General features: G+C 40.4%; 177 protein-coding genes, 2 tRNA genes and 5 pseudogenes (2 of these 184 running past the window's edge). 88 read left to right on the plus strand and 96 right to left on the minus strand.

The features are described from left to right. The 3 genes from NSTC745_RS29165 to NSTC745_RS29175 all read left to right on the plus strand — a co-directional run. Window positions 1-357, plus strand: partial view of a hypothetical protein gene (locus NSTC745_RS29165; RefSeq protein WP_445634117.1) — the 3' portion only. It extends 96 nt beyond the left edge of the window; the window shows 357 of its 453 coding nt (coding positions 97-453); its start codon lies off the left edge, out of view; the stop codon is at window positions 355-357. Between the two features lie 422 nt (window positions 358-779). Beyond that, window positions 780-2555 carry an SWIM zinc finger family protein gene (locus tag NSTC745_RS29170; protein WP_445634118.1) on the plus strand — a complete coding sequence of 592 codons (1776 nt, stop codon included), beginning with the start codon at window positions 780-782 and terminating at the stop codon, window positions 2553-2555. A gap of 230 nt (window positions 2556-2785) precedes the next feature. Further along, window positions 2786-3037: a hypothetical protein gene (locus tag NSTC745_RS29175; RefSeq protein ID WP_445634119.1), complete on the plus strand. Its 252-nt coding sequence runs from the start codon at window positions 2786-2788 to the stop codon at window positions 3035-3037. A gap of 146 nt (window positions 3038-3183) precedes the next feature. Here the strand turns inward: NSTC745_RS29175 and NSTC745_RS29180 are convergent, their stop codons facing one another. Further along, window positions 3184-3993, minus strand: a complete 810-nt coding sequence (locus NSTC745_RS29180; protein WP_445634120.1) for a PEP-CTERM sorting domain-containing protein — start codon at window positions 3991-3993, stop codon at window positions 3184-3186. Window positions 3994-4742: 749 nt separating this feature from the next. On the opposite strand from NSTC745_RS29180, the gene NSTC745_RS29185 reads away from it, so the two are divergent. The 5 genes from NSTC745_RS29185 to NSTC745_RS29205 all read left to right on the plus strand — a co-directional run bounded on the left by NSTC745_RS29185 (window position 4743) and on the right by NSTC745_RS29205 (window position 10301). Beyond that, entirely contained in the window at window positions 4743-4946 is a 204-nt protein-coding gene (locus tag NSTC745_RS29185) for a hypothetical protein (protein ID WP_445634121.1), read from the plus strand. A 507-nt stretch (window positions 4947-5453) separates the two neighbouring features. Beyond that, window positions 5454-6926: a D-alanyl-D-alanine carboxypeptidase/D-alanyl-D-alanine endopeptidase gene (dacB, locus tag NSTC745_RS29190; RefSeq protein ID WP_445634122.1), complete on the plus strand. Its 1473-nt coding sequence runs from the start codon at window positions 5454-5456 to the stop codon at window positions 6924-6926. Between the two features lie 503 nt (window positions 6927-7429). After that, window positions 7430-8032, plus strand: coding sequence for a TerD family protein (locus tag NSTC745_RS29195; RefSeq protein ID WP_445634123.1), 603 nt, complete (start codon window positions 7430-7432; stop codon window positions 8030-8032). A gap of 165 nt (window positions 8033-8197) precedes the next feature. Next, window positions 8198-8770, plus strand: coding sequence for a TerD family protein (locus NSTC745_RS29200; protein WP_445634124.1), 573 nt, complete (start codon window positions 8198-8200; stop codon window positions 8768-8770). Window positions 8771-8897: 127 nt separating this feature from the next. Then, window positions 8898-10301 (plus strand): TerD family protein, encoded by a 1404-nt coding sequence (locus NSTC745_RS29205; protein WP_445634125.1) that lies wholly within the window; start codon window positions 8898-8900, stop codon window positions 10299-10301. Window positions 10302-10644: 343 nt separating this feature from the next. On the opposite strand, the gene NSTC745_RS29210 is transcribed toward NSTC745_RS29205, so the two are convergent. From NSTC745_RS29210 to NSTC745_RS29240, 7 genes are all read right to left on the minus strand, one after another. Beyond that, on the minus strand, window positions 10645-11649 hold the full coding sequence (locus tag NSTC745_RS29210) for a phycobilisome rod-core linker polypeptide (protein ID WP_445634126.1): 1005 nt from the start codon (window positions 11647-11649) through the stop codon (window positions 10645-10647). Window positions 11650-12063: 414 nt separating this feature from the next. Beyond that, window positions 12064-12402, minus strand: coding sequence for a CpeR family transcriptional regulator (locus NSTC745_RS29215; RefSeq protein ID WP_096538415.1), 339 nt, complete (start codon window positions 12400-12402; stop codon window positions 12064-12066). Beyond that, window positions 12396-13025, minus strand: coding sequence for a chromophore lyase CpcT/CpeT (locus tag NSTC745_RS29220; protein ID WP_445634127.1), 630 nt, complete (start codon window positions 13023-13025; stop codon window positions 12396-12398). The genes NSTC745_RS29215 and NSTC745_RS29220 overlap by 7 nt, the downstream gene beginning before the upstream one ends. Window positions 13026-13252: 227 nt before the next feature. Beyond that, window positions 13253-13789, minus strand: coding sequence for a phycobiliprotein lyase (locus tag NSTC745_RS29225; protein WP_445634128.1), 537 nt, complete (start codon window positions 13787-13789; stop codon window positions 13253-13255). Window positions 13790-13944: 155 nt separating this feature from the next. Further along, window positions 13945-14703, minus strand: a complete 759-nt coding sequence (locus NSTC745_RS29230; protein WP_445634129.1) for a phycobilisome rod-core linker polypeptide — start codon at window positions 14701-14703, stop codon at window positions 13945-13947. A 36-nt stretch (window positions 14704-14739) separates the two neighbouring features. After that, window positions 14740-15603, minus strand: coding sequence for a phycobilisome linker polypeptide (locus NSTC745_RS29235; protein WP_096538411.1), 864 nt, complete (start codon window positions 15601-15603; stop codon window positions 14740-14742). 402 nt (window positions 15604-16005) lie between these two features. Next, window positions 16006-16587: a phycobilisome protein gene (locus tag NSTC745_RS29240; RefSeq protein WP_445634130.1), complete on the minus strand. Its 582-nt coding sequence runs from the start codon at window positions 16585-16587 to the stop codon at window positions 16006-16008. Window positions 16588-16822: 235 nt separating this feature from the next. Here NSTC745_RS29240 and NSTC745_RS29245 point away from each other — a divergent pair, with 235 nt between their 5' ends. Beyond that, window positions 16823-17506, plus strand: a complete 684-nt coding sequence (locus NSTC745_RS29245; protein WP_445634131.1) for a HEAT repeat domain-containing protein — start codon at window positions 16823-16825, stop codon at window positions 17504-17506. A gap of 165 nt (window positions 17507-17671) precedes the next feature. After that, window positions 17672-17872, plus strand: coding sequence for a hypothetical protein (locus NSTC745_RS29250; protein ID WP_445634132.1), 201 nt, complete (start codon window positions 17672-17674; stop codon window positions 17870-17872). 158 nt (window positions 17873-18030) lie between these two features. On the opposite strand, the gene NSTC745_RS29255 is transcribed toward NSTC745_RS29250, so the two are convergent. Continuing rightward, on the minus strand, window positions 18031-18855 hold the full coding sequence (locus NSTC745_RS29255) for a pentapeptide repeat-containing protein (RefSeq protein WP_445634133.1): 825 nt from the start codon (window positions 18853-18855) through the stop codon (window positions 18031-18033). A gap of 274 nt (window positions 18856-19129) precedes the next feature. On the opposite strand from NSTC745_RS29255, the gene NSTC745_RS29260 reads away from it, so the two are divergent. The 10 genes from NSTC745_RS29260 (at window position 19130) to NSTC745_RS29305 (ending at window position 27888) form a co-directional block, all read left to right on the plus strand. Beyond that, window positions 19130-19711, plus strand: coding sequence for a phycobiliprotein lyase (locus NSTC745_RS29260; RefSeq protein WP_445634134.1), 582 nt, complete (start codon window positions 19130-19132; stop codon window positions 19709-19711). 225 nt (window positions 19712-19936) lie between these two features. After that, window positions 19937-20665: a 15,16-dihydrobiliverdin:ferredoxin oxidoreductase gene (locus tag NSTC745_RS29265; protein ID WP_445634135.1), complete on the plus strand. Its 729-nt coding sequence runs from the start codon at window positions 19937-19939 to the stop codon at window positions 20663-20665. Between the two features lie 213 nt (window positions 20666-20878). Further along, a complete protein-coding gene (locus tag NSTC745_RS29270; RefSeq protein WP_445634136.1) occupies window positions 20879-21622 on the plus strand; it encodes a phycoerythrobilin:ferredoxin oxidoreductase in 744 nt (247 codons plus the stop codon). Window positions 21623-22527: 905 nt separating this feature from the next. Continuing rightward, a complete protein-coding gene (locus tag NSTC745_RS29275; protein WP_445634137.1) occupies window positions 22528-23049 on the plus strand; it encodes a phycocyanin subunit beta in 522 nt (173 codons plus the stop codon). An 88-nt stretch (window positions 23050-23137) separates the two neighbouring features. After that, window positions 23138-23629, plus strand: coding sequence for a phycocyanin subunit alpha (gene cpcA / locus NSTC745_RS29280; protein WP_096538402.1), 492 nt, complete (start codon window positions 23138-23140; stop codon window positions 23627-23629). A 169-nt stretch (window positions 23630-23798) separates the two neighbouring features. After that, window positions 23799-24611, plus strand: coding sequence for a phycobilisome rod-core linker polypeptide (locus tag NSTC745_RS29285; RefSeq protein ID WP_445634138.1), 813 nt, complete (start codon window positions 23799-23801; stop codon window positions 24609-24611). 209 nt (window positions 24612-24820) lie between these two features. Continuing rightward, the gene (locus tag NSTC745_RS29290) at window positions 24821-25690 is read left to right on the plus strand and encodes a phycobilisome rod-core linker polypeptide (protein WP_445634139.1); all 870 of its coding nucleotides are present in this window, start codon (window positions 24821-24823) and stop codon (window positions 25688-25690) included. Between the two features lie 207 nt (window positions 25691-25897). Beyond that, complete coding sequence (locus NSTC745_RS29295) at window positions 25898-26134, plus strand: phycobilisome linker polypeptide (protein ID WP_445634140.1); 237 nt, start codon at window positions 25898-25900, stop codon at window positions 26132-26134. A gap of 20 nt (window positions 26135-26154) precedes the next feature. Beyond that, window positions 26155-27000, plus strand: coding sequence for a HEAT repeat domain-containing protein (locus NSTC745_RS29300; protein ID WP_445634141.1), 846 nt, complete (start codon window positions 26155-26157; stop codon window positions 26998-27000). 168 nt (window positions 27001-27168) lie between these two features. Continuing rightward, on the plus strand, window positions 27169-27888 hold the full coding sequence (locus tag NSTC745_RS29305) for a HEAT repeat domain-containing protein (RefSeq protein ID WP_445634142.1): 720 nt from the start codon (window positions 27169-27171) through the stop codon (window positions 27886-27888). A 67-nt stretch (window positions 27889-27955) separates the two neighbouring features. Here NSTC745_RS29305 and NSTC745_RS29310 read toward each other — a convergent pair whose 3' ends face one another. Continuing rightward, a complete protein-coding gene (locus NSTC745_RS29310) occupies window positions 27956-30790 on the minus strand; it encodes a beta strand repeat-containing protein (RefSeq protein ID WP_445634143.1) in 2835 nt (944 codons plus the stop codon). A gap of 719 nt (window positions 30791-31509) precedes the next feature. After that, window positions 31510-32169 carry an HD domain-containing protein gene (locus NSTC745_RS29315; RefSeq protein ID WP_445634144.1) on the minus strand — a complete coding sequence of 220 codons (660 nt, stop codon included), beginning with the start codon at window positions 32167-32169 and terminating at the stop codon, window positions 31510-31512. A gap of 327 nt (window positions 32170-32496) precedes the next feature. On the opposite strand from NSTC745_RS29315, the gene pruA reads away from it, so the two are divergent. Together pruA and NSTC745_RS29325 are read left to right on the plus strand one after the other, a co-directional pair. Then, window positions 32497-35523: an L-glutamate gamma-semialdehyde dehydrogenase gene (pruA, locus tag NSTC745_RS29320; protein WP_445634145.1), complete on the plus strand. Its 3027-nt coding sequence runs from the start codon at window positions 32497-32499 to the stop codon at window positions 35521-35523. A gap of 174 nt (window positions 35524-35697) precedes the next feature. Further along, a complete protein-coding gene (locus tag NSTC745_RS29325; protein ID WP_445634146.1) occupies window positions 35698-36141 on the plus strand; it encodes a GNAT family N-acetyltransferase in 444 nt (147 codons plus the stop codon). Window positions 36142-36421: 280 nt separating this feature from the next. Here the strand turns inward: NSTC745_RS29325 and NSTC745_RS29330 are convergent, their stop codons facing one another. Both NSTC745_RS29330 and NSTC745_RS29335 read right to left on the minus strand, forming a co-directional pair. After that, window positions 36422-36928: a 2TM domain-containing protein gene (locus NSTC745_RS29330; protein WP_445634147.1), complete on the minus strand. Its 507-nt coding sequence runs from the start codon at window positions 36926-36928 to the stop codon at window positions 36422-36424. A 364-nt stretch (window positions 36929-37292) separates the two neighbouring features. Continuing rightward, entirely contained in the window at window positions 37293-38099 is an 807-nt protein-coding gene (locus NSTC745_RS29335; protein ID WP_445638716.1) for a creatininase family protein, read from the minus strand. Between the two features lie 516 nt (window positions 38100-38615). On the opposite strand from NSTC745_RS29335, the gene NSTC745_RS29340 reads away from it, so the two are divergent. After that, the gene (locus NSTC745_RS29340; RefSeq protein ID WP_445634148.1) at window positions 38616-39332 is read left to right on the plus strand and encodes an ROK family protein; all 717 of its coding nucleotides are present in this window, start codon (window positions 38616-38618) and stop codon (window positions 39330-39332) included. Between the two features lie 789 nt (window positions 39333-40121). Next, on the plus strand, window positions 40122-40676 hold the full coding sequence (locus tag NSTC745_RS29345; protein WP_445634149.1) for a peptidoglycan-binding domain-containing protein: 555 nt from the start codon (window positions 40122-40124) through the stop codon (window positions 40674-40676). A gap of 137 nt (window positions 40677-40813) precedes the next feature. On the opposite strand, the gene NSTC745_RS29350 is transcribed toward NSTC745_RS29345, so the two are convergent. Further along, window positions 40814-43234: a sucrose synthase gene (locus NSTC745_RS29350; protein ID WP_445638717.1), complete on the minus strand. Its 2421-nt coding sequence runs from the start codon at window positions 43232-43234 to the stop codon at window positions 40814-40816. A 1169-nt stretch (window positions 43235-44403) separates the two neighbouring features. Next, a tRNA-His gene (locus NSTC745_RS29355) sits at window positions 44404-44476 on the minus strand. A gap of 124 nt (window positions 44477-44600) precedes the next feature. On the opposite strand from NSTC745_RS29355, the gene NSTC745_RS29360 reads away from it, so the two are divergent. The 3 genes from NSTC745_RS29360 (at window position 44601) to cobA (ending at window position 46697) form a co-directional block, all read left to right on the plus strand. Next, window positions 44601-44984 (plus strand): DUF4359 domain-containing protein, encoded by a 384-nt coding sequence (locus tag NSTC745_RS29360; protein WP_445634150.1) that lies wholly within the window; start codon window positions 44601-44603, stop codon window positions 44982-44984. A gap of 190 nt (window positions 44985-45174) precedes the next feature. After that, complete coding sequence (locus NSTC745_RS29365) at window positions 45175-45921, plus strand: sirohydrochlorin chelatase (protein WP_445634151.1); 747 nt, start codon at window positions 45175-45177, stop codon at window positions 45919-45921. Then, window positions 45918-46697 (plus strand): uroporphyrinogen-III C-methyltransferase, encoded by a 780-nt coding sequence (gene cobA / locus NSTC745_RS29370; protein WP_445634152.1) that lies wholly within the window; start codon window positions 45918-45920, stop codon window positions 46695-46697. The genes NSTC745_RS29365 and cobA overlap by 4 nt, the downstream gene beginning before the upstream one ends. Before the next feature lie 37 nt (window positions 46698-46734). Here cobA and NSTC745_RS29375 read toward each other — a convergent pair whose 3' ends face one another. Next, the gene (locus NSTC745_RS29375) at window positions 46735-47775 is read right to left on the minus strand and encodes a threonine aldolase family protein (protein WP_445638718.1); all 1041 of its coding nucleotides are present in this window, start codon (window positions 47773-47775) and stop codon (window positions 46735-46737) included. 880 nt (window positions 47776-48655) lie between these two features. On the opposite strand from NSTC745_RS29375, the gene NSTC745_RS29380 reads away from it, so the two are divergent. Both NSTC745_RS29380 and NSTC745_RS29385 read left to right on the plus strand, forming a co-directional pair. After that, window positions 48656-49438, plus strand: a complete 783-nt coding sequence (locus tag NSTC745_RS29380) for an ABC transporter ATP-binding protein (protein WP_445634153.1) — start codon at window positions 48656-48658, stop codon at window positions 49436-49438. A gap of 142 nt (window positions 49439-49580) precedes the next feature. Beyond that, a complete protein-coding gene (locus NSTC745_RS29385; RefSeq protein ID WP_445634154.1) occupies window positions 49581-51056 on the plus strand; it encodes an MlaD family protein in 1476 nt (491 codons plus the stop codon). A gap of 52 nt (window positions 51057-51108) precedes the next feature. Here the strand turns inward: NSTC745_RS29385 and NSTC745_RS29390 are convergent, their stop codons facing one another. The 7 genes from NSTC745_RS29390 to NSTC745_RS29420 all read right to left on the minus strand — a co-directional run bounded on the left by NSTC745_RS29390 (window position 51109) and on the right by NSTC745_RS29420 (window position 60748). Next, window positions 51109-52209 (minus strand): AI-2E family transporter, encoded by a 1101-nt coding sequence (locus tag NSTC745_RS29390; protein WP_445634155.1) that lies wholly within the window; start codon window positions 52207-52209, stop codon window positions 51109-51111. A 66-nt stretch (window positions 52210-52275) separates the two neighbouring features. Continuing rightward, complete coding sequence (locus NSTC745_RS29395) at window positions 52276-53709, minus strand: bifunctional orotidine-5'-phosphate decarboxylase/orotate phosphoribosyltransferase (RefSeq protein WP_445634156.1); 1434 nt, start codon at window positions 53707-53709, stop codon at window positions 52276-52278. A 122-nt stretch (window positions 53710-53831) separates the two neighbouring features. Continuing rightward, a complete protein-coding gene (locus tag NSTC745_RS29400; protein ID WP_445634157.1) occupies window positions 53832-54554 on the minus strand; it encodes a molybdopterin-dependent oxidoreductase in 723 nt (240 codons plus the stop codon). 225 nt (window positions 54555-54779) lie between these two features. Beyond that, on the minus strand, window positions 54780-57332 hold the full coding sequence (locus NSTC745_RS29405) for a DNA translocase FtsK (RefSeq protein WP_445634158.1): 2553 nt from the start codon (window positions 57330-57332) through the stop codon (window positions 54780-54782). Window positions 57333-57353: 21 nt separating this feature from the next. Continuing rightward, entirely contained in the window at window positions 57354-59378 is a 2025-nt protein-coding gene (locus NSTC745_RS29410; RefSeq protein ID WP_445634159.1) for an ATP-binding protein, read from the minus strand. Window positions 59379-59432: 54 nt separating this feature from the next. Next, complete coding sequence (locus NSTC745_RS29415; protein ID WP_445638719.1) at window positions 59433-60266, minus strand: transcription factor RcaD; 834 nt, start codon at window positions 60264-60266, stop codon at window positions 59433-59435. Window positions 60267-60439: 173 nt separating this feature from the next. After that, the gene (locus tag NSTC745_RS29420) at window positions 60440-60748 is read right to left on the minus strand and encodes a TIGR03792 family protein (RefSeq protein WP_445634160.1); all 309 of its coding nucleotides are present in this window, start codon (window positions 60746-60748) and stop codon (window positions 60440-60442) included. A gap of 137 nt (window positions 60749-60885) precedes the next feature. Here NSTC745_RS29420 and NSTC745_RS29425 point away from each other — a divergent pair, with 137 nt between their 5' ends. Together NSTC745_RS29425 and NSTC745_RS29430 are read left to right on the plus strand one after the other, a co-directional pair. Further along, a complete protein-coding gene (locus tag NSTC745_RS29425; protein WP_445634161.1) occupies window positions 60886-61209 on the plus strand; it encodes a phasin family protein in 324 nt (107 codons plus the stop codon). A gap of 79 nt (window positions 61210-61288) precedes the next feature. Continuing rightward, complete coding sequence (locus NSTC745_RS29430; protein ID WP_445634162.1) at window positions 61289-61810, plus strand: FKBP-type peptidyl-prolyl cis-trans isomerase; 522 nt, start codon at window positions 61289-61291, stop codon at window positions 61808-61810. Between the two features lie 158 nt (window positions 61811-61968). Here NSTC745_RS29430 and dnaB read toward each other — a convergent pair whose 3' ends face one another. The 3 genes from dnaB to gloB all read right to left on the minus strand — a co-directional run bounded on the left by dnaB (window position 61969) and on the right by gloB (window position 65068). Then, entirely contained in the window at window positions 61969-63312 is a 1344-nt protein-coding gene (dnaB, locus tag NSTC745_RS29435; RefSeq protein ID WP_445634163.1) for a replicative DNA helicase, read from the minus strand. A 185-nt stretch (window positions 63313-63497) separates the two neighbouring features. Then, window positions 63498-63956 (minus strand): 50S ribosomal protein L9, encoded by a 459-nt coding sequence (gene rplI / locus NSTC745_RS29440; RefSeq protein WP_445638720.1) that lies wholly within the window; start codon window positions 63954-63956, stop codon window positions 63498-63500. Between the two features lie 338 nt (window positions 63957-64294). Beyond that, window positions 64295-65068 carry a hydroxyacylglutathione hydrolase gene (gene gloB, locus NSTC745_RS29445; RefSeq protein WP_445634164.1) on the minus strand — a complete coding sequence of 258 codons (774 nt, stop codon included), beginning with the start codon at window positions 65066-65068 and terminating at the stop codon, window positions 64295-64297. 407 nt (window positions 65069-65475) lie between these two features. Between gloB and NSTC745_RS29450 the strand changes: the two genes are divergently transcribed. The 8 genes from NSTC745_RS29450 to NSTC745_RS29485 all read left to right on the plus strand — a co-directional run bounded on the left by NSTC745_RS29450 (window position 65476) and on the right by NSTC745_RS29485 (window position 75174). Then, window positions 65476-66318: a hypothetical protein gene (locus NSTC745_RS29450; protein WP_445634165.1), complete on the plus strand. Its 843-nt coding sequence runs from the start codon at window positions 65476-65478 to the stop codon at window positions 66316-66318. A 125-nt stretch (window positions 66319-66443) separates the two neighbouring features. Continuing rightward, entirely contained in the window at window positions 66444-67607 is a 1164-nt protein-coding gene (locus NSTC745_RS29455; protein ID WP_445634166.1) for a glycosyltransferase family 4 protein, read from the plus strand. A 22-nt stretch (window positions 67608-67629) separates the two neighbouring features. Continuing rightward, on the plus strand, window positions 67630-69879 hold the full coding sequence (locus NSTC745_RS29460) for an ATP-binding cassette domain-containing protein (protein ID WP_445634167.1): 2250 nt from the start codon (window positions 67630-67632) through the stop codon (window positions 69877-69879). 4 nt (window positions 69880-69883) lie between these two features. Beyond that, complete coding sequence (locus NSTC745_RS29465; protein ID WP_445634168.1) at window positions 69884-71095, plus strand: glycosyltransferase family 4 protein; 1212 nt, start codon at window positions 69884-69886, stop codon at window positions 71093-71095. 190 nt (window positions 71096-71285) lie between these two features. After that, on the plus strand, window positions 71286-72245 hold the full coding sequence (locus NSTC745_RS29470; protein ID WP_445634169.1) for a glycosyltransferase family 10 domain-containing protein: 960 nt from the start codon (window positions 71286-71288) through the stop codon (window positions 72243-72245). 3 nt (window positions 72246-72248) lie between these two features. Beyond that, window positions 72249-73229, plus strand: a complete 981-nt coding sequence (locus NSTC745_RS29475; protein WP_445634170.1) for an Npun_R2821/Npun_R2822 family protein — start codon at window positions 72249-72251, stop codon at window positions 73227-73229. A 3-nt stretch (window positions 73230-73232) separates the two neighbouring features. Then, on the plus strand, window positions 73233-74123 hold the full coding sequence (locus NSTC745_RS29480) for an Npun_R2821/Npun_R2822 family protein (RefSeq protein ID WP_445634171.1): 891 nt from the start codon (window positions 73233-73235) through the stop codon (window positions 74121-74123). A 16-nt stretch (window positions 74124-74139) separates the two neighbouring features. Further along, window positions 74140-75174 carry an Npun_R2821/Npun_R2822 family protein gene (locus tag NSTC745_RS29485; protein WP_445634172.1) on the plus strand — a complete coding sequence of 345 codons (1035 nt, stop codon included), beginning with the start codon at window positions 74140-74142 and terminating at the stop codon, window positions 75172-75174. 89 nt (window positions 75175-75263) lie between these two features. Here the strand turns inward: NSTC745_RS29485 and NSTC745_RS29490 are convergent, their stop codons facing one another. From NSTC745_RS29490 to NSTC745_RS29540, 11 genes are all read right to left on the minus strand, one after another. After that, on the minus strand, window positions 75264-76148 hold the full coding sequence (locus tag NSTC745_RS29490; RefSeq protein WP_445634173.1) for a hypothetical protein: 885 nt from the start codon (window positions 76146-76148) through the stop codon (window positions 75264-75266). A 321-nt stretch (window positions 76149-76469) separates the two neighbouring features. After that, window positions 76470-76841 carry a hypothetical protein gene (locus NSTC745_RS29495; protein ID WP_445634174.1) on the minus strand — a complete coding sequence of 124 codons (372 nt, stop codon included), beginning with the start codon at window positions 76839-76841 and terminating at the stop codon, window positions 76470-76472. A 242-nt stretch (window positions 76842-77083) separates the two neighbouring features. After that, window positions 77084-78832, minus strand: coding sequence for an ABC1 kinase family protein (locus tag NSTC745_RS29500; protein WP_445634175.1), 1749 nt, complete (start codon window positions 78830-78832; stop codon window positions 77084-77086). Between the two features lie 375 nt (window positions 78833-79207). Beyond that, window positions 79208-80773, minus strand: a complete 1566-nt coding sequence (locus NSTC745_RS29505) for a lipopolysaccharide biosynthesis protein (protein WP_445634176.1) — start codon at window positions 80771-80773, stop codon at window positions 79208-79210. 76 nt (window positions 80774-80849) lie between these two features. Continuing rightward, window positions 80850-82043, minus strand: coding sequence for a glycosyltransferase (locus NSTC745_RS29510; protein WP_445634177.1), 1194 nt, complete (start codon window positions 82041-82043; stop codon window positions 80850-80852). Between the two features lie 29 nt (window positions 82044-82072). After that, window positions 82073-83479 carry an O-antigen ligase family protein gene (locus NSTC745_RS29515; RefSeq protein WP_445634178.1) on the minus strand — a complete coding sequence of 469 codons (1407 nt, stop codon included), beginning with the start codon at window positions 83477-83479 and terminating at the stop codon, window positions 82073-82075. A gap of 135 nt (window positions 83480-83614) precedes the next feature. Further along, window positions 83615-83899, minus strand: a complete 285-nt coding sequence (locus NSTC745_RS29520) for a hypothetical protein (RefSeq protein WP_445634179.1) — start codon at window positions 83897-83899, stop codon at window positions 83615-83617. 466 nt (window positions 83900-84365) lie between these two features. Beyond that, entirely contained in the window at window positions 84366-86513 is a 2148-nt protein-coding gene (locus tag NSTC745_RS29525) for a GumC family protein (RefSeq protein WP_445634180.1), read from the minus strand. A 159-nt stretch (window positions 86514-86672) separates the two neighbouring features. After that, on the minus strand, window positions 86673-87911 hold the full coding sequence (locus tag NSTC745_RS29530) for a glycosyltransferase family 4 protein (protein ID WP_445634181.1): 1239 nt from the start codon (window positions 87909-87911) through the stop codon (window positions 86673-86675). 143 nt (window positions 87912-88054) lie between these two features. After that, the gene (locus tag NSTC745_RS29535) at window positions 88055-89266 is read right to left on the minus strand and encodes a glycosyltransferase (protein WP_445634182.1); all 1212 of its coding nucleotides are present in this window, start codon (window positions 89264-89266) and stop codon (window positions 88055-88057) included. A 1291-nt stretch (window positions 89267-90557) separates the two neighbouring features. Next, window positions 90558-93200, minus strand: coding sequence for a M1 family aminopeptidase (locus tag NSTC745_RS29540; protein ID WP_445634183.1), 2643 nt, complete (start codon window positions 93198-93200; stop codon window positions 90558-90560). Between the two features lie 1556 nt (window positions 93201-94756). Between NSTC745_RS29540 and NSTC745_RS29545 the strand changes: the two genes are divergently transcribed. Further along, entirely contained in the window at window positions 94757-96427 is a 1671-nt protein-coding gene (locus NSTC745_RS29545; protein ID WP_445634184.1) for a DUF3352 domain-containing protein, read from the plus strand. Window positions 96428-96551: 124 nt separating this feature from the next. On the opposite strand, the gene mscL is transcribed toward NSTC745_RS29545, so the two are convergent. Beyond that, the gene (gene mscL, locus NSTC745_RS29550; protein WP_445634185.1) at window positions 96552-96983 is read right to left on the minus strand and encodes a large conductance mechanosensitive channel protein MscL; all 432 of its coding nucleotides are present in this window, start codon (window positions 96981-96983) and stop codon (window positions 96552-96554) included. A 184-nt stretch (window positions 96984-97167) separates the two neighbouring features. Here mscL and NSTC745_RS29555 point away from each other — a divergent pair, with 184 nt between their 5' ends. The 3 genes and pseudogenes from NSTC745_RS29555 (at window position 97168) to NSTC745_RS29565 (ending at window position 99690) form a co-directional block, all read left to right on the plus strand. After that, window positions 97168-98088: a class I SAM-dependent methyltransferase gene (locus NSTC745_RS29555; RefSeq protein WP_445634186.1), complete on the plus strand. Its 921-nt coding sequence runs from the start codon at window positions 97168-97170 to the stop codon at window positions 98086-98088. After that, window positions 98081-99049, plus strand: coding sequence for a PrsW family intramembrane metalloprotease (locus NSTC745_RS29560; RefSeq protein WP_445634187.1), 969 nt, complete (start codon window positions 98081-98083; stop codon window positions 99047-99049). The genes NSTC745_RS29555 and NSTC745_RS29560 overlap by 8 nt, the downstream gene beginning before the upstream one ends. Window positions 99050-99081: 32 nt before the next feature. Beyond that, window positions 99082-99690: pseudogene (locus tag NSTC745_RS29565) on the plus strand (Uma2 family endonuclease). A gap of 184 nt (window positions 99691-99874) precedes the next feature. Here the strand turns inward: NSTC745_RS29565 and NSTC745_RS29570 are convergent. The 8 genes and pseudogenes from NSTC745_RS29570 to psbD all read right to left on the minus strand — a co-directional run. Next, window positions 99875-100318: pseudogene (locus NSTC745_RS29570) on the minus strand (6-pyruvoyl trahydropterin synthase family protein); the annotation flags it as partial. Window positions 100319-100321: 3 nt separating this feature from the next. Next, window positions 100322-101140 (minus strand): annotated as a pseudogene (locus tag NSTC745_RS29575) (6-pyruvoyl trahydropterin synthase family protein); the annotation flags it as partial. Between the two features lie 172 nt (window positions 101141-101312). Then, the gene (locus tag NSTC745_RS29580) at window positions 101313-102014 is read right to left on the minus strand and encodes a J domain-containing protein (RefSeq protein WP_445634188.1); all 702 of its coding nucleotides are present in this window, start codon (window positions 102012-102014) and stop codon (window positions 101313-101315) included. 15 nt (window positions 102015-102029) lie between these two features. Next, window positions 102030-102992: a cysteine synthase A gene (cysK, locus tag NSTC745_RS29585; RefSeq protein WP_096538345.1), complete on the minus strand. Its 963-nt coding sequence runs from the start codon at window positions 102990-102992 to the stop codon at window positions 102030-102032. Window positions 102993-103069: 77 nt separating this feature from the next. After that, on the minus strand, window positions 103070-103507 hold the full coding sequence (locus NSTC745_RS29590; protein ID WP_445634189.1) for an RrF2 family transcriptional regulator: 438 nt from the start codon (window positions 103505-103507) through the stop codon (window positions 103070-103072). Between the two features lie 771 nt (window positions 103508-104278). Then, the gene (locus NSTC745_RS29595) at window positions 104279-105997 is read right to left on the minus strand and encodes an iron uptake porin (RefSeq protein ID WP_445634190.1); all 1719 of its coding nucleotides are present in this window, start codon (window positions 105995-105997) and stop codon (window positions 104279-104281) included. A gap of 633 nt (window positions 105998-106630) precedes the next feature. Then, a complete protein-coding gene (locus NSTC745_RS29600; protein WP_445634191.1) occupies window positions 106631-106912 on the minus strand; it encodes a 4a-hydroxytetrahydrobiopterin dehydratase in 282 nt (93 codons plus the stop codon). A gap of 679 nt (window positions 106913-107591) precedes the next feature. Next, window positions 107592-108650: a photosystem II D2 protein (photosystem q(a) protein) gene (gene psbD / locus NSTC745_RS29605; protein ID WP_445634192.1), complete on the minus strand. Its 1059-nt coding sequence runs from the start codon at window positions 108648-108650 to the stop codon at window positions 107592-107594. A 360-nt stretch (window positions 108651-109010) separates the two neighbouring features. Between psbD and NSTC745_RS29610 the strand changes: the two genes are divergently transcribed. The 4 genes from NSTC745_RS29610 to NSTC745_RS29625 all read left to right on the plus strand — a co-directional run bounded on the left by NSTC745_RS29610 (window position 109011) and on the right by NSTC745_RS29625 (window position 111109). Beyond that, a complete protein-coding gene (locus NSTC745_RS29610) occupies window positions 109011-109283 on the plus strand; it encodes a hypothetical protein (protein ID WP_445634193.1) in 273 nt (90 codons plus the stop codon). Window positions 109284-109296: 13 nt separating this feature from the next. Next, window positions 109297-109974, plus strand: coding sequence for an energy-coupling factor ABC transporter ATP-binding protein (locus NSTC745_RS29615; RefSeq protein WP_445634194.1), 678 nt, complete (start codon window positions 109297-109299; stop codon window positions 109972-109974). Window positions 109975-110340: 366 nt separating this feature from the next. Next, window positions 110341-110892, plus strand: a complete 552-nt coding sequence (locus tag NSTC745_RS29620) for an NYN domain-containing protein (RefSeq protein ID WP_445634195.1) — start codon at window positions 110341-110343, stop codon at window positions 110890-110892. 145 nt (window positions 110893-111037) lie between these two features. Beyond that, a tRNA-Asn gene (locus NSTC745_RS29625) sits at window positions 111038-111109 on the plus strand. Between the two features lie 690 nt (window positions 111110-111799). Here the strand turns inward: NSTC745_RS29625 and NSTC745_RS29630 are convergent. Then, entirely contained in the window at window positions 111800-112645 is an 846-nt protein-coding gene (locus NSTC745_RS29630) for a lysophospholipid acyltransferase family protein (protein ID WP_445634196.1), read from the minus strand. An 883-nt stretch (window positions 112646-113528) separates the two neighbouring features. Here NSTC745_RS29630 and NSTC745_RS29635 point away from each other — a divergent pair. From NSTC745_RS29635 to NSTC745_RS29650, 4 genes and pseudogenes are all read left to right on the plus strand, one after another. Further along, window positions 113529-114539, plus strand: a complete 1011-nt coding sequence (locus tag NSTC745_RS29635) for an SDR family oxidoreductase (RefSeq protein ID WP_096538336.1) — start codon at window positions 113529-113531, stop codon at window positions 114537-114539. An 18-nt stretch (window positions 114540-114557) separates the two neighbouring features. After that, window positions 114558-114659: pseudogene (locus tag NSTC745_RS29640) on the plus strand (PsaJ protein); the annotation flags it as partial. Window positions 114660-114928: 269 nt separating this feature from the next. Beyond that, on the plus strand, window positions 114929-116029 hold the full coding sequence (locus tag NSTC745_RS29645) for a D-alanine--D-alanine ligase family protein (protein WP_445634197.1): 1101 nt from the start codon (window positions 114929-114931) through the stop codon (window positions 116027-116029). A gap of 313 nt (window positions 116030-116342) precedes the next feature. Continuing rightward, complete coding sequence (locus tag NSTC745_RS29650; protein WP_445634198.1) at window positions 116343-116885, plus strand: hypothetical protein; 543 nt, start codon at window positions 116343-116345, stop codon at window positions 116883-116885. 736 nt (window positions 116886-117621) lie between these two features. On the opposite strand, the gene NSTC745_RS29655 is transcribed toward NSTC745_RS29650, so the two are convergent. From NSTC745_RS29655 to NSTC745_RS29665, 3 genes are all read right to left on the minus strand, one after another. After that, entirely contained in the window at window positions 117622-118554 is a 933-nt protein-coding gene (locus NSTC745_RS29655; RefSeq protein ID WP_445634199.1) for an alpha/beta fold hydrolase, read from the minus strand. 163 nt (window positions 118555-118717) lie between these two features. Continuing rightward, on the minus strand, window positions 118718-119224 hold the full coding sequence (locus NSTC745_RS29660) for a DUF4112 domain-containing protein (RefSeq protein ID WP_445634200.1): 507 nt from the start codon (window positions 119222-119224) through the stop codon (window positions 118718-118720). 96 nt (window positions 119225-119320) lie between these two features. Beyond that, window positions 119321-120220, minus strand: coding sequence for a YihY/virulence factor BrkB family protein (locus tag NSTC745_RS29665; RefSeq protein ID WP_445634201.1), 900 nt, complete (start codon window positions 120218-120220; stop codon window positions 119321-119323). 572 nt (window positions 120221-120792) lie between these two features. On the opposite strand from NSTC745_RS29665, the gene NSTC745_RS29670 reads away from it, so the two are divergent. The 11 genes from NSTC745_RS29670 (at window position 120793) to NSTC745_RS29720 (ending at window position 131312) form a co-directional block, all read left to right on the plus strand. Then, window positions 120793-121035: a CTB family bacteriocin gene (locus NSTC745_RS29670; RefSeq protein WP_445634202.1), complete on the plus strand. Its 243-nt coding sequence runs from the start codon at window positions 120793-120795 to the stop codon at window positions 121033-121035. Window positions 121036-121217: 182 nt separating this feature from the next. Then, on the plus strand, window positions 121218-121460 hold the full coding sequence (locus NSTC745_RS29675) for a CTB family bacteriocin (protein ID WP_445634203.1): 243 nt from the start codon (window positions 121218-121220) through the stop codon (window positions 121458-121460). Between the two features lie 183 nt (window positions 121461-121643). Further along, the gene (locus NSTC745_RS29680) at window positions 121644-121886 is read left to right on the plus strand and encodes a CTB family bacteriocin (RefSeq protein WP_445634204.1); all 243 of its coding nucleotides are present in this window, start codon (window positions 121644-121646) and stop codon (window positions 121884-121886) included. Between the two features lie 172 nt (window positions 121887-122058). Next, window positions 122059-122310: a CTB family bacteriocin gene (locus NSTC745_RS29685; RefSeq protein ID WP_445634205.1), complete on the plus strand. Its 252-nt coding sequence runs from the start codon at window positions 122059-122061 to the stop codon at window positions 122308-122310. A 156-nt stretch (window positions 122311-122466) separates the two neighbouring features. Beyond that, a complete protein-coding gene (locus NSTC745_RS29690) occupies window positions 122467-122718 on the plus strand; it encodes a CTB family bacteriocin (protein WP_096538327.1) in 252 nt (83 codons plus the stop codon). Between the two features lie 320 nt (window positions 122719-123038). Further along, window positions 123039-125189, plus strand: coding sequence for a peptidase domain-containing ABC transporter (locus NSTC745_RS29695; protein WP_445634206.1), 2151 nt, complete (start codon window positions 123039-123041; stop codon window positions 125187-125189). Between the two features lie 166 nt (window positions 125190-125355). Then, complete coding sequence (locus NSTC745_RS29700; RefSeq protein ID WP_445634207.1) at window positions 125356-126738, plus strand: HlyD family secretion protein; 1383 nt, start codon at window positions 125356-125358, stop codon at window positions 126736-126738. A 525-nt stretch (window positions 126739-127263) separates the two neighbouring features. Then, entirely contained in the window at window positions 127264-127923 is a 660-nt protein-coding gene (locus NSTC745_RS29705; RefSeq protein ID WP_445634208.1) for a hypothetical protein, read from the plus strand. A gap of 117 nt (window positions 127924-128040) precedes the next feature. Continuing rightward, entirely contained in the window at window positions 128041-128718 is a 678-nt protein-coding gene (locus NSTC745_RS29710; RefSeq protein WP_445634209.1) for a response regulator, read from the plus strand. Window positions 128719-128829: 111 nt separating this feature from the next. After that, window positions 128830-130701, plus strand: a complete 1872-nt coding sequence (locus NSTC745_RS29715) for a CHASE2 domain-containing protein (RefSeq protein WP_445634210.1) — start codon at window positions 128830-128832, stop codon at window positions 130699-130701. A 224-nt stretch (window positions 130702-130925) separates the two neighbouring features. Then, on the plus strand, window positions 130926-131312 hold the full coding sequence (locus tag NSTC745_RS29720; protein ID WP_445634211.1) for a PspA/IM30 family protein: 387 nt from the start codon (window positions 130926-130928) through the stop codon (window positions 131310-131312). Here NSTC745_RS29720 and NSTC745_RS29725 read toward each other — a convergent pair. Beyond that, entirely contained in the window at window positions 131309-132106 is a 798-nt protein-coding gene (locus NSTC745_RS29725; RefSeq protein WP_445634212.1) for a class I SAM-dependent methyltransferase, read from the minus strand. The genes NSTC745_RS29720 and NSTC745_RS29725 overlap by 4 nt on opposite strands. Window positions 132107-132390: 284 nt before the next feature. On the opposite strand from NSTC745_RS29725, the gene NSTC745_RS29730 reads away from it, so the two are divergent. Continuing rightward, window positions 132391-133350: a ribonuclease Z gene (locus NSTC745_RS29730; RefSeq protein WP_445634213.1), complete on the plus strand. Its 960-nt coding sequence runs from the start codon at window positions 132391-132393 to the stop codon at window positions 133348-133350. Between the two features lie 1035 nt (window positions 133351-134385). Next, window positions 134386-136554, plus strand: a complete 2169-nt coding sequence (locus tag NSTC745_RS29735) for a GumC family protein (protein ID WP_445634214.1) — start codon at window positions 134386-134388, stop codon at window positions 136552-136554. Between the two features lie 81 nt (window positions 136555-136635). On the opposite strand, the gene NSTC745_RS29740 is transcribed toward NSTC745_RS29735, so the two are convergent. The 6 genes from NSTC745_RS29740 to NSTC745_RS29765 all read right to left on the minus strand — a co-directional run bounded on the left by NSTC745_RS29740 (window position 136636) and on the right by NSTC745_RS29765 (window position 145894). Next, window positions 136636-137685, minus strand: a complete 1050-nt coding sequence (locus tag NSTC745_RS29740; RefSeq protein WP_445634215.1) for an AAA family ATPase — start codon at window positions 137683-137685, stop codon at window positions 136636-136638. 3 nt (window positions 137686-137688) lie between these two features. Continuing rightward, window positions 137689-140040, minus strand: coding sequence for a WD40 repeat domain-containing protein (locus NSTC745_RS29745; protein ID WP_445634216.1), 2352 nt, complete (start codon window positions 140038-140040; stop codon window positions 137689-137691). 1 nt (window position 140041) lies between these two features. After that, entirely contained in the window at window positions 140042-140242 is a 201-nt protein-coding gene (locus NSTC745_RS29750) for a hypothetical protein (protein WP_445634217.1), read from the minus strand. 4 nt (window positions 140243-140246) lie between these two features. Beyond that, window positions 140247-142511 (minus strand): WD40 repeat domain-containing protein, encoded by a 2265-nt coding sequence (locus NSTC745_RS29755; protein ID WP_445634218.1) that lies wholly within the window; start codon window positions 142509-142511, stop codon window positions 140247-140249. Further along, window positions 142512-144077 carry an NACHT domain protein gene (locus NSTC745_RS29760; RefSeq protein ID WP_445634219.1) on the minus strand — a complete coding sequence of 522 codons (1566 nt, stop codon included), beginning with the start codon at window positions 144075-144077 and terminating at the stop codon, window positions 142512-142514. It abuts the gene before it with no gap. Between the two features lie 368 nt (window positions 144078-144445). Further along, window positions 144446-145894 (minus strand): protein kinase domain-containing protein, encoded by a 1449-nt coding sequence (locus NSTC745_RS29765; RefSeq protein WP_445634220.1) that lies wholly within the window; start codon window positions 145892-145894, stop codon window positions 144446-144448. 419 nt (window positions 145895-146313) lie between these two features. On the opposite strand from NSTC745_RS29765, the gene NSTC745_RS29770 reads away from it, so the two are divergent. Further along, the gene (locus NSTC745_RS29770) at window positions 146314-148980 is read left to right on the plus strand and encodes an MHYT domain-containing protein (protein WP_445634221.1); all 2667 of its coding nucleotides are present in this window, start codon (window positions 146314-146316) and stop codon (window positions 148978-148980) included. Between the two features lie 136 nt (window positions 148981-149116). Here the strand turns inward: NSTC745_RS29770 and NSTC745_RS29775 are convergent, their stop codons facing one another. The 9 genes from NSTC745_RS29775 to NSTC745_RS29815 all read right to left on the minus strand — a co-directional run bounded on the left by NSTC745_RS29775 (window position 149117) and on the right by NSTC745_RS29815 (window position 160752). After that, window positions 149117-150733 (minus strand): iron uptake porin, encoded by a 1617-nt coding sequence (locus tag NSTC745_RS29775; protein ID WP_445634222.1) that lies wholly within the window; start codon window positions 150731-150733, stop codon window positions 149117-149119. Window positions 150734-151771: 1038 nt separating this feature from the next. Beyond that, a complete protein-coding gene (locus NSTC745_RS29780; protein WP_445634223.1) occupies window positions 151772-152773 on the minus strand; it encodes an ABC transporter permease subunit in 1002 nt (333 codons plus the stop codon). Next, complete coding sequence (locus NSTC745_RS29785; RefSeq protein ID WP_445634224.1) at window positions 152770-154323, minus strand: sugar ABC transporter ATP-binding protein; 1554 nt, start codon at window positions 154321-154323, stop codon at window positions 152770-152772. The genes NSTC745_RS29780 and NSTC745_RS29785 overlap by 4 nt, the downstream gene beginning before the upstream one ends. Window positions 154324-154561: 238 nt before the next feature. Beyond that, window positions 154562-155599, minus strand: coding sequence for an ABC transporter substrate-binding protein (locus NSTC745_RS29790; protein ID WP_445634225.1), 1038 nt, complete (start codon window positions 155597-155599; stop codon window positions 154562-154564). 195 nt (window positions 155600-155794) lie between these two features. Further along, the gene (locus NSTC745_RS29795) at window positions 155795-156784 is read right to left on the minus strand and encodes an ABC transporter substrate-binding protein (protein ID WP_445634226.1); all 990 of its coding nucleotides are present in this window, start codon (window positions 156782-156784) and stop codon (window positions 155795-155797) included. A gap of 636 nt (window positions 156785-157420) precedes the next feature. Beyond that, the gene (locus NSTC745_RS29800; protein ID WP_445634227.1) at window positions 157421-158317 is read right to left on the minus strand and encodes an inositol oxygenase family protein; all 897 of its coding nucleotides are present in this window, start codon (window positions 158315-158317) and stop codon (window positions 157421-157423) included. Window positions 158318-158976: 659 nt separating this feature from the next. Next, on the minus strand, window positions 158977-159459 hold the full coding sequence (locus tag NSTC745_RS29805; RefSeq protein ID WP_445634228.1) for a cupin domain-containing protein: 483 nt from the start codon (window positions 159457-159459) through the stop codon (window positions 158977-158979). A 333-nt stretch (window positions 159460-159792) separates the two neighbouring features. Beyond that, complete coding sequence (locus NSTC745_RS29810; protein ID WP_445634229.1) at window positions 159793-160119, minus strand: DUF1815 family protein; 327 nt, start codon at window positions 160117-160119, stop codon at window positions 159793-159795. Window positions 160120-160266: 147 nt separating this feature from the next. Further along, the gene (locus tag NSTC745_RS29815; protein ID WP_445634230.1) at window positions 160267-160752 is read right to left on the minus strand and encodes a gluconokinase; all 486 of its coding nucleotides are present in this window, start codon (window positions 160750-160752) and stop codon (window positions 160267-160269) included. A gap of 417 nt (window positions 160753-161169) precedes the next feature. On the opposite strand from NSTC745_RS29815, the gene NSTC745_RS29820 reads away from it, so the two are divergent. The 9 genes from NSTC745_RS29820 to NSTC745_RS29860 all read left to right on the plus strand — a co-directional run bounded on the left by NSTC745_RS29820 (window position 161170) and on the right by NSTC745_RS29860 (window position 172019). Then, on the plus strand, window positions 161170-162294 hold the full coding sequence (locus NSTC745_RS29820; protein WP_445634231.1) for a LacI family DNA-binding transcriptional regulator: 1125 nt from the start codon (window positions 161170-161172) through the stop codon (window positions 162292-162294). A 55-nt stretch (window positions 162295-162349) separates the two neighbouring features. After that, window positions 162350-163789, plus strand: a complete 1440-nt coding sequence (gene uxaC, locus NSTC745_RS29825; RefSeq protein WP_445634232.1) for a glucuronate isomerase — start codon at window positions 162350-162352, stop codon at window positions 163787-163789. Window positions 163790-164035: 246 nt separating this feature from the next. Then, complete coding sequence (locus tag NSTC745_RS29830; protein WP_445634233.1) at window positions 164036-164890, plus strand: SDR family oxidoreductase; 855 nt, start codon at window positions 164036-164038, stop codon at window positions 164888-164890. A 2-nt stretch (window positions 164891-164892) separates the two neighbouring features. Further along, window positions 164893-166155, plus strand: coding sequence for a lactate racemase domain-containing protein (locus tag NSTC745_RS29835; protein WP_445634234.1), 1263 nt, complete (start codon window positions 164893-164895; stop codon window positions 166153-166155). Between the two features lie 357 nt (window positions 166156-166512). Then, the gene (locus NSTC745_RS29840) at window positions 166513-167010 is read left to right on the plus strand and encodes a DUF6174 domain-containing protein (protein ID WP_445634235.1); all 498 of its coding nucleotides are present in this window, start codon (window positions 166513-166515) and stop codon (window positions 167008-167010) included. Window positions 167011-167274: 264 nt separating this feature from the next. Then, a complete protein-coding gene (locus tag NSTC745_RS29845) occupies window positions 167275-167775 on the plus strand; it encodes a DUF4278 domain-containing protein (RefSeq protein WP_445634236.1) in 501 nt (166 codons plus the stop codon). A gap of 306 nt (window positions 167776-168081) precedes the next feature. Continuing rightward, window positions 168082-170022 carry an FAD-dependent oxidoreductase gene (locus tag NSTC745_RS29850; protein ID WP_445634237.1) on the plus strand — a complete coding sequence of 647 codons (1941 nt, stop codon included), beginning with the start codon at window positions 168082-168084 and terminating at the stop codon, window positions 170020-170022. A gap of 342 nt (window positions 170023-170364) precedes the next feature. After that, window positions 170365-170832: a DUF4870 domain-containing protein gene (locus NSTC745_RS29855; RefSeq protein WP_445634238.1), complete on the plus strand. Its 468-nt coding sequence runs from the start codon at window positions 170365-170367 to the stop codon at window positions 170830-170832. A gap of 89 nt (window positions 170833-170921) precedes the next feature. After that, window positions 170922-172019 (plus strand): Gfo/Idh/MocA family protein, encoded by a 1098-nt coding sequence (locus NSTC745_RS29860; protein ID WP_445634239.1) that lies wholly within the window; start codon window positions 170922-170924, stop codon window positions 172017-172019. Between the two features lie 48 nt (window positions 172020-172067). On the opposite strand, the gene NSTC745_RS29865 is transcribed toward NSTC745_RS29860, so the two are convergent. After that, window positions 172068-172643: a retropepsin-like aspartic protease family protein gene (locus NSTC745_RS29865; RefSeq protein ID WP_445634240.1), complete on the minus strand. Its 576-nt coding sequence runs from the start codon at window positions 172641-172643 to the stop codon at window positions 172068-172070. A 483-nt stretch (window positions 172644-173126) separates the two neighbouring features. On the opposite strand from NSTC745_RS29865, the gene NSTC745_RS29870 reads away from it, so the two are divergent. Beyond that, on the plus strand, window positions 173127-173498 hold the full coding sequence (locus NSTC745_RS29870) for a hypothetical protein (RefSeq protein ID WP_445634241.1): 372 nt from the start codon (window positions 173127-173129) through the stop codon (window positions 173496-173498). Window positions 173499-173653: 155 nt separating this feature from the next. On the opposite strand, the gene nblS is transcribed toward NSTC745_RS29870, so the two are convergent. The 5 genes from nblS to purD form a co-directional block, all read right to left on the minus strand. After that, window positions 173654-175600 (minus strand): two-component system sensor histidine kinase NblS, encoded by a 1947-nt coding sequence (gene nblS / locus NSTC745_RS29875; RefSeq protein WP_445634242.1) that lies wholly within the window; start codon window positions 175598-175600, stop codon window positions 173654-173656. 116 nt (window positions 175601-175716) lie between these two features. After that, the gene (locus tag NSTC745_RS29880; protein ID WP_445634243.1) at window positions 175717-176109 is read right to left on the minus strand and encodes a DUF5615 family PIN-like protein; all 393 of its coding nucleotides are present in this window, start codon (window positions 176107-176109) and stop codon (window positions 175717-175719) included. Then, window positions 176106-176483, minus strand: a complete 378-nt coding sequence (locus NSTC745_RS29885) for a DUF433 domain-containing protein (protein WP_445634244.1) — start codon at window positions 176481-176483, stop codon at window positions 176106-176108. Before NSTC745_RS29885 ends, NSTC745_RS29880 begins: the two co-directional genes overlap by 4 nt. A gap of 59 nt (window positions 176484-176542) precedes the next feature. After that, complete coding sequence (locus NSTC745_RS29890) at window positions 176543-176887, minus strand: XisI protein (RefSeq protein ID WP_445634245.1); 345 nt, start codon at window positions 176885-176887, stop codon at window positions 176543-176545. Window positions 176888-176921: 34 nt separating this feature from the next. Further along, entirely contained in the window at window positions 176922-178208 is a 1287-nt protein-coding gene (gene purD / locus NSTC745_RS29895; protein WP_445634246.1) for a phosphoribosylamine--glycine ligase, read from the minus strand. A 590-nt stretch (window positions 178209-178798) separates the two neighbouring features. On the opposite strand from purD, the gene NSTC745_RS29900 reads away from it, so the two are divergent. Beyond that, window positions 178799-179758, plus strand: coding sequence for an NAD-dependent epimerase/dehydratase family protein (locus tag NSTC745_RS29900; protein ID WP_445634247.1), 960 nt, complete (start codon window positions 178799-178801; stop codon window positions 179756-179758). Here NSTC745_RS29900 and NSTC745_RS29905 read toward each other — a convergent pair. Continuing rightward, window positions 179755-179862: pseudogene (locus NSTC745_RS29905) on the minus strand (IS200/IS605 family transposase); the annotation flags it as partial. The gene NSTC745_RS29900 and the pseudogene NSTC745_RS29905 sit on opposite strands and share 4 nt — an antisense overlap. A 179-nt stretch (window positions 179863-180041) precedes the next feature. Here NSTC745_RS29905 and NSTC745_RS29910 point away from each other — a divergent pair. Further along, on the plus strand, window positions 180042-181754 hold the full coding sequence (locus NSTC745_RS29910) for a GTPase (protein WP_445634248.1): 1713 nt from the start codon (window positions 180042-180044) through the stop codon (window positions 181752-181754). Between the two features lie 3 nt (window positions 181755-181757). Continuing rightward, window positions 181758-183026 (plus strand): GTPase, encoded by a 1269-nt coding sequence (locus tag NSTC745_RS29915; RefSeq protein ID WP_445634249.1) that lies wholly within the window; start codon window positions 181758-181760, stop codon window positions 183024-183026. A gap of 240 nt (window positions 183027-183266) precedes the next feature. Here NSTC745_RS29915 and NSTC745_RS29920 read toward each other — a convergent pair whose 3' ends face one another. From NSTC745_RS29920 to NSTC745_RS29940, 5 genes are all read right to left on the minus strand, one after another. Further along, complete coding sequence (locus tag NSTC745_RS29920) at window positions 183267-187199, minus strand: DUF2157 domain-containing protein (protein ID WP_445634250.1); 3933 nt, start codon at window positions 187197-187199, stop codon at window positions 183267-183269. Window positions 187200-187830: 631 nt separating this feature from the next. Continuing rightward, window positions 187831-189408 carry a glycosyltransferase family 39 protein gene (locus NSTC745_RS29925; protein WP_445634251.1) on the minus strand — a complete coding sequence of 526 codons (1578 nt, stop codon included), beginning with the start codon at window positions 189406-189408 and terminating at the stop codon, window positions 187831-187833. Window positions 189409-190526: 1118 nt separating this feature from the next. Next, complete coding sequence (locus NSTC745_RS29930) at window positions 190527-192197, minus strand: alpha-amylase family glycosyl hydrolase (protein WP_445634252.1); 1671 nt, start codon at window positions 192195-192197, stop codon at window positions 190527-190529. A gap of 144 nt (window positions 192198-192341) precedes the next feature. Further along, window positions 192342-193055, minus strand: a complete 714-nt coding sequence (locus tag NSTC745_RS29935; RefSeq protein ID WP_445634253.1) for a 2OG-Fe(II) oxygenase — start codon at window positions 193053-193055, stop codon at window positions 192342-192344. A 49-nt stretch (window positions 193056-193104) separates the two neighbouring features. Beyond that, the gene (locus tag NSTC745_RS29940; protein ID WP_445634254.1) at window positions 193105-193710 is read right to left on the minus strand and encodes a CDP-alcohol phosphatidyltransferase family protein; all 606 of its coding nucleotides are present in this window, start codon (window positions 193708-193710) and stop codon (window positions 193105-193107) included. A gap of 425 nt (window positions 193711-194135) precedes the next feature. On the opposite strand from NSTC745_RS29940, the gene NSTC745_RS29945 reads away from it, so the two are divergent. Beyond that, window positions 194136-194330, plus strand: coding sequence for a hypothetical protein (locus tag NSTC745_RS29945; RefSeq protein WP_445634255.1), 195 nt, complete (start codon window positions 194136-194138; stop codon window positions 194328-194330). Window positions 194331-194352: 22 nt separating this feature from the next. Here the strand turns inward: NSTC745_RS29945 and NSTC745_RS29950 are convergent, their stop codons facing one another. Further along, window positions 194353-196008, minus strand: a complete 1656-nt coding sequence (locus NSTC745_RS29950) for a B12-binding domain-containing radical SAM protein (protein ID WP_445634256.1) — start codon at window positions 196006-196008, stop codon at window positions 194353-194355. Between the two features lie 276 nt (window positions 196009-196284). Between NSTC745_RS29950 and NSTC745_RS29955 the strand changes: the two genes are divergently transcribed. From NSTC745_RS29955 to NSTC745_RS29970, 4 genes are all read left to right on the plus strand, one after another. Then, the gene (locus NSTC745_RS29955; RefSeq protein WP_445634257.1) at window positions 196285-197904 is read left to right on the plus strand and encodes a cyclic peptide export ABC transporter; all 1620 of its coding nucleotides are present in this window, start codon (window positions 196285-196287) and stop codon (window positions 197902-197904) included. A 272-nt stretch (window positions 197905-198176) separates the two neighbouring features. Then, window positions 198177-198944 carry a class I SAM-dependent methyltransferase gene (locus NSTC745_RS29960; protein WP_445634258.1) on the plus strand — a complete coding sequence of 256 codons (768 nt, stop codon included), beginning with the start codon at window positions 198177-198179 and terminating at the stop codon, window positions 198942-198944. 41 nt (window positions 198945-198985) lie between these two features. Next, window positions 198986-199231: a DUF6737 family protein gene (locus NSTC745_RS29965; RefSeq protein ID WP_445634259.1), complete on the plus strand. Its 246-nt coding sequence runs from the start codon at window positions 198986-198988 to the stop codon at window positions 199229-199231. 493 nt (window positions 199232-199724) lie between these two features. After that, on the plus strand, window positions 199725-200744 hold the full coding sequence (locus tag NSTC745_RS29970; RefSeq protein WP_445634260.1) for a sensor domain-containing diguanylate cyclase: 1020 nt from the start codon (window positions 199725-199727) through the stop codon (window positions 200742-200744). A 183-nt stretch (window positions 200745-200927) separates the two neighbouring features. Here NSTC745_RS29970 and NSTC745_RS29975 read toward each other — a convergent pair whose 3' ends face one another. Continuing rightward, window positions 200928-204206: a plasmid replication protein, CyRepA1 family gene (locus NSTC745_RS29975; RefSeq protein WP_445634261.1), complete on the minus strand. Its 3279-nt coding sequence runs from the start codon at window positions 204204-204206 to the stop codon at window positions 200928-200930. An 839-nt stretch (window positions 204207-205045) separates the two neighbouring features. Here NSTC745_RS29975 and NSTC745_RS29980 point away from each other — a divergent pair. Further along, window positions 205046-207445 carry a tetratricopeptide repeat protein gene (locus NSTC745_RS29980; protein WP_445634262.1) on the plus strand — a complete coding sequence of 800 codons (2400 nt, stop codon included), beginning with the start codon at window positions 205046-205048 and terminating at the stop codon, window positions 207443-207445. Between the two features lie 149 nt (window positions 207446-207594). Then, on the plus strand, window positions 207595-208101 hold the full coding sequence (locus NSTC745_RS29985; protein ID WP_445634263.1) for a DUF4351 domain-containing protein: 507 nt from the start codon (window positions 207595-207597) through the stop codon (window positions 208099-208101). Window positions 208102-208133: 32 nt separating this feature from the next. Here NSTC745_RS29985 and NSTC745_RS29990 read toward each other — a convergent pair whose 3' ends face one another. From NSTC745_RS29990 to NSTC745_RS30060, 15 genes are all read right to left on the minus strand, one after another. After that, on the minus strand, window positions 208134-208877 hold the full coding sequence (locus NSTC745_RS29990; protein WP_445634264.1) for a tetratricopeptide repeat protein: 744 nt from the start codon (window positions 208875-208877) through the stop codon (window positions 208134-208136). A 360-nt stretch (window positions 208878-209237) separates the two neighbouring features. Beyond that, the gene (locus NSTC745_RS29995) at window positions 209238-211028 is read right to left on the minus strand and encodes a diguanylate cyclase domain-containing protein (protein WP_445634265.1); all 1791 of its coding nucleotides are present in this window, start codon (window positions 211026-211028) and stop codon (window positions 209238-209240) included. Window positions 211029-211037: 9 nt separating this feature from the next. Further along, entirely contained in the window at window positions 211038-212018 is a 981-nt protein-coding gene (locus NSTC745_RS30000) for an ABC transporter substrate-binding protein (RefSeq protein ID WP_445634266.1), read from the minus strand. A gap of 353 nt (window positions 212019-212371) precedes the next feature. After that, complete coding sequence (gene crtO / locus NSTC745_RS30005) at window positions 212372-214063, minus strand: beta-carotene ketolase CrtO (RefSeq protein ID WP_445634267.1); 1692 nt, start codon at window positions 214061-214063, stop codon at window positions 212372-212374. A 105-nt stretch (window positions 214064-214168) separates the two neighbouring features. Beyond that, window positions 214169-214924 carry an LmeA family phospholipid-binding protein gene (locus NSTC745_RS30010; protein ID WP_445634268.1) on the minus strand — a complete coding sequence of 252 codons (756 nt, stop codon included), beginning with the start codon at window positions 214922-214924 and terminating at the stop codon, window positions 214169-214171. 529 nt (window positions 214925-215453) lie between these two features. Beyond that, window positions 215454-215693, minus strand: coding sequence for a hypothetical protein (locus NSTC745_RS30015; RefSeq protein ID WP_445634269.1), 240 nt, complete (start codon window positions 215691-215693; stop codon window positions 215454-215456). 132 nt (window positions 215694-215825) lie between these two features. After that, window positions 215826-217091: a ribulose bisphosphate carboxylase small subunit gene (locus NSTC745_RS30020; RefSeq protein ID WP_445634270.1), complete on the minus strand. Its 1266-nt coding sequence runs from the start codon at window positions 217089-217091 to the stop codon at window positions 215826-215828. Between the two features lie 239 nt (window positions 217092-217330). Beyond that, window positions 217331-218023: a Uma2 family endonuclease gene (locus NSTC745_RS30025; RefSeq protein WP_445634271.1), complete on the minus strand. Its 693-nt coding sequence runs from the start codon at window positions 218021-218023 to the stop codon at window positions 217331-217333. 55 nt (window positions 218024-218078) lie between these two features. After that, window positions 218079-218780 carry a Uma2 family endonuclease gene (locus NSTC745_RS30030; protein WP_445634272.1) on the minus strand — a complete coding sequence of 234 codons (702 nt, stop codon included), beginning with the start codon at window positions 218778-218780 and terminating at the stop codon, window positions 218079-218081. Between the two features lie 125 nt (window positions 218781-218905). Then, window positions 218906-219298, minus strand: coding sequence for a type II toxin-antitoxin system VapC family toxin (locus tag NSTC745_RS30035; protein ID WP_445634273.1), 393 nt, complete (start codon window positions 219296-219298; stop codon window positions 218906-218908). After that, window positions 219298-219522 carry a type II toxin-antitoxin system Phd/YefM family antitoxin gene (locus tag NSTC745_RS30040; RefSeq protein WP_445634274.1) on the minus strand — a complete coding sequence of 75 codons (225 nt, stop codon included), beginning with the start codon at window positions 219520-219522 and terminating at the stop codon, window positions 219298-219300. Before NSTC745_RS30040 ends, NSTC745_RS30035 begins: the two co-directional genes overlap by 1 nt. A 62-nt stretch (window positions 219523-219584) precedes the next feature. Then, on the minus strand, window positions 219585-220211 hold the full coding sequence (locus NSTC745_RS30045) for a GDSL-type esterase/lipase family protein (RefSeq protein WP_445634275.1): 627 nt from the start codon (window positions 220209-220211) through the stop codon (window positions 219585-219587). A 174-nt stretch (window positions 220212-220385) separates the two neighbouring features. After that, on the minus strand, window positions 220386-220715 hold the full coding sequence (locus tag NSTC745_RS30050; RefSeq protein ID WP_073640462.1) for a ribulose bisphosphate carboxylase small subunit: 330 nt from the start codon (window positions 220713-220715) through the stop codon (window positions 220386-220388). Between the two features lie 72 nt (window positions 220716-220787). Then, window positions 220788-221186, minus strand: a complete 399-nt coding sequence (rcbX, locus tag NSTC745_RS30055; protein WP_096537938.1) for a RuBisCO chaperone RbcX — start codon at window positions 221184-221186, stop codon at window positions 220788-220790. Between the two features lie 101 nt (window positions 221187-221287). After that, window positions 221288-222718 carry a form I ribulose bisphosphate carboxylase large subunit gene (locus NSTC745_RS30060; protein WP_190950319.1) on the minus strand — a complete coding sequence of 477 codons (1431 nt, stop codon included), beginning with the start codon at window positions 222716-222718 and terminating at the stop codon, window positions 221288-221290. Window positions 222719-223648: 930 nt separating this feature from the next. On the opposite strand from NSTC745_RS30060, the gene NSTC745_RS30065 reads away from it, so the two are divergent. Together NSTC745_RS30065 and panB are read left to right on the plus strand one after the other, a co-directional pair. After that, window positions 223649-224662 carry a ligand-binding sensor domain-containing protein gene (locus NSTC745_RS30065; protein ID WP_445634276.1) on the plus strand — a complete coding sequence of 338 codons (1014 nt, stop codon included), beginning with the start codon at window positions 223649-223651 and terminating at the stop codon, window positions 224660-224662. 210 nt (window positions 224663-224872) lie between these two features. Further along, window positions 224873-225643 (plus strand): 3-methyl-2-oxobutanoate hydroxymethyltransferase, encoded by a 771-nt coding sequence (panB, locus tag NSTC745_RS30070; RefSeq protein WP_445634277.1) that lies wholly within the window; start codon window positions 224873-224875, stop codon window positions 225641-225643. A gap of 991 nt (window positions 225644-226634) precedes the next feature. Here the strand turns inward: panB and NSTC745_RS30075 are convergent. Further along, window positions 226635-227927 (minus strand): dicarboxylate/amino acid:cation symporter, encoded by a 1293-nt coding sequence (locus tag NSTC745_RS30075; protein WP_445634278.1) that lies wholly within the window; start codon window positions 227925-227927, stop codon window positions 226635-226637. Window positions 227928-228110: 183 nt separating this feature from the next. Here NSTC745_RS30075 and NSTC745_RS30080 point away from each other — a divergent pair, with 183 nt between their 5' ends. Next, window positions 228111-230686: the 5' portion of a DNA polymerase III subunit alpha gene (locus NSTC745_RS30080; RefSeq protein WP_445634279.1), read on the plus strand. It continues 55 nt past the right edge of the window; only the first 2576 of its 2631 coding nucleotides appear in the window; it begins with the start codon at window positions 228111-228113; its stop codon lies off the right edge, out of view.

Genomic DNA, 230686 nt, shown 5'->3' on the forward strand with positions numbered 1-230686 from the left:
GCCCAATGTAACAAAATTATCAAGGTCGCCAATCAAGCATCAGCTTTAGGTCAGGAATTCGGTAAAAATCCGAATCCAGCAAAAGGTTCTAAATCTTTAACTGAACTCGCCAACAAGATAGAGCCACTTACCCAAGAAATGAAAGCACTAGAAATTAAAGATGAGAAACTCCAAGGTTTTCAAGGACGTTTCCTCACACTTTATCAGGGCATCACTAAAGAACTGAAGAATGCAGCAACAGCTATAGATAAAAAGAATCTCCCAGCAGCAAAGAACTCTTTGGCATCTCTACAAAAGAGCGGTCAGGATGAAAGTTCAATAGTCAAGGAAATTAATAGCTATTGTTCTGGTAGTTAATAGCTATTGGCAGTTTGCAATTAAGAAACTAAGATTTAACCTGATTTGTGGCTTTAAATCTGTTGCTTGACTTTAGAGAATTGGTGTAAGGATACTGTTGGCAAATCAAAGGTCAGATCCCTGATTTACCCACAAAATGGTTGATGGAGACGTTGCAATGCAACGTCTCTACATCTGTTTGAATAGCGAAAAATCTTTATGTTTGGTATATGACCCATATTTATTAGACCTCTTGCAATCAATTGCTTTTTGCACTCTTGTGGGAAAAGGGATGCATGTTAAAGGGGAAAGGGAAAATACAAAACCTTTCCCCCTTTCCCCTTCCCCTTTTCCCAACTTCTACAAGAAGTCTATTCTTTACATGGCCTTAGTTTAAGACCTAAGCTGGATTCATCCAGAGGATTTACGCAGGCGATCGCCCGATGTCTATTCCCCAAATTAGTGAGTTTACTATCCGCCGCCATGCCAACGCCAAATCTTTCCAGCGGGGCGAGGCATACTATCAGGCTGGCGCTGTCAATGCTATTACCCAACGTGGCGGCGTGCTTCAGGCGGATGTTGTGGGCACTGAAGCCAGACCTTATCATGTCAGCCTGAATTTTGATAGCAGTGGATTGACTTCTGTCAATTGCACCTGTGCATACAACTTTGATGGGTGGTGCAAACATATCGTGGCGACGATGCTTGTTTGTGCGCGTCACTCAGAACACATTGAACGGCGCCCGACTTTGGAAGAATTACTCGATCGCTTAGATTTTGTCCAAACTCAAAGGCTGCTACAAGATTTAGTAGCAGAATACCCGCGGCTGATTGAGGCGATTGACCGTCGTGTCAGCTGGATGATTGCTCCTGTTGCCCAAGAAAAAAGTATCAAACGGGTGCGGCGCATTACTATCGACCAGGCTCCCTTTCGCGGCGAAGTGCGGCAAATTCTCCGGAACGCTGTGCAGTATTTCGAGGAAGGTTCCGAAGAAGACCCCATCGCAGAAGAATTGCTGAGTCTGGTGCAAATTGCCGTGGGTTTTTGCGAACGGGGAGAGGCTGAAAATGCGATCGCTATTTTAGAGGCGATTACGTTTACCTGTGTGGAAAATTGGCACGATGTTGCAGAATACGGAGCCGAAAATGATGAAATTGTCCAGGAATTAAATCAGGCTTGGTGTGAAGCAATTCTCAGTGCCGAACTCACTCCAGACGAAAAAGTTGATATTCAAATAAACTTAGAAGCATGGCAAGATGAATGGAATGCCGATTTTGGCTTAATTATGGAAGCTTTACGCCAAGGTTGGGATTATCCACCTCTGCTGGAAGTTCTCCAAGGTAACATTACCGAAAGAGGAGCTTGGGAAGAAGATGTCCCTGACTATGCAGACGATTTGGCACTAATTCGCCTCAAAATCCTCGAACGTCAGGAACGTTACCAAGAATACCTATATTTGGCTGAAGCAGAAGGGCAAACCGAGCAATATCTCACAATGCTGGGGCGTTTAGGCAGAGTAGAAGAAGCGATTGATGCCGCTCAAACCCAGATGAATTCAAAGGAAGAAGCTTTTGCCTTAGCGAAAACGCTCACCGACAAGGGAGCATTACAGCAAGCATTAGATATCGCCCAAAGTGGATTAAATTTACCTGGTGATTGTCAGTATGAGTTAGGAACTTGGGCAAGTGATTTAGCTGTTGAATTGGGTAATGATGAAGCTGCTTTATTAGCAATTAAGGCGGCTTTCCAAGTCAAGCCCTCGTTTTCTGACTATCAGAAGATGCAAGAATTAGCCGGCGAAAACTGGGAAAGTGTCAAAACAGATTTGCTGAGAATCATCCGCAGTTATGTTGGTTGGGGAACAGAATCAGCCAAAGTGGATATTTTACTGCACGAGGGGCTAATTGATGATGCAATTGCGATCGTTAGCGAACTTAGTTCTTATGATTCTGACGTAATTTATCGAGTTATGGATGTTGCGATCGCTCATAATCCTGCTTGGGTAATTGCCAATGCCTGTAATCGTGCTGAAAAAATTATGGATGCAGGTAAAGCAGAATACTACTACTATGCCGTGGAATGGCTAAAAAAAGCACGCGCCGCCTACTTGGAATCTGGGAGAAAGGCTGACTGGTCAACTTATCGAGAAAATTTGATGCAAAGCCACAGCCGTAAGCGTAAGTTGATGGCAATGTTTAAACAAAAGGGTATGGAGTGAGATTTTGGCTGTACAACTAAAAAGGAGAGTAATGACCGAAGATAACGACGAGCCTGAGAGAAGCCCGGGGGAAATTGGGACTGGCGAACAGAAACCAGGGATTGGTCAGCCGCTGCGTCAGAGCTTGCTTGCTTTTCTCTCGCTAGAATGAAAGACAAAGATTTAATTGAAATCATCGATACTAAGCGGGGCTTACTTAGATATATTTGTATATTTAAGGATAAGTAAGAATGACAGAAGCACAATTAATAGCTACTCATATACCCATAAATGACATTGTAGGTATGCTTACCGCCATTGGAAACAAAGACTACGCTCAATTTCAAGAGTTAGAGCAAGCTTTTGTTTCCCAACATGGAGAGGAAATTTGGGAGCAATTATTTAACTTTCGCATCTTACCTGTGTTAGATAGACCCGCTAATCAATGGCTACTAGCACAGTGGATGAGCCACGGTATCAATGGTGTAAAAATAGTGGCTTAGACAGGTGGAATGAAATTAGTTGTAAGTATTATTAATTAAAAAAAGGCAGGAAATCCCGCCTTGAGGAAAATATATAAAACCATACTTAAGCTAAATATTAGGCTTGACTATGGTTAAGTGTTGTCAAAATTATTGCAAATGCATGATTAAGCTAAAGATTTAGCTGACATATCTTTTTTCTTTTTGAGGATGATACCGAAAGCAGCCGCCATCAAGGTTCCGAAAATGCTGGTGGGTTCTGGAATAGAAGTTTCTTCCACAGGTATGGGTACTTTGATGCTCAAATTTTTCAAGGGAGTGTTATTCAAAGTTAAAGAAGTTATGGTTGGCGAACCGGGGATATCAGATTGGAAATCAAAAACTGTGGGAGTTAAACTACCATTGCGATCGCTATATCGTTCGCCATACCCATAAACTTCAAAAGTACCCTGATAGTGTTTTCCGGTGTCTGGGTCGGTGACAGTACCAGTGTAAAAGGCTTTGATGAAATTAAATTCGTCTTGAACTACTCCCTGAAATGTGGTTCCTGCTAATTGTCCTTGGTATTTGAAAGGAGTCAACTGACCGCCAGAAAGAACAGGTGATGTCAGAACGCCATCGAAAGAGACAAAAGGAATACCTTTGAAGTCAACGAAGTAATGCAGACTTCCATCTGAACGTGTTTCTACTTGCAAATAGTCTGATTGATACACAGGAACATAATTAGGATTATTAGTAGTACCTAAGTTCCGGTAATAAGTTCCAGTTTCATCCGTATCAATACGAGTAATACTGTTATTAAAATTGGGATTATTTCTGGGAAGTTCGATAGTTCCTGATAATGAACCAGTGCTTTGAATTGTAATGAATTGAGCCGCAAAAGCACCGGAACCACCAAAACCAATAATTGCTGCGGATAAACAAGTACTGCTAATAATTGCACTACCCAGCTTAGCCCCTGATGAACTTACTTTCATGAACAATTTGCTCCTGTAATCGCCGATGAAAAGACACACCTAGTACGCTGAGATTCATTTAAATGTTTCTCTGGCATGATTTATTGTTCCCAAAAGATTTATGTAAGTTTCATTAATTACAAAAAAAAATGTCGGAAATAATTGGAACATTTTATTTACTAAATTAGTCGGCATAGTCTATTATCAAAATAACTCTCTACTTCAATAGACAGTAGAATTGAGAATTATAAGTGGCTCTCTGTCTAGCTTTCAGACCTAAAACTCTTACTTGACTTTCCTTGAAATCTGTTGTACCTCCACTTAAAAAAAAGGTAATTGGAGATCGTTGTAAGTTCAGTTAAGGAACTCGAAGGTTAAGTTAAGATTAAAGCTTTCTTGTTGGGCTTCAGACAAAATTATGTTTTATATCTATCAGCGATCGCAATATTGGTCTGATATGATTCAGTTTGACAATATCCTTCCTTGCTATAAATAAGCAATTACAAATAGCGACGGAAACAAGGGGGAAAAACTGGAGATAAATGTATTGGCAACAGCAAATTGAAAATCAAATGCAGTACATAACTTCAATTTCAAAAACAAGTATAAAGGCTGTTTAATTTGCCAATTTTGACTTTGATAATACTGAATCTTGCTGGAAAATTTTATCTAAAGTCTGTCACCTAACTGTGGAATGGTTAGCGTTTTCGCGTCCAAATTTATAGCTAGAAGGCGGCTACTTAAACTAAACAATCACTAGCGCAATAACTATGCAACGATACACATACATGAAAGTAGGTCAGTCTGTAGTGTTAACTGACCACATAACAGGTGATGAGTTAGTTTTGCAAGGCGATGACTATATCAATTTCTTTAATGAGGTCATGACCAAGACTAAAAAGTTAGTCTTTCCCCAAGATAAATGGTTAACTTGCAGTGAATTCATTGACTATCATATTAGTCAATACTTCTAATAGCATTTTACAAAAATCGCGATCGCATAGATTTGTTGTAGGGATTTGGCACTGCTCATTGGTGTCAACTTAACGTGAAACCCTGATATAAAGGTGATGAGCGAGTTCTACTCATTTACCATCAAGATCCGCGTTACCCCACCCCGATTTTGTCTAAAGCCAAAATCGCCCCTCCCCTTGCTAAGGGGAGGGGTTGGGGGTGGGGTAAAACGATTGTGGGGCAAGAGTTTGAGCTTAAGTTGATACGTATGAGCAGTGCTAAACCCCTAACCACGTATTTGTATCATTATGAAATGGTATATAGTCTGAGATTTTAGATTTTTGATGGAAATTTGGAGCGAGTTTCTACAAGCACTGAGGATTTTGGTTGAAATAGATGAAGATCGCTGTAAATATGTGAACATCTCCCTTATACTAGTTAAGTAACTTTACTGAGCCAATTACTCTTTCTTAAAGAAAGAAGTTGCTGGCAAAGTGAAATCATTGAACATTGGATAAGGTATATTGGTGAAACTTAAGACTTTCAAGCGATCGCTGGGTGTTTTGTTAATATTCTTAACTACCCAGATAACATTTAATTCTACAGTTGGTAAAGCACAAACCCCAGCGCCACCCACAACTACTACAAAAGCAATTTGCTCTACCCAATTGGGAACAGCTATAGATTCTGTTATCAATCGTCCCCTATTTAGTCGGATGCGTTGGGGAATTTTAGTGCAACCTCTATCAGCGAGGTTAACTCTTTACAATCGAGACGCCGAGAAATATTTTACTCCAGCGTCTAACATGAAGTTGCTGACAACAGCAGCAGCATTACAGCAGTTGGGTGCTAATTTTCGTATTCGTACTTCTATTTATCAAAATGGCAATGGTGTTTTACGTGTTGTCGGTAGGGGAGATCCGAGTTTGAGCGATACCCAACTGCAAGCATTAGCACAACAGTTGAAACAAAAAGGTATTACTCAAATTCAGGAATTAATTGCCGATGATAGTTATATCCAAGGAGATATTGTTAACCCCACTTGGCAATGGGAAGATGTCCAATCAGACTATGGCGCACCAGTCAATAGTTTTATCACCAATCAAAATATTTTTAGCTTAAAACTAGTACCTCAAGCTGTAGGTAAACCTTTAAAATTAGTGTGGACTGATGCTAGCGAAGCTACACAGTGGCGAACGATTAATCAGTCGTTAACTGTTGACCAAAAGCAACCAATTTATATCAATGTTACCCGCGAGTTATCAGGAACAACATTGAGAATTGAAGGACAGTTAACAGCAAATTCTGAACCTTATTCATTAGATTTACCTGTAGTCGATCCTAATTATTACTTTATCCGGCGCTTTCGTACTGCTTTAGCAAAAGAAAAAATCCCTTTGGGGAAAGCATTAGTCGTATCTGGCGGTACTAATCAAGAGGAAATAGCATTTGTAGAGTCACCACCTTTAGCTGAATTATTAGCAGAGACAAACGTTAATAGTAATAATCTTTATGCTGAGGCACTATTAAGAGCATTAGCTGTGGAAAAACCCAGACTGAAAAATCAGATTAGCGCTAATGTCGGTTTAGAAGTTGCTAAAGCAAGTTTAACTCAATTAGGAGTCGATCCAGCAAATTACGTTTTAATAGATGGTTCGGGTTTATCGCGTCGTAATTTAGTAACGCCAGAAGCTTTTGTACAAGTTTTGCGGGGAATGTCAAGAACGCCGAGAGCATCGATATATCGTGCATCTTTACCTGTAGCCGGTAAAAGTGGAACCTTAAGAAATCGTTTTCAAAACACACCAGCTGAAGGTATTGTGCAAGCCAAAACTGGTACGTTAACTGGTGTAGTTTCTCTATCTGGATATGTGAATGCGCCTAAGTATGAAACGTTAGTTTTTAGTATTATTGTCAATCAATCAGAACAGCCTGCAACAGTTGTGCGTCAAGCAATTGATGAAATTGTCGTATTGTTAGCTCAATTGCAGCGTTGTTAATAAATGTTGAGAGATTGTAATTTTTGCATCTCTATATTTAATTTGTTAAAGCGATCGCAGTCAATATTACTGCCTGTTTATCATTGAATATCATAGCAATACTGCTATCAAGAAACTATGTGACATCAAGACCAAAATTTGAGAGTTTAAGTATTTTTCCTGATTACAGCAATCCTTACAGATGAATAGGATAGAGCGCATAATAGTGCTATCAATTTAATTCTATGTTAATCAATAATTAATTCTTGCAAATAACCGGATTTACACAATAAAACTTAGTACCTTGATTGCCATTAATTACAGCATATTTCACAAAAATTAAATAATGTTGAAATGTTTTTTAAGCAGTCAGCAATCTAGCTGATTAATTTTGTGGTGATTTCCAAGCTTTCCATTTGTTTGCAGAAAACGAATTAAAAAACTTGCTTAAGAGGTGGCTTGAAATCGTTACTTTAACGGTATAGATAAGAGTTTATCAATCCATATATCTAACATCGAGAAACATGGGAATTAACTTACAAAAAGGACAACGTATTTCACTTTCTAAAGAAGCTCCTGGACTCACAAAACTGATGTGTGGACTAGGCTGGGATACTGCAAAACGTTCAGGTGGTGGCGTTTTTGGAGTTTTCAGGAACACTCAAGATTGTGACTTAGATGCTTCTGTCATGTGTTTAGATGAAAATGGCAAAATCAGAGATACAAGCAACCTTGTTTACTTTGGAAACCTATCTCACAAATCTGGAGCTATTACTCATTTAGGTGATAATCTCACAGGAGTAGGAGACGGTGATGATGAGCAAGTTATTGTAGATTTAGCTCGACTACCAAAAGAGATCGTCAAACTGGTTTTTACAGTGAATATTTACGATTGTATTGCTCGTAAACAAGAATTTACCCAGGTTAAAAATGCGTTTGTACGCCTGGTTAATACATCTAACAAGCAAGAATTAGCTAAGTATAATCTGTCGGGATCTGAATATAAAGGAATGACCGGAATGATTATGGCTGAAATTTACAACCACAATAATGAGTGGAAGATGGCAGCTATTGGTAATGGCATTAATGTTAATGGTTTAGAAGGACTTGTGAGAGCTTACTCTTAAATTACTGACAGTGGAGCATTAGTGAGTTACTGAGCAAGATTGTTTTAATTCATATCTCACGCCTTCTGGATGATACAAGTCAAAATTCTTTGATATTGACTAAGTTATTGAATTACTCAATAACAACTCTAGGTAAAATTCATTTTCAAACAATAGGTAGTAATCATGTCAATTAACCTCAGTAAAGGCGAAAGAATCAATCTTTCAAAAGAAGCACCAAGTTTAATAAATGCTGGAATTGGTTTAGGATGGGATCTTAACGCCACAGATACAGGTTCAGCTTTTGACCTAGATGCATCTATATTTATGTTAGGGACTAATGGAAAAATTCCTAACGAAAAATACTTTGTATTCTATAACAACCCACAATCACCCGATAATTCTGTGAAACATGAGGGAGATAGCAGAACTGGAGAGGGTCATGGGGACGATGAAACAATTCAAATTGATTTGAGTAAAGTTGATGCTTCCGTTCAAGAAATAATTTTTGTTGTCACTATCCACGAAGCAGAACAAAGAAAGCAAAACTTTGGGCAAGTCAGAAACTCGTTTATTAGAATTTATGACAATAAAACAGAAAAACAAATTGCCAAATATGAATTAGATGAAGATGCTTCCGCAGAAACGGCAATTGAATTTGGTAAACTTTATCGCAAAGATGGAGAATGGAGATTTCAAGCTGTCGGCGCTGGTTATAAAGCAGGGTTGCAAAGTTTCGTAGACCGATATGCGGCTTAGTAGTTATTTATAGAGAGTAATAAAAAGGGGGTATTCATTATTGTTACCCCCTTTTTTGCATAAATTAATATCATAATTGAGAATTTGTGAAGTTAACAAAATAACAAATTTTAAGGATGTATCGAAAATGGAAATTGAATTAAGTAAAGGTGGAAGATTTAATCTTTCTCAAGAAGCTCCCAATTTAAAGAAAGTAGCTATTGGCTTGGGTTGGCAAGTAAATCAAGGTGGGCAAGCCTATGATATTGATGCTTCGGTATTTATGTTAGGCGCAGATGGTAAAATTCCTGATGAAAAGTATTTTGTATTTTACAATAATCTGCGATCGCTCGATGGTTCTTTAGAACATTCAGGAGATAATAGAACCGGAGAAGGTAATGGAGATGATGAGACGATTTATGTTGATTTGGCAAAAGTCAATCCAGCTATTCAGGAGATAGTTTTTGTTGTTACTATTCATCAAGGGCAAGAAAAAAATCAAAATTTTAGTCAAATCAAAAATGCTTTTATCAAGATTTACAATCGCGAAAGTAACAATTCTCTAGCTCGATACAACTTAAGAGAGGCTTTTTCTCAAGAGACAGCTTTGGAATTTGGGCGCTTATATAAAAAGGATAATCAATGGAGATTTCAGGCGGTAGGAGAAGGGTATAGTTCGGGACTACAAAGTTTTGTAGATAAGTACATTGTTGAAACTAAACAAGAACAAAAAAAAGAAGATGAAAAAGAAAACTATAAAACTCAAGCAAAGATAGCATTAGATAAAAAGCTTGAACAGCAAGCACCACATATTTTTAATCTTGCTAAAACGGCAGATATATCACTTCAAAAAGTAAATTTGACAAATCATCAAGCCAAGGTTGCGCTTTGCCTTGATATCTCTGGTTCAATGGGTTCGCTCTATAGTTCGGGTAAAATTCAGCGGTTTGCTGAAAAAATTCTTGCTTTAGGATGTCGTTTTGACGATAACGCCTCTATTGATATATTTCTCTTTGGAGCTAAAGCTCATCATGTGGGTGAAATGACTATTGAAAATTTTCAAAGCTTTATTCAAAATTTGCTAAAACAGTATCCCCTTGAAGGTGGTACTTACTATGGTCAAGCTATGAATATGATTAGAAATTTCTATTTTCCAAACTTTAAAAAAAGTAGCCAAAACAATCCTGGTTCGTTAAATAAACCAGTTTATGTCATGTTCGTTACAGATGGAGCAACCTCTGACGAGTCGCAAACACAACAGTATCTTAAAGAGTCTTCCTACGAACCGATTTTTTGGCAATTTATGGCAATTGGTAAGTCACGTAAAGATGTTAAAAGTAAAGGAATTTTAGGCTGGTTTTCCCAAGCAATTACAAGTGATTTTAGTTTTTTAGAACGACTTGATGAAATCAGCGATCGCTATCTTGATAATTCTGATTTTTTCAGTTTGGAAGATCCAGAAAATATAGCAGATCGAGAACTTTATGATTTACTGATGACTGAATATCCTAACTGGGTCAAATTAGCTAAAGCCAAGAATATATTACAATAAAAAATAAGTGTCTCTCTACGATCGCCTGAATTTAACCAGACCTAATCGTTAGATCGAAGTTGCAATTTGGGAACGTATAGATTTAACTAGACCTCCGAAACAATACCATTCGCAGACAAGCAGATTTTAAAAGTTGAATAAGTTTGTAGTAAGTACTTTAGTGCTGAAATATTTGCGGACTAAAGTCCTCACTACAAACGATTTGCTTGACTAAGCTAATACGCATTTAACTTGCATATTGTTGATTTTGGAGAAAAAGCGTCAATCCTTCTCCTCTGCCCCTCTGCTCCCGTGCTGTCTAAATGTGCAAATTAGGTGCTTAACAGCTTATTGTGTGGGTAATTTAGCCATTAAAAACACGACTGCGCCACTTATTTAAACGGGCTTCTCCAACTGCCGCCAAGCGTCGAGCATCAGCAATTTGCTCTTGCAATGCGGTAATTTGTTTTGCTTGGGCGTCGGCTTGCTGTTGCAAAGATGAATATTCATCTGCACTTTGAAAACTAGAAACCTGCGAACTACTAGTAAATTGTGTTGTACCGATGGTAGCAAATGGTCGTAACTCAGCTAATTGTTGTTGTAAAGTTGTAATCTGATTTTCTTGCTCTTGAATTTTTTGCTGCAAGCTTTGTTCGCCTGTTTTATTAGCTGCAACAAATGTATTGACTTCAGCAACAGATTCAGATTTGGGTTTGAACAATTCAGCTAATAATGCACCAACATCCGTAGGTTTGAGTTTACCGTAAGGAGTGTTAGTAATTAGCGATCGCACCAACTGAGGTTTATTATTTGATGCTAAGTTCTTATCGCTGCTAGAGTTACTCCTTACTAGTTGCAGCATATTGGTAAATTCCAATATCTTTTTGCCAGTTTGGGTTTTGTAGCCGCGATAATATGGTACTATGTTATCCCCAAAAGCACTAAAATACTCCTCGCTATCAACATAAGAATCAATATCACCCTCAAAACCTTGTTCATCTAAAATGTTGCTGTGATATATCATCTCGGAGTAGTCATCAGGAGCGCGGCCTAAAAGATGCTTGAAGTTCAACTCGATAGCACGGTAGCGGTAAACGTTATCAAAAAATCTAGAGCGATATAAATCAGATTTAGCAACTTGACGCACAAACTCACGAACGCTAATTATGCCTTGCTTGAGTTGTGATTCTGGAGCAATGAGGCGTTCGCTTTCCATCACGTAAGCATTGCCCAAAACTTGCCGATAAACTGCACGAATCACAGTTTCGATGTCATCAACCGAACTACCAGGCCACAGTTCAATGATTGCTGTTTCGGAAAATGCTTGATATTGGCTTTGTCTAATTTCATCATCTGAAAGAGTTGGCATAGTTTTCAACAACCTTTGAAAAAACAATATTTTTAAAAGTAATGGGATACCAGTATTTGTTAGTGTTTCTTTCAGGACTTACGCACTCAGATCCCCCAACCCACCTTAAAAGTAAAGCTTTAAAAGTTTCGTCTTTTTTAAGGGGGATCTAGGTTTCAGGCTTCAGTGCGTAAGTTCTATATTTACTCAAATTTATCACTAACAACTTTAATTCCCTTCACAATTAGGATATAAGTTATCAAGTTTTGAGAGATTTTTTAGTTACATTTTCTAACAAATCTAGATAGCTAACAGTTAATACCTAACAACTAATTACATCAAAAATTGGCAGTGATAGATTAGTTAACCGTCAACTATCTGAGGGAGGAATTAGAGCGTACTTCTAACTCTAAGCAAGCTTGGCAATGGCATTTCTCAACAACGAACATCAAATCTAGTATAGAAACCACCGTATTTTATCCAGTATTGTTTCAATGTGTGATGAGGTGTGTGTAAACTTGCTTTTGCTTGATATAGAATAACTTGGCGATGATCGCCCATCCAAATTTTATTAACGGGGTCAACAGATATTACTGTTCCTCCTAAAGAAGCTACACATTCAGAAAACCTTTCAATCGTCGTATATTCTAATGTCTCGAAGATAAAAAAGTTACCCGAACAAATCAAGTGGCGACTGCGAATCCAGCAGCGCATTTTTTTTTCAGCCAGTGGAGGTAACATTTTGGATTTAACAGATTCGAGCTGAATTAACATAATGCGTTCACCGCATTCAATTCATCAGCAAAACTTTCTCGTTTTTCAAACCGCAAAGGCCCGGCAGTTGAACCCCATATTTGTTCGTGGGTTTCAATATCCATGCCTTTATCTAGACTTACCCAAGTATGCTCAGTTATTTCTACTTCGCTAATAAGATATGTCTGGCGGCCATTGCGAGAAATTAAACATTGATTTCCTGGTTCTACATTACCGCGAAACATTTCACCTTCTCGAACAAAAATCATTGAACAGTGATAGCGCCGTTCGATACTTCCTGGGGTGATGGTTTTAAGAATATCTAATTCACGACCGGCACCTGCATAAAGTATAGGGTCTTTCAAGCTGTAATTTTCGATATAAATGCGATCGCCTAAATCTACTAATTTATGTATTCCCTGGCGATAGGGTGTCCATAAGTCGTGGTCATATGCTTGTTCAGAATAAAAACCGACCGCAGAAAAAAACTCAAATGGTAAAGGACGAAAAAAAATGTGGATGTGCGCGTAAAGCTGAGGATTTGCAAAAGATTGCTTTTGATTGCTAAAATCTCCTGCCATCCAACTAGCTAAGGTGAGCAAATCGCTAGACTTAGTGTTGGAGTCACTAGGTGCTATTGTCATATTCAATCTCAGGAGTGACAAGACAAAATTATACTAATTTAAAATTCACGCATTCAAAATTCACGCATTAAGAAAGCCAAACAGAACAAAGGTTCAGAAGTATGTATCTGTCGCATTCTTTTTTCAAATTGGTATTAGATAATTTGGTGTACGCTCAAAAAGCATAAACACTTTTTATAGACGTTAACTGTTGACGGTTGGCGGTTAACAGTCATCAGCGAACATTGCTAACTTGTTGAACTTGACAAAGACCGAATTTCTGAAGAAAAGGAAGCGGTTGTCACGCCTTTACCATCGCTGGTTTTTATCATCGATACGCGAAATCGGAGATTTGGGTTAGCAAACCAAATTCGTTCTTCAGCCGCAGCGAGGTCATACTGTGTCAGTAGGGTAAAAACGCCATCATCACTCAGGTAGTATTTACCTATTGCCGGGATTGTTTCAGCATATCCCTTTTCCCGCAAGAGTTTGCCTTTAGAAGGATTTTCAATATCGGGAATTGGTACAAGCACTGTACTGCCAGAGATTGGTTTATCGTCCCAGTCTGATTCACCTTCCCAAGTCATGCGAAATGGATGAGTAATATTGCTAGTATCAATGTCATATAATTTACATACTTCTTGCACTGCCGGATCGTCGGTAGATAGAGATTCAATGTCAATGGTAGACAAAACTTCTTCAAAATGGGCGAATGCTAAGTGATGGCCGCTACGTTGCGATCGCCACCGTCCAATTGAAAGTTCAAAGAATTCAGTAATTTTCATTACAAAAGCGATTTGAAAAAGCAGTTTACAATCAGTGTATATGATGCTAGTTTATTTTACTTTTTATCAAACCTGGGATAAGGGATTAGGGATTGGGTACTGAGTACTGGAGAAACAATGAGAATAACCAATACCCAATGCCCAATCCCTATTTTTTAGACTATCTCTGTGATACTAACAATCTTGCTACCAGTGCGATTAATCCGCTGAATTTGCGGTGTAATCTTGCTAGCAGGAACGATGTACTCGGTTGTGGCGCGGCGGAGGGGATTATTAAATTTTCCGCTTCCACCCTGAACGAGGATCTTAAATCTCTTTTCAGTAGTACCGATAACAGAAGGTAACTTAATTTTAGCAGCACTGTTGGTTGCTACTGAGTATACCAACTGCGAGGACTTGAGGGTACTTGAGCTTTCAGCTGCACCACGAACAATACCAAAAATTCGGTTATAACCGACTTGCTTTTGTCCTACTTGGCTACTGTTTCCCCGATAGTAGGGTACAGTGTTGTCGCCAAAGTTAGCCTCATACTCCGGGCTATCGATGTAGGAATCGATCTCTGCATCATAACCGTTTTCAATGGTACGAGTGATATGGTCAGAAATCTCTGACTGATCTAGGGGAGCGCGGCCTAAGAGATGTTTAAAGTTGAGTTCAATGAACCGATAAGGAGCAGTGGTTTCAAAAAATCGGCTGCGGTAAATCTCGGATTTTGCGACGATTCGCACAAAGTCACGAACGCTGATTTTGCGATCGCGCAGTTGCGATTCTCCAGTTACGAGCCGCTGACTTTCTAACAAGTGAGCGTTACCCAAAACTTGTTTATAGACGGCTCGAATCACTGCTTCCACTTCTTCAGTAGAGCTAGTTGGCCATAGCTCCACCTTTGGGGAATTTATAACAATGCTTCCCATGTACCTTTTCCCAAGCTTAGTTTGTAAATAGATTCTCTAATTGACCGGAGTGATACTAGCAATTACACCACCCTGCTTGTGAATCCTTTGATACTCTTGTGATAGTTGATTGTAGGGTACGAAATAGACCTGGTTGCTGCGGCGAAACTTGGAAATACTATTTACCACATTTGCCTTGTAACCAGTAACTTCAATCCGGTATACCTTACCATCATCACTTGCTCCCACGCCTTGACGGGTTCTCGGAGTAGATGTTGGATTGCGGAATGTAGCGCCCTTGCTGAGTGGCGAAACCACAGGACTAGGGGTGTTTTGAATTACTAAGCTGTTCAATTTCGGCTGTTTCCCAGCTAAGTCACCTTTGAGACTGCTGCTAGCAGAACCACGTACTAACTGGAATAAGTGGCTAAACTGAACCAAGCTCTGAATTGCTTCAGTTTTGTAGCCGCGAATGTAGGGTACAGTGTTTTCGCCAAAAGTCTCTTGGTATTCGTCGCTGTCTAAATAAGAATCAATGTCAGCTTCAAAACCCTCTGTATCGAGAATAGTGCTATGCGAACGGGTTTCTTCTAGATCCAATGGCGCACGACCAAGAAGATGTCTGAAATTTAATTCAATCGACCGATAGCGGGGAACGCTATCAAAAAAGCGCGAGCGATAAAGTTCCGACTTAGCGACTTGACGCACAAACTCACGAACGCTAATTTCACCCCGTTTGAGTTGGGATTCCGGAACACTTACCCGCTCGCTCTCTAAAACATAGGCATTGCCTAAAACTTGCTTGTAGACAGCTCTAATTATGGTTTCAATTTCCTCATTAGAGCGACCTGGCCACAGATCGACGGGATCGGTGTCTTCAAATAAAGCGACCCCTAATCGTGATGCTGGTCCGAAAGCCATTCAAACTATCTCCCAGTTAACAACTAAATTTTATGAGAATGATATTCAGCAGATGTTAAAAAACTTTACATGACTTTAAACAAGAGGGAGAGCTAGAGCCTTAAAAATTGCTCTGAACGTCCATAATTCAAGTTTTTTGAATTTTTTACATCATTATGCCTTTACACATTCTGATACGATCGCGAAGCGATATTTGTTAAAATTTGTTAAGTTAAATGATACTTGAGAGAAATTTAAGTTTTTTTTAGTACTTTATCGATACCTTAAGGCATTGCGGTATGCATCCAGATGCACAAACGTTGCAATTGCTAGTCTCTACAAGGATTTTGATGTGATGCACAATCGTTTTCATACATGAAATCAGCAACGCCAATTTTTTGATATCTAAAATGACATAACTTTTTAGCGCTGAATTTGGAAAGCAGCTAGTTGGGTAATTAAATGGTCAAAATAAGGAGTAATTTCTTGGTCATTGGCTTGGCAGCGTTTCAAACTAGCAGCTTTAATACTTTTTAAGCCCAAAACCATTGCATCCAAGGGAACTTGTAATTCCTGATAAAGCAAATTCATATAGTGCAGTCCTGTGGGACTAGTATATTCAGCGTGGCTACCCGCGATACCATAGGTGATGCAGCGAAGAAAATGCCAAAAATCTCGCCAGCAAGCTTGAGCGCGTTCAGCTGGATAAAGACCTCCCCCAGGCTCGATAATTTCAGGATAAGTCAGCAAAACCTGAACTCTTGCTTCATCAACGATTTCGGCTGCCCGATCGCGCAATAACTGTGCAACAGGAATTAAGGCAGAATAATTAGGTGATAAAGTTTGGATCTCTAATAAATCTTCGTCACTCAAATAGCGAAGATTATCATCCGCAGCTTGGAATATAGCGATCGCTGCTGGAGGATGGGATTGTTCCCACTGTGCAAAGCTGACAATTCTGGCTTTGGTTATTAATTGCTTAACAGTTTCGGTTAGTTGAGTCATTTGTCATTGGTCATTTGTCATTTGTCATTTGTTAGGACTTACGTAAAAACTCTCTGAAACTCTTATTTCTTTGTGTCCTTTGCGTCCTTTGCGGTTCGTTTTTTCATGATTTTGCGTAAGTCCTGATTTGTTATTGTGTCCCTCATCTCCCAGTCCCCAATCGCTAATCCCCATTCCCTAGTAATCTTCCCAAATGCGATCGCTATTTTTTGACATTTGTAAAATAAAGTAAAGAATGACCTTAATAAATGTAGTTATGGAAATCGATAAAATTAAAGCTCAACTGGAGAATCCAGATTTTCAGTATCGTTTGAAAGCGATCGCCGCGCTCAAAGAGTATGGATCAGAAGTTGCAGTCCCTCTGTTAACCAGTAAACTCCATGACTCAGAATTTTTGGTGCGTTCCTTTGTGGCAAGGGGTTTGGGTAGCCAACAATCAGCAGAATCTTTTGCTGCTTTGATCCAAATTATGAAATTCGACGATACACCCAACGTGCGAGCTGAGGCAGCAAATTCTTTATCCCTATTTGGGAGAATAGCAGTTTCTCATCTAGTTTTGACATATTATCAGGATGACCACTGGTTAGTCCGTCGTACTATTCTCGCAGCGATCGCGGAAATGGATTGTCCTGAAGAATTATTTGATATCTGCGTTCAAGGTTTAAAAGATGAAGATTTTACAGTCCAGGAATCCTCTGTTGATGCGCTAGGCTTACTGGCTGGCTCTACCCTAAATGTTGCAGCACTGTCTCAAATACTCAGCTTGGTAAATACTGAATCTTGGCGGATGCGCGTGCGGGTTGCCTACGCCCTCAAACGATTTGACGAACCTCAAGCAAAAGCAGCCCTCAACCAACTCAGACAAGATAACGATCACCGAGTTGTGGGAGCTGCTTTAGAAGACTTGTTGCCACGATAGCAAAGCGAACTGGTTTAAGATTTTTGTGAATAAACTTAATGATGCGAACGAACTCAACCTATATATAGGTAATACTTTATTTTATCTTAAATTCGAGCAAAATATCCGGGCATTTTGCGAAAATCTAGAATAAAATATCAAATTCTTCGAGTTCGGGAGAGATTTGTGACTGATATACCAACTGGTCAAATGACTTGGCGATTACCAGGTTCCTCAGAATGTGCCTTGTATTTACGGCATCATGCTTCTGAACCTTGGCGATCGTATAAAGAATTTCCCCAATATGTTCTACCCGATCCGCCCGGTTTTTCCGAAGGATACGCTACATTTTTAGCCCTTCTCAAACAGAAGTGGGAAGCTGTGTAAAACAACTCAGAATATGTAATTTATACCAATACTATTTCACGAAATTATTGATACAAATCATTTTTCTTGCTCCCCCTGCTCCCCCTGCTTGCCATCGTCAAACCCCAGCGCCAAGAGACTTTCTTTATCTATTGCCTACCATAACTCATAACTTTTGTTCACCCACTTAAACTTTCACGAGTTGTTTTGCGAGTGTAAGCGTTCCAAACATCGAGTTCTGATGCTGGACGGCTGCCAAGCATAGCTTTGGTTGCTTCTGTCAGTCCTTGGGCAAGACTAAAATCTGCCCCGGCAATACTCTCAAGATGCTCCATTTCTGCGTTAGTCAGATCGGTTGCTCGCAAATCTGTACCCTGCAAATTGGCTCCAGTTAATCGAGTATTCCGCAAGCAAGCCCCCGTCAAATAGGCTTTACTCAAGTCAGCACCACTCAAAGCCGCCCCTTGTAAATTTGCTCCAGTCAGATCGGCACCGCTGAGGTAAGCTCCGCGCAAATTAGCCCCTTGCAAATCTGCATTGCGTAAAAAAGCCGTGTTGAGATAAGCGCCATTAAGATTAGCACCTGGCCCAACTGCTCCCGAACCTTTGTAGTTATATTCTTCAGGCCATTTTGTCTGTGTATCATAACACGCTACTTGCAGTTTAGCTCCTTGCAAATTTGCCCCACTGAGATTGGCTTTTTGGAGGTCAGCACGGTTTAAATAAGCTCCCTGCAAATTCGCTCCACTCAAATCCGCTCCTTGCAGGTTTGCACCTCGCAAATCGGCTCCATCGAGATTTGCATCACTCAAGACCATCCCGCTGAGGTCGGCTCCTAGTAGCTTGGCTTGACTCAAGTTAGCTTGTTTTAAATCAACTCCCCGCAGATTGAATTCACTCAAATCTACTTTTTCTAAAGGAAGTCCTGCTTTGAGGGCTGTTAAGATTTCTGGAGTTGGACTGGGGCGTTCTCTGGTAATCAGGTGAATTTCACTATTTGTCATCAGATATGAAACTAACAAAACCTATTTAAATAATTCTTTCACTCAAGGAACCAAAAAAGATAAAATGCAAGCTGTCATCTGTAAATTTTACATAACAACAAAATAATTAATCCAAACAATACAAATAATACAAAAGGTAGTACAGCAATCCAAAATCATTGGTGAAAAAATCTGTTGCCTATTGCCCATTGCCTGTTTCCATCAGATAGCGATCGCTAAGATGACAAACAAAATTTTGCCAAAAGTATTCTTTTAAAAAGAGGTTTCCAAATAGATGCATATGATACCACCTTTGTCAATGATTGACTTCTTCCGTAAAAGTGAAGGCATTTGGTTTACAGAGCGTTCGGTTCATCACTTTGACTCAGCCGCAGATGAGTCCGGTGAGTCGAATTTAATCGTTACAGTCATCGAAAAAGACGATCCCAAAGTCCAAGAAGTCTGTAAAGCACAAGGAATAGAGCCAGATAAAGCAACCGGAGGTGCTAGCTTTGCATGGCAAGCTAACCTAGACACAAGACCGCCCAACACCGATAATGCTGCCATTTTGGTTGACATTCCTGACGATGAAACGAGGCTTTCTGGGAAATTAATCCGCAATCAAGGCTATGTAGAGAGCATTCCGGTTATCAGTCGATATCAATTTGCTCATGATGGAGTGCTGACGATTGCTACTGATTATGACAACAACCAAGGACAAGAACGTTGTTGGTTTGTGACGGATGATTTTCGTGTCAGAGTTAGTAGCGTGCGAATGATGAACGGAATCAACTTGATAGCTTATTGTTCCGAGCGTCGTTGTGTTTCTCAACAAGTGCTAGAGCAAATGATCGCTCAAAATCATGCTAGGGGATAGGAAGAGGATAAGGGGAAAGGGAAAGGGGTATGGTTCGACAAGCTCACCAACCGGGGAAAAGGGGAAAGATTAAATTTATTCCTTTTCCCTTTTCCCTTTAACCTTTTCCCTGCCTCATGCCCCATTCCCTATTCCCCATTAAGGAATGTTGCTTTGTTTCTAAGAAATGAGACGTGCATGATTCACATACTTTATTTTCATGCAAGGGTTAATGAGTCATGCTGTATGTATAAGCCTTTCCTGGAATTTTTAGAAAAAGACCTATTTGAACGGTTTGATTTACAAAGTAGGGACATTCCTCCTGGTTTGGAATTCAAAGTTAGCGATCGCGGCAGAAACCCAGCAACCATCCGCAGTTGGTGTCACCAATGTCAAGAGTTGCGAAAAATTCGCTATACCTACATTGATGCCGGGGAGAGCGCCCAAATTTTTAACAGCGTCATTTATCCCAGCCATCACTACGATTTACCTTTATTAGGGATTGATTTTTTATCCTTTGGTAAAATTAAGAACCTGATTGTTCTTGACTTTCAGCCTTTATTCCAAGATGAAGATTATCAGAAAAAATACATACTGCCGCTGAAATCTCTGCATGAAAAATACCCAGATCTGTCGCAAAACTTAGAAATGAAGTTTTACGATGCTAATCAGTACTTTTCTAAGTACTTATTATTTGCCAAAACAGATCCTCAAACAGTAGCAACGCGAGTTTTTGAAGCATTTCAGGATTACTTAAACTTGTATTGGCAAATGTTAGCAAAAGCCGAGCCGCTCCAAGATCCAGAAGATATCCAGCGGATTGTCAAAGCTCAAAAAGACTATGACCAATATAGTGCAGACCGCGATCCAGCATCCGGTTTATTTAGCAGTTACTTTGGCCATGAATGGGCAGAGCGTTTTCTCCACGAGTTCTTATTTGAAGATGCTGTACCTTTAGCGCTCAGCAGAAGGTAAGCCAAGGGGCATGGGGCATGGGGCAGGGAAAAGGTTAAAGGGAAAAGGGAAAAGGAATAAATTTAATCTTTCCCCTTTTCCCCGGTTGGTGAGCTTGCCTGTCCTGAGCTTTGTCGTTGGCGAAGCCTCTCGTAGAGAAGGGTCGAACCATACCCCTTTCCCTTTCCCCTTGTCCTGTTTGCCCAATGCCCAAAATTTATATTTGTACATCAAATGACACTTTATCAGCCATTTCTTGATTATGCGATCGCCTACATGCGATCGCGTTTAGATTTGCAACCATATCCTATTCCTGAAGGATTTGAATCTAAGGTTGCGACTGTGGGGAAAGGCAAGAACCAACAAGAGGTTCTCACCACTAGTTATGCCTTTCAAACCACAAAACTACGGCAAATTCGAGCAGCACACGTACAAGGTGGTAACTCCCTCCAAGTACTGAACTTCGTAATCTTCCCACACCTCAATTACGACTTACCCTTCTTTGGGGCAGATTTGGTGACATTACCAGGAGGACACCTCATAGCCTTGGATATGCAACCGCTATTCCGAGACGATCCAGCATATCAGGCAAAGTATACCCAACCGATCCTGCCTATCTTCCATGCCCATCAACAGCATCTAACTTGGGGTGGCGATTTTCCAGAAGAAGCACGGCCCTTCTTTTCTCCCGCTTTTCTGTGGACTCGTCCCCAGGAAACTGTTGTCGTGGAAACTCAAGTATTTGCCGCCTTTAAAGACTATCTCAAAGCTTACCTAGATTTCGTAGAGCAAGCAGAACCTGTAACTGATTCCCAAAGCCTAGCGGATATTGAACGCGCACAACTGCGATACCTAAGATATCGCTCAGAAAAAGACCCTGCACGAGGAATGTTCAAGCGATTCTATGGTGATGAATGGACTGAAGAGTATATTCATGGCTTTTTATTTGATTTAGAGAGAAAATTACTAGTCGCGTAAGTAAATATACAATCAATAAAAAATATCCAATTAACCCTTGTAGGGCGGGCCGGAAAGCTCCATCAAGATCCGCGTTACCCCACCCCGGTTTTGTCTAAAGCCAAAACTTCCCCTCCCCTTGGCAAGGGGAGGGGTTGGGGGTGGGGTAAAACGATTGTGGGGCAAGAGTTTGAGCTTAATTTGACACCAATGGCATCTTACTCGCCCCACAAATAAAAGCAATCTATTTATTAGCTTTACCTTAAAATTTAAAGAATTAACGAGCAAAAACAAGATAAATAGCGGTTAAAAAAATAATAAATCGTTATTTATAGCATAAAACAACGATTTATTATGTGTCTTGTTTTAAAGTGCGCCTTGGTTGGAGACTCGCGTTGTTTTAAGGGACTTCCAAAAAATAAAATATACAAGGGTGTGTTAGGCGAAAGCCGTAACGCACCCAAATACTTGACCATGCGGTACTCTTTGCCCAACAAAATTGGCTATTTTTTTAATTGTCAGTCCCTAACCAAAACGCTTTGGTAGCGGTATTTGATTTGGGACTAGTATTATCACTTAAACGAATGTTTATGTTAAGTTAAGTGAATAAAAAGACAAGGTAACATAATAATTTTTAATAAAACAAAAGGCATCATCATAGTATAAAAATAATTTGAAAGGGAAAATAACATTACAAGGTTGATGGGGTGCTGAATCTAGCGGGTTTTCTGGTCTCTCATATTAAGATGAAGTTTTGTAACAAAAGTTTTAATCCGAAACCCTACAGGTCGTAGACTTATACCTTGGATGTCCGTTGTGAACCTTTCATAAAAATGGTCAGGCATCTGACATCAGAAAAGAAAAGCTGAACCATTCAGTTTTGACATCAAATAATTCTTAACCAAGCCAATTAGGAGTTTAACGCAATGGTTTTAGATGCATTTGCAAAAGTAGTTTCCCAAGCCGATACACGTGGGGAATATCTCACCGATGCACAATTAGATGCTTTGAGCGAACTAGTCAAAGATGGTAACAAGCGTGCAGATGCAGTTAACCGCATTACCAGCAATGCGTCTGCTATTGTTGCTGCTGCGGTACGCGATCTGTGGGCAGAACAACCTCAATTGATCGCTCCTGGTGGTAATGCTTACACCAGCCGTCGCGCTGCTGCTTGTATCCGCGATTTGGACATCATTCTTCGCTACGTAACCTATGCGATCTTTGCTGGCGATTCCAGCGTATTAGACGATCGCGCTCTCAATGGCTTACGCGAAACCTACTTGGCATTGGGAACTCCTGGAGCTTCCGTTGCTGTTGGTATTCAAAAGCTCAAAGATGCTTCCTTGAAGATTGTTAACGATCCAAATGGCATCACCAGAGGAGATTGCAGCGCATTAGCAGCTGAAATCGCTAGCTACTTCGATCGCGCCGCTGCTGCTGTTGCTTAATCCAAGCATCGCTGCTATTGGGTGAAATAATTGTCCGCAAGACAAAACAAAATTTCAACGAAAAGTTTGTTAAAGGGAAGTACCAAAAATGACAAAAACACCTCTAACCGAAGCAATTTCAGCGGCTGATTCTCAAGGTCGCTACCTCAGCAGCACAGAACTTCAAGTAGCTTTTGGTCGTTTCCGCCAAGCACCAGCTAGCTTGCAAGCAGCAAAATCCTTGAGTGCTAATGCCCAACGGTTAACTGAAGGTGCAGCTCAAGCTGTATACAACAAGTTCCCCTACACCACCCAACAACAAGGCCCCAACTTCGCGCACGACCAACGCGGTAAATCTAAGTGTGTACGTGATGTCGGCTACTACTTGCGGATTATCACCTACGCTTTAGTTGTTGGTGGCACAGGCCCCTTGGATGATTTCCTGATTTCTGGCTTAGCTGAAATCAACAAAACTTTCGACTTGTCTCCTAGCTGGTACATTGAAGCTCTCAAGTACATCAAAGCTAACCACGGTCTCAGCGGCGACCCAGCTGTTGAAGCAAATTCCTACATCGACTACGTAATTAATACTCTGAGCTAGAGTGTTGCTTTAGCCCGGAGAGGAAATCAGCTCTTATGACCAGAAAGTTCTATGAGTTGTTTACCTCTCCGGGCAGTTTTATTTTCAAAAGACTGTTAACTGTTAAAAAATTAGAAAAATACTTTCTAAAAAGTTTTCAGTTTTGTAGTTAAAACTGAGGAGGTTAAGGATGGTAGCTTTGGGACAAGCAGCAAGGCTGGGAATTGAACCATTTGAAAACTCAGGAGTAATAGAATTACGTCCTGATAGAACAGAAGCAGATGTGGCAGTGGTGATTCGTGCAGCTTACCGTCAGGTTTTGGGTAATGCATACTTACTGGAAAGCGATCGTTTAGAGAGTGCTGAATCACTGTTACAGCAAGGTACAATTTCAGTCCGGGGTTTTGTATCGGCCATTGCTCAATCGGAACTTTATCGTGAGAAGTTTTTCTACTCCAACTCACAAACTCGATTTATCGAGTTGAATTATAAGCATTTATTAGGTCGTGCGCCAGAAGATGAGTCGGAAATTTCGTACCATGTTGAGCTATACAATTCAAAGGGTTACGAAGCGGAAATAAATTCTTATATTGACTCATCAGAATATCAAGAAAACTTTGGCGAAAATATAGTGCCCTACTACAGAGGTTTTAAAAGCCAAGTAGGAAAGAAAAACGTTGGCTATGGCCGACTGTTTCAACTTTATCGGGGTTATGCGAATAGCGATCGCGCTCAAGGGGTAAAACAAGGAAAGCTAACCTGGGAAATAGCTAAGAATCTAGCTTCACCCATCTATCCAGTATCTTCTGGAGCCTTGACTGGTCTGTCTACAGGCAGTCGTGGAGAAGCATACCGGATTAGATTCCTGCAAGCAGCTTCTCCCAATTCAGCTGTAGTACGGCGCGGTAGTGGGGAGTTGATAGTTCCCTACGAACAACTTTCTAGTAAATTGCAGCAGCTCAATCGTAAAGGCAGTAAAGTGATTAGCATCCAAGCTGTGTAAGTAAAGAATAGGATTAAGGAAATAGGTATAGAGGCAATCGCATCTATATAGGAGTACGAAATAGGCTCCAGAGGTAGGGAGAAGAGTGCAGAAGTAAAAAACTCTTCTCTAATATAACCTCCTGTCTCTTATCTTCCTAGTTCCTTACCGATCGTTATTCACTTACCTGATAAATACTGATTACCTATTACTCAAGGAGAATTTTCAAGATGACGATTACAACAGCGGCGTCCCGTCTGGGAGCAGAACCTTTTATTGGCAGCGCTCCTGTAGAATTACGTCCAAATGCAACTAAAGAAGATGTAGAAAGAGTAATTTCTGCTGTCTATCGTCAGTTGTTGGGCAATGATTATATATTGGCAGCTGACCGCCTCATCAGTGCGGAATCGATTTTGCGCGATGGCAAAATCACCGTACAAGAGTTTGTGCGTCAAGTAGCTAAATCAGAACTGTACAAAAAGAAATTTTTCTACGACAATTTCCAAACTCGCGTCATCGAGCTGAACTACAAACATTTGTTGGGTCGTGCGCCTTACGATGAGTCTGATGTGGTCTATCACTTGGATTTGTACCAAAATGAAGGGTACGATGCTGACATTGATTCATATATAGATTCGCCAGAGTATCAAGCCAACTTTGGGGAAAATATTGTCCCTTACTATCGCGGTTTTGAAACTCAAACAGGCCAGAAAACTGTGGGATTTAGCCGCATATTCCAACTTTATCGCGGCTATGCAAGTAGCGATCGCTCGCAACTAAAAGGCAAATCTTCCCGTTTGGCTAGCGAATTAGGTCGCAATGCTGCATCTGCTGTGATTGCTCCCTCCGGCGGCCCCTCAGGGTTTGCCTACGTTGCATCTACCAAAGGCGTAACCCCCAACAGTACTTTCGGTGGCGCAGGAACTTTTGGTAAAGAAGGCAGACTCTACCGCGTTGAAGTAGCAGGCGTTTTTGGAGCTGGATATCCTAAGACACGTCGTGTGAATCAAGCTGTAATCTTACCTTATGAAGAACTATCTAGCTACTTCCAAAGAGTAGTAAAACAAGGTGGTAAAATCGCCAGCGTTAAGCCACTTTAAAGTCATTAGTTATTAGTCATTGGTCATTAGTCATTGGTCATTGGTCATTGGTTATTGTTAACCAACAAATGACAAAGCGCAAAGTCAGAGCGGAGGTTTTCTCCGTTCCCCGAAGGGGTTGCCGAAGGCATCTGAACTTAGTAAGAGAGGACAAACGACAAATGACAAATGACTAATAAACATTTGGAATGGATTCTGAGGTGATTTATGGTTGGACAATTAACTGGTGGTACAACTAGTAATCGTTACTTCCGCTATGAAGTAGTTGGCTTGCGCCAAAATGAAGAAACTGATAAAACAAACTATCCGATTCGTTCTAGTGGCAGTGTGTTTATCACAGTAGCTGAGAATCGGATGAATCAAGAAATGCAGCGGATTACTCGTTTGGGTGGCAAAATAATTAATATTGAGCCATTGAGTTTTGAGCCGAAAACAGATAGCTAATAGAGCAAATCTTCCTTCTGATGAATTCCAATCCGCAGAAATTTGAAGATTTATCTCCTCCAGGGGAGCTACCTGGAGGAGAACAGTTAACAGTAGAACAGGCGATCGCAAATCTCCAAAGCACGGATTTGGGCTTGCGATTTTATGCTGCCTGGTGGTTGGGTAGGTTTCGGATATGCGAACCAATTGTAGTTACAAGACTGATTGCAGCCTTAGAGGATGAAGACGACAGGACGCCAGAAGGTGGGTATCCTTTGCGGCGGAATGCAGCTAGAGCATTAGGGAAAATTGGCGATCGCCAAGCAGTAAAACCCTTAATTGCTTGTTTAGACTGCTCAGATTTTTATGTCCGGGAAGCAGCAGCCCAATCTTTAGATATGCTGGGCGATGCGGTTTGTATTCCTGCACTGATTGAATTATTAAAAGCAGGTTTGCAGGGAGAGCAACTAAAATCACAGCAGCCAGATTTATCCCAACCCTACGACGCAATTATCGAAGCCTTGGGAAGCTTGGGGGCTACTGAGTCGATTCCTTTGGTCAAACCCTTTTTAGAGCATCCCATAGAACTGGTACAATATGCGGCCGCACGAGCCATGTATCAGTTAACCCAAGAATCACTTTATGGAGAACGGCTGGTAAAGGCTTTGGCAGGTGAAAAACTGCAACTGCGTCGAGCTGTGTTGGCAGACTTGGGAGCCATTGGCTATCTACCCGCAGCCGAGGCTATAGCCGAGACTTTGGCAGAAAATAGCCTCAAACTAATCTCTCTCAAAGGATTACTGGAACATCAAGTTAATCATACAGCAACAAGCACTTTATCAGCAGGTGCTATTAAAGTGATGAATTTGATGGACTCATTATTGTAGTCATAATTTCTTAGTAATTGGTTGTGATTAATACTTAAAAATAAAATTTCAATCGTGCATAAACCCCCAACCCAATTGTCAAACTAGGGCTAGGGGGTTTCAACATAATGCAAACTACGGATAAATTAAGCTACAATTGCCTGACCGATAATGACTCGTGAAATTAATATGGATAACAGTGAACTTGCCCAAATATTGATTCGTGCTGTGGAACAAGCAGATTCATCGGATCGCTTGTTAGATGCAGTTCAAGAGCTAGCAGCCGCTGGTATAGAAGAATCTGTTCCCACTTTGATTGCAGCTTTGGGCTACAATAATCCGGGGGCGGCAGTGGCGGCGGTAGATGGATTGATTGCCATCGGAGAACCCGCAGTCGCACCGCTATTGAAACTAATTGATGACTACAATTATGGCGCTAGAGCCTGGGCAATTCGCGCCTTGGCCGGAATTGGCGATTTACGGGCGTTGGACACTTTGCTAGAGGCTGCAAAAACCGATTTTTCCTTGAGCGTGCGGCGGGCCGCAGCTAGGGGATTAGGCACATTGCGTTGGTATCAATTACCATCAGAAAAAATCGAATCTGTGCAGACTCAGGTAATAGAGGCATTACTATTAATTTCTGAAGATCCAGAGTGGGTGGTGCGCTATGCAGTAGTCACGAGTTTAGAAGCACTAGCAACGGCTATCGCAATTACCTTACCAAATCGAGCCTCAGGTATTAAAGATCGACTTCAGCAAATGTTAGATACAGATGCAGATCTCGGAGTTCGTACCCGTGCCAAATTTGCACTGCAAAAAATTCAACAGCCACAGCATCAACAAGTATTTGCACTTAAAACAAAACAAGAAGAAACTGAAGTGCCTAATCGTGGCGGTAGTAGACGTTAATGAAAGCTCAATCTTCCAAGCTTGGAGTTTTATTGTTCCAAGCTTGGAGTTTCCTATTCTAAACAAATTACGCTTGCACCACAAAATCTGATGCTGTCAGAGTTGGGGCACCACTAAGGGTGGCAAATAGACCACCACTGCCAAAACCAGCTGAACTGCCATTTTGATTGTAAAACAACTGTCCAGTCACAGGGTTGTAGACAATTTTTGCTGTACTGGTTGCGCCATTAGTAGTGACTTTAAAATCACTGGCATTACTAAAACCGGTTCCTACAGCAGAAGTAATAACAGTGAAAGTAGTCTTATCTAGGATAATCTTGTCACCTTGAAAGCGGTTGAAGTCAGTAATAGTATCTTGACCAACAGCAGAACTAACAAAGCCAGCATTGGTGTTGTAAACGAAATAGTCAGCACCCGGAGCACCTGTAAGAACATCATTACCAGCACCGCCGACAAGAGTATCGTTGCCTAAACCACCTGTGAGACTATCATTGCCTACACCACCCCGCAGTAAGTCGTTGCCACTCTTACCATCAATTTTGTCATTACCCCCCTGACCATTGATGACATCAGCGGAGTTGTCTAAACCTATAAGATTGTTATTCAAGTCATTGAGGAAAGTTACTGTGTATTTGATGCCGATGGTCGTATCGGTAGAGTTGGCATCAAGAACATTAAAACTGTCAATGATGCTAGTTTGGCCATCAAACAGGATATTGCCAATGGCTGGTCTTGCTCCAGAAGCTTTCAGGTTATCCAGGTTTTCTAACTGAAAGTTTTTCAGAGTGACTTTAGTATTAGAAACATTTTCAAAGGTGACTTCTAAGTTGTTGCCTTTTTGAGTCAACAACAGATTTTGAGCAGTTAAGCCAGCCCCAAGAAATTTTAGCGTGTCAACATTGGCAATTATCGCCTGTGATGGATTTGTGCCTTTACCGACACCACCAAAATCGTTAATGGTATCATTGCCATCACCTCGGCGAATAATAAACTTATCTTGACCGCCACTGCCTGTGAGGATATCGTTGCCAGCTTTACCATCAATGATGTTGTTACCAGCTGAGCCAACCAGAGTATCTGCACCAGTGGTTCCTGGGACATTGAGAGGAGTAACTGTTACGTTGAGCGTAGTAGTAGCAACTTTACTAGTATTGCTGTGAGCTTGTCCGTCATCTACAACAAACTGAATAATTCGGGCAGTAGTGTTGGGAGTTGCAGCAGTGTTGTTGTAAGTTACCGTCCGCAAAACTTTCTGGTAATTCGCTAGCGTATCTGTACCAGTAAGGGTGAGGATGCCAGTAGTAGTGTTGTAAGTTGCACTGATGCTGGTGCCAACGGTGTTAGTACTGAGACTTTCTGCTGTGCCATTTTGGCGATTGGTAATGGTAATTTTAGCTTGCGTGAGAGTGGAGGTGTTAGTGTCAGCGACGGTGAGCTTGGTAGTGTCAACAACAGCTACAGGAGTGCCGCTAAAAGTCGCAGTATAATTGATGCCTGCTCCAGCACCGTTGAGGTCGAGGGTAGGAGCAGCATTGCCGTAAACTACATAGCTTTGCCCAGCATTAGTATTACCGTTGGGATCGGCTTCAGGTGCGCCAATAATTAAGTCATCAACACCATCGAAGTTAATATCTCCCGCTTTGCTGACTGAGGTACCTGAGCGATCGCCTGCATTGATACCATTAATAATAAACCCATTGCTGCCATTCAACTCTGAGAGGTTGAGGGGGGTATTACTGCCCAGATTCTTCCCCCCAAACACTACGTAGGTTTGCCCAGCATCAGTTTTGCCGTTGGGATCAGCATTACTCGCACCAAAAATCAAGTCATCAATGCCATCATCGTTAATATCCCCAGCATTGCTGACTTGGTATCCTGAAAGGTTAGTAAAGGCGAAGGTATTAGCGCTATTACCATTAATGGCGAAGCTATTAGTGCTATTTAAGTCTGATAGCTCAAGGGTGCCGTTACTGCCCAGATTCGTTCCACCAAACACTACATAGGTTTGCCCAAGTGAGCCAACGATTAGGTCGTCAATGCCATCACCGTTGAAGTCCCCTGCTTTGGCATTAATGATGAAGAAGGGATAAAGGACGGAGCCATCGGTGAAGCTAGTAACGGCAAAGCCATCATAATTATCATATAGGTCAAACACATTAATGAAACCATTACCACCTATGTTCGTCGCCCCAAAGACGACATAGTTGCCATTAACAATCAAGTCATCAATGCCATCACCGTTGATGTCTCCTACTTTGCTAAATCTGGTATATTGGCTGGAGAAGCCATTAGTGCCAACATTACTGCCTCCAAACAGCACAGAGCTAAAACCAATATAACCAACGTCACCCTCGCGGTCGGGGGTGATGAAGGTAAAAACGCTGTTAAAAATTAGGTCGTCAATACTATCACCATTGATGTCCCCTACATTGCTGAGTGAGATATCTTCAGAATAGCTAAGTGAGATATCCTCACCATAAATACTAATCACAACGCCATCAGTGCCATTAATAGACGAGAAATTAAGAGTGCTGTTACTGCCGAGATTTGTCGCCCCAAATACTACATACACTTCTCTGTCGTCAAAAATCAGTAAATCATCAATACCATCGTTATTGATGTCCCCCCCATTGCTAACCGGAGAACCTGAATTGTTAATAGTGAAGCCGTTAGTGCCGTTTAAAGATGAAAGGTTGAAAGTGCCACTGCTGCCAAGATTTGTTTTCCCAAACACCACATAATTTTTGTTATTTCCCCTAATAATCAGGTCTTCAATGCCATCGTTATTGATGTCCCCTGCATTGCTGACTCTGTAGCCTAAGCCGTTATTTGCAGCAATACCGTTGATGACAAAGCCATTTTTACCATTCAGGCCAGAGAGGTTGAATGATGAATTAGCCATGATTTTTTCTCCTGTGCTTATTTTTTATTAGTCAGGGAGTAATGCTAAATAGATTTAGTTTGGTTAGCCATAAACTCATCACCCTGATGGGGTGACGGTGGTTAGTTTTAACCACGCTGGGAAAATGCAGTTTAGAGGCGAAAAATTTAGATGCTTGCTGAGTAGTTGTCAAAAATCGAGTTTTTACAACTCATACAAGATGTCGAAGTTGTTCAATTCGACTATGATTTTGCTTTTGTTATGGGGAGACAAGGAGTACTAAACTTTGCCCCACTTTTTTACATCTTGATTAAGCAATACCAAAATCAAAGAATTTAATGAAAATTAAACAAATAAATCCAGTGATTAAGTTTGTAATTAAATGTTGCAAGCTTTTTCCAGAGATCATTAATTTTGATGAGTGACCAATTCAGAAATTTGATTACGCATCATAATTAATGCGATAGACCACTAGCCGATCAATCGATTGAGGTAAGAACACTTAAAATTGTCATTAAAGCGGCAAATTTACTTAATTAGTATGATATTTATCAATACATTGTCAATAAATTTTGCGTAATATTTACAAATCGCCGAACTCTAGGGCTATTCACCCTAGAAGAAAGGAGACTCGCTCGATATTATGAAATGATGGAGCAATAAAGATTTCAGTAGAGAATTAGAAAGTGCGATCGCACTTAATATGACGAAAAATATCCCAAGTCATTACATAATCTTAATCAAAAATCATATCCTGAAGCTAAAGACTTAATTTCCTCCTGAATATTACTGCGGGCAAACGGTTCGGCAAACTCCAGCATTAAAGGCGTAAAGTAAATATGCGATCGCTTTAAAAATCTTTCTAAAACCTGCCGCCGCCCTGCGATATACTCTGCTTTTGGCACCCAGTCATATTCTTTGCGAATAGCATAGACATATTCTGTATAATCAACTGGACTACTAGCAAAAATTGCTAAATCTGCATCAAGTAAGACTTGGCTATCAAAGTCATCCACGCCAGCTTGGTGTTCTTTGGTGTTGAGAATTAGATTAGTAACACTAGCTATGGTACTTTCTGAAATACCTAAACTACTCAACAATTCAAGAGCATAGTCCGCACTTTTTTGTTCGTTATCTTCAGCCTGAGTGTCATACACTACATCATGAAACCAGGCAGCAAATTGAACGGCAGTTAAATTATTGGTGTAACCTTGCAAAATTTCAATCGTGGTGAGGACGCGATAAATGTGTTTGAGCGTGTGGTAATGGCGATCGCTGCTAGAGTAAGCTGTAACCAACTGATTAAAGGCTTTATCAGCCGCTACTTCATCAACGCCAAAAGGCTGGAGTGTGCGTTGCCAGTTAGAAAATAAGATCTGGGTGAGGTTTTCTGTAAACATAGCGTTGGTATCCCCACTCCTAGTATGGCTGAGCTAAAATCTTGTGCTGCAACATCTGTTCGATCGAGTTAAAAATATATCAACAAAAGGATAACACTTGTCAGTGGTTGAATAGGGTATGGGGTATTGGGTATTGGGCATTGGGCATTGGGCATTGGGCAGAGGGGCGGAGGGGCAGAGGAGCAGAGGGAAAATATTATTGTCACTTCTCCCCTGCTCCCCTGCTCCCCATGCCCAATGCCCAATGCCCCAATATAATTAAAGCGTCAAAATAGAAGACACAGGTTTTATAAAAAAACCTTGTCTTGAATAAGGAGTTTATTATCAGTGGTATTACAAGTACAAACAAGCACCTACGAAGCTAAAACTCAAGAAATTGCTAAACAACTTCTAGCAGCTACCCAAGAAAATCGTTCGTTTTTTGCTTCCCTACGGGATCAAATGCGGTGGGATGATAAATTATTAGCTTGGGCAATGAGTAATCCTGGGTTGCGGGTGCAATTATTTCGGTTTATAGATACGCTACCTGCTTTGCACAGTAAGTCAGAAATTGCCTCTCATTTACAGGAATATTTAGGCGATGAATCTGTAGAATTACCAGCAGCTTTGAAGGGAATGCTAAACTTTGCTAACCCCGACTCTGTACCAGGGCAAGTTGCGGCTACAACCGTTGGTACGGCGGTTGAAACTCTCGCTCATAAATATATTGCTGGGGAAAATATTAAACAAGTCATCAAAACAGTTGAACGGCTGCGAAAAGAAAAAATGGCTTTCACCATCGATTTACTTGGTGAAGCGGTAATTACTGAAGCCGAAGCGCAATCTTATCTAGAACGCTATCTAGAATTAATGCAACAATTGGTAGAGGCATCGAAGAATTGGGCAGTCATACCAGCTATTGATGAGGCAGATGGCGAACCGCTACCAAAAGTGCAGGTTTCTGTGAAGTTAACGGCGTTTTATTCGCAATTTGACCCATTAGATGCTAAAGGTAGTGAACAACGAGTTAGCGATCGCATTCGTATTCTCTTACGTCGTGCCAAAGAATTAGGCGCAGCTGTCCATTTTGATATGGAACAGTATGCCTATAAAGACATAACTCTGAATATCTTGAAAAAACTCTTAGTAGAAGAAGAGTTCCGGCAACGTACAGACATTGGGATTACAATCCAAGCATATCTGCGTGATAGCGAAGAAGATGTTAAAAACGTCATTTCTTGGTTAAAACAGCGCGGTTATCCCCTAACAATCCGTTTGGTAAAAGGCGCATATTGGGATCAGGAAACTATTAAAGCAGCACAGAAGCATTGGCCGCAGCCAGTTTACAATGATAAAGCGGCAACTGACGCTAACTTTGAAACCATCACTCAGTTATTGCTAGAAAATCATCAATATGTATATTCTGCCATTGGTAGCCATAATGTGCGATCGCACGCTCGCGCCATTGCCATAGCCGAAAGTTTAAATGTCCCCCGCCGTCGCTTTGAATTGCAAGTCCTCTACGGTATGGGTGATAAAGTCGCCAAGGCTTTGGTTGATAGGGGTTACCGGGTTAGGGTTTACTGTCCTTACGGTGAATTATTGCCTGGAATGGCATATTTGATTCGACGGTTGTTGGAAAATACCGCTAATAGTTCTTTCTTACGGCAAAATTTGGAAAATAGACCAATTGAGGAGTTGTTGGCGGCGCCTGTTGTGGATGTATCTCACGCAGAGGCGCAGAGAGAAGTCGGAGCGGCGGCTTCCGCCGATCTGAACTTCGGTGGGCGCAGAGAGGAAAACGGAGGTTTTGTTGGGGCGGCGGATACGGATTATGCTGAGGAGGAGGGGAGAAGGAAGGCGGTGGAGGCTTTTGCAAGTGTTCGTCAACAGTTGGGTAAAACTTATTTACCGCTGGTTAATGGGGAGTATGTGAATACGGCGGAATTTGTTGATTCTCTCAATCCTTCTAATTTTAGTGAGGTAGTTGGGAAAGTCGGATTAATTAGTGTTGAACAAGCCGAACAAGCAATGAAAGCTGCTAAGGCGGCGTTTCCTGGGTGGCGGAAAACACCAGTTGAGGAACGCGCTAGGATTTTGCGAAAAGCCGCTGATTTGATGGAACAACGCCGCGCCGAACTTTCAGCTTGGATGGTTTTGGAAGTTGGAAAACCAGTTAAGGAAGCTGATGGAGAGGTTTCCGAGGCGATAGATTTTTGCCGCTACTACGCCGATGAGATGGAACGGTTAGATAAAGGTGTTATTTACGACATACCAGGTGAAACTAATCGTTATATTTACCAGCCGCGAGGAATTGCTGTGGTGATTTCTCCTTGGAATTTTCCGCTGGCGATCGCCTGTGGTATGACAGTTGCAGCCTTGGTTTCCGGCAATTGCACCCTCCTCAAACCTGCGGAAACATCTTCTGTAATTGCCGCCAAACTCACAGAAATCTTAGTTGATGCTGGTTTTCCTCAAGGTGTATTTCAATACGTACCTGGTAAGGGTTCCCAAGTCGGCGCTTATTTGGTAAATCATCCAGACACACACGTAATTGCTTTTACTGGTTCTCAAGAAGTAGGTTGTCGAATTTACGCAGATGCAGCCACGCTAAAACCCGGACAAAAGCATATGAAGCGAGTAATTGCTGAAATGGGCGGTAAAAATGCAATTATTGTCGATGAAAGTGCTGATTTAGACCAAGCAGTTGTGGGGGTAGTGCAGTCAGCATTTGGTTATAGCGGCCAAAAATGTTCTGCTTGTTCGCGGGTAGTTGTGCTGGAACCGATTTATGATACCTTTGTGCAGCGGTTGGTGGAAGCTACAAAATCTCTGAACATTGGGGAAGCAGAGTTACCTAGTACCCAAGTCGGCCCGGTAATTGATGCCAATGCCCGCGATCGCATTCGCGAGTATATTGAAAAGGGTAAGGCAGAAGCACAACTAGCCTTGGAGTTACCAGCACCGGAACACGGGTATTTTATCGGCCCTGTGATTTTTAGTGAAGTATCCCCCAATGCAGTTATTTCCCAACAAGAAATTTTTGGCCCTGTGCTAGCGGTAATTCGGGTGAAAGATTTTCAAGAAGCCTTAGCAGTGGCCAATGGAACTAACTATGCCTTGACTGGAGGACTTTATTCTCGAACACCTTCCCACATTCAGCAAGCGCAGACAGAATTTGAAGTCGGGAATTTGTACATTAACCGCACCATCACAGGTGCTATAGTTGCACGGCAACCCTTTGGTGGATTCAAACTTTCTGGAGTCGGTTCTAAAGCTGGAGGCCCTGATTACCTATTGCAATTCCTCGAACCACGGGCAGTTACAGAAAATATTCAGCGCCAAGGTTTTGCACCAATTGACGGAGTTGATTAGACCTCTTGCAAAACCCCACCCCCAACCCCTCCCCTTAGCAAGGGGAGGGGAGACAAAGCGTAGCTTTGGCGGGGTGGGGTTCTTCTTTTTGATTTATGCAAGAGGTCTATTAAAGTATAAAATTAGGTGGGGAAAACCCACCTTTTTTAATATTTTAAAATTAGAGAAACTTTGATGAGTAATTTAGTTATACAAGTTGCTAAAATACCTGAAGAATTTCCAGCGATCGCTGCAATTAGAAAATCAGTTTTTCAGGAAGAACAAGGCGTAGATCCTGCTTTAGAGTTTGATGGTAAAGATGAAACATCTCACCATTTAATAGCTTATTTAGATAATAAACCTGTGGGTACTACTAGAATTAGATATTTAGATGATGCAACCGCCAAAATCGAAAGACTTGCTGTTTTGTCTATAGCTAGAGGGCAAGGCATTGGTAAGAAAATTATGGAAAATGCACTCTTGTTTCTAGCTAGTAAAAATATTCGAGAAGTTGTGATTCATTCCCAAGAGTATATCAAAGATTTATACCAAAAATTGGGCTTTGTAGAAGAAGGGGAAATATTTGAAGAAGCTGGCATTCCCCATGTGAAAATGAGAAAAAGTTTGCAGTTACTATAATTGAATATTTACAGCGTTTTGCAACTAAATGAGGTACACTCCCCAACCCTCCCCTTAGTAAGGCTACGGTGTATACACAGTCTTCTAAAGTTGCGCCGTAAACTTTCGATCTCCCCAACCCCCTTTTTTCAGGGGGCAAAAACTTCTCAAAGTCCTCCTTTTTAAGGAGGATAATGACGGATCTACGAGGATTTTGGTTTCCTACAGAGATGTGTGTACGCTGTAGCCTTACTAAGGGGAGGGTACGCGATAGCGCGGGTGGGGTATTTCAGCACTAAATTTAATAAGTCTGAAACGCTCTAAACCATTTATTTAAAACTGTACTGATGGTTTTCTTAATTTGATGCTTGCGATTCCACTTCTGGAATGCAATTTCGTATTCTTCGCCTTTGATTTGAAAGGTATTCCAGACATCAAGCCCTACTGGCAGTCCGCAGAATAGTAAAATGTACAGCGACCAAGAAATTCCACCACCAGCGATTAAATCAATGAGTATCAAAAAGCCATTGACAATTGCATAATTGCCTAGACGTTTTTGAAATCTTCTCTTGCGGTAAGCGTCAAAAGCTTTTCGTTGTTGGGCTTGACCTTGTTGGAGCAACCAATCGCGTTCTGCTAATTTTAAAGACTCAGGTGAAATTTCTAACTCAGCAGCAATTTCTAATATCTGTTCGTAAGAAAATTCTGTATCTTTATCATCAGCTTGACGAGCGATCGCTAGGTTTAGAATTTGTTGTACATCTTCTTGGCTATAAGAGCGGATGCTTTGAGGTTCAAAGGCCGTCATAATTCTTTTTCTGATAAAATTTTCAATAGGAACTTACTTTCCGAGAGATTTTAACTAGCTAAGCCAGTACTATTTCTATTATTCTTAGATTAACAAATTTATCGCAATCCTATTTGAGTTGTGAAAAATATCAGCTTGTTGAATGTTAACTTTTGAGCACCAACCGTCAACAAGCTGATAGAACTACTATCGATGCTGTGGCGGATCTAAGTAGAAGGACTAAATTAAACCTAACTTGAAATTACCGGGTTTCGACTCCCTTCGACTCCGCTCAGGGCAAGTCGCTCAACCCTCTTTTAGTCAGGCTACTGAGCATTGAGCGGAGTCGAAATGCGTCTTATAAATAATTGTGTCCACCTAGTTATTAACTTTGAACTTTTGGTTGTTGAAAAGCGTAAATATCTTGAATAACTTGTACCCAACCGTTAGCTACAGATTCGAGAATGCGATCGCCTTTTTCTTTAGTTGCGGTTGTAGCGTCACCAATGACTCCACTTTTGCTGATATCTCGCGTCACCCAAGCCACAGGTAACTTACCCTCCCAACTCAGTAAACTACTTTCTGTCTGTTCTGGCGGATACTCTGCAACGGCTTTTTCTAACTGCACTTGTTCTGGCAACAGCGACAGCATAATACTAGTTTCGGCATCTCCGGCGTGCATTCCTAGTGCTGCTTCTTTCGGTGTTAATAATTCTTTAGTAATATGAGGCACGCGCCAAGTAAACAATGGAAATACCAAAAAGTCTTCATACTGAACGTGTAAATCCCGCGCCGCCATTTGCATGACTTGGGGTTGTCCGCCGTGGGAGTTCATTAACACCAATTTTCTAAACCCAGCACGGTAGATACTTTCTCCTACTTCCATAATAATTGCCGTCAGAGTTGCCGTGCTGAGGGTAATTGTGCCGGGAAAATGCCAGTGTTCGTTAGATTTCCCATAATAAAGGGTTGGTAAAGCATAAGCCGGAATACTAGGATCGAGCTTTTCCAATGCTTTGCCCAGTACCCCCACACCAATAGCAGCATCTACAATTAATGGCAGATGGGGGCCATGTTGTTCAATTGCCCCTACTGGTTGGATGATAACCACATTTTCCTTATTTGGCATTGCCTGGATGTCAGTCCAACTCAGGTAGGGAAAAAACCGTTGTGGGGGAATGAAACTGTGCATATTACTGAAATAGTTATATTTTAGGGCATGGGGTATGGGGTATGTGGAAAGCCGAACTCTATTAAGGAGTATCAAAGACTCGTCAGCGAGTATTAAAGACTCATTCACGAGTATCAAAGACTCGTCGGCGAGTATCAAAGACTCGTCGGCGAGTATCAAAGACTCGTCGGCGAGTATCAAAGACTCGTCGGCGAGTATCAAAGACTCGTCGGCGAGTATCAAAGACTCGTCGGCGAGTATCAAAGACTCATTCACGAGTATCAAAGACTCGTCGGCGAGTATTAAAGACTCATTCACGAGTATTAAAGACTCGTCGGCGAGTATTAAAGACTCATTCACGAGTATCAAAGACTCATTCACGAGTATTAAAGACTCATCCGCTACTCCCAATGCCCAATGCCCAATGCCCCATGCCCAATGCCCCACCAATAATGAAGACTCTCCAAACATCGGGATATTACCAGATGTAGCAGAGCATAATAACGAAAGAACAAGCTGTGACAGGGATGTAGCTCAATGGTTGAAGAAAATGGATCGATTCGTACATTGTCAGTTGATATTGGCGGTAGTGGCGTTAAGGCAATGGTTTTGGATATTACGGGAAATCCAATAACTGAAAGAGCGCGTTTAGATACACCGCAACCTGCTACACCTGAGGTTGTAATTAATGCAATTGCTGTGTTAGCGGCGGCGCAAGGTGAGTTTCATCGGGTTTCGGTGGGTTTTCCTGGTGTGGTGCGCTGTGGAGTCACGGAAACAGCGGTAAATTTGCATCCAGATTGGATTGGCTTTGATTTAGAAACAGCATTATTAAAACGTTTAAACAAGCCTGTACGCGCGATCAATGATGCAGATATGCAAGGGTTTGGGGCGATCGCAGGTAAAGGTGTAGAATTGGTGATTACTCTGGGAACGGGGTTTGGTTCGGCTTTATTTGTAGACGGGAAGTTAGTGCCAAATATGGAAATGGGACATCATCCATTTCGCAAAGGAGAGACTTTTGAACAACAACTAGGACGCGCAGAGTTAGAAAAAATTGGCGAGAAAAGATGGAATAAGCGTTTACAAAAGGCGATCGCATCTTTGCAACATCTGTTCAATTATGATTATCTATACATTGGTGGTGGTGAAGCCGTAAAAGTGAATCTTCAGTTACCGTTAAATGTGAAACTTATCCCCAATATCACTGGTTTATTAGGCGGTATTGCTTTGTGGCGAGATGAGAAAAGGTAAAAAGTTTTGCCATATCCACAACTGAGTATCCTTAGTACAGTGTTTCGTTAATTCCTAGCAAATTCTTTTTGGATAAGGCTGTGCATAGCTTTGCGTTGAATTTTTAACCTTCAATTGATGACGAATTTACGCAAAGCTGCAATCAAAAGTAAAGTTTTAAAACCAAATAATACTGGGATAAGCAGGATGTATCAATCAATATAATATTGGTTGATAAAAAGTTTATAACCCCCTCCAAGGGGGGACAAATTATTGGGAACCGTGAGTTTATCATTGTTGCCAAATACTACACTAATGAAGCCCCAAAAAATTAACTCCCAAAATCCAGTAGTATTTTGGCTCGCAGGATATAAACATAATAAAGGCAGCATCAGCATACCAAGCGCGAGCCAAAAATGACTAGACAAATTTATTTGATAACATTCCCATGCGATCGTATAGTATGTTATTGTCTAAACCGTTGATTTAGATAAGATATCTTACAAGTTTATAGCTTGATAAAAGATAAAAAAAGCACAAAGGCTAATGATGTTAGTCTAATTAGGCCGAATGGGAGGTACAAAAAATATTACATGTAGCAGAATTTAGAATTCGGGAGTCAAAATTGGAGAGTAAAAGAGGCTTTATAGTTGGCTATCAGACGGATCGTTGTGTAATTCACTTTACTTAAATCTGCTGTGTGTGAAAAAATTACTAGATGATTTTTTTGATGAGAACAGTATGCAGTATCCCGGACAGCAGTACTGTTGTTTGTTAAAAGAAATATTGGTTTAACTAAAATGAACGACAATGACTGAAATTGGCCTGATGATGACGGGCGTTTTAACAGCAAGACAAGCATCTGGGCCTAATTTGCCAGAACAGCAATTATTTCAGATGGAAAATGACGGCAACAAGTCAAAGCGGAGTCAGTTAGAAATAACTGCTCAAGTCATACCACCTGAATTCATGCAAACAGATGAAAATTTGCACGCTTCTCTACGAGGGATGGCGCTAGAAAAAGAAAATACAGTTCAAAAAATTAACAAAAAGAATCAGTTTCCACCTTCTCCTGGTTTAGCACAGCCTCAAAAGTATTCTCAGTCCGTAGGGAAAAACCGTGCAAAGTCTGGGGGAAAATTCGATAAATATGCTAGCCAGCCTCTACCAACTCTCTATTTTGGTAGCTCTGGTGTTGCTGTCAGAGCTTTACAACGGCTCTTAGTATCTAACGGATATACCGTTAGAGTCGATGGAATCTTTGGGGCGCTGACGGAAACTGCTGTCAAAGCATTTCAAAACCAGCGGAATTTAGCAGCGGATGGAATCGTTGGTCAACGAACCTGGCGAGCCTTAACAATTTAGTCATTGGTCATTGGTAATTAGTCATTGGTCATTGGTCATTTGTTTTTATTAGTCATGAGCCATTAGTCCTTGGTCATTTGTTCTTAACTAACAAGAGAGAATGCTATGACTAATGACTAATGACCAATAACTATTGACTAACGGTACTTATGTTGCTCCAATAACTGTTGCGCTCTTGGCTTGTAAATTAAATAGAATAAAGCCTCTATATAGCGCAACAAATCTTCTCGATTTTCCTTGGAAGTAAAGTTCCAAAAGCCATAAATTCGTGCTAACGATAACAGCTTGGTGGTGTGAATTTTCCAAGTATAGGTACTGTAAACTCGGTCAATGGCTCGCTGGGAAATTTCATTCCAATACTGAGAATTTTGGTCGCATTTAGTGACAAAATCCACGATTTTTGTTGCTGTCTCTTCTAGATTTGTCGGGTTAATGTAAAAGCCATTAACTTTGTTCTGAATAATTTCTAGCGGCCCGCCAAACTGTGTGGCAAAAGTGGGTAACCCTGAAACCATCGCCTCTAAAATTGTTAAACCGAAAGCTTCAAATAAAGCTGGTTGCACAAAAATTCCTTGGCGATCGCTAATCACTCGGTAAATTTCACCAGAATCAGTTTTAGATAACCGCACACCCAACCAGCGAATCTTTCCGTGGAGATTGTATTCGTCAATTATGTGGTAAAGTTTGACAATTTCATCGCGTTCTTCGTTGTCGTCGGATTCTTCTACACGCAACTTACCCGCTACTAAAATTAAGTTGCAATGTTCTTGTAATTCTTTACTTTGACCAAAGCATTCGGCTAAACCTGTAAGGTTTTTGATCCGGTCAAGACGCGCCATTGAAAATAGAGGACGCTTGTTAGGATCGTCAAGTTTGCCAAAGATTTGACTGGGGTCATCTAAGTTAAAGAGCATTTCTGCAAGGCGCTGGCGATCGCTTTCGACTCTATCTTGAGTCCGCGTGTAGGGAAAGTAGTAATTTTCGTTGACTCCAGGGGGTACAACATTAAATTTGGGACTGAATAATTCAATGCCGTTGGTTACGTGATATAACTCCGGCATGGTGAAGCATTTATAGGATTCATACTGTCCCACACTATCGGGCGTTCCCACAATTTCTTGGTAGGTACTGCTAATAATGAAATTGGCAGCATTCATCGCAATTAAGTCAGCTGTAAACTGCAAGGAAAAATGATATTTATCCTCTAAATCTTGCCAGTAAAGGTTACTAAACAAGTATTTAGATTTTTCCAAAGCATGGGCAATATTACATTGCGTGACTTTCATCCGCCGCGCCAACAAAAATGCCACTAAATTTCCATCAGTATAGTTACCAACTATTAAGTCAGGTCTACCTTGAAATTCTGCCCGCAATTCTCTTTCAGAGTCAACGGCGAAAGTTTCCAGATAAGGCCAAAACTCAAACCGGGAAATCCAGTTTTGAGTCATGTTTGGATTAAAGTCCCGCAGAGGTACTCGCAAAATCCAGGCGTTTTCTGTGCCGTGAACTTTTTCTAGCCGCTGATTGCAAAGGGTACCATCACTATTAGGAATCAAGCGGCTGAGAATAATCACCTTTGGCTGGACGTTCAAGCCTTCTAAGCCAGCTAGCAAAGCATCTTCTTGCAGCTGTTTTTCTAGACTTTTTGCTTGGTCGAGGACGTAAACCACCTGACCGCCAGTGTCGGGACGCCCCAAAACGCCTTCTTGACCGAACCATCCGTGGGCTGACACCAGGACGATTCTAAAAATCATCGGAACGCGAGAAATGAAGGCTTCTAGGGTCTGAGGATCGGGAGAATCAATCAATTCATCAAGAATATTTAGGGTGTCTCGCACGCGTGCTGCGGTATTACCCCAACCCGGTTCAAAACCCATTGTTTGCAACTGGAAGCGGAATTTTTCATAGGGTTCATCATCGGGGCGATCGCTAACAAAACCGATCGCTTTCTTCACTTGGTCGGAAAGTTGCTGTTGGGATTGAATGCGATCGTTTACCAACAATTGCACGCCGTTGTATTGGTGCAAGCGCAAGAAATTCAACAAGCTTTCCAGCAATTGTTTGGAATCTTGAAATATTTTGCTCGATAGATAGCGGTTGAGGAATTGTACCCCCTTACCGATATTTTTCGGGTCGCGGATGACTGGGGTGTAGTCATAAAACGGGCCGAAATCCAACTCTAGCAAGTCGCCCTCGTTAGGATGATATTTGTTTACCAGGCGATCGCGCAAATCGAGTAAGTCCTGCACCGTCATCGGCTCAATGCTCAAATCTGAGGTTAACCAATAGACTTCTTGACTGGCAATTTTAGAACGAATGATGAAACAGAAGTTTGAGTCCTCTTGAATAATTTCCTGAGTGTAGTAAATGAGTTTACTTAAATCAGATGTAGTGTAAAATTCCTCAGGTTTCTGGTACTTGGAGCAATATTCAGCGTATACATTAAGTATGTCATTTCGCAGCAAGTACTTCTTTTCTCGTTGGCGTAATTCACTAATGAAGGAACGCAAATCATTTTTTTCTTCACTTTCTAAGACTGCTTGCAGCAATTCAGACATGGCAACTCCAGTGGATGACGATGTTTGCATTGTTAACTTCAGTACTTTTTATTAACCGCGTAGAAAAACAAAACAACACAGATAATATTGTTTATCTGTGTATCTACGAGTATCTACTTTTCAGCAGCACTGAAATCATCTTGTACTTTACTTAAAGTATCTATTACTAAGTATTTTTGGCTCTCACTAAAGGAATACAATCGTTATTTCTTTTGATAGAGGTTGTTAAGTAACTGATACAATCATTAAAAAAGCAACTCATATTATAATTACTAATTCGTAATGAATTACTTCTCAGCTGCCAATTCTGGGATTGCTATGACTATATTCTTCAAACTGGTGAAACAAAAGTTATTTTTTTACCTTAAACCTTAATTTGTATTTAAAATTAAATGAATTAAAATCAACTTTTCATTTGATTTCAACTCATCTTAATTCAGCCTAGTTATAATTTCACTATCAAGATTTTTAAATCAGGTCGATTGATATGGCTGACAATACACATAACTTAGCACCTTCTGACCATAGCATAGGCAACATTATGATTGTTTCTTTGCTTGCCTTGTGTGGCTTGACTTTTATCATTCTTCTAGGCATCTTTTAACAGTTGAACTTCCTTTACAAAACCCAATTATCGCAGTTTAACTTCCCGATTTCTCAAAAGAAGTCGGGAATCTCATATTTACAGGAGAATTCTAAATTTTGATTCCTGAATTCTGAGTTATGTTGTAAATAAAAGGCGTCCTTTTATTTAATGGACGATTCATTCTAATTCTTTGCCAAAAATTCTTGAACAGTCAGAATCTCAATGCCCTTCCAAGGATTTAGCACAAGCAATACACTCTGCTTGTCCGCTGAGTGCTAATTCCAAATATTTGTTATCTTTTGAGTCTCGGCATTCATTAACCTGCTCAGTCACATTAATAAAAAGAGCTGGCGTTTCTTGTAAAGTTTAGCGGAGTATTAATTTCAGGCGATCGATTTCGATAATCAATTGGAATTGTTGAATCAGGCGGTTGATGGACAGAGAAATTTTCCAAAAACTTTAAAAGTACCTGATTGTACTTAAGCAAGTAAATCTGCTTATATACATATAATTACTTATAAGGTAAATTAATGTATATCTTGGTTCAGTTTTCTTGACCTTTTAAGTCTATAAACATAACAAGGGCGAACGATGGGACTCGAACCCACGGATGGTGGTACCACAAACCACTGCCTTAACCACTTGGCTACGCTCGCCATTCGACAATTTGAATTATAACAATTTTTTGGAAAGCGAGCAAGAGTTTTTCTTTTAGGAACGGAAGAATTGCATTTAGAGTCTCTGGAATCTAACATTTATAATGACTTTCACTTGGCAAACATGAAACAGTTAACCATCATCGCGTATACTGGAGCAGCAGCAGGACTCGCCGTCTTAGGTGTGACAATGGCGAAGACTAATCCCAGCCAAGTTGCCTATGAGGAATATGCAGTGCAACGGCTGGCAAGCTACTTAAAAACCGATGTGTGCAAAAAAACTACGAATTTCATCGAAAATTTAATTCGTTTTAATTGTGAGAAGTTAGTCGATGGAGCTAACCCGCAAATGCAGGAAATTATTAATAGAACTACAGAACGGCAAAATTATATTTTTTTTAGTGTTTACCGTACAGATTTAAAAATAAGTTCTTGGGTACCTTCTTACAAATTTGAAACGGTGGGAGCTTTCGATCGATTTTATACTTTTACTGCGGAAGAGCAATAGGGCAATGGGCAATGGGCAAGAGTATTATAGTTGTGGCGATCGCTAGTTCCTTGTGAGGTAGAATCTGGGGACTGGCGATTGGGGACAAGGGAGACAAGGGGAATAATTCATCAGTCATCAGTCAACCGTCTCAATGCCCAGTCCCTCGCGTAAAATATGAAAACTGGTTACTGAAAGTTTAAGCTTGCCTATGTCATCTGCATATTTATTGGTATCTCATGGAAGTCGCGATCCGCGCCCAGAAATTGCTATGCAGGAACTCGCAAGGCTAGTATCTGAGAAATTGCACAAAAATCACAACCAAGGAAATAGCGAACATGTTGTAGGTATTGCTGCTTTAGAAATGAGCCAAAAGCCTCTACACGAGCAGATAAAAGAATTTGCCAAGACTGCTTTTGGCGTTGAGAAAGTGTCTCAAAATCGAAATCACCTCAAGATTTTACCGCTATTTCTGCTGCCGGGAGTGCATGTAATGACAGATATTCCCGCCGAAGTAGCTTTAGCACAACAGGCGACTGGTGAAGAGATAGCCATTGAATTGCAACCATACTTGGGTTCTCACCCAGATTTGAAAAAATTGCTCTCCAAGCAAGTTGCTAAAATAGAAGCACAAGCATGGATTCTCTTATCTCATGGTAGCCGTCGCCCTGATTCTCAAAAACCAGTGGAAGCAACTGCGGCGAGTTTGGGAGCGGTGATTGCTTATTGGTCTGTAGCTGATAGTTTAGAATTACGGGTGAAAGAGTTGGTTGCTGCGGGTTATCAGGAAATTGCAATTTTGCCATATTTTTTATTCGCGGGTGGAATAACCGATGCGATCGCCGCCTCAGTAGAAAAGCTAAAATTACAATTTTCGGCAGTAACTTTCCACTTGGCAGAACCTCTAGGAGCAAGTGCAGAATTAGCCGATTTAATTTGGGATTTAACAGACAAATGAACCCCACAGTCACACAGAGGAACAAATATTTGGGAAAAGTTTATTTAGTAGGTGCGGGGCCAGGAGATCCAGGACTAATAACTCTCAAGGCGAAAGGTTTATTAGAATGTGCAGATGTAGTCATCTATGATGCTTTGGTGAGTCCGGCAATTCTAGCAATGATTAATCCTCAAGCCGAGCAAATTAACGCTGGTAAACGCAGAGGAAAACATTCGCTGTTGCAAGAAGAAACCACTCAACTGCTGATTGATAAAGCCCAGGATTATGCAATTGTAGTACGGCTAAAGGGTGGCGATCCCTTTATTTTTGGTCGTGGTGGCGAAGAAATGGCAGAATTAGTAGAAGCAGGAGTTTCAGTTGAGGTTGTGCCTGGTATCACTTCGGGAATTGCCGCCGCTGCCTATGCAGGCATACCATTAACGCATAGATTGTATAGTTCATCGGTAACATTTGTTACTGGGCATGAGGCAGCAGGTAAATATAAACCCTTGGTTAATTGGAGTGCGATCGCCCACGGTTCCGAAACTATTGTGATTTATATGGGAATTCACAATTTGCCTTACATTGTGGAAGAATTAACTAAGGCTGGTTTGAGTTTAGAAACGCCCATTGGTTTGGTGCGCTGGGGTACGCGCCCAGAACAAGAAGAATTAATTGGGACATTAGAGACAATTGTCCAGCAAGTCGAGGAAACAGGATTTGGTGCCCCGGCGATCGCAGTAATTGGACAAGTGGTGAAGATGCACGAAATTTTGTCTGGTTGTCGTCCAGTTTGATGCTTGCTGCAAAGCTTATTTATAGCAGGCAACAGGCCTACAAAACAATTGCATTCTTAATATCATCAATCAATTCATCAATTCTGGATTTAGTTGTATTCCAAGAACATACAAAACGCGCTCCTCCCACACCAATAAATGTATAAAATTGCCATTTTTTGGCTTTTAAACTGTGAGTAACTTGTTCGGGCAATTTGACAAACACTGCATTGGCTTCTCTGGGAAACATCAAGTCAACGCCTTCTATATTTAATAGCTGATTTTCTAAATATTCAGCACATTGGTTGGCATGTCTAGCATTTTTTAGCCAAGCACCAGTTTCCAATAAACCCAACCAAGGAGCCGAAATAAACCGCATTTTTGAGGCTAGTTGACCTGCTTGCTTGCAACGATAATCAAAATCTTCTGCTAGTGCTTTATTGAAGAAAATAATCGCTTCACCTAATGCCATTCCATTCTTAGTACCACAGAAACACAACACATCCACGCCAGATTTCCAACTAATTTCGGCAGGGCTTTTATTCATCGCTGCAACTGCATTGGCAAAACGAGCGCCATCCATATGAACTTTTAAGTTATACTTTTTCGCAACTTCTTTAATTTGCAGAAGTTCTTCAATAGAATATAAGGTTCCTAATTCAGTTGATTGTGTAATACTAATAACTTTAGGTTTGGGATAATGAATATCATTACGCCGAGTAACAATTGCTTCTATAGCTTGTGATGTTAACTTGCCATTTTTTCCTTGAGCGAGTAGCAGTTTAGAACCGTTAGAGGCAAATTCTGGGGCGCCACATTCATCTGTTTCAATATGGGCTGTTTCATGACAAATAACACTGTGATATGACTGGCAAAGTGCAGCTAAAGATAAAGAATTTGCTGCTGTTCCATTAAAGGCAAAAAATATTTCACAGTCAATTTCAAAAAGTTCCCGAAAATAATCTGTGGCTTTTTGAGTCCATTCATCATTTCCATAGGCGGGAACGCTACCCTGATTTGCCCGAACCATATATTCCAGGGCTTCCGGACATATACCAGAGGAATTATCACTTGCAAACTGTTCTGAGGAGATAGTCATCATCTCTAAGTTGATTTTTATCAGTATTTTTTCCAATGTTAGTGAATATTTTTGCCACTTGCCAACTCAAGATTTTGATTATACGTAGGTAGACATAACTAAATGTAAAATACAAAAGCTTAAAATCGCGATCGCAACTGGCTATTCACTTCTGGTTTCAGCATAGCTGCTAGTTACAACGGTGCTGTTCGCGATACTGGGGCATTTAGTCTGTGCTTCAGCTTAATCATTAGACCTCTTGCATCAATCAGATTATGACTACTAAACAGTTTATTTCTCTGTAACTCTCTGCGCCCACCGAAGTTCAGATCGGCGGAAGCCGCCGCTCCAACTTCTCTCTGCGCCTCTGCGTGAGATAAAAAACTCTTCTTTTCAACATTCGTGCAAGAAGTCTATTGATTTGCCAATGTCCGCAGAAAACTAGCGTCTGAGTTTATTCTGACCGAGACATTCAATTACTTTGGGGCATTCAACTACTAGGGTATCTCGGTCAACCTGATATTGAGGTATTTTGCGATGTTAAAGCTTTTAGCTGAATATTGTGCTAAAAAAATAAAGTTTGCTAATTAAAATACTAATCATATACCGTTGGTCTACTACACAATCCCGTGCCAGTAACTATGACATCACTATCGAGCATATTTCTCCTTTGTAATTTGTCAGACAATTTTCGATTTGAGATTTGAGATTCTGGATTGGCTTACGGCTCAATCCGCTTGCTCTGAACCATCAAGGGATCGTTGGTAATTTATCCTTTGTCATTTATTAGTAGTCCGTTATTATTTGTTATTTACCAATAGCTAATGACCAATGACCAATAACTAATGACCAATGACCAATAACTAATGACAAATGACCAATAACTAATGATTAATCACCAATGACTGAACCATTAATTGAACTCAAAAATGTTTCTAAGTCCTTTGGTAGCCATAAAGTTCTAGATAATGTAGATCTGGCAATTTACCAAGGAGAAGCACTAGGAATTATTGGCCCATCGGGAACTGGTAAATCGACAATTTTACGAGTAATAGCGGGGTTACTTGCTCCTGACGAAGGAGAAATTTATGTTCAAGGAGTGCGAAGAGAGGGTTTGATTGAGGATGGCACCGAGTCAGTTGGAATTGGTATGGTGTTTCAACAAGCGGCATTATTTGATTCGCTGACGGTGGAGGAAAATGTGGGATTTTTACTTTATCAAAATTCCAAGTTACCGCGATCGCGCATTCGAGATTTGGTAAAAGAAAAATTAGAAATGGTAGGCTTGTCGGGAATCAGCGATCTTTACCCAGCAGAACTTTCTGGGGGAATGCGAAAACGAGTCAGTTTTGCCCGTGCGATTATGGCTAACCCCGATAATCCTAAAGAAGGTGCAGAAGTTTTACTTTACGATGAACCAACAGCAGGACTCGATCCCATTGCTTCAACAGTAATAGAAGATTTAATCCGCTCTTTGCAATGTACGCATGGAGTCTGTAGCACTTACGCTGTTGTTACCCACCAAGATAGCACTATACGCCGTACAACTGATAGACTTATATTTCTGTATGAAGGTAAAGTACAGTGGCAGGGTACAGTTAGTGAAGTGTACAGCACAGAAAATCCTTTGATACAACAATTTATTAGTGGAAATGTCCACGGGCCGATTCAGGTAGTCGGGTAAAAATTTAGGAGTGAAGAGTGAGGAGTTGAGAGTGAGGAGTTGAGAGTGAGGAGTTAAAAATAAAAAGTAAAATTCAACTTATAACTCCTAACTGCTAACTCTTAACTTTTAACTTATAACTAATTATTGGATGGAGGAAAAAATGCGAGGTTTAATGACAAGCCGCTTCGCGTCTGGGCGAACATTTAGAGAAGGTTCTGTGGGATTGTTACTCTTATTAGGGATAGGAGTATTTGGAATACTCTTGCTGTGGATAAATAGATTAAATGCTACTAGCGGTACATACAAAGCTATTGTCGAATTTGCTAACGCTGGCGGAATGCAGAGGGGAACACAAGTTCGCTATCGTGGCGTTAAGGTAGGAAATATTTCCCAGATCAAACCAGGAGCAAATGTCATAGATGTCGAGATTCAAATTTTTCAAAGAGACCTGGTGATTCCCCGTAATGTAGTCATAGAAGCTAATCAAAGCGGATTAATTAGCGAGAGTATTATTGATATCACACCAAAAACAGCACTTCCCGTTGGGGTTGCGATCGCTAAACCTTTAGATAAAAATTGTGATGATAGCCTGATAGTTTGTAATGGCTCTCGATTAAAAGGTCAGGTTGGCATCAGTGTTGATGAACTAATTCGCAGTTCAACTGAACTAACGAATGTATACAATAATCCCAAATTTTATAAAAATGTCAATGGAGTTTTGGAAGCTACTACAGTTGCAGCAACCAGTTTTACAGATTTAAGTCAAGATTTAAAAGCTTTAACTAAAAGTTTGCGACAACAATTAAATACATTTTCAGCTACGGCTAATTCAGTTCAACGGGCGACTAACCAACTGAATGTATCTGCGAATGAAACAGTAAATGAATTTGGTACAACTGCAATTCGAGCGAATCGATTGCTAACCAATCTAGATAATTTGTTGACAACAAATCGTTCTTCACTCGTGACTGCACTGAACAATATTACCGAAACTAGCAATCAATTACGTGTTACAGTTAGTAGCCTATCGCCAGCTGTCAATCGCTTCACTCAAGGAGAATTACTTAACAATTTAGAAGCCTTGTCCAGCAATGCGGCACAAGCTTCAGCTAATTTACGCGATGCTTCTAAAACCTTAAGCGATCCCAAGAATATTGTAGTATTGCAACAAACTTTAGATTCAGCACGGGTAACTTTTGAAAACACGCAAAAAATTACATCTGATTTGGATGAATTGACAGGCGATCCTACTTTTCGGCAAAATCTCCGCCAACTCGTAAATGGTCTAAGTAGTTTAGTATCTTCTACACAAAACATGCAACAACAAATGCAGGTTGCTACTACTCTAGATTCAGTAAAAGCTGTTGCGAACAAACCAAAAAATATAGTTACTACTCCAGTAGTAATTCCAGAGCAAATATCCGAGCAAAAACCGCTTTTAAAGTTGCCTTTACCAGAGATAGAATCTCAGAAAAATCCTAATGTTTATGCAATTAATCAACCTCCAATGGAAACTAGCACGACGAACCCTCAAGTAATCCCCAGTCAACCTATCCCTAACTCATCCCAAGAAAATCTTTTGAGACAGCTGCGAGAATATGGGAAGCAACGAGAACAACTAAACACAGAAAAATAGTCATTAGTCATTTCCAAAGGACAAATGACTAATGACAAATGACAAACGACAATCATTGGGATATTGATTCTTCTGCTAACAATTCTGATGGCGGTTCAGCTTCCACTACATTTTCGGAATCACCAGGTTTAGAAAAACCCTCTGCTGCATCTTTAATAAAGCCGGCTACAGGTACGGCAATTACCAAACCTAAGACTCCACCAATATTGGTACCTATAAGCAAAGCAATTAATACCCATATTGGTCGAATGCCAGTAAACTTACCTAAAAGACGAGGTGCGATCGCCTGATCGATCGATTGGTCAACTACCACAGCTAGCACAAGAACTTTCACTGCCAGCCAAAAGTTATGCGAGGCTACGATTAAAGTTATTACAACAAGACTAACAACATCACCAAAGGGAATTAAGCTCAAAAGCCCAACCCCCAAACCAAACAGCAAAGCAAACTGGACTTGAAAAACTAAAAATACTAATGTTTCCGAAACTCCCATCAGCAAAGCCAAAGTCACTTGACCAATCAAGTAATTTTGGAAATTTTGCTGAATCGACTGGCTGACTTTTTGAGGAAAAATTCCAGGTAGTTTATTAAATAATTCTTGCCAAATTCGCGGGCCGTCTAACAACAGATAAAAAGCCAGCACTACAATAATTAGCGCCTCAGATATATTATCAATTGTATCAAGAATAATGCTTAAAAGCTTGTCTGAAATAAACTCTAATTCATGGGGCAATTGCTCAGTAAATTGTGTTAATAATTGTCTGAGATTTACATTTAATTTATGGCTAAAAAACCACTGATTTAAAATTTCTAGTTTTTCTTCGCTAGAATCTATCCATTGGGGAAGGACTTTAGCCATCTCATTAAATTGCTCTAACACAATAGGTAATAAAATAATACCCAAGGCTACGAAAATTATCGATGCTGTGATAAAAACTAAAGCTACTGCATAGCTGCGTTTAACACCTCGCCGTTGAAGAATTGAAACAGGGAAGTTTAAAATAAATGCCAGCAAACTAGCTAATAAAAGAATTGTCACCACAGGTTGCAAACTTTGAAAAAGCCGAGATGCTAACCAAAAATTGAGAAAAACTAAAGGAAATAGTAGCGTCAAAATTAACCATCTAAGTAGTTGATTGAGCGAGAAATTCATATTTAATCAATTTGGTAAAACGACAAAATCTTTCCCTAATTTTCTCAAACCAGCCGTTACTCCAATCTAATTTTCATTAAAAGCTAAAAACTGCTCGTCATTTATTCTTGCTGCTTGATATAGAGTATTGGTAATTTCCGAAATAGTTAAAACTGCATGACTGCAATAACCATTTTGCTGTAACCTATCTTTCACGCCTTGTTCGTGGTCGATAAATACTACAATGTCATTAACATTTAATCCTGCTGATTCTAACTTTTCTGCTCCTTCCATCACACTTTTACCACTGATGAGAATATCATCAACTACGACAACTATTTCACCAGGATGAAAATTACCTTCAATTACTTTTCGAGTTCCGTGGGCTTTTACCTCTTTGCGAGGAAAAATCATCGGACAATTCAGGCGTAAAGCCAAGCCAGTTGCAGTTGGCAAAGAACCATAGGGAATACCTGCTAACCTATCAAAATTAAGATTCTTTAAAATCTCCTCATAAGCAGTGAGAACTTGATTGAAAACTTGAGGATTGGAAATAATTTTACGTAAATCGATGTAATAAGGAAATACGGCTCCTGATGCTTGGACAAAATTGCCAAACATAATGCAGCCAATGTCATAAAGTTGTAAAATCAAATCCTGTTGGGGATGCTGATTTAGCAAACAAACATCAGAGAACCATACAGAACAAGTAGAATTTTCGTGAATAATTTCAGTTTTGATTTGATTAATTTCTGCGCGTAAAGATTGAATTTGCTCAGATAATTGTGGGCTTCCCAGCATATCTTGAGGAACAGGAATTAGCAAACCATCACCGTTAGTATTCAAGCCAGCTTCTAAAATTTGCCTCAGGTTTGATCCCTCCGCCCAAATACTACGCACCATAATAATTCTTTCAGGAGCAACTGCTCGAATACCAGCCAAAACTTCAGAATTTGTAGTTCCAACTTCCAAACCCAATTGTTCTGGAGTCCCCCAATTTTTTGATTCTTTTACTATCTGCAAATAAAGAGGTGATTCTTTTGTTGGATACTGTTGTAAAGCTTCTGCCCCTGGATTAGAAGTACAGCATAAAATAAACACTGCTTTATCAGGATAAACCAAAAAAGGTACTACATGATCTTGTCCTGTATAAGGGCTGAGAGTGATTGCATCTGATTGCCATTCTGTAAACACAGTACGAGCAAAAATGTTACTTGTATTTAAATCGCTGTGTTTAGCATCTAAAATAATTGGTATGTGAGATGGAATAGCTGCTAAAGTTTTGTGCAGTAGTTCTAAACCTGGAATACCTAACGCTTCATAAAAGCCGAGTGTTGGTTTATAAGCACAAACAAAATCAGAGGTTTCAGAAATAATGAATTGTAACCACTCCCACAAACCAGCAATGATATCTTCAGATTGATAACGAGTAGGCATCATCTCTGGATTAGGATCGAGTCCTACAAATAGTAAGCTTTGATTTTGCAAAATATTTTGATTCAATTTATCAAAAAAATTCATATTTTTAGAAGTGTAAGAAGGATTAATATTGAAAATTTAGAAATAATATTTTTTATGCATAAAGTAATAAAAATAAAGAGAATCAACAGAACTCCCCAGTTACTAATCCTATTCACAACTATCTAAATTCCTGCAAACCATTCATAACCTTGATCCTCCCAGTAGCCTTTAAAAGGCGATAAATAACTGGTGAGTGTAATTTGAGTCACCCATTTACTTTGCTTGTAACCCAGTTTAATTGGTGAAGCTAGACGCAAAGGCGCACCATTTTCTACTGGCAAAGTTTCACCATTTTTTTGATAAGCTAATAAAGTTTGGGGATGTAACGCTGAAGCGATATCCCAACTTTCATAGTAGCCATCCGCTGATTTAAAGTAAGCATATTGAATATTCGATTTAGGTTGAGCAAGGGCAATAATTTCTTGCAAACGTACACCACCCCATTGAACGATCGCAGCCCAACCTTCCACACAAACATGGCGAATAATCATTGAAGTTAGCGGCAAATTTTGAATTTCTGCCATGCTGAGGCTGAGAGGATTGTTAACCTCACCATCAACAATTAAACGATACTTTTCTAAATCAATAATGGGATTATATCTGAAGCTATTAACTATTAATGCTTCTGGTTCAATGTCACTGAAAGAAAATTCTGGTACAAGTTTTTGTGGTTGAAATATTAACTTTTCTACCTTTTGATTGAGCGGTTCAGAAAGCTTACCCACAACATCTTCAAATATTGGCGTTCCACAGCCACCCAGAAGAAAACTTACGCCCGAAACTCCAGATATTTGTAAAAATTTGCGGCGTGAGAATTGCGGAGGTTTAACGCGAAATAATTCCATAATTTGAAACTTAATATTTGTAGCTTGTCTTTTGTTCTTTGCAAATGACCAATGACAATTTTTACAGAAAATAGTGCATCACCTTGTACTGAATTTTAGCTTGATTTGGTACTAGTTTTTTACAAAGTTCCAATCACAAGCAATAGGGGAAGAATTACCGCAACTTCCCCTGTGTATCCCTTAAAAACAGGATTGGAGTATTCAATATAACTTTTGAAATTTGTTTTATGCTGATGGCAGTTGAATATTTTTAACGAATAAGCTTTGTAAGCGATGCATTTGAGCGCCTATTTGGTAAAGTAAATCGCCTTTACCCAGCAGATAAGCTGCTGCTGTTTGTTTTCCTCCCAAGACAATAGCTGAGTCTGCTTCACTGGCGGTACGTAAAGCTACTCGTCCTGGTAAGTTTGAGCGAATTATTGGTGTGACAACTTTGGCTTCTGGGCGTTGAGTGGCAATAATGAGATGAATTCCTGCGGCGCGTGCCATTGCTCCGAGTCGTTTTATACTTTGTTCTAGTGATGTGCGGATTTCTTTTTCTGCCATAAAGTCGGCATATTCATCGAAAATGCAGACAATTCGAGGTAAAATCTTTGTAGAGCGTTGGTTGTAAGTACTTAAATCCGCACAGCCAGCTTTTTCAAAGTGGTGGTAACGCGATTCCATCTCTGCGACTAATTCATCCATCAGTTCGATCGCGCGATCGCCATCTTTAACAACTGGCGAATATAACCAAGGCATTTTCTCAAACTCTGGAAATGTGACTCGCTTGGGGTCAACTAGGGCGATTTTCAGATATTCTGGGGAATGACGATTCAGGAGACTGAGGAGGAGCGATCGTAAAAACTCACTCTTACCACTACCAGTTGTACCGCCAACTAAAAAATGACAAGTATTCGCATCAGATAAATCAGCCTCTACTAATTCTCCTTCAATATTCACCCCAATTGCAATTTTTATAGGTATTGTTGGAGGTAAAAATTGTGGCTGAATATACTCTTCAAAACTTGCAATTTGCCGATCTGGACGAGGTAAATCAACGCTAACATAACCAGCTTGCGGCGCAATTAACGGCGGATTTGCTAACCCCATCTGCACTTGTAAATCAGCTGACAATTTCAAAAGTGCATTAACTTTCACACCTAAATGAGGCTTAAGTTTCACTCGAATAAAAGCCGGCCCAACAGCAGCACCGCGATCATCTACACTAATACCAAATGATTGCAAAGTAGTAACCAACTCTTCACCAATCGCATCAGCATTAACAGAATTTGTTCTTGTGGCATCTTGCCCGCCATTCTTCTCATCTTGAGATGGTAAACTAGGCGAAACAAAAAAAGTCTGACACTTTTGCTGTTGAGGACAAATTTCGCATAGATAAGGCTGAGTTGTTGGCGGTGGCGAATTGGGATGAGGTGGTTCCCAACTTAACCATTGCTGCATCTGGTGTAATTTATAGGGAATCAACTGATGTACCGTATTTTCTAGCTGTTCCCAAGAATATTGATACTCTTTAAACTCTGGCAAAACACAATAAACTGCCGAATCAACTGCTACCTTTTTCTGATGCCAAAGCATATAACTATAAAGAGCAACTTGAGCTAATTGCGCTGACGGATCTGCTGGCTGATAAGTTTTAAATTCAAGTACGCATAACCGCTTAACTTCAAAATTATAAACCAAACAATCAAATTCTCCTCCTACCCTTTGTTGTGTGCGATCGGGTAACTGAAAATAATGCTCAAGCTTACGTTCTTGAGAAACAAAAGTGTTGCGAATAACTGCTTCTGCACTACAATAACGTCGATTAACAACAAGTAATTCTGCAAAGCGTCTGATTAATCCTTGTAATCCTTGCCAAACTTTGTACAATGGTTGCGCTGCACTTGCATCTTGTTCAACAGCTTTTTCTAGATAAGTAGAAAATTTAATCTCATAAAAAATCTGTTGCAGACGCGAGGCAATTTCATCACTATTTACTTGAGATATACTATTTTTAAATGTTTCTTGAAATCTTGGTTCGCTAACCGCTAGCTTGATAAAACTATCAGCTAATTGATGAAAGCTATTACCAATACCAACATGATTATCTGGTGGTATAAATAAAGTATTGCCGCCAAATTTTTGATGTAAATAAAATAACCGAGGACATTCAAAAGCGACTCTGACTTTAGTAGCTGTTAAAGATGTATTTTTTGAATCATGAGGCATAATATTAAAAATATTAGTTACAAAATTACGACTAGAAATTTCTAATAAACGGCGATGAACAGCAGCCAAATAGACTGTATCCATAGCCGCATAATGTAGCTGCTTGTCACTCAAAGGACGCTTTCCCCAGTCACTTCTACCTTCTTCTGAATCGACATGAGAAAATTGACAAAGTTCTGTCGCTAAAGTTTTCAGTTTTAAATTCGATGTTTGTAACCTTTTGAGGGTAATCTTTCTTGCTAGCTTCAGAGTACAGGTAATATTTTGTGCAGATTTTTCACCCAAGTATTTTAAATCAAAACTCGCATTGTGAAATACTTTCTCAATTTGAGAATTAACCATGATTTGCTGAATAAATAGTGCAATCAAATCAGGTTTATTCAATACATCGAAAATATAAGCAAAGTTTCCTGTAGAGTCGGTGGGTTCTGCTAATATCTGAATTAATGATAGTTTAGGATATGGAGTATTCCAATTAGCTACTTCTGTATCTAGCCATAGCACTTTAGCAAAGGCAAATTTTGCAATTTGTGTCTGAATTTCAGAAGCTTGTGTTAGGTAGTACATTGGCTAAAATTTAATCAACAGCTATCTATGAGCTATTAAACAAATTAATTGGTCTTGTAGTTTGGCTTTCGTGTCAATAATTTTCACTTTTCTTTCCTGACATAATAGATCAATTAAATGCCGAGTATCAGTTTCTTCAACAAAAGTAAATCGACTACTAGCCTCCTTAATTAAACTTGGTACTCCCATAAATATTTGAGTTTTTACTAAATTTAATAAAAAATCTTTGACTTCTCGCAAATCTTTAGTTCTCGGATCTGGATCGGGTTTTTGCTTAGTAACAATTCCTAAATTTTGCAATAAAGTACATTGTTCCAAAATTTTTGACTCACGGATTAAAGATTGTAGTGCAGGTAAAGTAATAGTTTTACCAGCAACGACTAATTCCTGAGCAAGTACAGAATTAACCAAGCTATGATATGTTGCTAAGTAGTGAACTGAAGCAAGATTTGGTTTGATGTGAATATGCTTAGTACCAGTGAAAATTTGACTATAAATTTTATATCCAGCGAGTTTCGCATTTCCTACACTTCCAATTCTAATTAAATATAGCCTTTGACAAAAATTTTGTTGAATAGTTTTTTGACAAGCATTCATCACATTAAAAAAACTTCTCATATTACCATCTTCTGTCCAGACTATTCCTATATTTTCTCGTTTAGATGGCAGTTGATAACTTAGTGAATAGCTTGCAAAAGTACCGTTGATAAGCTTAGGTTTAATTGCCTGTACTTCTAATGCTTCTAAAGCTCCTTGCACCATCTTGATGAGATCGGGTGCTGCTAAAAGAGATATTTTATCTATCTTACTCTGAAATTTTTTATATTCTTGCTGCCACAGTAATTGAAATTCAGCTTGTTCTTTTTCTTGTTCAGTAAGTAGAGGCTTTTTATCCGGTATGTTAGGGTCATCAATCAATGAAAGTTTATATTCTTGATACTCTAATCTGCCAAGAACAAACGCATTTCTTGGCATAGTTTTACCGCCAGGAAAGTTTTCCTCTAACAATTGTCTCTTCAAAGGAAAAATAGGTAAATCAGGTTTAGGATTAGCTTCTTGATGTAGAGGTTGTAACCTGTAAGCCCAAAGTGCTTCTGCTTGAGTGAAATCAATGGATTTTAGTGATATCAATCGCTCTATTCTGGCTTTGTCTGACTGTTGAATGTAACGGTAACTTTGCTTCCAACCATTGGTAACTATACTGATAATAATGAGAAAATTTTTCAGATTTTCGCTGTGGATAGTAGTATTAATATTAAATAAAGCTTGAGGATTAGAAGGCCAACTTGGCAGTGTTTCAACTTGGTCAAAGCATAAAACAATGGGTTGAGTTGCAGTAGAAATTTTACCAAAATTAGCCAAAATATTCTTTGCTGCGTCTTCTGCATCAATGCAGTGTTTAAGTCTCAACGCTTGCATTGATTCTTCGCTTAAATTATCTCCTCTTAACCATTCACAGGCTAAAGGGTAAAGTTCTGGATCTGTGAGGTCGTGTAACACACCAAAAAAAACATCAGGATTGTAAATACCTGCTTTTAAATACGTCTTTTTAAGATGGTTAACAAATTTTTGGCGATCGCCTAATAATAATTGCCAAAAGCTATCATTAAAAAGTTGCTTTTTCAGATTGGTTTTTGTGAAAACAGATAAATTTTTCAGCCACAGTATTAACTGAGACTCTTCCTGTCCTTCTGGTACTTGAATTAAACTATCAACTGTATTCCTTAGCAGATGACGCCACATGTAATCGTTATCAACCCAAGGCCCTATATAAGCAAAAAAGGCTTTTGAGTTAAAGGTGCGTTTTAGTCTACTTAAAAGATAGCTTTTGCCAGAACCAGCATCACCTACAAGTAAAACAGTACGACTACGATTATCTCTAGCTACTAAATCGAGAAATCCTTCAATTTCTGTTATTGCCTCTTGATGAATTGACTCGACTACAGACTCTAATTCTTGATTTTGACCCCAAAAATTACCCGTCTTCAAATTTACTAGGTCAAACGGGTTAACCTCGCGTTTAATAATGTCGTTGATAGATGCCATAATTAATTCGGATGATTGAGCAAACTTAATTTTGATGAAAAACTGTGTTTATTGTTAGTTCACAGTGATAAAGAACAGCGAACCACCCACCTTTTGTAAAATTCCAGCATCAATTTGTTCTGGAGTGTAGGGTGTCGGATCTAATAGAGAACTCAAATCAATTCGATCGCTTGCTTGCAAACGATATAAAGCTTTATCTAATTCATCCCGTGAGAATGGGGGTTGTAATTTTTCCCGCAGATGGAAAATAGGCAAATAATTGTCAGTACCCAATTCTCGGTCTAATTTCTCAATAATTTGTAAAATTTCTTCATCACTGATTTCTTTATCAGTGACATTGACGGTAGGTAGCGCAGTAGAAACTTCCTCTGGCTTCACGCGCAGAGTTTTTCGTAAAAAGCGTAGATAATTACCTAGAAGTTCTAAGCTAATGGCAGGTTGAACACCTTTGTTAGGGTTATAGTCATCCCGTAAATACTCAATTGCTCTTTGAGTCAGCCAAACCTCAGGTTTATTTTTTTTAATTCCTCTTTCAACTTCAATCAAACCACGATCGCTCAATACCTCCAATATCTCATCTCGTTCCGCAGCTTTTGGTGAAGTGATTTTGCTGGGAGCGATTTTACCTGAAGCTTTAGCGATTTTCTCTAGTACCTTGAGTTCTTTGTCTTTGATGGGGACTTCGCCGGGATTTTTGAGTACGGCTTGACCAGGCGGTAAAATTTTAACTGTGGTAATCTCGCGGGTATAGTCTACCAACTCGCGATCGCCCAATGCTTTACAAATTTTATTTTTCTCGGTTTTAAAACTATCAAAGGCATTAAGCCCTGCTCGATAATCGTTAAATCCTAATAACTTTAAGACAAACTTTAACTCTTTAGTTTCCATGCCAGTAGTTTTACCTGTATAATCAGCAATACTGTAGCTCAAAGATAAAAATTTTACACAATTTTTATCGTAGCTATAATTAGTGCGAATGACTACAGGTTGTTAAAGAATATATTACAACCAGCATCTAGCTGAATATTTGTTGTGGACTAAACTTTGTGTAGTAGCGACTTCTAGTCAGCCAATCCTTTCAAAACTTGATACTTTGCAGACTCCACAATTGGATAGAATTTTCCCAACGCATGGACGAACTTTACTTCAAGAGTTTCCAACTCTTTTTGAGGTATAGCATCCGAGTGTTCAAAACTTTCCCAACGAATGATAAAGGTAACTTCTGAGGGGTCGTTGGGGTTGAGCCAAACCTCTTTACCCAGAAATCCAGGATACTCAGCTAGTGCTGTTGTCCAAATTTCTGCATCTTTCTGGATAAAATTTTCCCGTAAATCAGGAGCAACTTTAAACTTGAGGAGTTCTATCACCACGTCCTTTGATGCCTGTCTTCGCTAATTTGCCAGAATAGAGTTGTAGGCTAGAGTAACTACGCTTCCAGCATAGCTCGATCGCCTACACTCAGGAGCTAAGGTCGGGTGTTTGAAATAAATTTAAGAGGATACGGAGTATGGACAGCAACAACTGGTTGCAACAACTAATGATGATGGGTATTGGCACAACGTCTTTAGTTGCAGAAAAATTGCGGCAAGTCAGTGATGATTTGGTCAAAGATGGTAAGCTCAATCCCGAACAAGCCAAGGCGGTTATAGATGATATTGCCCAACAGTTAAAGTCGGAGCAAGGAAACTGGGACGCCCAGATGCAACGGCAAATGCGAAATATGATGCAGGATTTGGGGGTGGCTCGGCAGTCGGAAGTGGACGAACTTCGGGGTAGAATTGACCGTTTAGAGCGTCAAGTACGCGATTTAGAAAATAAGCTTTGGCGCTAGGTTGCCCTTTCTGATTTAAACTAAATGTGTTCTGTTGGTAATGTTTTGACCAGGCTACCTAAGTAGGGAGAACTGAATTTTGAAAGCAATTTTCCTGAGTGTGGCGTTCATAGCGGTGTTTGTTGTGCTTTTGGTTGTGGGGCAAGTAGGCAGTAAACAGAATACTGCCATTGCTGACCAATTAACCTCAACGCCGCCAGCGCCCACAATCTTAACTGAAAACAATATCTTAATTGCGAGTGATACTATGTCTGATGCTAATGCCGTCACTACCCCCTCTGGATTGAAATACGTTGAGATAAAAGAGGGAACTGGGGCGACTCCCGAACGCGGACAAACAGTAGAGGTTCACTATACCGGCACTTTAGAAGATGGTACTAAGTTTGATAGTTCGCGCGATCGCGGTCAACCTTTCAAATTTAAAATCGGCGTCGGACAAGTAATCAAAGGTTGGGACGAAGGACTTAGCACAATGAAAGTAGGCGGTCGTCGTAACTTAATTATCCCGCCAGAGTTAGGTTATGGTTCTCGTGGTGCAGGTGGCGTAATTCCACCCAACGCTACGCTGCTTTTTGATGTGGAATTGCTAGGAGTTAAGTAAAAATTAGGCATGGGGTATGGAAGAGGACAAGGGGGAAAGGGAAAGGGTATGGTTCGACAAGCTCACCAACCGGGGAAAAGGGGAAAGATTAAATTTATTCCTTTTCCCTTTTCCCTTTAACCTTTTCCCTGTCCCATGCCCAATTCCCAATGCCCAATTCAAATTTTAAGATTTTGAAACTTAGTAAATTGCGGATTGAATAAAAGTTTTACTGTACCTGTAGGGCCGTTGCGGTGTTTGGCTATTATCACTTCTGCAATGCCGCGATCGGGAGTATCTGGCGAGTAGTATTCATCCCTATAAAGCATTATTACTAAATCCGCGTCCTGTTCTATACTTCCACTTTCACGTAAATCTGACAACATTGGGCGTTTATTAGTACGTGCTTCTACTCCTCGACTCAACTGAGATAAAGCAATAACTGGTACAGCTAATTCACGCGCTAAACCTTTAAGTTGACGCGTAATTTTTGATAATTCTTGTACGCGATTATCGCCTGCACCTTCCATTAATTGTAAATAATCTATTACAACTAATCCTAATTCAGTTCCCTGTTCTGCTTGCAGTCGTCTTGCTTGACTACGAATTTGTGTAACAGTAATATTCGGCGTATCGTCAATATAAATTGGTACCTCGGAAAGGACACCAATAGCACGGCTTAAAGGTTCCCATTGTGTTTGGCTAAGGCGTCCACTCCGCAGATAACCACTTTCAATTTGCGCCTCGCTAGCTAATAAACGTTGTGTTAACTGTTCTTTAGACATTTCCAAACTAAAAACAGCAACTGGTAATTTATAAGAAGCGGCGATATTGTGAGCAAGGTTGAGGCAAAAGGCCGTTTTTCCCATCGCAGGCCTAGCAGCGACAATAATCAAATCGGAGCGTTGAAAGCCACTAGTCAGAGCATCTAAATCGTAAAATCCGCAGGGAATTCCAGGTAAGGCGATGCCTTGATTTCTATCTTCAATATCTTGGAAATTATTAATTAAAGTATCAGCAATATGAACTAAACCTGATTGCGGACGCTCTTGAGTAACGCCAAAAACTTTTTGTTCTGCTTGGTCTAAAACTATTGGTAATTCTGTTTCTGTTTCGTAACCGAGATGCACAATTTCATTACCAGCTTTAATTAATTGTCGCCGCAGGTATTTCTCCATTACTAACCCTGCTAAGGCGTCAATGTTCACAGCTGAAACTGTGCGGTCTACCAAAGTTGCTAATTTATTTCTGCCACCAATGCGAGTTAGTAAATCGTGGTCAGTTAGCCAACTTGTAACTGACAGTAAGTCTGTAGGTTTGCCTTGTGCGTGGAGCCTAACTGCTGCTTGATAAATATCTTTGTGAGCGCTAATATAAAAAGCTTCGGCAACGAGGCGATCGCTCACTCGACTAATCGCCTCCGGATCTAGCAAAATACCCCCCAAAATCGCTTCTTCCGCCTCAATATTTTGGGGTGGTAAGCGATCGCTACCTATCCCTTGAAAACTCAGTTCTTCAGCCATAAAACGATTTTAGTGTTGAAATTTTGCTAGTTGGGAGTGGGGAGTTATAAGTTAGGAGTTAGGAGTTAGGAGTTAGGAGTTAAGAGTTAGGAGTTATTCTCCTTGTCCCCGTGTCCCCGTGTCCCCTTGTCCCCTTGTCCCCTTGTCCCCTTGTCTCCCCCATCTCCCTCATCCCGCTACGTAACTTAACTAGCCACAACTTGAATATCAATTTGCGCTGTTACTTCTGAAAACAGCTTGATTTCAGCTTGATAAGTACCAAGGTGGTTAATATCGGGAATGGTAATGCCGCGACGATCTACTTCTTGACCGGTAGCTGCTTTAATTGCATCTGCAACATCTTGGGTGGTAACTGTACCGAAAATAGCTTCGTTTTCACCAACTTGCTTGGCAATCGTTAAGTTGGTAACTTTTTCTAGAGTTGCTTTTTGTTCGAGAGCTTGTTGCTTGAGTTCTAATTGCCGTTGACGTTCTTGTTCGCGACGGCGTTCTACTTGCTTGAGAATACCAGGAGTGGCATGGATAGCCAATTTCTGAGGAATCAGATAATTACGAGCGTAGCCAGGAGCTACTTCCACTAAGTCGCCAGATTTTCCCAGCTTACTGATATCCTGATTTAAAACTAACTGCACGCGTTTCGCCATCGTTTTTCGTTTTTCCTGTAAGATATGATTAATTTGGCTTTCGCCGTGCTGTATTAAGAGCGGCTTTGCCAATACCCTAAAGCTTACAGATCCTAGCGAAACGCAGGGGGCGATCGCAACTATTCGCCTGAGAAAGTTGAAGGGGCTGGGGAGATTAGAAGACGCGGGGACGCGGGGATGAGATGGGGAAGTGTGGGGAGTGTGGGGAGTGTGGGGAGAGAGGGGGAAAAGATTTTTTCACCATCCTCCCACACCTCCCACACCTCCCTCTCCTCCCACATCTCCCTCTCCTCTCACACTTCCTGCTTGCCCAATGCCCAATGCCCCATGCCCAATAACTAAAAGTTATCTTTCATTTCCCGGATACGTGCAAAGGTTTGGACTGCATCGTTGCTGTTAACAGCTGATTGTAATGATGGGTTATCCCAACGTAAAAAGGGATTGGTGCGCTTCTCGACTCCCAGCAGTGAGGGTATGGTGGCTTCTCCTCGATTCCGATGAACCTGGACTTTATCGAAGTATTTTTGTAAGTCTGTGTTGTCGCCATCCAGACTCAGAGCAAATTTCAGATTTTTTAGGGTGTATTCGTGGGCGCACCAGACGTGTGTATCATCAGGTAGCGAGCGAATTTTGCTTAAAGAATTTACCATTTGTGTTGGCGTTCCTTCAAACAAGCGACCGCAACCTCCAGAAAATAAGGTATCGCCACAAAATAATTCGCCCGTCTCGCCGGGTTTTTCGGGAGGAAAGTAGTAAGCTATGTGAGCGCGGGTATGTCCGGGAACGAAGATTACTTCAGCTATGCGACCTGCAAACTCCACGCCATCGCCTTCTTGCAAAAATACGTGCTGTCCGGGAATTCTACCGCGATCTTCGGCTCCCCCATAAACTACCAATTGCGGGAATTGTTCGATTAATCGCTTGTTACCACCTACGTGATCGTTATGGTGATGCGTATTGAAAATTGCTACCAACTCAGCTTTCAACTCTGCTAGTTTCTTTAATACTGGTTGAGCCTCTGCTGGATCGACAACAGCAGCGATGTTTTGTTTAGAGTCGTGTAACAAAAATATATAGTTGTCTGAGAGTGCTTCCAGACGGATTACCTGCATTACCTCTGTCTCCCTTACAACATAAATGTTTTTTACTGAGTAGCAATCCTACATTTAAGTAAGTAGTAATGCTAACTGGACAAGGTATATCAAGTATTTATACTTGATTCGCGATTCCTTTAGTGCAATTTTAACTATGATAATATACAACCGTGCTTTTACGGTAATTATACTTAAATTAAATCAACTTCGGATGAATTAATCAGTAAAATTTCTCTGGAAAAATCTATCAATCAAAAGCTAGATTTAATTGATTATTTTTGGCTCTTAAGATTAATAAATTTTCAAGTTTATATTTTGCCAATTTGTATTTTATTGTATTTAGTTATAACCAAAAATAAAGTAATTTGTCCTGACATGCTATCTAGAAATTGAATAACAAGTAATAATCATTATTTATTGAAATTATGCCAACAAAAACTAGAGGATTTATTACAATTTTAACTGGGCTTTATCCTTTTCAGGATTGTATTCATTTCTTAGCTGCGGTTAGAAAATTCCATCAAGAACCAATAATTATTTTAATCGATCGAGTTCCACCAATTCTCTATCCCTTACTTAAGGCTTTCAAAAATGTAATTTTAAAGCCCGTCCCTACGAATGAAAATACTGTTTTAGCATCCCGGCAAGCAAAACTCGCTCTCTATGCTGCCTCAGAATTTGATAAAACTATTTATTTAGACTCAGATATTTGTTTGCTTTCCGATATCAACGATGTATTTGAGTATATGGATGAATATGATTTTTTATTAACTGAAGATGTACAACCTTCTATCGTTAAAGCAACAAATTTATTGCGTGGTAAACAAGAAGAACTTTTGCCACATGTCTTGCCAATTCTGCAATCTGTAGGCTTACCGTTGCAAGAAGATAGCGTGCAATATAATGGCGGTTTTATAGCTTTTAGGAAAACAGAAATCAACAAAGTATTTTTTGATAAATTTCAATATTATTTTGAGATTGTCAAAAATAATCAAGATAAATTGCTTTTAAAAGATCAAGGGGCTTTTGCTTCGGCGATCGCATCTGTCCGCCCTCACATGAAAATACTACCACCTACCTATAATTATCTCAGTAAATGGCAGGATGCTTATAATGTTGAGGATGAAATTAAAGTCCTTCATTGTACCTATCCTTATCGACCCCAGTATGCCAAAAATATTACCCGTTCCTTGTACACAAGGATTTTTGATAGATTCGCTAAAGTATTTTTACCGAATCAAGTTACAAATCCTTGGCGGACTAAATAAAAAGGAGTCAGAATACAGAATTCAGAATTCAGAATAATATATTCCATAAGTTATACAAAATTCTGACTTTTGACTATTGACTCCTGAGTTCTGAATTCTTCTTTATAAAAATTATTATAAAAATAGTGAAAAAGTTTTCAAAAATCTCCCTGTTGGTTTCAGATTTATCAAGTGCAGCTATTTTACGTGCCTACTTGATAGCAACAGCCCTAATAAAATTAGGATATGAAGTTGAAATTATGGGGTTTTTATTTGGAAATAACTTATATCGAAATTTGCCGCTAGAGTTAAAAGTTTCCTATTTTCCAGGTAAAAATTTTCCAGATTTTTTTGGACAAGTCCACGATTTTTTGCCCAAAATTAATGGAGATATAATTTATGCTATCAAACCCCAAGTAGCGAGTTTTGGAGTTGCCATACTCAAGAAAATATTTAACAAAAAACCATTAATTCTAGATATAGATGATTGGGAAATGAGTTGGCACGGTGGCGATAATTGGCGTTATCATCCTGAAGCCAAACAATTAGTGAGAGATTTATTAAAATCAGACGGTGCGCTGAGAAATCCTCATCATCCTTTGTATGTAAAATGGATGGAAGGTTTGATAAATCAAGCCGATGCTGTGACGGTACATACTAAATTTTTGCAGCAGCGGTTTGGCGGTGCATTTGTTCCCAATGGCAAAGATACTTCTTTATTCGATCCGGCTGAATATGATGCTGAATCAAGTAGAAGCCGTTATGGTTTATCTGAATATCGAATTTTAATGTTTCCCGGTGCGCCAAGACCTTATAAAGGGTTAGAAGATGTACTCATAGCGTTAGATAAAATTAATCAGCCAGACTTGAGATTGGTGATTGTGGGTGGTAGCCCCTACGATGATTACGATCGCCAACTTCAACAACAATGGGGACGTTGGATCGTTAAACTACCAAAGTATCCAGCTGATGTTATGCCTGATTTAGTAGCAGCTGCTCATATTGTAGTTGTTCCCCAGCGAGATACTCCAGAAACTCGCGCACAATTTCCTCTGAAGTTGACAGATGGAATGGCAATGGCTAAACCTATATTATCAACGCGTGTTGGAGATATTCCCGAAATTGTAGCTGATACTGGTTATTTAGTTGAGCCTGCTTGTCCCGAACAACTTGCTGAAAAAATTCAATTTATTTTTCACAATTTAGAATCAGCAAACCAGCAAGGTATTAAGGCAAGACAAAGATGTGTGGAACACTATAGCATAGAGGCTATGGCTTCTACACTCAAATCAGTAATTGCCAAGTTGTGAATCATATTAATCAAAATACCCCATGTCTACCAGAAAACTACTACTAAGATTCGCAAAACCCTATCCAGGTTTGATTCTGCTGACAATATTGTTAGGATTTTCTGGAGCTTTATTTAATGGGATTAGCACAGCTTTAATTGTGCCGGTGGTTTTAAAAATTGTCGGACAAGAAGTAGATTTAACTAGTGCGCCTCCCATCTTGAAAAAGATGATATCTCCGTTTGATAATGCTCCAGAAAATTATCGGATAGGGATAATGGCTGGGGCAATTATATTCACAATTATTTTAAAAAATTTAGCTACTTATGCTAGCGCGTTGGCGTCGAGTTCTCTCACTCGCAAGCTAACAGCTGATATGCGAGAAGCAGGATTAAAGTTATTACTAGAAATTGATATAGATTATTATGCCAAAACCAAAGTTGGCGATTTAATCAACCGATTGGGTGGAGAAATTGGACGTGCTGCCAGTGCTGTAGGTAGTACAGTCAAAATAGTGATTTTGGGAATTACAATTTTAGTTTTTGTTGGTTTATTGCTGTCAATTTCTTGGCAACTGACAATCGCAGCCACGCTGTTATTGTCATTAGTGACATTAGTAAATCAGTATACTATTTCCCGTTCTAAAGTTTTCGGAAAAATGCTCAGTGAAATGTCGAAAGCATATTCAATTTCCGTGCTGGAGACATTGAACGGAATTCGGTTAGTTAAAGCCACAGGAAATGAAGAAAAAGAATTTCAACGGATTCAAAAATTAATCCGCGATCGCGAAAAAGCAGACTTTCAATCTCAGGTTAATTCAGAAGCAATTACACCCATAGGTGAGGTGATGGGGATTACGGCTTTGCTGATGATTGTAATTTTGAGTAAAGCCTTTTTTGCTAATGAAATTTCTTCCCTTTCCACCGTACTTTTGACATATTTATTAGTATTGCTACGAGTTTTGCCATTACTTTCTCAACTTAATACTATTCGCAGTAACTTTGCTAGTACTGCCGCTAGTGTGGATGTGGCAAATGAGTTTTTAACTTTGGATGATAAGCCATTCATGGGCAACGGTAAGATTCCTTACACAAAATTACAAGAGGGAGTATCTTTTAATTCTTTGTGCTTTGCTTACCCCGGTCATGAAAAGTTAGTTCTCAAAGATGTCAATTTATATTTACCGCGTGGCACGACTTTAGCATTAGTAGGCGGTTCTGGTGCTGGAAAATCGACGATAGCAGATCTTTTGCCGAGATTTTACGACCCCATCGCTGGTGCTATTACCATTGACGGCATCGATTTACGGCAATTTAATATAGTATCCCTGCGTAAGCGTATGGGAATTGTCAGTCAAGATACCTTTCTTTTTAATGATTCAGTAAAGAATAACATTGCATACGGATGCCCTGAAGCGACAGACGATGAAATTCTGACAGCCACCAAGCGGGCGAATGCTTATGAATTTATTAGCAAATTGCCTCAAGGATTTGACACCTTAATTGGCGATCGCGGCGTCATGTTATCTGGGGGACAAAGGCAAAGATTAGCGATCGCCCGCGCATTAGTGCAAAATCCCGAAATTTTGATTTTAGATGAAGCCACCAGTGCTTTAGACACCGTTTCCGAACGTTTAGTGCAAACTGCACTCGATGAACTCAGCCGCGATCGTACCACATTAGTAATTGCTCACCGCCTTTCCACAGTCCAAAAAGCCGATAAAATTGCCGTATTAGATCGAGGACAAGTAGTAGAAGTGGGAACCCACGAACAACTTTTACAAAAAGGTGGTTATTACTCACGCCTCTACTCAATGCAATTTGCGGAACATCCTGAAACTGTTACCAAACAAAATCAAAGCTTGCTCCGCATCTCTCACGAAATTCGGACGCAATTGAACTCAATGATTGGATTTTTGCGTTTATTACTTGATGACTTGGTAGATGATGCCCAAGAACGACAAGAATTAATTGAAGACTCTTACAAATCAGCTTGGAGAATTCTCAACACCATCGATGTTTTTGATGACGTAATAAACTCGCAAATTAGAGGACAAATTCTTTCAATTTCCGACCAAAATCAGAACGTCATCAGTAGCCATTATCAAAACTTTAATCAAATATCAGCCGAATTTCGCACTTCCCTAAATCTCATTCTTACCTCTCTCCGCTCTCTATCTCATAATTTAATTTACAGCCTCGAAGAACAAATTCAATTCCTTTCTGAAAGTTATGATTCTGCTATATATCTAATTAATAATTTAGAAAAATTTGAGGATAGTATTAACGGTTAAAATTATGAAAAATCCTAATAATAAAAAACATTATATTTACTTCATTGGTGAAGAATTACCCCAGCCAGAGGCTCATTTAGTGCAATCTACAAATGCTGCTAATGCCGCCGCTAACTTGGGTTATTCCACAGTTTTGGTATACCCTGACAAGAAAGTAAATCCCATTAACTTAGTCAATCTAGGGCGTCCTTTTCGACCGAAAAAAACACCACCAGAACTTATTCAATATTACAACCTCCATGACAAATTAAAAGTTGCCCCCTTACCGATGCCTTGGCCAATTGACCATTTCCACAGCAAATTCACAGATTCTAACACCATTGCCTGCAAATATTATTTACCGTTTCATATACTTCCAACTACCAAACTCGTCCACAGCCGCAACTGGAATTTTGTTAAAGCTGCTATTAAAAATGGCATTCCGGCGATTTACGAACATCACCATCACGAAGAAAAACCATTCGATCCAGAAATAGTTAACAATCCGCTGTTACAAATTGCCGTCACAGTTGTAGAAACTATCCGTGAAAGCATGATTAAAAACGGTATGCCGCCAGAAAAACTAATTACGCTGCACAACGGTTTTAATCGCTTATTTATGGAAAGACAACCAGAAAAAGCCGCAGAATGGCGTCAAAAACTATTGCGAGATGAAAGCCAAAAATTGGTAGTTTATGCAGGAGCCATACAGCAATTTAAAGGTATTGATGTGCTAATAGATGTAGCTCAAGAAATGCCAAACGTGCAATTTGTTTGTGCAGGTGGTAAACCTACAGAAGTCGAACACTACCAGCAATTAGTCAAAGAAAAACAGGTTCACAACATTAAATTTTTGGGCTATATCTTACACAACGAATTAGCATCTTTGCTACAAGCAGCAGATGTTTTAGCTCATCCCCATTGTTCTGGAAAAGCCGCAACTTTCACATCTCCCTTAAAACTATTTGACTATTTTGCCTCTGGAACTCCCATCGTCGCCACAGAAATTCCATCATTAACTGAATTTCAAAATACCCAAGCCATAGCTGCTTGGTGCGAACCAGATAACCCCAACAAATTTGCCGAAAGTTTGAAGCGAGTCTTAGAAACTCATCCCCGAAAAATAGAAGGTTATCCAGATAGCATCGAATTTGTCAAACAATTTTCTTGGGAAAATCGAGCCGCGAAAATTCTCAGTTACGTTGATAAATCTCTACTTACTCCGATTATCGAATAAAGGCATTCAGGTAAAAATAATGGTGTTACTAAATATGAAAATTTCACACAAAGTAAAATCTATAAAATCATCCAGAATTTACGCAACCGCAAAATGTAGAGACGTAGCATTGCTACGTCTCTACAAGGATTTTGGGTAATGCAGAATTAATTTTTGGAGATATATAAATGACATATTACAAATAACTAAAATGACCATGAAAACAGTAGGCATGATTAGCAGTTATCGAGGTTTAGAAACTAGAGCCGATTGGCTTTGGCAACAAACCCCCCATCAATTTGGAACCTGGAGCAATATCCAAATGCAAGCAATAGCAGCAAAACCTGATTTTCTGCTAATGTATCAATTTGATTTTCCCCAACCAGCACCGAAACAATCTTGGTTAGATAGCTTACGCAAACGCCAGCAGAAATCAGCCGTTAATGTTGATTCTCTACTCCGTGGCGTTCCCAAGGAACGGATTATTTATTTACTAAGAGAACCGCCTTTAGATGAAGTTTTAGAAATAACTAAACATAATTATCAAGAAGCCCAGAAATATTGTGGTTACATTTCTGGGCCTGATGATTTTGCTCCTACTCCCAATTATATGCCCGCTATTTGGTATCACTCAAATACATTTCAAGATTTGAATGAAATGCCACCTCCTCAAAAAGTTGCTCCATGTAGTTGGATTACTTCAGGAATTAACCGCACAGCCAACCATCGCCAACGTTTAGACTTTTTACAATCCCTACAATCCAGTGGCATGAAGTTTGATTTATATGGGCGGAATTTACCACAATGGGCAAACAAATCGGGAGAATTAAGTAATAAGTGGTATGGTATGGCGCCATACTATTACAATTTAGCAATTGAAAACTATGCTGAGAATAATTGGTATGTAAGTGAGAAACTTTGGGATAGTTTGCTTGCTTGGTGTTTGCCAATATATTATGGCGGGCCAGCTGCTGATAAATTATTGCCACCGGGTAGTTTTTTAAGATTGCCCAGTTTAGATGAAAAAGGCATTGCTTACATTAAAGAAGTGACAGCAACACCCGATGCTTGGTATCAGGCTAAAGATGCGATCGCCGAAGCACGTCAAATCATCTTACACAAACTAAATCTGCTTAATTGGTTGTCAGACTTTGTTGTTCAACACTCATAAATTATGAATGGTATTTGTACCCTAGCTAATGATTACGTTTTCGACCAACTGGTAGCTTTACTCAACAGTATTAATGTAATTTTAGGTAAAGAAACTCCAGTTTGTATCTATCCTTTTGACGATCGCACACAGCGAATTGCTGAGGAAATAGCTAATCGCCCCAATGTATTTATTTACGATAACCAAGAATCAATCGATCGCTGGGATCGATTTATGCTCTCAGCAGCACCAGAACGCTTGAATCGGAGTAAATTCCGTCTTTATGGCGCTCATCGTCGTTTTTGTGCTTTCGATGGGCCTTTCGATAAATTTATATATCTAGATGCAGACACCTTGGTGATGAATTCACTCGATCCGGTGTTTGAAAAGCTAGATACCCATGATTTTGTCGTCTATGATTTCCAATTCAAAGACGTTAGTAAAATATACAATGTTAAGTCTCCAAAATTGCTAGAAGTTTTTGAACAACAGCGTATTGATTCAGAAATATTTTGTTCTGGATTTTATGGTTCAAAACGGGGAATATTTGATTCCGAGCAAAGGAATTGGCTGATATCCAATTTACAAAACGGTGAAGCAGAGATTTTATATGAAGGTGCTGGCGAACAGCCACTGATTAATTACATGGTGATGAGGTCTAAGCTTTCTAGTTATAACTTTGCTCGCGAACTACCAGATAATTTAAAAACAGGATGTTCTGCAACATCAAAACATTTTGAACAACGAGAACATATTTTATATGACAAAGGCAACCGACTAACTTACATTCATTATATTGGTATTCCTCCTAATCTCACCCAAGCGGTATGTGCTGGAGAAAATATTGACTTTGCCTATCGAGATTTATTTCTTCATTATCGTTATTTACGGGAACCAGAAAAGCGTCCAGTATTTACAACTCCTCCCAAGAATTATGATGACGCTCCCACACCAAATTTATTCACAAGAGCTTTGCGAAAACTTAAGTTAATTAAGCAAGGATAATTTATGAGCAGGGGAATTTATATTGTTGCCAATGACCGGGTAATCGATAATGCGATCGCCCTACTCAATAGCATTCGTTACTACGACCCAGAAGTAACAGTTTATCTCATACCTTTTAACGAAAATTATCACAAGGTAGCAGAGCAACTTGCTACCTTACACAACGTGCAAACTTTCCCAGATCTGGAATTCATTGAGAAATTTACCCAACGCATCGGCGAAATTTTCGATCGAGATTTCCTCGCCCTACCAAATAAAATGCGTAAACTAGTGGCGTGGTTTGGCCCTTTAGATGAGTTTATTTATATTGATACTGATATTGTCGTTTTTGAAAAAATTTCTGACAATTTAGACAAACTTACAGAAGTAGATTTCTTCTGTTGTGATTATCATCACGCCAATGACAAGCTGCGAAATATTTTTTCGCCATTAGTGAAAGAACAGCAAATTTTTTCAGATACCCAACTTGAAGATGTTTTCAACAGCGGTTTTTGGGCTTCCAAAAAAGGAACAATTACCGAACAACAAATGGATGAAACTTTGCGCGAATGTGCAGCGCATCGGGAATATTTTGATTTTTCCGAAGGAGTTACAGACCAACCAATTCTCAACTATTTAATTCTCAAGCTAATTGCAAAACGCGGTAATCTTGTCAAAATTCCTGGAGGAGGGCCTGGTAGTTGGGCGGGTTCGCGAAATTTCCAACAGCAAGACTACGCGCTTTACGACCGAGGACAACGACTAAAATATCTGCATTGGGCTGGAACGCGCATTAAAAATGGTAGCCCTTATTGGGAATTGTGGCAACATTATCGCTATCTTCATGAGGGTAAATTTGCCTTGCTCGCCAAACTGACTAGGCGTTTATTTCCCTTTGCTTTTGCCCGTACATAATATTAGGAGTATCCCAATGATTGATGGTATTTATATCCTGGCAAATGATGTTGTTTATGACCAACTAATTGCATTGCTTAATAGTATAGAAGTCAATGCTGGTAGAAAAATTCCTATTTGTATACTTCCATATAACGATCGCCTAGACAAGGTAAAAGCTGAGATTGCATCTAGAGATAATCTCAGCTTATTTGAAGACTCTGATGCCATAGCTTACTGGGATAATTTTGCTACTCAGGTATGGAAAAATTACCCTAGAGCGCAAAAAACTTGGCGAGAATGGGGCTTTCCAGAACTTTATGAGCTACCCATGCATCGCAAATTTTGCGCTATTGATGGCCCCTTTGATAGATTTATTTATTTTGATGCAGATACCTTGTTAATGAGTCCAGTAGATTACATTTATGAAAAATTAGATAACTATGATTGGGTAGTCAACGATTTTCAGTATAAATCTGAATTAAAATTTGTTCTTGATGCTTCTCCAGAGCAGATTCAACAAGTTTTCAACATAGACAATTTGCAGTCTAGAATATTTTGTGCTGGTTGGTTTGCCACCAAGAAAAATATTTTTTCCCCAGCTATTAGAGCCGACTTGTTAGACAAATTAAAATCAGGTGAAGCTGATGTTATGGCTTTTTTAGCGCCTGACCAATCTTTATTTAACTACATGGTATTGAGAAGCGGCATTTCATATTATAACTTTGCTTGTCATGAGTGCGAACAGGCAACTGGTAATCACTGGAGTTCTCAATTTGATGTGGTAGATAATACCCTATACGACCAAGGTCGGCGGTTGACATACTTACACTATATGAGCATATCTTCTTCAGCTTTTACGCGGCTTTGTGGAGGTGAAGATGTTGATATTCCTTACCGCGATGTTTTCTTACATTATCGCTACTTAAAATCGCCGGAAAAACGCCCTCAAACTTTTACGCGCCCAAGCCAGTTAACGCTTTTGCAAAAGTCTACTAGCAAGTTTATTCAACAAAGAATTAGTAATTTTAAGCTCAATTACCGCAACTTCAAAGATAGAATTACTAAATAAAAGAGATTGTTGACTGTTAAATTAATACTGATTCTCCCCACACCCCCGTGTCTCCCTCTTCCCCAGTCAACAGTCAACCATCCCTACCGTTATCTGTAATAAAAATCAAAATTGCTCAAAGTTGCAAGTCTTAGGCGCAATGAACGATAGTAATAGCCGATAGTTCTATCTAGCCTAAGTGCCACCTTCTTGACGAGCGAACGCTTGGGGTATTCAATTGCTTCATGCTGTTGAAAATATATCAAACTTGCTTGTGGATTTGCTTGTCCTTTTTTAATTTTTTGTCGTTCTACCCAATCTTTAAAATAAACAATATCCTCCATAGCATCCCATCTAACTGCTAATCCTGCTTTAGCAGCAGCTAATCCTATTGCATAACCTACAGCACAAGTAAAACCGTTTAACTCACAATAATATGCAATGGTTTCCCAGTGCTTGAGAAATTCGATTTCCCGCCCATCTTGTCTTGTGACTGCAAATAAAACTTCCATCACAAACTGGGTATTATTATCTTCTAAATTCAAATCCAATTTTTGTGCTAACTTGTTAACAATTTCCAAATCTCTAATTCTTTTTGGCTTGTGCAAGTCATTGACTGAATCAACGTAAATTTTATTATGTTTGGCAATACTGGCACAACTTCTTGCTGTGATTCCAGGAAGAAATTTTAGATTTGGTGTTACTTTATCCACTATTCGCAGATCTACATCAACAAAAATGCAGGTATGAAATAGCGATAATGCTTTGGCAATTACAAATCTTTTATCGTGGTAACAGCCAATGCTTTGTTGTTGGTGGGGAAAAACTAAAACATGAGAATATTTACTAAATTTCTGTGGCTGATCCGTTAAAATTATCAGCTTGGTTCCAGGTGAATATTTTTCAATATCTTCAGCTAAAAGGAAAGCATGAGAGCGATATCTCTCGCCCAAGGCTAAGGTACAAAAACAAAAATCTTTATCTTCTTGAGTCATAGTTTATGAAAAATATTTGCTAAATAGATACTTTTTCCACAAAACTTTTATGCTCTGGTGTAGATAATCCCTGCTGTAAAACGGCTAAAACTTTACCTAAATCTCGCGATAATAATGCTGATTTAGCTAACCATAAACCTGGAAAAACTTCGGAGCAAACTATATCATCTGTATTTTCAGGACGAGTAAGCTTGTCGCCATTTTATAAAGGCAAAATTGTTGACACTTGGGCATTTGTGTCAGCAAATCTCATAATTTTCCAGGATGATGGCTAATTACTGACATCGTAATACAAATTAATTTGTAGTTAAGCCTTCTAAATCATCCCTCGGTATCTAAATCTAGAGATTGCATTCCTTTGGTTTGGACAAAGGTGAGCATACTTCCTAACTGTAACCACACTAATAAACAAGTCAGCAGACTAATTGGTAAACCAACTCCTAAAGCAAGTAAGGAGGGAAAACCAAATATTTCTAAGCCTGAAGACATAAATAAACAAACACCAGCAGTTATGCCGAGAAATGGCACAAATAATTGTTTTAATGAGGAGCTTGGCTTAGTATTTTCTGTACGGCTTGGCCATTTCTGCACAATTACTTTCAAAGTTCCAGATAATGCGATACCAGATGTTAAGGCTGTGAGAAAGCCTACAAGTAACAGAAAATAAGGTGGTTGCAAGGGGAAATAGTACATGGAAACTCCTGGTTATAAAAAGAAGAATTCAGAATTGAGGAATTAGAATCGGCGTTGCATAATTGCGGGATGATTTATCTCACGCAGAGGCGCAGAGGTGCAGATAGAATAAGGAGTTTAAGATTTCAATAGTTTGGGTTTCATCCCATAATTCAGCAACGCCTTAGAATCAATTAATGGGGGACTCAAACTCAGTTATTCTCTGATGAAGTAAGCTACATCCGCGAGTGATAATATAGAGTTCATTCTGAATTCTGAATTCTGATTCCTGAATTGTGAACTGACTGATTTCCAACCAAAGAACCAAGGAATGTAGCTTTTGGTAAAATCGCAGCTGCACCTTCTCTGGATAATTCTGTTAAAATCCCGATCGCTACATTAAATATACGATTCGGTTTTAAGTCATCTTTAACCAGGTTCCACAGCCGTTGGACTTCTTCGGTGTGCAGGCGGTCATCTTCGGTGAGAGCGATGACCAACTGTCGCCGCAGAAATTTGCCTTCTTCGGACACCAAATATTGAAATCCCATTTGGGCTGTGGGTACAACATCAAAGTTGCCATCGGTACGAGCGATTTCAATTAAATTTTCTAACCGCTGCCACTGGAATTTACCATCTTTAAATAGCACGTTCAATAGCCGTCGCCGCAATGCTGGCGATTCTCCCGTCAGCAATCGCCGTGCTATATATGGATAACCCACCTCAACAATTTTAAAATTCGGGTTGAGGCTCAAGGCAATACCTTCTTGAGTCACTAGGGAACGAATAATCAAAGCAAATTTCGCCGGAACTCGGAAAGGATATTCATACATCAGTTCCGAAAATTCATCGGTGATGGTTTTAAAGTTAAAATCGCCGACGTTTTTACCGATGGCGTTTCCCAACACCGCTTCTAATGCAGGTACGATTGGGCAAATATTTGTGTCTGGGGTTAAAAAGCCCAATTTTACAAAGTCTTCGGCTAAATCAGTGTAGTCTTTATTCACCAAATGCACTAACGCGTCTACTAGCGTTTCTTTGGTGGTTTCTTCCAACTGATCCATCATGCCAAAGTCTATGTAAGCCATACGGCCATCGGGCATTGCAAACAAGTTACCTGGATGGGGGTCTGCATGGAAGAAGCCGTGTTCTAACAACTGCTGCAAACCTGAGGTAACGCCGATTTGAATGATGGCTTCTGGGTCTAAACCTGCTTCCCGGATGCGTTGGGTGTCTGTTAGCTTGAAGCCGTTAATCCATTCCAGGGTTAAAACGTGGGTATTCGTGTAACGCCAGAAAATGCTGGGAACTTTTACCTGGGGGTCGTTGTGGAAGTTGCTGGCAAATTTTTCGGCGTTGCGACCTTCATTAATATAGTCAATTTCTTCAAATAACTTGGTGCCAAACTCGTCCACAATTAAAGTCAGGTCGTGACCGAGATTCAGAGGTAACCAAGGAGCCAGCCAACCCGCGGCCCAGCGCATCAAATATAGGTCGCGTGTGAGAACCGGCCGTAAGTTGGGGCGTTGCACTTTGACTGCGACTTCTTCCCCAGTAATCAAACGACCGCGATATACTTGACCCAAGCTAGCCGCAGCTACAGGCGTCGCTGACAGTTCGCTAAAACTTTCGTGAATCGGGCGGTTGAGTTCGGTTTCGATAATTTGGTAAGCGATCGCATTATCGAATGGTGGTAACTGGTCTTGTAACTTCACCAGTTCTTCTAAAAAATCTTTGCGTATCAAGTCTGGTCTAGTGGAAAGTGCTTGACCAACTTTAATAAAAGTCGGCCCCAGACCTGTGAGCAGTTTTCGCAACTGGATAGCTCGCTTTACCTTGTTCTGCTCGACTTTATCTCGCCATTCGTCCAACTTTATACTTAGTATAAATCCTGCAAAAGACCAGAGAATTCTCAGCAATCGCCCCCAAGCTTGCCAGGGACGGTAACGGTAGTAGCGAGCGATCGCTTCTGGATTGTAGCCTTTTAGCTGAGCAGGTTGATACTGACCCACGGCTTTATTTGCCTCTTCAACTATTGAAATTTACACTTTTGTTGGCTTCTTTCCTGAAGTGCAAGTTAATTGCACGTACAGGATAGGGATAGTCTTTTATCTAAAGCGATCGCAACTTTATCCGTTTCGGATACTGTTCGAGGCAAATTTAGCCTATATTGCTGCTTAGATTTGTTTATCTTTTTCTTAATTATACTTTATAAAACTACAACTACTTATCTATCTCTCAGATGATTTTATCTTTTCTTAACTATTGTTGATAAAAATATAAATATCTATATATACAAATTCGATAGCGATCCCAAGACTTAGTAACTATATTTACTATCAGCAACAGATGATCGCAGTACTATTACAGTCTAAGATTTCATGGTTTTAAAACTCAGGCAGCTTCAGCCAAGCTTTTAGCTTTCCCTGAATACTTTTACGATGATAGTCTTCTAAAATACTCATCCATAGTGAAGTTAATAAAACAACGCCACAAATTACTGCGGTAGTTACAATTACAGTCCATTCTGAAGTTATTCCTAACAAAAACAGACTTTTCTTCCCTAGCCAAGACAGGCCCAAACAGCATACCAGGACAGTAGCCCACAAACCAACTACCTGACGTAAATAAATGCCAAAGTTGAGATGCAAACGCACCATTGGTCTGTAGACTCCATACCAATTGTTTGTTAGTATCTGTGCGAACATTGTTGCCATTGCTACCCCAAGTAAACCCAAAGGTTTAATCAAAATCCATGTAAATATTAAGTTCAGAACACCTGAGGTTAAAGACCAAGGAGCATACTTTTCATCCTCTGTGGCTCGCGAGCTTGTGATTAAAATTACATGTTGGGTTTCTAGAGTTACGATAATACAAAAAATCAACAAGACATCAAGACCAACAAAGTTACCCTTACCCAACCACAATTTGATAAAATCTCCACCTGCCACAATCAAAAATGCAACTCCCGCAGCCACGATGGACAATCCTATGCGTGCATTGCGTAAAGTCATTCGGTGAATATCTGCTAAATTCCCGGCTTGCCATGCTTGGCTAATAAAAACTGCTGAAGAACCTGCAAAAGCAATCGCAGCTTGAGAAATATTAGATATCAAATTATAGGTAGCTTGATAACTGGGAATATATTGAGAACCCTTAAATAGAGCAATAAAATAAGTATCGGTGCGTAAAATTAGAAACGCTCCTAAATCAGTTAACCACCAATATAAAGAAGGCTTAAATAGTGCCTTAGCATATTGAATATTCCAATTGCCCTGAAAAAGCAATAAATTCGGAAAACGCCAGCGAATAATTGTGATAAATATTAGCCGCTGCATTAAACCAGCAACTACAGAAATTGTCGCCAAGGCTAATAATCCGCCTCCCAACATAACTGCAATCATGTTGCTGAATATAATTAAAAAATAAGTTAAGACCGCAATTAGACCATCCCAACCAACATATCCCATACCCGCCAGTAAGCAGTCAAAGTAAGATAACCAAACTGCGATCGCGTAACCGGCACACATCAATGTCCAAGCCCAAAGTACTTGTTCTTGAGACACTTCATGTAACTCAATTTTACTGATTAAACCGTAACCCAAAACCCACGCTATCAAAAAAACAGCTACTGCTAACCATTGTAAAATTAACCGACCAGTAACTACTAAATCTCCAATATGTTGCTGAGTCTCATCTGTTAATTCTACTTCTGGATCGAAGCCGCTTTTTCCTTTTGCCAAAGCTATATGCCGCGTTAAAGTTGGGGTGATTCCTAAAGACAATAACCATAAAAAAGATTGACTATTACCTAGTAAATACCACAGTCCTAATTCCTCTTTTCCCATAAATCGAAAAAGAGTCGGAGTCAAAACTAAGCCCGAACAAATTATCGACACCCGACTTAGCCAAGAAACACTGACTGCAAAAGCAATTCGTCGAGAAATTGACATAATAATTAGGGATTGGGGAGTTAGGAGTTAGGAATTAGGAGTTATTAGTTATGAAATCTGAATTATGAATTTTCTTTTAATTAATATTTTTAGAATATATTTTTTCTGGTTGAAGAATCGTTTGTAAAATCACATTGCGGTAGGATAATGCAATAGTATCCCAGCTAAAACGTGAAGCATTTCTAAGTGATTTTTGAACCCAATCTCCGCTCAAGACTTTGGCAATAGCAGCAGCATAATTATCTATATCTGTGACATCGCACAGAATTCCAGCATCTCCAACCATATAGCGACGCATTTCATCGTCTGTGGTAACTATTGGTAAACCACTAGCCATTGCTTCTAAATAAGAAAGCGCACATGGTTCGTTAATCGAAGGTAAAGTGAATGCATTCACACTTCGATAAACTTTGGGCATTTGATTACTGGGAAAGATTTTGATGGCAAAGCGATCGCTTCCCAACAAGCGATCGCCTAAGGATTGAAAGTATGCTCGATCTATACCATCTCCACAAATGAGAAGACTAACTTTTGGTAACGAAGCTACGGCTTTAATGGCAAGTTCAACTCGTTTGTGACTGTGACGATTGAGAGAAGCTACACACAAAACTAGAGGTTTGTTTAAACCCAAGTCTAGATGTTCTCCTTGTGGTGTAAACCGGTTCGTATCTACACCGTTAGGAATAATGGTAGTAGGTTGAGAAGGTCGTAAAGTTCGCACAAAATTAGCCATAGCTTCCGAAAAAACTACCAGACGATCGGGACGAAATCGCAAATTACGTGCAAGCGATCGCCCTTGGGCTAACAACCCAGTATGTTCGGTATAAATAATCGGCGTACCAATCAGGGCACGGACAAAAGCTGCCATCGCTAAACCTCCGTAATCATTGCAGGGAAAAATTAAGTCGGCAGGGTGTGTGAGTAGCCGGAATGCACAAGGGATAAAGCTTGTAAAGTGTTCGATCGCGATGTCAGAATGGGTAAAAAAACGTTTCAGTAGGGAAGCGATCGCTAAATTATTCAGAATCTCACGCGCCTTTGTGCGGTCAATACCACCAGCTGGATAGTAAAACTGACTACAGCGATCGCCTGCTAATAATTCCACATCAAAGTACGTACTGAGGCGTGAGGCAAGTTCTATAGCAAAAATCTCCGAGCCACCACTCCAGTTAACTCCCGCACTCGGATGCACTAAAACCACTCGATAGGATCTTTGATGTCGTGCTGTCATCTGAGCGTGATTATCAGTATCGATCGAGCGCTGAATCATAAAAAATTTATTTAGATACACAGTTATCCCTACTCCCCACTCCTCAAATTCAGATTTGGTCGATCCCAATTCCAAGTAGCAACAGCAAACAGAGTCCACCAATAGAAAAAGAAGGTTGTGTGGCTCCAAATATTCTCAGTAATCATGCCGACAGCCGCGGCTGCAAGAATAGCTAACAATACCCGACACAAATCTTGCTGAGCTTTAGTAGAAGAAGTGCGCCGAACTAACTGAATTAAATGTGCAGCTTCGATACCAAGAAAGAATAAAAAAGCTAAAAGCCCAAAGATTCCGCCTTCTACTAAAGCTCGGACATAATCATTGTGGGCGTAGTTATTGTAAATAGTTAAATAGCGGCTAGTTGCTAGACCATAACCCAAAATAGGCGACTGCTCCCAAGCCTGTATGAGTAAAGACCACTGAGCAAGCCGCCAGTTAAAACTATTACCGTCTCCGTGCGACAACAAAATTGCCCGCGATATATCTAAATCTGGATTTAACAACGGTGTTTGAGTTAAAGAGGCGAGGCGTTGTTGTCCAAATTCAGTGCTGCCAAATAAGCCTATAACTACTACAAATAAAATTACTCCACCAATCAGATTAATCAAACTCAATCTTGGTGCAATCAAAACCAAAATCAGAATACCCAGCATTATTAAGCTAAACAAAGTTTTAGTACTCACATAGAAAAAGCCGAGTACAACAAGCAATATTAGCCAAGGCCAACGTTGCTGGGACTGATTAAGTTTCCAATAAGTCAAACCAATGAACAGCAATAAAAAAGTCGCAAAGGTATTAGCCAGACCAAGGGTGCCATTAATTCGAGAAATCTCTCCAGAGATTGGGTCTTTGGTAGCTTGGAGTACGCCTGGTAGCATCGAAACAGGAACAAGCATCTGCATTGTTGCTGCCGTCAAGGGTAAGATGAGAGCGAAAAATAATGCTGAAATAATCTTTTGTGGATGCAGTCGGTCTTGCAGTTGCATTACTAGCAAGTACACCATTAGCCAAGAAAAAAGGCGCACCCACTCGCGGATGCTGTCTAGGAAAGCGCCAGCATTTAACTCCTGTTCTCCCAAAGGTATGAGTATGACTCCCAAGCCTTGGAGAGCTACCCAACCTGTAAAAAACCACCAAAATTTATCAGTACGTACTATCCGACCAGTTAGTAATGTGACTGCCACATAAAGTAAAGTTAGGACATCCACACCAATGGCGAATAGAGGGGGGATTTGTCGAGCAGAAAAAGGATCGAGGGCACTACGTAAGATTAATAATCCGAGTACAGTTTGCTCGAAGCTGGCAAAGAATAAAAAAACTACTGCGATCGCGCCCACCATCAACCCCAGATAAACAGGCATAATTGCTGTGAGTAATCCAATTCCCACACCTGCCAACCCAATCTTCGGTATCAAGGAGCGTTGACTCGTCAACATCTTCATAAATTTCACAAAATAGCTGATACAGATATATCGGTAGGAGCGTACAGATGTACATTGGTGTCAACTTAAGCTCAAACAGTTATCCCACATACGTTTCATCCGACCCCCAACCCCTCTCGTAGCCAAGGGCTACGGTGTACACACAAGTCTCTCAATCTGCACCTTTGTTGCATCGCTTTGCACCTTTGTTGCATCGGCTTGCACCTTTGTTGCATCGGCTTGCACCTTTGTTGCATCGCTTTGCACCTTTGTTGCATCGGCTTGCACCTTTATTGCATCGGCTTGCACCTTTGTTGCATCGCCTTGCACCTTTATTGCATCGGCTTGCACCTTTGTTGCATCGGCTTGCACCTTTGTTGCATCGGCTTGCACCTTTGTTGCATCGGCTTGCACCTTTGTTGCATCGAAAAGCAAAAATTTAGGACTTACGCATTGACAGAAAATACCAAATATGTGTGTTTAAAAAACCACATCTGTCATAGGGGCACAGCACTGTTCCCTACACCCAGGGTCTATTTATCATCAAAGAATGATTAATAAAAGGCTGAAACGACCTATGCATATAAACTCACACCATGATTAATTTGTACAGTGCCTAAGTCCTAAAATTAACCTTCTGTGTCTTACACAACAACTCTGAAAGACTTGTGTGTACGCGGTAGTTGCCAAGGGGAGGGGTGGTTTTGTCTAAAGCCAAAACCGGGGTGGGGTAACGCGGATCTTGGTGGTAAGTGAGATAGCTGAATATCACATCTTTACAAGGGTTTAACGTAAGTTGACACCAATGACAGCTGTAAGCCCTTACAGCCGATTTACTTCTGAATTCTGGATTCTGTTAGCGCAGCGGGGCTTAGCCCATTCTCACTCCTATTGCATATCATCACTTCGACCTCGAACCGTTTCCAGAATTGACGGTATCTCTTGCAGGAGTTGAATGTTTCACAGGACGCGATAAATAGCGGTAAGACTTTTCAGTTTGAACTGCCATCCCATTGACTACTACTCCGAGAATTGGTATTCGATTTTGTGTAAGTTCTGATACTGCTTTTTTTAGGAAATCTTTGAGAGTAAAACTTGGGCGCGTAATCATGACAACGCCATTGGTATAGCGACCCAAGGTAGCTGCATCAGCGCTGACATTTAGAGGTGGAGTATCTATGATTACGAAATCATAATTTTCTGTAGCATCTGCGATCAACGACTTCATCGCCTCAGACTCCAGTAGCTGTGAGGGTCTTGGGTGTGATTCGCCAGAAGTCAGCAGCGAAAGGTTTTCAATATCTCTAATTTGCACGACATCTAATAGCGATCGCTGTTCGGCGATCGCATCGCTAAGTCCGGGTTTAGCAGGTAAGTTAAATAGCTTGTGCTGCATAGGACGATGTAAGTCGGCATCTATAATCAAGGTTCGTCGAGATAACATCGCACAAACAGCCGCTAAGTGGGAGACAACTAATGATTTCCCTTCCCCAGATTTAGTACTACTAATCACAATGCTCCGCAATTTTTTAGAACTGCGAAACTCTAACGTCTTGAGCAACATCCGATAAGGTTCGACCAAAGCAATATCGTCTAAAAATCCTTCTGCTGCTTCCAGGTTGAGCGCTCTGGTAGGCAGGGATGGTAATGTTCCCAACATGGCAATTTTTGTCAGTATTTCTTCGGCTTCGGAAGTATCGTGTATGGTGTTATCGGTGGCTTCTAAAAGCAATACCACACCAACAGCTAGGACACTTCCCGCCACAATAGCTACTGCCAATACCAAAGCAGGTTTGGGGAAACTGGGAGAAGTTGGTGGTTTAGCCTCTTCAATAATTCGGATATTGCCAACTAATTGGGCTTCAGCAATCCGCGCTTCTTCGAGTTTGCTTTGCAACAACTTTAAAGATGCTGCTGCTTCTTCTTGTTGGCGAGTAAGTACAGTCAGAGGTTGTTGTTGAATTGGTAATCGTGCTAAACGAGCCTGGAGATTAGCTTTTAAAGACTGAACAACTTTGAGCTTATTTTCCAATGCCAAGCTTTCAATCTGATTGCCAATCAGCTCAGAAGTGAGATTTTGGCTCAGAGGATCGGATGCGACATGATTTTGAGAAATAGCTCGATTTTCAGGTGTAAGACTAGCTAATTTGCGATTGTACAAAGCATTGAGAGCTTGCTGTTGTTGCAGGAGCAATATCAAACTTGGATGGTTCTCTGTGAAGCGCAGACGTGTAGTAGCTATCTGGGTTTGCAAATCTGCTAACTTGGTACGTAACTTCTGGAGTTGTTCGTCTTGACCACCTCGTATGGATGCATAAGCATTGCCGAGGCTTTTAGTAGTAGTAATTTCTCGTAGGGATGCATCGCGCGATCGCGTTTCTTGGAGTTGAGCAAATAAAGCCCCTTCCTGGTCTTCAAGAGTGGCTAAACTATCCACTAAACTTTTGCTTTGGTCAGCAAAAGAGATCAAACCAGTAGCTTGTTTATATTTGTTTTCCACAACCTCCGCTTGTTCGAGCCGCCTACGAGCCAAAGGAACCTCCTTTTCCAAGAATTTCCGGACATTTGCAGCTTCTTTGCGGATTTGTTCGGCACTTTCCTCAACCATTGTTTGCGAAACAGCATTTACGAGGTTAGCAGCGAGAATTGGGTCTTGGGCTTGATAACTAATAACTAAGATATTCGTCGCTGGGACAATTTTGACTCGCAAACCTTTACTGAATTTTTTAGTTGTCAACTTGCTTTGAGAAACAGGAAAAACCTTAGCTAGCGATCGCTCCAAGATAGGCACTGATTTGACCAATTCTGCCTGCTCAGCCAACGGGCTAGGACCGCCAGGTACGCCCGCAGACACCTGCGTGAGGTCGCGCCCCAACTCAGAAACACTCACCCGTTTGTCATCCAATATCAATTGTGCTGATGCTCGATACAAACTTGGAGCAAAAACTAAATAAGCTACTGCTCCGCCAATTACAGCAACAAACGTCGCTAAAGCCGGCCAACTTCGCCGCTTCAAAACCATTATTAAAGATGAAATACTTTTCTCCATTACATATACCTTTGTGTAATTGGGCATTGGGCAGAAGAGGCGGAGGGGCAGAGGTGCGGGGGGCAGAGGGGCAAAGGAGAAAGAACTTGTACAAAAACTCTCCTCTGCTCCTCTGCTCCCCATCTCCCCATCTCCCCATCCCCCCATCCCCCCATCTCCTCATCCCCGCGTCCCCGCGTCTCCCCGTCCCCGCGTCAGAGCATCAGTCATCACCTGGCTTGACACTTCTCCCCTGCTCCCTGCTCCCTGCCCCCCTGCCCCCACTGGCTCAGGCGAATTCAGAATTGTTGTGTATAGTTTTAAGGTTTCAGAAGTAATGCGATCCCAACCATAGTTAAGCTGCACGTGTCTTTGTGCATTTTTAGCCATTACCGCCATTTCAGTCAGATGATTAATCGCCCAGTCTAGGGAATTTACACAAGAGTCTAGGTTTCCAGCTCTAAAAAGTATCCCCCGATTATCATTAATCAATTGCTGGTGGGGTGGAATGTTACTTGCCAGGACTGGTATACCTTCGCGCATTGCTTCTAACATTGCTAAAGGCAGTCCCTCCACATCAGAAGGAAGGACGAATAACCCCGCACCGCGGACAATTTCCCAAAGACGAGTTCTTTGGAGTTCGCCTGCAAATACGATATCTCGCTGATTGGCAACCTTTTCTAATAGCTTGGCACTGAAGGATCTGGTATCGCTGACACCTCCAGCCAGAACCAGTTTCCATCCGGTTGGTTTCAATGCACAAAAAGCGTCGATCAGCAAGTCAGGACGCTTTTCTGGTACGAGTCTGCCTAAAAACAGAATGTAGCGCCCTGGTGTCAAACCCAAAGAAGTAGCGTAGGGAAATTTCGGGTCTGAGGTACCGTAGCTAGCGGGAGCGCTGGGGATGTAGACTGTCTCTCGATTATAGGTTTCCTGAAAGTAGGATTTGAGGTCTTTTGACACCACAATTAGCCCTTGGGCAAAATGCACAGCTGCTTTTTCGCCTAAAAGAATCAGCTTGCTAGACAAATTACCCCACTTGGCGCGTTGCCAGTCTAAGCCGTGACAGGTAACTACAACCTTTGTCGAGTTAGCAATTTTAGGTAAACAACTAAATAGAGATGGGCCTAGAGCTTGAAAATGAACAATATCATATTGCTGACCACATGCAGCGATCGCTCCTAATGCCGAGGTCATAAAAGCATCAACCCCACGCAAACCCCAACTGGGTAAGGAAATGACTCGAACACCCCAAAAATCATAATGACCAAACCAAGGATAATTGATGTTAGAAGATCGAGCGAATAAATCAACACAATGTCCTTGTTCGGTTATGCGAGGATACACTTCTGCACAATAATGCTCAATTCCTCCTTGTTTGGGAGGTAAACCTTTCACACCAATGACGGCTATTTTCATGGCAATAGTTATTTTCTGAAAAATGTTTGTTCAAGTCATAACAATTTGAAAAATGATTGCAATGTGTTGCAATATATGGATTTCTAAAACCCAAATACACCAAGGCGATCTCAATCCAAAATCCAAAATCCAAAATCAAATCATTAACCAACCCCAGTTTCTGATAACTTCCAACGACTTAGCATTTTGCTATAGACACCCTCAATAAGAGTGCGAGCGCTATAAGTTTGTGCAGCTCCCACACACGACGCAGTTGGATAATTTTCCGGATGCAGTATTACTTGACGTAAGGCGTCTGCTACACACTCTGGTGTACGTTGTTTACAAACAACACCATTATCAGCAGCTAACAATTTTGGAGTTTCACCACATATAGTAGTGACTACTGGTGTTCCGCTAGCCAGCGCTTCCAAAACTACCAAAGGTAGGCCTTCATAAGCGCTGCATAGGACAAAAACATCGCATATCCGATGTAACTTTGCCAGTTCTTCCATATCAATTGCCCCCAACATTGTCACTCTGTCAGATAATCCCAATCGAACAATTTCGTCACGTATTTCTGTTGCTAGTTCTCCATCACCTGCTATCAGTAAATGAGTGTGCGGTTGATTTAAAACAGCGAATGCACGGACTAACAGTAGTGGATCTTTTTGAGGATGCAAACGACCTGCGAATAAAATAAAACGTGTTTCTTCATCTAAACCAAACTTCATAGCAAGTTCGCGCCGATAAGCTTGCCGTTGTAGATGGCTTAAAGGATAGAAAATTTCGCCATCAAAGGAATTTTTGATGTATGCAACGCGATTTTGCAAGTCGGGATAACGCTGTTGATAAAATTGAATTGCATCAGTATTGCATGAAAGAATATGACTAAATTGGCGAACTAATAAACTTTCCAAAGCGAAATATGCTGTGGGAAATCTTCGCCACAGAATCGCCTTTTTCTCACCCACAGCTTGCATCTGCGTGTGGATATCATTATGGATAAACAAAGTTTTTTCTCCTTGCCAATTCCAAGCTGCCAAGCTTGGTTCTATACGGTGAAAGTGCATAAAATCTGAGGACAAGCAACGTCCTAAAAGGGCTGCCGTATACTTGAGTGTGGTGGGAATCAGGCTTCTAACATTATCATTTTTCAAGGAAAATAAAGGTAAAAAACTAATTTCTCTCCCTGCGATTTCTGTTGCTTGCCATTTTTGACTAGGCTGAAAGTTATCATCTCCTGTTCCTACAAGCCGCACCTCAAATTCCCTGGGTGCGTATTTAATAAAAATTTTGATTAGCGTCTGAATTCCTCCGATACTACTGTTCCAAGGATTGAATTGATAAAAAATTGTCAAAACTGGTTTCCGCATGAAGTCAACCCAACATAATTTACATGTAAACATCCGGATAGATTTCCACATTCAACAATGTGAATTAGAGCAGTAAAATAGCTATGAAACTTTTGTACAATAACCTTGCTTAGCTTATCTCCACAGATGTTTGAACTTCATCAAACATCAAAGTTCCAAGAGGTTTAGCTCAACCCAATCGACTCTATTTCCCGTTAGGGTTGTCGAAAAGGATTTGTAGTCAGGTATCGCACGTTTTACAGCCAAAAAAGCTAATTTATCGAGAATTTTCTCAATATAATATCTCAATTGACACTACATGTGCATTTTGAATTTACGAATTATTTCTAAATAAATCTTTCAGCTTTGATTCGTCAAACTCCCGTTCGACAAAGACAGAGGTAATCTTTGTTGTATCTACATCAGAACTTTATTACCTCTTCAATTTGTTGTATTCCTAAAGATAGATACTTGAGTTGGAAAATAAAATTGTATAGATAGTAACTTGTCAATAAAAATGTTGACTGTTAACCGTTCGCTGTTGACTGGAAAAGAAATATTTTTATGCAATAATTGTGCTATTTATCACATAAGTGTCTAGCTTGAAAATAAAGGCTGACAAAGGAATATTTTCTTAAGTTAATTGTATAAGGTATTACATGGGTATTGAGTTTGAAAAAGAAAGCAGTGAATAGGTAGAGACTTATTAACAATTCAAAATTCAAAATTCAGAATTAAAGACAGTTGAAGTTGGGGATTTAAACCCCAACTCAACTGATACTACGTGTAATGGTTGGGGTCTTAAACCCTTGATGTTACGATAAATCCAAAATTAAAATCTCAAATTTAAAATATAAAAGATTATTCGCTATTCAGTTCGGTAATTAATAATTTGCCTAAGAGGATGTCTGAAAACTTTTTGGTGTGGTATTCGAGACTTGTAGATCCACCATTATCCCCCTTAAAAAGGGGGACTTTGAGAAGTTTTACCCCCCTTTTTAAGGGGAGCCAGCGACGGGTATGTAGGGAGTTTCCACGCCACTTCCTTCAACGGGGGGAACCACCAAGGGCGGAGTGGCTCCCCATGAGTGACTGGCGTGGGCTAGGGGGGATCAAGCTAAATATTTAATACTTCTCAGACATCCTCTAAGAAATTACGAATTACGCCTGATGTAAATTATCTAAATCAACGAAATATCAATAATTATCCGTCCTGTAGAGACGTTGCATTGCAACGTCTCTACTAATCCACATAATACGTGAATTACCAGATAGCTACTGCGAATTATGCCTTTTTTGCGATCGCGTGATGTTACTTAGATTTAGCCTCCAAGTTTTCTAAGCGGCTTCTCAATTCCTGATTTTGTTGTTTGAGTTGGTCGAATTCCTCGCGCAATTGGCGCAGTGTTTTTTCAGAACCAATATTATTTTGCACCTTGGAAATTTCTTCTTCAGCATAGCGACGGACGCGGCCATCAGATGTCTGTTCAGCTAGCGATCGCAAAATTCCAATTGCTTTGGATGTTTCCATTTGCCCTAATGCTATGGCTACTGAGACTTGCGTTAAGAAGAAAGTTTCTTTGGCTAGTTCTGTTAATCTTTCTAAAATCCGTTCCAAATTAACCGGACTTTGACCAACAGAAATCTGTCCTAAAGCGCGAATTGCAGCTAAACGCAAAGGTTGTGGTACGCCCAGTTTCGTATATTCCATTAGCAGATTTAAAGCCGCTTGGGAGGTTTTGAATTCAGCTAAACCAACAATTGCACCACTTCTGACAACTTCATTCCAGCCCGCCTTTTCTTCTAAAACGGATTTAAGCAGCTTTAATACCTTGTCTTCTTTGGGCTTTTCTTCCAAGTTCGCAGAAGCGATCGCCCCCACTGCACGACAGGCTGCGGCTTCGACATAGTAGCTGAGATCGCCTTTCTGTAGCAGATCTTTGACAGCCTTATAGCTTTCGTTGGTTTTGATTTGAGCAAGTCCTTCCACTACAGCACGTCGCACGTAAGCGTCTGGATCTTTCAACCCCACAACTAAGCCATCAAATGCTTGGTCTAAATTAATTTGCGTTAGTTGTTTCGCTACTTGCACCCGCACACCCCAGAATGGGTCATTTTTTAATGCCTTAGACAGTGCTTTGGTTGCTTCTAAACCGCCTTTTTTGGCTAAAGCTTCTGCTGCATAGATGCGAGAAATTGGGTCGGGATCGAATTCTAGCTGTGCTTTTAATTCTGGCAGTGCATACTCCAAAGATACTGTTTTTAGATAATTATTCCCAACATCAAAACTGATATATTGCGGCTTATTTTCGAGTGGAAAATAGAAACTTTGTTCGCGTTCGTTCACGCGTACCGTAAAAGTTTTAAGTTGTGAGTTAGGAGTTTCGAGTTTGGAATTATTTTTAACTCCTAACTCCTCACTCCTAACTTTTTCTTGTTGGGTATAGCCAAAACCAATAGGAATTTTTAAATCAAACAAATCTTTAGTGCCATTTTTCCCTTCACCTACTTGGGTTTGAGTGACTGTGATTTTTGCTAAATTAGCATCTCCATCCCAAGAGTAAGCTATGTTAAATTCGGGATGACCGCCACGATAAACGTACTGGTCGAAGAGGAACAAAAGATTGCGTCCCGTTGCTTTTTCAATTGCTCTGAGTAAGTCTATTGTTTCTACAGTTTTGTGAGCATTATCTCGGACAAATGTTTGAATTGCCTGCCAAAACAAATCATCTCCCAATTGGGCGCGAATCATGTGATAAACACAAGATCCTTTTTCGTAGATGTGGCGATCGAAAAGTTCAATTGGTTCTCGGTAAACATTTGTGACCATCGGCCGGCGATAGCGGCTGCTGTCTTCACTGAGGTAGCGACGAGCCTCCAATAAACGATAGTAAGCTGCTTCTTGGAGACTATATTCATGTTCTGTCCACATCACCTCAGAGTAGGAAGCCATGCCTTCTTTGATCCAAGCATGAGACCAATGCTTAATCACTACCAAATCGCCAAACCACTGGTGCGCGAGTTCGTGGACGACTAAACCCTCGGTATTGCGATTATCTAAAGCTGCGCGTTCATCGAGCAAACATTTATCTGTTAACAGGGTTGTGGAAGTGTTTTCCATACCGCCAAAGATAAAGTCATCGACGCAAACTTGGGCGTATTTGGGAAAAGGGTATGCATAACCATACTTTTGGCTCAAAAATTCAATCATCCGGGGAGTTTTGCCCATACTGCGTTTAGCATCTTCCTCCCGTCCCTTTTCTACGTAGTAAGTGACTGGTTTTTCCTTCCACTCATCGCGAATTTCCGCAAAATCACCTACTGCCAAAGTCATCAAGTAATTGGGATGAACTTGTTGCTGCGACCAGTGGTAGATTTTGTAATCGCCATCAACTGTTGTGTTAATCAGTTCGCCGTTGGAAATCGCCACTAGAGGGTTGGGGACGCGAACGCGAATTTCCGAGGTGGAGAGTTGTCCTGGATAGTCAAAACAGGGGAACCAAAAACGAGAGTCTTCGTCTTCTCCCTGAGTCCAGACTTGGGTTGGCTTGTTTGGGTAATGTTTGTCTGGTTGAATAAAGTAAATACCGCGTTGTGGTTTAGTCACCGAGTAGGCGATCGCAATCAACAAGCGTTTACCAATCTGAGTGCCTTGAGAAAGTTGAATCGAAAGCTGTTCGCCATCGTAGTCAAAATTTTGTGGCACCTCGTCTACCTGCACAGACTCGATATTTAGGTTGACAGCATCTAAAGTCAAACGGTCAATGCCATTACGAATTGGTAACAGGCGAATGCTACAACTGCCCTGACAGCTTTGCCCAGGAATATCTAAGCTCAGATCGAGAAAAATATGCTCTACTTGCCCAGGACGATCGGGGCTGTAGTGGGGTTTTGCTCCTGGTAACTCAAAAGGTTTGTGTCCATTATTATCTGTATCAAAATAAGACTGCGACATTGATGCTTACTGACCTTGTAATCCTGAAAAGTCTGGCTTGGCTGGATGTTGTTAAGCAAAATAGCGGTGTAGTAAATGTTTTTCCCAAATCAATAGGGCAATATCGGAGTGACGACTCACTTTCGGGGTTGCGGGATTGAAATTAATCTCCCCCGAATTTCCCAAGGTAGCCTACCGATCCTTGGACTTTTGTCCATATCGCTCCGCATTTACTTTTCTTGATGTTTTGCACTTTTTTGTCATCAAGTCAAGAGTCTCTTGCGCCTCGATAGATTTTCATTAAGTACAAATACTCCTAATTATTCTTATAACTTAGGATAGCTTGTTGGTGTTAATTGGGCTATTTTGTTTAAGATGAACAGGATATCATTTGGGGATTCGCTCCTCATCTGGTTAAAGTATTTTTGAGACTAATTTTAGACCGCTAATTTTAAGGATTACTAATTTTATCAGTAAATACCGACCGGAGTTCAGACGAAATGACAGGATCGCTTGATATAAGACAACTGGAATTGCCGCTCAAAAAGATGAGAGGCTTAATTGCAAGATTTCTGACAACAAAGCTTTTTGTCACTTAAATCTAATCTAGCTTGAGCGATCGCTATTTGCCGTCAAATATCCTGAATCTGAAATTCAAGTTAACAGAAGTTAATTTTGACCCCTATGGAATAACTTGCTCTATAATTTACGCTCTCACGGCTTCTGGCGGTGGAATTGTTGTTTCATCTAGTTTTGTCTAGAGGACTTTCCGCATTTCGATAGAGGTCATTTTATATACTAAAGTAGGCATCTCGCCCACCCATTAATTCAAAGCAAACAGAATATCTACACTAGAAGAATAATTGGGCGTTTTTTTATTGAAAAATCCTTTAATATAGCCACTACATATAAGACGAGACTTCACTGTTGGTCATCTTTTGGAAATTCACCATATAAATCTACACTATTAAATTTATCGCTGAAATTGTCGTAGCTAGAGTTAAACCATACCAATAACCACCCACTCTTATTATTTGAATTCTACAAAAAAGTTGGTATATTACTGCTAATTTTACAAAAGAAATTCCTTGACTAATTACCACAGTATTATCGCAATTATTGATATGCAAATCGATGCCTGCAATCCGCTAGTAAAACAACTCAAAACTTAACCTTAAAAAGTTAGTAAACACCACCTAAAATGCAATATTCACAAATACTGCCCTGAAGTTCAACTAACTTCATCAGGTTGTAATTTTGTAACTAGCAACTATCTATCAAATAACATATATTTATGTAAATATATGTATATATATTAAATTATTTTAATACCTTTGCCGCACCCAAACCCCTAGAAAGTTACCTAATGGGCAACTGGCAAACTAGTATTGCGTATAATTACGTATAATTTATTAAAAAATTTACTTATAAACACAAGAAACAATCGGCAAAGTCATGCGTTAATCTAAACTCCAGTAGCAATGGATGAGTGAAATTATCAATAAATCCGAAAACTCTACAATGACACTTGTATAAATCTCGGTAACAATCTCAGCAAAAGAGGATAGATAACAATAATGCCTGAAAGTAAATCAAAGTTTCTCATTCCTGCTGTTGGTGCCGCCGTAGTTATAGCAGGAGGTATCGCAGCTTATACGTATTTAAAAGGCGGGCCATCAGGAGGTAGCTCGGATGCTCTGGGCAGTGCAAAAGTAATACCTTCAACAGCGATGATGGCTACCTATATTACTACTGACCCTCAAGCCTGGGAAAAGTTACGGCAGTTTGGCACCCCAGAAGCACAAAAGTTAGTAGCCAAAAGTCTGGAAAATTTAAATAAGGAAATGTTCAGTGACAATAACATTTCTTATGAAAAAGATATCAAGCCTTGGGCTGGTGGTGTGATGATTGCTGTGCTACCACCAAATCCTGCCAAACCAGTACAGCTAAATTTGCCTCCAGGCGCACCCACTCCACCACCAAATGTACAGCCAGAGCCAAATATCTTGGTAGTAGTGGGAATCAAGGACAAAATCAGTGCTTTGAATTTTGCTAACAAATTAAAATCCCAAAAAGGCGTTAAATTCAAGGAATCCGACTACCAAGGTCAAAAAATTATTGAAACTACAGAAAATGGCAAACCTACTTATAGCGTTGTTTTAGATAATAATCACTTGGTATTAGCGCCCGAAAAGCAAGCTGTAGAAAAAGCAATTGACACATTTAAAGGACAGTCCTCCTTTGCTAGTAAAGAAGGTGTAAGCAATATTCTCAAAGGAGTCGATGTCAAAAACAGCCTTGCTCAAGTTTATGTACCAGACTATGCAGGCATGGTACAGCAATTAGCAGCCGCAAGTCCCCAAGGAACCCAGTTACCCCCACAAACCTTGGCACAGCTAAAACAGGTTAAATCTGTAGTAGCGGGTGTTGGTGTTGATGATGCAGGAGTGCGAGTCAAAGCGATCGCCAATTTAGATCCGCAGCTAATCAAATACCAGTATCAATCAACTCCTGGGAATATAGTCGGGCAATTTCCTACAGAAACCTTTGCTTTGGTGAGCGGAAACGGCATCAGTCGTGGCTGGGAAACGGTAGTAGAACAATCAAAAGATTCTCCAGAATTGAAGCAAGCCCTTGAGCAAGTGCGCGGACAACTGAAATCTGTGAATATTGACTTGGATAAGGATATTTTTGGCTGGATGAACGGAGAATTCGCCTTAGGTACCATACCATCAAATCAAGGAATCTTAGCGAGTGTTGGTTTTGGTGGTGCTTTAGTATTTGACACCAGCGATCGCAAAACTGCCGAAGCCACATTCACAAAATTCGATACCCTCGCCAAAACCCAAAATATCAATATCGCCAACCGAAAAATCGGCGGTAAAGATGTAACTGAATGGCAAATCCCCCAACAAGGAGCTTTATTAGCACATGGTTGGCTGGATTCAGACACTGTATTTGTCGCTGTTGGCGGCCCTGTTGCTGACGCGATCGCCGATCGCAAGAGTGAATCTCTCGACAAGAGTGAAGCTTTCAAAGCCATTACTAGTTCTTTACAAAAACCTAACAGCGGCTATTTCTACGTAGATATGGACAAAACTAAAACTTTGCCCGTAATCAATAGTCTCATCTCTTCTGAAGCCAATACCATCCTAAGTTCCATTCGTGGCTTTGGGATCACCGCCACCAGCCCCGACAAATCTACCAGTGAATTAGAGATGCTGTTAGCTCTCAAGCCTGCAAAATAGGGAGTGGGGACTGGTGATTGGGGACTGGGGACTGGGGATTGTCGATCCTCAGAGTTATTCCCCCTTCTCTCCCTTGTCCCCCTTGTCTCCCTTGTCCCCCATCTCCCCATCTCCCCACTCCCACTTACAAAACTCGATCGTTCCGAGCTTCTAATGTCTGATTGAGCCTATCCAATGCATCAGTCAGTCTTTCCTGAGATGCAAGCTTAGGATCTGAGAGTGGAGATTCAATGGCAATATCCTCCTGCCTCTTCAATTTTTGTAAGGCGCGAATTCCTATAAATAAGATGAAAGCAATGATTAAAAAGTCCAAAATTGCACCAAGAAACTGACCGATCGCAATTCCTGGGCTTAGGGTGATTGTTCTCCAATCTTTACCAGTCACACTAATTAAGGGGTTAATCAATGGCATAATCACATCCTCAACCAAGGAAGTAATCACTTTAGTAAAGGCAGTACCAATGATTACGGCGATCGCTAAGTCAACTACACTACCTTTGAGGGCAAATTCTTGAAAATCTCTCAAAAAGCCACTTGCTCTTCTTCTTGTTGCCATACTTGAGGCTCAATAAGTTAGTTGTAGTCTTTTTTTATATGGCGCTTGGCTTTTTGCCCTCTCTGCTGAGATAGATATTGCTAAACTACTCACGCTGGTTAGATAATTCAATTCATTTCATTTCTAGACTCGTGTCGAGCAATTATGTCATAAGTAAAAGAGGCTGTTAAATGCAAACTGATTTATGACCGCTGCTGTAAACACTAATCTTAGCTTCGCTTCCCGCTTGGTGAATACCATACTGGCAATCCAGCCTTTAGCCAACCTAGCCAAGCATCAAGCTAGACAAATGATGATTAAACGTGCCGAAAGAATTGGTGTGCCTTGGACGCAAGAAGTCGAAACACTACAGGCGCGTGATTGGAAGGCGGATCTAGCTCAAGTAGAAAATCCCCAGCTTTCCTACCCAGAATACTACCTGCGGCCATTCCACGCTTATGAAGGTGGAGATCTCAGCTGGAAAGCAGCTTGGGAGCTAGAAGTTGCAGCTCGTACTGTCCATGCTGGAATTTGGCAGGATGCTGGAGCGCAAGGAGATGCTAAATTACGCCAAAGTTACCATGATATTCTCAAAGCGCAACTCCCCAATCAACCCCAAAACATTCTAGATGTGGGCTGCGGTGTGGGTTTGAGTACCTTTGCCATGCAAGAAATTTATCCTCATGCCAAAATCACGGGTTTGGACTTATCTCCGTACTTCCTAGCTGTTGCCCATTACCGCACCGAGCAACGCCAAGCTAAAATCAATTGGCTTCATGCCCAAGCAGAATCTACCAAACTACCTGATGCCTCTTTTGATTTAGTTTCGATTTTCCTGATGTGCCATGAATTACCCCAGTCAGCAACTCGGCAGATTTTTGCTGAAATGCGGCGCGTGCTGCGTCCGGGCGGTCACTTGGCAATCATGGACATGAATCCTAATTCTGAAGTGTACAAAAAAATGCCAGCTTACATTTTGACTTTGCTCAAAAGTACTGAGCCATATTTAGATGAATATTTTGCTTTAGACATTGAGCAAGCTATTATTGAGGCGGGTTTCCAAACTCCCACGATTGCAAACAATAGCCATCGTCACCGTACAATTATTGCTCAGGTGAGTGCTTGATTTATCTCTAGTGTTGTGGGCAGCAATACCACCCTTGCTGCTGCTAGGCTACTACTATTGTCGAATACCATTTGCCCCGTCTGTCCTCAGGTTGCTGATGTTCTTTATCTTCGGGGCAATATCCGGTATTTTAGCCTTGAGCCTAGAATGGATTTTTGAAACTGTAGCCAACTCGGTTGTAAACTGGCATCAGATTAAGCGATCGCTTGCTGGTATTGCCCTGCGGCAGATCGTAGAAATAGGCCCAATTGAAGAAGGCTGCAAGTTGGCTGCCGTTGTTATCCCCATCTATCTGCAACGCCGATATAGATTACTTCTCTCTAGCGTTTTTCTCTTGACTATAGCTGTTGCCCTTGGATTCACTGCCGAAGAAAACTGGATTTACTTTTTCCACGGCACAGCATCAATTTTTGAACGTACTATCGGTACGCCAGTCCATGCTATGTTCTCTGCACCCTGGGGATATGCGTTAGGAATCTATATTTCCTCAAAGAGGAAATTAAATGGAGGCAAAAAATTTATCATCGGGACTTGGGTAAATTCTGTAATTTGTCATGCCATAGTTAATGTCCTATCTAGTGCTTGGGGTTACTCACTACCCCTACGTTTTTTGAGTTATGGTTTCTTCCCCTTCCTCTTGTGGATGTTTTGGCGATTGGAACAATTACTGCGAAAAGTCCAACGCAAACCCCCCATTATCCTAATATCAGGCTATACACCCCAACAGCGTTACTGGCAAAGAAGTTTAGTACTGTTTGCTCTTTTACTAGGTGGAAATGCTATTTTTGGGCTATTTCTGTTAGTCAGGGTTGTTAGTCCGTTAGATCCATCGAAATTTTTTGACCCTGATATATTTTGGTTTATACTTACTCGCTTTTTGCTAAATCTCTTTTTCGGATCTTTAGCCTGGGGTATTTATCGCTATTTACGACTTACCGCCCGTCGCCGGTATTTTTATTAAAATATGATTTAGAAAAATGCTAGGGGGTTTTTATGCAAACAACTCCAGTGCGTTGGACAACTGCCGATCTAGAGTTCTTCGCAAGCGATTCTCGTTCCGAGACACTTCGTGAACGCAGAAATCGCTATGAAATTATTGATGAAGAATTATTCGTGACCAAAGCACCTAACTGGGTTCATCAAACGAGCTGCGGCAATATCGTTACAGTTCTTAATATTTGGTCAGATGAAACTGGTTTAGGTAAAGCTGCGTAGATGCGGAGCAGCTTGTCGTCAGACATCGCCCCCGGAATTATTTTCTCAGATGCCGACAATGTGATTCCTGATGTGGTGTGGGCAAGTCACGAACGCTTAAAACTCCTACTTGATGAAGCTGGACATCTCACAGGCGCACCAGAGTTAGTAGTAGAAGTTCTGTCCCCCGGCGAAAAAAATGAGAAACGGGACAAAGAAACAAAGCTAAAACTGTATTCCGTGCAAGGAGTTCAAGAATATTGGATTTGCGATTGTATACAGAAGAAAGTTGAAGTTTATCGCCGCGAACAAGCTGTATTAAAACTAGTAGCTACTTTATTTCATCAAGATGAATTGACAAGTCTTTTACTACCTGGTTTTAACTGCTTAGTAAGTAAATTTTTCTAATTGGGCATTGGGTATGGGGCACTTGTACTGAGCGGAGTCGAAGTATTGGGCATTGGGCAAGGGGCAAAGGGGAAGGGGGAAAGGAAAGATTTTTGTTTTCCCTTTAACCTTTACCCTTTTCCCTTAGCGAAGCTATGTCCTCATCTCCCTTGTCACCCTTGTCCCCATTTCCCCATACCCCATACTAAACCTCTGCTAACACTGGTTGACTTGCTGCACTGATTGAATTTGCATCAGACTCAGTACAGTAGATTTCGCAGGAGTTATTGGGACTTTCAAACAGCTTCACTTTGTAAAGCTCGGCTCCTAATTCCTCAATGGGCGATCGCAGTAAATTACTAATGTAAAGTGCGATATTCTCACTAGTAGGTACAACTTTGGCAAAGTAAGGAATATCTTCGTTGATAAAGGTGTGATCGAATTGTTCTATCACATCATTTTTAATAATCTGATTTAAACCACCCAAATCAACAATCATCCCAGTAGTTGGGTCAATATCTCCTTTGACAGTAATTTCTAAATAATAGTTGTGTCCGTGGCCGTGGGGACGCGCACACTTACCGTAAATCTCAGTGTTCTTTTCTTGACTGAGGTTGGGGTCAGCCAGCCGATGGGCAGCACTAAAGTAAGTACTGACGGTGAAATTAGTTTCCGTTCCGTTTTTGGCATAATCGGCCCAAAGTTCATGACTTTCAAACAGCCTAACTTTGTGCAGTTCGACTCCCAATTCCTCAATGGGTGAAGTCAGTAAATGATTGATGTAAAGTGAAATATTTTCAGTAGTAGGAACAATCTCGGCAAAGTAAGGAATGTCTTTATTTAAACAGGAGTGATCCAATGGCTCCACCGCATAATCTTCCACTACCCGCTTTAGAGCATCTACATCTACGATCGCACCAGTACGTGGGTCGATTTTCCCTTTCACAGTGACTTCCAGATGATAGTTATGTCCGTGAGTACGAGTGCATTTACCGTATTTCTCAGGACTGATATTAGGAGCTAGCCTATGGGCAGCGCTAAAGTGAGTACTAATGGTGAGATAGGCTTCCATACCCTCTCCCGTATAATCTGCCCAAAGTTCAGAATTTTCAAGCAACTGGACGCCAACTATAGGAAGGTGAGGTGCTAGCCGTTGCCAAATTACCCGTGCAATATTCTCAGTGGTAGGTAGAGTTTCTTGGAAATCTGCCCACACATCATTGAGATAAGAAAAGTCCAATTGGTTTGTAACTTCTCGCTTAATGACATGTTTTACATCCGACAAATTCAACACCATGCCATATTCGTCTACTTCTCCTCCAAGGGAGATCGATAAGACATAGTTATGCCCTTGTCCGGGAAATTTCGCTCTCACACCAAATTTCTCAATATTCTCGGCTTCACTCAGTTCTGGTAACCAATAACGATGACTTGCCGAAAACTGAGCGCGGCGATTAATAATGCATTTCATAAGTATAGTGGCAATAAAACTTCAAATTTCTTAACTTTTCACTTTTTCCAGCATAAACTAATTCCTGTCTCATTAGTCATCAGTCATTAGTTATTGGTCATTAGTCATGAGTTTTTTCTGCTTCCCCGCCTCTCCCCATGCCCAATACCCCATGCCCCATGCCCCATGTCCATTAACCAACTGATGCTTGTGCCTCACAGTGTAATCTGGTAGCTATGCGGAATAGTTCTTGACCTGTGTGCAAATAGCGCTCATCGTAGTTCAAAGGAAAATAACCTAACTCTTCAATTCCATCTCCTAATTGATCGAGGCTGTAGTACAGGTGAGCTGCTGTTCTTGCCAAACTTGGGGGATTCGGGAGAGAACGAAAAGTAATTTGTGCCTGCTTCAAGTCCTCACGACAGGTTTTTAAGTATTCCTGAAATTCATCTAACAACTCATCATCAAAAGGATCGGCAGCCAATTGTTCCATTTGTTCTTCTAAGGAATAAAGAATGGTACAAAGTAAGCGATTTACTGGTTGATAAACCTTACGCAGCCATTCTTCGACTTCCTCATCAGCATCGCGTCCTGTTTTGCGTGTTGCTTGGTAACGTTTTTGCGCTGATGCTGTACGCTGTTGGCGATCGCCATCTAATCTTCCAGACTTATCTTGCAGTTGTTGGTCATAATTGCGGCGATTTTGGTTGTCGCCTAAGACCTCATAAGCTGCATTGATGCGGATAATCTCCTCGCGATCGGCTGTTTCCTGATTGCTATCAGGATGAAATAACTTCACCAAGCGGCGATAAGCTTGCTTAATCTCCGCTTGGCTAGCATTTGGACTAACTTTGAGAGTTTCGTAATGGTTAGAAACGTGTTTAGAATTGACCATTAATTCAATGTATCGTTAGCTGACGCTAGCGGCTAACTTGGTCTCCAAGTCTTGGAACAGCGGCGTACTTAAATACCTTTCTCCAAAACTCGGCTGAATCATTACAATTAAACGTCCTTGATTTTCTTTGCGCTGAGCAACGCGAATTGCTGCACATAAAGCTGCGCCACTGGAAATTCCAGATAGTAGCCCTTCTTCTTTTGCCAAACGCCGACTGTAAGCGATCGCTTCTTCATCGGTGACCGCAATCACTTCATCAACTAATTTCATCTTTAGCACCTGGGGAATAAACCCAGCACCAATTCCCTGAATTTTGTGCGGCCCTGGTCGTCCCCCAGATAAAACTGGGCTATTGGCTGGTTCAACAGCGATCGCCTTAGCACTAGGCTTGCGTGCTTTAATCACTTCTGCCACACCAGCGATCGTACCACCTGTACCCACTCCTGCCACAACTATATCTACTTGTCCATCAGTATCTTCCCAGATTTCAATAGCTGTAGTTTCCCGATGCGCTTTTGCATTGGCTGGATTGCGGAACTGCTGCAACATATAAGTATCTGGCATACTATTAACTATCTGCTGCGCTCGGCTAATTGCCCCACTCATGCCTTCCATTCCTGGTGTTAGTTCTAGTTCCGCTCCGAAAGCCCGCAACATTGCCCGCCGCTCTCCGCTCATGGTCTCTGGCATGGTTAAAATTAAGCGATAACCCTTAGCTGCTGCTGCCATTGCCAAAGCAATTCCAGTATTTCCAGAGGTGGGTTCTACCAATACTGTCTTTCCAGGAGTAATCAGCCCCTCCTCCTCGGCGGCGTTAATCATACTTACCCCAATTCGGTCTTTGACTGATGCTGATGGGTTCATACTTTCTAGTTTCACCACAATTTCAGCAACACATCCTTCACTTTGGGGAATACGGTTTAACTGCACTAAAGGTGTACGGCCAACTATTTCTGTAATGTTACGAGCAATTCGCATAATTTATTCCTTAGTTATTTGTTATTTGTTATTGGGCATGGGGCATTGGTTATTCACTAATGACTAATGACTATTGACTAAATGTAGTACATGATGTCTAACTGCCGCCGGGAATCTATTTTTTCACAAAGATCCTGGAGTGTGTATTTTTGTAACACTGAATTTGCGGCGCGACTTGCTTCTTGCCAAATTTCATCAATAACTGAACTGTCTACCTTTTTGGGATTAAGGTCTTCTTCAGGCACCCTCACCTCCAACCCCTCCAAACATTCTAAAATCTCAAAAAGGATAATTTTTCGAGGTTCTCTGGTTAATAGATAACCACCTTTTGACCCCCGTTGACTCTTGACTATACCTCCACGCCTTAAGGTTGCTAGCAGTTGTTCCAAATAGCGATCGGGTATGTTTTGTTGTGTTGCAATTTCTCGAATTTGCAGTGGTTCGCCGCTTTCGTAATGGGCGGCTATCTCTAATAAAGCTAAAATTGCGTATTCACATTTACAGGATAGTTCCACAAGCAATAATCAGTTAAAAGTTGGGAGTTAAGAGTCGTTCAATTTGGGATTTTAAATTTTAAATTTTAGATTTTAGATTTTAGATTTTTCCATCAATCCAAAATCCAAGTTAAGCAGGAAGCACAACTTTAGTACGGCCCAAAATCTAAAATTGCCAAAGTTAGTAGGACTTACGCACTGAAGCCTCAAACTTCGATCCCCCTAACCCCCCGATAAATTGGGGGGAAGTCTAAAGCTACGCCACTTGCTCCAAGTCGGGAAACCTGCCCACCGCAGTGGCTCCCGAATTTATCGGGGGTTGTGGGATCTGAGTGCGTAAGTCCTAGTTAGAAGTTTTTACAGCCGATTTTAAGTTGATGAAGTACACAACCCCAGTCTGGTAGCCTGGGGTTAGGCCTATTTTAAGTAGAAACACTAAATTAAACTAAAAAAGAGCTTGCCGGGTTTCGACTCCGCGGAAGTTGAGCGTAGTCGAAACTCAACCCTCGTCTTTTCAGGGATCGAGCATTGAGCCTACCCTTCGGGATCTTGCTACGCGTAGCGTCTCCCCTTGGGAGAAGTCGAAATGCGTCTTCTAAATAATTGTGTCCACCTACTTACTTCCCAATTCTGGATTGGAGAATTTTACTGTAATTCTGAACTTACGACTCCTAACTTCTCTAGTATACTACGGTTCTCAACTGGGGTTTAGTTGTTGCTGCTATCAATAACAAAAAGCCCCGCCTCGTGGCGGGGAGCAATTAACTTAAATTATTGGCAGATTGTAATGCTCTAGAAGGTGAAGGTCGTTCTCAGCGTACCGATAATTGCATCGTCGTTAGCGCTGTTTTGACCAGGAGAGGTCAACCAAATCACACCAGGAGTGATTGAGACATTATCTGATACCTGGTACTTATAGAAACCTTCAAAGTGATAAGGTACGTCATTTCCAACAAAACCTGCTCGGTTACGTGCATAGGGTTCTGCACCAGCAAAAATACCTAAAACGTTGCCTTTTTTACCGAAATCAGGTAAAGCTACGCCAACACCGTAGCTCCAAGCTTCATAATCATCACCTGCACCGAAGCCTGTGACATCATGGTAAGAAACGAAACCACTAATTGATAGTTTGTCGCTGGGTCTAAAGGCAGCAGACACACCGTAGGAATTAGTTGAAGATCCGTTTGCAAGACTCAGAGCGTTAGCTTGTCCAGTACCTACTGCAACAATATCTCCGTCTGTAGTGTTACCAGAGTTGAACAGGAAACCACCTGCGGCATTATAACTATGAACGTAGGTTGCAGCTAAAGCCACGCGATCGCCTACACTAAAGTTCAACTGTCCTAAAGCAGCGTAGTCGCCGTTGGTAAGACCTGCACTCAGAGCGGGATCGTTAGCTTCTGATGCCAAGTAACCCGCAGTGATTGAACTATTTCCCAGAATACCGCCACCTTTACCCAAAGGTAGATTCAGCGCTATACCTGCACCACCACCAATTCGATAGATGGGGCTTTCAGAAGCAAAGGTTGACAGCGCACCGTTACCGCCGTCGGTTTGATCGAAAAAGTAAGGGTTGTTGACCGCGGCATAATGGCTATGTCGTCCGCCACTAGCTGCGAGGTAAACTTGGGCTGGGCCGATGGGAACTTCATAGGTCAATCGGTCTATTCTGACGCTGTTGCTACCAGTGCCAATGCCAACTTGATATGTTTGTGTCCCTTCAGCAGTATTAATAGGAGCACCAGCTTCATCAATTTGTGAAAAGGCTAGTGCATTACCAGCAGCAAGACGGGTATGCAGCACGTCTCTACCAGTGAAGCTGGTTTGCAAGTCTAAACGTACTCTGTCTTGGAAGACTGTGTTGTTAGCATCGCCAGTGTTACCGCCAAAAATATCACTAACAGCAAAAACAGCTTCACCGACTAGCTTGGTGGTAGTCGAGAACTGATTGGCTTCTAATTCCGCGGTGCGTGCTTCTAAAGCATCTACACGACCGCGTAGGGTTGCCAGTTCTGCGGAAAATTCTTCTTGTAACCGTTGTAAGGTTGCTAAGTCTTGTTTGGTTACCAAGTCGGCTGTTGCTGTCGCAATCAATTCGTTGACTCTATCCAAACAAGCATTCAAACCAGCGGCAAATTCATAACGGGTCAAAGCACGGTTACCGCGATAAGTGGCATTTGGGTAACCTGCTATACAACCATAGCGCTCAACCAAGGACTGCAATGCTTGGAATGCCCAATCGGTGGGTTGTACATCAGAAAATTGCGAAACTGATGTTACTTGGGACTGGGAGTTATTTTTGTTGCCTTCGTTACTGTAGCGGTTAATCTGGTCTAATGTTGTTTGAGCCAAGATTTCTGGCTGTTGGGCAACTTCAGTGACAGATGATTGTTCCGCTGGTGATACTTCAGCGGTTGTATTTGGAGCCGCAATTGCTGTTGTTGAAACTAGTAATGTTGCTCCCAAGACTGCTGGGCTAACCAATAAGGATTTCCACACGAGATTAGACATCTTTTCTTTACTCCTCACACCTTGTATAGATAATTGGGTTTCTTGCACCTAATTGTTAAAAATGCGGCATCTCATTTTGAAACCTGTGGATGAGGCATGAATGCCTCTATTTACGATTTTAGTTTTCGCAAAGCTAATAAACGATTAACTTAGAGTTAAAAATTGATGTGATTAACTTATGCAAAAACATATCCTTATATCAAAATATTATAAAACATTAAATTGAGATCGCAATATAGAAGCGATCGCCTTAATAACTGTCACACATCAATCATTTATGTATCCAAGTAGGGAGTAGGGTTTGAGGCTATGGCCGATCGTAACTTAGCTCGATTTTTGAAAGCTTTAGGCACCGAGCAGCTTCTGGTCAGAGATTGGACGTTGCATCAAGGCTTGACAATCAGAAACTACACAGCATCTGCGAACTAATCACTCAATTATGCAAAATAAGTTCTTCTAATGTTTTTGTAACAAACACAAGATCGAATATTAATTGCACCCATACATAAATATCTAAAAATCAAGGATTTGAAATAGACATAGGGTGTGGGGCATTGGTCACATTTTTTATTTACAAGCAAAAAATGACAAATGACTAATCAAATAAGCTGAACTTCATGTTCAAAAATTCAGTTACTGAATTTGGGAAATCACTCCAGCAAGATCGAAGTCATTCTGGGTGAGGCCACCTGCATCATGTGTTGTAAGTATAATCTTGACTTTGTTATAAGAAATCTCTATGTCTGGGTGATGTCCTGCTGACTCAGCAGGTTCAACAAGCTTGTTGACAAATCCAATTGCTTGGATAAAATCCTGAAATTTACGAGTCGTCTGCAACTTTGCCCCTTCAACGGCCCAACCTGAAAGAACCTTTGCTTGTTCTTGAATTTCTGCTTCAGTTAATAGTTGTGCCATGTTGAAAAATTCCTAGCTATATGTTGGTTACATCTTAAATATCATGAACCAAACTTTTTTGATTCTGCACGCAGAGAGATGAGAGATTGATACTTTATTAATTTAACTTTTGAAAAATTTTAGCGCTTTGGCTTTACTTGCCCCAGGTATCACGATCTGAGTTTTCAAAAGCAACCACCGTTCGAACAAAAATTACCCCAAAAAACTATCCGCTCTGATTGAGATCGGGCGATCTTAGTCAGAGCGGTCTAGCGGGTCTTCAGGTTGCAACCAGACTGCCGGAAGGAACTTCTAGCTTAGCCTAGCTACTTGAGCTAACTTAGTCTCTCAAGATGACTAAGGCTAACTTTTAAAGAACAGCCCCGGCACGCAGCCGGCTAACTGCAACCTGATGACCCATGCTTTTACTACTTTCTATCATGGGCATCACCTCCTTGTTGCCTAAGCGGTCTTAGTCTCAAAGGGACAGAGCATTTCGCTCTGGGTTTATAACCTTCACCTAAGATAACACATAAATTTAGAGTATTAACCATAAATATAAAAAAATCTCCCACCTTTTGGTGGGAGAAATTGGAATATTGACGCCTACTCGGCATTAAGCAAGGAGATTATTTAATTTAGGCGGTGTCAATATTCAGCCAACCACAACTGCGATCGTGGTTATGGTTGGTTGTTGTAATTAGAGAGCGTTACCGCGAGGCAGAACTTCTTCAGGGAATACAAATTGTTCGTGGATCTGATCTTGAGGAGCCATCCAAGCGCGGATACCCTCGTTGAGCAAAATGTTTTTGGTATAGAAAGTTTCAAACTCTGGGTCTTCCGCCGCCCGCAACTCTTGGGAGACGAAATCATAAGCCCGCAGGTTGAGTGCCAAACCGACAATACCAACCGCTGCCATCCACAAGCCTGTGACTGGCACAAACAACATAAAGAAGTGCAGCCAGCGCTTGTTGGAGAAGGCAATACCGAAAATCTGCGACCAGAAACGGTTTGCGGTCACCATTGAATAGGTTTCTTCTGATTGGGTAGGATTGAACGCCCGGAAGGTGTTAGCTCCATCTCCGTCTTCAAACAAGGTGTTTTCGACGGTGGCTCCGTGAATCGCACACAACAGCGCACCACCCAACACACCTGCTACTCCCATCATGTGGAAGGGGTTGAGGGTGAAGTTATGGAAACCTTGGACAAATAGAATGAAACGGAAGATTCCGGCTACACCAAAGCTGGGAGCAAAGAACCAAGATGATTGTCCCAAGGGGTACATCAAAAATACACTGACGAATACCGCGATGGGAGCTGAAAATGCTAACGCGTTGTAGGGACGAATTCCTACTAGCCGCGCAATTTCAAATTGGCGCAACATGAAGCCAATCAAACCGAAGGCTCCGTGTAGGGCTACGAATGTCCACAATCCACCCAATTGGAACCAACGGGTGAGGTCGCCTTGGGCTTCTGGTCCCCACAACAGCAATAGCGAATGTCCTAAACTGTCTGCTGGGGTGGATACTGCCACTGTCAAGAAGTTACAGCCTTCCAAGTACGAGGAGGCTAAACCGTGGGTGTACCAAGAGGTGACGAAGGTTGTACCTGTGAGCCAACCGCCTAATGCTAGGTATGCACAGGGAAATAGTAGTAATCCCGACCAACCTACGAATACAAAGCGATCGCGCTTGAGCCAGTCGTCTACTACGTCAAACCACCCTCTTGTACTTGGGGCGCGTCCAACTGCGATGGTCATTAGAGCAAATCTCCAAATGTTATAAGTACAGGTTGTATCTGTATTATAGATAGCTATTCATAAGCTTCTCTACAATGCAGAAAGTTAACCAAGTCGTTAACCTAGTTTACAATTTTTTACTAACCTTTAATCATTCTAAGTGCAAATTTCTAATTTTTCTAGATAATTTGTCATAAAAATTAACTATAGGTAGATATGAGGGAGTAGACAATGGGGCATAGGGAAAGGGAAAAGGGAAAAGGTTAAAGGGAAAACAAAAATCTTTCCTTTGCCCCTTCCCCCTTGCCCTTTCCCCTTTCCGCAAGAATCAGTCAGCTGACGTTAAAATGAGTGCTACAGTTAAATTTTGATTAATGCTAAATGTTTACCATCGACTTAAGCATCAGAAACACTGCTTTCCCGATCTCAGTACAACGTAAGTCAGCCGAGGATGCTGAGGCTGTCTATCAGTTAATTTTGGCAGCGATGCGTTCTGGCAATCCTGACATAGTGGAGCTAAAGTGCGAGGGCAAAACAGAGAAGAAAATTGCTGTACGTGCTAGTGAAATTTCTGGGGTACAGATTGTTCAGAAAGATGGTGTAAGCACTGCTAGTGGCAGACCACCTGGCTTTTTCGCTCTAGCTGGTGAGTAACCAAGGTTGACAAATGTCTCAAGTGGGCATCGAGGTCAAGGATTTAAACTTCAGTTGGCCTAATGGAGAGAAAGTAATTAAATCTTGCTCTTTAGAAGTTCCTAAGGGTGAGTTTTGGATGCTTTTGGGTACAAACGGCAGCGGTAAATCAACTCTACTGAAGCTGGTGGCGGGGCTATTAGCTCCGAAATCTGGCGAAATTCGGGTTTTGCAGCCTGTTGGCTTTGTCTTCCAAAATCCCGATCATCAACTGGTGATGCCAACAGTTGGTGCTGATGTGGCTTTTGGATTGGTGGAAGAAAAGTTGTCTCCTGCTGCTGTGAGAGTCAGGGTTGAGGAAGCGTTGGGGGCGGTAAATTTACTCACCCTACAACGACGGCCAATATATGCGCTTTCTGGAGGACAGAAGCAACGAGTTGCCATCGCTGGTGCGATCGCCCGTCGTTGTGAAGTCTTATTATTAGATGAACCCACTGCTCTATTAGATCCAGATAGCCAACTGGATTTAGTGGCTGGTGTCCGTCGTCTCGTCAAAAGTCGAGGTATCACAGCCTTGTGGGTGACCCATCGGTTAGACGAGCTAGATTACTGTGACGGCGCTTTTTTATTAGAAAAAGGTTCTCTTGTGGATAGGGGTGAAGCCCAACGCCTTAAGCAACGTCTGATGCAAATACACAGTGAAGCGTCTTGATTGAGTTTGTCATTGGTCATTTGTCATTAGCCAAACAGGGCATTGGGTATGGGGCATGGGGCAAAGGTGAAGGAGGAAAGGAAAGATCTCTGTTTTCCCTTTAATCTTTACCCTTTTCCCTTACTGAAGCTATGTCTTCATCTTCCTTGTCTCCTCATCTCCCCATCCTCCCATCTCCACTCAACACTACTAAAACGCGCTTAAAAAAAAAAGGCGCGTTTTATGTTATTACCTCTGTCTTAAGGTCAGTTTTATAAAGCTGGGGTGTTTTTTGTCTTATGTAACATAGTGTTACATACAATGGATCAACTATTATAAAAATTATGAATGAATTTTGCTAACTCTAGAAAATTGTGATTAAAAACCATGCCCCGTTCGTTACTCCAAGCCGTTTTGTTAGTGGACGGCTACAATATAATAGGCGCTTGGCCTTGCTTGAAAAAAACCCGTGATAGCGTTGGATTAGAGGCCGCACGAAACGAACTTGTGGAAGCAATGACTGGTTACAGTGCTTTTCAAGGTTATGCAACTCAAATAATTTTTGATGCCCAATATCAAAATTCTTCTAGCAACAAAGAAATTATTACAGAGCTTTTATCTGTTTACTACACTGATTTTGGGCAAACAGCAGATACTTATATTGAAAAATCTTGTGCGTCTTTTCGCCAGCAAATAGCTCAATCTTTAATTTCTCGCGTGATCGTCGCCACTTCAGATCGAGCGCAGCAGTTGATGGTGCAGGGGTATGGGGCTGAATGGCTTTCGGCACAACAACTCTGTGGCGAGGTGGAAGCTACGGTTTGTCGGATGCGACAAAAATATCATACACGCAAACAATCAAAGAGTAGATTTTTAGCCAATGCGATCGACGCCAAAGCACGGCAGCGTCTGGCTGAATTACGAATGGGATTACAGTGAATCTTAGTATCCAAAAGCCTTTGTTTAGCTTCTAGAGCGGGTTTTGGGTTGCGAAAATTTATAATTAAACATTTTTAATAAAAAAATTAGCTAAAGTACTTGCCAAATCCTATCCCTTAGGTTTAAGATTATAAATCGTGAGCGTTCCTCAGTAGCTCAGCGGTAGAGCGATCGACTGTTAATCGATTGGTCACTGGTTCGAATCCAGTCTGGGGAGTTAAAAAATTAATAGTCACTCAATTTTTGATTGGTTATTTTGTATTGACCCATACCATATGGGTACAGTGGTTGGAGATTTTGAGTTTTTGCTCAAAGGATTTATTGCAGCCAGTAAGGGCAGCAAAATACTTTACGATCTAAAATCTCAAATTGGCACGGTCAATATTGGCAAATTTATGTTTGCTCTATTTCTGCCGTCAGAACTATTATTGGGAGAATCTCAATTTGAGAAAATTGGATGCTCCCAAATATTAGACTTCTTGCAGAAGTCGGGAAAAGGGTAAGTGGAAAGGGGGAAAGGTTTGGTATTTTCCCTCTAACATGAGTCCTTTTCCCACAAGAGTGCAAAAGTGCCTTTTGCACTCTTACTCCATGAGTTGCACGCACAAGGAACAATGAAAATATCTTGGTTTTCCCAGTCACCAGTCCCCAGTAAAGAGTCCCTATTTTCAAGGCAGGTCTATTGTTCTTTTAAGCCTGCGACCTTATACCAATTTGAAAAAAGAATGCGACATATGGAACAAACCGCTCACCAACCCTCCCCAATGCCTTGGGGAGGGTGCCGTTAGGCGGGTGGGGTATCTGTCGCAAACATTTTTTGAATCGATATTATTTCAAAGCAGGAGATAGTAGAGGTAAGGGGGATTTGGGTTTTGAATGATAACTCGAAACAAATTTTGCAAGTCCCCTATGAAGCAGATAGTTTTATTAGATTGTCTAACTCTTGCTGCATCTGATTAACAACGAATTCATAACATTCGTTGACATACTGGCGATCGCAGGCTGCTTGCCGACCATAACGTTCAAATACAATGGGAGGACAAACCCGCGTGTACAACTTTACAGGTAAAGGAATGTTAGGCAACGGCCCAATTGCTAATCCCCAAGGTAACCCCAGATAAATGGGAAAAACTTCTGGGTCAATTCCCAATAGCCAAGGCATTCCCCATTCGTGGAGCTGTTGCACAATTTTGTAGCAGTCAGCAAGCACAATTAGCGTATCGTGGGCACCCCAAGAAATCACAGGCACAATTGGCACATTTTCCCGCAAGGCTAACTTGATAAATCCTTGTCGTCCCACAAAATAAATTTTGTTACGCAAATGATGTGGTCGAAAGACATCTTCGGCTCCGCCTGGGTAAACTAATACGCTAGCTCCAGACCGCAAAGCAGTGTAAGCCATTTTTGGATGAGCTATAATTGCTCCAGCTTTGGCAACCAGTTGGGCTAGTGGTGGGCTAACTTCCCAGGCTTTGGGATGCATTAATCCATAAACGGGTCGCTCCACACCAAAGCGTTGGAACCAATCGTACATCATCATTGTCATGTCTGGAGCTGCGAGTCCTCCATTGTGCGAACCGACAAACAAAACTTTTTCTTCAGGTCGAATATTCTCCCAACCACTAGTTTGAACTCGGAAATAGTAGTGATAGAAAAAGCTAAATAGGGGCATCAGAGATTTGATGAACTTTGGATCTCGCTCATCCAATGACCAACCGAGTTTTTTGTTTAAGAGATGTTGCTTTTTTGACATCGATAGATTCTAACAGTACTGGTAAAGATCGAATCATCCTTTACCGTGGCAGCAAAATTCCAAAATTTTTGCCGTTTGAAAAGTAAATTCAACAGCGTAGCAAATTTTGTAGCTACCGATCTATTCTCTCAGCGATCGCCTGCAATAAATCTGCTGCTTGGTGGTGGCCGATCGATATTTACCTTTACATAGCTGCATGAGTATTTGATGGATTCTGTCAAGTAGATAGAACAATCCCAGAAGTAGAAATGTATCGTGGCGAAACAATATGGCACGAGTTAGATATTCAAAATTGGCTGATTTATGAGTCCACAAAAACAAATAGCGAAATATTTAATATAGTTTTATGTCTGTGGGTACTTCACTGTAAGTTTGCTGGATTGATCGGGTAGATTTTGAGGCGATCGCCACAATTTTCAATTTGCAGTGAACTCATCTTTTGCATATACAATTTACGTATTCTAGAAGACAAATTAGCTTTATATCGAGTTATTTCTTTGGATGGACGATAAAACTAATTAGCAAAGTTACATTTTAATTAAGCGCTATTTCATACTCATGGTTGCACTTTGAAAGCTCTCAAGAAATATTTTGAGAGCTTTATTAAATCAAATTAAATATGTTGCAACAATTTTCTTTATTGTCTAAATATATTATCGTTTTTTGAAAAAGGGATATCGAGGGATAATTTAGAAAAAAAATTCTTCATGATGATTGATATGTATGTTTAGAATTACCATCTGCGAAGCATTTATTACTTTGAGTATCAATAAATCAGTGAGTAAATTGTTCTTCAAATAATAGGAACTGGGGGCTGCGGGAAAGAATTTTAAACCGCAATCCCCAGTATGCAATCCCCAATGCATTTTTAGGAGTAGCGTTTATGCAATTAAAGCCAATTAATCAGCAAGTTGTTGCAGTCGTTGGAGCTTCCAGCGGTATTGGGCGGGAGACAGCCCTGCAATTTGCTAAACGTGGAGCGAAGGTAATTGTCTCTGCTCGTGGCGAGGAAAAGTTAAAGTCCTTGGTGGAGGAGATTCGAGGTTTTGGTGGTGAGGCTACCCATATTGTTGCTGATGTACAAGTATTCGAGCAAGTTCGGGCGATCGCAGATCGGGCTGTAGAGGTTTACGGACGACTTGATACTTGGGCGCACGTGGCTGCTATTGGCATCTTTGCCACTTTTGACAATATAGCACCAGAAGAATTTAAACACGTCATTGATGTAAATTTGATGGGGCAAGTATATGGTGCGATGGCGGCGTTACCTCATCTTAAACGTGAAGGGCGGGGCGCACTAATCCATGTATCTTCAATGGAAGGTAGGCGATCGCTTCCATATCAAAGTGCCTATTCCTCAGCTAAACATGGGGTTGAAGGTTTTCTGGAAGCTATGCGCGTCGAATTGCTACATGAAAAATGGCCTATCAGCGTCACAAGTATTAAGCCAGCTGTGATTAACACTCCATTCTGGAATAATGGTTTGACGAAGTTAGGGGTAAAACCGGCAGGAATACCACCTTATTACGATCCAAGAATTGTTGCCGATGCCATCCTCTATGCAGCTGAACACCCAATTCGCGATCTATTAGTGGGGGATGTAGCTAAATTACTAGATTTAGCACAGAAAATATCACCGTCGTTGGTAGATTCGTTGTTATTGCTTATTGGGTTTAATCTACAACGTAGTGATGAACCAAAATCTGAAGTTGCACCCAATAATTTTTATCAATCTGTTCGAGAAGACGACAGAATTGATGGAGATTATCAAAATTTAGTCATACCCAGCATTTCTGATTCTTTAGGTAAATTGCCGTTGTTTCAGTGGGGAACGATAGCTACAGGTGCTTTATTGGCATTACTAGCAGCACAAGTATTAAAGCACAATGGGTAATGTTAACGATATCTTTCCCTAGCAACAGTTCTTGCTGTTCTTTCAATATCAATTGCCTTTTCTATCTGGGCAATTTTTAATTACTTTCTGCCGGATCTTCTCTTCCATCCAATGCCTTAAATCAGGCCGCCATAGGTTCAAACCTAGAACTAATAGCTCAAAAAAATTGGCGATCGCTCTCATCCCTCAAGTAGAGAAGTTGCAATACAATATCTCTACTGTAAGGCCACACCCCACGATTTTTGACGATTCAAACCATGTAGAGACGTTGCAATGCAACGTCTCTACGAAGGATAGACCCTTGGCGAAGACCAAAAATTAGCGAAAAATATGGCAACTTTTGTAGGTTGTGATACGCTATCTGCTTGAGGAGTTTCGAGGTACTCAAAATGACTAAGCTGCGCGTGGGGTTATTGTTTGGCGGTCGTTCAGGAGAGCATGAAGTTTCGATCAACTCAGCACGGGCGATCGCTAAAGCCTTAAGTGCAGAGGAAAATACTAGTAAGTACGAAATACTGCCTTTTTACATCCAAAAAGATGGACGCTGGCTGGCGGGGGAAGCACCCCAAAAGGTTTTAGGAAGTGGTGTCCCACTACTGGAATCCCAAGAATCAACATCTGGGGGGTTGACATCCAACCCTCAAACCCAAACCCTCAGCCAATGGCAATCACCCTCTCAAGTTGCGGAAGTGGATGTTTGGTTTCCTATTCTCCACGGCCCCAACGGTGAAGATGGGACAATTCAAGGCTTGCTGACGTTGATGCAAGTGCCTTTTGTGGGTTCTGGGGTGTTAGGTTCGGCGATGGGGATGGATAAAATTGCCATGAAGATGGCGTTTGAGCAGGCGGAACTACCGCAGGTGAAATATAAGGCAATAACTAGAGCGCAAGTTTGGTCTAATCCTTGTGTATTTCCGAAACTGTGTGATGAAATTGAGGCAACATTAGGTTATCCTGCTTTTGTCAAGCCTGCTAATTTAGGTTCATCAGTGGGCATTGCCAAAGTGCGATCGCGTCCAGAATTAGAAGCTGCTTTAGATAATGCCGCTAGTTATGACCGACGGCTAATAGTAGAAGCTGGTGTGGTAGATGCCAGAGAAGTGGAGTGTGCCGTTTTAGGCAATGACCAACCCCAAGCCTCTGTCGTTGGAGAGATTACATACAACAGCGATTTTTACGATTATGAAACAAAATATACTGAAGGTAAAGCAGATTTACTGATACCCGCACGCATTCCAGATGCCATCGCTCGTAAAATTCAGGACATGTCGTTGCAAGCTTTTGCAGCTGTTGATGCCGCAGGTTTGGCAAGGGTAGATTTTTTCTATGTGGAAGCGACACAAGAAGTTTTGATTAATGAAATCAACACCTTACCAGGCTTTACTGCAACTAGTATGTATCCTCAACTCTGGGCACATAGTGGAGTTGCTTTTTCAGAATTAGTAGATCGTTTAATTCAACTTGCGATCGAAAGACATTCTCCTAGTTGACAAGAAAAATCAACGACTAAATTTCCAGATTATTACAGAAAAAAGTAGCAGGAAATACAGAATATAGGCAAAAGTTAACCGGATTTAGTAACCTTTATTTTACAAAAAAGTTACTCGAATCTGAACTTTTGTTACGGATACCTGATGCTTGACTCCTCCAGTACAATTTATTGACTAGAGGGGTACAAATCTGAAAGTAATCATGGAAAAAAGTCAGAGTGTACAGCACGAGCCAACCCAACTAATAGGGGCCACTCCAGAGCTGACAAACAGGAAATCGAGATTAAGAAAAAGCTCAAATGGTCTGATATATTTGGTTGCACATCATCCTTGGCTATTGTTAACTGGGTCTTTAGCTATGTTTCTCGGAGGTGGTGCCTTTGCCTTGTATAGCTTGACTAATCCTGGGCAGGTAACATCAGAAGAAACAGAAGAAGTTCCTCCAGTTATCGTAGAACAACCAATATATTCACCATCAGAGAATACTAATCCTACACCTTTATGGATGGTGGCTGCGATCGCTCTCAGTTGTGGTAGTGGTTGCTGGATTATTTTCCGAATGCTTAACCGGAAAACGCAACCGCAAAAAGCCCCAAAACAGGTTAATCGTCATTATCCACGCGTGGCAGAAGCCCGCTACACCAGATTGGAACCGCGCCTTCCCAAAAACCAGCCAATTTTTGTGCCCCAGCCACAACTAATGCCTGTGATGCAGACAGCACCTAAAACAAAGCATTTGGTGACAGTTCTACCACCAGAACACAGACACCACTTGGATACGCGCAAAGAATCATTGGCAGACTTGATGGATCTCCGTAAAGATAGTTCATTGTCTGCGATTTTACGCCAGTATTAAAATACTGTAAAGTAAAAACCTGTCAAATTAATATTTTTTGTTAATTAAGGTGACTAGGATTCCTGATTTCTCTAAGAAGTCAGGAATCTTATTTTTTAGGCTTGTTATATAGAAATTTAACGGCTTTTAAAAAGTTAAAAACCTGCCAAAATGGCAACCAGATTTGAATTAAGCAAGCTAAATTGTAGAAGATAAACGACTTCAAGGGTGTTGTTATCAGGGGCTACCAAGTAATAGCAATTCAAAATTCAAAATGACGCTCTCTACGAGACGCTACGCGAACGCGGACTCGCTAACAAAATTCAAAATTAATAAATTCATATTTTACGAGGGTTTATGGATTTAGATCTGGATCTGGCAGATAAACATCAATAATTAAGTTTGACATTTGCTACAACAGGAATATTAAATGTATATAGGCGTTGTCCTTGAACTACGCATTAGCCCCCAAATTCCAAGCAACGTGTGTATACATTCCTGTTCGCTTCAGTAGTAAATGATAGAGTGGGAGTTTGAAAGCTAAATGATATGCTTCCTCCCACTCTCTTTTTATGAGGAAGAATTCAGGAGTCATCTGAATATTTGTTTAATACTGATTCGCTTGAATACTCATACAGCAAATTGCAAACGAATATCGTCAATGCAAACCGGAAACTCTGACACAAAGAGTTTTAAAACTTCATGCTTTTATAGATTCTAACTTCTGAATTCTGAATTCTGAATTCTGAATTCTTTACTAAAACCCAGTATCTTGTAAAAATTCTATAATTGCTGTATTCAGTACCTTAGAAGCGCCAGTTGAGGCGTCATGACGGCAGTCGGGTAAAATTTGAAATTTGGAATTAGAGATCTGTTGATGTAATTTTGCACCATCAGTAGCGGGAAACCAGCTATCTTGCTCGCCCCACAAAACTAGTGTGGGACACTGAATTTTATGCAAATTATTTTGAATTTTTGCGAGCATATTTGGCTTATTTTCTTGCAAATTCTCTATTTCTTTGGCTGCTATTTGTAACTCTTCGGCAACTTTAGCGATCGTACCAGGTAGTTCAATAAACGGGTAAGTTATCCAATAAATATCTTCCTGTGTCAGAATTGAAGGATCGAATAGTACTGCACGTCTTTCTATTGCCATTATTTCTCTAAATAAAGGTGCAAATAGATATGCCAGACGCAAAGAGTCTACGGTTTGCATTATTTCTAGAGGTGTTTGGGCGAGTAACCACATAGCCCAATGGGGTAAACGTTCGACAAATATAGGGACGTTTACTACTATTAAGCGCCCAATTAATTGGGGATGTTCTTGAGCAAGAGCAAGGGCAATTAATCCTCCCAGAGATTCAGCCACGATCGCTGCTGGCTCATCACATAATGCCTGAATAATTCTTTGAAATTCAATAACTTGATGACCGTTATGTTCTCTTCTAGAGAATGGTTTTTCGGAAAAACCAAACCCTTTGGCATCAAAACAAATTACCCGAAAATATTTAGATAATGGTGCTATCAAGTGGCGCCAGTTGTAGCTCCAACTGCCCATACCATGTAAGAGAATTAGCGGTTTTCCTCTACCTTTTTCGCCATAGGCAATTTGTACGGGATACCCATGAGCATCAGTAATAATTAAATTTTGCCGCCCTTTAGGAAAAGTGGCCTGCCACCAATCTTTCATTCCTTGAATCAATAATTTAATTTCAGAAGTCAGGAGTCAGAATTCAGGAGTCAGAATGAATGTAATATCAAGGTTACTATTGCTTTTGAATTTTATTAAAATAATTAAGCTTGAGTTTTGGAGTCTTCTGAATTCTGAATTCTGGATTTTAAATTTCAATAATTTAGCTGCCGCTGAACGCACTCCACAGGATTCTAATTAGTATAACGGGTAATGCTACTAAGGCTATGGAGATTAGCAACAATCCGACCAAAACAGCAATGATAAACCACTTATCTGCGCTCTTTTGCTGGCTGGGAAATTTTAAGTGTTCTTCCAATAGCTTGAGATTGTGATTATTCGCTGTCCAAGCAACATCAAAAAAGTCTCCGAAAACTGGGATAGCACCTACCAAGCCATCAATGATTACATTCAGAACCATTTTGCCTAAGGTGGGTCTAGATACACCCAAGCGTGCTGCTTCTAAAATAATGTAGCAAGAAAACATAACTCCTAAAAAATCACCACCAATAGGTAGTAATCCTAAAATTGGATCGATACCAATGCCAACTTGAGTTCCGGGAATAGTAATAGCATTATCCAGCACCCGACTAATCTGGCGGAGGCGCTTTAAGGTAGGTGCTTTGGTATCGGGTTCAATCATGGAAGACCGAAAAGAGGAATCTGGCATGGGAAGCGATCGCTTATTTATATTCAATCGTTAGACATTTTACTCTTGTCTTGAACTTTTGCAAAAGTTTCTTCCAAAATTTATTTTTAATATTTGTTAATATTTTTCGGCAGATTGCGGCTGTACTTTGGAACGCATATCTTCGCCGACAATCACGTTCAACTGGTCGCCGATTAACATTACAGCAGCACTCATCGACAACCAGAGCATCAAAACTATTACAGCTCCAACTGCACCATATACCTTATTATAATTCCCAAAGTTTGCGACATAAAGCCGAAATAGGGCAGATAACATAGCCCAGAAAATAGCTGCTAAAATCGCTCCAGGCATCATTGGTGTGCCTGCGTTCCACACACTCGGCCCGTAGCGATAGATAAAGCCAAAAGCGTAAGCAACAATACTTAAAGCTAAAGGCCAGCGTAACAACTGCCAAATATCGAACAAGAAGATTAAAGAAGCATTTTCACGTGCTACCATTCCCAACAGCCAATCGCTGGTAAACACTAACAAAGAAGCCAACACCAAAAGTAATATAGTACCGAGTGTTAATCCCAAAGAAACAAGTTTAGCTTTCCAAAAAGGGCGTATTTGTTCTGAGGGAATTTGATGGATTTGGTCGAGGGCTGTCATTGCAGTACTGACTGCACCAGAAGCAGTCCAAATTGCTAATAAAAAGCTTAGAGAAAATAAACCACTGTTTTTGGAATTGGTAATTTCTGTAGTGGCAAAATCGCGAATCAGAAGCAAAGCTTCTTCAGGTAAAACTTGACTCAGTTGCGCTGCCAATTGTTTAAAAGTGTTTTGTAAAGATTCTGCCAATAAGCCAATAGCTGTAATCAAAGCAAGAATCGCTGGAAACAAGGACAACATAGCATTGAAAGCAATTTCCGAGGCTAGTCCAAAAAGTCGTGTTTCCATCGTCCTGGCGAAAGTTTTTTTCAATGTGCGCCAATTGAGGTGACGAAAAAAGCGAACAAAACGAGGCTTAAACATAACTACAGTAATTAACAACTCAAATGATATTGGCACACGCAGATAATATCATGTGCAGTTGGAAACTTATCATTTCAACTGGCTGACGGTCTATACAAAGTCTTTGGGTAACGCAATCAAATAGAAGTTTTATATAAGGCGATCGCTAACCTAATTCCATTGAGTATTGTAACTAAAATTGCAACCTTGGTAAGAGGATATCTGATTTGGCAAGGTGATTTTGGTTACACAAATGAGTTTAACCTCAAATGAATAATCAGCAAGAACAAAGATCCAACGAACATTGGGGGTGTATAGTTCTCCTACAATGACCAATTTTGTGACTAATCATTCTCAAGGCAGAATCTAAAAATATTAGTTTTATCTAAGCGTATTTTTCAGACAGGCTACTTTCTTAATCGTGCAACAACTTTTTCTGAGCATGGTAATTAACTGTGCGGAAAATGTAAATGACTCACATCGTTAGTGACCTATATCGTATTAAACAAGCGGCGAGTTGAGCAGCCAATCACAAGGCAATCAACTAATAGCTAATCCCATTTCATCAAATCAAGATTACGAGGTTTCTAACCATGTCGAACGTATTGTTTACAGAATTATCTAACGAACAACTAGAAGTTGTAGCTGGTGGTGTTGATTTCCAAATCGATGCAACTTTTTATGATGCAAAAGAAAACGTTCTCAGTGGCGAAAGCAGTTCCGATCCTAGTGGTAGCGCTGCTACCTCTGCCGGTACTTCTACACAGATTGAAACTGCTGGTCTAGCTTTCTTAGCCTTGGGAGCTAATGAACTTCCTACTATAGAAGGGCACTAATATTAAGTTAACCAACTAGAAAAGCCAATGGGCTAATACGTGAGTTCGCTGAAAATAGTTTGATGAAAAAAACTTAGAGATTTTAACTCTAATACTCATAAATCAAATTTTAACTTTTCGATTGCGAACTCACGTTACTAATCGTTGAAATTTTTCAAATCCAAACTACGAGGTCTCTAACCATGTCGAACGTACTGTTTACAGAATTATCCAACGAACAGCTAGAAGTTGTAGCTGGTGGTGTTGATTTCCAAATCGATGCAACTTTTTATGATGCAAAAGAAAACGTTCTCAGTGGCGAAAGCAGTTCCGATCCTAGTGGTAGCGCTGCTAGCTCTGCCGGTACTTCTACACAGATTGAAACTGCTGGTTTAGCTTTCTTAGCTTTGGGATCTCATGAACTTCCTACTCTAGAAGGGTACTAATAATAGGTTAACCAACTAGAACAGCCAATAGGTTAATACGTGAGTTCGCTGAAAATAGTTTGATGAAAAAAAACTTAGAGATTTTAACTCTAATACTCATAAATCAAATTTTAACTTTTCGATCGCGAACTCACGTTACTAATTGTTGAAATTTTTCAAATCCAAACTACGAGGTTTCTAACTATGTCGAACGTATTGTTTACAGAATTATCCAACGAACAGCTAGAAGTTGTAGCTGGTGGTGTTGATTTCCAAATCGATGCAACTTTTTTCGCTGCAAAAGAAAACGTTCTCAATGGCGAAAGCAGTTCTGACCCTCATGGTAGTACTGCTAGCTCTAACGGTAGTTCTACACAGATTGAAACTGCTGGTCTAGCTTTCTTAGCCTTGGGATCTCATGAACTTCCCACTATAGAAGCGCATTAATATAAGGTTACCTAACTAAAAAAGATAATGAACTAATGTAATACGTGAGTTTAATGAAAAGAAATTAGACATCTTAATTTAATACTCATAAATCCAATTTCTACTTTTCAATCAGAAACTCACATTATTAATAGTTCAAGTTTTTCAAATCAAAATTGCGAGATTTGTAACTATGTCGAACTTATTGTTTACAGAATTATCCAACGAGCAACTAGAAGTTGTAGCTGGTGGTACTGATTTTCAAATCGATGCAACTTTTTACGATGCAGACCGAAATGTTCTCAGTGGCGAAAGTAGTTCCGATGCTAATAGTAGCGATGCTAGCTCCAACGGTAGTTCTACAGATATTACAACTGCTGGAATAGCTTTTTTAACCTTGGATGCTGATGAGATTCTTGATATTTCAAAAAAATACGGTCATTAAACTGAGCAACTAAAAGCAGTAATCAAGTAATACGTGAGTTCTATGGAAATAGTTTAGTAAAAGAATAAACTAAACTTTCTATATTTTTATAGCTAATATGAACTCACGTAAATAATTCTAAAATTTCATTGAATTTCAATTACGAGGTTTGCGGCTATGTCTGGCGAATTGTTTAGAGATTTATCTGATGAACAACTAGAAGTTGTAGTTGGTGGTGCCGATCTTGCCCTAAATACTACTTTTTATATAGCTAGGGAAAATATTCTCAGCGGCAGTAGTTATTCTGGACCAAATGGCAGTACTGCTAGTTCTTATGGTAGTTCTAAAGAGATCGCAACTGGTGGGTTAGCTTTTTTGGCTTTAGATGTGAATCACATTAACGATCTTTTAATAGATCGATTAAAATAATTTACCGCAAGCTTCGGCTAAAACTCAGCAGCATTGACATGAAATTATCGATAAACTCGAACAAAAATTGATAGGAAACTTTTCACTTATGACCCATAAGAATACGATTGTATGGGTCATCTTTTGTTCGCTGTTATCAGGTAATAATTCACTAATTACAACTCAAAATTAAATTTTATTCATTCCAAAAACATAACAACATGCTGACAAAATTTCATAGTATTAGTACCGTTTTTGGTCAATTCAAAACTCTTCAACTTTCGATTGTTTAAATTTTTTGCGGTGCGGCATTAGTTGTCATTATGTAGAGTAATTTACCTATGAAATACCAGTTTGTGAAACAGCATAGCAAAGAAGACTGTGGAGCTGCTTGTCTTGCTGCGATCGCTAAATATTATGGACGTACTTTTACTCTCAGCCGTATCCGGGAAGCGGTAGGTACTGGACAATTTGGAACTACTTTATTGGGGCTGAAACGTGGAGCAGAGACACTTGGGTTTAATGCTCGTCCAGTGAAAACTTCGCCGGAACTTCTCAATCGAATGAATGAGGCACCGCTACCAGCAATTATTCACTGGAAAGGGAATCATTGGGTTGTTTTATATGGTAAGAAAGGCAAAAAATGTTTAGTTGCAGATCCAGCGGTTGGTGTGCGTTATCTTTCTTTAAAAGAGATAGCTGAAGGCTGGACAGATTGGTTAATACTGTTATTAGAACCCGATCCAATACGCTTTTTTGCTCAAGACGACGATAAAGTTGGCGGATTTTGGCGTTTTTTCAAACGTGTTTGGATTTATCGGGCGATTTTAGCTCAAGTTTTGCCTTTGAATTTAACGTTGGGTTTGCTGTCTTTAGCTTCTCCTTTTTTGCTGCAAATTCTTACTGATGATGTGTTGGTTAGAGGCGATACAAAATTACTGACTACTGTAGCGATCGCTGTGGTAGTAATGAATATTATTTCTCGTAGTCTTTCATTTGTACAATCTAACTTAATTGCTCACTTTGCTCAACGTTTGCAATTAAGTTTAGTTCTGGAGTTTGGGCGGCAAATTTTACGATTACCCCTCTCTTATTACGAAGCCAGACGTAGCGGCGAAATTGTCAGCCGCCTGCGAGATATTAGCCAGATTAATCAGTTAGTTGCCAGCTTAATTATTACTCTGCCAAGTCAATTTTTCATTGCTGTAATTTCTTTTAGCTTCATGGTTTTCTATAGCTGGAAACTCACGGTAGTTGCTGTATTTATTGCTATGATGATGAGCATATCTACCATAATATTCCAGCCGACTTTGCGGCAAAAAACTCGCGAACTATTAGTTCAAGAAGCAGAAACACAAGGAGTTTTAGTAGAAACATTTAAGGGCGCTCTAACTCTCAAAACCACCACATCTAGACCACAATTTTGGGACGAATTTCAAAGTAGATTTTCTCGTTTGGCTAACGTGACATTTAGTACAATCCAAATTGGGATTATCAATAATACCTTTTCTGGCTTTGTTGCGGGTATCGGCGGGGTGATTTTGCTCTGGTTTGGCGGTAATTTAGTAATTAATCCCGTAGAAAACCTCAGCATTGGTCAGCTGCTTGCTTTTAACTCAATGAATGGTAATTTTCTAGGATTAATTAGTACTTTAATTAGTTTTGTCGAAGAATTTACGCGGGCAAAAACAGCTACACAACGCCTCACAGAAGTTATAGACGCCACTGCTGAAAATGAGGGCGATGAGATAAAGGCTTTTGCTGAAATACGCAGTGGTGCTGATATAGTTTGTACAAATATTAACTTTCACTATGCTGGTCGTCTTGACTTAATAGATAACTTTTCTTTAACAATTCCTGGTGGCAAAGTTGTTGCCATTATCGGCAAATCTGGTTGTGGTAAAAGTACTTTGGCGAAATTGATTGCTGGGTTATATCCATTGCAATCTGGCAATATTCGTATTGGACTTTATAACATTCAAGACCTTTCTCTTGATTGTCTACGTCAGCAGGTTGTCCTTGTTCCCCAAGAGCCTCATTTTTGGAGTCGTTCGATTATTGAAAACTTTCGCTTAGGCGCACCGCATGTTACGTTTGAGCAAATCGTCAGAGCTTGTCAAGTAGCTGAAGCTGATGAATTTATTAATAATTTGCCTGAGAAATATCAAACTGTTTTAGGTGAATTTGGTGCAAACATCTCTGGTGGGCAACGTCAAAGATTGGCAATAGCAAGAGCTATTGTCACAGATCCGCCAGTTTTAATTTTAGATGAATCTACCGGTGGACTCGATCCAGTAAGTGAAGCACAAGTTTTAGATAAATTGTTTCAACATCGCTGTGGTAAAACTACGATTTTAATTACTCACCGCCCAAAGGTAGTTAATCGGGCTGACTGGATTGTATTGCTAGACCAAGGCAAGTTAAAGCTTCAAGGTTCTTTGGAAGATTTGAAAACAAAACCAGGAGATCATATAGACTTTTTAATACCTTGAATCAGAATTTAAGAGTCAGAATTCCTAATTAAAGTTTTGTTTACTAATAAATCTGAGATTTGGTGTGATAGTGAATTTTTCATACTTCTTGTCTTCAATCTGATAATTGTACAAAATTCATTCTGAATTCAGAATTCTGACTGTTTATTTAATTATTAGGAGAAATATGCTTTATACCCATAATCAAAAGTTTGTACCATCGCTTGAAAAGGATGAATTTCTTCCTCCTATTAATACTTGGACATCTTTAGCTGGAGCGTTACTTATTGGAACTATTGGTTCTACGATCGCTCTTTCTTCATGGATTAAATATAATGTCATGGTGGAAACTGCTGCGACTATTCGTCCAATCGGCGATACTAAGCTAGTGCAACCAGAAATGGAGGGAACTGTTGAAAATATTTTTGTGAAAGAAAATCAAATTGTCAAAAAAGGAGAAGTCATTGCTCGTCTGGATACGCGACAATTACAAATCAAAAAAAGTCAACTTCAAAGCAATATCGAACAAAGTAGAGTACAAGTAATTCAAATTGATTCGCAAATTGCAATTTTAGATACTCAGATATTAGCTGAAAAAAGATTTATAGAGCGGAGTGTTTCTTCTGCAAAAGCAGATTTGGCACGCAACCAACGAGAGTATCAAGAACAAAAAGTTTCTACCCAAAGTGAATTGTTAATTTCAGAAGCTAGTTTGCAAAAAGCCAAGGCAAATTTACAAAAAGCTCAAGCAGATTTAGACTTTGCCCAAATGGATAGCGATCGCTATGAACAACTAGCAGAAACTGGAGCAATTGGTCGGCGGGAGTTTGAGCAGAAAAAATTAGTTGTTGAACAGACTAAATTAATACTCGAATCGGAAAAAATATCTATTGAAATTGCTAAAGCTAAAGTACAATCAGCCCAAGCTATAGTCAATCCCAGTATGGCAAAAATTGCGATCGCCGAAGAACGGGTTTCCCAAGAAATTGCTAGAGGTGAAGCAACTATCGCCACTTTAAACAAAGAAAAACAAGCTTTAATGCAGCGACGAGTGGAAATGCAAACCCAACTCAAGCAATATCAAAAAGAAGTTCAACAAATTGAAACTCAACTCCAAAACAGCATTATTCGCGCTACTAGTGACGGTACAATTCTCAAACTCAATTTGCGAAACCCCGGTCAAGTTGTGGGTGTTAGCGAATCTATTGCTGAAATTGTTCCTCAGGATGCTGCTTTGGTGATTAAAGCGATGATTCCCACAGCAGAAATTCAAAAAGTTGCAGTTGGTCAAAAAGTGCAATTGCGAATTGATGCCTGCCCATATCCTGATTATGGTACTCTCGAAGGTGTTGTTACTAGCATTTCTCCAGATGTAATTATACCTGTGGATAGCAAGACCAATACTGGTTATTTTGAAGCCACAATTCAACCGAAAATGCTCAAATTTGGTAATGCTAAAGTTCAATGTCACATTCAATCAGGGATGAATGCAAAAGCTAATATTATCTCCGAAGAAGAGACAGCATTACAATTCATGCTGAGAAAAGCCAGATTAGTCACGGATATCTAAAAATACGAATTCAAAATTCAGGAATCAGAATCAGTTAGTAGAGGATTTCAACCCGCTACTAATTTTAGACAACTAAATTTCAAGAGAGGTATGGTGCTTCACAGCTTCTAATTCTACGGATAAGCAAGCCATATCCGGTAGTTATACAAGATACCTAACTCAATTCTGGTGACCGACCCTTTTATTCTTTCTTGTTAATAAGTAATTTTGAATTCTGCTTTATCTCTAGTATTTAACTATCATAGCTCCTTCTTCCGTGTTTATTTCAGGGAAGAGAATTTTGTCTTTTTTAAATGTAGCAAATACAGTGAATTTAATCTAAAATTTGCTAATGATACATTACAAAATATTGATAAATTCTCATGGTAATTTTGGCAATTATTTTGTACGCGTTGGCATTTTTTTGGATTAAATATGCCGTGGGTTGCATAAAACTTTTTTCTGATGCTACTAAAATAGCTGACATAACAATATTATGTGAGCCTGAACTTGTGTACAAAAATTATACTTTGAATTGTCTACGTTATGTCCCTAGTATGGTTTCTGACATCTTATCAGAGAATTCAACGTTCATTGCAATGGTGGTCTGGTAGACAGTCGATCAAACTCTTTGTGGAAGCAGAAAAAATTCGCGATGATTTGTTACAGGAATCTTTTACCATACGTCGCAATTTAGATTTGTTGACAGTAGATAATCTGAATGTATCGGATAATAAAATTCAAGAATGCTTAAAGCAAATTGACAATTTTCATCACTCTTTAGTGCAACTTAGCGATCGCTTATTTCCAGCATCCCTTCAAGACAGTTTTCCGTTAGCTATTGAGTACTTATTAGAACCTTGGTTAGTATCCAATCCTCAGTTATATTTTCAAATCGATTTGCCCCTTTATTGGCGGCATGAGCCAGCGGAACGCAGCCTGGTTGTATTAACAGCTTTAAATGAGTTACTGACCATAACTTTAGCAGAAGTTCTGGCATTAACATCAATTTATATCAACTTAAAACAACAAAAGACTATTGGTAAATTAATTGTAGAAATCACTTATTCTAATGTATCTACATTTTTTCTCCATTCTAGACTACCAGAATTAAACTATCTTTGTGAGAGTTTTCAATTACTAACCTCAGGTAAATGTTTTAGCCGAACTAATAACTTGAGGATTACTTGGCATTTTTATTGGTAGTTATTATATTTATCGATAAATTTCACATATTTCTTTATATTTTCATAAAAATAATTAGTTATTGTAGATAATTATCAAGATTTTTTAAATAAGTAGCTAATCAGCAGGCTGTAAATTATGAAACAAGAAATGTCCAAAAAGTCGTTGCTGAAAATTTTAGTAATTGATGACCATGAATCAGTTCTAAGTGGAACAGTAGATATTTTACAAAAACATTATCCTGGTGCTGAAATTGTCACTGCTATAAATGCTAATAATGCTCTCAATAAAGTCAGTAGTTTACAGCTAGATCTTGTAGTTATGGATCTTTCCATTCCAGAAAATTATGGAATCACAGCGCGACCTGACACGGGCGTTCAACTACTCAGAATTTTGATGAAGCACTATCCTAATTTAAATATTATTGTCCAAACTGCTCATGTCAGAACATTAGTGAGAATTAGACCTGATATTGATAGCCATAAAGGAGGTTTTACAGTCGCTGATAAAAGTCTTTCCACCCAAGAAATGTTGACTAGAGTTGATTGGGCATTACAGGGATTAACTCATACAAAAGATATTAAAGGAATTTATTCAGGATTAGAGTTTAAACCAGAGTGGCTTAGAGTATTGACCTTAGCATTTGAAGAAGGATTACAAGACAAAACTATTGCTGAACGAATGTGTATATCTGAACGGATGGTGCGTCATTACTGGAGTAAGCTACAAGATGCTTTAAATGTTTATCCTGATGAGGGTAAAAATATTCGTATTCAAACTGAAATCCGGGCTAGAGAAGAAGGTTTGATTGATTAGTTTGTTATGAATATTTAAGGGCTTTTTGTCATTATTATTTAGTAAGTAATATTTTTATATATTAAAATTTTGTAAATAATTACTTATAGCTAAAGGCTAGGAGTAAACCTTATGCAGCCTAAGCTCTGGAAAATAATCAAAGAAGAAATTCGTATTTGGCGTGTAGGTGTATTACCAGGAATTATAGTCATTGCGCTAGTGATAGTTGCTCGTTTGAGCGGTTCAATGCAATCTTTAGAGTGGCTAGCTTTTGATAGTTTACTGCGTCTACGTCCTGAGGAACCTATAGATGAAAGAATTATAATTGTTGGCATTAATCAAGAAGATCGCCTGATAAATTCTTCAATATCAGATCGAGATTTAGCAGCACTACTATGGAAAATACATAGGTGTCAACCTAGAGTTATTGGTCTTGATATTTATAGAGATTATCCGGTAAATCCCGGTCATACAGAACTGCTGGTAGCTTTTAAAAATATCAGAAATTTAATTGCCATAGAAAAAGTATTGCCCATGCAAATTCCTCCGCCACCCAATTTAACTTTTGAACAAATTGGTTTTGCCGATAGAATTACGGATGCTGATGGCAAATTAAGACGGAGCCTATTAATAACACCAACACCTCAAGGAGAAAAATTATCTTTATCTCTACGTTTAGCAGAAGTTTATTTAGCTCGTGAAAATATTAGCTTGAAAAATAGTATTAGCGATCGCACTACAATCGAGTTTGGTAATACTGCACTACCAAAGCTCTTTCCTAACTCTGGTGGCTATGTCCGAACTGATGTCACCGGAGTTCAAGTACTGCTGAATTTTCGTAGCGGTCAAAAAAGATTTAGAACTATATCTTTAAATGATATTAAAAGCAATAAATTTAATTCTCAATGGTTACGCGATCGCATTGTAATTATCGGCATAACTTCCCCTAGCCGAAAAGACTTAATTGCTACTTCGGCAAATACATCTAACTACTCTCCAAAAAGACCAATTCATCCAGTAGAAATCCAAGCACACGCTGTTAGCCAAATTGTCAGCGCCGTACTTGATGACAGACCACTTTTAAATACTTGGTCAGATGGATGGGAATATTTGTGGATTTTTGCTTGGGGATTTTTAGGAATTGCGATCGCTCGATTGAGCAAATCTCCTTTAGCAAATATCATCATTGTCATTACTACAACTTCTAGCTTACTAGTTACTTGCTATTTTCTTTTAACTTGGGGCTGGTGGGTTCCAGTAATTCCTACAATTATAGTTTTAACCGTCAATGGTATAGAACTCACTGCCTTATATCAATGCGATAAAGCATTGCGATCGGGAATTAAAGCTAGACAAGATATTATTGAACGCACATTTGAAACAATTCATAATGGCCCGTTGCAAAGTTTAGCTAAAGTTTTAAAAATGGTTAAATATCAAGATTTGCCAATCAAACAATTACTCCCAGAACTCGAAAAAGAACTTGAAAAACTAAACCACGAACTCCGAGGAATTTATGATTATTTACAACGAGAACCGCCAACTCAAGACAGTAGTCTTTATTTAGGAAATACTTTAGTATTAAATTTGCAAGATCCTTTACACGAAATTCTTTATCAAGTTTATAGTTATACTTTAGCGCGAGACTTTCCTTGCTTTAGAACTATTAAAGTTAAAATCCGTACTTTTGAACCCATAGATGAACGACACTTAAGCATAGAACAAAAGCAAGGACTGTGCCGATTTCTCGAAGAAGCTTTGTGCAATGTCGGTAAACATGCCATAGGAGTAACTCGCCTCGAAGTCACTTGCTTTTCGTCTGAAGGCTGGTACACCTTGAGCATTATAGATGATGGTTTGGGCGTTAATTCATCTAGAGAAGGTCGCGGTACCCAACAGTTTAGAAATTTAGCAAAGCAACTCAAAGGTAAATTTCAACGAGTACCTCTTTCTTCTAGAGGAACAATTTGTGAATTGTCTTGGCCTGTAACTAAATTTTGGTAATTTAATAACTCAGAATTATACATATAGTCAATGGTCGAGAAAATATGTATTTTATAGAAACAAATTAGTTCGTAAAATTATCGTTTTTATTCTGAATACTGAAATTGAGTCTTCACGAAAAACCAATGAATTGGCTAATTATTTTTTTCTAAACTAATAAGAAGATTTCCACTGTATTCAAAAGTGGTTAATCTGGCTAAACTAACTATTAATAGGGGTAAAAAATGGTAAACATAAGTCACTCATTTACCCAAATAAAATCACATTTATATTCTCAAAATAGCCAAACTGAGAGCAAAAACCCTGAGCCGCTAGCAGACACATGGAATAATTATCTTCAAAGTTTACGTGAAGCTATTGCTGAATCAAAAACAGCAAAAGAAATTATTCAAAAAGATTACGATCGCCTTCAAGCTTTGGCGATCGCGTGGGAAAAAGAAATTCAAATTGCTTTGAAAAACTCTCGTGAAGATCGAGTTCGTCAGGCATTCGCCTATAAAGAAAATTGTACTGCCAGAGCGCGAGAATTAAAAACTTTAATCGAACGGCATGTTATCCATGTCACTACTCTTCAAATCCGACTTCTTTATTGGGAGAATCAAGCAACCTAACTTTTAACAGCAACAAACTCAATATTAGTTGCAGTATATTTCAGCGGTGTATTTGTAGTTAACCATTGGTCTACAAATTCAAACACGTGATATTTAGGATATGAAATACGATTTTTAGGCAAAAGTTGTCTATGCCAAAAGTCAATAAGTTCAAAATTAGTTTGCTTTAGGAGGTGTTTTACCATTTTTTGGGAATACAATCGATCGTGATAAAAGTCTCCCCGTAAATGGGCTAAATGCTGAGTCCAAGAAAGATAATAAGGAAGAAAAAAACAAAAGAAAAGGCCTGATGGTTTTAACACTCTATGAATCTCATCAAGAGAAGCAAGGTCATTAGAAACGTGTTCTAAAACTCCAAAACTTAAGACAACATCGAAGCTTGCATCGCTGAAGGGAAGTAAATAAGGATGTTCTAGGGGTACAACTTTTAGAGATGCTTTTTCAATAATTGGTGTAATCTGCTCAAAAGCTGAATCACCGCCACCGAGAACATCACAACTAGTAATTTGAACACCCATTTCACGCATTAAAAAAGAAATATGTCCCTTCCCACATCCCCAATCAAGAACGCGTACTTTATCCAAACTTGTCCCAAACCAATACTCTAAAACAGCCCTCACGTATTCTGTGAGATAGAGGAAAATGTTCTGGGAGGCAGAGTTTGTTAAAAAGGCGTGGCTATCTATATCTTTTACTAAATCAATCAGCTGGAGATTGAGAGGTAAATTTTTTTGAAAATTACTATGTCTGAGAGCAACCAATTTTTTGCGATTATCTATTGAATTTCTACTCATAGTTATATGGATTTTCTCAAGCTAAAAGGGACTGGGGATTGGGAGGCTCTTGACGCAGGAGAAAAGCTTAAAGGCAAAAGGGAAAAGGAATAAATTTAATCTTTCCCCTTTTCCCCGGTTGGTGAGCTTGTCGAACCATACCCCTTTGCCAATGCCCCATGCCCCATGCCCCATACTCCATGCCCCATGCCCAATACCCAATAGAAAAAGTATTTTGCTCATCAACCGTGCCACTATAGAAACATAGAGCTGCAACTTGAGCAAGAGGAAGACTAAAGAAAGCTGTGCAGATAACATTCTTAGGGACGAGTTCCGGGGTACCCACGCGATCGCGCAATGTTTCCAGCGTCGCCCTGAGATTACCCCAAAGGGCAGAACTGTGGTTATTTGACTGTGGCGAAGGCACTCAGCATCAAATCTTGCGGAGCGAACTAAAAATCAGCCAACTCTCCCGAATTTTTATCACTCACATGCACGGCGACCACATCTTTGGCTTGATGGGACTTCTTGCAACTTGCGGCTTGGCTGGCAATGTAGAAAGAATTGACATCTACGGGCCGCCTGGATTAAACGAATACATTCAAGCCGCCTCGCGTTATTCCCACACGCACTTTTCCTATCCCATTAAAGTCCATGCCATTCGTCCAGGGATAATTTATGAAGACGATGACTTCATCGTTAGCTGTGGTAATTTACATCACCGGATTACGGCTTTTGGCTATCGCGTAGCCGAAAAAGACCGTACAGGACGCTTTGATATCGAAAAAGCCAAAGCCTTGCAAATTCCTTCCGGCCCGATTTACGGTCAACTCAAGCGCGGCGAAACAGTAACCCTTGAGGATGGACGCGTGATTCATGGTGCCCAATTGTGCGGCCCTACAGAAATTGGCCGCAAGATTGCCTATTGTACAGACACGGTTTTTTGCGATGGCGCAGTGGAATTAGCAAAGGATGTAGATGTATTAATTCACGAAGCCACCTTTGCCCATCAGGATGCAGACATGGCTTTTCAACGGTTGCATTCCACAAGTACAATGGCAGCCCAAACAGCTTTAGCTGCCGGCGCACATCGGCTGATTATGACTCATTTTAGTCCCCGTTATGCTCCCGGAAATAACTTAGAGTTAAAAGATCTCCTCCAGGAAGCCCGTGCGATTTTTAAGAATACTGACATGGCTTATGATTTCATGGTTCATGAAGTACCCAGGCGGCGCGAAGTCGAGTTAACCAAAGTAAGCGTGTAAAAATGTTCTTTTTACCACCCCCCAAGACATCAACCACCAATGATAGTCTTGTAGCCTTTGATACTATTTTCAACTAAAGATTTCCATCCAAATATTTTTTATATAGGAATCGAGCTTGATTCCTGAAATTAATTGCGTGGTGCGCCCAGCGCCAGCGCCATAGGTAGGGAATAGATAAGAGGATTCTATAGCCGTTCTCGCTTGCGTCAAATACCAACCTTCGTAGGGGCTTTACAGTTGTGCATTGGTGTCAACTTCACGTGAAACCCTTGTGAAGACGTGATATTGAGTTCTACTCACTTACTATCAAGATCCGCGTTACCCCACCCCGATTTTGTCTAAAGCCAAAATCGCCCCTCCCCTTGGCAAGGGGAGGGGTTGGGGGTGGGGTAAAATGATTGTGGGGCAAGAGTTTTAACTTAAGTTGACACCAGTGAGCATTGCTGTACCCCTACTGTTCACCGTGGTGTACTGCATTCAAACAATAAATGCTATAGAAGATTAACTGTAGTGAATTTTTTTCAAAAATCAAATATAAGTCTATATTACAAGTAGGATTTACGCAAAAATCCCTAGAAAGCTTCATTTATCCTAGACGGTTTGTGACTTGCTGTACTCCTAATCGAGAAGCAAGCTAGGCACAGCCTACCGTTCGCAAAGCGTCTCCTACAGAAGAATCCTAGAGTGTGCGTAAGACCTTACAAGTTAAAAAAATTACGTTGCTAGCTATTAGTAATGTGCTAAATTACAACAGCGTCTAGTTAAATAACTCAGAAAAATAATTAATTTTTTATCAAGATTTTTATTCTTTAAATAAAGATTTATTGAAAAAAGCTTGTTTTAGTACTGATTGAAAATTTATATGCATGAATTCATGAACATGAAAACGTTAGTTGACATAAGATCGTTTCAAGTGGTTTAATCTGCGGACAAAAATTAAGTATTTTTTATATTTTGTAGGTGTAAAAAATCATTTTAAAAAATGGCGATCGCAATCTTAGAAATAAATTTTTTCGATATTAGAGGAGTTTGATAGTGGTTAAAACTAGTCTGAATCAAGACCAAGAAGTTATCACCTCAGTACAAAGCAGGTTTAACATCAGACAACTACCTACTATTTTGCTTCGTCAACGCTTTGTGATTTTGGGGGTTTGGTGTGTAGTTATGTCGGTTGCCAGCTTCTTTGCTGTCACTGCCAAATCTAATTATCAAAGTTCCATGCAAATATTGGTGAGTTCCAATTTATCTCAAGGAGCGCAGTCAAATAATATTACACAAGACACAGACACTAAAAGTATTGATTACAGTACTCAGATGAAACTCATGCTGAGTTCCAAGCTACTTCAAAAAGCTGTAGATTTACTTCATTCTAATTATCCAGATATCACCTTAGAATATCTCAAAGGTCAAAAAGAATATACCAAACAAGCACCTCTAAAAGTCGCTCCAGAAGAGGTAAATACAACAGCAGAGCCAGTTTTTAGTCAAGTATTTGAAGTTTCTTTTAGTGATGGCGATCCAGTTAAAGCACAAAGAATACTTCAAGCTTTACAAAAAGTCTATCAAAATTACAATAAAGAACAACAAAAAGAGCGTTTAGATCGGGGACTGGCTTTTGTGAATACCCGCCTCCCTGAAATCAAAAAAGAAGTCAGTCAAGCTGATAAAAATTTAGAACAGTTTCGCAAAAAACATAATTTAGTCGATCCGGAAGCACAAAGTAAAATCGTGCTAGAATCTTTGGCTGACATTCAACAACAGCTACAAAACACCCGCGCCCAGCTTCAAGATGTTAACGCTCGCTACGATAGCCTACAACAAGAAATAGCATCTTCTTCCCAACAGAATGCCCAACTTTCTTCTCGCCTAAATCAATCAAGTCGTTACCAAATCCTATTAAATGAAATTCAAAAAACAGAACTAGCGCTGGCTAAGGAACGGTTGCGTTATACAGATGATTATCCATCAGTAGAAAAACTCAAACAGCAACGCCAAAACCAACTAACATTGTTACGGCAGGAAGTGAAAAATATCACTAACGCTGGCAAGGACGAAAAACTTTTACAAGCCGGAATAGTCGGAGTTGAACCCAAGCTAATAGACGAGTTAATTCTGCTACAAACAAATGTTTTAGGGCTAACTGCTAATGAAAAAAGTTTAGTGCAATCAGAACAGCGACTTCGTTCGGAATTAGACAAATATCCTAACTTAACAACTGAATATAATCGTCTGCGACAAAAGGTAGAAACTAGCCATAAAACCCTCGAACAATTACTTCAGGCACAACAGTCCTTGGGAATGAAAATTTCTCAGGAAGGATATAACTGGCAAGTTTTGGAAGAACCTGCTTTAGGTACTTATGTAGAGAATAACAAATTATTATATTTGCTTGGAGGAGGAGTAATTGGGCCAGTTTTAGGTATTTTAGTAGCCTTGATTTTGTTTAAGTTTAATGACACTATTTATAGTGAGGCAGATTTCAAAAAACTGACAAATCTGCGCGTATTGGGAACGGTACCAAAATTGCGATCGCTTCATCCTAAAAAGCGTCTTTTAAATCGATCTTGGAATCAGCAACGCAGTTTACCTCCTGCTATGGTAGAACCCAGCGCCAAGTTGCCTGTCCATGAAAATTTGGACATGATCTACCAAAACATTAAAATATTCAAATATCCTTTGCCTTTCAAGTCGTTGATGTTGACTTCAGCATTACCAGGAGAAGGGAAAACAACTTTAATATTAGGACTAGTGGCTAGTGCAACCCGAATGCATCGACGGGTATTAGTAATTGATGCTAACTTACAAAATCCTAACCTGCACAAAGTATTAGAACTCACCAATGATTGGGGATTATCTTTGTTATTAGTTGATGAGACAACTAGTAATTTTCAAGATTACATTCAGCCGATTCACCCATTCATTGATGTTTTGACTGCTGGCCCCGTTCCAGAAGATAGAGTGAAGCTGCTAAGTTCTCAAAGAATGAAAGAACTAATTGAGTTATTTGAAGAAAATTATGACTTAGTACTGATAGATGCTCCATCAATTTTACCCACGGTTGATGCTAGGATTATCGCATCTTTTTGCAACGCGATCGTCATGGTAGAGCGCATGGGTAAAGTAAAGCAAACTCAATTAATTCAAGCTATTGAAATCTTAAGTAAGTTGAATTTAATTGGAATTATCGCTAATGAAGTGAAATAGAATATAGCCTTACCTAATCATTCGTGGAAATTTAGATCCCCGACTTCTTTGAAAAGTCGGGGATCTGCTGACTCTCGCTGCTTATAGTGTTTTTTGCCTCAACCAATCACGAAAACTAGCATGATAAAGACTATAATTTATTTGTGCTGCTATTGATTCTAAATGCAAAAACTCTCGCCATTGATCCAAAATTACCTTGATTTCATATTCATCCTCATCTAATTTTTCTGCTATCATCTCTATTGAGATTGGTTGCTCTTTAACTAAGATATTTAACATCTGTAAAGCCATAGTTGGGTGCTGGCTGGTTGCTAAATTCATCTTGTTTAAGTGATTTTGGTAATAGAGTTGTAATTTTTTGGGATAAATATCTTGATTAATAGCCCTCAAGATTTCACTAACATACATGAAATTTGTTTCATCTTGGCTAATCAGTGTTACTAAATGATGGTTAATATCCTGAGTATTTAAATAGTTTTTAATATATTCATGAATATCAGCGCGATTTTGTTCAGAGTAGGCTGATAAATCTAAAGATTGGGCTGGAGCTTCAATTAATAAACCCGATTTATCTGTGAGAAACGGACGACGAGTGAGGATAAAATAAACCTTTTCTGGCAGATATCGGGGTAGATAGAAAATATTTGAGCCGCGTGGTTGATTGTTAATATCAATTTTGTCGCAGCCATCAATAGTAATAATTAATCGTTGCTCTGGATGCAATCTATCGCTGATTTGTTGTAGTAACGATGATAAAAAAGCACTATTTTCTGTGGTAGAGTTTGTCAAACTATCAGCAATATTTTTACTACCTTGACTTTGGGCAATTTCTATTAATTGAGTGCAAATCGTCGTCAGAAATTCCTCAACGCGATTTTTTCCGGCAATTTCGATATTGTAATAGACAACGCCGGGATTTTGGCTCACATAATGGGCAAGAATGGCACTTTTTCCAATCCCAGGATCGCCGATAATAGTAAAGTAACCTCGGTCAGATTGATGGAGAAAGTTATCGATCGCAGCAAAGACAAATTCACGACCGACAAAGTTGTGACTTTTGGCGGTAATGATTTGCTGAAATTCTGGGGGATATCTGGGGATATGAATTGTATTTTCGGTGATATTATTCATTTTTTAACCACCTTCCAACAATAGGATATGAACTTGACCGGATAATTCTCCTGCAACAATTGTCAATCCATCTAGGGAAATTGCACAGCAATCTATAGAATGTTCGCCAATAAAAGTAGAGATTTCCGTTCCCTTCTCCAAATCCCACAGCTTCAGCGTGGTGTCAACAGAACCAGAAACGACTTTTTTACCATCGGGAGTAATAGCTAGTGTCTTTACCGAGTCGTTATGACCACTCAGAGTAAAGATTTCCTTTGCTGTGTGTAAATTCCACACCTTCAAGGTGTTGTCACGCGAACCAGAAACAGCTGTTTTGCCATCCGGGGTAATGGCTACTGCTTGTACCCAGTCGTTATGACCAGTCAGGGTAAAGATTTCTGTTCCCCTATTCAAATCCCATACTTTCAGGGTGTTGTCACAAGAGCCAGAAACCACCGTTTTGCCATCTGGGGAGATTGCTACTGCTTGTACCCAATCATTATGACTAGTCAGGGTAGAGATTTCTGTTCCCCTATTCAAATCCCATACCTTTAGCGTTTGATAAGAACCAGTAACGGCAGTTTTGCCATCTAGGGTTATGGCTATTGCACTGACCCTTTCGTCATAACCACTGAGAGTAGAGATTTCTGTTCCCTGCTCCAAATCCCACACCTTCAAGGTGTTGTCATAAGAACCAGAAACAGCTGTTTTGCCATCTGGGGTTATGGCTACTGCACTGACCCTTGCGTCATGACCAGTGAGAGTAAAGATTTCTGTTCCCTTCTCCCAATCCCATACCTTCAGGGTGTTTTGATAACGAGAAAAAGTTGTTTTGCTAAAATCTACCGAACCGTTATCATCAGTCAGGTTAGATATTTGCTTTCCTGTCTGCAAATCCCACAACTTCATAATTTCGGCATCAGAACCAGAAACGGCTATTTTTCTATCTGGGGAGATTGCTACTGCTAGTACCCATGTTTTATGGCCGCTTAGTGTAGAGATTTCCTTTCCTTGCTGCAAATTCCACACCTTCAGGGTCTTGTCTTCAGAAGCAGAAACGACTGTTTTGCCATCTGGGGTTATGGCTATTGCATTTACATTTTTATTGTGACCAGTTAGGGTAGAGATTTGCTTTCCTGCGTGCAAATCCCATACTTTCAGGGTGTCGCCAAATGAACTAGAAATGGCTGTTTTGCCATCTGAGGTTATGGCTACTACTTTCACCGAACCGTCATGATGACTAGCCAGGTTAGAGATTTCTATTCCCTGCTGTAAATCCCATACCTGAAGAGTCCAGTTCCAGTCATGTGAAGCAGAAACGGCTGTTTTGCCATCTGGGGTTATGGCTACTGCTGTTAGCGATTTGCGATCGCCACTCAGGGTAGAGATTTGCTTTCCTGCGTGCAAATCCCACACCTGAAGCGTGTTGTCCTCACAAGCAGAAACGGCTGTTTTGCCATCTGGGGTGATGGCTACTGCATTTACCCGCAAGTCATCACCACTCAAGGTAGAGATTTCTATTCCCGTATTCAAATCCCACACCTGAAAAGTCAAACTCCACGAGCTATATGAAGCAGAAACGGCTGTTTTGCCATCTGGGGCGATGGCTACTGCTAGTACCGAACCGCTATGACCGGTCAAGGTGGAGATTTCTGTTCCCTGCTGTAAATCCCAGAGTTTCAGGGTGTTGTCCTCACAAGCAGAAATGGCTGTTTTGCCATCTGGGGTGATGGCTACTGCTATTACCGAACCACTATGACCAGTCAGGGTAAAGATTTCTATTCCCGTATTCAAATCCCACACTTTTAGGGTGTTGTCCTCAGAAGCAGAAACGGCTGTTTTGCGATCGGGGGCGATGGCTACTGCTCGTACCGAAGCGTTATGACCAGTCAGGGTACGCAGTAAGTTTCCACCAGGAGTGGTTAATTTGGCTGTAATGGGACGTAAGCGGATATTTTCAGTTTTACTTTGTGCTGCATCTGCCAAGATTTTCTGAATTTCTGGCTGAGGAAAACTCTCTAATCTTCCCCATAGTTGCCCTACTAATTGATTTGGGTCTTGATTCAAAATATGGGCTGATAGATCTAGCGCACGTTGAATTAATTTCAGGGTTTTGATTTGTTCAGTTTCTAGTTTTTCATCTGCTTCTAAATTCTCCAATATTTCTGGAGCGTCAATCAAAGCATAATCGAGAATTAGGGCTTCTACCCCAAAGTTAGTATATTGAATTTTCAAAGAGATAAAATCAAAATCTGTGAGAGTTTGATAATACTTTTCCGAGTTGCCTGCTTTTAATTGTTGTTCGGGGAATTGACCCAAAAATAAATTTTGAAATTCTGCGGACTTTGATGCTAATTTACTTGCAATCACCCCCATGTTATACCATCTCCTTAAGAGGATAATTAGCCATAGCCTGATTAAAAACTTTCAAAAAGCTTTGACCTTTATCTAGTTTGTATTGTTTTTTGATAAATTCTATAAACCTAGCGACAAAGGTGTAATTTTTGGCAATAAATATTTGCTGAAATTCCGGGGTATAGCTGGGGATATTAATTGTATTTGGGGCGATCGTATTCATTTTTTTAATCACCTTCTAAACTTAGAAAATGAACGCGCCCTGATTTTTCTCCAGCTACAATTGTCAATCCATCTGGGGAAACTGCACAACAAAATATAGAACTATCACCAATAAAAGTAGAAACTTCCTTTCTTGTCTCTAAATCCCACAATTTCAGGGTGTTGTCATGGCAAGCAAAAATGGCTTTTTTGCCATCATGGGTGATACATACTGCCTGTACCCAGTCGCGATCGCCAAAAACCAAAGTATAGATTTCCTCTCCTGTTTCTAAATCCCACAGTTTTATCGTGTCGTCGCCAGAAACCGAAACGATTTTTTTACTATCGGTCGTGATGCCTACTGTATTGAACCAGTCGTTATTATCTAAAACTAAAGTATAGATTTCCTCTCCTGTGTCTAAATTCCACAATTTTATTGTCTTATCATAAGAACTAGAAACAGCTTTTTTTCCATCGGTCGTAATAGATAATGTCTGGATAGGGCTTTGATGTCCACTGAAAATAGAGATTTCTTCTTTTGTCTCTAAATTCCAAACCTTAATCGTGCGCTCTTCATCACCAGAAATAGCTTTTTTCCCATCGGAGGCGATCGCTACTTTATTTACCGGAGAGTTATGACCAGTGTTCGCGTAGCGTTCCGAAGGAAAGGTAGAGATTTCTTTTCCTGTCTCTAAATCCCAAAGTTTCAAGGTTTTGTCAGATGAACCAGAAAGAGCTTTTTTGCCGTCAGGGGTTATTGCTACTGCACTTACCCAGTCTTTATGACTAAAAGACAAAGTAGAAATTTCCTTTCCTGTATCTAAATCCCAGAGTTTCAAAGTTTTGTCATAAGAACTAGAAACAGCTTTTTTGCCATCCAAAATGATAGCTACTGTATTTACTGGAGCGTTATGGCCAGTGAGGTGAGAGGTTTCTTCTCCCATCTCTAAATCCCAAAGTTTCAGAGTTTGGTCATCAGAAGCGGAAACGGCTTTTTTTCCATCTGTGGTTATTGCCAATGCTCTTATCGAGTCGTTATGACCATTGAGGTTTGAGATTTCTTTACCTGTGTCTAAATCCCAAAGTTTTAAGCTAGTTTTATCCAAATAACCAGAAACAGCTTTTTTGCCATCAGGGGTTATTGCTACTGCCTGTATCCAGTCGTTATCACCAGTGAGAGTAGAGATTTCTTTTCCTGTCTCTAAATCCCATAGTTTCAAGGTTGTGTCAGATGAGCCAGAAAGAGCTTTTTTGGCATCAGGAGTCATTGCTACTGCATTTACCGAGTTGCTATGACCAGTAAGTGTACAAATTTCCTTGCCTATTTCTAAATCCCATAACTTCAGAGTGTTGTCCTGAGAACCAGAAAGGGCTTTTTTACCATCAGAGGCGATCGCTATTGTCTCTACGAGAGCTTTATGACCAGTAAGGGTAAAAATTTCCTTGCCTGTCTCTAAATCCCATAACTTCAGAGTGTTGTCCTGAGAACCAGAAATAGCTTTTTTACCATCAGGAGTTATTGCCACTCCTATCACCCAGCCGTTATGACCAGTAAAGGTGAAAATTTCCTTGCCTATCTCTAAATTCCATAGTTTCAAGGTGCTGTCATGAGAACCAGAAACAGCTTTTTTGCCATCAGGAGTTATTGCTACTGTACCTACCAAATCGTTATGGCCAGTGAAGCTGGAAATTTCTTTTCCTGTGTCTAAATCCCACAATTTTACAGTCTTGTCAAATGAACCGGAAAGAGCTTGTTTGCCATCGGGAGTAATTGCTACTGCATTTACTCCACCGTTATGACCAGTCAGAGTACGCAGGAGATTTCCGCCTGGAGTAGTTAAGCTGGCTGTAATCGGACGAAATCGAAGAACTTCACTTTTATTTTGTGCTGCATCTGCCAATATTTTCTGAATTTCTGGCTGTTGAAAACACTGCAACCTTCCCCATAATTGCCCTACTAATTGATTAGGGTCTTGATTCAAAACATGAGCTGATAACTGTAGCGCACGTTGAATTAATTTCAGGATTTTGATTTGTTCGGTTTCTAGTTTTTCATCTGGTTCTAAATTCTCCAATATCTCTGGGTCATCAATCAAAGCATAATCTCTAATCAGAGGTTCAACTCCAAATTTAGGATATTGAATTTTTAGAGAAATAAAATCAAAATCTATGAGAGTTTGATAATACTTTTCCGAATTACCTGCTTTTAATTGTTGTTCGGGAAATTGACCGAGAAAAAAATCTTGAAACTCGGCTGGTTTTGATGCTAACTTAGTGGAAAGTCCCCCCATTTATTCCATCTCCTTCAGCATATAATCAGCCATAGCCTTATTAACTTCTCTAAACAGTTTTCGACCTTTACCTAATTTATCTTGCCCTTTAAGAAATTCTAGAAAACTGCGGTGATAAATACTGTAGTAAGTTTTTTCTTCATCAGCATTTACTTTCGGCGTTACATACTCAATCCAATCATTTAACACCAATTTCACCTCATATTCATCCTCATCTAGAATTTCCGCAATCATGTTTAGAGATATAGGTTCGCCTCTTTCTACTAATATATAGAGTGTTTTGACCTTCTTTTCATTGGATTCTTTATCCATTCCCATACGATGCCAATGAGTCGTATAATAGTCCTGAAGACCTTGTGGCAATCCCTTCAAAGTTAAATCATTATATTTACCTTCAGAGATTCCAGGTAATAGATAGCGCAAATATATAAAATTATTTTCACTCTTGACAGCTATTTCCTGAGTAAAAGTATCCTCAGAAATATTGCGTTGCTGAATCCAAGCTCTCAGTTTATTATCATTCTGTAAAAATAAATGAATATATTCTTTGACATCTTCCTGACTCAAAGCTGAATAATCACTTTTTGTTAAATCTAATTCGTCTCCAGGAGTATCTGGAGACAAAGTTAACCTTTTGGTTTCTTGATTATAAGGTCTTCTTGTGAGTAAAAAATAAATTCCTTCAGGAAGATTTTGTGGTAAATCTAAAAGATTACCATTTCCCTCTTGTTCTACTTCATCTAGTGCATCAACAATAATGGCAAGTTTTTGTCCTTTGAGTTCTTCACTGGTTTTTTGCAGTAAAGTTCTTAAATCGGCGTTGTCTGCATTTTGGAGAGAATAACGCTTAATTAACTGTTGGCGAATACTGGCTAAAAACTGCTCTGGTTTGTTGCGCCCTTCTGCGAATACATTAAAATAGCAAGGAAATTTAGTAGCTAAGATGTATTTAGCAGCGATCGCACTTTTTCCCATCCCTGCATCCCCAATCACTGTAAAATAACCCTTGGGTTGAGTTGTGAAGAATTTTTTAATCGCATCGAAAACAAAATCACGCCCGCAAAATAACCGAGTCTTTTCAAAGATTAAGGCTTTAAACTCTTTGGGATAAACATCTAAATTCCAATCTGGATAAGGCTGATATTTGGAGTTTTTGGTTTGTTTAGCAACTGCAATAAAAGCTTCGCCAAATTCTTCTAGTTCAGCTAAAAAGTTAATTTTTGCATTGATTATTTGCGTTTTTAGTTCGTTATTTTGATTAATAAACTTTTTGGTATTCTCTACAAACTGAAAAGCAGCATTATTACTGTAAGCGTTCCAAAAATAATCTTTGACTACTTTCTCTCGAAACAAATTTAAAATTGCTCCAGGCTTAAATACGCCATATTTGACTAGAGTGTAAGCATAAACCCCATCAATATCATCGGGAATTTGCGTAGGATTGAGTTTTAATTCTTGTAAAATTCTGATAACAGCTTCGTTTTTTTGAGCTTGTTTAATGATTAGTTGACTAGCTTGCGGAGCATATTTACTAATCACTGAAGTAATGGCGGCAAACTCGATCATATTTATTACTCAAAATTCACTATTCCAGTTGCGAGCAATATTATACTTAAACATTCAGTAATATCATCTCCGTGAAATTACTTTTAATAAAAGAACCTCACCCCGCTAAACCTGTGCTTTAGCGGGGTGAGGTTTTGGGTATTATGCTTAACTGCCCGGATATGGTAACTAAGTAGACAGAATTAAATGTAAAATACAAAAGTTTAAAACGCCGATAAAAACTGGCTTTTCTCTTCTGGCGACGCTCGCTGACTCGCTAACGCTGCGCTATCCTGCCTTCTATTTAATATTTTCAAAAACTCGGTGTCTCCACCGAGATATGACTGCGGCTGTAATACTTTGTTTAATTATTAATTCTCAATTCTGTTTTATTTTATTTCCTTAAAAGACACTTTAGCCATAGGTGCATTTAAATCTTTACTAGCAAAGGCGCAATATGCTTGTGGATTGATTTGTCCGTAATTTTTGAGAAAATTAATGCAATTGGGGCGGTCTTGAAAGGTGGCTACATAAACTATAAAGGAATTTTTCTTATCTGATAAATTGGGGTAATCTGGTATCCAGAACACTCCTGATTGACTAATTCCTTGGGATTGTAAAATTTTTACTTGCTTAATGGCAGCTTGCAAATTTGGCAAACTAGAATTTGCTACGAAATAAAAAGAATTAGATAGATTAGCGGCGTTTGTAATTGGTGATTCCCGGATTGTCCCTATTTGATAATTTGCTGCTCCCGGTGGAAGAGACAAGGAAGAATTTTCATGAGTTTCTGTTTTTGGAATTATAGAGGATCTAGCTTCTTGATATGTCCCAGATTGGGGAGAGTTTGCTAATAAAAGTCCAATAATCACCGATGCACCGATTAATCCACCGCCGATTAAAGTACTGCCAATAAAAATAGCGTTTTGTTTGCTGCTTTGAGCCGCTGGCAAGCGGATTACAGAATTAGTCAAAGCAGAGAGTTGACTGTACATCGGTACTTTTGGTGCAGCTGAAGTGGCAATGTTTTGCAAGGCATCCAGCATTTCTTTAGCAGTGAAATAGCGCTCTCTAACATCAAATTGAGTTGCTTTTTTTAAAACTTCCATCAAATTGGGACTGATGGCTTCCCTATCCCAAACATGCTCTCCAGTATAAGAATCTGTCATCAATTCGTAGGGCAATTTTCCCATCAACAAGAAAATAGCTGTTAGCGCCAAGCTATACAAGTCACTGGCAAAAACTGGGCGTCCTGCTGCTTGTTCGCTAGGCATAAAACCTGGCGTACCAATAATCATTGAATTACTAACAGTGCCTTCTGGATACATGACTGTTGCCATCGTTTCTCGCACTGCACCAAAATCAATTAAAATTGGTTTGCCATCAGATGAACGCAGAATAATATTGTCTGGTTTAATATCGCGGTGGATGATGCCTTTGGTATGTACAAAGTCCAGCACTTTCAACAGACTGATTAAAATGGGAATTACTTCACTTTCGCTCAAACAACCGTTTTGTTTTACGTATTGGTTTAACGTTTGTCCAGAAACCCATTCCTGTACGAGGTAAAATTGACCATCGGCTTGAAAGTAGGCGTACAAAGTGGGAATTTGCTCGCTCGATCCTCCCAGATCTTCTAAAATAGCGGCTTCTCTTTGAAATCGCCTTTGTACCACCTGGTAAACCTCTGGGTTGTCGGTAACTGGCTTGAGTTGCTTAATTACACAGCGTCGCCCCGAAGGCATTTGGGTATCTTCCGCTAAGAATGTTTCGCAAAATCCACCAGTTCCAAGTACGCTAATAATGCGATAGCGATCGCTCAAAAGTGTTGATATCATAACGTTTTCTTGACTTAGGTTTGTTTGGAAGCACTCTTTATAAATAACAATCTACAACTGCCTGTTTTGAAAACTTTGGCAGTGCATACTTTTTGATATAAATTATTAATTTGTTCTAAACAAATAGGGCATTTATTAGCTGCACACTTATTTGGAGTATCTAAGTATGAGAATATCATGAATTTCACTTTTGATTAACATACTGAGATAGATATGGAGAGCGGTGGAGCTATAGGAATTTGTAATTCTTATTAGGAATTGGGAATTGGGCATTGGGCAAACAGGAGGTGTGGGAGATGTGGGAGGATGGGGAAGAAATCTTTCCCCCCTCTCTCCCCACACTCCCCACACTCCTTGTCTCCCCTGCCTCCCCTGCCCCCCCTGCCTCCCCTGCCCCCACACTTCCAAATATGAGTAGCATGTACGACCTACGCCTGATAATACTTTCAATTGCGATCGCCATCTTCGCCTCATATACTGCTCTCGATTTGGCTGCAAGGGTAACAGCAGCCAAAGCATCGGCGAAAGTCGCTTGGTTAATTGGCGGCGCAATGGTTATGGGAATCGGTATTTGGTCGATGCACTTTGTGGCGATGCTAGCTTTCAGTATGGCAACGCCGATCGCCTATGATATGTCGATCGTGCTGGTTTCTATGCTACCTGCGGTTATTGCTTCAGGAGGCGCACTTTTCCTAGCCAGCCAACCAGTGTTAAGCATTTGGCAATTGCTGGGTGGTGGGACGTTAATGGGTATTGGTATCGCCTCGATGCACTACATCGGAATGCTGGCGATGCGGATGGAAGCAACCGCTACATACAACCCAGTGCTGTTTATACTTTCTATCGCCATCGCCATCGGCGCGTCGATTTTAGCACTCAATATTGCGTTTCATTTACGCACGCCAACGAGTACAACTGACTGGTTGGCAAAGATTGGCAGTGCTATCGTCATGGGCGGAGCGATCGCTGGAATGCATTATACAGGGATGGCGGCTGTTAAATTTATGCCGACTAACCCAATAGCAATTTCTGGACTAGCAACAACGAATGATTCGCTAACTTTGCTAGGTATTTCTATTGGTACTGCTACATTTGTGATTCTCGGTTTTGCGCTGCTGACTTCGTTTATAGATCGGCGTTTGTCTGCCCAAACAAAGCTTTTGGCACAGCAAGAAGCCGAAACCAAACTTTCACAGTTATTTACAGAAATTACCTTAAGAATTCGGCGATCGCTAAAATTAGATGATGTCATCAACACAACTGTCCAGGAACTTCGTCAAGCATTGAAAACAGACCGTGTGGTGATGTATCGTTTCAATACTGACTGGAGTGGCACTATCATCGCTGAGTCCGTTGCCCAAGGTTGGACGAAAACCTTAGGAAAAACGGTCAATGACCCATTCCGGGAAGACTATATTGAAATGTACAAAAATGGTCGAGTCCGAGCAACCAATGATATTTATGCAGCTGGTTTTACGGAATGTCACCGAGAAATTCTCGAAGGTTTTCAAATCAAGGCAAATTTGATTGCACCGATTATTCATAACAATCAACTTGTCGGTTTATTGTGTGCCCATGAATGTTCTACAACTCGCTATTGGCACAGATATGAAATTAATTTATTTAAACAATTAGCAATTCAAGTTGGTATCGCTTTAGAACAGGCGAGTTTAGTGGCTGAACTTGAGCAAACGCAGAAAGTTTTGCGGCTTCGCGATCGGGCGATCGCTTCAGCGAGTAACGGTATATTCATTACCGATCCACGTCAGGTAACAAATCCAATTATATTTTGCAATGCTGCCTTGGAAAAAATTACAGGCTATTCATCTGATGAGTTACTCGAATGTAACTATAAATTTCTTCAAGGGTCTGACACAAATCCAGATACTATTGCAGAATTAGACGAGGCAATGGAGGGTTCAAAAGAATGCCAAGTTGTGCTGAAAAGTTATCGCAAAAATGGAAGTTACTTCTGGTGTGAATTAACTGTTTCTCCCGTTCCAGATGTATTTGGACAAACAATCAACTTTGTTGCCGTGCTAGTTGAAATTACCTCGCGCAAGGAAATAGAAGAAGAATTAAGGCGCAGTCAACAAGTTCTCCAAGAGCAACTGCGACAACTTATTTCTGATGTTAACGAGGTCTTGCAAGGAGATTTAACTGTTCGTTCTCAAGTGACAATAGGTGAAGTTGGAATCTTAGCTAATGTTATTGATACCATCATTTATACCCTGTGGCGAATTGTTACTCAAGTCCAACAAATTGCTTACCAAATGAATGTTTTCCTTAGCGAAAATGCTGTCATCGAGCAAGTGGAAAATGAAGCACTCAAACAAGTAGAACAGATTAACTATACCCTTCAAGAAGTAGATAATCTGAATTTCTGGATTCAAAAAGTCGCAGATAGCACTCAACAACTACAAGAAATAGCCGTCACTACTACTAACACAGCAGAAACAGCCAAGGCAGCAATAGATTTTACTACGGAAAGCATTTTGAATTTGCAACAAACAAACTCACAAATAGCTAACAAAGTCAATAGTTTAGGTGAATTTTCTCAAAAAATTTCCGCTGTAGCATCCACGATTGGGCAAATCGCCACCCAAACTAACTTGTTAGCCGGTGACGCCAGCATCGAAGCCACATGGATGGGCGATCGCGGTCGAAGCTTTGTGAAAGTAGCAGAACAAATTAGTCAATTAGCCGTACAATCTGCCGAAGCAACGCAAGACATTCAAGGCGTTTTAACTGATATGGAATTGGAAACTAGTGTATTAGTTCAAGCCATAGAATCAGGAACCAATGAGATAGGAGAAAAAGCAAATATTGTACAAAATGCCAAGTTAAGCCTGGAAGATATTTTAGAAGTATCTCAACAGATAAATCATTTAGTACAATCAATTTTTACGGCAACAACATCTCAAACCGAAACTTCCCAAGCGATCGCATCTTCGATCCAACACATCGCCGAAAGCTTAAAATACACCGCAGATTTATCTAATACCGTATCTAACTCCCTCCAACAAACAACAGAACTGACACAGCAATTACAAGCATATTTAAGTGGATTTAAGACGGGAGAGTAGGGAGATGGGGAGCAGGGGAGCAGGGGAGCAGAGGAGAGTTTTTGTACAAGTTCTTTCTCCTCCGCCTCTCTGCCCCTCTGCCCCTCTGCCTCTTCTGCCCAATGCCCCATGCCCCATGCCCCATACCTTTTTCAATTTAAAAATCAAACGTTGTGCGAAGTACTCCCACATATTGAGTATCATTTTCGCTGTTGTTTTCTAGGTTGAGAATTACCCAAAAGCCAGGAGTTACGGAGATGTTGTCGTTTAATCGTAAGCGATAGAATGCTTCGATGTGGTAAGCGTTGTCTGGTTCTTCACGGACATCACTGTTAGATATACGCGGTGGCAAACCAAAGAGAATTCCTGGCAGATTGCCCTTACCTCCCACATCTGGAAAGGACAAGCCAACCGCTCCAAACCAGGCATTAGCATTATCGCCATTATTCACAAACAAAGAATCCGTTCCGCCCCTACCATTGGAAATATCGCTCAAACCAGAGTTCTTGGCAGTTGCCCAGATATATCCACCCCAACCGTGGATTTGGAAGTTTGGCGAAAACCGATAATACCCTTGAATCCCGACAATGGTGTTAGAAGTAGCAATGTTCGTGCCAAAGGGAGCGCTTGACAGGACGCTACCTCTTCCAGCTGTGACATCAACGGCGCCAGCAGGATTATAGCCATGAGAGTAGGCGACACCAATAGCTCCTTGTTTGGCGTAATACACTAGATGGGCAAGAGCGTTATAGCCGCCATTAAATAACCCATTGTTCTGTGTTGGGATATTGGGATTATTTGCTAAGTAGCCCACAGTCAGAACCAAGTCCTTTCTGATACTCCAGTTGAGAGCTGCACCGCCGCCACCTCGCTCAAAAAGGAAACTGTTCTTACCAAATAGTGAGGGAATCCCGTTGCCATCATCGCCAATGGTTGCAGGAGTTACGTTGTCTGTGATGTCGTTGTAACCGATACCTGTAGGACCGACAACGAACGAAAGGGAATCACTCACTGGGAAATAGTAACGAATGTGGGGAATAAAGAGTGTATTGGTGAAGTCGTTGTCGAAGTTTAGGCGTGTCATCCGCGTACCGCTGGCTGCTGCAATTTGGCTTATGCCATTGGGATCGACAAAGTTGCCGAACTCCAGACGGACTCGCAACAAATCTTTACCCGTGAAACTACTCTCCAAATTCAAACGACCGCGAGTCGCAAAGATAGTATTGGATTCATCGCGATCGCCTCCCACTTTGTCGCCAAAAGTGTCGGTAATCGCAGTAATAATTTGAGCGTTCAGCCTAGTGGTAGTGGAAAACTGCTGCGCCTCTAATGTTGCTGCACGTGCTTCTAAGGTATCCACGCGCCCGCGTAGAGTTGCCAGTTCTGTCGCGAAATCTTCTTGTAATTTTTGCAGCACTGCCAAATCTTCCTTACTGACTAAATCGCCAGTAGCCGTAGCAATTAACTCATTAACCCGATCCAAACAGGCATTCAAACCGGCAGCAAATTCGTAACGAGTTAAAGCACGGTTACCGCGATAGGTGGAATTGGGATAACCTGCAATACAACCGTAACGTTCCACCAGGGATTGCAGTGCTTGAAATGCCCAATCAGTCGGCTGGACATCAGAAAACTGAGAGACTGAGGTGACTTGCCCTTGTAAGGTTCCAAAGTTAGCATCTGGAGTATTTGAATTATCATTCAATGGATTTGCCCAAACTGCTGGGCATGATAATAAAAGCAGTGGAAAACTGTATAAAAGATTTTTCAGCATTGGATATACTCCGATCTGGAATCAGATATGGATAAAATCTCGGTTCAAAATTCATGAGTCAGGAGTCAAGATTCTAGATTCTGAATGCTGAGGATGAAACCATTAATTAACGTCCAGATAAATTTCTAAATTCTGTATTCTGACTCCTGAATTCTTCTTCAAACACCTATTACTTTTTGGCGATCGCTACTTCTAATAGCCGCTTCTATAATCTGCATCTTCCCGTATCAGATTTTTACTTCTTTCCCAGAAACCGATTAATTCAAATCCGGGATGCAGATTTATCAATGGTGCATTAAATACCTTGCCGGACAAGCCATAAGAGCAAAGAGCAGTATTGATAATTTTCATATTTTTACTAATTCGCTGAAGCGAAATTTTATAAAGAAGAATTCAAAACGCAGAATTTTGTATGACTTATTTACTATTGCGTGGATTAAATTTATCATTTGATGAATAGAATGTTTTTAAGTCTGAACTATAATTTATTTTTATATTTCTTGTTGTCTGATTATTACTCTACTAAATAAATTAGTACTGGCTAAAACGTATGTTTTATGAGGCGAATTTTGTGAATAAGTAGAAGGACTAAATTAAACCTAACTCGATCTCGCCGGGTTTCGACTGCGCTCAACCCTCAAGGAATAGCTTACCGAGCATTGAGCGTACCCTACCCTTCTCCTAACGGAGACGCTGCGCGAACGCGAACGCCAAGGGCGAACGGGATCTTGCTTGGCGTAGCGTCTCCCCTTGGGAGAAATCGAAATGCGTCTTCTAAATAATTATGTCCACCTACTTAATGTGTTTTAAATTTATTGAATTGTTAGGCTGGAAATAACTAAAAAGTAAAAATTTAAAAAATAATATCTTTCAAGTGCATAAATTTATTTGATTTTACTTTTTATGTAAGAATTCAGAGCTTAGAATTAATAAGGTTTAGATACCAAGCTTGATAACTTTCAGGGAATCAAGCAGATATATAACCATTGATTTTCAACTCTTCTAAATCCTGAATTCTTACTTTTAACTTTTATCTTTCTAGCGTCTGGAACGTCTGCGGAGTCGGTCAATCATTACGGCAACGATAATTACTAGTCCTTTAACAACTAGTTGCCAGAAGAAAGACATATTCAACAAAGTCAAACCATTGTTGAGAACGGCAATGATTAACGCACCGAGAAGAGTACCGCCAATTGTGCCAATGCCACCTGTAAAACTAGTTCCACCTAAAATTACAGCAGCGATCGCATCTAATTCATAACCTTGACCCAACAAGCCGCTAGCACTATAAAGACGGCTGGCACTCATGGTTCCTGCCAAACCTGCTAGCAATCCACTCACGCCATAAACAAACAGCAGTACCCGATTAACTTTAATCCCAGTTAATCTTGCTGCGCGTTCGTTACCACCCACAGCATAGATTTGTACTCCTAAAACAGTCTGCCGCAGTACAAACCAACTAGCTGCTACCGTCAGCAAGGCAATGATTACCAACCAAGGAAGAGGCCCGATATAACTATTACCAATCCAAGCAAAATTGATATCGCGGTTAATAACTGTGGTTCCCTTGGCAATCAAATAGGCAACACCCCGTAAAGCAGTCAGCGAACCCAATGTGACAATAAAAGGTGGCACATCCAAAAAGGTAATCAAAGCGCCGTTGACTAAGCCTAAAAGCAATCCTGCCACCAAACCGGCAGGTAAAGCCGCCCAACCTATAGCCGGAACTAGCGATACCATCAACGCAACTACAGCAGAAACAGCTAATATTGACCCCACAGACAAATCAATGCCTCCGGTGAGAATCACGAAGGTCATACCAGTGGCTAGGACAATGTTAATAGATGCTTGCCGTAAGATATTAACGAGGTTACCGCCTGTGAGGAAGTTGGGCGAAAGGAAGGTAAATAAGATACAGATAAGTACGAGGATTGGTAAAATACCTGCAACTTCCAGAAAGCTGGCGATGGATCTCGGCGATCGCGCGTTTGGATTGTTGGTAACTTTATTTCTATTGGTAGGTCTGACTGTTTGGCTCATGATTCTGCTACTCCCGATGCTCCTGTTGCGTAATGCATAATCTTTTCTTGGGTAATTTCTTTACCGGGACTGTCGTCAAGTTCGCCCACTAGTTGTCCTTCTCGCATTACCAAAACGCGATCGCTCATCCCAACCACTTCTGGTAATTCGCTGGAAACCATTAAAATAGCTACACCTTGGGCAGCTAATTCGCTAATAATTCGGTAAATCTCGCTCTTAGCACCGATATCGACGCCGCGTGTCGGCTCATCCAGCATGATGACTCTGGGTTTAATCGCTAGCCAACGCGCTAACAGTAGCTTCTGCTGATTCCCACCAGAAAGATCCACGGCTCTAATTTCCAAATTAGCCAGTCGGATGTTGAAGTTTTCCACTGCTTCCGTTGCCAACCGATTGACTGAACCCCAGTTGACAACTCCTGCCTTGGCATCTTGTTTGAGTGTGTTCAAGGCAATATTCTTGCGGGAACTCATTTCTAGAAATAAACCCTGGTCTTTACGATCTTCTGGGACGTAACCGATACCGGCAGCAATGGCATCACTGGGGCTATTAATATTCAGTTTGACGCCATTCAGGAACACTTCACCACTAGCTTTGCGATCGGCACCAAAAATCAGCCGGGATACTTCTGTGCGCCCAGCACCCACCAGCCCTGCTAAACCAAGAATTTCACCAGCGCGAATTTGAAAACTAGCCGGTTCAATCTTGCGTCCATCGCTGATATTTCTGACTTCCAACACCACTGGGCCGGGATTGGTTTGGCGTTGATGTTCGTAAAAGTCTTGCATCGAACGCCCGACCATCATCTGCACTAATCGCTGGGCAGAAATTTCATCCCGTGTGAGACTGCCAATGTATTGACCGTCGCGCAGCACGCTAATCCGGTCAGCCAATGCATATATTTCTTCCATGCGGTGACTGATGTAGATAATGGCAATACCATCGTCTCGCAGTCTGCGAATCACTTGAAATAAACGCTCAGTCTCGCGGTCAGATAACGCTGCTGTCGGCTCATCCATCACTAAAACCCGACTGTTGTCTTTCAGCGCCCTGGCAATTTCTACCTGCTGCTGTTCGGCGATAGATAAGGTGCCAACTATGGTATTGGCTGTAAAATTTGCCCCCAGGCTTTGGAGTACTAGCTTTGCTTCGTCCTCCATCGCTTTGCGGTCTAAGAACTGACCCCGCTGCAACTCGCTACCCATAAAAATATTTTCGGTAACGGTTAAATTTGGTGCGACATTCAGTTCTTGATAAATCAGGTTAATCCCCGCTTTGCGGGCTGAAGCCGGATCGGTAATTTTCACCGGCGTACCATTGATACGAATCTCGCCTTCATCGGCAATGTAAGCCCCGGCGAGGATTTTCATCAATGTGCTTTTGCCTGCTCCGTTTTCGCCCATGAGAGCGTGAACTTCTCCCGGATAAATGGTCAAATTCACATTTTGCAGAGCAGGTACGCCATGAAATCGTTTGCCAATCCCTTGCATTTCTAGTACAGGGGCCGCAGTTGGCGCTTCGGGAAAGGAGGTTTCAATACTTGTGGTCACGAGTAACTCCTAAAAATAATGGGGACTGAGCATGGGGGGTGATGGGGTGATGGGGTGATGGGGTGATGGGGTGATGGGGTGATGGGGTGATGGGGTGATGGGATGGTGGGGTGATGGGGTGATGGGGTGATGGGATGATGGGTAATAGGGTAAGATTCTCTCCCCACCTCCCTATCTCCCCATCTCCTCATCTCCTCATCTCCTCATCTCTTCATCCCTCACTCCCTCATCTCCCCATTTACCAGCCTTTTTCTGTGCTGACGTTATCTTTGGTAATCAGCTTGACTGGAATCAAAATGGTGGGGTTAGCGGGTTTTTTACCGTTCAAAATGTCGTTGCCAACTTCGACTGCTTTGGCTGCCATGCCTCGCGGATTTTGAGTCGCTGTTGCTGCATATATACTATCTTTGGTAGCGATCGCCTTAATCGCTTCTGGCGCACCATCAACGCCAACAATAAAGAAGTCTTTACGTTGTGCTTGCATGGCTGCTAGTTCTGCGCCTACTCCACTGGGGTCGTTGATTGCAAAAACAGCATCTATCTTAGGGAAGGTTGTTAGCAAATCTGTCATGACTCTGAGTCCGCCGTCTCTGCTACCCTCTGCATTCTGGTCTTTGGAGAGAATTTTGATATCGGGATATTTAGCCAATACGTTTTGGCAGCCACTAACCCGCTGGATTACCGAGTCCACTTGAGGCCCGTTGACGATTACTACATTACCTTTACCTTTGAGGCGATCGGCAATATATTTACAAGCAACTTCTCCAGCTTGCACGTTATTGGTTGTAACTGTCGCATCTACACCGCCCTCAGCACCGGTATCTACTGCGATCACAATTCTGCCGGCTTGTTTGGCTTTTTCCACTGCTGGCTTAATACCACTTTTATCAGCAGCATTCAGAATAATAACGTCAGTATTCGACGCCGTGAAGTTTTCTATTTGGTTGGCTTGTTGGTTGAGGTCGTAAGCGCTGGAAACTACGGTTGTCCTGACATTATTGCCGCCAATTTTTTTGGCTGTGGTTTCAATTTCCTGCCCCATCAGAACGAAGAAGGGGTTACTTAAATCGCCAGCCGTAAAAGCTACCGATCGCAATTTCCCATTCCCAGTACTTGCGCTACTCTGGGCGCTAGTATTGGTAGCAGTATTACCAGGTGCGTTGGCATCGGGATTAGTAGCAGTATTGCCATTTTCAGAACCATTCGAGCAACCAATTACGCCACCACCAACGAGACTGATTAAACTAGCTGCGATCGCAATTTTTCTTAAATTCATATCTCTCCTCTCTAAAAAAATCTCAATGGGGCATAGGGCATTGGGCATTGGGTATGGGGAAAGGGAAAGGGGTATGGTTCGACCCTTCGACAAAGCTCAGGACAGGCAAGCTCACCAACTGGGGAAAAGGGAAAAGATTAAATTTATTCCTTTTCCCTTTCCCCTTTAACCTTTTCCCTTTCCCCACACTCCCCACTACCACCCTTTGTAACTAGCAAGGCTGTCACGGGTAACCAATTTAACTGGAACCAGAATCTCAGGGTTACTCAATTTTTTGCCTTGGATGACATCGTTGCCGACTTCAACGGCTTTTTGCGCCATACCTGCGGGGTCTTGGGCGGCAGTTGCCACAAATAGGCCGTCTTTGTCTTCCATTGCTTTGGTTGCATCTGGGGAACCATCAACGCCAACAATAAAAAATTCTTTACGTCTTGCTTGTCTGGCTGCTAAGTCTGCGCCGATACCGCTTTGGTCGTTGGTGGCAAATACGGCATCGATTTTGGGGAAGGTTGTTAGCACGTCAGTCATAACTCTCAGCCCGCCATCCCTTGTCCCTTCTGCGTTCTGGTCTGAGACGATTTTGATATCTGGATATTTGGCTAAGGAAGTCTTACAACCGCTGACTCGCTGATTGATGGAGTCCATCGGCGTACCGTTGAGAATAACTATATTACCTTTACCGTTGAGGCGATCGCCAATATACTTGCAAGCAATCTCTCCAGCTTGGGTATTGTTGGAGCTAATCATTGCATCCACATCTGCATCAACGGCTGAATCTACCGCAATCACAACCCGACCTGCGCTTCTCGCTTGGTCTATTGCTGGTTTAACTCCTTTTTTATCAACCGCACTCAAAATAATTAGGTCAGTACTCGCCGCTGTGAAATTTTCGATTTGGTTAGTTTGTTGGTTGAGATCGAAAGCACTAGAAACTGTATTAACTTTGATATCATTCCCAAGTTTTTTTGCTTGTTGTTCGGCTCCCTTCTGTACTGCTAGATAAAAGGGATTACCTAAATCGCCCAAAGTAATGCCAATCGTCTGCAATCCTTTATTCTCTAAACTCGCGTTCACAGCAGTATTAGGACTATTATTGGTAGCGGTATCATTTGGCGTGGCATTACAACCCACAAGTCCAGTCCCAACAAGACTGAATATGCTAGCTAATAAACAAATTTTCTTCATATCGATTTATAATCCAAACAATGCTTTTGAATCTGGGGAAGATTAACAGAATATAAATCCGCAATATTCTAGAATTTTGACAACTTCAGCATTGAGTTTTACCGATAAATTTGGCAAGTTTAACTCGTTCAAATTTATAGCAATTTGATGTAATTTTAGTTATTATTTGTTACAACAAACCAAGCTTTTGCTTGAATCAGCAAGATACCGAACGTTGCAATAATTCTAAAGTCTGGTTTTTTGGGAAAATTAGGTTTGAAAATTGTTAGCTTGAAAAATTTGTTTGCTAAAATTTCAATAATCTTAGGTTATCAAATTTCAAACTTTTATCTTATTTGGTTTTTCATTCTATCCTGTATTTTTTCCCAAAATTAATTTTGTTTATCGAAATTTACAAAATTAAGAGGTATTATTCATTTTTATTACGTGTAATCTTCTGTCAGGTGCTAATACAAGTAAGACGAACGCTTGAGAGAACACAGAAAAATTTTTAATTTATGCTCGTAGAATCGCAAAACTATTCCTCTTGGTTGAAGTTTTGGAAAGATTTTTTGTGGATAATGAGTAGCAAAAACCTTTGCAATACCAACAACTGAAATCAGAAACCAAAATATTTGCTGTTGCAAGAACACATCTCTAAAATTTTAAAGTTGGTGGTAAATATTTAGCTACTAAATCCTCGTAGTATGGCTTGAGTTTTTGCCAATCAGGCGGATTAGGATTTTTGGAATACAAATCGTAGGGATTGAATAATTTCACCCATTTAAACATTTCTTTATCGTGTTTATCCATTAAATGCTCGTAGGCGTTTTCACGATGTTGAGGATAAAATGAGTGATACCGGAGAATGTACAATGCTGGTTCCGGTAAGTAAGGTTTGATCATACTATAGAAATACTCATCATGTCCCCATGACATGTGTACGTTACTCAATCCACAATTCGGCTCATATACACCATATTTGGTGTTATATTTCGGATTGTTAAAATCGGGATTATCTTGGAAAAACTCTGAGTAAACAATTTTGCTTGAAAATGCACAACCTACAGGATAAGTATCGCCGACAGTAGCCCATTGGGGTTCGCTAAATAAGCAAAGTACTTTCCCCATATCATGAAAGAAACCTGTCAGCACCATCCAATCAGGATGACCATCAGCGCGGATAGCTTCTGATGTTTGCAATAAATGTTGTAATTGGTCTAAGTCTGTATCGGGATCTGAATCGTCAACTAATTGATTCAAAAATTCCACCGCATCCCAAACAGTCATTTCTTTCTTATCAAATTTTAAATACTCTGCTTTTTTCTGTAGTACAAAATCGTATGTTTGATTAATATGATTTAGTCGGTAGAATTCTTTAACTGTATCTCTGGTAGGTGCTTCGTAATTCCTGTATGCTTCAATAGTTTTACCTTCTTTAACTATGCTATTGGGATCGGGATAGCGATTGAGTAAGTCTTCTTCCCATTCTTCTAGTGAATGTAAAGGATTGTTTTGAGCTTCTTGGATGGAATGATTTAGAGTTTGAGACATATTTTTCTACTTTTGGAACTAAGTTCTTATTTATAGGACTTACGCACACTCTATGAATTCTTCTCTACGAGACGCTGCGCGAAGGCGTTCTTCTCTACGAGACGCTGCGCGTTGGCGGAAGCCTCTCGTAGAGAAGGCGTCTTGGCGGTTCGATAAATTAGGCTTTTCAGCGATTTTTGCGTAAGTCCTAATTTAGATAAAACCTTTGGAATTCATTGATGCACAGGTGTGCATGAACTGTATATTTTTAGTTTTGCACACGTGTGCAAAACTGTGTGTTAAGTTTTTTTGCATAACTTGTGCATCAATTACTCACCCCACCGTTTTTGGTGGCGACGACCTCATACCAAAGCGATCGCACCAGATGGGATAATTAGCGCGAACCATAGCGCAGTATCCGAATATCCCTGCGCTTCATCAATTCCTTAAGTTTTGTAGGGGTGTTACGCCTGAGAGTACGGCACCACCTGAAATTTGCGGTGCGTTAGGACTATCGTCCATAACGCACCCTACCGGACTCAAATCTTTATAACTAAACAACGATTCTTTGGGCCTTTGCACGGCAGTTTCTTCAAGTCGGGAAACCCACCGAAGGCACTGCCTCGTCTTTGCGTGAGGCTAATTCATACTTTCAATCAGCAAGGCGGAATTTTGAATTGTTAAGCCTTCTTACCTGCTACTGGTTCGGCTATATTTTCCATATCGACCAGATTCCACTTTAAACCTTTGCTCCTATATATACGCTTGTGCAAATTTGGATAGTCACCGATATCATGGTCTAGCCTTTGACCAACTACTATACATTTCAATATAGAATTGCCCGTGTTTTTCAGCTTGTGCGGCTTACCACCAGCGCGATATCCAATAAAATCTCCTGGTTTAACTGGATAAACGCTTTCTCCAATTGTTGCCTCAGCTTCTCCCTCAAGAACGTATACGCACTCTTCTTCGTGATAGTGCATGTGAAGCTCCGTTGATTCGCGTCCAGGCTCTACTTCAATGATGTGAAAACCGATATTGTTTAAACCTGTCAAATCTCCTAAAGACTTGTTCCGTCTGCGAGCATTGGAGTTGAGAAAATGTGTTTTTTCTAGTCCTTCATAAGACTCAATCTCTTCTTTGGTGACTAAATACTTTTCCATTTCTTGATACCAAGTGCTAAGAAAATTTGATGGCGAACAACCCAGGAATTTAAAGATAAAGATGAATTAAGACGGAAGTTAAAATAGGTTCAAGGGTTCCATCTCAGCAGAAGCGATGCCTACGGCGGTAAACTACGTTTCTATTTGTGGATAGGATTATATCATTACCTCGTTATTAAGTGCAAATTTATAGAAAATTGGTATTATATAGTAGTTTTTAAATAACAAAATACACATCTTTTATTAGTATTTTTTGCACGCGCGTGCAAAAAATATTTATTAAGTTTTTTATCAATTTATACAAGTGTGTATTTTGCGTTAAACAAACATTTTTTACTTGACTAAATGAATTTGTTGTTCTGGATACTTGACAATATCGCACAACTCCCGCAGCTGATTGATTGCTTCTGCACCCTCTAACTTCATTAATTCGCGGTCGTCCCAGATTTCCATCCAAGTAATACCGTAATCAGACACTAAAAATCGAATCAGGTGCTTTTCTCCCAGGCTGACCATAAATGAAGCACTCTTGATTTGGTTGCCGCAGCTATAAAAAGACGTAGTATAACCACGTTGCTCAAGTACAATTGATAAAGCTTCCAGGCTCATTACTAAGTCCTGAAGTACTTGCTGATGTTGTTGCGCTAATCTCAGAAACACTAATTCCCTCCTATCACTACAATAATGCGATTAGTTTATATTTGTTTTAGATGTAGTTTTCGTACATATGCGATTAATCTTTCTTTATGGAGATATTAGCTAACATTGTGTTTGTCGTAATGCTCCCAAGTAATACGGCCACAGATGCTAAATTCCTAAAGCTGTTCTAATGTTTTGAACAATTACCTGGGGTGTCTCGATAACATCTATATATATGGTGTCTAATGGTTCTTCTAGAGTATTAAACTGGCTATCGAGAAGTTTCTCGCTCATGTAGTGGTTATGGCGTTCTTGCAACCGCTTTTGAATTAACTCATAAGAGCCTTTAAGGTAAACTAGCTTTATGCGTTCGTTATCCACGGCCAGAAATTGCCGATAGCTTTCTTTAAGAGCCGAACACGCCAACACCATATTTTTATTTTCTTCCAACCAGTTTTTTATAGCTATTTGCAAATCTTGTAACCAAGGTATTCTGTCTGCTTCAGTCAGGGGTATACCGCACCGCATTTTCTCAACATTCTTTAGTGAATGAAAAGCGTCAGCATCGCTAAATTCCCAGCCTAAAGAATTTGCGAGCAGTTTTCCGATGGTGGTTTTGCCAGATCCTGAAACACCCATAAGGATGATAACCATTGACTTGTCGCTCATAGTTTTGCAAAAAAAAGTTAAGAAATGAGAATTCAGGAGTCAGAATTCAGGAGTCAGAATTCAGGATGCTGTGTTTGCTTAGTACGAGATTTAGATGGCGTACTCCAATTTCCTTCTTAAAATCTGCTCTATGGTTAAAATCTTTCTGTCTTGGCCTAAATTATAAGCCTTTTACCCAACGCGATCTATTTACTGCGATCGCCATTATGTCAACCTACCTCAGTAATAGTGAAGTATTTATTTTTGAAACAGCAAAGTTTTTGTTAATTTTACTTTTTGTTACGTTCCTCCCTCGATCGCAGTTTTGTGGTTGCTTAGTCGAGCGAATAGATTGACAGATGGCTCAACTTTGCTAATAATTAAAATTATAATGCACACGTTTGCATTAAATATGGTAAGATTATGAAGAAACGAAAAGTTTCCATCGAAGATATTGCTCGTCGGGCAGGCGTTTCTCATTCTACAGTTTCACGTGCTTTGCGAGATAACTCTCTAATTAGCCCGAAGGTGAGAGAGGAAATTAAGAAAATAGCGCGAGAGATGAACTATGTACCAAACGCGATCGCTCAAAGTTTGCAAAATCAACGCACTAATACTGTTGGGGTAGTTGTGACTTCAATCGCAGATCCCTTTTACGCTGAGGTGGTAGAGGGAATCGAACAGGTAGCGAGAACGGCAGGTTTGAGTGTTTTCTTAACTGCTTCACACCGGGATTTTCAGCAGGAAATAGCAGCTATTGATAATTTTCATCGTCGCAGAGTGGACGGGATATTAGTCACTGATTCACGAATTAATAAAAATAATACAAATGAAGTAGGAGAAATTGCTGTACCGATAGTTTTGATTAACAGTCAGACAGGAGATCGACCGGAAACATTTCACACAGTGACAATAGATGACTTTTTAGGCGGTCGATTGGCGGTAGAGCATTTGATAAGTTTGGGACATACGGCTATTGGTTACTTGGGTGTGGGCGATCGCAGTCACTCGAACCACTTGCGTTTAGAAGGATATCGCGCAGCTTTAAAGGAAGCTGGTTTGCCACAAAATAGCGATTGGGTGGCAATTAGCGATGAAGAAAATATCAGAATTAGCGATGTTGATACTGGCAAAAAGATGCTGCCTCAACTATTTAACGCTAACGTCACAAGCATCTTTTGTTACAACGACATGGTAGCAATTGGCGCTCTCTTAGCTTGCCAGGAACTAAATATTTCAGTACCCCAAGATTTAAGTTTAGTTGGATTTGACGATATTGCTCTTTGCCGTTATATAACGCCGTCGCTGACGACAGTTTGTCAACCAATGTTGGAAATTGGTCGCTCGGCTATGCAAATGTTACTCGACTTATTAGAAGACAAAACTGTAGAAAACATTATTTTGTCTCCTCTTCTAGTACAACGCAGTAGTACTGCTGCATTCGAGCAGGGGGCAGGGGGCAGGGGGGGCAGGGGGGCAGAGGGGCAGAGGGGCAGGGGAGCAGAGGGGCAGAGGGGCAGGGGAGCAGAGGAGGCAGAAAAAAACTAATGACCAATGACCAATGACCAATGACCAATGACCAATGACCAATGACCAATGACCAATGACTAATAACAAAAATATGTTAACTAAAAAATGGAGTTTATCTAGCGATCGCTGTTTCGCTCCAGAACCAGAACAAAGACAACTAGCACGTCAATTTTTTGACAAAATATCTACTCTACCGCTGGTGTGTCCCCACGGACATGTAGACCCAGCCTTATTGGCTAATCCCGCAGCGCGTTTTGGTTCGCCAACTGAATTATTGATTATTCCCGATCACTATATTTTCCGTATGCTCTATAGTCGGGGCGTACCTTTATCAGCTTTGGGCATACCTAGCCGCGATGGTTCGTCAGTGGAAACCGACCACCGCAAAATTTGGCAGCTTTTCGCCGACAATTTTTACTTATTTCAAGGTACTCCCTCTGGGTTGTGGCTCAAAGACGAACTCACTAACGTGTTTGGAGTGGACGAGCCTTTAAATTCTCGTAATGCGGGATATATCTACGATTACTTGCAAAAGCTGTTATTGTTACCTGAATTCTCACCTCGTGCTTTATTTAAAAAGTTTAATATTGAAGTCCTTTGCACTACCGATGCGGCCAGCGACACACTTGAGTATCATCAATCACTACACAAAGAAGGTTTTACCCAGATAAAACCTACCTTTCGACCAGATGCAGTAGTCAATCTAAATACTCTTGGTTGGCGGGAAAATCTAGCCAAGCTCGAAAGCACTGTTGGGCGAGAAATTAACACTTATGCTGCTTTCGTGCAAACTCTAGAAGAACGTCGAGCCTTTTTTAAAGAAATGGGTGCGACAGCTACCGACCATAGTGCAGCTACACCTTATACTAATCGCCTTAGCGATCGCGAAGCAGAAGCTATCTTTGCTAGAGCATTAGCTAACAACCTAAATCCAAGCGATGCAGAGCGTTTTACCGGCCACATGTTTATGGAAATGGCTCGGATGAGTGTAGAAGATGGTCTAGTTATGCAAATGCATTGCGGTATTATGCGTAACCATAATCCGGCTGTGTTTGAGCGATTTGGGTCTGATAAAGGTGCTGATATTCCCTTGAAACTAGAGTGGACGGAAAATTTGCAGCCGTTGTTATCAGTCTACGGCAATCATAAAGACTTTCACTTAATTCTGTTTGGATTGGATGAAAGCACTTATAGCCGCGAACTAGCTCCCCTAGCCGGTCATTATCCCGCAGTTCTGTTGGGGCCGCCTTGGTGGTTCCACGACAGCATGAATGGTATGGAAAGATACTTCAATCAAGTGATGGAAACAGCCGGACTTTATAACACTGCTGGCTTTAACGATGATACGCGGGCTTTTGTTTCCATTCCTGCCCGCCATACAGTCTGGCGTCGCGTAGCTTGTAACTGGTTAGCGGGGTTGGTAATACGCGGGTTAATTGAAGAAGAAGAAGGCTATCAAATGGCTTACGCATTAGCTTATGACCTTGCCAAAGATGCTTACAAATTGAACTAATACAGGTAAATGATGCATCTTTGGGTGAAAAAGATGCGATGAATAGCGTCTCTACAAGTTGTGTTTGCTGAATTTGAATGTGAAACCCAAAAATCAACTCTTCTCAACTCTTACTCTCTGCGACTCTGTCTTGAAAAGTTCAGATCGCCGGAAGCCGGCGCTCCGACTTTTCGCTGCGACTCTGCGTGATTTTTTCAAATTCGTACTACTTCATTAACGCACCCTATTTAAATAGAGGAATTATCGATGCCAGACTTATTGAATAAACCAGATTTAATTTTGGATAAACTTTTTAGCCTCAAAGACCGGGTAGCATTAGTCACAGGCGGTTATGGCGTGCTTGGCGGGGCAATGGCGCGGGGTTTGGCGCTGGCGGGAGCGCGAGTAGTCGTTCTCGGTCGCAATGAAGTACGGGCGGATACAATGGTAGCTGATATTACCGCTAATGGTGGTGAAAGTATGGCGGTGTTGGCAGATGTTGGCGATCGCTCCCAATTAGAAATAGCCAAACACGCGATTTTAAAGCATTGGGGTCAAATAGATATCCTGGTAAACGCCGCTGGCGGTAATATTCCGGCTGCCACAATTACACCTGATGCTAGTTTTTTTGATATGCCACACGCAGCATTTGAGCAAGTTATGAGTCTCAACTTGATGGGGACTTTACTACCCAGCCAAGTTTTTGGACAAGCAATGGTGGAAAGAAATCAACCCCAAGGTTGTATTGTGAATATTTCTTCCATGTCTGCTATCCGTGCGATTAGTCGGGTGGTTGGTTACTCGGCGGCGAAAGCAGCCATAGACAACTTTACTCGTTGGTTAGCTGTGGAACTGGCTCAAAAATATGGGGCTGGGTTGCGAGTCAATGCGATCGCGCCGGGTTTTTTTATTGGCGAGCAAAATCGAGATTTATTGCTGAATGCAGATGGTAGTTTAAGCGATCGCGGGCAAAAAATCATCAACCATACCCCAGCCGGACGTTTTGGAGAACCGCAGGAATTACTCAGTACTTTGATTTGGTTATGCAGTTCTGGTTCTAGTTTCGTCAACGGCGTAGTTGTGCCGGTGGATGGCGGGTTTAGTATTTACAGTGGAGTTTAAAAATGTATTCATTAGCCGTAACTAATAATGGGATACTTGCGGATGAGGAAGTTTCCCAACTAGTTCATCAAGCTTTAGCAAACCCTGAATTTGATGGACAGCGCATCTTAGTATTAATTCCCGATGGTACGCGCACTGCACCCATCCCGCAAATGTTTCGCCTGCTTCATCAGGAGTTAAATAATAGGGTTGCTGCATTAGATTATTTAATTGCTCTGGGTACCCATAATCCCATGAGTGAAGAACAAATCAATCATTTAGTTGGGGTGACACAAGAGGAAAGAGAGACAACTTTTAAAGGAATTAACATCTTTAACCACCTTTGGAATCTACCAGAGACTTTTATTTCTTGTGGGGTAATTTCGGCTGGAGAAATAGCAAAAATTAGTAATGGAATGCTGCACGAGGAAGTTAACGTGCGTGTTAATAAATTAGTTACAGCTTATGATTTAATAATAATTTGTGGCCCAGTATTTCCCCACGAAGTTGTCGGTTTTTCTGGGGGTAATAAATATTTTTTCCCTGGCATTAGCGGTCAGGAAGTAATAAATTTATCGCACTGGTTAGGAGCTTTAATCACTTGTTATGAAATTATTGGTACCCTTGGAACTACGCCAGTTCGGCGTTTGATCGACCGAGCCGCTAGCATGATTTCCACGCCGAAACTTTGCTTGGCAATGGTGGTTGCACCGAAAACAAATAAGTTAGCCGGACTTTATATAGATAAACCAGAGTCAGCCTGGGAAGCTGCTGCAAAATTATCTGCGAAACTACATATTAAATATGTAAATAAGCCTTTTAAACAAGTGCTTTCAGTTATGCCCAAAATGTACGATGACATTTGGACGGCTGCTAAAGGAATGTACAAACTAGAGCCAGTAGTCGCGGATGGTGGAGAAGTAATTATCTATGCACCTCATATTACCGAATTTAGCTACACGCATGGCGAAGTTTTAGCAGAGATTGGTTATCATGTGCGGGATTATTTTCTTAAACAATGGGATAAATTCCAAGGATATCCGGCGGGAGTGCTAGCACATAGTACGCACTTGAAAGGTATGGGTACTTTTGATTTTATAGAAGGAGAAAAACCTCGAATTCGCGTGACTCTAGCTACTGGTATTTCTCCAGAACGTTGTGCTGCTCACAATTTGAACTATCGCGATCCGGCTACGATTCAACTAACAGAATGGTCTCATCGCGAACATGAAGGTATTTTAGTTGTACCCAAGGCTGGCGAGATACTTTACCGTCTGAATAACTAAAGTTAAATAAATAAATTTGCTTATTTTCAGACCTTTTTAGATTTTAAATTTAGGATTTATAATGCAAAATCTAAAATCTAAAATTTGGTACGAAAACTCTTGGTAAAGGAACGGTTTTAGGTTTAGCGATCGCCCGCAAAATTATAGCAGAAAAACACGCTGGCATTCTAGATATTAATTCTCCGATAGGCAAATGAACCGAATTTAGCATTCTCATACCGATTTGCGATCGTGTTACTACTTTTCATACTTGCTAACATACCAAGGTATTTTAATCAAAAGATAAACTTTATTTAAAGAAGTAAATCTACTAATATATATAGTAGAAGGCAGTTATTTACTAGCTAATAGATCCATATGCGCTTATCTATCATTATCAGTGTCGGCTTATTGCTACTTACAGGCCTCAACCTACCAGTAATGTCTCAACCTCCCATAGAGGTAGCACAATTAGCAGCGAATAATAATTTGGCTCAAAGACGGTTAAAATTTAACCGCAATTTGTGGAATAAACAAAATATTTCTAACTATCGCTATACCTTGAGTAACAGTTGCTTTTGTATACCAGAAGCTAGAGGCCCGGTAATCATTGAAGTACGTAATGGCGAAACAACGTTAATCACTTCTGTAGCTACAGGTCAACCAGTTGAGAATCGAGAATTATTTCAAAATTACAACACAATTCCTAAACTTTTTAATTTAATTCAGGATGCTATCGCCCGTAAAGCCTCCAACCTAGATGTAAACTACAGTCCGAAACTCGGCTATCCAACCCAAATTAATATCGATTACAATAGTCAAATAGCTGATGAAGAAATATATCTGACAATTGAGAATTTGGAACAAATTAAATAAATACTTAACTGATTGTTGTTCAGTATAGAATGAATAAAGTTTGATACTTACCTAAAAGGCGATCGCCCCTGTTCGCCTTTTTTATTGCATATATTACATTGACTTTAAACGTCTACGGCTAATACATATACCTAAAAGTAACACTTTTACTCAAAAAGCACGGTAACCACAAAAATTTCTTTGAGGTAAGATAGATAACAATTTTCCAAATAACTTGAATCTGCGTTACAAACGCTTGAGTTTTGGTTTATTAAGTTAAGAAAAATGGCTTCATATTTTTTGGTTATACCCTGTGCTTGTTTGATCGCTAGCTATTTTGTATTAAAAAAAATTAATCGTGAAATTTCACATTTGGTGGCTGTATTTGCAGTTATCACCTTAATTTTGGGTTTAATCTTCGCTCCTTGGCAGATGTTAGTTTTACTATTAATTCCTGTAATTATTAGTACAAGCTATGAATACTACACAAGCAAGGTTATTGAAAAAATAGAATCACCACAACAGCCAGTTTGTGAATCTGAAGCAGATTGTAATTTGATCTACCGTGGAGTTTCCTATCGTGCTGACTCCAATAGCAAATTAGATAAAGTAAATACACCAAAAGCTACGTATAAATTGAGCTTTCGGGGAAGTACTTATTTTGCTTGTGTTAATCCTAACGCTGAATCGCCTGAAGTAACTACATCACCAGTAACTTATAAATTGAGCTTTCGGGGAAGAACTTATTGTGTGAAGAAAACTGCACAAAAAGAAATTGATTCCTAATTCGTAGCTACGCTAACAATGCGCCTCTATGCCCAAACTATTTGTTGTTTGGTAGCCAATTATTAAATATTATATTACATTGTCAACTAATTTTTTAATTTGTTAAACCAAATTTTGGCGCTTTATTTTCTGACAAATAAAAATGTAGGCTACAAAAGATAATTCAGAATTCAGAGTAGGAAGTTACTTTCAAGCTATGGTAATTTCATTTTGAATTCGGAATTTTAAATTCTGACACAAAATCTGCTAATTCCAAGTCATGATTTCATGTCAGTAATTCATCGTGAAGTGTTAATTTTGTAACCAATGAGTTCACTATTCAATCCGCCAGAATCGTCTACTATTTCGCGTCGAACACTGTTGAAAGTCTTTGGTGTTGGTGCAATTGCGGGAGTCACAGGATACTCTCGATTTGCTAAGCCAAAACCAACGGTGTTTGAAAAAGATACCCTGAAATTGCCACGGATGTTAAATCAGCAAAAAAGTGTTGTAGTAATTGGGGGTGGTTTAGCGGGTTTAGCTTGTGCTTATGAATTGAGTCAACGGGGATTTGTGGTTACACTTTTGGAAAAGTCTCCCCAACTTGGTGGTAAAATTGCTAGTTGGTGGATAGAAGCTGTGGGTGAAACTTTTAAGATGGAACATGGCTTTCATGGCTTTTTTCCCCAGTATTATAATTTGAATAGTTTAGTTAAAGAACTGGAGATTAGCGATAATTTTGCATCCTTAAACTTTTACTCAGTTGTCTACCGCGATCGCGAATACAAACCAGAAGTATTTTATCCTAGTAATTCTGCCTTTCCTTGGAATATTATAGATTTAGCGATCGCTTCTCCCAACCGCTTCAAATGGGGAATTAATCTTACAAAATTAAAACACTTGCAAGTCTTCCAGGCGATTACTGGTTTTCAAAGAGAAAAGAACTTTCAGCGATTCGATAATATATCCGTTGCTGATTGGGTAAACACAGAATTTCCCCAAGGATTATACGACTTATATTTTCTACCTTTTGCCAAATCTAGTTTGAATGCACCAGACACAATGAGTGTCGGAGAATTAATGCAATTCTTCCACTTTTATTTTTTTGGTAACCCTGAAGGACTAGCTTTTAATGGCACTAAAGATGATATGGGGACAAGTTTAGTGCAACCCATTGCCCAGGCAATTCACGATAAAGGCGGTAAAATTATCACAGGTGCGACTGTGAGTGAAATTCCTGCTACAGAAGGTAAGATTGCTGCACTAAAATATTATGTTGGTGGTAATCAAAATAGCGTGCCTTTTTGGGTAAAAAGGAATTCAGTTGTTGATGATGCCAAGATGGAATATTTTGGTGCGGCTGATGAAGTATTTGCTTTACCTCCTGGAGGACAAGAAGCGATTTCTCTTACCTGTACTCATCAAGGTTGTACTGTGGAAATGGCAGCGGATGGTCAGTTTCATTGCCCTTGTCATGGTGCAGTTTTTAGTAGTAATGGTAAAGTAGTAAAAGGGCCTGCTGAAGAAGATTTATCTAAGTTTCAAGTAGTGGCGCGGCAAGATGAAGAAGTGCAACTGGTAGCAGTGAATAAAGAATCATCATCACCAGAGATAATTCAGGCAGATTATTATGTTTTGGCTACCGATGTACCCGGAGTGCAGCAACTATTGAAACGAGTGAATGGGAATATAGATGAAAAAGTGCGATCGCAAGTTCAAAATTTAAGTATCGCCGATCCTTTTGCTGTTTGTCGTTTTTGGTTTGACCGCGATTTTGAATGGAAACAAAGTAATTTTACATCTTTATCCGGCTACCAATTAACTGACAGCATCACCCTTTATCATCGGATTCAACAACAATTCATCGATTGGGCAAAACGCAGCGGTGGAAGTGTAGTAGAATTACACGCTTATTGTTATAAAGCAAAAGAATTTCCTACTCAAGAAGCGTTGTTAACCAAGTTTGAAGAAGAACTCTATGAAATTGTCCCAGAATTACAGCAAGCACAGGTATTACATCGAGAATTAGTAAATCAACATAACTTTTCTGGATATCCACCAAATAGCTACGCCCAACGTCCAGAAACTAGTACTAATGTTCCTAACTTATTATTTGCAGGTGATTGGGTGAAAATGCCCTTTCCTTGTGGATTGATGGAACGCGCTGTTAGTAGCGGCTTATTAGCAGCCAATGAGATTTTACACCGTGAGGGCTTACAGAGGCGATCGCTTTTATCAGTAAATCCAGAGGGAATGTTACAAATTTAGAATTAAGAATCGGGTATTGGGCATGGGGCACTTGTACTGAGCGCAGCCGTTGGCGCAGCCTCTCGCAGAGAAGTATGGGGCATGGGGAGGGTGTAGGGCAAGGAGTTACTGTGCATTAATTCTTCCCTGACACCCCGCCCAGTCTCAACAGACAACCTTTGTACGTAAGCTTTGTTTATGTAGAGGTTGCTTTGGAACCAACAGAAGGCATAGTCTAGGAATATAGAAACTGTTCCCAAAAACTATGACCGAGAAATACTCAGATTTTGAGCTATTGTTTGGCTATTTTATTGGTAGTAAAGTGGAGAATTATCTGGTAGATCCACTCGAACTTAAAAAGCTATGAGAGAAAAACCTAAACAACAAATGCGTATATGGGCGGTGTTGTGTCATCTCTCAGCTTTATTAGCCTGGATCTTAGTCTTGTTTTTGGTATATATTGGCATACCTTTATTTTTGCCCCTGAATCTGTTAGCCCCACTCATGATTTGGCGATTAAAAAAAGCAAAATATCCCTGGATTGATTTTCAAGGTAAAGAATCATTAAATTTTCAAATTTCTTTGACATTTTATACATTAATTTTTATTGTTATTTCTTTGTTTTTTGTGTTAACTAGCTTTAGTTTGGCAGTGACTACTAATAGTAAAATTAACGAAGTCAAATTAACTTTAGATAGTTTACTGATTGTGCTGACATCATTAATTTCATTAATCCTAATATTACAATCATTTTTAGTGACTTTTGCTGCTATCAAAGCTTACAATGGACAACATTATCGTTATCCTTTCACAATTAGAGTTTTGCGATAAAAGATGAATAATTTTGAGGCTATTTCGTCGCCCTGTCAGCATACTGAATTCTTGAGCATAATTTCTATAAATATAGGAGTAAAGATTATATGATTGGGGTTGCGATCGCTGGTACTGGATTTGGTCAAAAAGTCCACATTCCTGGATTACAAGCACATCCTCGCACCGAGGTAGTTGCTGTTTATCACCGAGATATCAATAAAGCCAAAGCCATAGCACAATCCCATAATATCCCCCACGCCTGCGACACACTTGCAGATATTGTCACATTACCAGAAGTCCAAGCAGTCAGCATTTCTACCCCGCCGTTTTTGCACTATGAAATGGCAAAAACAGTCCTCCAAGCAGGCAAACATTTACTACTAGAAAAACCTATAGCTTTAAATGCAAATGAAGCCAAAGAACTTTATCGATTAGCTAAACAAAAAGGCGTCATTGCCAGTGTAGATTTTGAATTTCGTTTTGTCCCAGGATGGCAATTATTTGCTGAACTTTTGTCAGCAAAATATGTAGGGGAGTTGCGCTTAATTAGAATTGATTGGTTAGGTTCTTCTCGTGCTGATGCTTCGCGTCCTTGGAATTGGTATTCTGATAAAGAAAAGGGAGGCGGTGCATTGGGGTCATTGGGTTCCCACGCCTTCGATTATATTCATTGGTTATTCGGGCCAGTGCGGAAATTAAGCGCCCATTTAACTACTGCAATTCCGGCGCGAATTGACCCGACAAATCAAGAATTAAAGCCAGTAAATACAGATGACAATTGTATATTAACGCTGGAATTAGCAGATGGTACGCCTTGCCAAGTTACTATCAGCGCGGTTGTTCATGCACCAAGAACCCATTGGATAGAAGTATATGGCGATCGCGGTACTTTAATTGTAGGTAGTGAAAATCAAAAAGATTATATACACGGCTTTCGTGTTTGGGGTTCCCAGCCAGGTAAACCTCTTGCAGAAATAGAAATACCAAATCGATTAATTTTCCCCAAAAATTACGCCGATGGACGAATTTCTGCATTTATTCGTGTCATAGACCAATGGGTGCAAGGAATTGACCAAAACCAGCAAACAGTACCATCTCTGCGAGAAGGAATTTATTCTCAGTTATTGATGGATTTATCTCACAAATCCCACGAAACAAGCAGTTGGGTTGATGTACCCAGCTTAGAAAGTTATCTTGAAAGCTAAATTTTGGATTTTAAATTATTTCTTCAATCCAAAATTTAAAATTCCTAGCTAGCGGTGATGAAACTCCACTTGTTTCTCTAAAATCTTAATATCGTAGTTACCAAAAAAATCGTGACCTAGTAGCCCAATGTCAGCTTGTGGAGCGATCGCTACCTGAATATTATGCGCTACAACTCCACCTACTGTAATAGATTTTACCTTACTTGTTGAAAATTGGACTTCACTACCATCAGCAACTTGAGCTTCTAAGATACCTGTAGTTTTGAGTTGCAGGCTACTTGCCATATTTCGAGTAATCACAGTAGCACTAGCGCCTGTATCTACAATCATTTCAAAGGTTTTTTTGTCATTGAAAGTAACATCAACTATGGGAGTTCCACCAAAGCGGCGTTTGATGGGAACTCGAAAAACTGCGTCGTCTGAAGATGCGTCTGAAGACTCAGCTGTCTTACCACCACAAAGCTTTGCCAATCCAATGGTTTCACCAGAAGAAGTTACCATGAAACATGTTCCTGGATCTCCAATTGATGCTTGATTGAATAATACTAAAAATAGTAGTGTAGGCATGACTGCAACCGCACTTAAATTGATGGTTTTAATCCCATACCTCCAGACGTTCTTCATATTATCTTAATTCTCCATTAATGCGATATTTATTAATATCCCAATTGCTAAAATAAATTGATTTTTGTATTTTTAGTTTTTACTTTTATATTTTTACTTATATTACCTAGAATTACTGATTTATAAATTAAAGATTAGATAAAGACATGATAAAACTACTGAGAGTTAATTAATCGATTAAATAGAGAGTTGGGGACAAGGAGAATAATTCTTAATTCTTGTCTCAGCCAGTAGTGGACTGACACAGCTAATTTGGTGCATTAGCAAAAATCAAAAACGTTGGTTTTTTTCAATACCTCAAAAATCTATTGCATCATTTTAGTCGTGTCAGTCCACTACGTATATTCAAAAATCAAAAGTGATAAAAATAACTCATAAAAATGTAATTTTAATTAAAAAGATGGTATATTTACTGTATTTCCCTATTGCCGTAGGAAATGGCTAAAATCAAAGTGTTTACTTAACGTATTTATCCTAAAGGTTTTGGCTACTGTATCTTGTCCCCGTTGCCATCAACAGATTGAGAGTCAAGCTATTAGTTGTCCTTATTGCCGGATAACACTCAAAGCTTACGGCCATCCCGGTATTCCCTTGCACCGTGCTACTGGGGACGGGTATCTTTGCGACACCTGCACCTATCATGCTGATGATAGTTGCAATTTTCCCCAACGTCCCTACGCTAAAGATTGTACCCTCTACCAAAATATTGAAGAGACAAAGTTAGATTTAGAACAGCAGCGTTACTCCAAGAGTTTCGCAGTAACTGTGAAAACTTGGCTACAACGTAATCAGGCTTTGCTGTTGCTATTAGCTTTATTGTTATTGTGTTTGCTGTTCGTTATATCAACATCTTGAATTTGTGTTTTTTGAGGAATGGGAAGTGGGGAGACGCGGGGACGCTCTTGAGGCAAGGGAAAAGGTTAAAGGTTAAAGGGAAAAGGAATAAATTTAATCTTTTCCCTTTCCCCATACCCTGTTTGGCCAATGCCCCATGCCCAATGCCCAATACTTCAGACTGTTGTAATTTTCGGGGTTTCAGTATTAGGCTCAATTACTACAGATGCTGCTTCTTCTTCAAATACGGCTAAGTCGAACCAAAAAGTAGTGCCAACGCCAACTTCACTCACCAAATGGACTTTACTACGATGTCTGTCGATGATGTTTCTGACAATCGATAAGCCTAAACCAGTGCCTTCTAGAGTGTGAACTCGGTTTTCTACGCGAAAGAAGCGTTCAAATATTGAGTGTTGGTCTTCTGTGGCAATACCAATTCCAGTATCGGAAATTTCAATTCGCACTGGAGGAGATTGGGCGCGATCGGGCTTGGAATCTAGTTGGTAGGCGCGGATTGCAACTTTACCGCCGGCTTTTGTGAATTTCAGGGCATTACCAATCAAATTACCAAATACTTGTACGAGCAAATCATAATTACCTACTACTAACGGTAAATTAGGTGCAACTTCTTGAATAAGTTCAACACATTTATCTTTAGCATTGAGTTGGTAAGTACGCAGTGTTTGTTCGATCGCTTGGCTGACATCCACTCCATCGAAACTATAATTACGACCAGATTCGAGTTTTGACAAATCTAAAACATCGTTAACTAAGCGAGTCAGGCGATCGGTTTCATGGTTCACTGTTTGCAGAAACTCTTGCCGTTCTTTTACACCCAAGTCTTCGCCGTAGTCATGCAAGGTTTCAATATAGGTTTTGATGTTAAATAGAGGCGTTCGCAGTTCGTGAGAAACGTTGCTGATAAATTGGCTTTTGGCTTCGTTTAATTCCACTTCGCGGGTGATATCTTGGATGGTAATCGCAATGCCTTTGATACTTTCTCGCTGCTGGTTGAGTACTGTAGTCAACAGAATGCGGATTGTCCGCTGGATGGGTTGGTTGAGAAAAATTCGGAATTCGGCGCTTTCACATTCGCCTGCGGCCATTTCGTACAAAGGGCGAGTGATTTCCATCTGTGCCGCCGGGGGTAAATAATGCAGTACATTGCGTCCTACCACTTCAGCGGCTTCCCAACCAAAAATTCGCTGAGCTGTAGGATTTGCTAGAATCACCTGCATGTTGTTATCTATCAGCACAGCACCATCGGCGATGGTGGAAACTAAGGTTTCTAGCTTGGCTTTTTCTGCGGTGAGTTCTTCGATATTTTGTTCTTCATAGCGCTCTAATCGCTCTGCCATTTCATTAAAGCTGAAAATTAATTCTCCCAGTTCGCCACCTAAAGGTAAATCAATCCGCTGCTTAAAATTCCCCGCAGCAATTTGTTTTACTCCCACCAGTAGTTCTTTAATCGGCTTGGTAATGGTCAAAGCGTTAATTACTCCTGCCAAAATCACCATTACCCAAATGGTAATAAATACTGCAATGGTGACATCGCGGGTAAAATTGGTAGAGATGACAGCAGTTTGATTGGGATTGATACCGATCGCTAATACACCCAAGTATTTTTTATCAACGATCAAGGGAATAAAGACATCAGTGACCGTCCCAGATGGGGTTGTATGTTGTCGCACCATCGGCTTTTCGCCATCCCCAGGATAATCCTCTGGCAGTTGTATGCGCCGTTCAATGGTGAGGGAGTTTTCTACCTCCGGTTCCCAAAAAGGAATGCCAAAAAAGATTTTTCCAGTTTCATCGGCATACAGCATATAACGCACGCTAGAGGTGCTGCTGTAGAAGCGTTGCGAAAATTGGGCAACCTCAGTCAGATTATTATCAGCCACTAGGGGGGCAACGTTGGCAGCAAGCAGCAGTCCCAAATCGCGCCCGAATCGGGTGTCATTCGTCCGTGCATCCTGCTGAATGGTGTTTACAGCCCAGAAGGTCAAACCACTCATCACCAGGGAGACTACCATTGTCGCCACAGCCAACAGTTTGGTCTGGAGGGTGAACTCAGACCACCAACTAGCGATCGCATCTCGAATTGTTTTTAACAGAGCTAGCATTTTAAATAAAGTTGTTAGTAGTCCTTGTTATAAACCCCAACAACTAAAAAATTAACAGTTAATTTGACAAATATGTTAGGGATAAGGGCAGAATAGGTAAATTGGCAGAAATAGCTTCATGGAATAAACAGCCGACCAACTCCTATGTAGTTTTCAATGTCTAGCACAATTTCGATGAGACGATCTACACATTGCTCTCGATAGTCGAACTCATCAAGGCGTTTGAGATCCCCAATTGTAACTACAGGAAATGAATCCGTTGTGTTTTCCTCACGCATGACTTTCTCCAAAGAATCTTCACCTTTCATGTTCCGATTTGCTGTGAGGATAATCATTTGGTTGGCTTGAGCGAAACGCCAGACAACCCTATCGCTACTGTCCATCAATAAACCAGCCTCTCGAAAGGTTATAAAACGAACAGATATCAACTCCAGCCAACCGCCCTTTGCCAAAATACCAAGGAAAACAAGCGCATATCCGTCAAGGTTGTAATCAACCAGGAAAGTCATAGCGCTTTTGAAGCGCGTTTGGCTTTTTGCTCCTTAAGCTTTGCCCAGAGGGTTTCTTGTCCGGGTTTATGTGGCATTGTTGCAATGTGGGTCAAATGTTCGCGGTTGCGATCTTCCCAATACTGACGAATTTCTTCTCTAGTTTGCAAGACTTGTTGATATTCAGCTTCTACCTGAGTAGAATTTGCTTTGATGTAACCCAGAGCCGCACTAAGTTGTTCCTCTGTAAGATTAAATTTGTCACGGATTAGTTTTGGTGGATACTGAGCTTTGAGAAAATCTATGACATCATAGAGAGTCAAACGCGTACCTGCGATGGTCAATCCACGTTCTGTACGAATAATGGTTGTTTCTCTATCGGATGCCTGAGTCATATCTTGAGCTACTGGAAAACTGACTCTATGTTACCCCGGACAAAAAGCTCAGCGCATCGCTAAGATGCTACTGCAAAATCTGTGTGCTGCCGCATCTTTGGCTCATGGAATGCCAAGACTATATCCTCCTTGGGAACGCCTGCACGAACTAGGTCAGTTGCGATACCGTCTTCAGTCCAATCTTCCTCGATCCAGAATTTACCATCTCGAAGCCGAACGTAGACGGTCATACCAGTAATGCGTTCGTCATTTTGCCAACCAAGGTTCATCCAAATATAATGACCCTTTGGCTCATCAACAATTAAGAATGTTTCGATGTCTCGGTTAGAACCACGGTTACATAGTTCTACATACTCTGTGAGGATACGCTTAATTATTTTAGGATAGTCGGTTAATTTATCCATTGTTAGATCTCCTCTGTCTGTGTATCGACGACAATTAGCGGTTCCCACTCAGTACTCTATGACCGATATCTCTCCGGTAATATATCCCCTCAAATTGAATGTATTCGATTCCTGCGTAGGCTTGGGCGATCGCTTTCTCAAAATCTTTTCCAATTCCAGTGACATTTAATACCCGCCCCCCATCTGTCACAACTTGTTGCTGCTGGTTCAATTTCGTACCTGCGTGAAAAACAGTTACTCCAGCTTTTTCTGCTTCTCTAATACCAGTAATTGCCTTATTTTTCTCGTATTCTCCCGGATAGCCGCCGGAAGCTGCCACCACTGTGGCGGATGCTCCTGCTTTCCAAGCGATAGGCGGTAATTCGCTTAAACGCTGCTGTACGCAGGCTAAAAGCAACTCTTCTAAGGGTGTGTCTAACAATGGCAAAATTACTTGGGTTTCCGGATCGCCAAAGCGGCAGTTAAATTCCAAAACCTTGAAGTTGCCATCGGGTGCAACCATTAACCCAGCATATAGTACGCCACGGTAATCTATGCCTTTCGATCTTAAGGAGGCGATCGCTTTTTCTAAAACTTCGGTTTGAACCCGTGCCATTAACTCTGGCGTCGCAATCGGTGTAGGCGCATAGGCTCCCATACCGCCAGTATTTTCCCCCGTATCGCCCTCACCAATCCGCTTATGGTCTTGAGCTGGCAGCAAAGGTCTAATTGTTAAGCCATCAGTTAATGCTAAAACCGATACCTCTTGCCCAATCAAACATTCTTCAATCACCGCAAATTCACCAGCACTGCCAAACTGACCTTGAAAAATCCCATCAATGGCACTCTGGGCTTGTTCAACTGTTTCTGCCACCGTTACGCCTTTACCAGCCGCCAAGCCATCAGCTTTGACAACAATTGGCGCTCCCTGAGATTTCACGTAAGATTTTGCTGCTGCTGCCTCTGTAAATACCGCAGCCCGCGCTGTGGGAATCCCCGCTTCCTGCATCAACGCTTTTGCCCAAGCTTTGCTGGCTTCAATTTGCGCCCCTGCTCTGACTGGGCCAAATACCATCAATCCTTTGCTTTGGAGATAGTCTGTAATGCCGTTGGCCAACGGCACTTCTGGGCCGACTACCACCAGAGTAATGCCATTTTCTAAAGCGTATCGGCTTATACCTTCAAAATCATCTACTGTCAGGGGCAAGTTCTGGCAACGTTCCATAATTGCTGTGCCCCCGTTCCCTGGTACGCAAACAACTTGCTCAATTTGCTCAGATTGCAGTAGTTTCCATGCCAGAGCGTGTTCGCGTCCCCCATTCCCTACAACTAAAACTTTCACTGATTTCCTCGTGCGTTTCTTGCGAAACGAGAATGCCCGATTCGGCTCTCGCGGATCAATTTTTCCATTAATTCTCGCACTTGTGCAAGCCCCCTGATGAATGTTGCATTCAATGGGAAGATGGGGAGATGGGGGGATGGGGAGATGGGAAGGCAGGGGGAGTAGGGGAGGTAACGGGAATAAGGAGAATAATTCTTAACTCCTCAGTCATCAGTCAACAGTCAACACATTCGAGGTTATTAAGTAGCTCAACCTAAAAAAACGTAAGACATAAATGTATATAAATGTAGGGTGTGTTAATGCTGAGGGTACAGCACCTCCATAGACTCTACATCAACTGAGGTGCGTTGCGCTTTGCGACAACGCACCCTACTATTGTTTTATGTTTAATTAAGTTGACCTACTTAATAGTAAAAACTAAATAAATATACTGAAACATTTGAAATAGAGCTATTCTTTAAGTATTTTTAATGAGTTTTGTCCATTGAAATCATTAGTAAAAAAATCCTTTCTTAGGTAATGACGATTATTGGTTACAAGTATTAACCTGTGAATGTAGAGATTAATTAAAATATCAAAAAATAGGCAACATGGGTAAAATTATCGTCACTGGAGTCGCTGGTTTTATTGGTTCTCATTTAACAGAAACGTTGCTGCAACAAGGAGAAGAAGTCATTGGAATTGATGAATTCAATGATTACTACGATCCGATGTTAAAGTATAAAAATATTGCACATTTAAATGGAGCGCGGGGCTTTACATTAATTGAAGCAGATATTCAGTTTTTAGATTGGCATAAACTCCTCGAAGATGTTGATGTAGTTTATCACCAAGCGGCACAAGCAGGGGTAAGGGCGAGTTGGGGTAAAGGTTTTACAAGTTACACAGAACGAAATATTAACGCTACACAAATCTTGCTAGAAGCTGCCAAAGATGCTAAAAGCCTCAAAAGGCTAGTGTTTGCCTCTTCGTCAAGTGTATATGGTGATGCGGAAACGTTACCTACCCACGAGGAAATTTGTCCCCAACCGGTTTCTCCATACGGGATTACGAAGCTAGCGGGTGAGTTTTTGTGTAAGCTATATCACAAAAACTTTGGCGTGCCATCTGTGTCATTGCGCTATTTCACCGTCTATGGCCCCAGACAGCGCCCAGATATGGCATTTCATAAATTTTTTAAATCGATTTTGCAGGATGAGGCGATTCCGATTTACGGTGACGGACAGCAAACGCGGGAATTTACTTATGTTAATGATATTATTGCCGCTAATTTAGCAGCAGCGATCGCACCCGAAGCAGTAGGAGAAATCTTTAATATCGGCGGCGGGAGTCGCGTAGTTTTAGCAGAAGTTCTAGATACAATTGAACAAATCGTTGGCAAGCCAATCAAAAGAAATTACATAGAAAAAGCGATGGGAGATGCTCGTCACACTGCTGCTGATATATCTAAAGCCCAGAAACTTCTCGGATATCGGCCGCAAGTTTCCCTAACAGAGGGTTTGACAGATGAATGGGAGTGGATGAAATCTTTGTATTGTCTATCCTTCTAATTTTGTTCTTCACTGCTGACATTCCCTGCTGTAGTCACAAAAAAGCTACTTGTCCAGAGTGACGGTAGCTTTTTTAGTTGTAGGAACTCTTGACACAAAGCATATCGATCGGAGTTTTGCTTTTAGCTGGTAGTCAAAATAACACCTTGGTACACAGTAACCTTGCGTAGGCGTAGCCAGGAAAAAAAGCCTCTAACGCGATGGAAAAATTTAGGAATTGATTACTTGAGAACTGTAGAAGGAAACAACAGCGATTCTAACAATAGGGCAACGGTAAGTAAATATGAATTTTTCTGATTTTGTTTTCTCTGCAACAGAGATTGCAGCTTTTGATTGTAATAAACAAAGGAAACGTATTTGGGAAGCAACAAAAAATCGCCCTGACAGTCCGAAAACTTGGCAATTTCGCTACGATCCGCTTTTTATTCCAGAAATCAGCAATAATCAGCTATTAGTCAAAAGTGAGCAATGGAACGAAAGTTTTTGGAGAACTAGCCTGACAATACAGTTAGACAATGACGAAGCAGGAAAACTTGCACACCAAGCTGTATGTAATCTGTATCCACCAGAACAGGCGCGAGAAATTCAACGTTCAAGCATTTTTGCTCTGCAAATTCCCTATATTAAAATTAATATTCCCGATCTAAAAGATTTGGCACCAAGAGCCAAAATTATCTTTGATAATTTTGAATTTGCTCAACCATCACAAGAATTCACCATCAAAATTGAATCTCCAGATAGAGAAACTGCTCTGAAAATTGAAAACAGCTTATCTTTGATGACTCTTGAGTATGAATTCTCGGTTTCTGCTCGAAAGTCACAGCAAAATACAATCAAGTTCTCACTCCAAAAACTAAAAAATAGCAACCTATATGCAGAATTAAATGGTTTAGGTGATGTAGCTTATGTACATCGAGACGATTTAAGAAAGTTACTAGAGGGAATTAATACAGAAATTTCTTTTGATGCTGTTATTGAGAAACCAGAGGATTTTGAGGCTGGACTATTTGACAAACTATTGAGTTATTGGAATCAATCGGAATCTTCAAAGAACTTTGACGAAACTAAATGGCAATCAACATATAATCAGGATGACTTAAAACCTAATATTCTGACCAAAGAATTAAATAAAATTTTCACTAAAGATGAAAATGAGAATCAGTGGAAATTTAATCCTGCTGCCGATCTCAGTGCTGATGCAGGAGCATTGACGCAAATTAAAGGCAAGATAGCAGGTAAGTTATCTTTATCAAATGAGAAACTCAAGAAGTTGCTACGAGAGCAAAATATTGAAGCAGATATACAAGGTACAAAAATAGAGGCTAAGTCTATCGATCTGCGCCAAGTTAATTTAGCTAATTTTAATGACCAAACTGAATTAATTAGTGTTGTGACATTTGTACAACCAATTGAAGATAACATGAGTAAAGGCTCAGTAGAGTTTTCTCGGTTAATTTCCAGTCCGGTATCTGATGTCAAAGATAAAATAATAGCCTTGTTTGGCAAAACCTCTGTTGGTAAGTCGGCAATTCTCAATTCATTGATTGGTATCGATCTAGCTGAAACTTATGAACAAAGTAATTTACTTACTATTTGTTTCCAATCACCTTTTATTTGGATCGATCTACCTGGCACAATTGGAAACAAAGATAATGAACAACTGGCAATTAAAAAGGCTCAGAAAGCTGATGGGCAGATTTTTGTAATTGATGGTGAGCCTTATCAAGATGAACTAGAGTTGTTCGATTTAGTCCATCAAAATTCATCGCATATTCCCAGGATTGTATTTGTGAACAAGTGGGATATTGTTACCAACAATAAACCAAAGAAAGATCGGGAAACTATACACTCTCGGATCTCAGAAAAAATGAGCAGATTTGTCAATTCTCCAGAGGATATTGTTTATGGTAACGCAATGTTTTTTGACCAATTGCAGGATCGAATGATCGGACAAGAGTTACCTCAATTAATTAATAAAATAAAGGATATTTTTTAGAATATGGTTAGCAATCAAGAAATTCGTGAGGAAATTTCTCACGTTCAAGCTGAACTAGAAGAAGCACTGAAAAACCTGAAGCAGCAATTTGGTAAAAAACTTAAAGAAAAAGAACGTCAAGACATTGAAAACGAATTCCTGGAAATCAACGAACTTCTAGAACGTCTAAAAACTGGCTTAATTTGGGTAGCTCTGTTTGGTAAAACCTCTGTTGGGAAGTCAGCAATTCTCAATTCATTAATCAATGACGATGTTGCAGAAGTTGGCGTTGAACATGATAAAACTATTATTCCAACTTCCTATAAAAAAGAACCTTGGAATATAGTAGATGTACCTGGAATCATGGGTGAACAGCGTAATGAAAAGTTGGCAATTGAGGAAGCAAAGAAAGCTCATGGACATATTTTCGCCATTGATGGCGAACCTTATCAAGATGAACTAGAATTGTTCGATTTAGTCCATGAAAATTCCCCGGATATTCCTAAGATTGTATTTGTGAATAAGTGGGATATTGTTAAAAACAATAAACCTAAGAAAGATCAAGAGACTATACGCTCTCGCATCTCAGAAAAGATGGGCAAATTTGTGAAGTCTCCAGAAGATATTGTTTATGGTAGTGCCATGCTTTTCGATCAAAAAAGTGATGAAATGATCAGACAGGAATTACCTCAACTGCTCGATCGCTTACATGAAAGTGCTGGGACTTTGGGTGCATTAATGAATATTCTAGATCCAGCCCAACGTGCCGTTAACTTGACTGATAGCATGAACAAGCGTATTTTCGATACTAGGTTAAAACTTGTACGGAAGTTCATTGGTGTTTTCAGTAGTATTTCTGCATTGGCTGGAGCAGTACCATTTGCCACGTTGCTTGTTCATCCACCACTCCTAGTAAGTATGGTGTTTACGATCTGTGTGATTATGGGAAAAAAACAAACCAAGTCTGAGGCGATAAAAATAACTCAAAATATTTTTGGGACTTGTGGTAAGGTTATCGGTGCAAGTTTTATGGGTACAGTTGGGATAGTTTTTATCACAGATATGGCTTCAACCGTACTGGCTCCTATTGGCGGAATTGGTATATTGGTAGGACTTTTGGCAAGTATAGGTGGTGTAGGCTATTTTAGCTATAAGTACACTGCTACATTAGGTGAAGTAACAGTAGAGTATCTTCGCAATGGCTTTTCTTGGGGAGAAGAAGGGGAAGCAAAAATTATTAAGCGCTGTCAAGAGCAAGTTAAGGAAATCTATATGAAGCTCAAACCCATCTAACATTTCAATGCGATCGCCTGATTTTGTAGTGAACTGACACGACTAAAATGATGCAATAGATTTTTGAGGTATTGATAGAAACCAACGTTTTTGATTTTTGCTAATGCAACATTTTAGCTGTGTCAGTACAGTAGGGTGCGTTAACAAAGTAAGTGTAACGCACCAAATCAACCGATAACTTAATTTTGTTGCATTCTATTCCTGTATCTGCTTATTCATACTGCAATCAACAACGCCGCCCTATTCCCACGATCGCAATTCATCAATGGTATTACGAATTAGAAAAGTTATTTGGGCGCGGCGGGTTTCAAAGTTGGCGGCGATATAAATCAGTAGAATACCGACTAGCAAGCCAACAACCCATTTTAAAAATGAGTACTGCAAGCTGAAGATTACTGATTGATAGATAGTAGTAATTAGAAAAGTAGCTGTACCAATGTAAAGAAAAGCCCGAACTCGCAAAGCTAATCCAGCGAAAATGGCGATGAGGCTAAAAATTCCCGGAATCCAAGGCGTGTTTTGATGAAATAAAATTGCCCAGCCACAAATTAAACCGCTACCTAACAACCGCAGGCTATGACGAACTATTTTAGATTCTGGTAGTTTCAGTTGCGTATCTACTTGAGCTATATAAAGTAGTGATAACCCAAATGGTGTTACGTACCACAAAGCTTCGCGCAGATATAAGCTATAGAACCAACGGTACAGCGCCCAATCAACCAACGCTACACTAATATAGGTAAAACGGATGTTTTCGCCGACTTTTGCTAAAAAGATGTAATATCCAGCGGTGAGTAGCAAAGCGATCGCGTAAACTTGCAGTGCAGTTTGCCATAAAACTATTAGTGGTAAAACGTATGCAGCTTGTTGCCAAGGTCTTTTAGACCAACCCCAATTTTCCCAAGGTAGAATATACAGAAAGTAGGCGGCTACAGAGGCGATCGCAACATTCCAAGGAAGTAATTGTGTAGCAAATAGACGCCCTATTGGGGTTTCCTGCAATAAAATACTGAAGAAACCCGCCTCTAACAAACCCAGGTAAACCCAAACTTCATCTATTGTTATCCGCCATGTTGAAGATACCGAGGGTTGGGGCGATCGCTTTCCCTGAAAAATCGCATACCTAACCAAAAATACCCCTGTTCCCAATCCCACTAAACGGTTAGCTCCAATGGGAACGGCAATGGCAAACATTAATAAGCAGCTACTCCAAGCCCAGTGAATATCTGCTATGCCTTTGAGTTCTTGGGGAGTTAAGCGTAAGTAGCTTGTCAGCCAACGGGAGAGTATGCGATAGACATACATGATAGTAGTGCCAAGGGCAGACATGGCAATCAATCCATCGCCTAATTCTCCTTCTGAAACTTGTAACATTTGATAAAACAAAAGTTCGTAGGCAGAAATTGATACGCCAACGATCCCTAAATACACCAATGGTTTAAAGTCTTCCCGGCGACGCCCCACGCCAATGATAATTAAAGCTACGCCCAAGGAACACAAACCCGTCCAATCGGTGAAGGTGTTTACACGTAGGAATACACTGAAGACACCATAAATTATCGGTAGAATGTGAAAGCTGCTAGGCAAGCTTTGTAATTGATGTCGTCGTTTCCACCACTCTCCCACAAGCTGAGTAAGTAAACCCAAGGCTATATTGGCGATCGCCATCCTCACAATCGATGGCTCCCCAAATCCTAATGCCTGGGCTGTCAACAATTCCAAACACCAGCCAATGCCATAAAATGCCCAATTTGTTGGTTGTCGCCAACTGCGATAGACAATGCCTGCCAAAATGATACCAGTGGCAAGTAAGTACAAAAATCCGGGATTAACCACTCCTCGGTAAATCAGAACTGAGTGCAGCGTCAAAGCCAACAATTCACAACCACACAAAGCCATCGCCCATTTATCGCTAGCGGCTGCATAAATAAGTGCTAATTCGTTACCGCGTTGCCTAAGTGCCGTGCGGATTAACCATAAACTGAAAGTTGCGATCGCTCCGGCAACAAACCAACCAGCCACCGCCAGACGAGGCAAACCAGGCACGCCCGTCCACAGCAGCATTCCGATAAAACTTAAAACAAATCCTTCGGTAATTACTGCACTTACTTGGTTTCGCAAGTGACGCGTATTGACGAACATTAATCCCGCACCCACCGCCAAACCGATTAATCTAGTTCCTGGAACCTGTAAAGTAAGTAACTGGACAATTCCCAAAGCCAAAATACTTAAGTAACGGTTAATAGTCCGATTCTCTATATTTGTGCGGTTGGCAACACCCGTGAGAGCTATGGGCGTAATTAGCCAAATAACTCCCCAATTCGCTCTACTATCAGCCATACCGTACCAAGATGATTCTGCATTCATCCACAACAGCAAAAAACTAAGGGCGGCTAGTCCTAAACCGATGTCCCATGCACTACGTCGCCATATTCCATTTCCCAGACTAAATATCCATTCTGCAAGCATCACAGCCAACAAAATGCTTGCCCAAACTTCTCTGCTGAGTGTTGGCAATAACCAATTGATAAAAGAGCAGAACGTCAATACGCCGATGATATGAGTTAGGTATACCAGGGGAGGAGATGAGTCAGGGCGGCGTTTGGTGACGATGGCAAGCGTGATGGTGGAAAATAGCAGATTTAGCGATCGCAACGTAGGATTGACTAGGGCGATGGTTGTGAGAAACGTTGCAAATAATAAAGTAAGTACTTCGCCAAATCTAGCCAATTCTCGTTTTTGGACGCGATACAAATTATCTGTCAACGCCACCATCAAAATTACGTAGGGAAACAAAACCACACCCAGCAACGCCGAAGGTTCATTTTGAGAATTTGTCAATCCGATAGCAATAGCCATCGCCAAATTCTGTAAGCGTTCCGGTACTAATCGCCAAAAGAGCCAAATTGTCTGTAAGCCAATGACGAAAATCGCTGCTAAGTCAACTTTTAAACTGTAGCGCTGCAAGCGATTTCCTGCAAACCACAAACCCAAACCACTCACAGCGATCGCTTGCCAGGGATAATTAATTACTGAAACCAACCAACCCAAGAAAAGTAAAATCGCACCGAGTTTTTCCCAGAGTAAAGCAGATGAGGGAGATGGGGGGATGGGGAGAGGGGGAGATGAGGGAGATGTTACTGTTACTTCTTGATTTCCCCCTGCCCCTCCCTCCTGTGCTAACCAAGTCACCAACCAGCCGCAAATGCCAATAGCTAAACCCAACTGCGTGACATTTACCCCAGCAATAAAAATCGCCCGCACTAGCAGGATAATTAAAGCATAAATAATTACAGTAGCGCGTAAGCTAATACTTAAATTGTGGCGATCGCCTGTATTTTCCACATGTGGATGGCGATTATCGAGGACTGTAATGATAGTTGTGGCTATGATTCCCAGATAAACGGCAATTAAGGGAAATCCTTTGAATTGCCAACCCCAATGCAGATAACTCAGTCCAAGAATATTTACTATAGGTAATTTGGCGGCATGTAAATTGGGAAAAAGAGTGCGATTTTTGGAGATTGAAACAGTAATAGCAGTTAGGGTAGGGCAGGCGATCGCAACTACAATCCAATTCAAAGGATTTTGCCATAACCCAAAGCTATCCATAGCCCAAAAGTTTACTGGCACTAACAAAAGAGTAGCAATCAGTAATGTCTGAGCTGTCAATCTCAAATTATTTTGCCTAGTCGCCCAAAAGCTTAACCCCCAGAAACTCAAAGTATAAGCAAATAAAACTCCATACTGTCCAGAAGCCGGAAATTTTTCCCATTGACTAGCAGCCAGTACCCCAGAGGACACCACTACCAAAAATACTCCTAGAAAAAGCAGCCAGCGGACGCTCAATTCTGCCCCTAGTGACTGCAACATTGTGCTGATAAAGCTGGGTTCGGCTGGTTTTTCTGGCGGTTGTCTGCGGCTACTAGCTTGTAAAGTAGCTACAGGCAACTGTTCCACAGGATCGGAAGTTGCAAATTTTACTTTAGTTTCGACTTGAGTTTGGGGTTGCAACACCACCGTACAGGTGAGAAATTCTCGGCATAGCTGCCTGACTTGGGAATCGGATATTAAACCCAAGCGTAGCCATATCTCAAGTCCTTCTAATAAGTGAGGATGGGAAGATGGAAGTCTGATTTCAATTTTTAGCGGGCGTTCGAGGGGCGATGACATAAGCCGCAATAATAGAGATATATACTTAAATCATGGATTTATTCAAGTATATTTTTGCTCTAATTTTCCTAATTCTGAGCTAATTGATATTAATTTTTAATGTGAGTTCGATGGCTTATATTTTCAATACTTCTTGAAAAGTTTAGATACCCACGGTAGTACCGCTTCACTTTAAGATTAAATTTTAGTTTTAAGTAGAACGCAGGAGGCAGGTGGTCACTGAATCTCGACTTCTCTACAAGACGCTACGCGTAGCTTGCTTGCCCTCAAGGTACGCTCGATTTCCGCGTAGCCGAAGTGAGGCAGGAGGGAAAAGCCTGTTTTTATCGGTTTAACTATATCAGAACTTATACCGTTTCTTTGTGAAGCTGCGCCAAACTCTCTCAAACTCTTGCCTTTGCGCTCTTCTCTACGAGACGCTGCGCGTTGGCGGAAGCCTCTCGTAGAGAAGGCGGTTCGTTAAAAAAATTAAACGCATTTTCATACAGAATTGGTATTACGCAAAAGATAACGAAAGTAGCGGTAATACCCTGCGGGTTCGCTCTTAGCGTTCTCGCAGAGTAGCCGCTGTGCGTCTACATGAATTACCACAACGCTTGAATAAGGTTTTCAGTCACATATTGCGTAAGTCCTATTTAATAGCTTTCCAGAGAAATTTGTCTATCTGCTGTAACTTGAAGTTATAAATTTTCTCAATTCCAGCTTTTAAAGAATCAGAAGGCTGGAACAAAAAGATATCAGTAAAACCACTAGGAATTTCTGGTAATTTATTTGAACTAACAATTTGAAATTGCACCTTTGGAACAACTAAGTGAGCGAGTATTTGTATTTCTGGAACTATTTTGCCATCGCTAATTAAAAGTGCGCGATCGTATTGAGAAACTATGTTCGCTATTTTCGGATATTGTTCGTATTTTTCCGGAAATTTGTTCCACCACATCTGAGCTTGAGAACTGATTCCACAAGATACGATCCCAATAATTATTATCAACACGCTTGCAACTGACCAAAGCTTTTTTTGGAAAATTTTAGTATTATTAAACCTGATTTTATTTGCTAATAAATAAGCAACAGTTAACTGTATGCCTAAAATGCAAGGAAGCGTATATCGACTAGTACCGTATCGCTTTTGAAACACAAAATCCAAGATTATCAAGGGAAGCCCCACAGACCCAATTAATGTTAAAATAAATAACCATACTCTTTTAGAGTTTCTTCGACAAAGAACATAAATTGAATAAATGATTAGAGTTAAAATAATTCCAATAAAAGGAATTAAAGCAAATCTAAGTTCCTTGGAGTCACTAGGGCTAATACCAAAATCAAGAAACCCACGACTAATAATTCCAGCCCATCTTGTAGCTGAATCAAATAAGGTTTGTTTTGCATTTGCCCAATATATTGCATCTGAGTGAGGATTAGTCATAATAATCCAAATCCAAGGTACAAAAGTCATAAACCCTACAAGCGATGCAAGCAGGTAAGAAATTGAGGTTTTACTCAATCGAAAGCGTTCAATTATAGCTACGTAAATTGCCTGTGCAAGAGCAATAAAACCAAAAAATATATGGGTATAAAATCCTAGTGATAATGTTACTGTATAAATGCACCAACTAACTTTCGTTTTCAGGCGCATAGCTCGCAGCAGTGCCGCACTGGATATTAAGATAGTTATTATCCATAAACTATAAGCTCGTGCTTCTTGTGCATATATGACATGAGCAGGTGAAACGGCTACCAATGCCATCGCTATCCATCCTGTTAGCGAAGACCGAAATAATTCTTTACATAGCCAATAAATACAAGGAAAAGTTAACAAACTAATAAATGCCGAAAAACTTCTCGTCACTGCTACAGAATTACCAAAGATCTTCACCCAAAACCTAGTCAGCAAGACGTGTAGTGGCAAAATATGTGAGTCTTCTAAGGCTATGCCTTTCATAACATCAATGGTAGTTTTCTCAGGATTAGGATACTGGTATTTATCAAATTCTTCTGCATTGATTAAATTACCATTACGTAAATTGGCTTCCATTTCTGACTGCGTATATCCAGATACGCGTAATGATAATACAACTTCATCACTCCAATAAATTTTTTTGTCAATATTGACGAAGCGAAAAAAGACACCTATTACTAATAAGATGATAATTAAAAAGCGGATCGAAGATTGAGAAACAAGCCAGCTTTGTGACAATTTTTTTTTCATGTGTTTTTCAATCCTATTAAAGTTTTAACAAAGAAAAATAACATTTTATTTCCTCTTGTATAATGATTTACATATATGTTAAATGGCTCGATGTATAGATTATTTTAATACTATTTCATACCACGTCCAAAATTCAGTTTCAAATGAATTAAGAAATAAAAAGTAAAAATATAATCCCCAGAAATAAATTTAAAGCTGGCGTTACAAGGGCAAAAACCACCAATCTGAGGGCAGTTCCATTAAGCGAGGTAACTCCACCAACAAACTGCCTCAACTTTTTCATATAGGGGCTTGTTTCATTGTTATTTTTCTTTATGAGTGCCTTTTAAGTTTTTAATTCTGTATTGCTCGGTCATAATTTGCAAATTGTGAATATTTTTAACTTTAGTGGAAAAAGTAATTATTCTTCAACTAAATTTAGAGTGTATTAAATTATATCTAAATCTAAATTCGGTAGGAAATTATTGTATTCGATCGGGATAAATTTTTATAAAATTACTATTTTAGCAGATATATTTGCACCTGAATATAATGTTCATGTAATATTTTATATTACACACATCGCAAAATGTAAAATACTCTTATTAAAGATAAAAAGATTTGATAAAGTTTTGATTAAAAAACTATAAATACGCTTGGTACAGCTTTAAAACTAAAGGTAAATTGAGTTTATTGAAACCTCAAAAAATGGTATTTTTCAAGGGTTTTAGCTGGAGTTAACATTAATACTAATTAAACGTTGCATATGTGATGTATATGAGTATCGTATCTGATAGTCATCTGATACTATTTATTTACATAGCAACCTATTGCATCCACATCAACTTACCAAGTGTTTGCATTAGTTCTGTTATTTTTGCCCCCTTAGCTAACCATATCTGCCAAAAGCCCTCTGTGCTATCAGAGGGCTTTTATTTGCTTTCAACTAGAGACTTATATCATGTCCTGTTAAAAACTTATGATTTAGAGTGCAGGGGAGGCAGGGAGCAGGAGGGAAAAGACTTTTGGGATTTTTGCACAGATTCGGTATTTATAAGTGATTAGCGGGAGATGATATTACAAATGAAAAAATATGCAATTAGCTTTTGTGGGGTGGGCTTTTTAAACATCCTCTAAAACTACTGCCAGACAAATACCTTGGCTGTATAGCTTGGTAAGTCAGTGACTAAACTATCTTCTTGAGTTTCCACTTCACAGTTACCGAACCAATCTCGCCAATACTCAGCACTGGGAAAGTTTGGAATTTCGTACTTAGTTAGATTTACGGCAGAAAAGTTGACCGCGACGACGACCTGGGAATCCTGTTTGTCCCAGCGGCTGTAAGCCAGTACTTTATTGTTTTTGTCTTCGTGAAAAAATTCGATATTGTCGCTTTGCAGGGCTAGGTTTTGGCGACGTAAAGCAATCAGTTTTTGATAATACTTAAATAAATTATGGTTCTGGTCGCTTGTCAACAATGACCAAGTAATCTTTTGTGGTTGAGTCACACTTTCGCTTTTTGGCTGGTATTCGCCAAATTCTTCTCCCATCCACAGCATTGGTATACCCATTGCTGTCATTAACAGGACTGCTGCTAACTTTGCCCGCTTAAATGCTTCTGCATCAAAGATACCAGCATCGCCTAATTCTCGCAATAGACGTTGGCGATCGTGTGTTGCCAAATAATTTATCACATTAGTGGCAGTTGCGTAACCCTGTTTTTTAGGGTCTAAAATTTCCTTTAATTGTTCTAATTCAAATGATTTTCCACAAATATATGGAACTACAAAGTAGCGAAAACTTTCATGCCAACAACCATCTAATGGCCCATCTGGTTTGACTACAGTGTTTGTATCGGGAATGTGTTCGGCAATATTATAAAAATGCTTGGATGCAGCATGTTTTTTTGCTTGCTTAGTCAGCCAGTTGAAAAATTCAAAGTTAGCCAATTGGCGTACCGCATCAAAACGAATTCCATCAATGTGATATTCTTCAATCCAAAATTTGACTACATCACCGATGTATTTCCATGCTGGCTTAACATTTAATTTTTCGTCGTAATTATCATAGTTAAATTCTGGTCCCCAGTAATTATCTGGGTCTTCTGGATAATGCTTGTATTCGTAGTACCAATAATTCCGGTCAATGAGCAGTAATGGACATTCTTCGTCTGTATGATTGTAAATTGCATCCATAAAAACACGAATGCCTCTAGCATGACATTCGTCTATTAATTGCTTTAAATCTTCTGTGGAACCGTAACTAGATTCTGTCGCAAAGTAGTGGCGGACTTTATAGCCCCAACTATAGTTACCTGGGTATTCGTTAACTGGCATTAATTCAATTGCATTTATTCCCAATTCAAGCAGATAATCTAACTTGGCAATTACCCCTAAATATTTACCTCGTTTATCAGAGTCAACCTCATCGCCGGTAAAATCAGCAACGTGCATTTCATATATGACTAATTCCCGATTATCAGGCAACGGCATTTCATCGTGTTGCCAAACATAAGTATCAACAATACGTTGACCGTCTTTAATTCGCACTGTGGCATGTTTTTTTGTTTCATTAACATCTGTTGCCTTCGGGTCGATAATATCTATCCATTCATTAGGTGCAAAATTGGGACTTTTGGTTTGAATGCGAAATTTATATTGATAAACCCCGTCTTTTAGTTGTATTTTAGTGCGAAAATAACCGTCTTCGCTTTTTTGCATTGGGATTTCTTGCCAATCAGAAAATGACCCAATTAAAACTGCTCCTTGGTTACGAGGAGCGAACAAGGTAAATTCAATCAAATTTCCCATTTCCAAATTTATAGAATTTCTATAAATGCAATCAATAAAATTGATTTTCTATGACTAAATAATTTGTAGCTTCTTTCTCAAGTAATAAATTTTTTCGGTCTTTTTTATTTGACTTTTGACTTACGTCCAGTGATATTAATTATGCTAATGGCGAAAAACTTGGCGAAAACCAAAATAGGCGATCGCATCCTTCATATTCGAGACGAAACGTTTTAACATACCCATACGGCTGTCGGTGACATACTCCAAAGTCAAAACGATTCGCTGTTCGTTCTCGCCTAAAGGAGTAACTCTATGGTAAAGTTTGTCACCGTTAAATAATACTAAGGTACCAGGAGTTAAGGAAAGCGATCGCATTTGTGTTTCCCGTTCCGGAATATCCTTGTAGAGTTGATATTCCAACTTGCTTGAGGAACGATCGACTAAACCGAGTAACACTGTGTAGCGTTTGCCGCGATAGTAAGATGTATCGTAGTGATATTGAATATGATCTCCAGGCTCAGTGTAGTAGTATAGCGCGTAAGTATGGGGATCGCGATCGGGACAGGGAAGCAGTTTTTCACCCGTAATTTCGTTGAAAAAATTGAAAAGGGCATTTAATTGATAAAATTCTCCGAAAATCGGCGCTAGCTTATCTAAGCTATAGCGGCTAATACTACCGCCTTTTTTATGATTGGGAATATAGTTACGATTGATAGCAGGTTCCAGCGATGGTAACAAACTCAAAAACTCATTGAGAATCGAATTAGGAAGAAAGTTTTCAAGCACTAAAAATTCATTCTGTGCTTGAAACTCAGCTTTCAGTTTTTGATAATCAACAGCTGCTATGGTTTGATAAATTTCAGTTTGAAGCTTCATTAAACTCCTCAGCCATCAGTCAACGTCATCATTCAACACTCCTTACTCCCTAATTTCCTTGAGACTTTGGGAGTGCGAAAAATTGCCAAATTACCCATATAGCAAACGTTGGCGCACCAATACTAGCTGCAATTAGTAACGGTTGTAGTCCGTTGAGTAAGGCGACTATGGGAAACAAATACAGCACATCTTCAATGTCAAAGCCGGCAAAATTTGGTTGACGGGTGGCTTCTTTACCTAAACGCTGTTCCATTTGGTTTCGCAAATGAAAAATGCAAGCGACAGATATGCCGGATATTATACCCATAAGCAACGCCCACGAACCAAGTTCGCTTTCTCTAAGACCATATCCAATGCCCATAAATAAGAGAATGTGGATAATCGCATCACTAAAAAGGTCGTACTGATGTCCCAATTTGCTGCTTTTCCCACTCAAACGGGCTAATTCACCATCCGTGTGATCTAAAAAATTGGATAAAGCAAACACGATTGTCCCAATGTTAGACCAAATACTATCGCCAACCGCCAATGCAACAGCAGCAGCCAGTCCTGTTACTAGTCGGACTGTGGTGAGATGATTGGGATTTACCCAACTGTCTTTTAGAGGTCGAACTAGCCAGTAAGCAAGTTGAGCATCCCAAGTCTTTGTCGTCATAAATGAAGTTGAATTTGATGTGGTCTTTAAGTATCTAGACTGATAATTGCCACATCTGTCTAGAGATATAGATTATTATTTTACATAAATTTTCTGGGAATTAAATCATACATTAGGTTAGCTACGCTGTATGTCGTATAGGGGAATTCAGGATTTACCCAAAATCGTTGTGTAGAGACGTAGCATTGCTCATTAGTGTCAACTTAACGTGAAACTCTGATGAAAACGTGATGAGCGAGTTCTACTCACTTACCATCAAGATCCCGCGTTACCCCACCCCGGCTTTGCTGACGCAAAACCGCCCCTCCCCTTAGCAAGGGGAGGGGTTGGGGGTGGGGTAAAACGATTGTCGGGCAACAGTTTGAGCTTAAGTTTACACCAATGAGCAATGCTACGTTTCTACATTGTTTTTTACAAGATGCCTAATGCAGGGCAATGCATTAACAACGCAGGGCAATGCATTAACAACGCAGGACGATGCATTAACAACGCAGGGCAATGCATTAATAACGCAGGGCAATGCATTAACAACGCAGGGCAATGCATTAATAACGCAGGGCAATGCATCAACGACGCAGGACGATGCATTAACAACGCAAGCGATCGTTAGACACCCTTAGAGCATCCCGGCTAAAATACCTACTAGCTACGAACCTTAGTCAGGATTTTCTGGGAATAGAACGAAGCTGATTCTTCGTTTTTGGCACAATCTTGGGCAAATTTAATCAGATGATGCCCCACAAGCCCGACGTGAATCAGGCTTTCAATATCGCCTGCTTTTAGTGCTGGTTTCGCCATTTTCCAAAAAGTTTGGCGATAGTTACTAAATATACCTATCCTCAACAAAATATTGATTAAATAAGTTAAACCTTTGCGAATATTAGCCCCAGAAGTACGAGCTGGGCTGTTGGGGACTTTGATGCGGTTTGGGTAAGTGTGTTCCATGTTGTACGCGAACCGCTGATATAAAAATTCCGGCTCATAAGCTGTGGTGATGCAGCGCCGCCACATTTCGACAACTTGCTCGTAAGGCATTAAAAACTCTACATTCGATTCGCGGTTTTCATCAAATACAAGTCGTCCTTCTGCTTCTAATCTCCGCCATAAAGGAGTTCTCGGCAATGCATGGAGTAAATTAATTGTCAACATGGGAATTTGGGAGGCGCGAATAAATTCGAGAATGCGATCGCCTGTTTCTGGTGTATCTGTATCTAAGCCGATGATGATTCCCGAAACTACTTCCATGCCATAGCTATTTAAAGTCTGAATCGCTTTTAAAATCGGCATACTCAGGTTTTGGTCTTTGGAGATCGCATGGAGGGCTTCTGGTTCTGGCGTTTCAATGCCGCAAAAGATGGTGCAGAAATAGGCTTCGCGCATCATCTCCAGCAATTTGGGGCTTTGAGCGAGGTTGAGGGTTGCTTCGCAGGCAAATTGGATGGGGTAGCCATTGCGCTTTTGCCAGTCGATTAGGTGAGGAAGTAATTTCATGGCAGCGCGGCGATCGCCAACAAAGTTATCATCGACAAAATATACTGCTCCCAAATTGCCCGATCGCAGCATTGCATCTAACTCAGCGACAACTTGCTCTGGGGTTTTCATCCGGGGGTTGCGTCCGTAGAGTTCTGGAATATCACAAAACTCGCAACGATAAGGGCAACCGCTAGAAAACTGGACGTTTGCTAGGAAATAATCATTGATATTTAATAAATGATAAGCTGGGGTGGGGAACTCAGTCAGAGGCAAACGTTCTTTAGTTTCAAAGCGAATTTGCCCTTGGGGACGTTCGGAGTGTTGGTCTAGATACTCGATGAGGCGATCGGTTGCATCTCCCAATTCACCCAAATGTAAAATATCAAATTCTGGATAATACTCTGGGCAACCAGATACAGAAGGGCCGCCGATAACTGTGATTTTGCCAGCTCGATGGGCAAGTTCATTAATTTGATTAATCTGTGGTTTTTGAATGTGCATTCCACTGACAATTACCACATCAGCCCATTGGTAATCAGCCTTAGTTGCTGATTTGACATTCTCATCAATAAACCGGACTTCCCATTCTTGAGGTAAGTAAGCAGCCACAATTAAAATACCTTGGGGTGGCATAAAAGCTCGGACATTACCCATGAGTGGGTAGGCGTAATGAAATGTCCCAAATGAGCGGCTGTACTTGGGAAAGATACAAAGAATACGCCGATGATGCAAGGGAATGTAGCGGTTTTTTTCAGTATTAGCAGCGGTTTTGGAATCTGCCGCCAGAGCAATTGGGTTTTCTAAAGACTTCAGGTTTACAGTCATTACAAATTTCACCCCGGAAAACTGAGCAGCTAATTTAACAATCTACTGACGCAATCAGCTTGAATTCCAACTAGCTTACCGCGATCTTTCAGAAGTTTTTAATTGTAAGATAGAAAACTTACTTGAAAATAGGGCATGGAGCAAGCAGGAAGTGTGGGAGGGGTGGGAGGTGTGGGAGGATAGGGAAGAAATCTTTCCCCCCATACTCTCCACACTCCCCACACTCCCCCATCTCCTCATCTCCCAGTCCCTAAGCATGGGGCATAGGCGTCTATCATGAATTTGATTTACTTTATTTTACGTTCTGCTTGGGGTATGGTGGCGATCGCGATCGTTACTGGATTCTTGAGTGGCGGTAGTAGTGCTGGCTTGATTGCTTTGATTAGCCGTGCTGCTAGTAGCGGTAGTCCTGGGCGTTTTACATCTATAGCTTGGGGTTTTGCGGGATTAGCGGTAGTTGCGCTGATTACCAGTATTATTTCCCAAGTGATGCTGATTCGGCTTTCTCAGAATGCAGTTTTAAAGTTGCGAATGCATTTGAGTCGGCGAATTCTTGGTTCTGAGTTGAGTCATTTAGAAGATTTGGGTAATGCGCGATTATTGGCAACTTTAACTGAGGATATTCAAGCAGTTGCTAATGCTGTTTATCAGATGCCTTTTTTGTTTATTAATTTAGCGATCGTTGTGGGTTGCATTGGATATATCACCTGGCTTTCTTGGTTGGTATTGGTGATGGTTTGTGGTATTTCCATAGTAGCGATCGCTAGTTGCCAGTGGCTATTAACTGAAGGCAGAAAATTTTTAGCTCTGGCTCGTGATGATGAAGACCGACTGTTTAAGCATTTTCGCACTATTACCGAAGGAGTCAAAGAACTCAAGCTTAATTATCAGCGGCGTCAAGTTTTTTTAGAACAAAAGCTGCAAGCAACTGCTAATGAATTTCGCCATCATAATGTTAAGGGTTTAACTCTTTTTGCTACAACTTCTAGCTGGGGTCAACTCGTTTTCTTTTTTGCGATCGGTTTTGTTTTGTTTGTGCTGCCTAATTTACTAACTCTTGATGCTACAACTCTCTCTGGGTACATTTTGACTTTCACTTACTTGGTGTTACCAATGGATAACATCATCAGCAAACTTCCTCTATTAAGTAAAGCCGGCATTGCTTTACAAAAGATAGATTCATTGGGTTTATCTTTAGCTACTCGTTCTGAAGTATCAACTATTCCACCTGCTATGAAAACTTCGTGGCAGAGCTTAAAATTCAACAATATTACACATACTTACTACACAAATCAAGAAGACAATAGCTTTATCTTCGGGCCGATTGACCTAACATTGTATCCTCAGGAATTAGTCTTCATTGTCGGCGGAAATGGTAGCGGTAAATCTACTTTAGCTAAACTAATTACTGGACTTTATATTCCGGTTAGTGGCGAAATTTTGTTTGATAACGAGTTAATTAATCAAGAAAACCGCGAATGGTATCGGCAGCATTTTTCTGTAGTGTTTTCCGACTTTTATTTATTTGACGAACTTTTAGGATTAAAAAATTCAAATTTAGATACTCAAGCTACAAAATATATTAAACAGCTGCAATTAGACCATAAAGTAAAAGTTGAAAACGGACAACTTTCTACCACTGCTCTTTCTCAAGGACAACGCAAACGCCTAGCTTTACTCACAGCATACTTGGAAGATAGACCAATTTATCTATTCGATGAATGGGCAGCGGATCAAGATCCAATATTCAAAGGAATATTTTATACTCAAATTTTACCAGAACTGCGATCGCGTGGGAAAACAGTCTTGGTAATTAGCCATGACGATCGCTATTTTCATTTAGCAGACCGAATTATCAAACTTGATTATGGACAAATAGAATATGACAAAACTTGACACGCTACTGCTTTAGTGAATTGGTAGTCAAAAATAGTGTTGGCATTCAGTGAAACAGCACTCTTAAAGTACTTTTGGCAACCTGTATAAGGATGAATTTATAATCTAACTTCCAACAGATTTTTTAAATTAACAACAACAAATATTCTGGTAATGGAAAACTAGTTACTCGTTGCTTTTCCGAAAAAAGCTATCAAACTAAATACTTGTTTAATTAAGGGTTTTCATAGCTTAGGAAAATCAAAGTAACCTTGTAATCAAAGGTTTTGATAATGACTAATTTGATTCCCGAACGCAAAACATCTGAAGAAGAACGTTTTGAAGATGACTATTATTCTTACTTTCTAGCACCGGAAAATTTCACGCGTTATACACCTACATCTAGTTTTCTAGATAAAACTTTTCAAGACAAGCCCTTCTCTTTATTGGATTTAGGTTGCGGTAATGGCGCTTTAAGCAAATATTTACCTGTGCGATGCGACTATTTAGGAGTCGATCACAGTGAATTAGCTATTGAACAATGTTTAAAGGTTTACCCAAATAGAAAGTTTGTGAGGAAAGATTTATCGCTTTTCCTATCTGAAGTAGTTGAAAAAAATCAAAAATTTGATGCTGTTGTCTTAGCCGGCTTGCTATTTCATAGCGTTAACAAAGAAACCCAAGAAAAAAAAGACGATCTAGAAATTATTCAATTCTGCTTAGATAAAATACTAAACGATCGAGGATATCTGGCGATCGTTGTACCTTTTGCTTATGGAAACCATCCATCTCATACCTTATTTGTTCGAGCAGAATGGCTGCAAAATTCAGTAGAAAAAATGCTAGAAATTGCCAAAGCAAAAATTGTTCACGAAAATATCTCCTTACAAATCGGCTTAGATGAAAGAGTTCGGCAGCAAAAGGTAACTCCTGATTGGTTTATTTCTGACAGTAATGCTGATTATTCGAGTATATTTGATGGGACATATATGGCAACTTGGACATTTATTGCTTCCCCCAGTAGGCAAGCTACGGAAGAAAAAAAGCACTATAACGTTTAAACTTGTTCGAGGAACATTTGCACATTTGCCAAATAAAATTAATGTCTGAGCAAAAATCCCTCAATCCCTGGAACTACAAACCTTGGTGGTGTCAACCTTGGTCTATACTGCTTACAGGTGTGACGCTGATTGCTGGTAGCTGGTTATTATTTAAAACTATCTGGCTAACAGTTCTCATTTCCATCCCTGTAGCCACCTGGATGGGATTTTTTATATTAATTTGGCCGCAACTAATTATTCGCAGTGGAATTTTAGATTCCTATGAGAATTCAGTAAATCTTAGATAGTGGACTGACATAACTAAAATACCGCATTAGATGTAGCGATCTGTGGGTGTTCAGATCCCCGACTTCTTAAAGAAGTTGGAGATCTGTAAACCCTCAGAATAATTTCCTAAACTTTTCTCAGGGTCTAGGCAAGTTTCTAGTATTAAAAATATCAAGCTTTAACGAAGAAGTCTTACAATTTCATAAGTTTTGATAATTTTTAGCCGATATCGATCGTTTTCAACCTGGCTTTGGGCACAAGACCTTGTAAGCATTTACATACCCAGGGACTTTGCATACTCAAAGCTAGAGTGAAATGAACAACAGAGCAGACCGAAGGCATGAAGAAAATAATAATGCAATAGAATATCTCTGTACAAGATTCAAGCGAATTTTAATTTCCGTTGCAGAGATGTTTTTATCATGGGGGTTTGACCTTCGAGAGAGAATCCTGCGATTATTGCAAAATTTCCAGCCTAGCGGACTTTGTTGCCTCAAGTTGAGACACTCATCTGTGAAAATCCGACCTGCTCCTTTACCTGAAAATGAAGCAGAAAGGCTCAAAGCATTAGAGGATTACAATATTCTCGATACCCTGCCGGAACAAGGATTTGATGACCTGACTGCTCTTGCTGCCTACATTTGTAAGACTCCAATTGCTTTAATTAGCTTAATTGATAGCGATCGCCAATGGATTAAATCTAAAGTGGGGCTAAAAGTGAGAGAAATACCCAGAGACTGGGCTTTTTGCTCCTATACAATTCTGCAACCACAGAAGATATTAATAGTTGCCAACGCCAGCAAAGACGATCGCTTTGCAAATAATCCTTTAGTTAAAAATCATCCCAAAATTCGTTTTTACGCTGGTGTACCGCTAGTTACGCCCAATGGGTTTGCCGTCGGGACATTGTGTGTCATCGATATGATTGAGCGCCGATTAAATGACCAGCAATTAGATGCATTGTATCGCCTCAGTCGTCAGGCGATCGCCCAGATGGAACTCATCCGAGAAATTCACAACCGCAAACAAGCAGAGATCGAAGGAAGACAGTTATCGCTAACCGATGAACTAACAGGCTTGCATAATCGGCGTGGCTTCTTCCTACTGGCTGAACAACAACTAAAAATTGCTCGCCGGATGAAACTTCTATGTTGGGTAATTTTCATTGATTTAGACGGACTAAAACAGATTAACGACACCCTTGGCCACGATGTCGGAGATGCTTTGATTATTGATGCTGGCCGATTACTCAAGCAAAGTTTTCGCAAGTCCGATATTGTTGCTCGCTTGGGTGGAGATGAGTTCATTGTTTTCATTTCCAGCTATTTCAAAGAAGCAGAAAACATCCAAACACATTTGCAAACAAACATTGCCAACTTCAATCAACAACAAAACCGTAGCTATGAAATTTCCATGAGTATGGGAATACAGCGTTATTCACCAGAGACTAATATGTCACTAGAACAACTAGTCGCCAGATCTGACGAGTTAATGTATGCTCACAAACGTCTCAAGCGGCAATCTGTTTTGTAAAGGGCATAGGAAGAGGCAGAGGGGCAGAGGGGCGGAGGGGCAGAGGGGCAGAGGAGCGGAGGGGCAGAGGGGCAGAGGGGAAATACTATTGTCACTTCTTCCCTACTCCCCATCTCCCCTGCTCCCCATCTCCCCTGCTCCCCATCTCCCCTGCTCCCCATCTCCCCAGTCCCCAGTCCCTTTTCATATCTTTGACAATCTCTGGTCTAACTTTTCAAGCTTGGTTTCGATAATTTCAACCTTCCATGCTGACGAATAATCAGCCACCCTATAGCCACCACTCTTAACATGAGCCAACATCAATTCATCTCGTTGATGCCAAACTGCAAATATTTTTTCCCTGCCATCATTTAGCGTTGCTGGATCGATTTGATAAACTTCATTTACTTGCTTCAGCTTCAAACCTAATAAATTTAACAATCGGCTGAGTATTTTGATTCCCCGAAGTTGTTCTTTCTCTCCAAGCAAATTAATACCAAGGACTCTTTTAATGTGCTTGCTATGCTGAAAAGCAACATTCTTCAGCAAGATTAAATCATCATGATTTTCCCTCAATTCTCGTCCTTCTTCCAAGAATTGCAGCATTCCTAACGCTCTCATTGCCTCAACTTTGAGAGTGTAAGTTTTTAAATCTGGTAGAAAAACTTTACCCTCACCCCAAGATAATTGCTGATGCCATTCTTGCTGGTCTCTGATATGAAAATACTCACTTTCATGAGTCAGATAATAGTGAATTAATAATTGACTATAATATCCGCGATCGTCCTGCAATTTTAGAGTGGGAGTAACTTCTATTCCATATTTTTGCCTGAGAATATATTTGTTTAGTTGATTGCGTTCTTCATCAGTTAAAGAATGTTTAACTAATAGTTGTTGGTATTCTACATAATTGATATTTTTAGCATTAGCTACAGATGTTGCTGCTACTAGTTGATTTTGTTGTTTAATTTCTTTGATTTTGCGTTTAATGTCTTTAGCTTTTTGACGGCTTTGTGCCCAATCTTTTTGGACTTGGACGATTTCTAGAATTAACCTTTTGCGGGTTTCTAAATCATCGCGATCGCTCGCCAAAAAAGCAAGGCGTAAATCTCGAATAATATTATTGTGAACAGCATTACTCCGCAGCTTAATTATATGCCCGTCAGCAATTAAACCATCTTGCATTGATTGACGATAAAGGCGAATTGATGCATTTACCCTTGCAGATAATTTTGCCCAAGTTCGTAGATGAATTGGGTCATGAACTAAAGGTAAATCCACGTCTATTTTATGTAAAGGACTGAGCAAAGCTAAATTTTCTTTTTGATTTTCCTGATACCAATCAGATAGCAAGCGATAATTTGTACTACCGCTACCAATTAAACCAATACCTCGCTTAGCGCACCAGACAACCCTCGGTACATCATCCCGCACCCTTGCTAATGCTTGTCGCGCTTCTGAGTCAGGAATTACGCCTTGAAAAATGCCATAAACTCGGTCGAAATGTTGAACATCAATACTAATTCCCGTACCCAGACTAGGAGTAACAAAAACACCGTCATATTCAGCTATTTTTTGATTAATCGCTGCAATAAAATCAACTGCTGCGTGGCCGGGTGTGTTTGTAGTGTGGCTACTAACTACTAAAGTTTGAGGAAACTGTCGTCTTAATTTTTGTAATCGCTCTTTCAAATAACCTTCAATGGTTTCACAACTATAACGCCCAGCACGACTATCGGTAGTAACATAGCATTTACGTCCGGCAAGTAAATCTAATTCTAGTTGATGAATTAAGGGTGTTGGATTTGGTGAATCATAAAATGTCACGTCCCAACCTTGCTGGGGTTTCCATTCGTTAATAACTACCCAAGGTGTTAATTTAATTCCTGATAATCCCTGTAAATATTCAAGTGAAACATCTGATAAATCGGCATCTTGGGCAATTACTAAGCCTCCAGTTTTTAAAACTGTAGCAATTAGTTCTTGGAATATTTTTAAGATTTTTACACGTTTATGCTTACAAGTATTACTGTTTAGTAAATGCCATAAAGATTGTTCGACTTCATCCAAAATTACTATTGCCCCATGCCAATCTTCAGGGTTCAATTTCCAAATCGAATCAATGCATAAACCGAAAGATTTAGGCATTGGGCATGGGTCATTGGGCAGAAGAGGCGGAGGGGCAGAAGTGCGGGGGTGCAGAGGGGCACAGGAGAAAGAACTTTTACAAAAACTCTCCCCTGCTCCCCTGCTCCCCTGCTCCCCTGCTCCCCTGCTCCCCTGCTCCTCTGCTCCCCTGCTCCCCTGCTCCCCTGCTCCCCTGCTCCCCTGCTCCCCTGCTCCCCATCTCCCTACTCCCCACTGAATCCCAATTTTTTCACACAAAAATCGTCCTAATAAGATTCTATGAGTAATTAATAAAACAGGTTGATTAATCTTTTTGGCTTGCCGAACAACGTTATGCAGGGCTGTGGTTTTACCTGTTCCTTTTGCTGATTTGACTCCTACTAATCCAGATGTGGGAAAAGGAATTTCACCTATATAAGGACGGTTAAAATTTAGGGCAGCAGGAATGTTTAACTCGGTGTGGGGTTTGGTTTGGGCAAGATATATTTCTAAATCAAGACTTTGCCGATAAAGTTTATCGAAGTTAGTTACACCTTTGGCAACAATAAAATCATCAACTCCTTTTTCTTTTCCTGGAAGTTCAATAACTTTAACAGGACAATTTTTTTGCTGGAATAAACAACCAAGTTGAGAAATGGCATTATTAATAGCAGCAATTTTCTGAGGTTGAGTTTCAAAATCAAAGCAAATATAAAACCGACGCTTTGTCGTCGCAAACATCGCTAAGTCGGGTATCAATTGACGACGGGTAACTTTACCAAACTCATCTTTGACGACGCGATAACCACTGGTAATTCCAGGAACGCCAATAGCTACATATCCTTGTGTCAACAGCGTCGCTGCTTTCTTCACACCCTCGCAGATGATGAGAGAAATATTTTTTTCCATCACCCATTGCCAAAAACCCCTAGCTTCGCCATCAGGGTTAATGGTGATATCATCGGGCATGGGTAAATTGTAACGCCCTGCAACTTGCTGCCAGATTTGGAACGTTACCCGCAAACAAAACACCCGCGTTGGCGTGCTGGGGGGATGTTCGTATTTGATGGATTTGCCTTTGTTATTTTGTCGCGGTTGGTTTGGCTTAAAGCACCCCCATTCCATCATTTGCCAATTATTCAAGGGGTCTAGTCCAGAACACCACCAACCACCTTCGGTGATATGAGCATAACGCTCCAACCAACTACTTTTTACCATTCCAGTATTGGTGCGCGGAAGTAGCTCAGAAATCAACAAATACTCATAAGCAGCTACACCTTGGAGCGACTGAAAATTAAGTTGCACTAAGTGTAAGTCTATACCACTACTCTTGACTAATTCTTCAAGGTGTTGGGGATGTAAATAGTGCAGATGCATATCAAAAGGCGCTAAGGCAAGACGATGAGATTAAAACATTAACATGCATTTCTTAGTTTCTTATAAGCAAGATTGCGAATATTTAATGATGCTTTTTTTACTGCGTTTTGGGAGACACATCGGTGAAGGCTATAATGGGTTATTCTGCCTAATAGATCCCCGAAGTAATAATTTTGTATTGTGATATTTGTTTGCTAAAAATTTTCATTTATCAGTATATTTTTTAGTTAAGGAATGCGATCGCCATCAGCCACAAGTTATATTAAGGAACAGGGAACAGGCAATAGGCTTGAAACTGGCTTGGTGTTGGGGTTTTAATATCGGTTAATGTCCTAACCTAACTGGCAACTGCTATCAAATATTGCTTTAGCATCATTACTACGCGCATAAATAAATGTTAAGAATTAAGAATATCTTCCGAAAATTAGTGTTATGAAAGTTTATTTTCTATTCATGAGTTGAATTGTATTAAGTAGAAGGCAGGAGGTAGTTCGCGTAAGCGTTGCCGCAGGCTAGGCAGAAGGGAAAAGCCAGTGTCGATCGGGGTTTTAAACTTTTGCATTTTGCATTTAATTATGTCTATTTACTTAATAAAAAAGAGTCTATTAAAACAAAATTAAAATTCAAAATTCAAATGAAGAAATACTGAATAATACAAGCTGTGAACGCATGGCAAATGGTCAGTTTATTTTTGCCACGACCTAATAGTTAGCTTGATTTTTGAATCTCCATTTGTTGGAAAAACAGTTAGTTGACAAAAAAAACAGTGGTTTATTTTTGTCTGACGTAAAATCCGAAGAAACCCAAAAAAAGACAACATATTTATAAACTGTCAGATTATGTGGAAATCAAAGTTAATATTGAAATTGGTACTGTCGGTTGCGGCGATCGCAACTAGCGTCCAGCTAAGTAACACAAATGACTATGCCGTTGCTGAAAGTGCATCTTCTAATGTAAGCGTCGAATCTGGACAAGAAATTGATACTTTGGAAATTCCAAAGCTAGCTCTTACAGGCATTGGTATAGGAGTCATATCAGGCTTAATACTTTCTGCTTTTTGGTCTCAGAAATATCGTCAGCGTCAACTATACTCAACTACAAAAATAGACCGCTTTCGGGAAGAATTTGCTTGCGGTTCTTTAGCAGATTATCACTTATCCAAATTAAAAAATAATCCCAAAAGCTTAGAAACACCAAATCAAGAAGAAATACCAAGTTTACCTACTTATAAGGAAAGTTTAGTAAATCTTAACTCTAGTTATGAAACAGATGATATAGTAGCAGAACCTACCCCAGATGCAGTACCTAATTCCTTATCTCACAGGTATCAGAAATTAATAGAAGAAATTGTTAGTACCGCCCTTACAGGTAAAATCCGTTCTCAAGAATATATACATCGTCAATTAATAGAAAATGTTGGCCCTGGTAATGGTGAAATCTTTGAACGCTGTTTGAGCGATCGCTTGAATTCTACACAATCCGAACTCAATAAAGCGATCGTTTCTCCGGACTTGTTCCAAAGAGAAACTCTTGAGTTGAAAAAAGCTCGTTTAAATCGTACCCTGAAAACATTACAAAATATTGAAAGCGAATGGGAACGAGTCCAAAAACAAAAACGCGATCGAGCCGCAGTTACCGCAGCTGTGCAAGAAATTCTCACAGCCTCACAAGCTTCTCGCTTTTCAGTTTTTTTACAAATCATCGATCCCAACCAAAACGAAGTTTTCAGCCAAAGTCAATTACAACAACTAGCCCACCAATTAAAAGCAGCGGTATCTGCTGATGAAGATCTTCACCGAAAACAAGAAATAAAACAACTAGCGATCGGCATCACTAGCGGTGTAGAATCCTATCAGCAATTAGAAGCTTCTCTTGTGAGTTGGATTTACGAATCAACAAAAACTCCATTAGAATTAACACAGTCTCAACTAAAACAAGAACCTTGGGCTTCGTGGGCAGAAAAAGTTAGCACTCCATTAACACAAATATTATTTTCTGCATTAGCTGATGGCATATCTGCAACAGAAGTAATTGTCTGCCAGCCTTATATCTACATGAAAGACTGGGTGGAGTTAACAATAATTGTCCAAAGAATGCAGCAAAGTTTGGTGACTTTGTTTGAAAGACAACCCCATGATTCCAAATGGGGTACATCTGCGTCTATTGCGACTTTTCTCAGTTTTGCTGTGGTTTGGTGTGAATTATCTGATGGTTTTCGTGTCGCTACCAATATCGATCGCACCAAAGGCGAAGAATTAGCGAAAGCCTGTTTTCAAATTGTTTTACAAATTCTCAGAACTTTTGCCCGTCGCCAATACTTTCCCCTTTACGGCGGAGTATTTGCCTTTTTTGGGAGAGATGCGTTGCAAGATGCGATGGATTACTTAGATACACCACTCCAAGAAGTGGAAGATACCCAAGAAAAAGCCCGGATACTAACGCTGTTGGGTTATTCTCAATTTATTTTAGGTAAATATCCACAAGCCAACTCATTCCACCAACAAGCTTTAGAAATTGCCAGCCAAGCCGGGGATCGGCCCTGTGAAATTGCCAATCTCAACCACAGTAGCCGTATTTGCGTTGCTCAAAAAGATTATTCTCAGGCAATTAATTATAGCCAGAGGGCATTAATTTTAGCTCGTCAAGCAGGCGATCGCTTTGGAGAAGCCCACGCCTTGGCAACTTTGGGCTATAGCGAAGTGTTTGCGGCGCAGCAGACAGAACGCATAGAAGCAGATATTTACGAACAACCAATAGAATACTTGCACCAGGGTTTAGAATTGTCAGAAAAATTGCGTAATTCACCATTTGGTATTAACTTGGCTGCACGCCAAACTCAAGCCCTTTGTTATGTAAGTCTTGGTATTGCCCACGTCGCCTTAGAAAAATCCCAAGCTGCCATAGAATACTTAGAAAAAGGTACTGAGGCGGTGCAATCTTCTGGTGACAAATATCTCCAAGGGTTAAACTTTTTGTATTTAGCGGAAAGTCATTACAGCTTGAATCATTTAGAAACAGCACTATATAATAGCTGCCTGGGGATGTATTTATTAGAACAAATTACTGCGGCGGAATGGCGACAAGCGGCTGGTTTAGTGACAATTTTACAAAGTAAATTAGGAAATGACGCTGTAGAACAAGTAATAGCAAATTCTCAAAATAATATCGTTAAATTCATTGGTGTCGATGGCTACGATAGCTTGCCGAAATTGCTTGAAGAATACAAGCGATCGCACTAAGCTAACGCGCCTACATATTGCACAAACTCCGTGTAGACCGTTATTAGTCATTAGTCATTTGTCATTAGTCATTTGTGTTTACCAAGGACAAAGGACAATTGACTTAGGACAACTTAGAGTTTAATTATGATGTTATCCAGCTAAATCAATTGCATTGGCAGGATTTTGTCAATCAGCCAAATCCTGTAGCTAGTGCTTTGATGGCAAAAATGCGGATGAATGCAAATGAACGTCCCCAAGTCAAACTGACATCATTACAGTTGTTAACAAGTCTTGGGCTTAACCCAGCACAAGTACAGTTAATTTCCGGCTTTATTGATACATACTTAGAATTGAATTCCCAAGAAGAAGTCGTGTTTCAAGAACAACTTGCTACCATTGAACCAAAAGAGCAAGAAAAAGTTATGCAGATAGTTACCAGTTGGATGCGACAAGGGCTTGAACAAGGACTTGAACAAGGACTTGAACAAGGGGAAAAGCAAGGAGAATTAAAATTGCTAATGCGCCTACTTAACCGTCGCTTGGGAGAAATTAGCCCACAAATGAAGGGCAGAATTGAAAATCTGTCAACCCCTGAGTTAGAAAATCTCGGTGAGGCGTTGCTGGATTTTTCTTCTGTTGCAGATTTAGAAGCTTGGTTTGAAAATCTCAGCTAGTGGCCTCACAGCACCGACTCCCTAATGCTCGTCTATTGCACTAATTCCTGAAACCGCTTTTGACTACGCACTTTGCTAAAGTCAGGGTCAGTTTTAGCTAATTTTTTGTATTTTGCAGGAACAGATTGAATCGCTCGATCTAGGTTTTCAATTGCTAATTCTACATTGCCTTGTAAAGCATAAGCACAAGCTTTGTTGTAATATGCTTGATGCAAATCTTTTTTGATGCCGATCGCCTTATTATAAGATGCAATTGCTTCTTGATAGCGTTGCAATTTTGTTAAGGCAATGCCCCGGTTAGTTAAAGCTTCATATTTGTTAGGCTTGATGGCGATCGCTCGATCGTAAGATGCAAGAGCGTCTTTGTAGCGTTGCAGAGATGTTAAGGCTATGCCACGATTATACCAAGCTTCATCCTTGTCAGAGTTGATGGCGATCGCTCGATCGTAAGATGCAATCGCTTCTTGATAGCGATGCAGTGATGTTAAAGCTATGCCGCGATTTATCCAAGCTTCAGCAATCTCAGCTTTCATGGCGATCGCTTTGTCGTATGCTTTGATTGCATCTTCGTAACGCTGTCTATCTAATAAATTATTGCCTTGAGCAAATAAAACTTCTGCCTTTTGGCTAGCCTTAGCTTCTACAAAAAGCTGGTTTACATTAGTTTCCTGAACAACTTGTGTGGTATTTTCTGTCCATGAATTCGCCCCATTGCTACAACCAAACCCAAAGAAAATTATTAAGCTAGATGCAACCAATCCGTACCTACAAACCATGCTTTATCTACAGAACTTATAATTCTGTTATTCCAATTTTGTTATTTTTTGAATATTATCAAATATTTACTACTTTTTGCTCCTTAGTTCTATGATTTTTTGAAAAAACCTTTGCTGAAATTTTAAAATGGTTTTTTTGATATTAAATTTATCCCATAATAACTACGCCCGCCGCAGGCATCGCACTTTTTTTATACAAGCATCAATAAAAACATTTTAAAAGCAATTTAAGTACTCTAGATGGCGCAGTATGAAGATATAATCAAGTAATCTAGTCTGAAAGCTATCTTATAGATTACCTACGTATACTGGTTTAACAGAAATATTTGGTAAAAATGCAAACAATCCTCCGTTAGAGACTCAAGTTAAATGAGTACAATAGCGATCGCGCCCCTGTTGTTTGGCATTATATAGGGCTTTATCGGCTGAAGCGATGAGTGTATCTGGCTTGATGTCGCAAGTAGGTATGACACAAGTAATACCCAAACTAACAGTAACGATATTCTTGATATCAGACTGTGCATGGGGAATAGCCCGATTGTAAATTGCTTGCTGAATATTTTCTGCTACTTTCACTGCTCCTGCTAAGTCAGTATTGGGAAGGAGTACCGAAAATTCTTCTCCACCATAACGCGCCACTAGATCGGCAGGACGATGAACTGTCTGTTGTACTGTTTGTGCTATTTTGATTAGACAATCATCGCCTCCAAGATGACCATAGTAGTCGTTGTAAGATTTGAATTTATCAACATCGAATAAAATCAATGAGAAAGGTTGTTGTTGTCGTGTAAGGCGTTTCCATTCTGCTTGCAGCCGTTCGTTGAAACAGCGACGGTTAGCTACCTGAGTCAAACCATCCAAATTTACCAGTTGTTCTAGTTTATGATTTGCATCTTCCGCTTTTTCTTTAGCAACTACTAACTCTGTTGTTCTCTCTTGTACCCGTTGTTCTAAAGTTTCCAAAGATGTTTGTAACTGAAGTGCCATGTTGTTAAACGACTTCGCAAGTTGACCTATTTCGTCTTTTGAATTTATTTTGGCCCGGATATCTAAGTTACCTGCGGTAAACTGGGAAACTATATTGGTAAGATAAATTATTGGCTCTGTTAGCAGTTGCCCAATGGCAAAAGCGATGATTGTCACTACTGAAGCGATAATTGCAAATAGAAACATTGCGTGACGAATTTGCTTTTCTACAGGTGCTAGGGCAACAGCAAGAGGCTGTGCAAACAACACAGACCAAGGTTTATATTTTAAACGAGCGATCGCAATCAAATTAACTTGATTGCGTGTTGCTGACAAAGATGCAATTAAATACGACTGGTGATTATCCAATGCTTCTTTAAGTTTTGACTCATTAGTTGCCAATTCTTGAGGAGGATAATTCGGCAAACGCCCTTTTTTTTGCAGTTGAGTTACAACATCCAAAGGCAGAGGCACAATTGATTTAAAAAGTAGTTTTGGTGCAGTGCTATGTGCCAGATAAATATTATTTTCATCTAAAAGAATAGCAAATGATTTCAGTCCAGCCCGTTCAGTTTGTCGAGTTACTAACTGCTGAACGACAGTAGCATTGTATGAAACGCGCAATACACCTAATATATCTCCCTTGGCATTGCGAACCGGACTGCTAAAAAAGAGGATAACAAGGTCAGGAATTGTCGGCGATCGCGTCATACTAGAAACAAAGGACAGCCCAGTTTCTAGTGGTTTTTTAAAATAGTTTTCAACTGATTCATCTTTGCCAATGTTCGATGTATGTGTATCCAATACATTTTTACCGTTTAAATCAAGCAAAGCATAGGAGAGAATATTGAGCATATCTTTGCGACTGAGACGGATTAATGTTTCTATCGCCAATTGCATTTCCGGGCTGTCATCTCGCTGTTTTGGACTTAGGCTGAGGTAGCGTGCCAAACCGGGCAAAAACGCCTCTACGCGCACGGCATTGAGATTTCCATCAATAAAGGCATCTATTCTGTTAGTAGTTTCGTAAGCTGCCGCAGATAGGGCTTGTCGGGCGTTGTCAGTTAGTGCTTTTTCAGTTGTCTGTTTGTTGATAACTGCCAATAATAGCAAAGGAATCAAAGCAACAATGAGAAACGAGACGATTAACTTTCTACGGATGCCGCCCAAAAAAGTCTGCTGCATGGCTTTAAACTAGGAGGGAGGGTTCAAGAAGGAAGAATTGAACAAACTTTTTAACTCAGGAATGCGCGTTACATTTCCTGAGCTAATAAAAAAGTCTGCATATATCTTGGCAGTTTTGTAGATGGAATTAGGGTTACTCGATTGAAAGAATTTTTGATTCTCAGCTAAATCAGTTAGGTTTACTCCCTCTAGAGAAAGTGTATTGCTAGGAATTTTTAAGGCTTTGCTAACGATCGCGTTTCCTTCTTGAACATTTGCTTTCCAGTAGGACGCAGCTTGCAGCCATCCTCGCACAAATGCACGAATGTCTTCGGGGCGATCGCGGATTGTATCATTGCGAAAAATAATCATATCTAAAATCAAGCCAGGGGTTTGTTTGCTGGTAAATAGGATATTTCCCCCTAATTTTATAGCCTCAGAAAGATAGGGTTCCCAAGTGTGACCGGACTGAATAACATTATTTTTCAGCCCTTCAGGAATTTCTAAAGCCTCTAATTTAACCAACTTTACATCATCGCTGGTTAAGTTGGCAGTTTTCAACATCTCAATCGCGAAAACTTCGCTAAAACCGCCTAGATTTGCACCCAGTTTTTTCCCTTTTAAGTCAGCAACAGTTTTAATTTGTGATTGGGCGACTACCGCATCTGCTCCTGTTGATTCATCTATAATAAGCACGCCTTGTATATCAGGATTTGTGGTACTCAATATTATAAAACTTCCCAAGGACGCTGTAATACCATCATACTTACCCGCACTGAAATTTGCTCTTTCCAATTGGGTGTATCGTTTATAAATTAGTTCCACATCTACCCCTTGGGCTTTGAAGAATCCTTTTTCTTGAGCAATGATTCCTGGATACTCCCCAACAAAAGATGTAAATATCACTTTCAAAGGAGGGCGTTTGAATTCGGTCGGTGTCCAAGCATGACAAGCAAATAGCAAACAGGCGGCAATGAGAAACATACTAAAGCATCTGAGTAGTTTTAACATAAATATTAGATATTATTTAACCACTATTGATGAAATATTCAACTACATCAACTATATTTTCAAATTAAAACTGACGGCGAAACTCGATTAAATACTTAATAAAAAAGTTACTGGGTGAGGATTTTTTAGAACTAATTGTATGACAACCACAGCGTCACCCTTGAAACTTTGGGTTTAAAAAGCCTAGCAAATCCCAAATAAAATTATTCTATGATTACTCAACCAAATTAATTAAGCTTGCCGCACTACTACGAATATTCTTATTAACCGAGCAGTATTGAAGCAGAAAATAAAATACCCCCAGATCCAAAAAAATCTGAGGGTAAGTAAGCGCAATAATACTAGATTGCGATTTAAATAATCCCAAATACTGACCCGATAGACTTAATCGAATCGCGTGCATCCTTCAAAGTTTGGCTGATGGGATGCTTTGCCTGCAAAAACACGCGGGCACAATTGCGTCCCGGCATTCCGGAAATGGAACCGCCTGGATGAGTCCCTGCACCTGTCAGAAATAAATTGTCAATTGGGGTTTTGTAATTCGCTATTTCTGGCAAAGGACGGAAAAATACCATTTGATCTAAGGTCATATCAATATGGTAATAATTCCCTTTGTATGCGCCTAATCTTTCTCCTAGTTCTGCTGGACTTTCTACACGACGAGCGATAGTTGCATTTTTCACATTCGGCGCATAGTTTGCTAATTTATCAACCACCCTGTCTGCAACTTTGTTTTTTAATTCATCTGTCCAACCCGTACCCCTCAAACCTGTCCCCTCTGCGCCGGCTATTTGATAAGGGGCGAAGAACTCAATCCACACTGTATGCTTGCCTGGTGGTGCTAATGTGGGGTCTAAGTAGCTAGGCATTACCACGTACATTGATGGGTCAGCATCGGGAATCTCTCCCAAGGTACATTTACTATGAGCCTGTTCTACATGAGTCACGGAATCTGCAATTAAGATAGACCCAACAAGATATTCGTCTTTGTGTTCGTGGTGGGGAAAGTGCAGTGGTTCGTTCAAAGCCAAATCGATTTTGAGGATAGTTTCGTTGTTGTTAACGATGCGGCGTTCTAATCTTTCCCATAGCTCAGGATCGACTCCATCAATTTCGCTTTTATCAGTCATTTGTAAGAACAAACGCCTAGCGTCGATATTAGAAATCACGCCATGTTTGGCACGATATTCTTGACCGCCAGCGACTCGCACGCCCACAGCTTTGCCATCATCAATTAAAACTTTTTCTACGTGCTGGTCTGTGAGGATGACGCCGCCTTTACTTTTGACTAAATTCACCAAAGCTTGCACGAGTGCGCCAGTCCCACCGCGGGGTCTAGCCATTCCCGGATTATGGCGCATTGCCATCATAATTGCACCAATGGCAAGGGTTTTTTGTGATGGCGGCGCACCAAGTTCTGCCGCTAGCCTTGATAGTGGTGCTTTGAGAAATTCTGAATCAAACCACTCGTTAAGTAAATCTTCACCGCTGGTTAACATGGTGCGAATAAAGTCCAGCGTTTTGTTTGGCGAACCAATGACAGAAAATAAATCTTTGATTTTTGTGATGTCATAGTTACCAAGGATGTCAATAATCGACTTCGGCGGTGCATTAAACATGGGAATCATTGCACCTAACGCCCTTTGCCAATAATCGACAAATTCTGCGTATTTTTTAGCATCGCGATCGCTATAACGAGCGATTTCTGCACAAGTCTTTTCTACCGACTTATGTCCTAAGAAATATTTGCCATCAGGATGGGGACAGAACACAACCGGATCGCACTCTAAATAATGCAAACCGTATTTTTCTAGTTCTAATTCTTCAACTACTGGCCCTAAGTGAATAAACTCATGGTCAATAGCGCATAAGTTAAATTTAAATCCAGGAGCTTCTTGTGGTAAACACTCTTCAGTTGTTGCTGCACCGCCTGGAACGGAACGCTTTTCTAGTAACAGGACACTATAACCAGCTTTCAATAAGTAAGCGGCACAAACTAGCCCATTATGTCCAGCACCAATCAGCACAACATCATACTCTTGCATAGTTGTTACTTTGAAATTAATTAGCTTTATAAAGCTTAAAAAACTTTTGGGAAATTTAAATCACCCATCAGTAACAAAAATTATTTTTGCAGAGTGTCAATACTACTAAAGAGGTACTACATCTGATGATGGTATTTGCTTTACTTTAGCTTCTATCATAAGTATTAAATTACCAATTTCTACTTCTAGCTCTTTGATGCGAAATACCATATCGTCCCATTTAAAATATGGTATGTTCATCAATTCTTTGGCTTTGTGCATTAATGCTGTAACTAATTCTATTGAAACACCCTCTCCCTCAGTACAGTTAAAGCTCTCTAACATTGCGGGTTGCGAACCTTTGCGCGGACGAGCGATCGCAGTAAAACCTAAAGGTCGAGTTTTTCCCTTTTCCTTTAACAACACCTTACCTCTAAATTCCATTTTGCCATTACTAGGTAAAAATACCTCTATTTTTTGTGGTTTCAAACTCACAATTTCCCCATCTACATCTAAGTCGAAGTCTTGCATTTGTTTGCGAACAAATTCTGATGACAAAGCGCGGTTCATATCTGCTTGTGTCATTGTTATTTTAGCAACGGTATTTACTGGGCGTTCGAGTTTTATATCGCCGAAAATAGCACTCAAAGGATTGATGGCAATACCATCTGTTTGCAGTTTTATTTCTTGTACGCGAATGTCTTTTTGGATAACTAATCCTTCACCTGCAACCGAAACTCCATCAACTTGTCCCTGAACTACTTTCAACAGATCGGTTTGTACATCTATTTCTATTTGTTCTACTTCATCGAAATTTTCGGATATTCTTCTTTCCGCTTCCTGGGATAATAATTTTTCTTCCAATCTATGCTCATCAGACATGAATTACTAATCTCCTAAATATCCTCTTATTTTTTACTGTAAAGGCTGGATACTCAAGAGCGAATCTATATTGAGGTATATGCAAGTCGGAGGACTAACAGTCTGTTAACTTTGGGAACATCATATTTTTTAAAAATGTAGTACGAGCATATTTTCGCCTAATGAATGTAGCGAAGAAGATGTTCGCACTACAAAATAAATCAGTAAAATTAGAATGCGCTGTTAAAGGTTGTTTGAAAAGTGTTTTGCTGTGACTTTAAGCACTGTGAGATCCCCCCTAACCCCCCTTAAAAAGGCTACGGTGTACACACATCTGTGTAGGAAACCAAAATCCTCGTAGATCCTCCTTAAAAAGGAGGACTTTGAGACTTTTTTGCCCCCCTTTTTAAGGGTGGTTGGGGGGATCAAAAGCCTGCGGTACAACTTTAAAAGACTTGTGTATACACCGTAGCTCCTTAAAAAGGGGGGGACTGGAATTAAAGTTTTATAAACATTTTTCTCGCACCCTTGGTAAATTTAATTTCGTAAATTAAGCTACGTTCTTTTTTCTTTCATTAGCTATTTCCTTCTTAATGTCTTCCCATGCAATAGAACTATTATTTTCTAGATCACTTTTAGCAGCATGATAAGCTCTTAAATCGTTCTCGTCCTCTTCCGCTTCTATCCGCTTAAATAATGCGTAAATTTCGTCTAAGGTACTGTCATAAGCTTGATGCAACAGGAGGTTTATTTCGTTGATTAGCTGTTCTCTGTCCTGTTCGGATTTCATGTTTATACCTCTTTTAAAGTTTGCAACAGCTTATTTATTTTCATCCTTAGAAATCTATTGTTTGATGGCAGTTTCTAACGTTTTATTCAACTTTTTACAAAACATTAGCGTTTGCCATCGACTTATCGACTGTTAATTTTTACCATTCGGCCGCTGAATAATTGTCTCTAAAACCCGCCGCTTGGCTTTTGGATCGATCGCTACTAAGCGCACGTATTCATTGCTATACTCTGCCAGAGAAGATTCCAAATTTGAGATTGCATCCGATTCGGCATCAATGTGGCTGTTCACACAACTTTGCCAAGAACCTGTACGGAAACGACGTTCATCTACGTGTTCGATACTAATTTTGTAACCTTGAGCCAATATTTCCCGGATTTGTGCTTGTGTTTCCAAGCTCAAATGCGGACTCGACGCTTCTTTTTTCGGGAATCCATTTGTGGTTGCGCCATTAGTTGACGGTTTGCTAGTTGGTGTCACAGCAGGCGGTGGTGGTGCGGCTTGATAACTTCTACCTCGATTCAGTCGATTATACTCATCGACTAATTTGGAATTTTCCACTCGTTTTTGTTCGCCAACCATCAAATGGCCGGACTCGATTAAGTGAGACAGGCTGAAATCTGGTTTTTTAAATTCTGGCGGCCCTTCAGTGCTGTTAACCACGCGCAACGATACCCTCTCAAAACCGATTTGATGGATAAAGTTGCGGATTTGTTCGTCATAAATCCGCGATCGCAACGCGCTAAAAAAGTCAATGGATTGATTGGCAAAAGTATCAACTAGCTGTTCGACTTCCCGCCGCGAAAGTCCATCTGCTTCAAAAATCCCGCCGACGATTCCCACTTTATCATCTCGGTCTGGTTCCCAATAAAATTTCTCCATCCGTCCATCCCGAATTAACGGTGCGTAGAGGGTGGAAAAATCATTACCTGTGACAATAATTGGTACGCGATGTAAAGGCGTTGAATCATAACTTCCCGGTAACTGCACATCTGTGGGGTTATCGGCAATATTCATCAGTGTGGCATTTACCAACTGCGTGTTTACAGTATATTGAGTGCCTTCATCGAAGCGTCCAGCACCGGCATCTAAATCATTAATCATCAGCACGCACATTTTTCCGCGTACTTTGATTAGTTCTGCTGTTTCTCGGTAGCGCAGCCGAATCAACCGCGCTGGATCTCCTGCATCTGGACTTTCCAATTCGCCGCCAGAGATGAGAGTCACTTCGATACCCATTTTCTCAAAGACTAACTCGCATTGAAAAGACTTGCCTTCACCTTTACGTCCGTGAATACCCAAAATCAAAGGTACTCTAACGCCAGGAAGCTTCAAGAAATTTTTGGTGATGTGGACAGCAAGTTTGTCCAAAAATCGCGGAGCAATGTAGTAACCCATGAACGTATCTGATAAATAGTTAGCCCTTCTAAAGTTAATGTTAAGTTTTTTTTGGGTGTAGCGATCGCTTTTCGTGGATTATTCATGGCGATCGGTTTTTTCACACAATTTGAAACACAAAGACAGGTTTTCTCTGTGTCGCTGCGAATTCTATTCCCTAAGACTGATTCTAAATATAATTACAAACCCACAGAGGTAGATTTTGCCTCTATAGCTAAGAATTCCATGTGTCACAGTTTCTATGTTAAGCTTTGGACAAACTCTACATGTTCTTCACTACTCAGTCCTTGTTGCAACACAGCTAAAACCTTTGTCATTTCACCCGTACGTAACGCCTGTACGTCCAACCATAGACCAGGAAAAACCCGACTTTTAATTATATTATTTCTATCGGGTTCTACTGATATGTACTCACCATTTTCTAAACAGAACCAATCTAATTGATTTTCTAAAATTCGCCAAACAATATATTCTTTGACACCGTTCCGACGGTAGACTTTTTTCTTATCATGTAAATCATTCGCAGCACTGCTGGCTGCTACTTCAGCGATTAATTCTGGCGCACCTTCAATATAATCATCATCGCTAATACGTGCTTGTCCGCCTAGCTTTTCATCAATCAACAATACAACATCAGGTTGTAGTTCATTATCTAAATCTAGACGCACTGTAGCATTATCACCGATTTTGACACCTGGAGTCATTATCCTATAAGTGCCGAAGACAACTATTAATAAACTATGAGGTTCTGCATGACGTTCAAAACGCAAAGGTGATGCCACGTAGACGATTCCTTCTATTAATTCTGCTTTTTTTACATGAGGCATAGTAGTATATCGGCGTTCAAATTCCTGGCGAGTGAGTCTATCCCCACTTTCTAAAGGCGGAATTTTTGCACCTTTATCGAAGTTTTGTTCTACCGATGCTGTCATTGGCAGATTCCTCAAAGGAGTATTACTAAATCTAGTATAAACAATTCTTTTATTGCTAAGATTGTATCGCCAATTGTTCCATAAAGTCCTGATGTTCTTGACTATTCAATCCCTGTTGCAACACAGCTAAAACTTGTGCCATTTTACCTTTACATAGCGCCTGTACATCCAACCATAAACCCGGAAATACGCAACTTTTTATTACTCCATTTGCATCTGTTTCTAGCTGCACATATTCTTCGTTTTGTAAACAAAACCAATTGAGCTTATTTTCTAAACTCTGCCAAACAATATATTCTTTAACACCGTTACGATGGTAAACTTTTTTCTTATCATGTAAATCATTCGCAGCACTGCTGGCTGCTACTTCAGCGATTAATTCTGGCGCACCTTCAATATAATCATCTTCACCGATACGCGCTTGTCCACCTAAATTTTCATCTATTAGTAATACAACATCAGGTTGTGGCTCGTTATTTAAATCTAGACGAACTGTAACGTTATCACCTAACTCAACCCCAGGAGTGGCAATTTTGTAATTCCACAACCAGCCTATAAGATTTGCATGAGGTTTTCCATGACTATTAAAACGCAAAGGCGATGCCACGTATACAATTCCTTCTATTAATTCTGCTTTTTTTACATGAGGCATGGTGTGATAGCGGCGTTCAAATTCCTGGCGAGTGAGCCTATCCCCACTTTCTAAAGGCGGAATTTTTGCACCTTTATGGAAGTTTTGTTCTATTGATGCTGCCATGAGCAGATTCCTCAAAAGAGTGTTGTTGCATTTAGTATAAGAAATTCGTTGCTAGTAGTAATTATCTAAGCTGGTTTAAACAAGTATCCTAATTTTCTATAATTTTGGCATCTCAAAACTATACCCTACCATAAACGGCGAATTGGATAGACATCGAAAATTGTATCAGCACTTAGTAAAGGAATACTCTCTACTATTGACTGTGCAATTAACAATCTGTCAAATGGATCTCGATGATGTAGAGGTAGTGTAGAAACAACAGCAATGTGGCTTAATTTGATATTTAGTAAACTGAAATTATTCAAGTTAAGTTGCTCAGTTATGAATGTCTCAAATGGCTGAGGCTGATTAAAACTAAGTTTACCTATACTCTGCTTAATCGCTATTTCCCAGATACTAGCTATGCTGAACAAAATTTGATTATTCTCATCATTGATTAACTCTAGAACTTGATTACTAAGTTTTGAATTATCTGTTACATACCAAATAAAAGTATGTGTATCCAATAACAAGTTCATTACATATAGTCCTGAAAATCCTCTAGAGGTGCATCAAAGTCATCAGAGATTGTAATTAAACCTTTTGCGCTTCCAGGTTGACGGCGGCGTTTAACTGGCAATAGAGGAGTTAATTTGACTACAGGTTGATTATCTTTGATAATGATGATTTCCTCACCACTGAGTGCTGCTTCAATTAAGTCGGGCAAATGTTGAGATGCTTCAGCTAAATTTATTTGCTGCATAACTACCACTTTTGGTAAATAAGCGATCGCCTTTTAGCCCTATCTTAACTTTAAAATATTAATTAACTTAAAGTAAACCAATTTAACCAAGCGTCCCAATTTTCCACGATTTTGGCAAATTTTGTATAACCTCCTGCTCTGGGATGAGCGCCATCATTAGCTCTTGCTTCATCTATCCAAATATTGGATTTTTCCAGAACTGGAAACACATCTAAATAAGGCACATCTAACTCTTGACAAATTAAAGCTAAATGTTGGGTTAAATTGCTGTTTCTTTTCCTTCTTTCAAGATCTTCTTGTTCTACGTATGGTGCTGGCCCAATCATTAAAACAGGATATAATTGTTGCGCTTTCCTTAAAATTTCTTGGGTATTTTTGACTGAATCTGCTAAGTCTACACGAGGTTTACCATTTTCTAATGTTGTGTCATTTAATCCAAAAGAAAACACAACTCTGCCATCATATTCCTTTGGCAAACGCAGCGATACTTCTTGTAACCAACGCTTTGCTATATCGCTACTCGTATCACGCCTAATTCCTAAATTATAGTAGGTGATGTCATAACCTTTTTTATTAGCGTTAGCACATACTCTTCCCGTCCAACCCAGACATTCAGGATCGCCAGTACCGTTAACGAAGGAGTCACCAACAAAACAAATTCTGACTTCACGTAGCTGTGCTGAATTCATGAATAAATACTTCTGAAATTTAACAATAGCCCTTGATTCTGAATTCTGTAGAGACGCGATTAATCGCGTCTCTACAGAATTCAGTTTTCATAAAAATAAGAGAGGCAATTAACTTGACCTCTCTTAATAAATCAATTTCAAAGGTGCTAAGCTTTAGCTTTTACCTTTTAATTTTTAGTATCTGCTGGGTTTGTGAACGATAAAGCTGAGAATTTGGCATTGCTTGATGTTGTCAAAACCCACAACGCGGATGTAATTGTTGGAATATTGAGAACGGCAAGATTGAACTTCGTTCAACACTTCTTGAGTAGATTTAGCGCCGAACAAAGGCAGCTTCCACAGTGTCCAGTATAATTCTGTTGGCTCAGAGGTTTCGTTGAATTCAACCGCTGGAATGTAACCTTGATTCAAGATGTACTGGATCTGCTTGGCAATTTGAGCATCAGACAGAGGAGGCAGATAAGAAAGGGTTTCGTAACGACGCTCTTTTGGTAGAGTTTGCATAGCTTTAGTATTAAAGGATTGCGGTTGACTTCAGTTATCAGTTATCAGTCACCAGTTATCGCTGCTGACTATTCACTGTTCGTTATTTGGGTCTGAGGTTGTTTGCTGTTCTGGATACAGACTGGGGTTTGATGTATCTATTTGTGTGATGCGTTCTAGATGCTGGCGACGCTGTTCCATATTGGCTTGCTGAATGCCAGTGCGAACCATTTCCGGTAAGAAATCAGTCACTTCCTCGGCAATATGTTCTCTGACAGTCATGATCCGCAATGCCAAATCCGGCTTTTCTCGAAACAGTTGCTTTATGTAAGCTTCTCCGTCTTGAACTTTATCCGCAGAAAAGTTATGCAGCCACACTGCCAATGGAGGATTAGTTTCGCCCAGCTGCGCCAATACTGTCCTTAGCGCCTGATATGTCAGGTAGCTTTGGAGAGTCTTGGCTGTGTCCTTCGCAATTTGCTTGAGATTCATGCTTGGCCCCAGCCCTTAAGAGTTATGAGTTATGAGTTATGAGTTATGAGTTATGAATTAATGTAACTCTTAACTCCTAACTTCTAACTCGTAACTTTGGATCAGACGGTATCCATAGCTTCAAACTCAAACTTGATTTCTTTCCAGAGTTCGCAAGCAACGGCTAATTCAGGAGACCACTTAGCGGCTTCGCGGATAATGTCGTTACCTTCACGAGCCAAGTTGCGACCTTCGTTACGAGCTTGGATGCAAGCTTCTAAAGCGACGCGGTTAGCTGTAGCACCAGGAGCGTTACCCCAAGGGTGACCGAGAGTACCACCACCGAATTGCAGTACGGAGTCATCACCAAAGATTTCTACGAGTGCAGGCATGTGCCAGATGTGAATACCACCAGAAGCAACTGCCATTACACCAGGTAGAGAAGCCCAGTCTTGGGTAAAGTAAATACCACGAGACTTGTCTTGCTCAACATAGTTTTCACGCAATAGGTCAACGAAGCCCATTGTGATACCGCGCTCACCTTCCAACTTACCAACAACTGTGCCGGTGTGGATGTGGTCACCACCAGACAAGCGCAGGGCTTTAGCTAATACACGGAAGTGAATACCGTGGTTCTTTTGACGGTCGATAACAGCGTGCATAGCGCGGTGGATGTGCAACAGAATACCGTTGTCACGACACCAACGAGCCAATGTGGTGTTAGCGGTGAAACCTGCTGTCAGGTAGTCGTGCATGATGATGGGCTGTTTGAGTTCTTTAGCGTACTCAGCCCGCTTCAGCATTTCTTCGCAGGTAGGAGCGGTAACGTTGAGGTAGTGACCTTTGATTTCACCGGTTTCTGCTTGGGCTTTGGCAATAGCTTCAGATACAAACAAGAAGCGATCGCGCCATCTTTGGAATGGTGCTGAGTTGATGTTTTCGTCGTCTTTGGTGAAGTCCAAACCACCGCGCAAACACTCGTATACAGCGCGTCCGTAGTTCTTAGCTGACAAACCTAATTTTGGTTTGATGGTACAACCCAACAAGGGACGACCGTATTTGTTTAATTTGTCACGCTCAACTTGGATACCGTGGGGAGGCCCTTGGAAGGTTTTGATGTAAGCTACTGGAAAGCGGATGTCTTCCAAACGCAGTGCCCGCAGGGCTTTAAAACCAAATACGTTACCTACGATCGAGGTCAACACATTGGTTACAGAACCTTCTTCAAACAGATCCAGAGGATAGGCAACGTAAGCAATAAATTGGTTGTCTTCGCCGGGAACTGGTTCGATGTCATAGCAACGACCTTTGTAGCGATCGAGGTCGGTGAGCAAGTCTGTCCACACAGTTGTCCAAGTACCAGTGGAAGACTCAGCCGCTACAGCCGCACCTGCTTCTTCGGGAGGAACTCCAGGCTGGGGCGTAACGCGGAATGCTGCTAGAAGGTCTGTATCTTTAGGTGTGTAATCGGGGGTGTAATAAGTTAGTCTGTAATCCTTAACCCCGGCTTGATACCCAGATTTGCTCTGAGTCTTCGTTTGAGCGTAAGACATATTTTATCCTTCCCAGAAGTCACTCTTTTTACTAATCAAATCACGTATTGTGCAACTTTCCCACACCCCGCTCCTTCCCCCTTGAGCGGGGAGAAGATCGGGAAAAATTTTTGTTATGGGTTGCCTTTGGCAGAGTTTAGCACTTTTTTGTGGTCTACACTTTGGTAGCAGTGGTAACCCTCCTGACCAGTGTTCTCCCGTTCTTGGGCATACGACCTCGCGCTTCTATTCTTGCCTCTGCCTACACATCAAAATTCTTTTTTATCTGTTTCTCTTCTCGCACCCGACTAAACCTTCTCAATTCACCAAAACTTCCGCACTTTGCGGTCAGCATTTAGATAATTCTCCCATAAACTGGCATATTTAGGGGATTGGCCTGGCTAGCACACATTCCCCCCTCCATACTCCTTTTATCTTCTCCTTAGTTGGCTAAGATACCAGAAAAGAATTTACTTGACAGAGATTTAGCAGAGTGGTGAGCAAAAGATAAAAGAATTGCACACCACGAAATTTGTAGCTTGTTTCACAATATATCAAGAATTCGATAAGTTATTCTTTGAAAGTTTTTAACTTATTTATTTAAATTTGTTATTACATAAAGATTTAAACATTTTGTTAAGAATGGTTTACAAAATCTCATTAATGGTGTTCAGGGAATGGGGAGAGAAGAAGACAAGGGGAAAAGGTGAAAGGTAAAAGGGAAAAGGTAGGGTTTATTCCCTTTCCCTTTGCCCTTTGCCCTTTTCCCTACCCGAAGGGTTTTGCCCAATATTTAATGTTTAAAAAATCCAAGCGAGGGGAACACTGAAGTTAACCAAAAGCCAGTTTAGACAACGGCTATGGGGTAGTGTCTCCAAAGGAAATGTCATTGTGGTATTGTTTTGCAAGCGTACTAGTTTATTGATTTCTTCTATCTTGCTGGGGTTAATAATGCCGAGTATGGGATGGGCACAAAAAACCCCTGATATTAATTCATCCGATTTAGCTCCTGCTTATCCGTCTTCACCACCACCTCCGCGAGTAGATCCTTTACCCGATGAGAGGGGAGTGCAAGAAAATTCGCCAGAAACGGATTATCGCGTTGCCAACTTACTGGCAGATGTTACAGGTAATCTTTGGATAGGTTCTTGGCGGGGACTATCGCGCATTGACCCGAAAACTGGGAAGATTGTTTCTCGTGTAAGTTTACCGAATGTTGCCATTGGTGCTTTAGCCCAAGACAAAGTAGGACGCTTGTGGGTGGGAAGTTATGGCGGACTGATGCGAGTAGATCCGCGCACGAGCGAAATTACCGCACAGAATTTATTTTTGCCTTCTAAACGGGTGTTGTCGCTGTTAGTTGACAAGCGCGGCTATTTGTGGGCTGGAACTGACAATGGTTTAGCCCTAATTAGCCCCGACCAAGGCTTGATTATGACAACATTAAAAAATCTCCCTGGTGTCAGTGCCAACACATTGACTTTAGATGCTGAAGGTCACCTGTGGGTTGGCACCCTTGATGGAGTAGTGCGGGTTAATACTGCTAGTGCTGCAATTATCAAGCGAATCGCAGATTTACCAGGAACCACTGTCCAAGCTTTAGCTATCAGCCCAGAAGGATTAATTTGGGCGGGAATGCCAAATAATTTGTTAGTTATTAACCCGAAAACTGGGACAGTGTTGCGATCTGTAACGCGGTTGCGCGGGCGTAACGTTACAGCAGTGCGTTTTGCTAAAGATGGTAGTGTCTGGGTTGGTACTCACGATGGTTTGTTACGATTAAATCCAAATACCGGAGCTGTGTTAGACGCTGAAGTTGCTGGACTTCCTTCTAGTCGGATTCTTGCCCTTGCACCTGACATCGGCAATAAATTGTGGATAGGTACTAGTGAAGGTCTAGCTTGGTTAATGCCAAAAATGAACAGTGCAAAACCTCATCTTGCTTTCAGTCGAGCTGTGAAATAACAAGTTAGGAGTTAGGAGTTAAGAGTTAGGAGTTAGAAGTTATGAATTAAATTAAACTTTCAATAATTGACTCCTAACTCCTATCTTTGTCCATAATTCTTCACTCTATAACTCCTAACTCCTATCTTGTCCGTAATTCTTCACTCTATAACTCCTAACTCCTCACTCCTAACTCCTCACTCCTCACTCCTCACTCAGCACTAAAAAAATATGGCAATCACTACCCAGCAATTAATTCAATGGAAACAAGAGGGACGTTCAATTGTGGCGTTGACGGCCTGGGATTATGCGATCGCCCAACTCCTCGACGCAGCTGGTGTAGACTTAATCCTCGTGGGTGACTCGATGGCAGTGGTTTTAGGCTACCAAACAACTCTGCCAATAACTTTAGATGAGATGATTTACCACGCCAAAGCTGTACGTCGAGGAGTTAAACGCGCTTTTTTACTGGTTGATTTACCGTTTTTGAGCTACCAGGAAAGCATCCAACAAGCGATACATTCAGCGGGTAGGGTTTTGAAAGAAACCGGAGCGCAAGGTGTAAAGTTAGAGGGTGGTTATCCAGAAATGGTGGAAACTGTGGCTCGTTTGGTACAAGCCGGAATTCCAGTTATGGGTCATGTGGGTTTGACGCCGCAATCAGTACATCAACTCGGTTTGCGACAACAGGGTAAAACCCAAGAAGCCAGTGAGAGAATTTTAAATGAAGCGATCGCTCTCGAACAAGCTGGTGCTTTTGCCATGTTGTTAGAGCATATACCCGCAGACTTGGCAATGCAAATTACACAAAAACTTACCATCCCGACAATTGGTATTGGTGCAGGGCCTCACTGCGATGGTCAAGTTTTAGTTACTTCAGATGTACTCGGTCTTGCAGAAAAGAGTCCACCATTTGCCAAAGTTTATACAAATTTACGGGAGACAATTACTAAAGCCGTGCAAGATTATGCTTTAGAAGTGCGAGAACGGAAGTTTCCTTAAGCAATACTTCGCTAAATCGAAAAGCGCCTGGATTGGACTCAATTCTGACGCCTGAATTCTGTTTTGGTAAAAGTCAAAGCCTCTGCTCTCGTAAGCTATTCATTAATCAAATGTTTCTTAACAATTTTGAAAACATTGTTTGACAATTCCCAATAGTTGCCTAGTAATAAATTACTACGCTAGTAGCCAAAGTCTACTGAAGTAGACTAAAGATTTTTGGAGATACAGCAGATTGCAACTTGATGAGGTACAGATCGTAGGGGCACAATATATTGTGCCCCTACGAGTGTAGTTCATTTACCCGAAATACGCTGTATTTTAGTTATTTTCAGATAAATTTTTATATTGGCAAGCAACTGAAGTTACTTGCAGGACTTAAGTTTAGCCCTATAACCACTGGGTTTTACCCCCAGAATTTCGCTTATACCATCAAAAAAGTTGCGGGATTAATTTTGTCCGGCTACTTAATAAGTTTATAAACAAAGCTATAAAATTTACCTAAAATGTGAGTTTTCATTCTCATAAATGTTACGAAAAATTACGGGGCGATAGCCTATAAGGAAAGAGATTCAAAGAGAGCTTTTCCAAATAAAAATAAAAAGTTAGATTCAATTTAAGTATTAAAGCGTAGACAACACGATGGATCTGCGGAAATTCCGCAATTGCCACCAAGACAATTGTAGAAAGCCAGTGTAGTCTTTAACTAGAAAAACAGTGTCAGGCGGTTACTAGACAAAACGTCAACTATTCCCACTAAACTTTTTAATATTTATCGTTCTTATGACTCCAAAAGACATCAAAATTAAATTTCCTCTTTGGCAATATCTGAACCAGCCCTTATTTAGCGCTGATACTAAATTAGTATGGAATCCCCATCGTTTTGCATTAGCTTGGCGTCTTCAAATGCTAGAACGCTGCTGGACTAAAGAATGTGACGCGAAAGGGCCTCAACAGCATTAGCTATATTAAAAGCTATATTAAAAAAGCCAAACTAAGCCTCGTCTAAAGTACGGGGCTTTTTGCCGTCTAGTAAAGTACTAACAGTCATGTCTCCCATAACATTAATTGCAGTGCGGCAGCGATCCAAAAACCAGTCTACAGTCACTAGCAAAGCTATGTATTGAGTAGGTAAACCTACAGAAGTAAACACCAACGTCATTGTTACTAGTCCAGCATTGGGGATATTCGCTGCACCTACGGATGCAAAAATCGAAGTGAGGATGACAATTAATTGCTGTCCCAAGCTTAGGTGTTGCCCAATTAGTTGGGAAATATACAATGCAGACATCGCTTCATAAAGGGCAGTGCCATCATTGTTGAAATTTGCTCCTACTAATGCCCCCAAGGCAGCAGAGGATTCTCTTAAACCGACTTTTGTTTGCAAAACCTCGAAGGTGACGGGCATCGCCGCCGCAGAGGAAGAAGTCGAGAAAGCCGTTAAAAAGGCATCAGAACCGCCAGCTAGAAATTTGAGGGGGTGTACCCAAGAACCGAATTTGACTCTGGTGAGGTAGTAACACGCTTGTAGTAACAGTGCTACCAGCACCGCCACGATGAATGCCCCTAAAGATTGAAAGGGGGCAAAACCTTCTTTGGCAACAGTTTTAGCCACAATCCCAAAGACTGCGAAGGGTACCAAGGCAATTACCCAATTGAGGATACGGACTACCGCATCAAACAAAATGCCGATGACATCTTCAATGGGTTGGTATGCGTTTTTTCCTTGGGCGATTTGTTCGGATTTTAATGCCCGCAGTACAATGCCAAAACTCAAGGCAATGACAATCAGTTGAATGACATTATTGTCAACTAAGGGTTTGAGGACTGCTTCTGGTACTGCATCTTTGACGAGTCCCCAAGGATCGAGGTTTTGAGTTGTGATTTGTGTATTTGTGGAGCTGACTACATTCCCCCAGGTTCCCGGACGCAGAACGTTGGCGACAAAAAGTCCGACTAAGATAGCTACGGTAGTGTTGGTTAAAAGTAGTACAAATAACCGACGTCCGGCTGTACCAGGGATATTTGTAGTCATTAAAGTATGCAGCACCGCTACCAAAATCAGCGGTGTAGCTAAGGCACGGAGAGCCTTTAGCACTAACTCAGCTGGAATTGCTAAATTGTTAATCAGGGCGGCGTTGGTGGGGCTGGGATTTCCTGCACCAAGGGCAATTCCGACGCTAACGGCGGCTACTAGGGCGATTACAATTTGTAACGTCAGAGGAATACGCTGCCACCAAGGCCTAGCTTTGGTTTCAGGCGAAGTAGTAGTGTCTGGATGGCTCATTGGTTAGATGCGGATTAACTGCTGTAACTATTAAAACAACACTTGTGACAGTGGTAAATCCGGAAAAACAAAAGCTTTATTTTTGGGTAAAAACTGCTAATCTAAGATCCCATTGCTTTGCAAAATCCGGCTTGAAAGGGTCAGCCCTTAAGAGATATTTTTGGCTTGTGCTTGGAGACGTTTATGTCCTTTGTGCCTTTGCATATTCACAGTGACTACAGTTTGCTTGATGGAGCAAGTCAGCTACCAGAGTTGGTGGAAAGAGCGATCGCATTGGGAATGAAAGCGATCGCCCTTACCGATCATGGTGTCATGTATGGCGCGGTTGAATTGATTAAAATTTGCCGCAGTCAAAATATTAAGCCGATTATCGGTAACGAAATGTATATCATTAACGGCGATATTGAGAAACAAGAACGCCGTCCTAAATATCATCAAGTTGTTTTAGCTAAAAATACAAAAGGTTACAAAAATTTAGTCAAATTAACTAGTATTTCTAATCTCAAAGGCGTTCAAGGCAAAGGAATTTTTTCTCGTCCTTGTATTAATAAAGATTTACTCAAACAATATCATGAAGGCTTGATTGTTACTAGTGCTTGTTTGGGCGGAGAAGTTCCCCAAGCAATTCTCAGTGGCAGACCAGATGCAGCCAGGAAAGTTGCTCAGTGGTATAAAGATGTATTTGGTGATGATTATTATTTAGAAATTCAAGACCACGGTTCCCAAGAAGACCGGATTGTGAATGTCGAAATAGTCAAAATTGCACGGGAATTAGGTATTAAATTTGTTGCTACCAATGATTCGCATTTTATTTCTTGTTTTGACGTTGAAGCCCACGACGCCTTGCTGTGTATTCAAACAGGCAAGCTAATTGTTGAAGATAATCGAATGCGTTATAGCGGCACCGAATATCTCAAATCTGCCCAAGAGATGAAACTGCTATTTCGCGACCATTTACCAGATGATGTCATTGAAGAAGCTGTAGCTACCACTGAAGAAGTCGCCGATAAAGTCGAGCCTTACCATATTATGGGTGAGCCTCAAATTCCTACTCCGCCAATTCCTTCCGGTCATACTGCTGATACTTACGCAGAAGAAGTTGCATGGATTGGACTTTTAGAAAGGTTAAATCGCAAATCACGCAATGAAGTCGATCCTGTCTATAAAGAAAGATTGGAATACGAGCTGAAAATGATTCAGCAGATGGGTTTTTCCAAATATTTTTTAGTTGTATGGGACTACATTAAATTTGCCAGAGATAATAATATTCCCGTTGGCCCTGGACGCGGTTCGGCAGCTGGTTCGTTAGTTGCATACGCAATGCGAATTACTAACATTGACCCCGTACATCATGGATTACTATTTGAGCGTTTCTTGAACCCAGAACGGAAATCCATGCCTGATATTGATACGGACTTTTGTATTGAACAACGCGATAAAGTTATTGATTACGTAACAGAAAAATATGGTGCAGATAGAGTTGCTCAAATTATTACCTTTAACCGCCTAACTTCTAAAGCCGTTTTGAAAGATGTCGCCAGAGTATTAAATATTCCTTATGGTGAAGCCGACAAAATGGCGAAATTAATTCCTGTGGTGCGGGGTAAACCAACTAAGCTCAAGGTGATGATTTCCGATGCAACTCCAGAACCAGAGTTTAAAGAAAAATATGATAAAGACCCAAGAGTTCGCCATTGGATTGATATGGCGATGCGAATTGAAGGAACTAACAAAACCTTTGGAGTTCATGCAGCGGGTGTAGTGATTTCAGACGAACCATTAGATGAAATTGTACCGCTACAAAAGAATAATGACGGTTCTGTTATCACTCAGTATTTCATGGAAGACCTAGAATCAATGGGTTTGTTAAAAATGGATTTTCTAGGTTTGCGTAACCTGACCTTGATTCAAAAAACCCTCGATCTAATTGAAGAAACCAAAGGATATCGTGTCGATCCAGATGATATTACTCAACAAGAAAGAAAAGCACAAAAGATATTAGCTAAAGGGGAACATAGCAACCTGCCAAAAGATGTCCAAAAAACTTATGAGCTATTAGAAGCAGGTGAGTTAGAAGGAATATTTCAATTAGAATCTTCTGGGATGCGTCAAATAGTTCGAGATTTGAAGCCTTCTAATATAGAAGATATTTCTTCAATTTTGGCACTTTATCGACCGGGGCCATTAGATGCAGGACTGATTCCTAAATTTATTAACCGCAAACACGGTCGAGAAACAATTGATTACGAACACAATATTTTAGAACCAATATTAGACGAAACTTATGGAATCATGGTTTATCAAGAGCAAATCATGAAAATTGCTCAAGATATGGCTGGATATTCCTTAGGTCAAGCTGACTTGCTGCGTCGGGCAATGGGTAAAAAGAAAGTTTCCGAAATGCAAAAGCAGCGAGAAAAATTTGTCGATGGTGCGGCAAAAAATGGCGTGAAAAAACAAGTAGCTGAAGATTTATTCGAGCAAATGTTGAAATTTGCTGAATATTGTTTAAGCTATGACACGGAAATTTTAACAGTAGAATATGGATTTTTGCCGATTGGGGAGATTGTAGAAAAAGGCATTGAATGTAGTGTATACAGCGTTGATAGTAATGGGAATATTTATAATCAACCTATCGCCCAGTGGCACGATCGCGGACAACAAGAAGTGTTTGAATATTGTTTAGAAGACGGTTCAGTGATTCGGGCAACAAAAGACCATAAATTTATGACTGCCGATGGTCAAATGTTGCCCATCGA

The organism is Nostoc sp. DSM 114161, assembly GCF_052692665.1.

Coding starts and splice junctions, on each gene's coding strand:
- NSTC745_RS29170 (WP_445634118.1), top strand. CDS start 780: ATGTCTATTCCCCAAATTAGTGAGTTTACTATCCGCCGCCATGCCAAC.
- NSTC745_RS29175 (WP_445634119.1), top strand. CDS start 2,786: ATGACAGAAGCACAATTAATAGCTACTCATATACCCATAAATGACATT.
- NSTC745_RS29180 (WP_445634120.1), bottom strand. CDS start 3,993: ATGAAAGTAAGTTCATCAGGGGCTAAGCTGGGTAGTGCAATTATTAGC.
- NSTC745_RS29185 (WP_445634121.1), top strand. CDS start 4,743: ATGCAACGATACACATACATGAAAGTAGGTCAGTCTGTAGTGTTAACT.
- NSTC745_RS29195 (WP_445634123.1), top strand. CDS start 7,430: ATGGGAATTAACTTACAAAAAGGACAACGTATTTCACTTTCTAAAGAA.
- NSTC745_RS29200 (WP_445634124.1), top strand. CDS start 8,198: ATGTCAATTAACCTCAGTAAAGGCGAAAGAATCAATCTTTCAAAAGAA.
- NSTC745_RS29205 (WP_445634125.1), top strand. CDS start 8,898: ATGGAAATTGAATTAAGTAAAGGTGGAAGATTTAATCTTTCTCAAGAA.
- NSTC745_RS29210 (WP_445634126.1), bottom strand. CDS start 11,649: ATGCCAACTCTTTCAGATGATGAAATTAGACAAAGCCAATATCAAGCA.
- NSTC745_RS29215 (WP_096538415.1), bottom strand. CDS start 12,402: ATGTTAATTCAGCTCGAATCTGTTAAATCCAAAATGTTACCTCCACTG.
- NSTC745_RS29220 (WP_445634127.1), bottom strand. CDS start 13,025: ATGACAATAGCACCTAGTGACTCCAACACTAAGTCTAGCGATTTGCTC.
- NSTC745_RS29225 (WP_445634128.1), bottom strand. CDS start 13,789: ATGAAAATTACTGAATTCTTTGAACTTTCAATTGGACGGTGGCGATCG.
- NSTC745_RS29230 (WP_445634129.1), bottom strand. CDS start 14,703: ATGGGAAGCATTGTTATAAATTCCCCAAAGGTGGAGCTATGGCCAACT.
- NSTC745_RS29235 (WP_096538411.1), bottom strand. CDS start 15,603: ATGGCTTTCGGACCAGCATCACGATTAGGGGTCGCTTTATTTGAAGAC.
- NSTC745_RS29240 (WP_445634130.1), bottom strand. CDS start 16,587: ATGACTCAACTAACCGAAACTGTTAAGCAATTAATAACCAAAGCCAGA.
- NSTC745_RS29245 (WP_445634131.1), top strand. CDS start 16,823: ATGACCTTAATAAATGTAGTTATGGAAATCGATAAAATTAAAGCTCAA.
- NSTC745_RS29255 (WP_445634133.1), bottom strand. CDS start 18,855: ATGACAAATAGTGAAATTCACCTGATTACCAGAGAACGCCCCAGTCCA.
- NSTC745_RS29260 (WP_445634134.1), top strand. CDS start 19,130: ATGCATATGATACCACCTTTGTCAATGATTGACTTCTTCCGTAAAAGT.
- NSTC745_RS29265 (WP_445634135.1), top strand. CDS start 19,937: ATGTATAAGCCTTTCCTGGAATTTTTAGAAAAAGACCTATTTGAACGG.
- NSTC745_RS29270 (WP_445634136.1), top strand. CDS start 20,879: ATGACACTTTATCAGCCATTTCTTGATTATGCGATCGCCTACATGCGA.
- NSTC745_RS29275 (WP_445634137.1), top strand. CDS start 22,528: ATGGTTTTAGATGCATTTGCAAAAGTAGTTTCCCAAGCCGATACACGT.
- cpcA (WP_096538402.1), top strand. CDS start 23,138: ATGACAAAAACACCTCTAACCGAAGCAATTTCAGCGGCTGATTCTCAA.
- NSTC745_RS29285 (WP_445634138.1), top strand. CDS start 23,799: ATGGTAGCTTTGGGACAAGCAGCAAGGCTGGGAATTGAACCATTTGAA.
- NSTC745_RS29290 (WP_445634139.1), top strand. CDS start 24,821: ATGACGATTACAACAGCGGCGTCCCGTCTGGGAGCAGAACCTTTTATT.
- NSTC745_RS29295 (WP_445634140.1), top strand. CDS start 25,898: ATGGTTGGACAATTAACTGGTGGTACAACTAGTAATCGTTACTTCCGC.
- NSTC745_RS29300 (WP_445634141.1), top strand. CDS start 26,155: ATGAATTCCAATCCGCAGAAATTTGAAGATTTATCTCCTCCAGGGGAG.
- NSTC745_RS29305 (WP_445634142.1), top strand. CDS start 27,169: ATGGATAACAGTGAACTTGCCCAAATATTGATTCGTGCTGTGGAACAA.
- NSTC745_RS29310 (WP_445634143.1), bottom strand. CDS start 30,790: ATGGCTAATTCATCATTCAACCTCTCTGGCCTGAATGGTAAAAATGGC.
- NSTC745_RS29315 (WP_445634144.1), bottom strand. CDS start 32,169: ATGTTTACAGAAAACCTCACCCAGATCTTATTTTCTAACTGGCAACGC.
- NSTC745_RS29325 (WP_445634146.1), top strand. CDS start 35,698: ATGAGTAATTTAGTTATACAAGTTGCTAAAATACCTGAAGAATTTCCA.
- NSTC745_RS29330 (WP_445634147.1), bottom strand. CDS start 36,928: ATGACGGCCTTTGAACCTCAAAGCATCCGCTCTTATAGCCAAGAAGAT.
- NSTC745_RS29335 (WP_445638716.1), bottom strand. CDS start 38,099: ATGCACAGTTTCATTCCCCCACAACGGTTTTTTCCCTACCTGAGTTGG.
- NSTC745_RS29340 (WP_445634148.1), top strand. CDS start 38,616: ATGGTTGAAGAAAATGGATCGATTCGTACATTGTCAGTTGATATTGGC.
- NSTC745_RS29345 (WP_445634149.1), top strand. CDS start 40,122: ATGACTGAAATTGGCCTGATGATGACGGGCGTTTTAACAGCAAGACAA.
- NSTC745_RS29350 (WP_445638717.1), bottom strand. CDS start 43,234: ATGTCTGAATTGCTGCAAGCAGTCTTAGAAAGTGAAGAAAAAAATGAT.
- NSTC745_RS29360 (WP_445634150.1), top strand. CDS start 44,601: ATGAAACAGTTAACCATCATCGCGTATACTGGAGCAGCAGCAGGACTC.
- NSTC745_RS29365 (WP_445634151.1), top strand. CDS start 45,175: ATGTCATCTGCATATTTATTGGTATCTCATGGAAGTCGCGATCCGCGC.
- cobA (WP_445634152.1), top strand. CDS start 45,918: ATGAACCCCACAGTCACACAGAGGAACAAATATTTGGGAAAAGTTTAT.
- NSTC745_RS29375 (WP_445638718.1), bottom strand. CDS start 47,775: ATGACTATCTCCTCAGAACAGTTTGCAAGTGATAATTCCTCTGGTATA.
- NSTC745_RS29380 (WP_445634153.1), top strand. CDS start 48,656: ATGACTGAACCATTAATTGAACTCAAAAATGTTTCTAAGTCCTTTGGT.
- NSTC745_RS29385 (WP_445634154.1), top strand. CDS start 49,581: ATGCGAGGTTTAATGACAAGCCGCTTCGCGTCTGGGCGAACATTTAGA.
- NSTC745_RS29390 (WP_445634155.1), bottom strand. CDS start 52,209: ATGAATTTCTCGCTCAATCAACTACTTAGATGGTTAATTTTGACGCTA.
- NSTC745_RS29395 (WP_445634156.1), bottom strand. CDS start 53,709: ATGAATTTTTTTGATAAATTGAATCAAAATATTTTGCAAAATCAAAGC.
- NSTC745_RS29400 (WP_445634157.1), bottom strand. CDS start 54,554: ATGGAATTATTTCGCGTTAAACCTCCGCAATTCTCACGCCGCAAATTT.
- NSTC745_RS29405 (WP_445634158.1), bottom strand. CDS start 57,332: ATGTACTACCTAACACAAGCTTCTGAAATTCAGACACAAATTGCAAAA.
- NSTC745_RS29410 (WP_445634159.1), bottom strand. CDS start 59,378: ATGGCATCTATCAACGACATTATTAAACGCGAGGTTAACCCGTTTGAC.
- NSTC745_RS29415 (WP_445638719.1), bottom strand. CDS start 60,266: ATGGAAACTAAAGAGTTAAAGTTTGTCTTAAAGTTATTAGGATTTAAC.
- NSTC745_RS29425 (WP_445634161.1), top strand. CDS start 60,886: ATGGACAGCAACAACTGGTTGCAACAACTAATGATGATGGGTATTGGC.
- dnaB (WP_445634163.1), bottom strand. CDS start 63,312: ATGGCTGAAGAACTGAGTTTTCAAGGGATAGGTAGCGATCGCTTACCA.
- rplI (WP_445638720.1), bottom strand. CDS start 63,956: ATGGCGAAACGCGTGCAGTTAGTTTTAAATCAGGATATCAGTAAGCTG.
- gloB (WP_445634164.1), bottom strand. CDS start 65,068: ATGCAGGTAATCCGTCTGGAAGCACTCTCAGACAACTATATATTTTTG.
- NSTC745_RS29450 (WP_445634165.1), top strand. CDS start 65,476: ATGCCAACAAAAACTAGAGGATTTATTACAATTTTAACTGGGCTTTAT.
- NSTC745_RS29460 (WP_445634167.1), top strand. CDS start 67,630: ATGTCTACCAGAAAACTACTACTAAGATTCGCAAAACCCTATCCAGGT.
- NSTC745_RS29465 (WP_445634168.1), top strand. CDS start 69,884: ATGAAAAATCCTAATAATAAAAAACATTATATTTACTTCATTGGTGAA.
- NSTC745_RS29470 (WP_445634169.1), top strand. CDS start 71,286: ATGACCATGAAAACAGTAGGCATGATTAGCAGTTATCGAGGTTTAGAA.
- NSTC745_RS29475 (WP_445634170.1), top strand. CDS start 72,249: ATGAATGGTATTTGTACCCTAGCTAATGATTACGTTTTCGACCAACTG.
- NSTC745_RS29480 (WP_445634171.1), top strand. CDS start 73,233: ATGAGCAGGGGAATTTATATTGTTGCCAATGACCGGGTAATCGATAAT.
- NSTC745_RS29485 (WP_445634172.1), top strand. CDS start 74,140: ATGATTGATGGTATTTATATCCTGGCAAATGATGTTGTTTATGACCAA.
- NSTC745_RS29490 (WP_445634173.1), bottom strand. CDS start 76,148: ATGACTCAAGAAGATAAAGATTTTTGTTTTTGTACCTTAGCCTTGGGC.
- NSTC745_RS29495 (WP_445634174.1), bottom strand. CDS start 76,841: ATGTACTATTTCCCCTTGCAACCACCTTATTTTCTGTTACTTGTAGGC.
- NSTC745_RS29505 (WP_445634176.1), bottom strand. CDS start 80,773: ATGTCAATTTCTCGACGAATTGCTTTTGCAGTCAGTGTTTCTTGGCTA.
- NSTC745_RS29510 (WP_445634177.1), bottom strand. CDS start 82,043: ATGATTCAGCGCTCGATCGATACTGATAATCACGCTCAGATGACAGCA.
- NSTC745_RS29515 (WP_445634178.1), bottom strand. CDS start 83,479: ATGTTGACGAGTCAACGCTCCTTGATACCGAAGATTGGGTTGGCAGGT.
- NSTC745_RS29525 (WP_445634180.1), bottom strand. CDS start 86,513: ATGGAGAAAAGTATTTCATCTTTAATAATGGTTTTGAAGCGGCGAAGT.
- NSTC745_RS29530 (WP_445634181.1), bottom strand. CDS start 87,911: ATGAAAATAGCCGTCATTGGTGTGAAAGGTTTACCTCCCAAACAAGGA.
- NSTC745_RS29535 (WP_445634182.1), bottom strand. CDS start 89,266: ATGCGGAAACCAGTTTTGACAATTTTTTATCAATTCAATCCTTGGAAC.
- NSTC745_RS29540 (WP_445634183.1), bottom strand. CDS start 93,200: ATGTCGCAGTCTTATTTTGATACAGATAATAATGGACACAAACCTTTT.
- NSTC745_RS29545 (WP_445634184.1), top strand. CDS start 94,757: ATGCCTGAAAGTAAATCAAAGTTTCTCATTCCTGCTGTTGGTGCCGCC.
- mscL (WP_445634185.1), bottom strand. CDS start 96,983: ATGGCAACAAGAAGAAGAGCAAGTGGCTTTTTGAGAGATTTTCAAGAA.
- NSTC745_RS29555 (WP_445634186.1), top strand. CDS start 97,168: ATGACCGCTGCTGTAAACACTAATCTTAGCTTCGCTTCCCGCTTGGTG.
- NSTC745_RS29580 (WP_445634188.1), bottom strand. CDS start 102,014: ATGGTCAATTCTAAACACGTTTCTAACCATTACGAAACTCTCAAAGTT.
- cysK (WP_096538345.1), bottom strand. CDS start 102,992: ATGCGAATTGCTCGTAACATTACAGAAATAGTTGGCCGTACACCTTTA.
- NSTC745_RS29595 (WP_445634190.1), bottom strand. CDS start 105,997: ATGTCTAATCTCGTGTGGAAATCCTTATTGGTTAGCCCAGCAGTCTTG.
- NSTC745_RS29600 (WP_445634191.1), bottom strand. CDS start 106,912: ATGGCACAACTATTAACTGAAGCAGAAATTCAAGAACAAGCAAAGGTT.
- psbD (WP_445634192.1), bottom strand. CDS start 108,650: ATGACCATCGCAGTTGGACGCGCCCCAAGTACAAGAGGGTGGTTTGAC.
- NSTC745_RS29610 (WP_445634193.1), top strand. CDS start 109,011: ATGTTTACCATCGACTTAAGCATCAGAAACACTGCTTTCCCGATCTCA.
- NSTC745_RS29615 (WP_445634194.1), top strand. CDS start 109,297: ATGTCTCAAGTGGGCATCGAGGTCAAGGATTTAAACTTCAGTTGGCCT.
- NSTC745_RS29620 (WP_445634195.1), top strand. CDS start 110,341: ATGCCCCGTTCGTTACTCCAAGCCGTTTTGTTAGTGGACGGCTACAAT.
- NSTC745_RS29630 (WP_445634196.1), bottom strand. CDS start 112,645: ATGTCAAAAAAGCAACATCTCTTAAACAAAAAACTCGGTTGGTCATTG.
- NSTC745_RS29635 (WP_096538336.1), top strand. CDS start 113,529: ATGCAATTAAAGCCAATTAATCAGCAAGTTGTTGCAGTCGTTGGAGCT.
- NSTC745_RS29645 (WP_445634197.1), top strand. CDS start 114,929: ATGACTAAGCTGCGCGTGGGGTTATTGTTTGGCGGTCGTTCAGGAGAG.
- NSTC745_RS29655 (WP_445634199.1), bottom strand. CDS start 118,554: ATGAAAGATTGGTGGCAGGCCACTTTTCCTAAAGGGCGGCAAAATTTA.
- NSTC745_RS29660 (WP_445634200.1), bottom strand. CDS start 119,224: ATGCCAGATTCCTCTTTTCGGTCTTCCATGATTGAACCCGATACCAAA.
- NSTC745_RS29665 (WP_445634201.1), bottom strand. CDS start 120,220: ATGTTTAAGCCTCGTTTTGTTCGCTTTTTTCGTCACCTCAATTGGCGC.
- NSTC745_RS29670 (WP_445634202.1), top strand. CDS start 120,793: ATGTCGAACGTATTGTTTACAGAATTATCTAACGAACAACTAGAAGTT.
- NSTC745_RS29675 (WP_445634203.1), top strand. CDS start 121,218: ATGTCGAACGTACTGTTTACAGAATTATCCAACGAACAGCTAGAAGTT.
- NSTC745_RS29680 (WP_445634204.1), top strand. CDS start 121,644: ATGTCGAACGTATTGTTTACAGAATTATCCAACGAACAGCTAGAAGTT.
- NSTC745_RS29685 (WP_445634205.1), top strand. CDS start 122,059: ATGTCGAACTTATTGTTTACAGAATTATCCAACGAGCAACTAGAAGTT.
- NSTC745_RS29690 (WP_096538327.1), top strand. CDS start 122,467: ATGTCTGGCGAATTGTTTAGAGATTTATCTGATGAACAACTAGAAGTT.
- NSTC745_RS29695 (WP_445634206.1), top strand. CDS start 123,039: ATGAAATACCAGTTTGTGAAACAGCATAGCAAAGAAGACTGTGGAGCT.
- NSTC745_RS29700 (WP_445634207.1), top strand. CDS start 125,356: ATGCTTTATACCCATAATCAAAAGTTTGTACCATCGCTTGAAAAGGAT.
- NSTC745_RS29705 (WP_445634208.1), top strand. CDS start 127,264: ATGTCCCTAGTATGGTTTCTGACATCTTATCAGAGAATTCAACGTTCA.
- NSTC745_RS29710 (WP_445634209.1), top strand. CDS start 128,041: ATGAAACAAGAAATGTCCAAAAAGTCGTTGCTGAAAATTTTAGTAATT.
- NSTC745_RS29715 (WP_445634210.1), top strand. CDS start 128,830: ATGCAGCCTAAGCTCTGGAAAATAATCAAAGAAGAAATTCGTATTTGG.
- NSTC745_RS29720 (WP_445634211.1), top strand. CDS start 130,926: ATGGTAAACATAAGTCACTCATTTACCCAAATAAAATCACATTTATAT.
- NSTC745_RS29725 (WP_445634212.1), bottom strand. CDS start 132,106: ATGAGTAGAAATTCAATAGATAATCGCAAAAAATTGGTTGCTCTCAGA.
- NSTC745_RS29740 (WP_445634215.1), bottom strand. CDS start 137,685: ATGAATAATATCACCGAAAATACAATTCATATCCCCAGATATCCCCCA.
- NSTC745_RS29745 (WP_445634216.1), bottom strand. CDS start 140,040: ATGGGGGTGATTGCAAGTAAATTAGCATCAAAGTCCGCAGAATTTCAA.
- NSTC745_RS29750 (WP_445634217.1), bottom strand. CDS start 140,242: ATGAATACGATCGCCCCAAATACAATTAATATCCCCAGCTATACCCCG.
- NSTC745_RS29755 (WP_445634218.1), bottom strand. CDS start 142,511: ATGGGGGGACTTTCCACTAAGTTAGCATCAAAACCAGCCGAGTTTCAA.
- NSTC745_RS29760 (WP_445634219.1), bottom strand. CDS start 144,077: ATGATCGAGTTTGCCGCCATTACTTCAGTGATTAGTAAATATGCTCCG.
- NSTC745_RS29765 (WP_445634220.1), bottom strand. CDS start 145,894: ATGATATCAACACTTTTGAGCGATCGCTATCGCATTATTAGCGTACTT.
- NSTC745_RS29770 (WP_445634221.1), top strand. CDS start 146,314: ATGTACGACCTACGCCTGATAATACTTTCAATTGCGATCGCCATCTTC.
- NSTC745_RS29775 (WP_445634222.1), bottom strand. CDS start 150,733: ATGCTGAAAAATCTTTTATACAGTTTTCCACTGCTTTTATTATCATGC.
- NSTC745_RS29780 (WP_445634223.1), bottom strand. CDS start 152,773: ATGAGCCAAACAGTCAGACCTACCAATAGAAATAAAGTTACCAACAAT.
- NSTC745_RS29790 (WP_445634225.1), bottom strand. CDS start 155,599: ATGAATTTAAGAAAAATTGCGATCGCAGCTAGTTTAATCAGTCTCGTT.
- NSTC745_RS29795 (WP_445634226.1), bottom strand. CDS start 156,784: ATGAAGAAAATTTGTTTATTAGCTAGCATATTCAGTCTTGTTGGGACT.
- NSTC745_RS29800 (WP_445634227.1), bottom strand. CDS start 158,317: ATGTCTCAAACTCTAAATCATTCCATCCAAGAAGCTCAAAACAATCCT.
- NSTC745_RS29805 (WP_445634228.1), bottom strand. CDS start 159,459: ATGGAAAAGTATTTAGTCACCAAAGAAGAGATTGAGTCTTATGAAGGA.
- NSTC745_RS29815 (WP_445634230.1), bottom strand. CDS start 160,752: ATGGTTATCATCCTTATGGGTGTTTCAGGATCTGGCAAAACCACCATC.
- NSTC745_RS29820 (WP_445634231.1), top strand. CDS start 161,170: ATGAAGAAACGAAAAGTTTCCATCGAAGATATTGCTCGTCGGGCAGGC.
- uxaC (WP_445634232.1), top strand. CDS start 162,350: ATGACTAATAACAAAAATATGTTAACTAAAAAATGGAGTTTATCTAGC.
- NSTC745_RS29830 (WP_445634233.1), top strand. CDS start 164,036: ATGCCAGACTTATTGAATAAACCAGATTTAATTTTGGATAAACTTTTT.
- NSTC745_RS29835 (WP_445634234.1), top strand. CDS start 164,893: ATGTATTCATTAGCCGTAACTAATAATGGGATACTTGCGGATGAGGAA.
- NSTC745_RS29840 (WP_445634235.1), top strand. CDS start 166,513: ATGCGCTTATCTATCATTATCAGTGTCGGCTTATTGCTACTTACAGGC.
- NSTC745_RS29845 (WP_445634236.1), top strand. CDS start 167,275: ATGGCTTCATATTTTTTGGTTATACCCTGTGCTTGTTTGATCGCTAGC.
- NSTC745_RS29850 (WP_445634237.1), top strand. CDS start 168,082: ATGAGTTCACTATTCAATCCGCCAGAATCGTCTACTATTTCGCGTCGA.
- NSTC745_RS29855 (WP_445634238.1), top strand. CDS start 170,365: ATGAGAGAAAAACCTAAACAACAAATGCGTATATGGGCGGTGTTGTGT.
- NSTC745_RS29860 (WP_445634239.1), top strand. CDS start 170,922: ATGATTGGGGTTGCGATCGCTGGTACTGGATTTGGTCAAAAAGTCCAC.
- NSTC745_RS29865 (WP_445634240.1), bottom strand. CDS start 172,643: ATGAAGAACGTCTGGAGGTATGGGATTAAAACCATCAATTTAAGTGCG.
- nblS (WP_445634242.1), bottom strand. CDS start 175,600: ATGCTAGCTCTGTTAAAAACAATTCGAGATGCGATCGCTAGTTGGTGG.
- NSTC745_RS29880 (WP_445634243.1), bottom strand. CDS start 176,109: ATGACTTTCCTGGTTGATTACAACCTTGACGGATATGCGCTTGTTTTC.
- NSTC745_RS29885 (WP_445634244.1), bottom strand. CDS start 176,483: ATGACTCAGGCATCCGATAGAGAAACAACCATTATTCGTACAGAACGT.
- NSTC745_RS29890 (WP_445634245.1), bottom strand. CDS start 176,887: ATGGATAAATTAACCGACTATCCTAAAATAATTAAGCGTATCCTCACA.
- NSTC745_RS29900 (WP_445634247.1), top strand. CDS start 178,799: ATGGGTAAAATTATCGTCACTGGAGTCGCTGGTTTTATTGGTTCTCAT.
- NSTC745_RS29910 (WP_445634248.1), top strand. CDS start 180,042: ATGAATTTTTCTGATTTTGTTTTCTCTGCAACAGAGATTGCAGCTTTT.
- NSTC745_RS29915 (WP_445634249.1), top strand. CDS start 181,758: ATGGTTAGCAATCAAGAAATTCGTGAGGAAATTTCTCACGTTCAAGCT.
- NSTC745_RS29920 (WP_445634250.1), bottom strand. CDS start 187,199: ATGTCATCGCCCCTCGAACGCCCGCTAAAAATTGAAATCAGACTTCCA.
- NSTC745_RS29925 (WP_445634251.1), bottom strand. CDS start 189,408: ATGAAAAAAAAATTGTCACAAAGCTGGCTTGTTTCTCAATCTTCGATC.
- NSTC745_RS29930 (WP_445634252.1), bottom strand. CDS start 192,197: ATGGGAAATTTGATTGAATTTACCTTGTTCGCTCCTCGTAACCAAGGA.
- NSTC745_RS29935 (WP_445634253.1), bottom strand. CDS start 193,055: ATGAAGCTTCAAACTGAAATTTATCAAACCATAGCAGCTGTTGATTAT.
- NSTC745_RS29940 (WP_445634254.1), bottom strand. CDS start 193,710: ATGACGACAAAGACTTGGGATGCTCAACTTGCTTACTGGCTAGTTCGA.
- NSTC745_RS29945 (WP_445634255.1), top strand. CDS start 194,136: ATGCAGGGCAATGCATTAACAACGCAGGGCAATGCATTAACAACGCAG.
- NSTC745_RS29950 (WP_445634256.1), bottom strand. CDS start 196,008: ATGACTGTAAACCTGAAGTCTTTAGAAAACCCAATTGCTCTGGCGGCA.
- NSTC745_RS29955 (WP_445634257.1), top strand. CDS start 196,285: ATGAATTTGATTTACTTTATTTTACGTTCTGCTTGGGGTATGGTGGCG.
- NSTC745_RS29960 (WP_445634258.1), top strand. CDS start 198,177: ATGACTAATTTGATTCCCGAACGCAAAACATCTGAAGAAGAACGTTTT.
- NSTC745_RS29965 (WP_445634259.1), top strand. CDS start 198,986: ATGTCTGAGCAAAAATCCCTCAATCCCTGGAACTACAAACCTTGGTGG.
- NSTC745_RS29975 (WP_445634261.1), bottom strand. CDS start 204,206: ATGCATCTGCACTATTTACATCCCCAACACCTTGAAGAATTAGTCAAG.
- NSTC745_RS29980 (WP_445634262.1), top strand. CDS start 205,046: ATGTGGAAATCAAAGTTAATATTGAAATTGGTACTGTCGGTTGCGGCG.
- NSTC745_RS29990 (WP_445634264.1), bottom strand. CDS start 208,877: ATGGTTTGTAGGTACGGATTGGTTGCATCTAGCTTAATAATTTTCTTT.
- NSTC745_RS29995 (WP_445634265.1), bottom strand. CDS start 211,028: ATGCAGCAGACTTTTTTGGGCGGCATCCGTAGAAAGTTAATCGTCTCG.
- NSTC745_RS30000 (WP_445634266.1), bottom strand. CDS start 212,018: ATGTTAAAACTACTCAGATGCTTTAGTATGTTTCTCATTGCCGCCTGT.
- crtO (WP_445634267.1), bottom strand. CDS start 214,063: ATGCAAGAGTATGATGTTGTGCTGATTGGTGCTGGACATAATGGGCTA.
- NSTC745_RS30010 (WP_445634268.1), bottom strand. CDS start 214,924: ATGTCTGATGAGCATAGATTGGAAGAAAAATTATTATCCCAGGAAGCG.
- NSTC745_RS30015 (WP_445634269.1), bottom strand. CDS start 215,693: ATGAAATCCGAACAGGACAGAGAACAGCTAATCAACGAAATAAACCTC.
- NSTC745_RS30020 (WP_445634270.1), bottom strand. CDS start 217,091: ATGGGTTACTACATTGCTCCGCGATTTTTGGACAAACTTGCTGTCCAC.
- NSTC745_RS30025 (WP_445634271.1), bottom strand. CDS start 218,023: ATGACAGCATCGGTAGAACAAAACTTCGATAAAGGTGCAAAAATTCCG.
- NSTC745_RS30030 (WP_445634272.1), bottom strand. CDS start 218,780: ATGGCAGCATCAATAGAACAAAACTTCCATAAAGGTGCAAAAATTCCG.
- NSTC745_RS30035 (WP_445634273.1), bottom strand. CDS start 219,298: ATGAACTTGTTATTGGATACACATACTTTTATTTGGTATGTAACAGAT.
- NSTC745_RS30040 (WP_445634274.1), bottom strand. CDS start 219,522: ATGCAGCAAATAAATTTAGCTGAAGCATCTCAACATTTGCCCGACTTA.
- NSTC745_RS30045 (WP_445634275.1), bottom strand. CDS start 220,211: ATGAATTCAGCACAGCTACGTGAAGTCAGAATTTGTTTTGTTGGTGAC.
- NSTC745_RS30050 (WP_073640462.1), bottom strand. CDS start 220,715: ATGCAAACTCTACCAAAAGAGCGTCGTTACGAAACCCTTTCTTATCTG.
- rcbX (WP_096537938.1), bottom strand. CDS start 221,186: ATGAATCTCAAGCAAATTGCGAAGGACACAGCCAAGACTCTCCAAAGC.
- NSTC745_RS30060 (WP_190950319.1), bottom strand. CDS start 222,718: ATGTCTTACGCTCAAACGAAGACTCAGAGCAAATCTGGGTATCAAGCC.
- NSTC745_RS30065 (WP_445634276.1), top strand. CDS start 223,649: ATGCCGAGTATGGGATGGGCACAAAAAACCCCTGATATTAATTCATCC.
- panB (WP_445634277.1), top strand. CDS start 224,873: ATGGCAATCACTACCCAGCAATTAATTCAATGGAAACAAGAGGGACGT.
- NSTC745_RS30075 (WP_445634278.1), bottom strand. CDS start 227,927: ATGAGCCATCCAGACACTACTACTTCGCCTGAAACCAAAGCTAGGCCT.